The sequence below is a fragment of the Streptomyces sp. iso_384 genome, from assembly GCF_056172905.1.
In genome coordinates this window covers 6,976,611-7,200,710 of sequence record NZ_JBWBTT010000001.1, presented here as the reverse complement: position 1 = coordinate 7,200,710, position 224,100 = coordinate 6,976,611, and the positions used below count along the sequence as shown (strand labels likewise).

Below are 224,100 nucleotides of genomic sequence, written 5' to 3'. Positions count from 1 at the left end.
GCACAGGGCGCAGGATGTCGCCTCCGGGGTGCGGGCCGGGTCCAGCAGGAGGCGCTCGGCCGCATCGTAGTCGTAGGCGTTGCGGTAGTAGCCCTCGCCCGACTCCCGGTCGTACAGGTGGCGGTCCTTCCACGGGTTCTTGAAGTCGTCCAGCGTGGCCCGGAGCACCGGGCGGCCCGACTCCGCCAGGTGCGCGGCGAGTTCGTGGCCGAAGCTCGTCTTCCCCGCCGCCGTGAAGCCGTCGATGCCCACGAGCAGCCGGCCCGGGCCGAGGGCCCGTACGCGCTCCGCGAGCGCTTCGGTCAGGGCGCTGCGCTCGACCGACGCCGGTGCGGGGCAGGGCTGTTGCCAGGTCGAGGGGGAGTGGCGTACGGACGCTGCGTCAGTGGGTCCCATCGGGCGATCCTCGCAAAGGCTCCTGGCGGGCCCGCAGGTGGGCCCGTTCGCCCTGGTGGCCGAAGAGGACCAGGAGTTCTACGGTGCGGTCGTCGTCGGGGCCGAGCCAGTGCGGCACATGCGTGTCGAACTCGGCCGCCTCGCCGGGCTTCAGGACGAGGGTCCGTTCGCCGAGGATCAGCCGGAGCCGCCCGGCCAGGACGTACAGCCACTCGAAGCCCTCGTGTGTGCGCAGGGTCGGCTCGGTGCCCGGGTGCGGCGGGATCAGCAGCTTGTGGGCCTGGACTCCGCCGGGGCGGCTCAGCGGTACGTACGTGAGGCCGTCCCGGGTGACCGGGCGGATGTGGATGCGCGGGTCGCCGGTGCGGGGCGCGCCCACCAGTTCGTCCAGCGGGACCGCGTGGACCTCCGCCAGCGGCAGCAGCAGTTCCAGCGTGGGCTTACGGCTGCCGCCCTCCAGGCGGGACAGAGTGCTCTCGTTGATCCCGGTCCGCTCGGCCAGCTCGGCGAGCGTCATGCCGTGCTTGCGCCGCAGTTCGCGAAGGCGGGGGCCCACCGCGGCCAGTACGTCGTCCCTGCTTCCCGTGTCACCCATGCCTTCAGGTTGCCGAAATGGCATGGGGCCTTGCAAGTGCGGCAGGGTGTGGCGCACCTTCCTGCTGAGCGGGGCGTTCATCCGGAGCGGCCGCCCAAGGGAAAGGCATGGTCGATGAGCAGCGACAGCACCGGAACCAGCACCGGAACCAGCACCGGAACCAGCACCGGAACCAGCGGCGGAACCAGCGGCGCCACCGACTCCGCAGGATTCTGGGAGAGCCGTTACGCCGGCATGGACGCGCAGTGGGGCACCAAGCCCAACGTCGTCCTCGCCGACGTCGTCACCGCCCTGGCCCCCGCGCCGGGCGGTGCCGGCCGGGCGCTGGACCTCGGCTGCGGGCACGGCGGCGACGCGCTCTGGCTCGCCTCGCTCGGCTGGGACGTCACCGCCGTCGACGTCTCGGCGACCGCCCTGGGCCGGGTCGCCGCCGGAGCCGACGCGGCCGGGCTGGCCGACCGGGTCCACCCGAGCCGGCACGATCTGGCCGTGTCCTTCCCCGACGGGGTCTTCGACCTGGTGGCCGCCAGCTACTTCCACACCCCTGTGGAGATCCCCCGCGAGCAGGTGCTCCGGCGGGCGGCCCGGGCCGTCGCCCCGGGCGGCCTCCTGGTGCTGGTCGAGCATGCCTCGCTCGCTCCCTGGTCCTGGCGGGACGGCCACGAGAACGTAACGTTCCCCGCCCCCGACGACGTACTCGCCTCCCTGCGCCTCGGCGACGGCTGGCGGACCGAGCGCTGCCACGCGCCCCGGCGGACCGCCACCGGGCCCGGTGGCGAGAGGGCCACCGTGACCGACAACGTCATCGCCGTCCGTCGGGGCGAGCCCGCCTGAACTGTCAGTGGCGGGTGGCAGAGTGGGGGCCGGTGGAGTCGGAGAGCCGAACCGGGTGGATCCGGACGGGCCGGAGAGACCGGACGGGCCGGAAGGACCGGTGAGTTGGAGGGGGAGCTGTGGGGGATTACTTCCAGACCGTCGTCGATCGTGATGTCACCGAGGCGGATGCCGGCCCGCTGGCCGCGCGCGTCGTCGCCTGGCTCGCGGCCGAGGGTGTCATCGGGCCCGACCGCACCGAGCCCGCGCTCGGCAGCGGCCCCGGATATCCGCCGGGACCGCGTATCCGGGAGGTCGTCGACAGCAGCGGCTGGGGTGAGCCCTGGCAGGGCGGGGTGCTCGACGTGGTCGTCACCCGCACCGTTTTCGACGCCGGGCAGTGGGCCGACCCGTCCTCGGCCCAATGTCCGTGCTGCGAGCGGGACATCGAGTTCAAGGACAAGGTCTGGCAGGACATACCCGGTGCCTGGGGCCCCTTCTCCGAGGCGATCGCCGACTGGGAGGAGGGCGGCGGGGCCCTCGTGCGGTGCGCGCACTGCGACGCGTCCTCCCCGCTCGTCGACTGGACCGGAATGGAGCACTGCTTCGCCTTCGGCGGCCTCGGCTTCACCTTCTGGGGGTGGCCCGACCTCACCCCGGCCTTCCTCGCGGAGTTCGGCCGCCGGCTGGACGGTCACCGCACGGTCCTCGTGAGCGGGAAGATCTGAGCCGGGGCGGCCCAGGCTGCCCCGGCCCGCCCCGTGGGCCCGACCCGGCTCAGCCCGCGACGATGTCCTCGTACCCGCTGATCTCGCGCGGGTCCCGGGTCCCCGGGCCGATGTAGGTCGCCGACGGGCGCACCAGGCGGCCCGTGCGCTTCTGCTCCAGGATGTGCGCCGACCAGCCCGCCGTGCGGGCGCACGTGAACATCGACGTGAACATGTGCGCCGGGACCTCCGCGAAGTCGAGCACGATCGCCGCCCAGAACTCCACGTTCGTCGCCAGGACGCGGTCCGGACGCCGGGCGTGCAGCTCCTCCAGCGCGGCCTTCTCCAGCGCCTCCGCCACCTCGAAGCGTGGCGCGGCCAGCTCGCGGGCCGTGCGGCGCAGGACGCGGGCGCGCGGGTCCTCGGCGCGGTAGACACGGTGGCCGAAGCCCATCAGGCGCTCGCCCCGGTCCAGGGCCTGCTTCACGTACGCGGTCGCGTCGCCCGTGCGCTCGATCTCCTCGATCATGCCGAGGACCCGGGACGGGGCGCCGCCGTGCAGCGGGCCCGACATCGCGCCCACCGCGCCGGACAGGGCCGCCGCGACGTCCGCGCCGGTCGAGGCGATGACCCGGGCGGTGAACGTGGAGGCGTTCATGCCGTGCTCGGCCGCCGACGTCCAGTAGGCGTCGACCGCCTTCACATGCTTCGGGTCCGGCTCGCCGCGCCAGCGGATCATGAACCGTTCCACCACCGACTGCGCCTTGTCGATCTCGCTCTGCGGCACCATCGGCCGTCCCTGGCCGCGTGCCGACTGCGCGACGTACGACAGCGCCATCACGGCCGCCCGCGCCAGGTCGTCGCGGGCGGTCGCCTCGTCGATGTCCAGCAGCGGCTTCAGACCCCAGACGGGCGCGAGCATCGCCAGCGCCGACTGCACGTCGACCCGGATGTCACCGGAGTGCACGGGGATCGGGAACGGCTCGGCGGGCGGCAGACCGGGATCGAACGCCCCGTCCACCAGCAGGCCCCACACGTTCCCGAACGAGACATGGCCGACGAGATCCTCGATGTCGACCCCTCGGTAACGGAGCGAACCGCCTTCCTTGTCCGGTTCGGCGATCTCCGTTTCGAACGCGACGACTCCCTCAAGACCGGGTACGAAGTCGGACATCAGGCGGCTCCCTCAGTTCGGCGGGCGGATGGGCGACAGTCCCTACGGCCCCAGGGCTCCCACGAGGCCTGCCCCAAGATATTGGCGGGTTCCCACGGAGCGGGGAAGCGTGACATCCGGCACAGGACTCCATTTCGGCGGTGCGTGGTTACGGGCCCTCCCCGCCGGGCACACTCCGCCGCTGCGGCAGGATGGGTGCGTGCCCACACCAGAAGGTTCTTCGGGACCCTTCCCCGACGATTCCACCACCGATCCGGCGGCCATGCGCGAGCAGTACCGCTCGGAGGACTTCACCGAGCGTGACCTCAGCCCCGACCCGATGGACCAGTTCGCCCGCTGGTTCCGGCAGGTCGCCGTCGGCGGGGTGCTGCACGAGCCCAACGCCATGGTCGTCTCCACCGCCACCCCGGACGGCCGCCCGTCCTCGCGCACCGTGCTGCTCAAGCAGTACGACGACCGGGGTTTCGTCTTCTTCACCAACTACGACTCCCGCAAGGGCCGCGAGCTGGCCGCGAACGGTCACGTCTCGCTGCTCTTCCCCTGGCACCCGATGGCCCGCCAGGTCATCGTCACCGGCACCGCCTCCCGTACCTCCCGCGAGGAGACCGTGGCCTACTTCCGCACCCGCCCGCACGGCTCCCAGCTCGGCGCGTGGGCCAGCGCCCAGTCCAGCGTCGTCGGCTCCCGCGAGGAGCTCGTCACGCGGTACGAGGAGCTGGCCGCGCGCTATCCGGAGGGCGAGAAGGTGCCGGCCCCGCCGCACTGGGGCGGCTTCCGGGTGGTGCCCGAGACGATCGAGTTCTGGCAGGGGCACGCGAACCGGCTGCACGACCGGCTGCGGTACGTCAGGGAGGGCGACGGGGCGTCCGGCGGCCCGTGGCGGGTGGAGCGGCTCTGCCCGTAGGCGGCCGGCGCCTGCCCCGACAACGCAGAAACCCGCAGGCTCTGGTTCCTCCGTGCACAGAGGAGCCGGCCGGACTTACCGGCGAGCCTGCGGGTCGGTGACTGCTTGGGATTGGCCGGCGTCCGGCCATGCACTGCAAAGAGCGCGACGACGGGCGTCAGCCCGCAGTCACCTCACGAGTCCGAGAAGAAATCACTTCCGGAACACCTCCTTTCTTCGCTGCCCACAGCCTAGGAGCCGTCCGGTTCGCGGTTCAAGCTATTTGTTCGGCACGCGTTATTCGGCGTGCGTTCCCGTACGCGCCAGGCCCAGCGCGCCCCGGACCTTCCGCAGGTCCACGAACTTGAAGCCGGTGGCCTCCCGGCCCTCCTGCGCCGGGGTGGCGTCGCCGTCCTGGACGACGAGCAGGCCGCCCGGGTACCGGCTGCCGAGCGGTTCGTTCAGGACCGCCGCGCCGTCGCAGGCCTCCGACCCGTCCAGCGTCGCCGAGGCGGCGGTCACCCGGAAGCCGCCCGCGTGCCCGGGAAGGGTCCGGTTCTCGCGGCCGGCCCGGAGGGCGTACGCGGCGAAGGTGTCGTCGCCCTGGCTGGAGGCCAGGAGATAGCGGTCTCCGTTCCGCTCGGGGAGCAGGGTGAGGCCCTCCACGTCGGCCGAGATACGGGTGCCGCCGAAGCCCGGGTCCCTTCCGGGGGCGCACTCCTCGCTCTTCTCGTCGTACGTCCCCGGCACCCCGTACTCACGGACCTTGTCGACCAGCACCGGCTTGCCCCGCAGGTCGGCGGGCAGCCGCCAGATGCCCACGTCCTCCTGGCCGGCGTAGAGCGTGCCGTCGGCCGGGTCGACCACCATCCCCTCGACCTGCGGCAGCTCGCCCGGCTCGCCGCATGGCGTCCAGGCCGTGCCGTCGGGCAGCCGGAAGGAGGAGGGCAGGTCGAGGCTGCGGACCTTGCGGTACGTGACCGTGCCGGACCGGGTCGGCAGCAGCTCCAGCAGTGCGATCGACGTCCGGTTGCGGCGGCTGGCCAGCGCGTACGAACGTCCGCTGCGGCGGTCCGTCCAGGTGGCCAGACCGTACGCCGTCGCCTGCTCGTTGACCTCGTCCTGGCCGGACGAGAACACCCGGGGCGCGGCCGGGTCGGTGACGTCGGTCAGCGGACCACCCGGGCGGGACGGGTCGATGCGGTGGATGCGCAGCCGGTCGTGGCCCCGGTCGCTGGTGACGGCCAGATCCGCCGTACGGTCCTTCCCCCGGCCCGCGTCCGGGCCCGTGTTCCGGTCCGGGGCCAGTCGCAGGCCGTGCACCAGGTCGACGTTGTTGAAGCGGCCCGGCGCGTCGTCCGGGCCGGGTGCGGCGGGTGCGGGCAGCGACTGTACGAGCCGGGCGTCCAGGCCGTAGACCCGCAGCCCGCCCTCCTTGGCGGTGGCGATCACCAGGCTGCGGCCCGGGTCGGCGGGGTTGCGCCAGATCGCGGGGTCGTCCGCGTTGGCGTTACCGCCCTCCTCGTCGTCGTACAGCGTGGCGGTCTCGGCGCGCGGGGTGACGGCGGGGAGCGGGCGGAGGGCGTCCTGCCGGGCGGCGGTGGGCGCGGGGGCCGCGGCGGTGAGCGTCGCGAGCGCGGCGCAGACGGCCACGGTGGTCGCGGCCGCCGGACGTGCGGTGCGGAAGGGCGTCACGGAGGGCTCCTGGAGGTCGGGGGCGAGGCCGGGGCGGACGAGGGCGACCCAAGGCTGGGCGCGCCCGGTGGACTCCGTGTGACGGCGTCGCCACGCACCGCCGTGCCGCCGGTGAACTCCCCGCACCGGACCGCTCGATGGCCGCTCATGAGGCGTTCGCGACTGGCGCGAAACCATCGGGAGGCCGGTGGCGGGAGAAATGATTTCCGTGAAGTTGATGTGTGCTGGGTCACGTTCGAGTTCAATGGTCTGACGTGCAGCAATACACGCGGCGACGCGTGGGAAAACGGCCGACACGTTCTGCGGGGGGTGCGGAGTGGGTGCTTCCAGGAGCAGCGGGACCACCGACGAGCTCGGTCCGGACGAGGATTCCGGCGGCGGGCCGCCGGGATGCTCCACGGACCCCGGGGACTCGGCCGGTGAGGGCGGGATCCCCGGGGCGCCCGACGGGTCCGAGCTGCTCGCGGCGTTGCTCGACGGCATGGACGCCGCGCTCTGCGCGTTCGACGCGGCCGGCACGGTCACCCACTGGAACCGCGAGGCCGAACGCATCCTCGGCTGGTCGGCGCAGGAGGCCGTGGGCCGGGCCGGCTTCGCGGGCTGGGCGGTGCGCCGGGCCGACGCGGACGAGGTGCGGGCACGGCTGATGTCGGCCATGGACGCGCCGGGGCGGCAGGTGCACGAGTTCGCGCTGCTCCGCAAGGACGGCGGCCGGGTGCTGGTGCGGACCCAGTCCGCCGGGGTGCGCGGCGTGGACGGGAAACCGGCCGGGGTCTACTGCGCGTTCAGCGAGGTGCACGCCCAGATCGACCTGGAGCGGGCCATCGCGCTGAGCGAGGCGCTGCTGGAGGACGCGTCCTGGGGCGTGGTCCTCGTCGACGTCGACCTGCGCCCCACGGTCGTCAACGCGTACGCCTCCCGTGCGCTCGGCGGAGGCCGCACCAGGCTGCTCGGCCGCCCGCTCGGCGAGCTGGTCGTCCAGGGGGTCGAGGAGCTGGAGGCGGCCCTGCACCATGTGCTCGCCGAAGGCGCGCCGAGCGCCCCGGCCGAGCTGTGGGTGACGCTGCGGACGGCGGAGGGCGAGCGCCGCCGGTGCTGGCGCAGCGGATTCCTGAGGCTGGCCTCGCCGTTGACGGAGGAGCCGGTTCCGCTCGGGGTGGGGTGGCTGTTCCGGGACGTCACCGCCGCCAAGCTCGCGGAACAGGAGGCCGACCGCCTGCGGTTCCGGGCGAGCCAGCTGCACCGGGCCGCCCGTGCGGCCTCCGAGTGCGAGGACCCGATGGAGGCGGCGACCTCCCTGCTCGACTTCGCGCTCGCCGGTTTCGCCGACCACGTCCTGGTCGATCTGGTGGCGGGCGAGCGCCTGGTGCGTACGGCCGCCACGCCGTTCGACGCGCCCGGCCCGTGTCTGCCGGTCGCGGGAGGCTCCATCCCGGCCCGGTACGGCCCCGGCCACCCGGCCCTCCAGTCGGTCGAGCGCACCGGGACCGTCCGTACGAGCGCCGCCGCCGGTGAGGCCGCTGCGGCGACCTGGGCCACCGAACGCCGCTGGCCCAGCGACGCGGCGCACGCGCTCTGCGCGGTGCTCCGGAGCCGGGGCCGGACGCTGGGCGTGCTGACGTTCCTCCGCGCGGCGAACCGGGCCGCCTTCGAACGCCCGGACACGGCGTACGCGGAGACGGTCGCGGCCCGGGTCGCGGGGGCGGTCGACCTGGCGCAGGTGACCCGGGCGGCGGGCAGCTAGGACCTGTCCGGCAATTCGGTCTGCCGTCTGCCGTCTGCCGCGCGACGCCCGGTCCCGGGCCGGTACCGGCGGCCGGCGCGGCGCCGGGATGTCCGGGCTGCCAGGTACGCCGGCTGCCGGGCCCGGCGGCGTCTCACCGGCGCCGTCGGCGGCTGCCCGTCAGCCCGGCCCCGTCCGGGGTCCGGGCCGACGCACGGCCCTCCTCGTGGTCCGTGTCCTCGACGGCCTCCGTCAGCGCCGCGTAGTACGCCGCCGGGCGGGACTCGAAGTCCGTCCAGGTGGCCAGTTCGTCCGCGCCGGCGTCCGGGCCGCGCAGCAGGTCGACCGAGGCCTGGGCGAAGCGCTCCGCCAGGCCCTCCCGTTCGGCCTCGGCCAGTACGAGGCGCAGCTTGGTCAGGGCCGCCAGGATGTTGTCGCGCTCGTACGGTCCCGCCCGCAGCGTCTCCCGTACCCCGGCCGCCGGTTCGGCGGTGATCAGCAGCGGCTCCAGCCGGGCGGCCAGTTCCCCGCCCACGCGTCCGGCCTCCCGCGCGTCCGGGCCGGCGTCCACCAGGACCCGCAGGGCGGCGAGCAGCGCGGTGGTGCGCGGTTCGGGGCCGCTTGCGTCGAACCGTACGGTCACCTCCCGGCCCACCGTGTCGGCCGTCCGCCGGGCCGCGTCCATCGTCTGTTCGGCCATGTTCCTTTCCATGCCCAGGAACTGAGCGAGGGTCCACGTCCCGGCGTCGAGTACGTCCCGTACCGTACGGACGCCGCCCTCCTCCAGCTCCTTGGCCCGCAGCCGCTTCTCGGCCAGGCCCCGCATCCGGCTCACCGGAATCCGGCCCAGCTCGCCGTCCACCAGCTCCTGGTGCAGCGGCTCCCAGGCCGTCCGCACCGCCGCCAGGGCCCGGCGGTGGTCCCGCGCCGCCGCGTCGGCGGCCTCCTTGAGCCTCGTGGCCCGGCGGAGCACCCCGGGCCGCACCCCGCGCATCCGGCGCAGCGAGCGGACATTGCCGCCGACGAGGCCGATGATCGTCAGGATCAGCCCGGCCGCGACGAACGCGTCGGAGCGCTCGATCTGCTCGTCGCGGGTCTTGCCTCCCTCGTCCAGGGAGTACAGCTCGCCCTTGTCCGGTCCTTCCGCGATCACCCACCCGCTCTCCCAGCCGAAGCCGGTGGCCGGGTCGTACTCCGGCGCCTTGAGGGACGAGCTGCGGCGGGCGTCGCAGTGGTACGGACCCTCCCGCTCGTCGTCGAACGCGAAGGGGTTCGCGTAGGCGACCGTGCACGTGCCGTCGGGCTTCTCCTCCAGCACGGTCAGATCGACCTGCTCCAACTCCGGGAAGTCCGGCGCGGTCACGTACAGGAGCGCCGACCAGGTGATCAGGGCCAGTCCCAAGGCCAGCACCCACCGGAACACGGGTATATGTCTCACCCGGCCACCCCCGCTCTCCTCATTACGGGCGTGGCACCCCTGCGCCCCCCTGCTCAGCCTGCGCTGCGCGAGGGCGGAAGGGCAAGGGCAGGAGCAGGCAGCGGCCCGCGCCGCTGCCTGCCTGTTTCCGGCAACCCGCCGGAGCCCTCCTCACGCCGCGTGCAGTGCCAGGGTCGGGGAGAGCCGGGACGCCCGGACCGCCGGGTAGAGGCCCGCCACCGTGCCGATGACCAGCGTCGCGCCGAAGCCGCCGCCGACCGCCCACAGCGGGACCACCCAGGGCAGTCCGCCGGAGTGCGCGTACACCCCCGTCGCCGCCGCGCCCAGCGCCACGCCCGCCAGGCCGCCCAGGCCCGACAGCATCAGCGACTCCGTGACGAACTGGATGCGGATCTGGCCCCTCGTCGCGCCCAGCGAGCGGCGCAGGCCGATCTCGTACCGCCGCTCCAGGACCGAGATGATCATGGTGTTGGCCACCCCGACCCCGCCGACCAGCAGGGCGATGCCGCCCAGGCCCAGCAGCAGGCTGCTGAACGCCCCCTCGGTCGCCGCCTTCGCGCGGAGCGCCGACGACGGGTCGGTGACCTTCACGTTCTGCGGGTTCTGCGGGTCGACCGTCGCGGCCATCACCTTGCGGACGTCCGGCACCGCCGCGTCCGTGGAGCGTTCGTACACCGACGTCGGGTGGCCGTCGAAGCCCAGCAGGCGCTTCGCGCCCTCCCAGCCGACCAGCGCGGAACGCTCGATCTCCGGGGCGAGCGGCAGCGGGTCCAGGATGCCGGTGACCGTGAAGTAGCGGTCGCCCAGCCATACCTGCTGTCCCGGCTCCGTGATGCCCAGGCGCTCCGCCGAGACATGGCCGAGGACCACGGAGGGGTAGCGGCCGGTCGCCGCGTTCAGCCAGCTGCCGCTGCCGACCTCGCCGCGCAGGACCCGGAGCAGGCCGGCCGTCGTCGCCTTGACCGAGATCCCGCCCGTGTCGCCCTCGTCGACCTTGTCGGTGCGGCGCGCGGTCGCGTTCAGATCGGCCGTCGCGCCGACGTCCTGGACGCCCTTGATCCGGCCCACCATCCCGACCGATTCCTCGGGCAGCTTCACCTCCTCCCCGGCGAACATCGACTCGCCGGGCGAGGCGACGAGCAGGTTGGTGCCCAACTTGTCCAGTTCGCGGAGAAGTTGGGCCTGGCTGGAGGCGGAGATGCCGACCACCGAGATCATCGTCGCGATGCCGATGGCGATGCCCAGGGCGGAGAGCACCACCCGCATCGGCCGGCTGCGCAGACCGGACGAGCCGACGTGCGCCACGTCCCGGGGGCTCAGCCGGGCCGCCTTCAGCCTGCCCCGGCCACGGCCCGTGCGGGTCACCGGCCCGCTCCCGTCGTCGCCGTCCCGTGGGTCACGTCCGCGACCACCAGGCCGTCCCGGATCCGCACCTCGCGCGGCAACTCCCGCGCGATCTCCGTGTCGTGCGTGATCACCGCGATCGTGGCCCCCTCCTGGTTCAGGTCCCGCAGCAGCTCCATCACCGCTTCGCCCGACGCCGAGTCGAGCGCCCCGGTCGGTTCGTCGGCCAGCAGCAGCGCGGGCTCGCCGACCACCGCCCGGGCGATGGCGACCCGCTGCTTCTGGCCGCCGGACAGCTGGTGCGGCTTGTGGTCGAGGCGGTCCGCCAGGCCGACCCGGTCCAGGGCCTCGGCCGCCCTGCGACGGCGCACCGAGCGGGAGAGGCCGGAGTAGAGCAGGCCCTCCGCCACGTTGTCGCGGGCGCTGACGCCCGGCACCAGGTGGAAAGCCTGGAAGACGAAGCCCACATGCTGGGCCCGCAGCGCGGAGAGCCTGCGGTCGGAGAGCGCCGCCACGTCGTGGCCCGCGATGTGCACGGAGCCGGCGGTGGGGCGGTCCAGGGTGCCGATGATGTGCAGCAGCGTGGACTTGCCGGAGCCGGACGGGCCCACGATGCCGAGGAGTTCGCCCTCCTCGACGGTGAGGTCCACCCCGCGCAGCGCGGCGACCGGGCCCGGGTACTCCTTGGTGACGCCGGAGAGGGCGACGACCGTACGGGCTCCGGGGGCGACGGCCGTACCAGGGCCGGCGCCCGCGTGCGCACCGTGATCCTGACCCGTCTCCGTACCCTCGTGACCGGTCATATCTTCGGCACCCCCACCTTCGTGCCCTCGCGCAGACCGCCGCCGGACACCTCGACCCGGCCCTCCGCGAACATGCCGAGCTCGACCTTCACCTCGCGGACCGTGCCGCCCCGGACGACCTGGAGGCCGAAGCCGCCGCCGGGCAGGGCGAGCAGCGCGTTCACCGGCACGGTCAGGACGTCCTTACGGGTCTCGCCCGTCAGGTTCACCGTGACCGGAGACTGGTCGAAGCCGTCGACCTCGTCCGGATCGTCGAAGGACACGGTCAGCGTGACCTTGGGGCTGTCGTCCTGCGGGTCGTCGCCCGGCTTCGCGGTCCGGCCGACCGAGGAGACCTTCCCCGGCGCGGTCGTGCCGTCCGGCAGTTCCACGGTGACCTTCGTGCCCGCCTTCGCCAACTGACTTTCGGCCACGTCCAGCTGGAACGTCACGATGCGTTCGGAACCGGTCGTCTCCAGGACCGGGGCGCCGGGCTGGGCCTGTTCGCCCACGCCCGCCCCGATGCTCTTGATCCGGACCTTCCCCGGCGCGAACGTGATGTCCGCCGGACCGACCTTCCCGGTCTGCTTCGCGCCGTGGGACTTCTGCCAGCGCTTGACGGCCGCCGCCGTCAGCTCGGTGTACTCGTCGTCCGGGGTGAAGCCCGTGTAGCCCAGCTCCGCGAGATTGCGCTCCAGCTGTTCCACGTCCCGGCCCTCGTCGCCCGCCTTCAGCGTCCGGTACATCGGCCCGGAGCCGTACATCAGGCGCACCGGCAGGCCGTCGATCTCGTACAGCCGATCGTCCCGCTCCACGGTCGAGCCGGTGCGCGGTGTCCAGGTCATGGTGCCCGCCGCGCCCGCGTTGACCTTGCGCTCCTTGTCGTAGCCGAGCGTCCCGTCGGCCTGGGCGCTGTCGCGCAGGTCCCCGCGTTCGACCGGGGCGGTGGCCGGGGGCAGGCCGGTGTTCTTCGCCCCGCCGGTCTCCTCGCCGGACCCGATCCGGGTGAGGGCGAGGGAACCGGCCGTCGCGGCGAGCACCGCCACCACGACCGCCACCGACACGGCCCGTCCGCGCTTCATCGGCCGACGCTTTCGCACGCCTTGTTGGCCTTCTCGAACTTCTTCATGTCCTTCTGCTCCAGCGCGGGCGCCGCCTGCATCGCCCCGCCGTCGAACTTCGGGTCGGGCATGTCGAAACCGTTCTTGCGCATGCACCGGGCGAAGGCGACCATCTTGTCCTTCTCCGCCTGCGTCAGCTCCTTGGGCCCGCCGCCGACCGCCTTGTCCTCGCAGGCCTTGAACGCCTTCTCCATCTCCTTCTTGCTCAGGGAGCCGCCGTCGATGGTGATGCCGACACCGTCCTGGCCCGGCTTCGGCTCGGGGATGTCCAGGCCCTGGTCACGGAGGCACTTGCGGTGCTCCAGCGCCTGGTCCTCCTTCGTCTTCCTGCCGTCGGAGGCCGATCCGCCGTCCTTCGTACCGCCGCCGTCGCCGCCCGAGCAGGCGGTGGCCGTCAGGGCGAGGGCGGCGGCCAGCGCACAGGCCGCCGCGAGCGAGCGGCCGCGTGAGCGCGCGGCGGTCCGGCGGGAAAGGGTCTGGTTCATGGGGGCTCCTCGTCGCTTGCCGACAGGTCCGTACAGGGACGGCCCGAGCGTGCGCGAGGACGCGGTTTCGTTTCTCTCAGCCCGGATGCTTACACCGGCGAAACATCGCTTTCGGGTACACAGGGCCCATGCGCGTGCTGGTGGTGGAGGACGAGGAATTCCTGGCGGAGATGATCGCCGAGGGGCTGCGCCGTGACGCCGTCGCCGTGGACATCGCCCCCGACGGGCGGGCGGCGCTGGAGAAGCTGCGGTTCGGCGCGTACGACGTGATGATCCTCGACCGCGACCTGCCGGGGCTGCACGGCGACGAGGTGTGCCGCCGGGTCGTCGCCCTGCGGCTGCTCACCCGGATCCTGATGCTCACCGCCGCCGGGACCGTACGGGACCGGGTGGCCGGTCTCGGGCTCGGCGCCGACGACTACCTGACCAAGCCGTTCGCGTACGACGAACTCCTCGCCCGGGTCCTCGCGCTCGGCCGCCGCGCCCGCCCCGCCCTCCCGCCCGTCCTGGAACGGGCCGGGCTGCGGCTCGACACCGCCCGCCGCCAGGTCTGCCGCGACGGCCGCTTCCTCTCCCTCTCCCGCAAGGAGTTCGCCGTGCTGGAAACCCTGCTGCGGGCCGAAGGCGCGGTCGTCAGCGGCGACGACCTGATCGAGGAGGTGTGGGAGGAGGACACCAGCTACCGCACCAACGCGGTCCGCGTCACCCTCTCCAAGCTCCGCGCCAAACTCGGCGCGCCCCCGGTCATCGAGACCGTCCCGGGGGCCGGCTACCGCATCGGGGACGCCCCCGGGGCCGGCACGGAGGACGCCCGGTGAACAGTGAGCGCACCCGTCTCGCCGCGCTGTACGGCGGACTGCTGGTCATGGCCGGCGTCCTGCTCCTGGCCATCGTCTATCTGCTGGTCAGCGAGGGCGTGTACGCCGGTATCGTCACCGCCGTCGCCCCGGCCGTCCCCGCCTCCCGGCCGGCCGGAGCCACCGCCGCCGGCCCCGCGCTGCCGTCCTCGGACTGGGCGCGGACCGCGGTGCTCGAACCCGGCCAGATCGCGGTCGCGCAGAAGGTCGGCACCGCCGCCGGGGACGCCGCGCTCAACCAGCTCCTGACCGTCTCCGGGGTCTCCCTCGCCGTCTACTCCGCGCTCTCCGTCGCGCTCGCCTGGTGGATGGCGGGCCGGGTGCTGCGGCCGGTCGGCGTCATCACCGCCCGCGCCCGCCGGCTCTCCGGCTCCAACCTGCACGAACGGATCGCGCTGAAGGCCCCGCCCGGCGAACTGAAGGAGCTGGCCGACACCTTCGACGGGATGCTCGACCGGATCCAGCAGCTGGTCGCCGCCCGGCAGCGGTTCGCCGCCAACGCCGCCCATGAGCTGCGCACCCCGCTCGCCGTGCAGCGGGCCGCCGCCGAGATCGGGCTCGCCGACGACCCGCCGCCGGAGAAGGTCGCCTGGATCCGGGACAAGCTCATCGACACCGCCGCCGGCAGCGAGCGGCTCATCGAGGGGCTGCTGCTCCTCGCGGTCTCCGACGAGGGGCTGCGGCGGCGGGAGCGGGTCGCGCTGGACGAGACCACCGCCACGGTCACCGAGGCGCTGGCCGCCGAGGCGAAGGAGCGGGACATCACCGTGGAGGTGACGGCCCGGCCGGTGACGGTCGAGGGCGACGCGGTCCTGCTCGACCACCTCGTGCACAACCTGGTCGCCAACGCGCTGCGCCACAACCATCCCGGCGGGACCGTACGGGTCCGGGTCGGGCCGGAGGGGCTGGAGGTCGCCAACACCGGGCCGGTGGTGGACCCGGCGACCGTGCCGCTGCTGTTCGAACCGTTCCGGCGGGCCCGGGCCCGCCGTCACGCGCCCGGCGAGGGCGCGGGCCTCGGGCTCTCCATCGTGGCGTCGGTGGCGCGGGCGCACGGCGGCGACGCCGGGGCGAGCGCCAACCCGGGCGGCGGGCTGACGGCCCGGGTCGTCCTGCCGACGCGTGTCCCGCAGGCCGCGGCTCAGTGCCGGTAGAAGATCCGGTCCCGGTACTCCGTCATGACCCGGCCGTTCCACTCGTGGCCGCCGTCCACGTTCCCCGAGCGCAGCATCGGCGGCTCGATGCCCCGGGCCACCAGCTGCTCCACGGCGGCCGCCAGCATCGCCTGCATGATCGCGCTGGTCACCACGGTGGAGGCGGGGGCGAAGGGGGCCTCGACGCCGGGTGCCGTCAGCTCCGCGTCACCGATCGCGATCTTGCTGTCCAGGACGATGTCGCAGTGGTCCCGCAGGAAGCCGCCCGAGGCGTGCCGGGAGCGGGTGTTCTCCGCGTACGCGACCGAGGTGAGGCCGATGACCTTCAGCCCGAGGGCCCGGGCGTTCTGAGCCATCTCGACCGGCAGGGCGTTGCGCCCGGACAGCGAGACGATCACCAGCAGGTCCCCGGCGGTGGCGGGGCTGGAGTCCAGGACGGCCGAGGCGAGCCCGTCCACCCGCTCCAGCGCTGAGCCGAGCGTCGCGGGCATGACGTCCACGCCGACCGCGCCGGGCACGGTGAGCAGGTTCATCAGCGCCAGGCCGCCCGCACGGTAGACGACGTCCTGGGCGGCCAGCGAGGAGTGGCCGGCGCCGAAGGCGAAGAGCCGGCCGCCCGACTCGACGGTGTCCGCGATCGCCGCGCCGGCGGCGGCGATGCTGCCCGCCTCCTCGTCCCGCACCCGCGTCAGCAGGCCGATCGCCGCGTCGAGGAACTGGCCGGCCAGCTTGCTGTCGCTCATCGGGAAGGGCCCTTTCGGCGGGGTGGGAATGGCTGTGCCGCCGATCACGTTGCGGTCTGGACCAGTGGCCTGTCAATAGCGCCCTGCGACCCTGTCCGTACGCACTTCCACCGGTCTTCCACCGGGGCGGCACGGTTGTCGGTGCTATGCGTCAGAATTGGTACAGGGCCATCGCACGACGTTTTCTAGTCACAGCATCGAGGGGCACGTATGTCCGGACTGATCGACACCACGGAGATGTATCTCCGCACCATCCTCGAACTGGAAGAGGAAGGCGTGGTCCCCATGCGCGCCCGGATCGCCGAACGGCTGGACCAGAGCGGTCCGACCGTCAGCCAGACGGTGGCCCGCATGGAGCGCGACGGACTGGTCCAGGTCGCGGGGGACCGCCATCTGGAGCTGACCGAGGAGGGCCGCCGCCTCGCCACCCGCGTCATGCGCAAGCACCGGCTCGCCGAGTGTCTGCTCGTGGATGTGATCGGCCTGGAGTGGGAGCAGGTCCACGCCGAGGCCTGTCGCTGGGAGCACGTGATGAGCGAGGCGGTGGAGCGGCGGGTGCTGGAGCTGCTGCGCCACCCGACGGAGTCGCCGTACGGGAATCCCATCCCGGGCCTGGAGGAGCTGGGCGAGAAGGCCGAGGCCGACCCGTTCCTGGACGCCTCCATGGTGAGCCTGGCCGACCTGGATCCTGGCGCCGAGGGCAAGACCGTGGTGGTCCGGCGGATCGGGGAGCCGATCCAGACCGACGCGCAGCTGATGTACACGCTGCGCAGGGCCGGGGTGCAGCCCGGGTCCGTGGTCAGCGTGACCGAGTCGCCCGGCGGAGTGCTGGTCGGCTCCAGCGGGGAGGCGGCGGAGCTGGACTCCGAGGTCGCCTCGCACGTCTTCGTCGCCAAGCGCTGAGCCGGCGGCCGCCCGGTTCCGGGACGTTCGTCGTCCGGCGCCGGTGCGGCGCCCGGCCGGGAGCCGGTCACGGCGACCCCACCGTGAGCGCGCTTTCCGGTTTCCGTCCGGAATGGCAGCGGCCGGACGCGTCACATGCCAGGCTGAGGCCAGGCAGCGGACCTGAGGGTGTCGGCCGGCCACGGCCGGCACGGTCGGGGAGGGAGCAGGGAGTGCGCCCGTCGTACCACCACGCGCACCGCACGGTGCTCGTCGCGCTTCGGGAGGGGCCGGTCCCGGCCGGTGCGGGGCGGTTCGCGCTGCCGCCTGCCATCGTTGTCGAGGCCGCCGGAGAAGGTCCGGCCCCGATCCGCCGGGCGCCCGTCGAAGGCCGTGGCCGAACAGCGGGCGGCCCCGGCGTCCGAAGGCGCCGGGGCCGTTCCTCCCCTGTGCTGACCCGGAGCCCCGAGCTCTCAAGGTCAGTTCCCGCGGGCCCCTGTCCCCGAGCGGCCCGCCTCCCGCTGAAGATCTCCCCAGGCCGGTCGGCATCAATCCTTGACGGGTGTCACTCGAACGTGGGGTCTTGGGCGGTGGAACCCCGTTTTCGAATAAGAGTTCGATAGCCTGGCGGGGCGACCACACGGTGATCTAGGAGCAGAAGGGGGTGCCAGGACTATGGTGCGGCGCATCGATGTGACCGGAACCGACGGCGTACGCCTCGCGGCATGGGAGTTCGCCGACCCGCCCAAGGGGCGCGCGGAAGCGGACGGCGCTCCCGGGGTCTTACTGCTGCACGGGCTGATGGGCCGGGCCTCGCACTGGGCCCCGACCGCCCGCTGGCTCGCCGAACGGCACCGCGCGGTCGGCCTCGACCAACGGGGCCACGGCCGCAGCGACAAGCCCGCCGACGGCCCGTACACCCGCGACGCCTACGTCTCCGACGCCGAGGCCGCGATCGAACAGCTCGGGCTCGGCCCCGTCACCGTCGTCGGCCACGCCATGGGAGCGCTCACCGGCTGGCAGCTCGCCGCCAAGCGCCCCGACCTGGTCCGCGCCGTCGTCATCTGCGACATGCGGGCCTCCGCCCTCGGGGCCGCCTCCCAGCGCGAGTGGGGCGACTGGTTCGACTCCTGGCCGCTGCCCTTCGCCACCCTCGCCGACGTGCGGAAGTGGTTCGGCGAGGACGACCCCTGGGTGGAGCGGCCGAACCCCTCGCGCGGCGAGTTCTACGCCGAGGTGATGGCCGAGAGCGAGGACGGCTGGCGCCCGGTCTTCTCCCGCCGCCAGATGCTCCGCTCCCGCGCCACCTGGGTCTTCGACGCCCACTGGGAGGAGCTGGCCCAGGTCCGGTGCCCCGCGCTGGTGCTGCGCGGCCTCGACGGGGAGCTGGGCCGGGCCGAGGCCCAGGAGATGGTCCGCGTCCTGCCGCGCGGCCAGTACGCGGAAGTGGCGGACGCGGGCCACCTCGTCCACTACGACCAGCCCGAGGGCTGGCGGGCAGCGGTCGAACCCTTCCTGGAACAGCTGAGGGCTGTCCCGTAACCCCTGGCGGGCGTGCGACGACAGCTACGGCGCCTCGCCGCGTTGTCGGAACGCCCGAATACATCCAGTATGCGGACGTCCTTCCGCCTTGCGATGCACCGCATCTGACGCCGCGCGCTGATCCACCAGGGATTACGGGACAGCCCTCAGCCGAGGACAACCGCGACGACCGCGAACCCGTCTCGTCGTAGGGCCCGTCGTCGAACCGGCCCTCGGCACTCGCCCCGGCCCGAGGGCGGCGGCTCAGCCCTTGCTGACCGCCGCCAGGATCTCCGGCAGCCGAGCCGCCGTGCGCGGCGCGGCGACCTTCAGCCCCGCCCACCCGATGAGCGCCCCGTAGGCCAGCCCGCCCGGCACCATGAACCACAGCGCGTCATGGTGGTCCGAGAGGTGCATCCAGACCGTCGCCGCGATCACCGGCGACGCCAGCAGCGCGGCGGCCAGCATGCCGCCGAGGATCGAGATCCAGGCCAGACCGCCCTGCCCCGGCACCACGTTCTTGAACGCGCCCTCCTGCGGAATCGAGTACGGGAACAGCGCCGAGGCCACCGCACCCGTCGCCACCATCGAACTCAGCAGCGCGAACGACAGGCCCAGCGCGCCCGGCAGCGACCGCCAGTCGCCGATCATCGCCGCCGTCACCACACACACGACCAGCGTGAACGGCAGGGTGAGCAGCAGCAGGACCAGCGCCCGCGCCCGCAGTTCGACATACGCGTCCCGCGGCGAGGAGATCGTCAGCGCCACCATCCAGAAGGCCGAGGTGTCCTGGCCGAACTGGTTGTACATCTGCATGCCGAGCATTCCGGCGGCGAAGCACGCGAAGTAGACCGAGCCGGTGCCCTGGACGGCGTTGAGCAGCGGCACGATCGCCCCGACCGCCAGCGCCGTCACCCAGGCCGCCTTGGTCTTCGGGTCCCGTGCCACGTACCGCAGACTGCGCTGCATCACCGTCGCCGTGCGGCCCTCCGGCAGCAGCCCCGACAGAACGCCCCGGCCGGACGTCTTCTCGCGGCTCGGCTCCGCCGCCGCCAGCGTCGAACCGTCCGGCGCGGTCATCAGCTTCACCAGGCTCCGCTGCCACATCCACATCAGAGCCACCAGGGCGGCGACCGTGATCAGGAGCTGGGCGACGGCGACCCCGTACGCACCGTCCGACGCCGCGTCCACCGACGCCACCGCCGAAGCCCCGGGCAGCCAGCGCACCACGTCCGCCGCCGGGTCCAGCGTGGAGAGCCCGCCGGCCTGGCCGAGCCGCTGCGCGCCGAAGTTGACGAACTGGATGCCCACCGCGATCACCAGCCCGCTGAGCACCGCGAGGTCACGGCCCTTGCGGGAGTTCAGCAGCCGTACGTTGGCCGTGGCCACCGCCCGCGACAGCGCCACGCACAGCAGCATCGTCAGCGGGACCGCGAGCACCGCGAACACCGCACCCGCCGCCCCGTGCGCCAGCGCCAGGACCGAGCCGATCACCAGACACAGGGTGAACAGCGGGCCGATGCCGACCAGCGAGGACACCAGCAGCGCCCGGACCAGCGGCTCGGGCCGCAGCGGCAGCATCACCAGCCGGGTCGGGTCGAGCGTGTCGTCACCGCTCGGGAAGAACAGCGGCAGCACCGCCCAGCCGAGCGCCACCACACCCGTGAGCAGCACCACGACCGTGCCCGCGTGCTCGTTGCCGCGCAGCAGCACCAGACCGAGCACCTGGCCGGCGGCGAGCAGCAGGCTGACGACGAGCGAGGCGATGAACGCCGCCTTGCGCCCGGAGGACTGCCGCAGTCCGTTGCGCAGCAGCGTCAGCTTGAGCCGTACGAAGACCGGGGTCAGGCCCGTCGTCGGCGCGGCCGGGGCGGCCGCGGTGACCGGGGCGTCCAGCACGCTCATCGGGCACCGCCCAGCCAGTCGAGGGAGTCGCCGTTGTCCCGGCCACCCGCGCCGACCAGTTCGAGGAAGGCGCTCTGGAGCGAGGGGGCGTCGCCGCGCACCTCGGCCAGCGTGCCCTGCGCCTTGATCCGGCCCGCCGCCATCACCGCGACCCAGTCGCACAGCGACTCGACCAGCTCCATCACATGGCTGGAGAAGACCACGGTCGCCCCGGACCGGGTGTAGCGCTCCAGCACACCGCGGATCGTCTGCGCCGAGACCGGGTCGACGCCCTCGAACGGCTCGTCCAGGAACAGCACTTCGGGGTTGTGGAGCAGCGCGGCCGCGAGCCCGATCTTCTTCCGCATCCCGGTCGAGTAGTCCACGACCAGCTTGTGCTGCGCACCCGCGAGATCCAGCACGTCCAGCAGCTGGGTGGCCCGCTTGTCCACCTCGTCGCCGGGCAGTCCGCGCAACCGGCCGTTGTAAGCGAGCAGTTCACGCCCCGAGAGCCGCTCGAAGAGCCGCAGCCCCTCCGGCAGCACCCCGATCCGGGACTTCACCTCGACCGGGTCCGTCCACACGTCGTGGCCCGCGACCTCGATCCTGCCCAGGTCGGGCCGCAGCAGACCGGTGACCATCGAGAGCGTCGTCGTCTTGCCCGCCCCGTTGGGCCCCACCAGGCCGATGAACTTGCCCGCGGGCAGCTCCAGATCGATCCCCGCGACGGCGACCTGTTCCCCGAACCGCTTCCACAGCCCCTGCACCCGGACGGCGGGCCGCACCTCGTGCGCCCCGCCGGCCGCCGCGTCCGTCGCCGTGTCTGTCTTCGTACGTGCATCTGCCTGGTCCGGCATGGCACAGCCTTTCGATATCCCCACGTGGTGGGGACCACCCTACGAAAGGCTGTCCGGTCCCTACGAAACGCGGGCGCGGGCGTCGGCCGCCTCACGGGCGCAGGCGTACGCCAGCGGGCTGATCAGCTCGTCCACATCGGGCAGCCAGCGGTTGGCGTGGGTGGGCCTGCGGGCCCACTGCACGGCCCCCCGGGCGCCGAACCGGGTGGGCGGGGCGGCGATGTAGTGGCCCTCGCCCCGGCCCGTCAGGTCGATCGCCTCGGCGTTCCAGCCGAGCGTGCGCACCAGCTCGGCGGCCTTGGCGGCGGCCCCCGGCAGCACGAAGAACAGCATCCGGCGGTCCGGTGTGCGGGTGACCGGACCCAGGGTCAGGTCCATCCGCTCCATCCGGGCCAGCGCCAGGAAGCCCGCGGACTCCGGCACCTCCAGCGCGTCGAAGGCCCGACCGGTCGGCAGCAGCACCGAGGCGCCGGGCCGCCGGGTCCACATGCGCCGGGCAGCGGCCCCGCTGCCGGTCGCCTGACCCGCCCAGTCCGGCCGGTCCGCATGGGCCCCGGGCAGAGCGCAGCCGGCGTCGCCGCACGAGCACCGCTCCCCGCCGCCCACCGCCTCCAGCCAGGTGCCGGGGAACACGTCCCAGTGACGCTCTTCCGCATACCGCACCGCGGCGTCGAGCAGCGGCTCGCTCCGCTGCTGAGGGACCTGTGCGGCTTCCGTGACTCCGATGGGCTCTTCCACGTCCAGCACAACTCCCGCCGTCACCAGGGGTTACGGCCTCCCCTGAACGGGGGCCCGGCGCATCGATCCTGCACGCGGGGCGCATCGGTGCATGGGCGGGGGCGCGCGTGCGGCGTCGCACCGAAGGACGGGTAACCACCTCCAGGACCGCCGCCCGGGACCGCGCTCGGGCCCCCGCGACGGTGCAACGCGCCATGTCCGTACCGAATGCCGATGGAATATGCGCATTTCTTGTGTATGTGCCGGGCAGTGATCCCTTCCACCGATCACTGCACATAACCGATGTTTCAGGGGGACATATGGCTGCAAGGCCTCTCGTAGCCCGCCAGCCCAACGAACGGCTCCAGACGCTCATCCAGGAGGCGGCCTGTTCCAACGCGGGCCTCGCCCGCCGCGTGAACATGGTCGGGGCCGAGCGCGGTCTCGATCTGCGCTACGACAAGACCTCCGTGGCCCGTTGGCTGCGCGGACAGCAGCCCCGGGGCCGGGCCCCGGGGATCATCGCCGAGGCGCTGGGCCGCAAGCTCGGCCGTACGGTCACGATCGACGAGATCGGCATGGCCAACGGCAAGAACCTGGCCTCCGGCGTCGGCCTCCAGTACGCGCCGACCGTCGCCGGGGCCGTCGAGCAGGTCTGCGAGCTGTGGCGCAGCGACGTGGGCCGCCGCGATCTGCTCACCGGCTCGGCGGTCGCCGCGTCCGCGCTGGTCGAGCCCAGCCGGGACTGGCTGATCTCGGGCCCGGACGCACAGGTCGAGCGGGCGGCGGGGGCCCGGGTCGGGATGTCCGACGTCGAGGCGGTGCGGGCGATGACCGCCGCGCTGACCGACCTCGACCACCGGTTCGGCAGCGGCCATGTGCGGCCGGTGCTGGTGCACTACCTCAACAGCGTGGTCTCCGGGCTGCTCTCGGGGGCGTACCGCGAACAGGTGGGGCGGCAGCTGTTCGGCGCGGTGGCCCGGCTCACCGAACTCGCCGGCTACATGGCGGTCGACACCGGCCAGCCCGGTCTCGCCCAGCGCTACTACATCCAGGCGCTGCGGCTCGCCCAGGCGGCGGGCGACCGGGCGTACGGCGGCTATGTGCTCGCCGCCTCGATGAGCCATCTCGCCGCCCAGCTCGGCAACCCCCGTGAGATCGCCCAACTGGCCCGCGCCGCACAGGAAGGCGCGCGGGGCCAGGTCACCCCCCGCGCCCGGGCGATGTTCTACGCGGCGGAGGCCCGGGGCCACGCGCTGCTCGGGGACGCCCGGACCTGCGACGCGGTGGCGGGGCGGGCGGTCGCCGCGCTGGAGCAGGCGGGCCCGGACTCCGGCGACGACCCGGTCTGGATCGCGCACTTCGACACGGGCTACCTCGCGGACGAACTGGCCCACTGCCACCGGGACCTGGGGCAGCCGGAGCCGGCCGCCCGGCGGGCCAAGGAGGCGCTGGCCGCGCTGCCGGAGACCCGGGCCAGGCGCCGGGGCATCGCGTTGGTGCTGCTGGCCTCGGCCCAGGTGCAGCAGCGCGAGGTGGAGCGGGCGTGCCACACGGGGACCCGGGCGATGGAGCTGCTGTCGACGGTGCGCTCCAGCCGGGGCGCCGAATATCTCGACGACCTCCAGCAGCGGCTCACGCCCTTCGCCGAGGAGCCCGCGGTACGGGAGTTCGGCGAGCGGCTGGAGCTCCAGGCGGCCTGAGGTAAAGGACGTCGCCGACGCGGTCCGGGCCGTGTCCGCGGCGGTCCGGCCGCCCGGCCACCCTTGAACAGCGTCGTCGGGCCGCCGGATGTTACCCGCCCTGTGAAGGGGTCGTGAGGGGCACCACGCGCTTGGCGGAGGCGGGCGGCCACCCGATAGCGTGAGCCGACGATTCCGTAGGTTCACACGTAGGAGTCCCGGTGACGCAGAGCGGACAGGGCGGACAGGGCGGCGAGCACCAGCTCCCCGCCGCACGACCCGCGCACGAGGGTGTCGTGCTGCCTGCCGACGGCGGCGCCCCCTGGACCCCGGGTGCGCCCGCGGCCGGGCAGGGCGGACAGCAGGGCGAGCAGGGCGCGCCCGCGGGCGGTCAGCCGTGGGGCGGGCAGTGGGGGCCGCAGTCCGCCGGACCGCCGCAGCCGGACCAGCAGGCGCAGGCGCACTACGGCTACCCGCCGGCGCAGCCCCTGCCGACCGCGCAGCAGCAGCAGCAGTCGCCGGGCGCCCCGGAGACGTACCAGCAGCCCGGGGCGTACCAGCAGCCCCAGCAGTCGGGCGGCTACCTGCCGCAGCCGCAGCAGGCCCAGCAGCCCGGTGCGTATCAGCCGCAGCCGTACGGACAGCAGGAGCAGCCGCACCAGCAGTCCCAGCCGCCGCAGCAGGCCCCGCAGCAGCACCAGCCGCAGCCGTACGCGCAGCCGCTGCCGCCGGAGGCCGGTCCGGGCGGTCAGGCCGGTCCGGGTGTTCCCGGCGGTGACGCGGACGCCACGCAGTACATCGCGCCCATCCCGGGCGGCCCCGGCCCCGTGGCCCCCCAGCCGGGCGGCGGGGACGCCGACGCGACCCAGTACATACCCCCGGTGCCCGGAGGAGCCCCGTACGGGATCAGGCCGGGCGCGCCGGGGGACCGGCAGCCGCCCGCGGAGTTCGACAACCTGTTCCGTTCGGAGGAACCGGCGGGCGCCACCCAGCAGATGCCGCAGTTCGACGCGGGGCAGCAGCCCCCGCAGCCGTACCAGCAGCAGCCCCCGCCCCCGTACCAGCAGCAGGGCTACCAGCCCCAGCAGCAGCCCCAGGGCGGCGCGTTGCCGCCGCAGGCGCCCGGGGGCTACCAGTCCGGTCTCCAGGGCCTCCAGGGCCGCGCGGATCAGGCCGGGCCGCCACCGCAGCAGGACGGCGAGCCGCCGCGCCGGCGGGGCGCGCATGTGCCGCTGATCGCCGCGGTCGTCGTGGGCTGCGCCGTCATCGGGCTCGGCGCGGGCGCGCTGATGAGCGGCGGCGACGACTCCGGCAAGGACGACAAGCAGCCGGTCGCCGCGCAGAGTTCACCGGCCGAGGCCGAGCCCACCGCCAAGGCGGCGCCGGACCCGGCGAAGCCGCAGGCCGAGGCGTTGGACAAGCTGCTGGCCGACAGCAACAACAGCCGGGCCGCGGTGATCAGCGCGGTCGAGAAGATCAAGTCCTGCAAGGACCTGGACCGGGCCAACACCGACCTCAAGGGCGCCGCCCAGCAGCGCCGTGACATGGTGACCCGGCTCGAAGGCCTGACCGTCGACAAGCTTCCGCAGCACGCCGAGCTGACCGCCTCGCTGAACCGGGCGTGGAAGGCGTCGGCGGCCGCCGACGAGCACTACGCGACCTGGGCCCGGCAGGCCAAGAAGAACAAGTCCGTCTGCAAGGGCGGCCAGGCCCGGTCGACGAACGAGACGGCCAAGGCCAACCAGCAGAGCGGGGTGGCCACCCAGGCCAAGCGCGAGGCGTCCAAGCTGTGGAACGCCATCGCGGTGAAGTACGGCCTCACCGAGCACACCTACGTCGAGCTCTGAGCCCACACGACCTGACAGGCGTCCCGGAGGCCCACGACAGGCCCTAGCTGCGCGGGGCGTCCGTCAGGGCGTCGGCGACGTCCACGAAGCCCTTCTTCTGGGCGGTGAGTCGGCCCTCGCGGACCACCTGGAACGTCACCTTCGTGTTGACGATGCGCGGGTAGCCCAACGTGCCGACCAGGTCCTTGAAGCGCCAGCGGAGCGTCGGGGTCAGGCCGCCGGTGTCGACCTCGACGCCCCGGTTGAGGGCGGCCACGACCCGCCCCGACGTGACGTCCTCGTCGCCGAGCGCCCGGACGGCCGCCCGCAGTGCCGTGTACGCGATCCACGTCGTCTGCACGGCCGTGTCGTCCGGGTCGATGCGGTTGTCGCCGAAGGCGTACTTCTTGATCACCTTGCGCATCTCCGTCCAGCGCGCGTTCTTCGCGTCCGGGTACCAGCCGGTGACGTAGGCGCCTTCGAAGGGGCTGTTCGGGCCGCCCGTACGGTCGATGAGCGGCTGGTTGACGCTGCCCAGCACGGAGGAGATCCTGACCTGCTCACCGTCCGGCTCCAGGCGGCGGAAGGAGTCGAAGAACGTCTCCGTACGGGTACCGAGCACCGCCGTCACACAGCCCCCGTCGGACCGCTCCAGCGCCTGCGCGGCCTGCTCGTCGTAGGACGTGGCGTCCAGCGGGGCCAGGATGTCGGTGGAGGCGGGCCGGTCGGCGGCCATCAGCCCGTTGTTCAGGAGCGGCGGCATGCCGTCGCCGCCGATCGAGTCGGGGCGCACCAGCGAGACCCGCTTGCAGCTGTCGCCCAACTGCTGCCCGTGACCGGCCAGCAGCGCCGGCTGGCCGCCGTTGACGGGGTACGAGAGATAGCTGCTGAACTCCTCGATCGAGGCGCCGTAGCCGCCGATGTACGGGACGCCGCCCGCCTCCAGCGCGGGCATGAAGCTCTGCCCGTGGCGGCTGTACGAACCGACGACGGCCGCCACCTCCTTCTCGACCGCCTCCCGAGCGCACCGCTCGGCGCCGATCGGGGTGTCGGCCTCGTCGCAGACGACCACCCGCAGCTCGCGCCCGTCGATGCCGCCGGTGTCGTTGACCCAGCGGGCGTACGTCTGCGCCATCGCCGGCACCCCGGCCATCTTCACCGCGTTGATGTCCCCCGACCGGTCGGGCGCCCAGGTCATCACGGTGACGGGCTCCCTGGATCCCCCCGAGGCCCCAGGGAGCACACCGCAGCCGGACAGCAGTACCGCCCCCGCCGCCGCCGCGCTGATGACGCCCGGGAAGGGGCGGGGAAAGGTGGGGCGTCGCCGTCCGGTCATGAACCAGGACACTTCCGGGCCCCGGGTAACGGCGCGGTGTGCTGTTCTCAACGCACGGTGACGTCCGGGTGAATTACGGGGGCCTGTGCGGGGGCGGTGTGAAGGAACGTACGATCGAACACCGTGCAGCAAGGTTCGGAGAACTCTTCCCGTCGCGGCCGTCGCTCCTCCACCATGGGCGGCATGCCGCTCACTGACATGCCGTGGTGGCGCTGGCGCACCAACGTGCGCTCGGCGCTGCACATGCTCTCCGACCCCGTCTTCCACCACGAGTGCTGGCTCGCCGGCCGGGAAGGGTACGGGGACGTCACCGACGCCGTGTACCGCCTGGTCGAGGACACCTGGCTCGACAACTGGTCCGCCGAGAAATACGTCGGCACCATATTCAGGGACTCCGCCGAGGCCGCCGCCGTGGACGCCGCCGCCCTGCGGGTGCTGCGGATCATGCACCAGGTCGGCGCGGACGCCCCCGTCTCCGCCTATCTGGAGCACCACGGCTGGCCCGAGGCCGTCCGCGCGGCCCGCGAGGCCCACGTGATGCTCGCCACCAACGACGCGGAGGATCCGGACATACCGCCGCGTTCGCTGGACGTCATCCGCATCATGACCAGAGCGGCCTGACGCCGGGCGGGTGTGGCACCCTACGAGGATGACCGCGCAGCAGCCCGCCCTCTCCGCCACCTCGGACGCCGCCGCGACCGAGCAGTACGTCCTCACGCTCTCCTGCCCCGACAAACAGGGCATCGTGCACGCCGTGTCCAGCTATCTCTTCATGACCGGCTGCAACATCGAGGACAGCCAGCAGTTCGGGGACCACGACACGGGCCTGTTCTTCATGCGCGTCCACTTCTCGGCGGACGCCACCGTCACCGTGGACAAGCTGCGCGCCAGCTTCGCCGCGATCGGGGAGGCCTTCCGCATGGAGTGGCAGATCCACCGGTCCGCGGAGCGCATGCGGGTCGTGCTCATGGTCAGCAAGTTCGGCCACTGCCTGAACGACCTGCTGTTCCGCTCCCGTACCGGCGCGCTGCCGGTCGAGATCGCGGCCGTCGTCTCCAACCACACGGACTTCGCCGAGCTCGTCGCCTCGTACGGCATCCCCTTCCGGCACCTCCCGGTGACGAAGGACAACAAGCCGGAAGCCGAGGCGCGGCTGCTGGAGCTGGTCCGCGAGGAGGACGTCGAGCTGGTCGTCCTGGCCCGCTACATGCAGGTCCTCTCCGACGATCTGTGCAAGCAGCTGAGCGGCCGGATCATCAACATCCACCACTCCTTCCTGCCGAGCTTCAAGGGCGCCAAGCCCTACCACCAGGCGCACGCGCGCGGGGTGAAGCTGATCGGCGCGACCGCGCACTACGTCACCGCCGACCTCGACGAGGGCCCGATCATCGAGCAGGAGGTCGAGCGCGTCGGCCACGAGGTCACGCCGGACCAGCTGGTCGCCGTCGGCCGGGACGTGGAGTGCCAGGCGCTGGCGCGCGCGGTGAAGTGGCACGCGGAGCGGCGGATCCTGCTCAACGGCCGCCGTACGGTGATCTTCGCGTAGGACGGGCGGCCGCCCGCGGACGGCTGTGGCGTCGGAGCCGGCGTCAGAGCCTGCTGAGCGAGGCCGTCGCGAAGAGCACGTCGCGGATGGCCTCGCGGTCGCCCTCCTGGCCCGCGGCCGCTTCCACCGGCGAGATGTGGCCCGCGACGAGCCGGCACAGCTCCACCCCGTCCAGGGCCACCTGCGCCACCGCGCGGTCCGGGGAGCCGACGGCGGCCGGTGAGTCCAGCGCGATGTACCAGTCGCCCCCGCCGTGGCCCTCGATCTCCAGATGGAGCGAGCGGCCCGGCGCCCCGGCCGTGACGAGGTCCTTCGCCGGTGCGGCCAGCCCGGCGCGGCGGCGCCCCGCGAGGGCGGCCGGAAGCATCCGGGCCGCCAGGTCGATCATCCGGTGCAGATGGGCCGCCGACGGGTCCTGGTACGGGTAGTCGACGGCGTCGGCGATGTCCTCGCCGTGCACCCAGCACTCGAAGGCCCGCTCCAGCAGGGCGTCCTGGAGCGGCAGCGCGAAGGCCTCGTAGGAGACGGAGGTCTCGGCGACGTTCCGCCCGGCGAAGGACGCCGTACGGATCAGCTCGTGGCTCTGCGCCCGCCAGGGTTCGCGGACGGCCCGGGTGGGCGGCGGTCCGTCGGCCGACCAGTACGTCTCGGTGCGCTCGGTCGGGTCCAGGGGCACCTCGCCGCCGCCGAGCGGGTCGTCGAGGCCGAGCGCGGCGGACAGCAGCCCGTCGACCGCCAGCAGATGGCCGATCACCCCGGCGACCGTGGTCCGGCGGCTGACCGCGCGCTCCTCCTCGAACCACCGCAGGCGCACCGGCGCATGCCATTCGGAGTCGCCGATGTCGCGGAGCAGCGCGTCGAGCCGGGCGGTCTCGGCGTCGTACGGGGCGGCCCATTCCGGCACCGGGATCCTGGCCGGGCGGCGGCCCAGGCAGCCGTCGATCACCCGGGTGCGCAGCGTCGGATCGAGGTCCAGCGAGCCGTCGGTGTGCAGCAGCCCCACCGCGTCCCGCAGCCGCAGCGCCTCGTCCGCGCACGGGGCGCACTCGGTGAGGTGGTCCTCGACGGCGGCGGTCTCCTCCGCCGAGCACGCGGACAGCGCCCAGGCGCCGAGCAGGGCCTTGAGGACGCGGTGCGGGAGGACCGGGGCGGCGGAGGTCATGAGCGGCTCCGGGGCGTCCGTGTCAGAGGGCTCCGGCGCATCGTCCGGAACCGCCTGCCGCTCCGCCCCGGCCTGCTCCGGCACGGTCTCGGCGGAGGTGCTCCCGGAGGTGTTCGTGCCGGGCGGAGGCAGCGGAGGCAGCGGCACCGACTCCAGGTCGAGGTCGTCCGCCGCCCCGCGCGGCCCCGGTATCCGGCGAGCGCGGCGCACCTCCTCCTCGCTGCCCTCGCTCTCGCGTCCGTCGCCATTCACCGGACCCGTCCGTAACCGGGTGGCGAGGACCCTTCGAGCGGGCGGGCGTTCGCGGTGGACAGCAGTTGGAGGCCCAGCCGGAGCCGGCGGCGCGCCTCGTCCTCGGTGACCCCGAGATCGGCGGCGGTCTGCCGGTAGTCCCGGCGCTGGATGTACGCCAGCTCCAGGGCCTGCCGCAGCGGTGCGGGCATCGAGGAGACGATGTAGTCGGCGCGGGCGGCGGCCGTGGCGCTGCGCACCCGCCGCTCCAGCTCCTCCGGGTCGGGCGCCGTGCCCTCGCCGTGTTCCGCCTCGTGACGGGAGGTCGTGGCGCGGCGCAGCCGCTGGACGGACTGGCGGTGGGTGAGACGGGCCACCCAGGAGCGCATCGAGCCCTGCTTCGGGTCGTACGCCTCGGGGTTCTCCCAGACCTGGGCGAAGACCTCGCGGGTCACCAGGTCGGCGGCGTCCTCGTCGTCGAGCATCCGGTGCGCCTGGCTGTGGACGAGGGCCGCGAACCGGTCGTAGAGCTCGCCGAGCGCGGCCGCCTCGCCGCGGGCCAGCCGCTGCTGCATCCTGCGGTCCCAGCGGGGTGCCGTGTCCTTCGCCATGAACCCCCCAGCCCCCGGCCTGTCTGCCCAGCTCCGTGATCCACCCTGTGCCCGTGAGGACCGAATGTAGTCCGCCGGGTGTGCGACGCACGCGCCTTTGCGTCAACTCTCTTCCCGCGGCGCGTGGCCGACGACGGTAGTCGATTTTCGGCCCGAATGCCTCCCCGGCCGTTCTGATCAGCGGAAACGGGCCGAAGTGCGCCTTTCCACCGGAAACCTCCTGGGCTTGGATGGGTGCGTCGGTGTTTCATGGAGGTGCGGTTGGGCAGCCGCGAGGAGGAACGGAAACTTCCGGATTACCGGAAGCCCCGGAACGAGAGGTCCAGTCGCGTGACGCTGAAGGTGGACGAGGCGGAGCAGGGCTCCTGGACCGTGCTGCGCATGAGCGGCGAACTCGATCTGGTGACGTCACCCGTCGTGCGCCAGTCCGTCCACGAGGCGGTGGCGGAGGGGCAGCACGATGTGGTGCTCGATCTGTCCGAGGTGTTCTTCTGCGACTCCAGCGGCGTCGGTGTGCTGATCGCCTCGCGCCGGCTGATGAAGTCCTGCGGCGGCCGGTTGCGGCTGATCCTCCCGGCCCGGGGCGCGGAGGACGGTTCGCACGTCAACAAGGTGCTCGGCGCGCTCGGCGTGCGCCGGCTCTTCGACGTCTACCCGGACGCGCTGTCGGCCACCGACGAGGAGTGCAGGCCGCTCAGCGCCTGAATCCGCGGGCGCCGATGCGAGGTTGTCACACAGGAAGAGCCGCGCGGTGACACGTGAGCGCTCCGGGCGTCGTACGCTCCCCGCATGGACAGCGCAGAGTACGAGCGAAAGATCGCGCACCGCTTCGCCGCCTTCGACCAGGACGGCAACGGCTACATCGATCGCGCCGATTTCAACGCCGCAGCCGCCCGTCTGCTCGCCGAGTTCGGTACGACGGCCCGCTGCGACAAGGGGCAGGCCCTCTACACCGGGGCCGAGGCCTTCTGGCAGGGCATGGCGGGGATCGCCGATGTGGACGGGGACCAGCGGGTCACCCGTGAGGAGTTCGTGGGCGGGGCGGTGAAGCGGCTCCGGGACAATCCCGAGCGGTTCGCCGAGATCGCCCGGCCGTTCCTGCGGGCGGTCATCGCGGTCGCGGACGGCGGGAACGACGGCAGAGCGTCGGTGGCGGACGTGGAGCGGGCGCTCCGGGTCCTCGGCGCGAGCCCCGAGATCGCGGGCATCGCCGCCCAGAGCCTGGACACGGACCGGGACGGCCGGGTCGCCGAGAGCGATGTGGTGGCGGCGTTCGCCGTGTACTTCACGGTGATCGAGCCGGACGCGTAGTCGCTCCCGGCGTTACGGGGACGGCGTCACGGGGGCGGCGAGCCCGCCCCCGTAACGCCTCGCTCATCCGCCGAACCGTTCCCGCAGCTGGTACTTGAGCACCTTACGCAGCGTCTCGTTGCGGGGCAGCTCGTCCAGCAGCTCCAGTTGCTCGGGCACCTTGTGGACGGACAGACCCGCTCCCCGCAGGTGGGCCGAGAGCTCGGCAAGCGTCAACGGCGGCGCGCCGGACGGCTGTTCGACCACCGCGCAGACGCGTTCGCCGCGTTCCGGGTCGGGCAGGCCGATCACCGCCGCGTCGGCGACGGCCGGGTGGGTGTGGAGCAGATCCTCGATCTCCTTGGCGGAGATGTTCTCGCCCTTGCGGATGATGATGTCCTTCAGCCGCCCGGTGAGCGTGAGATGCCCGCTCTCCCGGACCCGGCCCAGGTCCCCGGTGATCAGGAACCCCTCGGCGTCGAAGGCCGCCGCGGAGGCCGCCGTGTCCAGATAGCCCCGGCAGACCGCCTCCCCGCGCAGCCGTACCTCGCCCTCCACGCCGTACGGCAGCGGCTTGCCGTGCTCGTCGGTGATCCGGATCTCCATGCCCTCCGGCGGCCGGCCCTCGGTCAGGGCCAGGTCCTCCGTGGTGTCGTCCGGGGCGCCCATGGTGATCATCGGGACCTCGGTCATGCCGTAGCCGTGGGTGAGCTGGACGCCCATCTCCCGGACCACCGCGTGGTAGACCTCCGGCGGCTTCGGTGCCCCGCCGCCCGCCAGCAGCCGGAGCGAGGGGACGAGCGGTGTGCTCGGGTCCTTGCGCTGCTCGGCCAGGAACATCGCGTAGAACGCCGTCGAGCCGCCCGCCACGGTCACCCCGTGACGCCGGTACTCCGCCAGCGCGTCCGGCAGCGCGAACTGCTCGAACAGCACCGCCGGGAACCCGTACAGCAGCAGCATCACCGTGTAGTCGGGCCCGGCGACATGGGCGTACGGGAACGCCATCGAGCCCACGTCGTCCGCGTCGAGCTTCAGCGCGTGGGCGAGGCAGGAGCCGCCCGCGATCAGGGAACGGTCCGTGTGCAGGACGCCCTTGGGGTCGGAGGTGGTGCCCGAGGTCCAGTAGATCCAGCGGACCTCCTCGCCACAGGCCGGTTCCGGCGGGGGCGGCAGCAGTGCCGGGTCGCCGTCGGGCAGGGCTTCGTACGCCTCGAAGACGCGCGGCGGGTCCGGGAGTCCGGCGGCGATCCGCTCGGCCATCGCGGTGTGGTCGAAGCCGCGCCACACCCCGGGCACGGCGAAGAACGCGGCCCCCGACTCGCGCAGCGCGAACCGCACTTCGCGGTCCCGGTGGAACGGGATGACCGGGGTCTGGACGGCCCCGAGCCGGGTCAGCGCGAAGGAGAGCAGGGCCGTCTCCAGCCGGGTCGGCAGCTGCCAGGCCACCACGCTGCCCGCCCGCACGCCCATGCCGTGCAGCCCGGCGGCCACCCGCTCCGCGCGGTCCCGCAGCTCGCCGAAGGTCAGGCTCCGGTCCTCCTGGAGCAGGACCGGGCGGTCCGGGGTGAGGGCGGCGCGGCGTTCGATCAGCTCCCAGAAGGTGCGCGAGGAGCCCAGGGCGTGGGCAGTCGCGGTCACGTCGTTCACGGCGGTCACGGGGATCCCTCCGAACTGACGGCCAGTCAGATATTGCGCAGAGCGTAGGGCTCCGCGCCTTGTCGGTCCAGGGGTGCGGAGCTAGCCTGAGTTCCGCAATCACATCTGACGGACCATCAGAAAGTGTCCGGGGCCTGGAGTTGGTCGGGCGCTCCGGGTGCGCGGAGGGGACGGCACACACCATGACGGACACGGAACTGCCTCGCATCGTCAGCGTCGACGACCATGTGATCGAGCCCGCGCACCTCTTCTTCACCTGGCTGCCCGCGAAGTACCGCGAGCGCGGCCCGCAGCCGCTCACGGCAGGCATCGGGGAGCTGGCCTACACGGGCGGCAAGTACGTCATCACGATGGACCCGGACGGGCCGCCCACCGACTGGTGGATCTACGAGGACCTGAAGTTCCCGTACAAGCGGAACATCGCCGCCGTCGGCTTCGACCGCGACGACATGACCCTGGAGGGCATCACCCGGGCCGAGATGCGCCCCGGCTGCTGGGACCCGGCCGAACGCCTCAAGGACATGGACCTCAACCACGTCGAGGCCTCCCTCTGCTTCCCGACCTTCCCGCGCTTCTGCGGGCAGACCTTCGCCGAGGCGCACGACAAGGAGGTCGCCCTCGCCTGTGTGCGCGCCTACAACGACTGGATGGTCGAGGAGTGGTGCGGCGACAGCGGCGGCCGGCTGATCCCGCTCTGCATCATCCCGCTCTGGGACATCGGCCTGGCCGTCGCCGAGGTCCGGCGGAACGCGGCCCGGGGCGTCCGCGCGGTCACCTTCTCCGAGATCCCCACCCACCTCGGCCTGCCGTCCATCCACACCGGCTACTGGGACCCGTTCTTCGCCGTCTGCCAGGAGACCGGCACGGTCGTCAACATGCACATCGGCTCCAGCTCCCAGATGCCCGCCGCATCCCCGGACGCACCCCCCGCCGTGCAGGCCTCGCTCTCCTTCAACAACGCGATGGCCTCGATGATGGACTTCCTCTTCAGCGGCGTGCTGGTGAAGTTCCCGACGCTCAAGCTGGCGTACAGCGAGGGCCAGATGGGGTGGATCCCGTACGCCCTGGAGCGCGCCGACGACGTCTGGGAGGAGCACCGGGCCTGGGGCGGGGTGCGCGATCTGATCCCCGAGCCGCCGTCCACGTACTACTACCGGCAGATGTTCTGCTGCTTCTTCCGCGACAAGCACGGCATCTCCGCACTGGACGTCGTCGGCCGCGACAACGCCACCTTCGAGACCGACTACCCGCACGTGGACTCGACCTTCCCGCACACCAAGGAGGTCGCCCTCGACCACGTCAAGGGACTGGACGCGGAGACCGTCCACAAACTGATGCGCGGAAACGCGATCCGGATGCTCGGCCTGGACCTGGACAAGTAGGCGGCGGACCGGTGGATCTCGCGTACACGGAGGCCGAGGAGGAGTTCCGGCGGCGGCTGCGGGAGTGGCTGGCCGGTGTCCTCCCCGGGCTGCCGCCGAAGCCCTCGCCGGAGGACTGGCCCGCGCGCCGGGCGTACGACACCACCTGGCAGCGGATGCTGTACGACGCCGGGTACGCGGGTCTGCACTGGCCGGCCGACGCGGGCGGGCGGGGCGCCACCCCGACCCAGCACCTGATCTATCTGGAGGAGACGGAGAAGGCCGGGGCGCCCTACGTCGGCGCGAACTTCGTCGGGCTGCTGCACGCCGGGCCGACGATCGCCGCCGAGGGCACGGCCGGGCAGCGGGCCCGCTGGCTGCCGCCGGTGCTGCGCGGCGACGCGATCTGGTGCCAGGGGTTCAGCGAACCGGACGCGGGCTCGGACCTGGCCGCGCTGCGGACGCGGGCCGTGCGCGACGGGGACGACTACGTGGTCAGCGGGCAGAAGATCTGGACCTCGCACGCCGAGGTGGCCGACTGGTGCGAGCTGCTGGTGCGGACGGACCCCGAAGCGCCGAAGCACCGGGGGATCAGCTGGCTGGCGATGCCGATGGACGCGCCCGGCATCACCGTCCGGCCGCTGCGCACGCTCGCCGGGTCCACGGAGTTCGCCGAGGTCTTCCTCGACGAGGTCCGGGTGCCGGTACGCAACCGGGTCGGGGCCGAGAACGACGGCTGGCGGGTCACCATGGTCACCCTCTCCTTCGAGCGCGGCACCGCCTTCGTCGGCGAGGTCGTCGCCTGCCGCCGCACCCTGGACGCCCTCGCGGACGCGGCCCGGCGGACGGGACGGTGGGACGACCCGGTGCTGCGCCGGCGCCTCGGCCGCCTGAACGCCGAGTTCCGGGCCCTGTGGCGGCTCACCCAGTGGAACGTGGCGGAGTCGGAGCGTACGGGCGGCGTTCCCGGCATCGGCGGCTCGGTCTTCAAACTGCGCTACTCCGGGGCCCGTCAGGAGCTGTACGAGGCGGCGGCGGAGGTGCTGGGCGCGGAGGACGCCTTCGACCTGGACCGGGAATGGGTGCTGGACCGGCTCTCCTCGCTCTCCTACACGATCGCCGCCGGCACCTCCCAGATCCAGCGGAACATCGTCGCCGAGCGCATCCTCGGCCTGCCGAAGGGGCGCTGAGGCCACCGTGGACTTCCAGCTCTCGGACGACCAGCGCGCCCTGCGGTCCGGCATGCGCGACCTGCTCGACGCGGTGTTCGACCGGGACCGGCTGCGGGCGGCGGTGGACCGGGGCGGTGCCCTGGACCGGACGCTGTGGCGGGAACTGGGTGCGGCCGGGTTCTTCGCGCTCCGGCTGCCGGAGGAGGCGGGCGGGGTGGGCCTCGGGCTGCCCGAGGCGGTGCTGCTCTTCGAGGAGGCGGGCCGGGCGCTGCTCCCGGGCCCGCTGGTCGCCACCCACCTCGCGGCGGGCCTGGTGAAGGGCGCCGCCGAGGGCGAGGCGGTGGTGACGGCGGTGGACGGGCGTCTGCCGGTGGCGCACCTGGCGGCGGCGGACGCGGTGCTGGTGGGGGCCGAGGCGCTCACCGGGGAGGCGCTGCGGGGCTTCGTGGCCGCCGCCCGGCCCGTACGGTCGACGGACCCGCTCACACCGCTGCACCGGGCGGCCGCGGCGGGAGCGGGAGCGGGATCAGCAGCGGCGGACGCGCCGGCCATGACGGAGCGCACGCTGATGGCGACGGACCGCACTCCGGCGTACGCGGGGCGGCTGCGGTACGAGGCCGCGCTGCTCACCGCCGCCGAACAGCTCGGCAGCGCCTCCCGGACCACCGAGGCGGCCGTTCAACACGCCGGGGACCGCGAGCAGTTCGGATCGCCCATCGGATCGTTCCAGGCGGTCAAACATCTCTGCGCCGACATGCTCGCCCGCACCGAACCGGCCCGCGCCGCCGTGTACGCGGCCGCCGTGACCGGCGATCCGCTGGAGATCGCGGCGGCCAAACTGCTCGCCGACGAGGCCGCCGTACGCAACGCCCGCGACTGTCTCCAGATCCACGGCGGCATGGGCTTCACCTGGGAGGCAGATGTTCACCTCCATCTGAAACGGGCCTGGCTCAGGTCCGCGGCCTGGCTCACCGGGGCCCGGGCGGAGGAGCTGCTCGCCGCCGCTCTGGGGGCCGCGCGGCCGCTTCCCGGCAGCTCGGCGGCGTACGGCCCGGGGGTCCCGGAAGCAGGGGGCGGAGGGTGACGCAACGCATCCGTGCCCTGCCGATACCGGCTCGTGTCCTTTGCGTGATTCGTCACCGGGTGGAGTCGGGGCCCGGCTCGGGTACGCTCCGTGGGATGCGAGTGGTTCTGGAACCGGGCGATCCGGGGGCGGCCTGTGCGGCGGCTCCGGTCCGGGGCGAGGGCGCTCGCCGGAGATGTGCCGGGCCTGCCCGAAGAGCGTTTCTCGCAGTCTCTGCGCGCTCCTGTTCGACTCCCCGCAGCGTGCGTCGCACAGTATGCACCACGCGTACTCCTTCGCGCTGGAATATGCCCGAAGCGCTTGTTGCGGTGACTGTACGTCAACCATGCTGTCGCGTAAGGGAATCACGTTCCGTGACCCTGAGGAGGCGCGAGGCGATGTGTCCGCCGGTTCGGATGGTGTGAGCGGTGCAGGTGCTTCAGGTTCAGCTGGAGGTCGGTCCGGATCCCGCAGAGGTGGGGCGGGCCCGTAGGTGGGCGCGGTCGCGCCTGGTCGGTTCCGGGATAGGGGATGACGAGCCGCTCGCCGAGACGCTCATCCTGCTGATCTCGGAGCTGGTCACCAACGCCGTCGTTCATACGGGCTGTCCCGCCGTGCTGCGGATGCTCTTCGGCGGGGCCGGGTCCTCAGGCGTGGCCGGGACCGTCCGGGTCGAGGTCGCGGACGCCAGCGACCGTCCGCCGCTCCAGCGGCACGCGGAGGGCGAGGACACCAACGGCCGGGGCCTGGAGCTGGTGGACGGCCTCGCGGACCGCTGGGGCTGGCTGCCGGAGGGCGCCGGGAAGCAGATCTGGTGCGAGGTCGACCGGAGTGGGCCGGTGCGGGGGGCGGAGCCGCCCACGGTGGTCGTCCGGGGCGGCGGCGAGGTGTGCGAACCGCCCTCGTGCGTCTTCACCGACCACATGGCCTGATACCCGCCCGGCCTGAACCGCCCGTCGCTCCGCGCTACAGGACCGCGACCGGGGCGACCGGCGAACCGGTGGCCCCGGCGAACGGCTCCGGTGCGGCGGTGAGGAGGAAGGCGTACCGGCCCTCCTCCGCACAGGCGGTGGACAGCGCCTCCAGGTTCCAGTTCTGGCCCTGGAGCAGGCCCATCTCGACCAGGTGCAGCGCGTGCACCGGCAGCCACAGGTCCTCGATCTCCGGCGGGAAGATCTCGAAGGTCAGGGTGTCGTTGGCGACCGCCGCCACGTCCCGGGCGTGGAACCACTCGGGCGTGCGCACCGAAAGCCCCGGCGACGGATAGCCGTACGCGTCCCGGTCCCCGGCCAGCGCGAGGCGCACCTGCCCCGTCCGTACGAGCACGACGTCCCCGGCCCGTACGGTCACGCCCCCGAACTCCTCCGCCGCCGCCAGGTCCTGTGGCGTCACGGCGTGGTCCCCGGGCAGCCGGTCCACGCCCCGGGCGCGGGCCACGTCCAGCAGGACCCCGCGCGAGACGAGGTGCTCCACGGTGGCGATCGAGGAGTGCCTGGCCCCGCCGTGGGCGGTGATCGTGTCCGCCGGGCGGCCGTTGTAGATCTTCCCGCTGTGCGAGACATGGGTCAGCGCGTCCCAGTGGGTGGCCGCCTGGAGCCCCATCGTGACGGCGTCGTCGCTGGTGGCGACCGTACCGGGGCCGAAGAGCTCCTGGTTGATCTGGACCATCGTGTGCAGCGGATTGATCCGGCCCGGGATGAGCCCGCTCTGCACCCCGTCCTGCCGGAGCGGCAGCGCGAGCGGTATCCGGCGGCCGGTGCGGACGGCTCCGACGGCCTCCCGTACGACGGCGTCGGTGATCAGGTTCAGCGTCCCGAGTTCGTCGGCCTCTCCCCAGCGGCCCCAGTTGTTGACGCGCTTGGCGATCTCGTGGAACTCGGCCGGCAGGGACATGGGGGCCTCCTGGGTCTTGTGCCGGAGCATCTGACTGCCCGTAAAATCTAACGGTCCGTCAGAAACCGCGGGAAGGGGCCGGGCATGGGGAACTTCTTGACAGGCAGGGTGGTCGCCGTGACCGGGGCCGGCCGGGGCATCGGGCGGGCGGTCGCGCTCGCCGCGGCGGCGGAGGGGGCGCGGGTCGTGGTCAACGACTACGGCGTCTCCGTCGAGGGCTCCGAACCGACCAGCGAGATCGCCCGGTCCGTCGTCAAGGAGATCGAGGCGGCGGGCGGCGAGGCGGTCGCGGTGGCCGACGACATCTCCACGATGACGGGCGGGCAGCGGATCGTGGACACCGCGCTGGCGGAGTACGGGCGGCTCGACGGGGTGGTCTGCGTGGCCGGGATCCTCCGTGAGCGGATGCTGTTCAACATGTCCGAGGAGGAGTGGGACCCGGTCCTGGCCACCCATCTCAAGGGCACGTTCACGGTCTTCCGGGCCGCGTCGGCGGTGATGCGGAAGCAGGAGGGCGGCGGCACGCTGATCGGCTTCACCAGCGGCAACCACCAGGGCAGCGTCTCGCAGGCCAACTACAGCGCGGCGAAGGGCGGGATCATCTCGCTGGTCCGCAGCGCGGCGCTCGGCCTGCACAGGTACGGCGTCACGGCGAACGCGGTCGCGCCCGTCGCCCGGACCCGGATGTCGGCCGGCGTACCGATGGAGCTGAAGGAGATCGGGGAGCCGGAGGACGTGGCGGCGCTGGTCGTCTACCTGCTGAGCGAGCGGGCGCGGGCCGAGGGGATCACCGGGCAGGTCTACACGATCGCGGGCCCGAAGATCGCGGTCTGGGCCCAGCCGAGGGAGTTGCGGGCGGCGTACGCGGAGGGGGCGGCCTGGACCCCGGAGCGGATCGCGGACTTCCTTCCGGGGACGGTGGGGGTGGATCCGATGCCGATGCTGGCGCGGGTGGCGGAGATGGCGGCAGCGGCGAAGTCGGGCGACCGGCCGAACGCCTTCAGCCCCTCCGGCGTGCCCGCGCGGGACGTCCGGGGCGATTCCAGCCCCTCCGGCGATTGAGGAGCGGGGGTCTGGGGGCGGAGGCCTCGGGGCGCTGCCCCGGATCCCGCTCCTCAATCGCCGGAGGGGCTCGATACGGGGCGCCGCCCCGAAGCGGCAGGAGGAACCCATGGACTTCCGTACCGAGGTGCGCACCTGGCTGGCGAACCGCCTCGCCGACACCCCCGACCCCCACCCCCGCGCGTGGGAACGCGCGTTGGGGAAGGCCGGCTGGATCGGGATCGGCTGGCCCGGCGCGGACGGCGAGACGTACGGCAACCGCCGCGCCACCCTCCCCGAACAGGTCGTCTGGGCCGAGGAGTACGCCCGCTCCGGAGCCCCCGCACGGATGGGCCACATCGGCGAGAACCTCCTCGCGCCGACCCTCATCACCTACGGCACCGCGGAGCAGAAGCACCGACATCTGCCCGCCGTCGCCCGGGGCGAGACCCTCTGGTGCCAGGGGTACAGCGAACCGGGCGCGGGCTCCGACCTCGCCGGGATACGGACCACGGCCACCCCGGACGGCACCGGCGGCTACACCGTGACCGGCCAGAAGATCTGGACCTCGCTCGCCCTGGACGCCGACTGGTGCTTCGTCCTCGCCCGCACCGACCCCGGCTCCACCCGCCACCACGGGCTGTCGTTCCTGCTGGTGGAGATGGACCAGCCGGGGCGGATCGAGGTACGGCCGATCCGGCAGCTGACCGGCACCAGCGAGTTCAACGAGGTCTTCCTCGACGGGGCGCGGGCCACCGAGGCCGTCGGCGGCGAGGGCAACGGCTGGCGGGTCGCCATGGGCCTCCTCGCCCTGGAGCGCGGGGTCTCCACCCTCGCCCAGCAGGTCGGGTTCGCCGCGGAGCTGGAGAAGGTGGTCGCCGCCGCCGTGGCGAGCGGGGCCGCCGAGGACCCGGTCATCAGGGCCCGGCTCGTCCGCCAGTGGGCCGAGCTGGACACCATGCGCCGCCACGCCCTGCGCACCCTCGGCACCACCGGCGACCCGGGCGCGCCCAGCGTCGCGAAGCTGCTGTGGGGCGGCTGGCACCAGCGGCTGGGGGAGCTGGCGGTGGAGGTCGCCGGGGAGGCGGGGGCCGTCGGACCGGAGCCCTGGACGGCGCGGAGACCGTACGAACTCAACCCCGCACAGCACCTGTTCCTCTTCAGCCGGGCCGACACCATCTACGGCGGCTCCGACGAGATCCAGCGGAACATCATCGCCGAGCGGGTGCTCGGCCTACCGAGGGAGCCGAGATGAGAGGCGTCGTCTTCGACGGCACACGGACCGAGGTCGTCGACGACCTGGAGATACGCGACCCGGGCCCCGGCGAGGTGCTGGTGACGGTCGCCGCCGCCGGGCTCTGCCACAGCGATCTGTCGGTGATCGACGGCACCATCCCCTTCCCGGTGCCCGTCGTGCTCGGCCACGAGGGTGCGGGCGTGGTGGAGGCGGTCGGGCCCGGCGTCGGCCACGTACGGCCCGGTGATCACGTCGCGCTGTCCACCCTCGCCAACTGCGGGGCCTGCGCCCAGTGCGACCGGGGCAGGCCGACCATGTGCCGCAAGGCGATCGGCCGGCCCGGGCGGCCGTTCTCGCGGGGCGGGAAGCCGGTGTTCCAGTTCGCCTCCAATTCCGCTTTCGCCGAACGTACGGTGGTGCGCGCCGTCCAGGCGGTCAGGATCCCGGCCGACCTGCCCCTCACCTCCGCCGCTCTGATCGGCTGCGGGGTGCTCACCGGCGTCGGGGCGGTCCTCAACCGGGCGAAGGTCGACCGGGGCGACAGTGTGGTGGTCATCGGCACCGGCGGCATCGGCCTCAATGTGCTCCAGGGGGCCCGGCTGGCCGGTGCGCTCATCGTCGTCGCCGTCGACAGCAACCCGGCGAAGGAGTCGGTGGCCCGGCGGTTCGGCGCCACGCACTTCCTGACCGGTGCCGAGGGCGTGCGCGACATCCTGCCCGACGGGGCCGACCACGCCTTCGAGTGTGTCGGCCGCACCGAGCTGATCCGCCAGGCGATCGACCTCCTCGACCGGCACGGGCAGGCCGTGCTCCTGGGCGTGCCGGCGGCGAGCGCCGAGGCGTCGTTCCTGGTCTCCTCGATGTACCTGGACAAGTCGATCCTCGGCTGCCGTTACGGCTCCTCGCGGCCGCAGCGCGACATCGCCCTGTACGCGGACCTCTACCGGGAGGGCCGGCTGCTGCTGGACGAGCTGGTGACGGAGACGTATCCGGTGGAGGACTTCGCCAAGGCGGCCGACGACGCGCACCACGGGCGGGTGGCCCGGGGGGTGCTGGTCTTCTGACCGGTCATTGGGTCAGCACGGCCGGGCCTCGGCGGCGGTCTTCAGCTCGGCGAGCCAGGCTTCGAGGCCCTGCTTCAGGATCTCGGTGGCGTAGGGGGCGTTCGCGTCGACCTGTTCGCCGGTGTGGGTCTCCTCGGTACGGACGAGGACGCCGCCCCGGACCCGGGTGAACGTCCACACGTGTACGCCGTCGATGTGCAGCCCCTCGCCGACGGCCGGGCCGGTCCAGCGGATGCAGGAGCCGCGCTTCAGCTGTTCGACGGTGGAGGTGATGTCCAGGCTGGTGGCGGGGATCGCCGGGCTGGGCGGGACCGGGGTCGTCCACCGGAACGCCGAACCCGGGCGGAAAGGCCCGTGGTCGAGGCGGTCCATGCTCGTGACATGGGTCTGCCAGTGCGGCCAGCGCTCCACCTCGGTCTGGAGCTTCCACACGGTGCTCGGCGGCGCGTCGATCACGGTCTCGGTCCGGGCGCGGACCAGGGAGTAGGGGTCGACGCCCTTGCCCTGGCAGGTGAGGGACGGGGCCGGGCGCGCGGTGGCGGCCCCGGCGGGCGCGGCGGCGGCGCCGAGGAGCCCGGCGGCGGCGAGCGGGAGGACGAGCAGGGCAGCGGCGGCGGTGGTGCGGGTCCGGGTCATCAGGGCTCCGTTTGTTAGTTCCTCATGTGGTCGTTAGGAGTTGTAACTCCGCGCGGATCGAGGGGTCAAGGGGTTGCGTGATATCTTCTAACGGAAACTTGAGTGAGTAGCTGACGTGGTGACGGAAGGCGGCACCCCATGGCGAAGTCCGACGCCGCGACCCCCCGGGAGCGCTACCGCGCCCAGGTCCGTACGGAGATCAAGCAGCACGCGTGGGAGCAGATCGCCACGGCCGGGGCGTCCGCGCTCTCGCTCAACGCGATCGCCAAGCGGATGGGGGTCAGCGGGCCCGCGCTCTACCGCTACTACGCGGGGCGCGACGAGCTGATCACCGAGCTCATCCGGGACGCGTACCGCAGCCTCGCCGACGCCGTCCACGCGGCGGCCGGCACCGGCGCCGACCTGGCCGGACTCGCGCACGTCCTGCGCGACTGGGCGCTGGCGGACCCGCAGCGGTACTTCCTCGTCTACGGCACCCCCGTCCCCGGCTACCACGCGCCCGAGGAGATCACCGGCATCTCGCAGGAGATCATGGCCGACCTGCTGACCGCCTGCGCGGCCCTCGAACCGGACGCGCCCGCCACCCCGTTCGCCGCCCATCTGGCCGGCCACCGCGACTGGGCCGGTGACCACCCCGCCCCGCCCGAGGCGCTGCACCGGGCCCTCGCCTTCTGGACCCGGCTGCACGGTGTGCTGTCCCTGGAGCTGGCCGGTCACTTCACCGGCATGGCCTTCGACCCCGCCCGGCTCTTCCAGGCCGAACTGGACGACCTGGTGGCGAGGCGCGGCTGAGGCCGGAGCCTCGGGAGGGGCCTCAGGAAACGCTGTCCGCCGCGGACCGGAACGTACGCCGGTAGACCGTCGGCGGCACGCCCAGGGCCGACTGGAGGTGCTGGCGCAGCGAGGTCGCCGTGCCGAAGCCCGCGTCCCGGGCCACCTGGTCGATCGACAGGTCCGTCGACTCCAGCAGATGGCGGGCCCGCTCCACCCGCTGCTGGGTGAGCCACTGGCCGGGGCTGATCCCGACCTCCTCGCGGAAGCGGCGCGTGAACGTCCGTACGCTCATCGCCTCCTGCTCCGCCATGTCCCGCAGCAGGATCGGCCGCTCCAGCCGGGCCAGCGCCCAGGCCCGGGCGCCGGTCGTGGTCGCGAACTGCGGCTCGGGAACGGGCCGGTGGATGTACTGCGCCTGCCCGCCGTCCCGGTGCGGGGGCACGACCGTGCGGCGGGCGATCTCGTTGGCCACGGCCGTGCCGTGGTCGCGCCGCACCAGATGCAGGCAGAGGTCGATCCCGGCGGCGACCCCGGCGGAGGTGAGGACGTCGCCGTCGTCGATGAACAGGACGTCCGGGTCGACGCGGACCTGCGGGAACGTCCGCTGGAAGTGGTCTGCGGACGACCAGTGCGTGGTGGCGGGGCGGCCGTCGAGAAAGCCGGCCGCCGCCAGGACGTAACTGCCGGTGCAGATGGAGACCATCCGGGTGCCGGGCCGGACCAGGGCGAGCGCGGCGACCAGCTCCTCGGTGAGCCTGCCCTCCTCGAAGACCGGGCCCAGTTCGTAGGAGGCGGGGACGACGACCGTGTCGGCGGTGGCGAGCGCCTCCGGGCCGTGCTCCACGAGGACGGAGAAGTCGGCGTCGGTCCGGACCGGGCCCGGCGGCCGGACCGAGCAGGTCACCACGTCGTACAGCTTCCGGCCCGGGGAGCCCGCCTCCGTGCCGATGCTGCGGCCGAAGATCCGCTGCGGAATGCCCAGTTCGAAGGGGAGCAGCCCGTCGAGGGCCAGGACGACGACGCGGTGCGGCACGACGGCCTCCTCGAAGATCACAGGGGAATCCAGTAGCTGGTATAGACCACGAGCTGATACAGGTTAGCGACGTGATGGAGAAGCCGACAGGGCGCGCGTCCATTCCCGACGCCGCGCGCGACACCCGTACGTCCCCGGACACGGACCTGGACCCGAATCCGGACCGGGGCCCGAGCCTGAGCCCGGTCCTGCTCGATGGCGGCGGGTCCACCCGGCCCGCAGGGCTCTGGAACCGTAACTTCCGCTACTTCTTCGTGGCCCGTACGGTCGCGCTCTTCGGCGACGGCATGATCCCGGTGGCCCTGACCGCCGGCCTGCTGGGCGCGGGGCGGCCCGCCTCGTCGGTCGGCTTCGCGCTCGCCGCCTGGATGGGGCCGCTGGCGGTGTTCGTCCTGTTCGGCGGGGTCCTCGCCGACCGCTTCACGCCACGCCGCATGATGATCATCGCCGATGTGCTGCGGCTGATCGGCGCCTCCGTGCTGGCCGTGGCCTTCGCGACCGGCAACCCGCCGCTGTGGGCGGTGTACGTCCTCAGCTCGGTGGCCGGCGTCGGCGCGGCGCTCTTCCAGCCCGGGGTCGCCTCGACCGTGCCGCGCGTCTCCACCGACGTCCAGCGCGCCAACGCCGTCCTGCGGGTCGCCGAGGCGCTGATGACCATGGCCGGGCCCGCCTTCGCCGGGGCGCTCGTCGGCCTCGCCAGCGCCGGGGCCGTCTACGCGGCCAACGCGGCGACCTTCGCGGTCTCCGGCGTCTGCCTCTTCCTGATGCGGCTGGCCCCGGCCCCGCACGACGACGCGGCACGCGGCACGTTCACCGCCGAACTGGTCGACGGATGGCGGGAGTTCCGGGCCCGGTCCTGGCTGTGGGGCGTCATCGCGGTCTGGACGGTGTACGGCTTCGCGGTCCTGGGCCCGATGCTCCCGCTGACCGCCGTCCTGGTCACCGAGGCGCACGGCTCGGGGGCGTACGGAATGCTGATGGCGGTGAACGGTGCGGGCAGCGTCGTCGGCGGGCTCCTCGCCCTGCGGCTGCGCCCGTCGCACCCGCTGGCGGCGGGCGCGGTGGCGCTGCCGCTGGTGGCGGTGAGCCTGCTGGTGCTGGCGCTCGGGATGCCGGTGCCGGTGCTGGCGGCGGGGCAACTGCTGGCCGGCGGGGCAGCCGCGTTCTGGCTGGTGATGTGGTCCACGACGGTCCAGACGCACGTTCCGCCGCAGGCCCTGAACCGGCTGCACGCCTACGATGTGGCTGGCTCGCTCCTGATGGTCGCGGCGGGCCGCGCGCTGGCGGGCCCGGTGGCCGAGGCGGTCGGGGCGCCGGAACTGCTGGTGGCGGCGGCCGTGATCAACATGGGGGTGGTGGCGGTGCTGCTGGTGGCCCGGCCGATCCGGCAGCTGAAGCGGATCGGGCACGCATGAGGCGCTCGACACGGTCACCCACGACGCCCGCGGCTATGCCGACGCCCACGCCTGCGCGTACGCCCACGCCTGCGCGTACGCCGACGCCCGTGCCGCGTACGGTCCCCGGCAGCCCGGCCACGGCCGAGAACCCCGTGCCCCGCCCGCTCGTGGTGCGTGCGGTCGCGGCGGTGGCGGCCGTCGCCACCGTCGCCGCGGGCCTCGCCGTGCGCGCCGGGGCGGACGGCGCGTTCGCCAAGTACGCGGGGAGCGCGCTCTACACGGTGCTGCTCTGCGCCCTCGTCGCCTTCTGCGCGCCCCGCGCGCGGCCGGCCGTGGTGGCCGGCGCGGCGCTGGCGGTGAGCTGGGCGGTGGAGTTCGCGCAGCTCACCGGCGTACCGGCGGAGCTGTCGGCCCAGAGCACGGTGGCCCGGCTGGTGCTCGGCTCGACCTTCAACGCACCGGATCTGCTCTGGTACACGGTGGGCGCGACGGCGGCCTGGTCCGTCCACGCGGGGGCCACGAGGCGTCGCCGCTGACCGGTGGTGCCGCTGCGTGAAGCTCCAGCCCTCCGCACGCCGGGCCGTGGCCCGATTCCTGCGAACCGTGTCCTTCAGGCCACTCGCCGGGAAAGGAGCAGGCCAAGAAGCTGGTCCACGTGACCGAGACCATCGAAAGCGCCGCGCAGAACGACCGGCGGCCGCCCCACGAGGCGCGCCGCCGCTTCCCCTTCTCCGTCCACCGGGCGTGGATCGTCGCCGCCGTCACCTTCGTGACGATCATCGGCGGCGCGGCCTTCAACTCCCTGCCCGGCCTGCTCATCGAACCGCTCCACAGCGAGTTCGGCTGGTCGCGGGGCGAGATCGGGCTCGCGGTCTCCATCGACATGGCGCTGTACGGGCTGACCGCGCCGTTCGCCGCGGCGCTCATGGACCGCTTCGGCATCCGGCGGGTCGTGGCGGTCGCGCTCACCATGGTGGCGGCCGGGGCGATCGCCAGCGTCTGGATGACCGCCTCCTGGCAACTGATGATCTATTGGGGCCTGTTGGTCGGCCTCGGCACCGGCTCGATGGCGATGGCGTTCGCCGCGACCGTCACCAACCGCTGGTTCGTGGCCCGCCGAGGGCTGGTCACCGGCATCCTCACCGCGGCGGGCGCCTCCGGGCAGCTCGTCTTCCTGCCGCTCTGCGCCTGGATCGTCGACCGGCACGGCTGGCAGCCCGCGTCGATCACCGTCGCGCTGGCCGCTCTGGTCGTCGTCCCGTTCGTCTGGCTCCTGATGCGCGACCACCCGGCCGATGTGGGGCTCGCCCCGTACGGCGGTACGTACCTGGCGAAGCCGGCCCCGGCCCGGGGCGCCGCGCGCCGGACGGTGCGGGTGCTGTTCGACGCGGCCCGCACCGGCCCGTTCTGGCTGCTCGCGGGCACCTTCGCGATCTGCGGGGCCTCCACCAACGGCCTGATCCGCACCCACTTCGTCCCCTTCGCCCACGACAACCACATGCCCATCACCGTGGCGGCCTCGCTGCTCGCGGTGATCGGGGTCTTCGACGTCATCGGCACGATCTTCTCCGGCTGGCTCACCGACCGCTTCGACGCCCGCAGGCTGCTCGCCGTCTACTACGCGCTGCGCGGGATCTCGCTGCTGTTCCTGCCGCTGCTGATCGGCCCCGAGGTGCAGCCGCCGATGATCTTCTTCATCGTGTTCTACGGTCTCGACTGGGTCGCCACCGTCCCGCCGACCCTGGCCCTCTGCCGCGAGCAGTACGGCGAGGACAGCGCGATCGTCTTCGGCTGGGTGCTGGCCTCGCACCAGGTGGGCGCGGCGGTCGTGGCGTTCCTCGGCGGGGTCGCGCGGGACGTGTTCGGCAGCTACGACGTGGTCTGGTACGCGTCGGGGGCGCTGTGCGCGATGGCGGCGCTGATGTCGCTGGTGATCCGGCGGGTCCGGCAGCCGGAGGCCGGGCTCAGCCGCTGAACCGGCCGAGCTCCGGCTCAGCCGCTGAACCGGCCGAACGCGCCCCGGTGGAAGAGCAGGGGCTCGCCCTCCTCCGTCGCCCCCAGCGCCTCCACCCGGCCGACCACGATGAGATGGTCGCCGCCGGTGTGGACGGCGTGGATACGGCAGTCGATCCAGGCGGGTACGGAGTCGAGCAGCGGTGAACCGGTCGCCGGGGCGTCCTCGTGGGCCACGCCCGCGAACTTGTCGGCCCCGCTCACCGCGAACCCCCGGCACAGCGCGCCCTGTCCGGCCCCCAGGATGTTCACGCAGAACGTCCCGGCGCGGGCGATGCGCGGCCAGGTCGTCGACGTACGGGCGACCATGAAGGACACCAGCGGCGGGTCCAGCGAGAGCGAGGCGAAGGACTGGCAGGCGAAGCCCGTCGGCCCGTCCGCGTCGCGTGCGGTGATCACGGTGACGCCGCTGGCGAAGTGGCCCAGCACGCGCCGGAATTCGCCCGGTGCGACGGGCGGCCGCTCGTCGTCCCGGACCGCCCTCAGGTCCGGCCGGGGCAGCGCCTCGGCGACTGCCTGCGGTGCGGCTGTCGTGGCGGCGCCGACGGACCTGAGGTACCGGACGGCGGTGGCGGCCATGCCTGCGTGTCCCATCACGCCGTCCATTAGAGCTGACGGATCGTCAGATGTGAAGTCGCGGGCGCGGGGCGGGCGTCAGGTTCCGGAGCGCTTGGCGTAGTGACGCTGGGCCTTCGCGCGGTTGCCGCAGCCCGCCATGGAGCACCAGCGGCGCGTGCCGTTCTTGGAGACGTCGTAGAAGTGCAGGATGCACGCGTGGTTCGCGCAGGGGCGGATGCGGTCGGGCCGGTCCGCGATCAGGTGCAGCCAGTTCTCCGCCGCGTACCAGGCGGGGATCCAGGACGGGGCGTCCGTCTCCACCACGGACTCCGGCGCTCCGTCGGGCCCCAGCGAGCGGCGGATGCGCCCGTGGGTGAGGACCTCGTTCAGCCGGCCGGCGTCCTCGGGGGTGGCCGGATCCGGGCCGGTGGCCGCGGCGGCCAGGGTGTCGAGCGCCGCCCGGGCCGCGAGCAGCCGGTCCAGCGTGGTGCGGTCGGCGGGCGGGGCCGGGGCGGCTTCCGTGGGTCGGAGGTGTCCGCGTACCGGAGGGCTGTCCAGCCAGAGAGTCAGGCCGGCCACGGAGTCCAGCAGGTCGTGCCGGCCGTCGCCGTCGATCCAGCGGGTGTTGAGCAGGTCGAGGGCGAGCGGCTCGCCGGTCAGTGGCCGGGGGTCGGCCCCGGAGGGGTGTGACACGGCTGGGCTCCTTCCCGTGGATGAGGGCGGCTGATCCTTCGATCATAACCAGTCAAGTGGAGATCACCGGTTGACGTTCGCCGTCCTAACCCTCAAACTCGATATCAACGGTTACGAGATCACCTCGCGGCCCTGACCGAAGGAACGGGATCGACCATGGGCAAGGCGAAGAACCTCCAGACGGGTCATGTCGGCCTCAACGTCACCGATCTGGAGCGCTCGGCCGCCTTCTACCGCGAGGTCTTCGACTTCGAGCTGCTGGCGGAAGGCAAGGACGCCGATCGCCGCTGGGCCTTTCTGGGGCGCGATTCCCGGCTCGTGGTGACCCTGTGGCAGCAGAGCGAGGGCACGTTCGCGACGGCCCTCCCCGGTCTCCACCACCTCTCGTTCCAGGTGGACTCCGTCGAGGAGGTCCGGGCCACGGAGGACGTCCTGCGCGGGCTGGGCGCGGAGTTCGCCCACGAGGGCGTCGTACCGCACGGCGAGAGCGGCACCTCGGGCGGCATCTTCTTCACCGACCCCGACGGCATCCGCCTGGAGGTCTACGCGCCCACCGGGGCCGACCCGGCGGACGCACCGACCGCCGGCGCTCCCACCTGCGGGTTCTTCTAGGCGATCAGGCGATCAGGCGGTCGGGCAGTCACGCGGCGGAAAGGCCAGGTGCGGGTCATGAGCGGATATCACCGGGGTGAGATCGCCGTGCAGGAGCGGGCGGGGCTCGCCCGGCGGGCGGCGAGTGCGGAGCGGGCCATCCGTTCCGACATCCCCGGGATCGCGGCGGACTTCCTCGGCCGGCAGCCCTTCCTGGTGGTGGGCGGCGCGGACGAGCGGGGGCGGATCTGGGCGGCCCAGCTCACCGGCGAACCGGGGTTCCTGAGCGTTCCCGCGCCGGACACCCTGGTCGTCGGGGCCCTGCCCCGGCCCGGCGATCCGCTGGCCGGCCTGCTGTCCGGCGCCGGTGCGGGCGGTGCCGCCCCGGCCCGGATCGGCATGATCGCCATCGAACCGGCCACCCGCCGCCGGATGCGGATGAACGGCCGGGCGGTCCGCGCCGGCGACGGGCTCCGGGTCGAACTCGACCAGGCCGTCGCCAACTGCCCCAAGTACATACAGGAGCGCCACCACCACCACCGCGTCGCACCGGGCGAGGAGCGCGGGCAGCGGCACACGGTCACGGACGGCGACGCCCTGAGCCCCGCGCAGCAGGACGCGGTGCGGGCCGCCGACACCTTCTTCGTCGCCACCGCGTCCGACCGGGGCGACGCCGACGCCTCGCACCGGGGCGGCAACCCGGGCTTCGTCCAGGTGGTCTCGGACCGGCTGCTGCGCTGGCCCGACTACGCGGGCAACGGCATGTTCCTGACCCTGGGCAACCTCGAACTCAACCCGGCCGCCGGGCTCCTCGTGCCCGGCTGGGACACCGGGGCCGCCCTCCATCTGACCGGTCGCGCCCGCACGGTCTGGGACGCGGACGCGGTGGCGCGGGTGCCGGGGGCGGAGCGGCTCGTGGAGTTCGAGGTCACCGCCGTACGGGAGATCGCCGCCGCCTCCCCGCTGCGCTGGTCGGCCCCCGGGTTCCATCGGTTCAACCCGCCGGTGGCAGCCTGAGGTTCGGCGCAGCGGCCGGTGCCCCGGTGCCGCGATCAGTGTCTCCAGTACTCCGGTCAGCACCCCCGGTACTCCGGCGACCGGCGCTCGACGAAGGACGCCACGCCCTCGTTCGCGTCGCGCGTGGTCATGTTGATCTCCTGGGCCGCCGCCTCCGCCGCGAACGCCGTGGCCCGGTCGCCGTCCAGTGAGGCGTTCACCAACTGCTTGGTCAGGGCCAGGGCCCGGGTGGGTCCGGCGGCCAGCCGGCCGGCCCACTCCTTGGCCAGCGCCTCCAGCTCCCCGCCCGGCACCGTGCGGTTGACCAGGCCCAGCCGCTCCGCGTCCGCCGCCGTGAGGGCGTCGCCGAAGAACATCAGCTCCTTGGCGCGCTGCGGGCCCACCAGCCGGGGCAGCAGATACGCGCCGCCGCCGTCCGGGACGAGCCCCCGGCGTACGAAGACCTCGATGAACGTCGCCGTGTCGGCCGCCAGGACCAGATCGCAGGCGAACGCCAGATGCGCGCCGATGCCGGCCGCCGTCCCGTTGACGGCGGCGATCACCGGCTTCTCGCAGTCCAGTACGGCGGCGATCAGCCCCTGCGCGCCGAGCCGGATCGTCCGGGCCACATCGCCCGGGACCCGTTCGCGTGCGGGGGCCGGGGCGCCGCGCAGATCGGCGCCCGCGCAGAAGCCCCGGCCGGTGGCGGTGAGCACCACGGCCCGTACGCCGGGGTCGGCGGAGGCGTCGGCGAGGAGGGCGATGATCCGCTCGCGCTGGTCCCAGGTGACGGCGTTCATGGCCTCGGGCCGGTTGAGGGTGATCCAGGAGACGCCGCCGTCGAGGGAGTGCAGGACGGTGGCGTCCCGGGGGGCGGCCTCCGCCGCCTCCCCGCTCACCGGCACACCGCCAGCGCGTCCAGGGCCACCGCACCCTGTCCGCGGCCCAGCACCACCAGCGGGTTGATGTCCAGCTCGGTCAGGTCGTCGCCCAGCTCCAGGGCCATGCGCTGCACCCGCAGCACCACTTCGACGAGCGCGTCCACATCGACCGGTCGTCCGCCCCGCACCCCCTCCAGCAGGGCCCGGCCGCGGAGTTCGCCCAGCATGTCCCGGGCCTGCTGCTCGCCGAACGGCGGTACCCGCACCGCCGCGTCGTGCAGCACCTCCACCAGGACCCCGCCGAGCCCAACCGTGACCGTCGGGCCGAACAGGGCGTCGTGGGTGACTCCGACCATCATCTCGACGCCCCGGTCGATCATCTGGCAGACCAGGACGCCGTCCAGGTCCACCGACTCGTACCGGGCGATGTCGGTCAGCTCGCGGTAGGCGTCGCGGACCTGGCTGGCCGAGGTGAGGCCGACCTTCACCAGGCCCAGCTCGGTCTTGTGGGCGAGCCGGGGGCCGGACGCCTTCATCACCACCGGGTAGCCGACCGGGCCCGCCGCCCGGACCGCCGCCGCCGCGCTGGTCACCAACTGCTCGCGCGGCACCCGGATCCCGTACGCGCGCAGCAGCTGCTTCGCCGCGTGCTCGCTGAGCTGCTGCCCCGGCCGCAGCAGGCCCTGCGCCTTGCGGAAGGAGGGCGACGGGGTGCGCGGGGCGTCCTCGAAGGGGGAGCGGTAGCGGTCGGTGAAGCGGTGGTGGTCCAGATAGGCCTTCACGGCGGTGACGCAGTTGCGGGCGGTACGGAACGTGGCGAGCCGCGAGGAGCCCAGCAGGGTGGTCCGGTAGGCGTCCTCGGTGCCGACGGGGGAGCCCCAGACCACGCAGACCAGCTTGTCGGTGGCCTCCGCCGCGTCCGCCAGGTCCTGGGCGAGGCGGTCGCTCATCGGCGGGAAGGGGCCGGTGATCGGGCAGATCAGCACCCCGACGGACGGATCGGCGAGGATCGCGTCGATGATCTTCCGGCCGCGCCAGTCGCCGACCGGATGGCCGCCGTTGTCGATGGGGTTGGCGACGGTCAGGTACTCCGGTATCCAGGTGTGCAGCTCGTCCTGCTTGGCGGGGGAGAGCGTGGGCAGGGTGAGGCCCGCCGCCGTCGCCAGGTCCGCGAAGTGCGCGCCGGTGCCGCCGGAGATGGAGTAGACGGCCACTCCGTCGGCCTTCGGCGGGCGGGCCCGGGCCAGCAGGGCGGCGGTGTCCTGGAGCTCGTCCAGGCCGTCCACCCGGATCACTCCGAACTGCCGCATCGCCGCGTCCACCACCTGGTCCGCCCCGGTCAGCTTGCCGGTGTGCGAGGCGGCGGTCCTGGCCCCGGCCTCGGTACGGCCCACCTTCACGGCGACGACCGGCACCCTGGCGCGGGCGGCCCGGTCGGCGGCGAGCAGGAAGGAGCGGCCGTCCTTGAGCCCCTCGACGTAACAGGCGATGGCCCCGACCTCGGGGAGCTGGGCGAAGTACGCGAGGAAGTCCGCGGTCTCCAGATCGGCCTCGTTGCCCGTCGGGGCCCAGTGCGAGAGCCGGATGCCCAGCTCCTGGAGGGCGTGGAGCGGGCGGCCCTGGTGCCCGGACTGGGTGATCAGGGCGATGGCGGGGCCCGCCAGGTCGTCCCGGAACCGCTCGAAGGCGTTCAGGTTGGTGTTCGGTCCGAGCAGCCGCAGCCCGGAGCGTTCCACGGCCGCCGCCAGCCGGGCCTGGGCGGCCGCGCCCGCCTCCCCGGTCTCGGCGAACCCGGAGGCGAAGGCGACGGCGAAGGGCACCTTGGCCTCGCCGAGCTCCTCGATCACCGGGAGCGGGTCCGCGACGAGGAGGACCGCGAGGTCGACCGGCTCGGGGATCGTGGCGACCGAGGCGAAGCAGTCGCGGCCGAACACGGTCCGCCGGGTCGGGTGCACCGGGTGCAGCCGGGCCCCGACCCGTCCGGCCCAGTCGACGAGCTGCCGGGTGATGCCGGTGTTCGGGCGGCCCTCGGCGTCGGAGGCGCCGACGACGGCCACCGACCGGGGCCGGAAGAAGCGGTCCAGGTCGGGCACGGTCAGGTGCAGCGGTCGCCCGCTGACGTCGAGGCCGCCCGGGGCCGAGGCCGTCGGCAGGCTGACGGCGGCGGCGTGCGGCTCCTCGCCGCAGGCCACCACCCGGGCGCGGAAGCCGGTGGTGAGGGTGCCGTGAGTCGATCCAAGCATCGTTCCGCCCACTCCTGCTCGATGGCCCGCCGGTGAACGGGCGGGGTCGGCCGGTTAGCTGACACCCTGTCAGGTTACTGAACTGACGCTGCGTCAGGAATGGGTGTGCAGGCAAAGGCTCACATGGTCACGCGGGGCTATTCCGTGGCGTAAGGTGGTGTTCACCGACGCGGGGTGGAGCAGCTCGGTAGCTCGCTGGGCTCATAACCCAGAGGTCGCAGGTTCAAATCCTGTCCCCGCTACTGAAGAAGTACGCGACCGAGGCCCGGATCCACGAGGATCCGGGCCTCGGCCGTGTCCGCTCCCCGTCCCCCGGCCGGTGGCGGACGCTCGGACATCCCTCCCGGACGCTGGGCCATGGGCGCGGGCCGCCCCGCCGCGTGAGGCTGGTTCCATGACGCAGACAGACGCGACCGCAGCAACGACCTCCGTGCAGGGCCCCGTACTGGTGACCGGCGGCACCGGCAAGACCGGCCGCCGGGTGGTGACCCGCCTCCGTGAGCTGGGAGTGGAGACCCGGGCGGCCTCCCGGTCCGGAGACACCCCGTTCGACTGGGCGGACCCCACCACCTGGCAGGCCGCCCTGGACGGCGTCGCCGCCGTCTACATCGTCCCGCTCGACGTCTCCCCCTCCCCGACGCCCGCCTTCGTCGAACAGGCCGTCGCGAGCGGGGTGCGGCGGCTGGTGCTCCTCTCGGCCCGGGGCACGGAGGTGCCCGGCTACTTCGGCCCCGCCTACGAGGACGGCGGACCGCACGGCGAGGGCGAGCGGGCGGTGCGCGCCTGTGGGGTGGAGTGGACGATCCTGCGGCCGGGCTGGTTCGCCCAGAACTTCAGCGAGGGCGTCTTCCTCGACGGCGTACGCGCCGGGGAACTGGCGCTGCCCACCCGGGACGGGAAGGCCGCGTTCATCGACGCCGACGACATCGCGGACGTGGCCGTCGCCGCGCTCACCGAGGACGGCCACGCGGGCGAGGAGTACGGACTCTCGGGCCCGCGCGCCCTCGGCATCGCCGACGTCCTGGACGAGATCGCGAAGGAGACCGGGAAGCGCTCCGCGTACCTCCCCGTCGAGGCGTCCGTCTTCCGGGCCGGGCTCCTCGCCGACCAGGGCTTCACGGACCAGGAGGCCGACCTCTGGACCGACGCGCTGGAGCCGATCACCACGAGCCGGGAGGCGCCTGTCCTGGACGGGGTGCGCCGGGCGCTCGGCCGGGAGCCGCGCGACTTCGCCGACTTCGTCCGGGACGCGGCGGCGCAGGGGGTGTGGGGCTGAGGGACCCGGGGGCCCGCCCGCCGCCCGCCCCGGAGGCCCGCCGGGGCGGCTCACCCCGCCGGGGCGGCCGCCTCCACCGTGTCGACGGCCGACGCCTCCTGCCGGAACGCGCTCGGGCTCCGGCCGCGCAGCCGCTTGAACGCCGCGCTGAAGCCGAACGCGTCCGCGTAGCCGACCCGCCGGGCCACGGCCGCCACCGTCAGCTCCGGGCGGGTCAGCAGGTCCGCCGCCAGCGTCATCCGCCACTCGGTGAGGTAGGCCACCGGGCCGTCCCCGACCAGCTCGGTGAACCGCTTCGCCAGCGTCGTCCGCGACACCCCCGCCCGGCTCGCCAGCTCCGCCGTCGTCCAGGGGTACGCCGGATCCTCGTGCATCGCCCGCAGGGCCGGCCCCGCCACCTCGTCGCCGAGCGCCCCGTACCACCCCGGCGGATCCGCCTCGGGCCGGTCGAACCAGTCCCGCAGCGTGCACACCAGCATCCAGTCCAGCAGCCGGTCGAGCACGATCTGATCGCCCGGCCGGCCGACGCCGATCTGCGCCTCCAGGTAGTCCCGCATCGGCCCGCAGTCCTCCTCGTCGGGGACCACGAGGGCCGGCGGAAGCGCCCGCAGCAGCCGCTGCGGAACCTGCGCCTGCACGTCATAGGTGGCGGCCAGCAGCACGGTGGGGCAGTCGAATTCGGGGCCGCGGTCCGGCGGGGCCCCGGCGTCCCGGACCTGTCCCCAGCGCACCTCCCGTACGCCGCCGGCCCGCCCCGGCCGCGTGCCGTCCACCGGGTCGTCGGTGAAGACGAACGGCGCCGGGCCCCGGACGATCGCCGCCTCGCCGACCTCCACCCGCAGCGGTTCGCCGCCCTCCGGCACGATCCACCCCGCACCCCGCAACGGCAGGCACAGGGTCAGATACGCCCCGTCCGTGAACCGCAGCGACCACGGTGCGCACAGCACCGAACGGCCGAACACCGCACCCCTGCCCCGCACGCCCCGCAACAGCTCGTCGAACACGTCCATGAGGCCCAGCCTAGGCAGAGTCGCGGGCGTGGCGGACGTTCACCTATGGACGACGGACGGTCACCCATGGGCCGGGACGGGCCGCGGCGGACGGGGGCCAGGGCAGCCGATTCTCGCCCCGGCCGTGGATCGACCCATGATTCCGCCCCGGAAATGCACCCTGTGCCGGGTCGCCTCCGCGCCTGCGGTCGGTGCATGACCACGGTCCAGGCGCCTCAGCGCATGAACTTCTCCACCGTCGCCCCCAGCATCGGCACCACCAGCGTGCTGTGGACGGGCGCCGCCCTGACCGCACTCGCGCTGGTCGTCGTGGGCGGCGCCCGTCGTACGGCGGTGGGCCGCGCCTAGGGCATGTCCGGCGGATCAGGACCTCAGGCGTGGTGTCCGAGCTGCCCCACCCGGTAGCCCCCGGCCGGCTGCTGGAGGATCACGTTCAGCCGGTTGAAGGCGTTGATCAGCGAGGTCAGGGCGATGAGCTGCTCCTCGTCGTAGTGCTTGGCGGCGTTCGCCCAGACGTCGTCCGGGACCCCGCCCGCCGCGTCCGCGATCCGGGTGCCCTGTTCGGTCAGATCCAGCGCGGCGCGCTCGGCGTCGGTGAAGACGGTGGCCTCCCGCCAGGCGGCGATCAGGTTGAGCCGCAGCGAGGTCTCACCGGCCGCGGCGGCTTCCTTGGTGTGCATGTCCAGGCAGCCGCCGCAGCCGTTGATCTGGCTCGCGCGGATCTTCACCAGCTCCTGTGTCGCCGCGGGCAGCGCCGTGCCCTCGACGACCTTGGCCGCCGAAACCAGATGCCTGACGAGCTTTCCCGTGAGCGGGCTGGCGAGGGCGTCGATGCGGGCCTTCATGGTGTGCTCCTCTGTTGTCGTCGGTGGGTGCACACACAGGACGGAACCGGCCCCGGAGGATGTGACATCCGCAGGAGTGACGGGCGTCACCCGACTCCGCGACCGTATTCCCTTCGTCGGCTCAGCGGTGGCCCAGCACATTGACCACCCGGCCGTTCGGGTCCCGGACGAAGAACCTCCGTACGCCCCACTCCTCGTCCTGCAGCGGGTGGACGATCTCCGCACCGCTCTCCCGCACCGCCGCGTAGGCCGCGTCCACGTCGTCCACCTCGATGCTCATGTCGGGCACCACCGGGGCGGTCAGGTCGTGAGTCATGAAGCTGACCTGCTCCTGCGGACGGGACGGCGAGGCGACGGTCGTGATCCAGCCGAGGTTCATGACCTCCTCGAAGCCGAGCAGGCCGTAGAACTCCCGGCTCTCCTCCATCGCCTCCGAACGGACGTTGGGCACGACGCGGCGAACGGTCATCATCGACTCCCCGGAAGAAGGTCCTGCACCAGACCGGCCCGACCGTCGCCGACCAGCAGCGGGCTCGGCGTCGGGTCCTCGTGCGCACGGTAGTGCCCGATCCCCACCGTGCCGTCGTCCTGCCGGTGGGTGTCGTGGGCGACACCGCTCACGGGGCGCACCCTATTCCAGGGAGCTCTGACACGGCCTTCCGTGAGACGTCCCGTCAGCGGTGCGTCCGGGCCACCCGCTTGGCGATCTTCTCGGCGTCCAGGGCCAGTTCGCGGAGCATCCCGCTGATCGGGTTGGTGAAGCCGGTGAAGTAGAGCCCTGGGGCCCGCTCGGGCGAGCGGCCGCCGTGGGCGACCGGGCGGCCGCGTCCGTCCAGGACGTCCAGGTGGCCGAGCAGCGGCTCCAGGGCGCGGTCGTAGCCGGTGGCCGCGATGACGGTGTCCGGGGTGAGGCGGGTGCCGTCGGCCAGGACCACCGTGTCCCGGTCGAAGGAGGCGACCGTGGCGACGGGGGTCACCCGGCCGGTCCTCACCGCATCGATCAGGCCGACGTCCTGGACCGGGATCGCGCCCTGGCGGACCCGGGAGTAGAGCCCGGTGGCGGGGCGAGGGAGTCCCTGGGCCGCCAGGTCGGGCACGGCGATCCGGCTCATCACGGCCCCCGCGCGGTCGACGAGCGGTACCGGCAGCCGCCGGACCAGGATGCCGGTGGCCTGGGCCGGCCAGCCCGCCGTCGAGCGGCGCACGATGTGCGGGGCGGTGCGCACCGCGATCCGCACCGCGGAGGCTCCGCCCTCCGCCAGGTCCGCCGCGATCTCCGCGCCCGTGTTGCCGATGCCGACGACCAGCACGTCCCGGTCCGCGTACGGGGCCGGGTTGCGGTACTGCGCCGCGTGCAGCAGCTCGCCCGTGAACGTGTCGCGGCCCGGCCACTCGGGGATGCGCGGGGTGTGGTTGAAGCCGGTGGCGACGACGACCGCGCGGCCCCGCAGGACCCGGCCGCCCGTCGCGGTGAGCCGCCAGTCGCCGGAGCCGTCGGGGGCCGGGTCGATCCGGGTCACCTCGACGCCGGTCACCACCTCCAGCTCATGGTGCTCGGTGTACTTCTCCAGATACCGCACGACGTCGTCCCGGCCCACCCAGCGCCCAAACCTGCGCGGCATCTTCAGCCCCGGCAGCGCCGACCAGCGCCGGGTCGTGTGCAGGTGCAGCCGGTCGTAGTGGCCGCGCCAGGACGCGCCGACCCGGTCCGACTTCTCCAGGACCACCGCCCGTACGCCCCGGGCGCGCAGCGCGGCAGCGGTGGCGAGACCTCCGGGGCCGCCGCCGATGACGTAGACGGGACGGTCGTCCGTACGGTCGGTGAGGGCGACGGCGTCGTGAATGGCTGCGGTGGACGGGCTGTTGGGCATGGTTCGGAGCGTAATCGCCCACTCTGTTGATGGGTCTCGGTCAAGAGGGAAAACGATTGCGAATTGATCACGGGGGGTCGTGGTGCGGCACTTGACGACCATTCGCACCGATTGTTCCTTTTGAGGCCTTGCTTGGGTTGACCGTGGAGTGACCTCGGGGGCGGTCGCGGCAGCCCCGGCATCGTCGGCTTCGACTCCGTTGCGGCGACCGGGGCGTTGCTGGTCCTGCTGCACCGCGACCCGGCGTATGTGGCGGCGGGGGCGGCGGCGCTGAGGCGCGTCGGCGCCGGGCTGGGTGCGGATGGTGCGCCCCTCTTGCGCGGAGCGGCCCGCATCCGCTGAACTGACGTACCGTCAGATGTGTGAGGTGACCGGAGGCTGTCCGATGCAGACGATCTGGCTCAGCGGCGCGGAATGGCTCGCCGTCCTACGGATAGGCCTCGGCCTGTGGTGGCTGGAGAGCTGGCGGCACAAGGACCGGAAAGGCTGGTTCGAGCGCGGTACGGGCATCGCCTGGGCGGCGGACGTCGCGGGCAAGCACCGCTGGGGCGTGGTGCGTTCGGGCTTCCGGCGGGTCGTCGAGCCGCGCCCGAAGGTGATGGCGTACCTCGTGGTCTATGCCGAACTCGCCCTCGGGCTCGGCCTGGTGACCGGATTCCTGACCCCGGTCGCGCTCGTTGCTGGCCTGCTCCTCAACCTCCTCTACCTGGTCCTGATGATCCACGACTGGGCCGAGCAGGGGCAGAACGCGATGATGGCGCTCATCTCGCTGGTGGCCCTGTTCGCCATGGCCTGGCAGACCTGGTCGCTGGACGCGGCGTTCGGGCTGTTCCTGTGACGCGCGAGCCCGCGGCGGGCCCGCGCTTCGACCTCCCGGAGCCGGACGCCTTCACCCGCCCCTACTGGGACGCGGCGGCGGAGGGACGGCTGCTGATCCGCCGCTGCGCCGGGTGCGGCCGGGCCCATCACTACCCGCGCGAGTTCTGCCCGTACTGCTGGAGCGAGGACGTCGGTTGGGAGCGCGCGAGCGGGAACGCCACGCTCCACACCTGGTCCGTCGTCCACCGCAACGACCTGCCGCCCTTCGGCGGGCGCGTGCCGTACGTGGCGGCCGTCGTCGACCTCGCCGAGGGGCCCCGGATGATGACGGAGATCGTGGAGTGCGCGGCCGCCGGCCTCCGGATCGGGATGGCGCTGACGGTCACGTTCCGCCGGGGTGCGGAGGAGGGCGGGGGCGTGGGCGGGGAGGCCGTGGCGGTCTTCCGGCCCGGAGCCTGACGGGCCCGCCCCGCCTCGGCGACCGGTCGCCCGGGACCGGTCACCGGCCGCCGATGGCCGGAAGCCGCCTGTGTGCCGCCGGTTCGTGTGGAAGGGTGGCCGGGGCCATGATCCAGGGGTGCGAGGGGGCGGCGTGCGGCGGTCGGGGGATGTCACGGGCTGGGCGTTCCTGGCGGAGGTGGACGGCGTCCGGCACGCCGGCCTCGCGGTGGGGCAGGCCGGGCTCGGCCCGTTCACCGGGGCCGGGCCGGGCGGAAGCCTGGCCGCCCTGGCGTACGTCCGCGGGCTGCCCACGCTCACCTCTCCGGACGCGTTGCCGCTCGTGGGCCCCATGGACGCGCGGTGGTGCGTCCACCGGGACGCGGAGGGCGTCGTCTCCGTCTTCGGCCCCGGTGGCCTGCAGCTGGCCTACGACCTCGCCCTGGATCTGCCGCCCGGCTGGCTGGAGTCGGTGACCGGCACGGGATCGCTGGTCCTGGTGGTGTCCCACGCGCTGCCGTCCTCGGACGACATGGCCGCCGTGCTGACGTACGAGACACAGCACGGGATGGTCTGCGCCGGCCGGGTACGGTTCGGCCCGCCCGGCGACGGGACCGCCGGGCCGCCCACCTTCGCCCACGTCCTCGACCCGGTCTCCGTCCTGCTGGAGCTGGTGCTCCATGTGCGGGACCGGGTGCTGTCGCTCGACGCGGCCGGGCGGCGGGCGCGCGAGCTGGAGCGGACCCGGCGGAGCCTGGGGGAGGACCACTGGCCGACCGCCGGGGCGCTGCTGGAGCTGCTGGTCGCGGAGGCGGACCGGAGCCGGGGAGGACCGGCCGAACTCCGTTATCTGTACTGGCGGTTGGTGGCCGAGGTCGCCGAGGAGTGCGGGGTGGACGCGGTCTGGCGGGAGGCTGCGCTGCGTACGGTCGAGAGCGCGGCCCCGGTCCTCGCGGAGCGGTGCGAGCGCCCGGTCTTCGAGGACGCCGACGAGCTGGCCGGCCGTCTGATCGAGCGGCTGGAGGGCGCCTCGGGCGGTAGCCCGGGCGGTACGTCGGGCGGCGCTCCGGGCCTGGCGGCGGCGCTCCTGGCGGCGGCCCGGCTGCGGCTGGCGGTCCGGGGGCCGGAGGACCTGGGCGGCGATGCCTACGCCGGGGCGGAAGGGACCGTACGGGCCGCTCAGCTCGCTGTGGATCTGTACCGGTCGCCGCTGTACCGGCCGTGGTTCGGCGGAGCGTGGCCGCTGCGGTTCGACGCGCGGTTGCGGGACGAGGCCCGCGAACTGCTGTTACGGGCCGTCGGGTCGGACGACCGCGAGGACGGTCCGGGCAGTGCGCTGCGCCCCCGGATCCTGGCCGCGCTGGCGCAGGTGGCCGTGGAGGAGGGCGGCGGTGCCGAGCAGGAGGTGGTCGCGGAGGAGAGCGGTGGCGAGGAGGAGCACGGCGGTGTGGACCGGGCGACCGTGCGGGCCGCGTTCGACGCCCTGCTCGACTTGCGGGCCGCCGGTCCGCCGGATCTGACCGTCTTCCTCCTCCGGGCGGTGGACGACGTGCCCGCCTCCTTCGTCGACGTGGTGCGCGAGAACGTGTTCGGCTCGGACGTGCCCGCCTTCCTCGCCGCACACGGCGGGGCCGTCGCCGCCCGGACCGCGGACCAGGGGATCAGCCTCGCCCGGGAACGCGCCGACCGGCCGCTGCTGCGCGCGGCGCTGGACTGGGCCGACCGCTCCCCCCTCCTCCCGGGCCCCGCGCACCGCCGCCAGCAGATCGAGGCCCGGCTGCACGCGCTGCCCGACGACCCCACCGACTGCCCCGGCCCCGGGCCCCTCCCGGAGTCGTTCCCGGCCGACTGGACCCCGCCCCAGCGCTCCGCCGCTCTGCTGCACACCGCCGCCCACGCCCGCGACCGGCGGCAGCCCGCGCTGGGCGCCGCCCTCCTGCGACAGGCACGGCCGGGCGACGGCGCGGGCGTCAGACTGCTGACGGCGGACCTCCACCGCCTGGCCGTGGAGCAGGGCGAACCGGTGGCGGGCCCCGTCCCGTTCCCGTGGGGCCACTCCACGTACGCGGCACTCTCCTACGCCTCGCTGAACCAGCAGGACCTGGCCCAGGCATGTCTGCTGCCCGTCCTCCACGACCTGCCGCGGCTGCGCGGCGAGGACCTCAGGAACGCCGTGTACGCGATCATCGTGGACCTGCCGAACTTCGACACCAGCGGTGCCCCGGCACTCGGCGAGGTACTGCGCGACCTCGTCCACGCCGCCGTGTGGCAACTGACCGTCGAGATCGAGTCGATGCCGGTGGCGCTGATGCTCGGACTCCACCAGGCGGGCAAGGGGCCGGAGGCGGGCGCGTGGCGCCGGATCGAGGGCGCGATCACCCGGCCCGCGCACATCGAGAACTACATCGGGAAACTCCGCGCGCTGGAGAGCCCGACCGCCGTCGGCGGTGCGACGACGAACCTGCTCGACGTCCTGGACGGTGACCACCGTCCGGGCGGCACAGGCGGCACAGGCGGCGAAGGCGATGAAGGCGCCGAAGTCGACGACGACCGCGAGGAGTTCGCCCGCAACCTGCGCCGGCGCATCTCCTCGTTCATCGACGACGAACTGCGCAGCCGCTCGGCCGCCTTCGTGGACGACGAGCACGTATGGGCGCGGACCGGAGAACTGCTGGACGATCGCACGGTCCTGCTCACCTGGTTCCTGCCCACCGCGGTGAACGGCGCGGCCGTCCTCCTCGCCGTCACCCGCGAGGGCAGCACGATCACCGTGCAGCTCGGCGACGGCGACGGCGACGGCGACGGCTATGGCGACGACGGCGACGGCGGACCGGAGGGCGCGGCGGTGTACGCCGACCGGCACCCCGTCGCCGACCTGGTCGAGGCGGTCCGGACGGAGGTCGAACGCGACCCGCTCTTCGGCGAGGTGACACCGGAGGGCCGCAGGCTGCTGACGGGCCACGAACTGCCGCTCCCCGACGGCGACCAGCTGGCCGCGTGGCGCGCCCGGGACAAGGACCGGCTCCTGCTCTGGCCGCACGGCGCACTGCACTATCTGCCGGTCGCGCTCTGCTCCGCGGGCGGCCGCACGATCGCCGACGACTGGACCGTCGTCACCGTCGCCGGCCTCGAAGCACTCCTGCCCGCCGGCGGCCCCGTACGCCCGCGCCGCACGGCGGTCCTCGCCTCCGGTTCCGGCGGCGTCCCCTACGGTCTGTCCGCCGAACCCGCGCTGGAGGAGCACGCCCGGACGGTCGCCGCCGCGGTCGGCGCGCACGCGCTGACCGGCCCGGCCGCCACCCGCGCCGGACTGCTCGCCGAACTAGCCACCGCCGACGTGGTCCACCTCGCCGTCCACGGCACGATGGACCAGGACGCACCCTGGCTGCACTGCCTCTACTTCACGCCCGACGAGGACGACGACGGCCGGCTCTTCGCCCACGACTTCCTCGAACTCGACCTGAGCGGCGTCCGCCTGGTCACGCTCGCCGCGTGCGAGTCGGCGCTGGGCCGGTTCGACCGGGCGGACAACGTGCGCGGCGTCCCGGCCGCCCTGATCACCGCCGGGGTCCAGGCCGTCGTCGGCTGCCTGTGGGCCGTACGCCCCGAACCGGCCACGTACTTCTTCCAGCGCCTGCACCGGCGGGCCGACCTCGCCGACGCCCCCGAGCAGGCGTTCCGCGCGGCACAGACCGCCACCCGGGCCCGCTACCCCCAATACCGTGACTGGGGCGCGTTCACCTGTCTGCTCGGCCGGAGCAAGGGAGCCACCGCATGACCGAGGTCCAGCTGCACGACGTCGCCCTCGTGCCGGAGCGCACGCTAGGCGCCCCGGCCGACGACGGACCGCTGCGCGGCCGTCTCACCTTCGGCTGGGACCTGCTGCCCGCCGGTCACGCGAGCGCCCCCGCCGACTGGCTCGCGCACGCCGAGGCCACCCCCGGGCGCGCGTACCGCCACCTGCTGCTGGTGTGCTCCTTCCGGCCGGAGACCCCGCAGGCGCCGGGCGCGTTCCGGCACGCCTCGCTGGCCGTCGCCCTCAGCACCCCCGACCCGGCCGTACGGCCCGTCGCCCGGCTCATCGACCCGGGCGTACGCACCCGGCCCGCGCCGGCCGGCCCCGGCACCGGGCTCAGCTTCACGGTCAGCACCGGCATCGTGGACGTGGGCGTCGAGCGGCAGCCGGAGGCGGGCCCGGGCCGGGAGGAGTGGATCGTGCGCGGCCACGGGGCGTCCCAGCCGGACCCGCAGTGGGAGTTCCGCCGGCTGCGCCGCGCGCCGCTGGTCGGCGATCACCCGGTGGCCGCCCTGGTGGAGCTCGTGCCCGGTGCGGTGAACCGGGCGGATGTGCTGGTCGCCGCCGAGCTGGAGCACCGCAGCCGGGGCGTCCGCCGCTACCGGGTGCGCCTGGGCCCCACGTCGCACGGCATCACGCTGGACGCATGACGCCCGCAGGTCACAGCCCCGGCGCGCCCCACACCGGGAACCACCGCGACAGGTCCTTCTCCACCCGGAGGTCGTCCCGGAGCGCGCCCCGCACCTGGAGCTCCAGCTGGTTGTCCCGCTTCTCGGCGTCGCCGGGCAGCGGCGCGAACGGATAGAACGTGCCGCGTTTGTAGAGGTAGACGAGCGCCAGCGCCCGCCCGTCCGCGTTCCGGAAGCCGATCAGCGAGCAGAGCAGATGCGGGCCGAATCCGCCGTCCTGGAGCAGGGTGTTCACCGCGTGCAGGTCGTTGACCAGCCCCGCCGTGTCGTCGGCCGGGTGGCGGGCGAGCAGCCAGGTGTAGCCGTACGCGTCCCGGCTGAACTCCACCGGGATGCCGCCGCGGTCGGTGTCCGCGTCCAGCAGTTCGCGCACGTCCTCCTGGAGCCGGGCGAAGCCGCCGCCCTCCACGCCCGCGAAGCAGACCGAGCCCAGGCCGGTCGGCGTGAACCCGGCGGCGGCCTGGAGGGTGAGAGCGGCGGAGGGCACCGCGAAGAGCTGGTCGAGGTCGGGGCGGACCGGTTTGCTCCGGCCGAGGATCGCGTCGAGCAGGCCCACGGGCGTAACTCCTTCAACGCTCTATGGTTCGGGATCGGTTCAGCGGGACAGGTCGGTGGAGATCCGGGACAGCTGGTCGAGGCGCTGTTCCAGCGTCGGGTGGGAGGAGAACAGCCGGCCCAGGCTCTCCTTCGCGGAGAACGCCGGCATGAAGTAGAAGGCGTTGTACGGCTCCGCCTTCCGCAGGTCCTCGGTCGGGATGCGGGCCATCTGCCCGCTGACCTTCGTCAGGGCGGAGGCGAGGGCGGAGGGCCGGCCGGTGAGCAGGGCGGCGGCCCGGTCGGCGGACAGCTCGCGGTAGCGGGAGAGCAGCCGGGTGAGCAGGAAGCTGATTGCGTACACGACGGCGCTGATCAGCGGGATCAGGAGGAGCAGGATGCCCGCCGGGTCGTTGCCCGGCCGGCTGCGGGCGAAGCCGCCCCACAGGGCGATCCGGGTGATGACGCCCGCCAGGACGCCGAGGAACGAGGCGATCGTCATGACGGCGACGTCCCGGTGCGCGACGTGCGACATCTCGTGGGCGAGGACGCCCTCCAGCTCCTCCGGCTCCAGCCGGCGCAGCAGGCCCGTCGTCGCGCAGACCAGTGCCGTCTTCTCGCTGCGGCCGGTGGCGAACGCGTTCGGTACGTCGCTCTCGGCGATGGCCACCTTGGGCTTCGGCATGTCGGCCAGCGCGCAGATGCGGTCGATGGTGCCGTGCAGTTCGGGGGCCTGCTCGGGGGTGACCTCCCGGGCGCCCATGCCGTACGCGGCGATGCGGTCGCTGAACCAGAACTGGGCGATGAACATGCCGCCCGTGATGATCAGGATGATCGGCCAGGAGCCCCGCAGGGCCGCGAGGAGCACGCCCACGAAGACGACGTAGAGCAGACCGATCAGGAACATGGTGGTGACCATGCGACCGGTCAGGCCCCGGTCGGGGGCGTAGCGCGAACGGGATCGTGGCATCGGTGCCTCCTGACGGCCCACCTCTCACCTGACTCCCATAGTGCCCCTTGACGGTGAGAACCGGATAAAAGTGCCGCCTACACCGGTCGGGGCGGGGGCGGCTCCGGCCCGGAGCCGCTCCGTTCAGGGCCAGAGCAGCTCGCGCGTCCAGTCGCCGCCTCCCGTACGGCGGTAGCGCAGCCGGATGTGGCGTCGCCGGGCGTCGCCCTGGAAGAACTCGGCCTCGGCCGGCTCGACCACGTACCGGGTCCAGGTCGGGGCCTCCGTGTCCGGCTTCGCCCGGGCCCGCTCCCAGGCGGAGTCCGCCGCCCGGTGCAGCTCCGCCACGGAGCCGACGACCTCGCTCTGCGCCCCGGTCAGCGCGGCGGCGAGCGCCCCGGTGGACCGGGCGTGCAGGTCGGCGTGGCTCTCGGCGGGCGTGCAGCGCAGGACGGGGCCCCGGATCCGTACCTGCCGCCCCTGCGCGGGCCAGTAGAAGCCGAGCGCGGCGTGCGGGCGGGCGGCGAGCTGGTGGCCCTTGGCGCTGGTGGCGTGCGAGGCGAAGTGGAAGCCCCGCTCGTCGGCCCCGTGCAGGAGCAGGGTGCGCACGTCGGGCAGCCCTTCGGCGTCGGCCGTGGCCAGCGACATCGCGTGCGGCTCGGGCTGCCCTGCCGCGACGGCCCCGGCGAACCAGGTGCGGAAGAGGAGGACCGGGTCGGGCGGGGCGTCCGCCGGGTCGAAGGCCGGCAGCTCGACGTCCCAGACGCGCTGGGCGTGCAGGAGGTCGCGGAAGCCGGGGGAGGGGGGCTGGGCGGGCGCGGCGGTGTGGTCGGTCATGGAGGCCATTGGACCGTACGGGCCCGCTGACGGGCACGCACGCCAGGCCCATTTCGCGGCTCGCCCCGGGACCGCCGGGCCCGGATCACCCCCGGCCCGGATCACCCCCGGGCCCGGATCACTGCGGGGCCGCTCCGGGGCCACCCTCTGCCGGCCCTCCGCTCACCCGCGCCCCAGCACCACCGTGCCCGACGTACAGAACCAGCCGCCCGTCCCGGAGGCCACCGCCAGCTCCGGCAGGCCGCCGCCCGGCCGGTGGACCTGGCGTTCGCCGGCCTCGCCGCGCAGTTGTCGTACCGCCTCCACCAGCAGGAACAGCCCGCGCATCCCGGGGTGGCAGGCGGACAGGCCGCCGCCGTCCGTGTTCACCGGGAGCTCGCCACGCAGCCCGGTGCGGCCCTTCTCGACGAACGCGCCGCCCTCGCCCTTCGCGCAGAAGCCCAGGTCCTCCAGCGTCACCAGCGTCATGTACGTGAACGCGTCGTAGATCTCGGCCAGGTCGATGTCGGCGGGCCGCACCCCGGCCCGTTCGAAGGCCAGTCGGCCGGAGACGGCGGCGGGGGAGACCGTGAAGTCCTCCCATTCGGACATCGCGGAGTGCGAGACGTGCTCGCCGGTGCCCAGGATCCACACCGGGTGCTTCGCCGTGTCGGGCACGTACTCCTCGGCGGCCAGCAGCACCGCGCAGCCGCCGTCGCTGCGGATGCAGCAGTGCAGCTTGGTGAACGGGTCCGCGATCATCGGGCCGGAGAGCACGTCGTCCACCGTGATCGGCTCCCGGAACATCGCCTCCGGGTTCGCCGCCGCGTTCGCCCGCGCCGTCACCGCCACCTCGGCGAGCTGTTCCAGCGTCGTGCCGTACTCGTGCATGTGGCGGCGGGCGGCCATCGCGTACTTGGCGATCAGCGAGTGCCCGTACGGCACCTCGAACTGCGCCGGCCCCCGCGCCCCGAACGACAGGTTCGACGTACGGCGACCCGCCTTGATGTCGGCCCGGGCCGTCGACCCGTACACCAGGAGCACGGCGCGGGCGCGGCCGGCGGCGATGGCGTCCGCCGCGTGCGCGGCCATCACCTCCCAGGTGGCGCCGCCCACCGCCGTGGAGTCGACCCAGGTGGGCCGGAGCCCCAGATACTCCGCGACCTCCACCGGGGCGAGCGTCCCGAGCCCCGCGGAGGCGAAGCCGTCGACGACCGAGCGGTCGAGGCCGGAGTCGGCGAGGGCGCGGCGGGCGGCCTGGGCGTGCAGGGCGTACGGAGTGGCGTCGTCGACGCGGCCGCAGTCCGCGAGCGCCACGCCGACGGCGGCGACCCTGCGCGGACGAGGGGAGGAGGCCTGGGCTGGCAGCATGAATCTGACGGTACATCAGATATCGGTCTCCGCAACCTCGTGCGCGCGACCTCTTCCTTCGGTCCCGGCGTATGCGCGACCCTGGGAATTCCCTTGCCCCGCACCTAATATGACGGCTCGTCAGATCGGGAGCCGCCAGGCCCCGGGTGGAAGGAGCCCGCAGATGGACGCCGCCTTCACCGCGGAACAGCACGAGATCCGCCGCACCCTGCGCGAACTGCTCGCCCGGGCCGCCGGACCCGGCGCGATCCCCACCGCCGTGGGCACCGACGAGGGCTACGACCCGGTCCTGTGGCGCAGGCTCGCCCGGGAGCTAGGGCTGCCGGGCCTCGCACTCGCGGAGGAGTACGGCGGGGCCGGCTGCACGGCCACCGAGCTGGCCCTCGCCTGCGAGGAGACCGGGCGCGCGCTGCTGCCCTCACCGCTGCTCGCCACCGCCGCCCTCGCCGCACCCCTGATCGCCGCCCTCGGCACTCCGGACCAGCGCGCCGTCCTCCTGCCCCGGATTGCCGAGGGGGTCCTGACCGCCGCCCTCGCCGTCCCCGGCGGCTCGCTCGCCACCGCCCTCGGCCTCACCGGCGACAACCGCGACGGGGCCTGGGCGGGCGGCGGCCGGGCGGGCGGCATCCAGGCCCGCGGACCCGGGGCCGGTGACGGCGAGGGCGGCGGTGGCTGGCGGCTCTACGGGGAGGCCGAGCGGGTCCTGGACGGCCACAGCGCGGGGCTGCTGCTGGTCGCCGCGCACACCGGGGGCTATCCGCGGAGCCGTACGCTCCTGTTCCTGGTTCCCCGTGACACGGCCGGGCTGGTGCGTACCCGGCTCACCGCCCTCGACGAGACCCGCCCACTGGCCCGCGTCGAACTCCGCGACACCCCCGCCACGCTCCTCGGCGCGGACGACACCGCCGACACGGCCGACGCGCTCGCCGCCGTCGGGCGTGCCGCCGCCGCGATCCTCGCCGCCGAGGCGGTCGGGACGGCGGCGAGCGCCCTGGAGCGCACCGTGGAGTACGTGAAGGCGCGCGAGCAGTTCGGCAGGGCCGTCGGCTCGTTCCAGGCCGTCAAGCACCGCCTGGCCGACCTGTACGTACGGGTCGAGGCGGCCCGCTCCGCCGCGTACCACGCCGCCCGGGAGCCGGAGGCCGGCCCGCTCGCACTCGCCCAGGCCCTGGAGGCGGCCCGGATCAGCACCGGCGAGGCCGTCCAGCTGCACGGCGGCATCGGCTTCACCTGGGAGCACGAGGCGCACCGCTACCTCAAACGGGCGGCGGGCGACGAGCTGCTGTTCGGCCCGGTCCACCGGCTGCGCGACCACGCGGCGCAGCGGGCCGGCCTCTTCGCGCCCGCACGGATGCCGCTCGCCGCAGCGCCCGGGGCGGGCGTCCGATGACCGGCGCCCGGGGCGCGCGCCTGATCCAGAAGGTCTCCTCCACCCGGGCCTTCGGGCGGATCGCCCCGCATGCGGTCCCCGTGCTGGACCGGTCCGTGCACCGGCTCACTCGGGGCAGGGTGCTGCTCAGCGCCCGGATGCTGCCGGGACTCGTCCTCACGGTGCCCGGGGCGCGTACGGGCCGGCCGAGGACCACCCCGCTGGCCTGCATGCCGGAGGGCGAGGCGGAGAGCGGCTGGATCCTGGTCGGCAGCAACTTCGGCCGTACGGGGCATCCGGCCTGGACCGCGAATCTGCTGGCCCGCCCGGACGAGGCCGTCGTCAACTGGCGTGGCCGGGACATCCCGGTGCGCGCGACCCTGCTGGAGGGCGAGGAGCGGGCCCGGGTGTGGGAGGCCGCGCTGGCGTTCTGGCCGCCGTACGCGGCGTACCAGCGACGGGTGGAGCGGCAGATCCGGCTCTTCCGGCTGGAGCGGCGGTAGGGGCTGGAGTGGCGGTACGGGCGGTAGCGGCCGCAGTCGCTCGCCGGGAGGTGTGCCGAAGCCGGTCCGGTCCTGCGGGAACGCCGACGGCGGACCACCCGCAGGGGTGCGTGGGTGGACCGCCGTCGGTGAGACAGGACGTGGGGCGTCCGGGCGAACGGGTGCCCGCCCGGTGGCGCGGGACATCCGGGGGCGGTGGGCCTCCGGCGCCCCGGCCTACTTCGTCGGCTTCTTGCCGGTGATGCCGAGGTGGACCAACAGGGCCAGGTTGGGCCGCAGTTCGGCCTGCTTCACACCCCAGGTGGTGAAGCCCTTCTGGTGCGAGGCGACCGCGGCCAGCATCGCCACCAGGGAGCCCGCCATCGCCGCGGGGCTGACGTCCTTGTCGACCTTGCCCTTGCTCTGGAGCTCCTTCACGGAATCCGTGAGGGAGTTGGTGACCGAGTTCAGGATCTTCATGCGGATCTTGTAGAACCGTTTGTCCCCCTCGGCCGCGCCGAGGTCGATCACCCGGAGGATCGCGTCGTTGTGCCGCCAGAAGTCGAGGAATCCCTCGACGAGTTGCTCGGAGGTCGCCCAGCCGGCCTTGCCGATCCAGGAGCGTCCGGCGACCAGTTCGGTCAGTCCGGCGCCCTCCTTGGCGACTTCCTCGGCGATTTCGAGGACGGCGCCCTCCACATCGGGGAAGTACTGGTAGAAAGTCGCGGGTGAAGTCCCGGCCTTCCGGGCGACGTCGATGACTTTGACGTCCCGGTACGGCGAGGAGCTGAGCATCTCGCTGAGGCAGTCGAGCAGCTTCTGCCGCGTCGCCTGACCGCGTCGACCGGCCACGCGGCCGTCGACGGTGCGTACTTGTCCTGTCATGCCGTCAGCTTACCGAGGGGTGATGGGAGCGCGATTCGGCCGACTGCAAATGGGGAACGCCGCAGGACCGGCGGGGTGCGCGGGGGCGGTGAGCGACGGTTTTCAGCCGCGGTGCGGGAGGCCCCGGAGCGTGCGGGAGCCCCCGGAGCCGGGGGTGCTGCCCGGCGTAAATGTTATCAACAGCCTGTGGACAACTTCGGTGGACAACTTTCGTCCACATGGTGGGCGCACACTTCATCAATCGGTCAAAGGTTCTCTTCAGGTGCACCCGCCGCGCTCGGGGCGCGCCGGACCGGAGGCGACGTTACGTTGACTGTGACGGGCGTCACTGCTACGGAAGGACCCGGTTCCATGGCCGCATTCGCGCATTCCGCGCCGTGCTGGGCGGACGTGCAGCTCTCCGACCTCGAAGCGGGCAAGCGCTTCTACGGCGGGCTCTTCGGCTGGACCTTCCGGGCGGGCGACGGCATGCCCTTCGCGGACGCGCTCAGCGACGGCCGCCTGGTCGCCGCGCTCGCCGCCAAGAAGGACGGCCGGATGCCCACGGCCTGGGGCGTCTACTTCGCCACCGACGACATCCGGGCCACCGTCGCCGAGATCCGCGAGCACGGCGGCCAGATCATCACCGACCCGGTACGGGCGGGGCGCGCCGGGATCGTCGCCCAGGCGGCCGACCCCGGGGGCGCGGTCTTCGGGCTCTGGCAGCCGGAGGAGCGCGCGGGCTTCGAGAAGCAGAACGAGCCCGCCTCCTTCTGCTGGACCGAGGTCTACACCCGGCAGCCGGACCGGGTGGATCCCTTCTACGAGAAGGTCTTCGGCTTCCACGGCACCGACCTGGACGAGCCGGGCCATGACCTCGCCGGCGACTCCGAAGCGCTGGTCGACTTCCGGATGTGGTCCCCCGAGGGCGCCGAACCGGGCCCGGACACCGCCGTCGGCGGCCGCAGCGTCATCACGGACGCCTTCCCGGCCGAGATGCCGAGCTACTTCCTCGTCTACTTCGCCGTCGCCGACTGCGACGCCGCCGCCGAACTCGCCGTACAGCTCGGCGGCCGGGTCGCCCAGCCGCCCTTCGACATCCCCTCCGGCCGGATGGCCGTCCTGCACGACGACCAGGGGGCCGCCTTCGCCGTACTGCAGCCCGACGAACTGCTTCCGTGACCGGTGCACCTGACCGGTGCACCTGACCGGTACAGCTGACCGGTACAGCTGAACCCGGTGTGGACGGATACGGGACGAAGTGACATGGGACACCCCGATCCGCCCCCGGGTTCGCAACCGGAGCCCGAGCCAGGAAGAATCGGGGTGCGTACCGCCAGGTGATGCCCAGTGGTGAGACCCTGCACAGGGCGCGCTGCGCAGGGCGGGATCCGACCGGGCAGCAACGGGCGGTAATTCGCGGACTTCGTCGCCGAGGTCCGGTGACGGGGAGGTGGCAGGCAAGTGGTGGAGCAGCTGACGCAGCACGACCCGAGACGGATCGGCCCGTTCGAGGTGCTGGGACGGCTCGGGGCCGGCGGCATGGGGCTGGTCTATCTCGCGCGCTCGGCGTCCGGCCGGCGGGTGGCGATCAAGACGGTGCGGACCGAGCTCGCCGAGGACCAGCTCTTCCGGGTCCGCTTCACGCGCGAGGTCGAGGCCGCCCGCGCGGTCAGCGGGTTCTACACCGCCGCCGTGGTCGACGCCGACCCCAGGGCCGCCGTGCCCTGGCTCGCCACCGCCTACGTGCCCGCGCCCTCGCTCGAAGAGATAGTGAACGAGTGCGGCCCCATGCCGACCCAGGCCGTGCGCTGGCTGGCCGCCGGTATCGCCGAGGCCCTCCAGTCCATCCACGGCGCCGGCCTCGTCCACCGCGACCTGAAGCCGTCCAACGTCCTCGTCGTCGAGGACGGCCCCCGGGTGATCGACTTCGGTATCGCGTCCGGCGTCTCCAACACCCGGCTGACCATGACGAACGTCGCCGTCGGCACACCCGCGTACATGTCGCCCGAGCAGGCCAGGGACTCCCGCAGCGTCACCGGGGCCAGCGACATCTTCTCGCTGGGCTCCACGCTCGTCTTCGCCGCCACCGGCCACGCCCCCTTCCACGGGGCCAACCCGGTCGAGACGGTGTTCATGCTGCTGCGCGAGGGCCCCGACCTGGAGGGCCTGCCGGACGACCTGCGGCCGCTGATCGAGTCCTGCATGCAGATGGACGCCACCCAGCGGCCCAGCCCCGCCGACCTCCAGGCGCAGCTCGCCCCGCACCTCTTCGCCTCCGGCAGCGACGACAGCGGCACGGCCTCGGCCTGGCTGCCGTCCCGGGCCACCGCGATGATCGAGCGGCGCAGGGGCGGCGGGCGCACCGCCCCGCCCGCCCCGGTGTCGCCCCCGCCGCCCCCGCGGCAGCCTCCCAGGGCCCCGGAGCGGGACACCGCCTGGCGCAGCGGGACCGACCTCCGCTCGCCCTCCCCGCTGGCCTCGCCCTCCCCGATGTCCGGTGCGTCCGGCCCGGCCCCCTCGGCGGGCCCGTCCGCGGCCCCCGACAGCGGGCCCGTCCAGCTGCCCGGCGCCAAGGTGCCGATCGGTCCGGGACCGCGTGCGGGTGAGGTGCGCGGGGCCGCCGCCGCGCACCCGGCGGCCGCCACCGGCTGGGTCCGCCCGCCCGCCGGAGTGAACGGTTCGCCGTCGGCGGCCACGGCCCCCACCGCGCCCGTCCCGGCCCCCGGGCCCGCCCAGGACGGCGCGGCCCCCGCCCCCGACCGCTGGCGGCCCTGGCGCTTCCGCATGTCCAACGACGTGTGGGGCACGCCCGTCGTCTCCGGCGATCTGCTGTACGTGACGTCCTTCGAGGTCCACGCGCTGGACGTGGGCAACGGCCGCCGCCAGTTCAAGACCCGGGACGTGGCCTGGGCGATGGCCGTCGAGAGCGGCCGCATCCACGCCTCGGACGGCCCGTCGCTGTACGCGCTGGACGCGGCGAGCGGCGCGGAGCAGTGGCGGCTGTCGACCGACGCCTGGGTGTACGCGCTCAAGGCCGACCGGGGCACGGTCCTGACCGCGACCCGGGGCGGCGGCGTCCAGGGCTGGGAGGCCTCCAACGGCGAGAAGCTGTGGGAGATCACCGGTGCGCAGAGCGACTTCGAGACGGCGGAGGCCGGGCCGGTCATCCACGACGGCACGGCGTACGTCTGGCAGGACGCCCGGCTGCGTGCGCTGGACGCGCGTACGGGCATCGAGCGCTGGTCGTACCCCATCGGCGACGCGGCCTCCTGCGGCGGCGTCCCGGTCCGGGTCACCCCGGCGCCCGACGGTTACGTCTACATCGCGGCGGGCACCCGGGTGCTGGCGGTGGAGACCGGCTCCGGGCGGGTGCGCTGGCACTTCGAGTCGCCCGCGGTCTTCCTCTCCCCGCCCGCGTTCGCGCCGGGCCCGGCGGTGACCGGCGGCGGGGTGTACCTCGCGGACTACCTCGGCACGGTGTACGCGCTGGACGCGGCGACCGGCAAGGACCGCTGGCGCATCGCCACGGAGGCCCGCTCCTCGATCGAACCGGTGCTGGTCGCGGTGGGCAACGTGCACGTCGGCAGCGGCAGCGCGCTCTACACCCTGGACGCGGTCACCGGCACCCCGAAGTGGCGCTTCGCTGCGGGCGGCGACGTGGTGGGCTCCCCGGTGGTGGCGGACGGCCGGGTCCACTTCGGCTCGGCGGACCACGTGCTGTACACGCTGGACGCGGCGGGGGGCCAGCTGCGCTGGAAGCTGGCGACGGGCGGCGAGATCACGGGCTCGCCCGTGGCCCGGGCGGGCGTGGTGTACGCCTGCAGCAAGGACCGCTGCGTGTACGCGCTGGACGCCCTGAAGGGCACAGGCACGGGCAACCGGGCCCGGACCTGAGCGCTGCTTTCGTCCTCAAGCGCCGGACGGGCTGGACAGGCGTCCTCAAGCGCCGGACAGGCTGAAAAGATGTCCTCAATCGCCGGACGGGCTTGATTCCCCCGCCCGTCCGGCCCACCCCAGCCCGTCCGGCGTTTGAGGACGGACCCCTTGTCCCGGGGAGCGGTGACCCTGCGGACCCCCAGCCTGTCCGGCGTTCGAGGACGGAACCCTCGGCCCGGTGGTCGTCAGGCCGGTGGTGGGTGGTGCGGTGGATGCACCGGATCCCGGGGGTCGTCCTCCGGATGCGGTACCCGCGGATACGACCGCGTACGGGCGTCACGCGGATCCGGCCCCGTGTACGGCTCCACCTCCGGCTCCGGCCACGGCGACTGCTGCACCGACATCCCCGGCTCCTGCGTGGGCGGCCACGTGTCCACCTGATCCGCCGCCGGCGCGGCATACCGCTCCACCGGCTCCCGCTCCCGCCGGCTCCGCCGACCCCGCCCCCTCATCAGCAACGCCCCGATCACCATCAGCACCCCACCCGCCAACGCGTTCGCCACCCCCACCTGCAACCCCGCCCCGTCCCCGCCCACCACCAGCGAACCCGACGCCTGCCCCTGGCGGACCATCCACAGGATCGTGAAGCCCAGCACCACCACGCCCGCGAAGGCGACCACGAGCCGCGAGCGGAGCACCACGCCCACGATCACCAGCAACGCCGCGACCAGGAACGGCAGCAGGATCGAGACCAGCACCCCCGACTCCGTGGCGGTGATCCCCTCGAACAGGTCCCGCACCCGGTACTCGTGCCCGGCCCGCCCGGCGTACCAGTCGCGGAACGGGCTCAGCACGGCGGAGGCCGCCCCGGCCAGCGCGACGACGGAGCCGAGGATGTTGCGGATCATCGTCAGGCCTCCAGGGGCGTACGCGAACGGCCCCCGCCACCGACGCTACGCCGGGACGATCACCCCCGCCACGCGGACCATGACCGGACCGTGACAGGGTCATGACCCGAACATGGAGTCCCGCACGGCATGCTGAGGGTCACAACGCACGCCACAGGCTCGACAAACGGCAACGAAACTCAAGGGGGGCTGCATCCATGATGCGGCGACAGATGAAACTCGCGGCGGTCCTGGTCGTGGTGGTGCTCGCGCTCACCGGATTCTCCACCTCCACCAGCGGCGGCAAGAGCGGCAAGAGCAAGAGCGGCAAGAGCAGCAGTTCGGGCGGCGGCTGCTCCAGCTCGAAGAAGAGCAACAACGGCTACCGCGACCACGACTACGACGACGACAGCTCCTCGTCCTCCGGCTCCTCCGGTTCCTACGGAACCCCGACGCCCACCGCGTCCGACGCCCCCGCCGTCCGGGTCATCCGCTGCGCCGCGCCGCGCAAGGGCAAGCGCAAGGCGGTCACCACGTCGCTGGTCGAACTGAGGGCGAACGAGCCGGGCTCGCAGGCGTACGAGATCGACGTGCGGTTCGTCGACGCCCTGGGCCAGACCGTGGACACCGCCGAGACCACCACGAACCTGGACGGCGGCGAGGTGCGCACCCTCACCGTGCGGATGGAGAGCCCCGGCAAGGTGTCCCGGGTCAAGCGCTGCGAAGTGACCGCGGTGGCGCTCTAGGGCCGGCCGGCGGCGGCCGCACCCGGGTCACCGCACCCGCGGCTCCCCGCCCCCGTCCCGCCCCCCGAACAGCTCCGTCTGCCGTTCCGGGGGCAGGTTGCCGAGGGCGATCAGTGCCGGGGCCTGGGCCATCGCCTGGGCCCTGGCCGCCTCCTTCGCGGACCACACCGCCCGGACCGTGCCCTGCACCGCCTCCGTCGGATATCCGGCGACCACCTCCGCCGACCGCAGCGCCGCCGCCACCGCGCGGCCCGGCTCCGTCACCTCGCTGACCAGCCCGACCGCGTACGCCCGCGCCGCGCTCACCCGCTCCGCGGTGCCCATCAGCGCCATCCGGGCCACCTCCCCGAACGGCATCCGCTGGGCCATCGCGATCGCCTCGTACGCCGAGACCATCCCGTACGTCGTGTGCGGGTCGAAGAACGTCGCCTCCCGGGACGCGACGACGAACTCCGCCTCGCCCAGCAGATAGAACGCCCCGCCGCACGCCATCCCCTCCACGGCCGCGACCACCGGCTTCCACAGGTCGTTGGCCTTGGGCCCGATGCGCAGGAGCGGATCGTCGAGGGCGTACGGGGAGGGAGGCTGCGGGACCTCGACGCCCCGGTCGATCCCGGTACAGAAGGCCCGCGTCCCGGCCCCGGTGAGAACCACCGCCCGGATCGCCTCGTCGAACCGCAGCTCCTGCCACAGCAGAACAAGTTCGCCGGCCGTCTCCAGGTCGATCGCGTTGAGCTTCGCCGGCCGGTCCAGGGTGACGAGCGCGACCCCGGTCCTCTCGTCCCGCTCGGTGCGCAGGGCCATCGCTCACCGCTCCAGGAGCCAGCGCACGAGCGTGACGTCGCCCCCGGGCCCGGCCGGGCAGAAGACGGCCCGCACCGGAGCGCCGATCCGCAGCCGCGCCGGGTCCACCGAGTTCAGCGGGGCGTCGGGCGAGGCGACGACGTTTCCGGCGAGCCGGATCCGCGGGGCGTCCGCCAGCTCGACCAACACCGCGTTGTACGGAGCCTGTTCGGCATAGGCGGGAAGCAGGGGCGGGTGCGGGATCACATACGACCAGAGCCGGCCGCGTCCGCTCATCAGCCGCCACGCGCTGTCGAAGGACCCGCAGCGCGGGCAGCAGGGCCGGGGTGGGAAGCGCAGTTCGCCGCAGGCGGGGGAGGCGCAGGCCTGGACGCGGAGTTCGCCGCGCGCGGCGAACTCCCAGAAGGGCGCTCCGTCCTCGTCGACGACCGGAAGCAACAGGGATTCGCTCATGGTGGCTCTCCTCAACTCCTCGACTGCTCAGTTCCGCAGCAGGACGGCCGATGTCGGTACGCCCTCGCCCGCCGTGACCAGGCAGGTGGCGGCGTCGGGCACCTGGGCGGTGGAGGTGCCGCGCAGTTGCTTCACGCCCTCGGTGATGAGGTTGAAACCGTGGACGTACGCCTCGCTCAGCCCACCGCCGCCGGTGTTGACCGGCAGCCGCCCACCGCTCTCCAGCGCACCGCCCTCGGTGAACGCCCCGCCCTCGCCGCGCCCGCAGAAGCCGTAGCCTTCCAGCGAGAGCGGGACGAGCGGGGTGAACGCGTCGTAGATCTGGGCCACATCGATGTCCTGCGGCCCGAAGTCGGCCTGTTTCCACAGCTGTCGGGCTGCGGTCCAGGCGGGGCCGGTGAGCGGGTCGTCGTTCCAGTAGTTGACCATTCCGTGGTGCTGGGTGGGCAGCCCCTGGGCGACGGAGTGGAGGTAGACGGGCCGCTGCCGGCAGTCGCGGGCGCGCTCGGCGGAGACGATGACGCACGCCAGCGCCCCGTCGGTCTCCAGGCAGTTGTCGAAGAGGCACAGCGGTTCGCTGATCCAGCGGGAGTTCATGTACATCTCGCGGGTCAGCGGGCGTTCGTACATGATCGCGTCCGGGTTCTGGTTGGCCCGGTTGCGGCAGGCGAGGGCGACGTTGAAGAGGTGGTCGCGGGTGGCCCCGTACTCGTGCATGTAGCGGCGGGCCAGCATGCCGATCTCGTCGGCGGGCCGGAGCAGTCCGTAGGGCCGGGTCCACTGGGCGGGCGTGGGGAGTTGGGCGGCGGTGTTCCTCCACGGCCGGGGGCCGGACCCGCGCTTGCGGGACCGCCAGGCGACGCCGACGCTCGCCTGTCCGGTGGCGACGGCGGCGGCGAGATGGGCGAGTGTGGCGCAGGAACCCCCGCCCCCGTACCCCACCTTGCTGAAGAACGTGACGTCCCCGGCCCCGATCGCCTTGGCGACCTCGACCTCGTCGGTCTCCTCCATGGTGTACGAGGCGAATCCGTCGACCTCCGAGGGGGCGATGCCCGCGTCGTCGAGGGCCGCCAGGATCGCCCGGCAGGCGAGTGTCTTCTCGGATTCCGGGAGCCGTTTCGCGAACGCCGTCTGCCCGATCCCGGCTATCGCCGTCGCGTCCTTGAGCGTTGCCATCCGCTGACCTCCCGCACCGTCGCGCCTGCTGACAGCGGCAGAGGCTACCGTTAATCTGACGGATAGTCAGCTAGTGCGGCGGCGGAAGGCGGGCGCGTGATGCGGGGCGACGAGGAGTGGGGCACCATCCCGGGGCTGGTGCGGGCGGCGGCGGAGCGGTACGGCCCGGCCGAGGCGGTGGCCGACGGCCGCATCCGGCTCTCGTACGCCGAGCTCGGCGACCGGGTGGAGCGCGCGGCGGCCGCGTGCATGGCCGCCGGAGTGGAGCCGGGCGACCGGGTCGCGATCTGGGCCCCGAACACGACGGAGTGGATCGTCTCGGCGCTCGGGGCGGTGACGGCGGGCGCGGTGCTGGTCCCGCTCAACACCCGCTTCAAGGGCACGGAGGCGGCGTACATCCTGCGCCGCAGCCGGGCCAGGCTGCTGTTCGTCACCGGCACGTTCCTGGGCACCTCGTACGTGGCGTCGCTGCGGCGGGCGGAGGTGAAGCTGCCGGATCTGGAGCAGGTGGTGGTGCTGGCGGACACGGCCCCGGAGGACTACACGAGCTGGCCGGACTTCCTGGCGGCGGGGGAGGGGGTGGAGCCCTCCGCCGTGCGCGAACGGGCGGCGGCCATCGCCCCCTCGGACCCCTCCGACATCATCTACACCTCCGGCACCACGGGCGCGCCCAAGGGTGCGGTGATCACGCACGCCCAGACGCTGCGCGCCTACGCGATCTGGAGCGAACTGGCGGGCCTGCGCGAGGGCGACCGCTATCTGATCGTGAACCCGTTCTTCCACACCTTCGGCTACAAGGCGGGGATCATCGCCTGTCTGACGCGGGGCGCCGTGATGGTGCCGCAGCCGGTGTTCAACGTGGACACGGTGCTGGCGAACATCGCGGCGGAACGGATCTCGGTCCTGCCCGGCCCGCCCACGCTCCACCAGTCGCTCCTGGACCACCCGGCACGCGACGCGCACGACCTGTCGGCCCTGCGCCTGGTGGTGACGGGCGCGGCGGTGGTCCCCCTCCAGCTGGTGGAACGCCTGCGCAACGAACTGCACATCGCGACGGTCCTCACGGCGTACGGCCTCTCCGAGGCGAGCGGCATCGTGACCATGTGCCGCCGGGGCGACGCGCCGGAGGTCGTGGCCACCACCTCCGGCCGGGCGATCCCCGGCACCGAGATCCGCGTCCTGGCGGAACCGGGCGCTCCGGGCGAGGTCCAGGTCCGCGGCTTCACCGTGATGAGCGGCTATTTCGAGGACCCGGACACGACGGCCGCCACGATGACCGAGGACGGCTGGCTCCGCACCGGCGACGTGGGCGTCCTGGACGGGGCGGGCAACCTGCGGATCACGGACCGGATCAAGGACATGTTCATCGTGGGCGGCTTCAACGCCTACCCGGCCGAGATCGAACAGCTCCTCGGCCTCCACCCGGACGTGGCCGACGTCGCGGTCATCGGCATCCCGGACCCGAGGCTGGGCGAGGTCGGCAAGGCCTACGCGGTCCGCCGCCGCGGCGCGACGCTCACCGCGGACGACCTGATCGCCTGGTCCCGCCGCGAGATGGCGAACTTCAAGGTCCCCAGGGCGGTGGAGTTCGTCCCGGATCTCCCGCGCAACGCGAGCGGCAAGGTGGTGAAGGGGGAGCTGCGGGCTCTGTAGCCGCCGATCCCGGACACGCGTGAGGGGCCCGAGCGTTTCCCCCGGCTCGGGCCCCTCACACATTCCCCCGTACCGCGACCGCGGCGGCTCCCCCTCGGCGTCGCCGTGGTCGCTTCCCCCGTATCCCCGTCGGGAGGGTCTAGGCGGGCTCGCCCGTCGCGTGGTTGTCGAGCGGCTTGACCGTGCCGCCGGTGGCGTGGTTGTCCAGCGGCTTCAGCGCACCACCCGTCGCGTGGTTGTCCTGCGTCGTGGCTTCCCCGCCGGTGGCGTGGTTGTCGAGCGGCTTCACGACCGGCTTCTTCTGCGCATCGCTCATGGTGTTCTCCAGCTCCCTGAATAGCTGTGCTCGGACTCGACGAGCCCGCCCGGCAACTCCCCCGTCGGGTTGCCGGGCGGGTGTCATCTGGCCGCTCAACGTACCTCTACGGCCGTAGCCGGCCCGTCTGCCCCCCGACGCGACGGAACGACTGGGACCACAGTGTCGGGAAGCGATAAACGAATGATGAACGTTCACCACCGGCTCAGCCGGGCAGCGTTGGCACGAGCAACTTGCGTACGGTCTCGATCTCCGCCGAGCCGAGCGTCTCGTATATGTCCAGCGCCTCGCGCCAGCAGACCTGGGCCCGGCCCGGCTGTCCGATCTCGCTCAGTGCCCGGCCCAGCACGGTGAGGACGTTGCCGCGCCGCCACTCCCCGCCGATGCCGCGCAGGATCGCGAGGGCCTGTTCGGACTTCGTGGCCGCCTGCGCCGGAAGGCCGGCCGCCAGGTCCACCTCCGCGAGACGGAACGTGGCCATGCCCTCCCAGAGGCGCTGCCTGCTGTCCCGGAACACCGCCAGCGCGTCGTGGAGTTGCTCCGTCGCATCGGCGAACCGGCCGCTCTGTGTGAGAGCCAGGCCGAGAGCGTAACGGCCGTTCGCGCCGCGCAGCGCGTGGCCCAGCTCGTCGTAGATGTCTATGCCCTGCTGGGCCAGGGCCACCGCGCTCGTGGTGTTCCCCATCGCCAGATGGATACGGGAGAGGTTGCACAGGGCGCTCGCCTCGCCCGGGTGGTTGCCGTCGGCCCGGAAGTTGGCGATGGCCTGCTCCAGATACGCCTCTCCCTCAGCGTGGCGGTTCTGGTACAGCGCGATGATGCCGAGGTCGTTCGGAGCCCAGCAGCTCGGCAGCGGGTCGTCCACGGCGCGGGCGAGCCGCATGGCACGCTGCGCGTCCCGCTCCGCCTGGTCGAACCGGCCCGCGACCAGGCGTGCGTTGGTGAGGGTGATCAGCGCCCGCCCCTCGGCCCGCGCGTCGTCGCTGGACCGCGCCAGATCGCGGATCGTGATCGCCGCGGCCTCGTACTGCTTGGAGTTCGCGCCCGACTCCGCGAGGTCCTTGGTGGCCCAGAGCAGATCGACCGCCCGGCGCACCGTACCGGGCCCCGACGACTGACGTACACAGGCGAGCAAGGAGTTGGCCTCCGTGTAGAGCCAGTCCTGAGCGCTGTGCCGGTCGGCGAACGTCAGCCCGCTGTACTGCGTGGGCTCCCGGTGATCGGCCAGCCGGTCCCCCGGCCGCTCCAGCGCGTACACCCCCGCCGCCGTCGCCAGATAGAAGTCCAGCAGCCGCGACAGCGCCGACTCCCGCTCCACCGGCTCCTCGTCCCGTTCCGCGCACGCACGCGCGTAGAGGCGCACCAGGTCGTGGTAGCGGTAGCGGCCCGGGGCTGCGGACTCCACCAGGCTCGTGTCGACCAGGGCCTCCAGGAGGTCCTCCGCCGCGTGCGGGTCCAGGTTCAGCAGGGCCGCCGCGGCGGCCAGCGAGATGTCCGGGCCGTCCGCGAGGCCCAGGAGGCGGAAGGCGCGGGCCTGGGCCGGTTCCAGCTGGCCGTAGCCGAGTTCGAACGTGGCCTTCACCGCGAGGTCGCCCGCCTGGAGCTCGTCCAGCCGGCGGCGTTCGTCGGCGAGCTTGGCGGCGAGGACCGAGACCGTCCAGGTGCGGCGGGCCGCGAGGCGGGAGGCGGCGATGCGGATGGCCAGGGGCAGGAAGCCGCACGCGGCCACCACGTCCAGCGCCGCCTCGCGCTCCGCGCCGACCCGTTCGTCGCCGCCGATCCGGGTGAAGAGCTGCAGCGCCTCCTCCGGCGACATCACGTCCAGGTCCACCAGATGCGCCCCGGCCAGGTCCACCATCCGCACCCGGCTCGTCACCAGGGCCGCGCACCCCGGCGTACCGGGCAGCAACGGGCGGATCTGGGCGGCGTCGTGGGCATTGTCGAGGAGGATCAGGATGCGGCGGCCGTCCAGCGTCGAGCGGTACAGCGCGGCCCGCTCGTCCAGGGTGTCCGGAATCGCCGAGTCCGCCGTGCCGAGCGCGCGCAGGAACGAGCCGAGGACCGTCTCCGGCTCCGCCGCCCTCGCCCCCGCGCCCTGGAGGTCGACGTAGAGCTGCCCGTCCGGGAAGTGCCGACGGGCCTGGTGGGCGACGTGCACCGCCAGTGTCGTCTTGCCGACGCCGCCGATCCCGGCCACCGCGGAGACCGCCATCACCGAGCCCTCGGAGGTGGCCAGCCGGCTGCCCAGCTCCGCCACGAACGCGGACCGGCCGGTGAAGTCCGGAACGGTGGCGGGGAGCTGTGCCGGCTTCAGCGGCGCGGGCGCGGGCGCCGGTTCGTCCGCCGGGCGGGCCAGCTCCTCGTCGGCGCGCAGGATCCGCTGCTGGAGCTGGGCCAGTTCGGGGCGCGGGTCCACGCCCAGCTCCTCCGCGAGGAGCCGGCGGGTGTCCGCGTAAACGGCGAGGGCCTCGGCCTGCCGGCCGCTGCGGTACAGCGCCACCATCAGCAGTTCGCGCAGCCGCTCGCGCAGCGGGTGCGCGGCGGTCAGCGCGGTCAGCTCGGATACGGTCTCCGCGTGGCAGCCGACCTCCAGGTCCAGGTCCAGCCGCGTCTCGGTGAGCTGGAGCCGCCACTCCTCCAGCCGGGTGCGCTGGTTGTCCGCGTACGGGCCGGGCACGGAGGCCAGCGCCTCGCCGTCCCACAGGCCCAGCACCTTGTTGATCAGGACGCGCGCCTGGCAGCGGTCCCCGGCCGCCCGCGCCTTCTCGGCCTCGCCCGCCAGATCCTGTGCCAGCGTCAGGTCGAGCGCCGCCCGGTCGGTCCGGATCGCATAGCCGCCGGACTCGCTCACCAGGGTGTCCTGGCCCAGGATCTTGCGCAGCCGGGAGGCGTACGTACGGATCGTGGCCAGCGCCTGTGAGGGCGGGTCCTCGCCCCAGAAGGCGTCGATCAGCTCGCCCGCGGTGGCCGTCCGGCCCTCGCGCAGCAGCAGCGCGGCCAGCAGGGCGCGCTGCTGGGGCGAGCCCGAGGAGAGCAGCTCCGAGCCCCGCCAGGCCCGTACGGGGCCGAGCACGGTGAACCTGAGGGCGTCCGCCGTACCCGGTTTCTCCGGAGCACGCTGCTCCGGTACGCGCACGCGTGGTCCGTTGTCACGGTCCATTGATGCCCCCCTGTCCTGCTCGCCTGCCGGTCCCGCTCGTCTGCGGATCCTGCCGGTGGTGCCCGCACCCGCATGTCCGCCCGTGCGTCGATGCGCGTCAGGCATCCGGATGGCGCGGTACCGCTGGTATCGCGCTCAACAGTCTGCCTTGTCCCGGGCGGACTCGTCAGCAGTGGGTGACGCTCTGCACAAGCCCTCGACAACGATTCGGGAACCGAGCCCCGTGCCGGACCCGGCGTGAATGCCCGCACGCTAGCTGACGGTTCGTCAGATCGGCGCTACCGTGGAACACATGGAGACCTTCCCGAAGATCATCTCGGTGGACGACCACACGGTGGAGCCCGCTCATGTCTGGCGGGACCGGCTCCCGTCCAGGTATGCGGACTCCGGTCCGCGCGTCGTTCGCGCACCGCTGAAGGAAATGACCTTCATGGGCGGAAAGTTCGCGCCCGTGATGGGTGTGAAGGGCGACGACGGGCCGGTCGGCGACTGGTGGGTGTACGAGGATCTGCACCGCCCGCTCACCCGTCTCGACACCGCCGTCGGCTACGACAGGGACGAGATCAAGCTGGAGATCATCACCTACGAACAGATGCGGCCGGGCTCGTTCTCGGTCCCGGACCGGCTCGCCGACATGGACGTCAACCATGTGCAGTCCGCGCTCTGCTTCCCGACCTTCCCGCGTTTCTGCGGGCAGACGTTCACCGAAGCGAAGGACCGCGAGCTGGGGCTCCTCGGCGTGCGCGCGTACAACGACTGGATGGTGGAGGAGTGGTGCGGCCCCGAGGCGCACGGCCGCCTCATCCCGCTCACCCTCGTCCCGCTGTGGGACGCGGAGCTCGCCGCCGCCGAGGTCCGGCGCAACGCGGCGCGGGGCGTGCGCGCGGTCGCGTTCTCCGAGATACCTCCCCATCTCGGACTTCCGTCCATACATGCGGACGACTGGGATCCGTTCCTCGCGGCCTGCGACGAGACCGGCACCGTGATCGCCATGCACATCGGCTCCTCGTCGAAGATGCCGTCCACCTCCGCCGACGCCCCGCCCGCCGTCGGCTCCACCATCACCTTCGCCAACTGCTGCTTCTCGATGGTCGACTGGCTGATGAGCGGGAAGTTCGAACGCTTCCCCCGCCTGAAGATCATGTACGCGGAGGGGCAGATCGGCTGGATCCCGTACATCCTGGAACGCGCCGACGTGGTCTGGGAGGAGAACCGGGCCTGGGGCGGCGTCGCCGAGAAGGTCCACCGCCCGCCGTCCGAGCTGTTCGCCGAGCACGTCCACGGCTGCTTCTTCGACGACGCCTTCGGGCTGAAGAACCTCGACGCGATAGGCGTCGGCAACGTCCTGTACGAAACGGACTACCCGCACTCCGACTCCACCTGGCCCCGCTCCCGCGAGGTCGGCGAGGAGCAGATGGGCCACCTGGCTCCGGACGTCGTCGACCGCATCGTCCGGGGCAACGCGATCGACCTGCTGGGGCTCACGGAGGACGGGCTCTGGGCGGGGGCGTAACGCGTGGGGGAGTGACGCCGGGGGCGGGTGCGTGTCGCGTACGGGGGCGGGTCGCCGCGTGCGTGCCCGCGTACGTACGGGGAGGGGACGCCCCTCCCCGTACGTCACCGCGTCAGGCCTTCGCCACCGGCTCCTGGAGCTCCGTCACCCACGCGCTCCGGTCGGCCGGGCACTCCAGGTTCACCTCGCGGGTGTAGCCCGTGGAGCGGTAGCCGTTGGCGTCCAGCCAGCGGGCCAGGGTGTGGGCCGTCGGCAGGACGTCGTCCATCGCGCCCCGGTGCACGATCGTCGCCGCCTCGAACGGAGGCAGCTCCACCACCCGCACCCCCGTGTCCCCGACCGCGCCTGCCGGGGCCGACACCGTCACCCCGGCGTGCACCGTGATCGCGCCGCCGCCGCCGGGGGCGTCCTCGTACCGGGCGATCCCGGGACCGGTGGGCCGGAGGCCGGCGCCCTCCAGGAGCGGGAAGAGCCTGTCGTACAGCGGGCCGATCACCGGACCGATGTCCTCCGGCTGGTAACTCGCGGCCGTCCCGGTCAGCTCGGCCACCCGGACCGCCGGAACGGTCTTGATCACAACGTCGTCGGCAGGCATACGCCCCTCGCTCTCGATCGACCGGAGCCTCGCCTCGACCCGGGCCAGCCGCGTCGACGCGCCCGCCACCGCCTCCGCCAGCTCGGCCCGGCGCAGCCGCAGCATCCCGCGCAGCTCCTCCGGGCCCACCTGCTCGTCCAGAACGGCCCCCACCTGCTGGAGCGTGAAGCCGAGGTCCTTGAGCGCGATGATCCGGTTGAGCCGCGCCAGCTGGGCCGCGCCGTAGAGGCGGTAGCCGGTGGCGGGGTCGGTGCGGTCCGGGTGCAGCAGCCCGATGGCGTCGTAATGACGCAGCATCCGGGGCGACACCCGGCCGTACCTGGCGAAGTCTCCGATGGTGAACATGATGGCTCCCACTGCACCGCCTCACACGGTGTCAAGGTCAAGGCCGAGTGCGAGCGACGTCGGGGCGGGGGTCCTCGGGCGTGCTGTCGGCCGTGCCGTCAGCCGTGCCGCTTCGGGTCCAGCAACTGTTCGCGCAGGGCCGTCAGCTGGTGCGAGGAGTCGACGGCCCGGTCCTCGTCCAGGGTGGCCAGCGCCAGCAGCAGCGCGTCGGCCACCAGTAGCCCGGTCAGGGACTCCGCCGTTATGCCGGTCGGCGTGTGCGGCGCGGTGAGCACCGCGTCGACCCGGTCCGCGTACGCCTCGCCCAGCTCGTCCGTCACCAGGACCACCTTCGCGCCGACCGAGCGGGCCCGCTCCATCAGGACCGTCAGCTCCATCAGCCGCCGCCCGGGCTGGAAGATCACCACCGCGTCGCCCTGCCCGAGGGCCAACAGCTGGTCCGCCAGTGCGAAGCCGGTCTCGGACACGGCCCGGGCCCGGCGGCCGATCCGGCCCAGCGCCAACGCCAGGTGCCGCGCGCCCGGTTCCGAGGCGGCGACCCCGTAGGCGAAGACCTCGCGGGCCTCGGCGAGTGCGGCCACCGCACGCTTCAGCGAGTCCGGTCCGGTCAGCCGGCGGGCCTGGTCGATGCGCTCTTGGGCCTCGTCGAACACATCGGTCCAGATGGAGTCCAGATCCTGGCCCACATGCGCGATGCGCCGCTTGAGCCGCACCTCGGGGGCGACGGCCGAGGTGAAGTCGTTGGCCAGCTCCCGCTTCAGCGCGGGCAGACCGGCGTAACCGAGGCGTTGCAGGGCCCGGACCACGGTGGCGTTGCTGGTGGAGCTGGCCGCGCCGAGCTGCTGGGCGCTGGCGAAGAGCAACTGCTCCACCGGCGCGCTCACCAGGTACTGGGCCACGGCCCGTTCGGATGTGGACAGACCGTTCCATTGGTCACGAATGGCGGCACGGAGGCGCGTCACTCCGGTCTCGTTCTCTGGAATTTCCATTACAAGCATTGACTTCCGTGTGACCGGCGTTACTGTCCTGGGCAGAACGTTCCAAGGGGAACGCATTCTGAAATCGACGTTACAGGATCGTGCCGGTCTCCGGTCCCCGGTCTCTGTACGTCGGTCGCGGAAGCGTTCCGTCGCGAGGAGAAGAATGGCACCCCTACCCACCGATTCCGCCGCCCGGACCCTTCCCGTCATCGAGATATCCGGCTCCCCGCTGGAGCGCGGCCGCCAGTACGGCGAGGCCGTCCGCCCCCGACTGCACGCGGCCCTGAGCTACTACGAGGAGGCGTTCGGCCGCTCCGCCGGGCTCACCTGGGACAAGGTCACCGCCCGCGCCGCCCGCTGGCTTGAGCCCGTACGCGCTTACGCACCCCACCTGGTCGAGGAGATGCGGGGCATCGCCGACGGCGCGGGCGCCGGCCTCCTGGACGTCCTCGCGCTGAACGCCCGGGGCGAGGTCATCTACGACAAGTCCTTCGCCGAGATCGCCGCCGACGAGGGCGGCGGCGGACCCGCCGACGAGGAACCCGCCGAGGGCTGCACCTCGTTCGCCGCCTACGGCCCGGCCAGCGGCGACGGTCATGTCTACGCCGGGCAGAACTGGGACTGGCGGGCCGGGGTCGCCGACACCGTCGTCATGATCCGGATCGTCCAGCCGCCCAGGCCCACCCTGATCATGCAGGTGGAGGCCGGGCAGATCGGCCGCCAGGGCGCGAACTCCGCCGGGATCGCGTTCAACGCCAACGGTCTCGGCGGCCGGTTCGACGACCGGATCGGGCTGCCCCAGACCATCGTCCGGCGCACGGTCCTCGACCAGGACAACATCGCCGACGCCCTCGACGTGCTCTGCCGCACCCGGGCCCACATCGCCAGCAACGCCCTGCTCACCTGCCGCGAGGGCTTCGCCATCGACCTGGAGACCACCCCCGCCGGGCACGGCTGGATGTATCCGGCCGACGGTCTGCTGGTGCACGGCAACCACTACCAGGCGGGCATCCCCGCCCCGCTCGCCGCCGCCGGCTACCGCCCGATGTCCGCCGACTCCCTGGTCCGCGTCCCCCGCGCCGAACAGGGCCTGGCCGCCCTGCGCCACTCCACCGGACCCGACGAGTCCCGGAAGCTGATCCGCCGGGCCATGTCCGACCACCTCGGCCACCCCGAGTCCCTGTGCACCCACCCCGACCCGCGCCGCCCGGCCGTCGAGCACTGGACCACCCTCGTCTCCTCGCTCGCCGACCTCACCACCGGCGACTACCACGTGACCGCCGGAACCCCCTGTGACCGGGAGTACCAGCACCTTCCCTGGAACCTCTACGACGGCCCGCACGGCGGCCCGGAACCGACAGGAACCCAGCCATGACCCACCGCACCCACCGCTGTCCGCCCGCCACCGGAGACCGCCGCGCCCTGCGCCGTACCGCCCCCGTCGCCGGAGCCGTCGTCGTCGCCCTGCTCGCCGCCGGTTGCAGCGGCGCCACCAACCCCGGCGGCAGCGGCTCGGCCGCCGACGCCGCGCGGCTCACCCTCACCCCGACCACCCCCGCCGCCCAGGGCGAACTCGCCCACGCGGACTGGCTGCTGGAGGACGAACCGGACTCCCTCGACCTGGACACCCAGGGCTCCAGCGCCGGCCGGGTCGTCCTCACCAACGTCTGCGAGCGGCTCTACCAGCTCCAGCCGGACATGACGACGAAGCCGTTCCTCGCCGAGAGCGTCGAGACCCCCGACGACACCACCCTCGTCCTCAAGCTCCGCTCCGGCGTCACCTTCCACGACGGCACCCCGATGACCGCCGACGACGTGCTCTGGAGCCTTCAGCGGCACGCCGACCCGGACATGGAACAGGGCGACGAGTTCGGAAACGTCGCCGCCATGAAGAAGACCGGCGACCGCGAGATCACCCTCTCCTTCAAGGCCCCCGACGCCCTCTTCCTCAAGGCGCTCGCCGGTGACGCGGGCATCGTCTGGAACAAGGAACAGGTCGAGAAGGCGGGCCGCGACTTCGGCACCCCCGGACAGCCCGACGCCTGCACCGGCCCCTACCGGCTGGGAAGCTGGAAGTCCGGCGACTCCATCACCATCGAGCGGTACGAAGGCTACTGGGGCGACAAGCCGCTGACGAAGCGCGTCACCTTCCGCTGGGCCACCGACAGCGCCCTGGTCAACGCGCTCACCACCGGGGCCGCCGACGGCGCGTACGCCGAATCGCCGAACACCGCCGCCGCCCTCGACGGCAAGAAGGGCATCACCCAGTACTACGGCCCCTCCACCGCCTCCCTCGTCCTCATCCCCACCGCCCGCGGCGGGCTGAAGGACCCGGCCGTACGCCGCGCGCTCTCCCTCGCGCTCGACCGCAAGGGCATCGCCGCCTCCGGCTACGGCGGAATGGTCCAGCCCTGGTCCACCCCGGTCGGCTCCGGCGCCTGGGGCTACGAGAAGCCGGCCTTCGAGGCGGCCCGGCGCGCCGCCGACCCGGCCGCCCCCGCGAGCCCCGACGCCGAGGACATCGCCGCCGCGAAGGAGCTGGTGAAGGACTCCGGCGTCGACGCGGCCACCCCGATCGTCATCGGCACCGACGCCAGCCAGGGCCGTACCGTCGTCGCCAACGCCGTCCGCGCCGCCCTCCAGCGGATCGGGCTCACCGGGCAGATCAAGACCGTCCCCACCGCCCAGTTCGAGCAGTTCTACAGCGACCCCGAGGCCCGCGGCGGCATCGACGTCCTGGTCGGCGACTGGTACATCTCCAAGGCCGACCCGATCGGCTTCTACGACAACGCGCTCACCGGCTCCTCCAACAACTGGGTCGGCTTCGCGGACCCCGGCTACGACGCCACGGTCAAGAAGGCCCTCGCCACCCTCGACGACGCCGAGCGCGCGAAGCTCGCCGTCGAGGTCCAGAAGAAGTTCACCGACGCCGCCGTCTGGATCTCCGTCGCCCAGGTCCCCTCCGTCCTCGTCCTTGACGAGAAGCTGACCGGACCCCCCGCCTCCATGGCGTACCTCTACTACCCCTGGGCCGCCGACCTCGGCACCAAGAAGGGCTGACCCGCGATGCTCGCCCGGATCTCCCGGCGGCTGGCCGGACTGCTGGCCACCCTCCTCGCCGCCTCCTTCGTCATCTTCGCCGCCGTGTACGCGGCCCCCGGCGACCCCGCCGTCTTCCTGGCCGGCGGCCGCGACAAACTCACCCCCGAGAAGCTGGAGCTGGTCCGGGCGCAGTACCACCTCGACGAGCCCCTCGTCGTGCAGTACGGCCGCTGGCTCGGCGACTGCCTCCACTTCGACCTCGGCCGCTCCTTCAAGTACAGCGACCAGGTGGCCGATCTGCTCGTCGCCCGTTTCCCGACGACCCTGGCCCTGGTGGCGTACGCGACCGTCCTCTTCGTCGTCCTCGGCGTCGGCGCGGGCATCCTCGCCGCCGTCCGGCGCGGCACCTGGGTGGATTCGGCCGTGGTCGGCGGTACGACGCTGGCGGCCTCGGTCCCCTCGTTCGTCTCCGCCATCGCGCTCGCCGCCGTCTTCGGCGTCCGGCTCGGCTGGTTCCCGGTCACCGGCGGCGGCGAGGGCTTCACCGGCACCCTGCACCATCTGACCCTGCCCGCCCTGGCCCTGGCGCTCGGCGCGCTCGCCATCATCAGCCGGGTCACCCGGCAGGCGATGGCCGACGCCGGAGCCGCCGACCATGTGGAGGCCGCCCGCTCCTCCGGCATCCCGGAGCGCGAGATCGTGCGCCGCCACATCCTGCGCAACGCGCTGGGCCCGATCGTCACCATGTGCGGGCTGGTCATGGCCGGGATGCTGGCCGGCACGGTCGTCGTGGAGACCGCGTTCGGGATCAGCGGCATCGGCTCGCTGCTCGTCGGCGCGATCAACACCCACGACTTCCCGGTCGCCCAGGCGGTGCTGCTGCTCATGGTCACCGGCTACATCGTGGTCACCACCCTCGTCGACCTCGTCCACCCGCTGCTCGACCCGCGCGTGAAGGAGGCCGCCGTATGACCGCCCCGGCCCTCGCCCCGGCCCCGGCTCCGGCTCTGGTGAAGAAGACGGCGACCGCCCGGCGTCCCTACGGCGCGATCCTCGCGGGCGCGGTCCTCGGCCTGGTGGTGCTCGCCGCCCTGCTCGCCCCGCTGCTCGCCCCGTACGCCCCCGACGCCATCGACCTCTCCGCCTCGCTGGCCGGGACCACCGGCGACCACCTCCTCGGCACCGACTCCTCCGGCCAGGACCTGCTGTCGCGGGTGCTGTACGGGGCCCGCACCAGCCTCGTCGCCCCGGCGCTGCTGCTCGCCATCGCCGCCGTGCTCGGCATCGCGCTCGGCACCCTGGCGGCCTGGCGCGGCGGCTGGGCAGACACCGTGATCTCCCGGCTCACCGACGTCATGTACGCGTTCCCGGGGCTGCTTTTCACCGTGCTGATCATCGCGGTATTCGGTGCCGGAATGACCACCTCCGTGCTGGCCCTCGGCCTCGCGTACACGCCGACCGTCGCCAAGTACACCCGCTCGGTGGCCATCGTGGAGCGCCGCAAGCCCTACATCGACGCCTACCGCGTCCAGGGCATGGGCGGCCTGCGGATCTGCGCCTTCCACCTCGTGCCCAACCTCGGCCGCTCCGTCATCGGCTATCTGGTGGTCCTCTTCGGCGAGGCCCTGATGTCCCTGGCCACGCTCTCCTACCTCGGCTTCGGCGCCCAGCCGCCCAGCTCCGACTGGGGCCTGATGGTCCAGGAGGGACAGGCCGCCGTCGTCCAGGGCGCCCTGCTGCCGTCTCTCGTGCCCGGCGTCGCCATCGCCCTGGTGGTCGTCTCCTTCAACGTCGTCGGGGTCCGGGCCGCCGACCGACTCGCCAACGGGAGGTAGGACCCATGCCGTACGACACAGCGGCGCACGCCGCACCGGGACACACCGCACCGGGACACGACACAGCAGGACACGACACAGCGGCCCATGCCGCACCGGGAAGTGACCCCGTGCTCCTCGACATCGACCGCCTCACCCTCCGTCTCCCCGGCACCGCCCGCCCCGTCCTGGACCAGGTGTCCCTGCGGGTCGCGAGCGGCGAAGTCGTCGGCCTGGTCGGCGAGTCCGGCTCCGGGAAGTCCACGACCGCCAAGGCCGCCCTGCGCACGCTCCCCGAGGGAACAGCCCTCGACGGTTCCGTACGGGTGGCGGGCCGCGACGTCCTCGCCCTGCGCGGCGAGGAACTGCGTGCCCACCGGGCCCGGACCGTCGCCCTGGTCCATCAGGACCCGCGCGCCGCCCTCAACCCCGTCCGCCGCATCGACGACTTCCTCGTCGAGCGGCTCGCCGCCGCCGGGACCGGGGTGACCGGCCGGGCGGCCCGGTCCCGGGCGGTCGAGCTGCTGGACGCCGTAGGGCTCGACGATCCGGAGCGCCGGGTCCGCCAGCGCCCGCACGAGCTCTCCGGCGGAATGCTCCAGCGCGTCGTCATCGCCGGCGCGCTGGCCGCCGAGCCCCGGCTGCTGCTGGCCGACGAGGCGACCAGCGCCCTGGACGTCACCACCCAGGCGGAGATCCTCGCCCTCCTGCGCACCCTGCGCGCCGAGCGCGGCCTCGGCCTGCTGTTCATCACGCACGATCTGCACCTGGCCGCCGCCTACTGCGACCGTGTGTACGTGATGTACGCGGGCCGCGTCGTCGAGGAGCAGACCGCCGGGGCCCTGTTCGAGCGGCCCCGCCACCCCTACACCCGGGGGCTGCTGGACTGCTCTCCGACGCTGGGGGAGAAGCACCGGGAGATCCGGCCGATCCCGGGGAAGCCGCCCTCGCTGGCCGACGCCTTCACGGGCTGCCCCTTCGCCGACCGCTGCCCGGACGCCGAACCGGAGTGCGCGAGCTGGCAGCCCGAACCGGTGACCCTCGCGGACGTCGCTACGGGCTCCGCCTCCTGCCGCCGACTGCCCGTACTCGCCCCCGGGGCCGGACCCGTACCCGTATCCGCAGCTCAGTCACAGAAGAAGGGCGGCAGCCGATGACGCTCCCGCTGGGAAAGGAACCGCTGGTGACGGACCCCGCACCGCTGCTCGGGGTCGAGGGGCTGCGCAAGACCTACCCGCTGCCCGGCAAGGGCCGCCTGACCGCCGCCGACGGCATCGGCTTCACCGTTCCGGCGGGCGGTTCGCTCGGGATCGTCGGGGAGTCCGGCTCCGGCAAGACGACCGTGGCCCGGATGCTGGTGGGCCTGGTCCGCCCGGACGCCGGGACGGTCCGGGTCGAGGGGCGGGCCCGGGGGCTCACCGCCCCGCGCGGCAGGGCGGCCCGGCTGGCCCGGGCGCGGGAGATCCAGATGGTCTTCCAGGACCCCTACCTCTCGCTCGACCCCCGGCTCACCGCCCGCCGCTGCCTCACCACCGCGCTGCGGCTGCACGGCAGGCAAGCCGCCCTGGCCGACGGGCTGCTGGACCGGGTGGGCCTCGGCGCCCGCGAGGCCGAGGCCCTGCCGCACGGGCTCTCCGGCGGGCAGCGGCAGCGCCTGGCCATCGCCCGCGCGCTCGCCGTCGACCCGAAGGTGCTGGTCCTGGACGAGGCGGTGGCGGCGCTCGACGTGTCGATCCAGGCCCAGATCCTCCAGCTGCTGGACGGGATCCGCCGGGACACCGGGGTGGCCCTGGTCTTCGTCAGCCACGACCTGGCGGTGGTGCAGCACATCACCGACGAGGTCGTCGTGATGCGGCGCGGAACGGCCGTCGAACAGGGCCCGACCGCCGAGGTGCTGGCCGGCCCGCGCGACCCCTACACCCGGCTGCTGCTGGCCTCGGTGCCGCGTGCGGGCTGGGACCCGGCCGACGCGGTCGCCGCCAGGTCCGCCGTGGGCCGCCGGCCCTGACGGGCCCCGGACCGTATACGGGCAGGAGCCCCGTTCCTCCGCCGAAGCGGGGGAACGGGGCTCCTTGGGTACTGCTATGTGCGGCCGCGATCGACCGACCCGGGCAACTAGGCCGGGGTGACGTTCTCAGCCTGCGGACCCTTGGGTCCCTGAGTGACGTCGAAGTTCACGACCTGGTTCTCCTCGAGGGAGCGGAACCCGGACGCGTTGATCGCGGAGTAGTGAACGAAGACATCCGGGCCGCCGCCGTCCTGGGCGATGAAGCCGAAGCCCTTTTCAGCGTTGAACCACTTGACGGTTCCGGTAGCCATAAGCCCTCCTTGGGCCAAAGGGTTGCCCTGCTCCAGAACCTGCAAACAAGTCTGAAAACTACAAAAGCCTGCGGGTTACATGCTCCGCAGGCTCTGTACTGCAAGGGAAACCAAACTGCAACTTGCGGGCGAGCCTAGCACGCAGTCTCTGGAGAGCGGTAGAGGGAAAGATCACTTCACCCGAAGGTTTGACTGGCTCGTCGGGCGTCCGGAGGAAGACCGCCCGAGGGCCTCCCGAAGGGGGCGCGGAGCGGAGAGCGGGCGGGGGCGCGGGGCGGGGCGCGCTGGCCCCGGTGGTGCCCGTGGCCGGATGCGGGTCTAGCCTCGCGATGTGGACAATTCAACCGTCTCCCCCCGTGAAGGCGACGACGACCGTCGCAGCCGGCCCCGCGTCGGCCACATCCAGTTCCTGAACTGCCTCCCGCTGTACTGGGGCCTGGCCCGGACGGGAACCCTGCTCGACCTGGAGCTCTCCAAGGACACCCCGGAGCGGCTCAGCGAGCAGCTGATCAGGGGGGATCTGGACATCGGCCCGGTCACCCTCGTGGAGTACCTGCGCAACGCCGACGACCTGGTGGCGTTCCCGGACATCGCGGTCGGCTGCGACGGACCCGTGATGTCCTGCGTGATCGTCTCCCAGCTGCCGCTGGAGCAGCTCGACCGGGCCCGGGTGGCGCTCGGCTCGACCTCCCGCACCTCGGTGCGGCTGGCCCAGCTGCTGCTGGCCGAGCGCTACGGCGTCCGGCCCGACTACTACACCTGCCCGCCCGACCTGGGCCTGATGATGCAGGAAGCGGACGCCGCCGTGCTGATCGGCGACGCCGCGCTGCGCGCCAACCTCCACGACGCCCCCCGGCTCGGGCTCCAGGTCCACGACCTGGGCCAGATGTGGAAGGAGTGGACGGGGCTGCCGTTCGTCTTCGCCGTCTGGGCGGCCCGCAAGGACTTCCTGGCCACGCACCCCGAGCGGACGGCCCAGGTCCACGAGGCGTTCCTGGCCTCCCGGGACCTCTCGCTGGAGGAGGTCACCAAGGTCGCGGAGCAGGCCGCCCGCTGGGAGGCCTTCGACGCGAAGGTGCTGGAGCAGTACTTCACGACGCTCGACTTCCGCTTCGGCCCGGACCAGCTGGCCGGCGTCCGCGAGTTCGCCCGCCGGACGGGACAGGACACCGGCTACCCGGCCGATGTCCGGGTGGAGCTGCTCGGCGGCTGAGCCGAGGCCCGGGAAAGGGCGGGAATTCCCTTTCCCGTTCCTGGGCAGAGAATTGACGGCGGGGCGCCGGAACAACACATTCGCGCCTTTCCCCGGGGCGAAATGATCCCCTCCTGACCGGAGAGGGGGGAATGGTCCGGCCGTTTCCCGGTGACCGCGCCGGTGCCGCCCCCTAGGCTTCGGTCCGGGTCCGGACCGTCCACAGGGATTCCGGAGCGTCCACAGGGATTGCCGTCCACGGGTTCACCGTCCGCAGGGTTCACAGGGGGAGTCCATATGCAGCCGCTGGAAGCGGGCGAACCGCACACCATCGGTGCCTACCGGCTGCTCGGCAGGCTCGGCGCGGGCGGCATGGGCCGGGTCTATCTGGGGCGCAGCGCGGGCGGCCGTACGGTCGCGGTCAAGGTCGTCCACCCCCACTTCGCCCTCGACGAGCAGTTCCGCGCCCGGTTCCGGCGCGAGGTGGAGTCCGCCCGGCGCATCGGCGCCCAGTGGACGGCCCCGGTCCTGGACGCCGACCCGGACGCGCCGGTGCCGTGGGTGGCGACCGGGTACGTCGCCGGGCCACCGCTCTCCCAGGCGATCACCGAGCACGGCCCGCTGCCCGAACACGCGGTGCGCACCCTGGGCGCGGGTCTCGCCGAGGCCCTCGCGGTCGTCCACGGCCAGGGCATCGTCCACCGCGACGTGAAGCCGTCCAACGTGCTGCTCGCCCTCGACGGCCCCCGCCTCATCGACTTCGGCATCGCCCGGGCCCTCGGTGCGACCGTCTCGCTCACCTCCACCGGCGTCTCCGTCGGCTCGCCCGGCTACATGGCGCCCGAGCAGATCCGGGGCCGGGACGTCTCCGGCGCGGCCGACGTCTTCTCGCTGGGCGCGGTCCTCGCGTACGCGGCGACGGGCGCGGCCCCCTTCCCGGGCGACTCCTCCGCCGTACTCCTCTACAAGGTGGTCCACGAGGAACCCGAACTGGGCGAACTGGAGGGCGAGCTGCGCGAGGTGGTCGCGGGCTGCCTCGCCAAGGACCCGGCGGACCGCCCGGCCCCGGCCGACCTCGCCCGCGCACTCGCTCCCGAGGGGGCGGCGGCGATGGTGGCGGGCGGCTGGCTGCCGGGCCGGCTGGTGCGCGAGGTCAGCCGGTCCGCGGTGGCCCTGCTGGACCTGGAACCGCAGGACGCGCCGGTGCAGTCGGGTCCGGTGCCGTTCAGCAGCGCGTCGCTGGGGGCGGGGGCCGGGCCCCGGCCCTGGCCGGGGGAGGCCGCCCCGGGCCGGCCCGGGGAATTCGGCCCACCCGCCCCGAACCCGCAGGAGGCGCCGTACGGGACACCGCGTGTGCAGGAAGCCGCGCAGGAAGCGCCGGGCCGGACGGCGCACCCGCAGGAAGCACTGCGTGAAGCGTCACCGGAAGCGCCGCGGGAAGCGTCGCAGGACGACGTGCCGTACCGGACGCCGCATCCGCAGGACGACGCGTACGGGACGCCGCATCCGCAGGACGACTACGGGACGCCGCCCCCGCCTCCGCCACCGATGCCGCCGCGTGCCAAGTCCGCCCCCACCGCGCCCCCGCTCCCGGCGCACGCCGGGACCTACCGGCAGGGCGGCGACGGCACGCACAGCCCGCACGGCGCGAGCGGCCTGCCGGGGCAGCGCACCGGCGACCCCCGCCTCTCCCTGACCGTCAGCGCCGAGAACCGGCAGACCACCGGGGAGCGCCGCGGCCGCCGGGTCAGCTGCACGGTCGCCCTGGCCGTGGCCGGCGCGCTCGCCGTCGTCACCCTCGGCACGGGACTGCTCGACGGACTCCTCCCGGGCGGCGACGCCGACCGGGACCGGGGCAACGACGCCGCCGCGACCCCGTCGAGGTCCGCCACCCCACCGGCAGGGGAGAAGCCGTCGCCCGCCGAGTCCGACGACGCCGCGAGCGAGGCCCCGGCGGCCGCGCTGCCGAAGGCGTACGTCGGCACCTGGAAGGGGCCGGTCACCGAGAGGACGACCGGCCAGCCCCACGGCACCCTCACCGCCGTCTTCACCGAGGGCAAGCGCGGTGAGCAGGTCGTCCGGATGAGCACGACGATCTCCCAGCTCGGCATCACCGTCACCTGCAACAGCGTCGGCACCCTCGCCTCCGGCACCGCGACGGAGCTGAACATCCGCGAGGCCACGGATCCGGACCGCCCCAGCACCCCCGGCCTGTGCACCACCACCGAGGCCGACCTGGTCTTCCGCCTCGCCGAGGACGGCACCCTGGACTACCGCTCGAAGGAACGCGCCGCCGGGCTCCCGTACGGGAAGCTCACCCGGTCCGGCGACTGATCGCGCAAGGGGCTGGCGTACGCTGGATCGGTCCGTGGATCCTCAAAAAACCGCCGAAAGGTGACAGCCCGGTGACCGAGAAGGCCGACCTTCAGCCCGTCCTCGACCGAGCCGCCGAAGGCGGTCGGATCACCCCGGAGGAGGCGCTCGACCTCTACCGGTCCGCGCCGCTGCACGCGCTGGGCGCCGCCGCGGACGCCGTACGCCGACGCCGCTACGCCGGTACGGAGCACATCGCGACGTACATCATCGAGCGCAACATCAACTACACCAACGTGTGCGTCACGGCCTGCAAGTTCTGCGCCTTCTACGCCCCGCCCAAGGACACCGACAAGGGCTGGACCCGCGACCTCGACGACATCCTGCGCCGCTGCGCGGAGACCGTGGAGCTGGGCGGCACCCAGATCATGTTCCAGGGCGGCCACCACCCGGACTTCGGCGTGGAGTACTACGAGGAGCACTTCTCCGCGATCAAGAAGGCGTACCCGCAGCTGGTCATCCACTCGCTCGGCGCCTCCGAGATCGAGCACATGGCCCGGATCTCGAAGGTCTCCGCCGAGGAGGCCATCAGCCGCATCCACGCCGCCGGGCTCGACTCCTTCGCCGGTGCGGGCGCCGAACTGCTGCCCGCCCGGCCGCGTACCGCCATCGCCCCGCTCAAGGAGTCCGGCGAGCGCTGGCTGGAGATCATGGAGATCGCGCACGGCCTCGGTGTCGAGTCCACCTCCACCATGCTGATGGGCACCGGCGAGACCAACGCCGAGCGCATCGAGCACCTGAAGATGATCCGGGACGTCCAGGACCGCACCGGCGGCTTCCGCGCCTTCATCCCGTACACCTACCAGCCGGAGAACAACAAGCTGAAGGGCCGTACGCAGGCCACGCTCTTCGAGTACCTGCGGATGATCGCCATCGCCCGGCTCTTCCTCGACAACGTGGCCCACATCCAGGGCTCCTGGCTGACCACCGGCAAGGAGGTCGGCCAGCTGTCGCTGCACTACGGCGCGGACGACCTCGGCTCGATCATGCTGGAGGAGAACGTCGTCTCCTCGGCCGGGGCCAAGCACCGCTCCAACCGGCTGGAGATCATCGACCTGATCCGCAAGGCCGACCGCGTCCCGGCCCAGCGCGCCACGACGTACGAGCACCTCGTCGTGCACGACGACCCGGCGATGGACCCGGTCGACGAGCGCGTCGTCTCGCACATCTCGTCCACCGCGATCGAGGGCGGTACCGCCCACCCGGAGCTGAAGCTCCTCAGCGCCAACTAGGGCCTCGCCCCGTGCTGACGATTCATGCCGCGCCCCTGGTCCTCCCGGTGGGCGCGGCGGCCGTCGCGGACGGGGCGGTCGCGGTCGACGGCGACCGGATCGCGGCCCTCGGCCCGTACGAGGAGGTCGCCGCCGCGTACCCGGCCGCCCGGGTCCGCCGCTGGCCCGGCCTCCTCACGCCCGGACTGCGCCAGGACCGGGCCCGTGAGCTGCTCACCGGCTGCTACCACCCCGACCCGCGCGAGGCCGACGAGCTCGGCGGACTCCCGCTGTGGGGCGAGGCGTTCGAGCGGATCGCGGCGGCGGCGGACGCGACCCGGCGGGCCGGCAGCGTGCGACGCGGCCTCCAGCGGATGCTGCGCCACGGGACCACGCATGTGGCGGGCCCGTTCGGCGCGGACGACCCGGCGCTGCGCACGGCCGTCGCCCGGTCGGGTCTGGTCCAGGTCGCTGCCCTGCCCGGAGGGCCCCCGCTTGTACGCGAAGGGGTGCCGGACCTGGACCCCTTCGCGGCGGGCGGCGATCTGGCGCGTACGGCACACGGACCGCTGACCGCGGGCGGCCGGGCCGACCTCGCCGTCTTCGACGTGCCCGACGAGGCGGCGCTGTACGGCGGGGGGCCCCGGCCCTGCGTGGCGACGGTGCTCGCGGGGCGGCTCGTGCACCGCGAGCGCTGAGGCCCGCTTCCCCGGCGGACGTCAGGGCACCTTCGGGCCGCCCAGGTAGCGCCCCTTCGCGTCGTACGGCCAGGCGTTGGCGACGCAGCCCTTCAGCCCGTCGATCTGCTGCATCATCGCGGGCGCGGGGCGGCCCTTCCCCGGGCAGGTCTCGTGGCCGCGCCCCAGCCAGTGGCCGACCTCGTGGTTGATGATCAGCGCCCGGTACTCCGCGACGGGCCCGTCGAACTGCGGCGAACCGAGCTGCCAGCGCTTCAGGTTGACCATCACCTTCTCGCCGCCCCGGCAGTTGACCTCGCCGCGCGTCTTGAGGCCGTACGCGCCGCACATCCGGTCCGTGGTCGCCGGGGTGGCGATCCTGATCACCAGCCCGGCCGATCCGTCGGCGACCTGGCGGAACGAGCGCTCGCCGCCGTGGCCCCAGCCGCGCGGATCGGCGAGCACCGCGGCGATGCCGGCGGCGGCCCGGTCCGGGTCGACGCCGATGCCGTCCTCCACCTCGACCCGGTAGGCGCTGCCCTTGCCCTTCGCCGTGACGCCCGCACGGGCCACGGTGAACGTGCCGGGCCCCGAGGCGGGGATGTCCTCGGCCCTGGGGGTGTCGGTGTCCGTGTCCGCCCCGGCCGACGGTGATGTGGACGGGGTCGGCGGGGGAGTGGGCTCGGGGGCGTCCTCCAGCGGCTCGGAGGCGTTGTCCGGTCCGCCCTCCGGCGCCGTACGGGACGGGGCCGGGGCGGCGTCCGCCGGGCCGCCGTCCTGCCAGGGGCGGCCGACGAGAAGCGCCGCGCCCGCCGCCACCGCGAGCGTCAGCACGGCGAGGCCGACCGCCCGGCGCCGGTTCCGCTGCCGACGCCGCACCCGGGTCCGCGCCGCGGACCGGGAACGGGGAGCGGACCGTGAGCCGCGCCGGGAGCCGTCCCGGGAACCGCGCCCCGAGCCGTCCCGGGAGTCGTCCCGGGAACCGCTCCTCGGACCGCTCCCGGTCCGTTCCGGCGTCCGGGGCGGCGGCACGCGCAGCCGGAACGTGTCCTCGTCGCGCTCCGGCCGCCCGTACGCGGGCGGCAGCGTGCCGGTCGTGCGGCGGCGCGTCACGAGGCGGCCCCGCTCCACGCCACCGGGTGCTCGTCGGCGTACGCGATCAGCTCCCGGAACCACGGGCTCTGGGCGACCCGCACCAGGTCCCCCGCGGTGACGGCCGCACCGTCCGCCCCGGACCGCGCGGGCGCGACGGACAGCGCCACCGTGCTGCGGCCGGACCGGTAGTGGAGCGAGACCTCCGTGCCCGGCCGGTCCGCGCCGGGCTGCCGGAACGCCCGGGCCGGCGTGCCGTCGTCCAGGGTGACGGGCTCGCAGGTCAGCCCCTTCTCCGGGAGGTCGCGGCAGGCGGGCTCGGGGCTCCCCGGGTCCGGGCGCACCGACAGGCGGACGGTGTGCACGACGGAGCCGCGCCGCCCCTCGTAGCTCCCCGGTCCGTCGCCGACGGGCCGGACGGTGCCGACCGACGCGGGCAGCAGGGCGTCCAGGGCCCGGGCCGCCTGCCGCCGGAAGCCCTCCAGGCGCTGCGCTTCCTGGGAGCCGAGTCCGGGCGGGACCGACAGGGACGGCTCGGGCGGCCCGGGGGGTACGGGCGGCACGGCCGCGGACTCCGTCGGCACGGGGACGGCGGTGGGGCTCGGCATGTCGGTGGAGTGCTCCGTACGTCGGGGGGACGGGGTGGGCGTGGTGGCGGGCAGGGAGAGGGACGGTCCGGCGGGCGCGGCGGGTTCCGGGTCCGGCCCGGACGACAGCCAGGGGCCGAGCACGGAGAGGCCCAGGGTCACGGCGGTGACCGCGACGAAGGCGCCCGCGACCGCGAACGCCCGGGCCCTGGCCCGCCGCCGGTGGCCCTCCCGCACGGCGTCGGAGACCAGGTCAGGCTGGAGGGACAGCGGGCCGACGGTCCGGTGCAGGACGTCCCGGAACAACTCTTCGTCCCTGCAGAGCTCTTCGGCCCGGCTCAGTTCTTCGTCGCGTGTGCGGGGCGACAGGCGCTCGTACGGTTCAGGGGTCATGACCGGCCCTCAGCTTCCGGTGGAGTAGAGCTGGACGTCGCCCATCCGGGCGCGCAGGCGGAGGAGCGAACGCGAGCACTGGCTCTTCACCGTCGACTCGCTGCACCGCAGCAGCGAGGCCACGGTCTCCACGCTCAGGTCGTCCCAGTAGCGCAGGACGACCATCGCCCGTGCCCGGGGCGGAAGTTCGGCGAGCAGGGCGAGCAGCGTGACCCGGAGGTCGGCGCCCGGTGCGGGATTGGGCTGGGGGCGGGGCGCGTCGCGGTTGTGGGCGAGCAGATCGCGTACGGTACGGCGGCGTTCGGCCACGAAGGTGCGCACCAGCACGGTCTTGGCGTAGGCGTCGAGGTTGTCCGCCCGGCTCGCCCTGCGCCAGTGCTGGAACAGCTTGGCGAGCGTCGTCTGCGTCAGGTCCTGCGCGCCCTCGACGTCCCCGCACAGCAGGTAGGCCGTCCGGTACAGCCGGCGCTGCCCGGTCCTGGCGTACGCCTCGAACGCGGCGCGCTCGCCGTCCGCCATGGCGGGCTCAGCCCCTGCCGGCATCCGCCCTCCCCTCTCTCCTCGACCCCCACCCCTTACAGAGCGCCCGTGTGCCGGAAAGGTTGAAGAGAAGTGAAGATCGGTTCGGGACGGTGTGTGCGCCGGTCCGTTACCCGTCCACGTACCGGTCCGGAGGCGTCTCGCTCCCCGGCGGATCCTGGTGCCCGCGCGAAGCGCTGTGCTGGAACGGCGCCCGTCGCGTTCTGGGACAACCGGGCCGCCCAGCACTACGCGGTCAGCGACCACGCCCCGCACCGCCGGGAGCGGAGGGCGTGGCCATCGCGGGCGACCGCCCTCACTGATCCCGGTGGTGCGGCTGCTTGAATGGAACGGTGACCCGAGCCTCCCTGGAAAAGCAGCCGCACGAAGTCGCCTCGATGTTCGACGGTGTGGCGGCCAACTACGACCTGACCAACGACGTGATCTCGCTCGGCCAGGCCCGGCTGTGGCGCAAGGCGGTCGCGGCGGCGGTCGACGCCCGCCCCGCGCAGAAGATCCTCGACCTGGCGGCGGGCACCGCGACCTCCTCGCAGCCCTTCGTGAAGGCGGGCGCCTATGTCGTGCCGTGCGACTTCTCGCTCGGCATGCTCAAGGTCGGCAAGGAGCGCCACCCGTGGATGCCGTTCACCGCGGGCGACGGTATGCGGCTGCCGTTCAAGGACGAGACGTTCGACACCGTGACGATCTCCTTCGGGCTGCGCAACATCCAGGACACCGATGTCGCGCTGCGCGAGCTGTACCGGGTGACGAAGCCCGGCGGCCGGGTCGTGATCTGCGAGTTCTCCCAGCCGACCTGGACCCCGTTCCGCACGGTCTACACGGAGTACCTGATGCGGGCGATCCCGCCGGCCGCCCGCGCGGTGTCCTCCAACCCGGACGCGTACGTCTACCTCGCCGAGTCCATCCGCGACTGGCCCGACCAGCCCGCCCTCGCCGCACTGCTCCAGAAGGCGGGCTGGTCGAGCGTCGCCTGGCGCAACCTGACCGGCGGCGTGGTGGCCCTGCACCGGGCCACCCGCGCCTGATCCCGTAACGGCCCCGGTCTCACAGCTCCAGCCGGAAGCAGACCGCCTCCTGGCCGCGCGGGGTGTCGTACGACTCCGCGCGCCGCATTCCGAGGCGCTCCGCCACCGCCATGGACCGGCCGTTACGGGAGTGGATCATCGCGACCACCTCGCCGACCTCCGCCGCCCGCAGCCGCTCCAGCGTGATGCGGGCGGCGGCGGAGGCGTATCCGCGGCCCCACGCCGCACGCCCCAGCCGCCAGCCGATCTCGGTCGCGCCCACCGGCCCGTAATGCGTGTGCGGCCACGGCTGCGCCCCGGTGAAGCCGAGCACGGCGTCCTCCTCGTCCGTGACGGTCCACAGGCAGTAGCCGAGCTCCGCGTCGTGCCGGCGCTGGCGCGCGGTGAGCTCCTCGTACACGGAGAAATCCGCCCGCCGGCCTCCGAAGAACTCCATCACCTCGGGGTCGTCGAAGACCCGGTGCCAGGTCAGGGCGTCCTCGTCGGTCGGAACACGGAGGCGTACGGCGGGGGCCGAAGCATGGGGCGTGGCAGGCGCGATCGACATGAGGGAGCCCTTCGGAGGGTTGGTTCGCAGGCCCCCATAGACTGCACGGGACATGTGCCGCGCGGCACGCGAATTCGAGTCTTCGGGAGATCCGACCGTGACCGAGCCCCTCTCCGAGCACAGCGCGGATGTCATCGTCGTCGGAGCGGGCCCTGCCGGCTCCACGACCGCGTACTACCTCGCCAAGGCCGGACTGGACGTCCTGCTCCTGGAGAAGACCGCCTTCCCGCGGGAGAAGGTCTGCGGCGACGGGCTCACGCCCCGCGCCACGAAACAGCTCGTCGCCATGGGGATCGACATCTCCGAGGAGGCGGGCTGGCTGCGCAACAAGGGCCTGCGCATCATCGGCGGCGGCGTCCGGCTCCAGCTGGACTGGCCGGACCTCGCCTCCTACCCGGACTACGGACTGGTCCGCAAGCGCGACGACTTCGACGAGCAGCTGGCCCGCCAGGCGCAGAAGGCCGGCGCCCGGCTGCACGAGCGCTGCAACGTGGGCGCGCCCATCCGCGACGAGCGCACCGGCCGGATCACCGGCGTCGAGGCGAGGATCGGCGAGGAGAAGACCCCGGTCACCTTCCACGCCCCGCTCGTGGTGGCCGCCGACGGCAACTCCACCCGGCTCTCGCTCGCGATGGGCCTGCACCGCCGTGAGGACCGCCCGATGGGCGTCGCCGTCCGTACGTACTTCACCTCGCCCCGCCACGACGACGACTACCTGGAGTCCTGGCTGGAGCTGTGGGACAAACGCGGCGCCGAGGACCGGCTGCTGCCCGGCTACGGCTGGATCTTCGGCATGGGCGACGGCACCTCCAACGTCGGCCTCGGCATCCTCAACTCCTCCTCCGCCTTCAAGGAGCTGGACTGGCGCGAGGTCCTCAAGGCCTGGTGCGCCTCGATGCCGGAGGACTGGGGCTACACCCCGGAGAACATGACGATGCCGATCCGCGGCGCCGCCCTCCCGATGGCCTTCAACCGCCAGCCGCACTACACCAAGGGCCTTCTGCTCGTCGGCGACGCGGGCGGCATGGTCAACCCGTTCAACGGCGAAGGCATCGCGTACGCCATGGAGTCGGGCCAGATCGCCGCCGACGTCATCGTCCAGGCCCACGCCCGCGCCACCCCCGCCCAGCGTGAACTGGCCCTGAACAACTACCCGAAGGTGCTCAAGGAGACCTACGGCGGCTACTACACGATGGGCCGCGCCTTCGTGAAGCTGATCGGCAACCCCAAGATCATGAAGCTCGCCACCCAGCGCGGTCTGACCCACCCGCTGCTGATGAAGTTCACCCTGAAGATGCTGGCCAACCTGACCGACCCGCAGGGCGGCGACGCGATGGACCGCATCATCAACGGCCTGTCGAAGGTGGCCCCGAAGGCCTGAGGCCGCACGGGACGTTCCGGGCGGTTCACGAAGGGTCCGCCGCGCGGGTGCGCTCGTAGTGGCGGGCCACCCGCGCCCGGTTGCCGCAGGACGGCTTGCACCACTCCTGCCGGCCGTGGCTCCTGACGAAATACCGTACGCAGCGCGGTGCGTGGCAGGCCCGTAGCCGCTCGCGCTCCGGCCCGATCAGGAAGTCGACGGCGTCGCGCGCCAGCGCCGCGACCAGCCGTACGCGTGGATCGGCCTCGGCCGACAGCAGCCCGGCCGTGGGCGGGCCTTCGGCGGGCCAGCGCAGTTGCGGGGCCACGGGCTCCCGGGCGGCGGCCGCGTTGAGGAGGGCCAGGGCCTCGTCGGCGGGCATCAGGCGGTGGGCGTCGGCCGGGCTGGGCGGGGCAGGGCTGACCACCCGCGCGAACAGGGCCCGGACGGCCCGCCGTACACCGATGACCGCGTCCCTGAACTCCTCGTCGACGACGAACTCCGGGGCGTGTACGGGCTCCTCGGCGCCGATGGGCTCTCCGGCCGGGGCGGGGCTGCTCAGCAGTCCGGTCTGCCGCCGGATCCACCGGGCCGCCCCTTCGAGCGTGCCGAGGTCGTCGAGGACGCCGCCGTCCCCGTCGTGGCGGATGGTGCCCGCCAGTTCCATCACGGGCCGCTCGCTCACCGGCCGCTCCTCTCACGCCTCTTGAACGTCTGCGCTCCCCACTCTAGAGTCCTAATGGAAGAAACGAGAATGAGCATTAGAGGGGGAAGGGCTGCTCATGCTGCTTGCTCAGATCAGCGATCTGCACCTGGACGGCAGCGAACGCGCGACGCGACGTGCCGTCCGCGTCATGGACCATCTGCGGGCGCTGCCCCGGCCGGTCGACGCGCTGCTGGTCACCGGGGACATCGCCGACCACGCGACCGAGGCCGAGTACGAGGAGGCCGTACGGCTGCTGGACGCGCCGTTCCCCGTGCTCGCCTGCCCCGGCAACCACGACGCCCGCCCCGCCTACCGCAAGGCCTTCCTCGGGGAGGCCCCGGACACCGCGCCCGTCAACCGGGTCCACCGCATCGCCGGAAACGCCGTCCTGATGTGCGACTCCACGATCCCGGGCCGGGACGAGGGCCGCCTCGACGCCGGGACGCTCGCCTGGATCGACGCCACGCTCACCGGGCTGCCCGACGACGTTCCCGCGCTGATCGCCTTCCACCAGCCGCCCGTCGAACTCCACCACCCGCTGCCGGACGCCGGGATGCTCCAGGAGCCCGAGCGGCTCGCCGCCCTGCTCACCGCCCATCCGCAGGTCGTCGCCGTCCTCACCGGACACGCCCACACGGCCGCCGCATCGGTCTTCGGCGGCCGCCCCCTGATCGTCGGCCCCGCCGTCACCTGGACCCTGCGCATGCCCTGGGAGGGCGACCGGCCGGCGGACCGGGACCAGCCCCCGGGGCTGGCGTTCCACGTCCTGGGTGAGGACCGGCGACTGACCACCCACTTCCGTGTCGTCCTCTGATCCGGACCACGGGCTTTAATCCTCGGCCCCCCGGGTGATCGTGTGCGATGATTTGCGCGCCCCCGGTTGTCGGCAGTCCGGACCGGGCGGCGCCCGCCCGCCCCCGCCCACCGTGGCGGCACGCGGTGCGTGCCACTCTCTTTGACGCACTCTCATATCGAAACCATCGAACGCAGGCCGGCGGGGCACGGAACAAGCCGCTACAGCGCTGCTCGACCCCAAGGACTGACAGCCATGACCACCGCCTCGCTGCCCCAGCACCAGGACCTCTTCCTGGAGCCCCGCTTCGCCGTGGACCTGACCACGCCGGACGACGACGAGGACTTCGACGCCGCGTACGAAGCGCTTCCCGCGCCCACCACCTCGGCCAAGGAGCAGGAGCGGCCGAACCGCCGCCCGCGCCGCCGCTGATCCGGTAACCTCCCGTCCCATGACCGGCCCCGAGTCCGACAGACTCCGGCCACCGGTGCGCCGGTGGCCGTGTCCGTGCTGAGCTTCACCGACTGACCCCTCGGGTCACCGGTCCCTCCATCACGGTTCCACGCCCCGCCGGATCACCGCGGGTACGGGCCGTTCTCTCCCGCGTACGTGCCGAACCACCGCCGTACGCGGTTCGTGCCACCGGCCGATCGACGCCGGGCACTTCTTCGCGCCATGCCGCCGCCGTATCTCCGGCGGGGCCGTCCGCGCGGCCCGTATCCCCGCACACCGGTCTGTCTGTCCATCCGACGGTTCCGTCCAAGGGGCTACTCACCCATGCCATTCGCCGTCTACGTCCTCGGGCTCGCGGTCTTCGCCCAGGGCACCTCCGAATTCATGCTGTCCGGGCTCCTCTCGGGCATCGCCGCCGACCTCGGCGTCTCCCTCTCCGCCGCCGGCCTCCTCACCTCCGCCTTCGCCGTCGGGATGGTCGTCGGCGCACCCCTGATGGCGCTCACCAGCCGCACCTGGCCGCGCCGTCGCGCCCTGCTCCTCTTCCTCGCCGTCTTCGTCGCCGTCCATGTGATCGGCGCGCTCACCCCGCACTACGGCGTGCTCCTCGCGACCCGATTCGTCGGTGCCCTCGCCAACGCGGGCTTCTGGGCGGTGGCCCTGACGACGGCCGTCGCGCTGGTCCCCGACCGGCTGAAGGGCCGCGCCACCGCCGTGGTGGTCGGCGGTGTGACCGTGGCCTGCGTGGTGGGCGTACCGGCCGGGGCGGTGCTGGGGGAGCACTGGGGGTGGCGGTCGGCCTTCTGGGCGGTCGCGATCGTCTCGCTGCCCGCCGTCCTCGCCGTCCTGCGCTCCATCCCGGGCGGCCGGGGTACGGGCGCGGCCGCCGCTCCCGTACCCGTACGGGACGAACTGCGCGCGCTGACCGGTCCCCTGCTGCGGCCGACCCTGCTCACGATGGCCCTGGTGCAGGGGGCGACCTTCTGCACGTTCTCCTACCTGGAGCCGCTGCTGACCCGGGTGACGGGCCTGGGCGCGGGGTGGGTGCCGGTGGCCCTGGCGCTCTTCGGGGCGGGCTCGTTCGCCGGGGTCGCGGTGGCGGGCCGGTTCGCCGACGCCCGTCCGGTCGCCGTCGTCGCCACCGGCATGACGGCCCTCACCGCCGGCTGGGCGGCGCTCGCCCCGGCGGCGGGCAGCCCGGTGCTCGCCCTGGCCCTGATTCCGCTCCTCGGCATGCTCGCCTTCGGTACGGGCACCGCCCTGATCACCCGGGTGCTGGGCCTCGCCCCCGGGGCCCCGACGCTGGCCGGCGCCTTCTCGACGACGGCGTTCAACCTGGGGGCGACGGTGGGTCCGTGGGCGGGTGGACTGGCCCTGGACGCCGGGCTCGGCTACCGGTCTCCGGTCCGGGTGAGCGCCCTGCTGATGGTCCTGGCGCTGCTCGTCGCCGCGACGACGGCGAAGGGCCGCCGCCCCCGAGCGGGGGAGCGGCGGCCCTCAGCCGTGCGCCGATGCGCCCGGGGGCGCGACGGCTCTCCGGGCGAACACCCGGGGAACCGCTTGTGAATCAGAGAACGCGGACCGCGCCGGTCGGCCGGTCGTAGTCCAGGGAGCGCTGCACCGTGCCGGTGCTGGAGTTCTGCGCACCGACGAACTCGCCGCCGCCGACGTAGATCGCCACGTGGTACGCGCTGCCCGCGCCGCCCCAGTACAGGATGTCGCCGGGCTGGAGGTTGTCCAGGGAGACCTGGGTGCCGGCGGTCGACTGGGACTGCGAGACGCGCGGCAGGTCGATGCCCGCCGTGCGGTAGGCGGCCTGGACCAGGCCGGAGCAGTCCCACGCGTTGGGGCCGGTGCCGCCGGAGACGTACGCGTCGCCGACCTGGGCCTTGGCGAACGCCACGATGGAGGCGGCGGAACCGCTCACGTTCGAGGAGGAGGACGGGGCGGAGGCGGAGCTGCCCGTGGAGTCCGAGGAGCCGGAGGAGGCGCTGAGCGTCGTGCGCTCGGCGGTCCGGGAGGCGCGCTCGGCGCGCTCCTCTGCCTCCGCCTCGGCCTTGGCCTTCGCGGCGGCTTCGGCCTTCTTCTTGGCCTCGGCCTTGCGGACGGCCTCGGCGTGGGCCTTCTTGGCCGTCTTCGCGGCCTTCTCGGCCGCGGCGTCCTCGTCGGCCTGGGTCTCCAGGTCGAGGGCGACCTGCTGGGTGGCCTGAGCGGAGGCGGCCACAGCGGTGGAGAAGCCGGACGTGATGGTGGGCATCTCGATCGTCTGGGTCACCGGCTCGGCCTGGGCCGGACCGGCGGCACCCGCGACCGCGATGGTGCTGAGGACGCCACCGGCAACTCCGGCTCGCAGTGCCGACTTCGAGGCGCGCTGGCGGGGCTTCCGGTGGCTGGGTATGTGAGCGGTGTGGGACATGGGTACTAGCGCTATCAGGGCTGTAGGGGTCCCATCAAGAAACGTGTGTTGCGACACAGTTACGTTCGGAATCTGTGAATCCGCTTTCTGAGCGCCCTTATTGACGCCGTAACGGGCAAATCGGGCGGCCGCGATCAGGCCCGTGATCACTGCCTTTCGGTAATACGCCCGAATTGCCCGTCGCTTACCATCCGTTCACACCGATGGCCAAGCCCGGTTTCCCGGGGCGTGGAGCCGAGTGGCGCAGGTCACAGTGTGAGTCCACCGCGACGGGCAACCCTCGCGCCCGTGACCCGCGTGGGCGCCCGTGGCCGGAACCGGGGTGCGGTGCATGGCCGGAATCGGAGCGCGGGGCGTCGCCGCAGCCGGCGTGCGGGCGTCGCCGGATGTCCGATCCGGAAGTTCGTGAATGCGGGCACATGTCCCCTTCGGTCCCGGCCGCCCCTCGTCCGGGTGAGCATCGGGATCGGGCGGCACCCTTATCACTCTCGGGCCGTCCACCGCCAATTTGCTTGTACAGGCCGTCGATTGATAGCGCTGCGCGCCTTTGACCAGCGGTAACGCCGTGGAATGTCACGTCTCGTGATCACTCGGCCGCTTCGCGTACGAAGATCACCGCTCATACGACTTCATGATCCTTCGTCAGGTGGTGGAGATCACAAAGCCGTTGTCGTACCCCGTGTCGCAGATCACAGGGGACCGGGCATAGGATGCGGGGCAGTCGGGCTTGTGAACTGCCTCACATGTGCACGATCTTGGTGAGGTGGCGAGCCGGTCGCCCGATGCGGTCCAAAGGTCAAGGACGACTGGAAGGAGCGAGGAGCGTGAATGCCTACGCGCCCATCCTCGTGCTCGGCGCCCTCGGGGCAGGGTTTGCGATCTTCTCCGTGGTCATGGCCACGCTTATCGGCCCCAAGCGCTACAACCGGGCAAAGCTCGAAGCGTACGAGTGCGGTATCGAACCCACCCCGACTCCGGCCGGTGGCGGCCGCTTTCCCATCAAGTACTACCTGACGGCGATGCTTTTCATCGTCTTCGACATCGAGATCGTCTTCCTCTATCCCTGGGCGGTCTCCTTCGACGCCCTGGGGATCTTCGGGCTCGTGGAGATGCTGCTCTTCGTGCTCACCGTCTTCGTCGCCTATGCGTATGTGTGGCGTCGCGGCGGCCTGGAATGGGACTGAGGGGCTGAGGGGCACACCATGGGACTCGAAGAGAAACTGCCGAGCGGCTTCGTTCTGACCACGGTCGAGCAGGCCGCGGGCTGGGTGCGGAAGTCCTCCGTCTTCCCGGCCACGTTCGGGCTGGCCTGCTGCGCCATCGAGATGATGACGACCGGCGCCGGCCGCTACGACCTCGCCCGGTTCGGGATGGAGGTCTTCCGCGGATCGCCGCGACAGGCGGACCTGATGATCGTCGCGGGACGGGTGAGCCAGAAGATGGCACCCGTCCTGCGCCAGGTCTACGACCAGATGCCGAATCCCAAGTGGGTCATTTCCATGGGGGTTTGTGCTTCATCGGGTGGAATGTTCAACAATTACGCCATTGTGCAGGGTGTTGATCACATTGTCCCGGTCGATATCTATTTGCCGGGTTGTCCGCCCCGTCCCGAGATGCTGCTGGACGCCATCCTCAAGCTCCACCAGAAGATCCAGGACGGCAAGCTCGGGGTCAACGCGGAGGAGGCCGCCCGTGAGGCCGAGGAAGCGGCCCTCAAGGCACTGCCCCTGATCGAGATGAAGGGGCTGCTGCGGTGAGCGACCACACCCACGGCGAGGGACGGAACGGCAACGCCGTACCCGCCCCGCGCGACACCGGCGGCGAGGTCATCCGCGTACGCAAGGGCATGTTCGGCGCGAACAACGGCGGCGACACCTCCGGCTACGGCGGCCTCGTCCGCACCGTCACCCTGCCGGGAGCCGCTTCCCGGCCCTACGGCGGCTGGTTCGACGAGGTGGCCGACGAGCTCGAAGGGGCCCTGGAGGAGCAGGACCTGCTTCCCGAGAACGCCATCGAGAAGACGGTCGTCGACCGCGACGAGCTGACCTTCCACATCGCCCGCGAGCACCTCGTCCAGGTCGCCCGCACCCTGCGCGACGACCCCGCCCTGCGCTTCGAGCTCTGTACGGGCGTGAGCGGCGTCCACTTCCTGGGCGACAAGGGCCGCGAGCTGCACGCCGTCTACCACCTGCGCTCGCTCACCCACGGCCGGCTGATCCGGCTGGAGGTGTCCGCCCCGGACAGCGACCCGCACATCCCGTCGCTCGTCGAGATCTACCCGACCAACGACTGGCACGAGCGCGAGGCGTACGACTTCTTCGGGCTCGTCTTCGACGGGCACCCGGCCCTGACCCGGATCATGATGCCGGACGACTGGCAGGGCTTCCCGCAGCGCAAGGACTACCCGCTCGGCGGCATCGCCGTCGAGTACAAGGGCGCCCAGATCCCGGCTCCGGACCAGCGGAGGTCGTACTCCTGATGACCACTCCCCACGCAACACCTCGCGCCACGACCGAGGGGACCGTATATACGGTCACCGGCGGCGACTGGGACGAGGTCGTCGAATCCGCGGTGAAGTCCGACGACGAGCGCATCATCGTCAACATGGGCCCCCAGCACCCGTCCACGCACGGTGTGCTCCGCCTCATCCTGGAGATCGACGGCGAGACCGTCACCGAGGCCCGCTGCGGCATCGGCTACCTCCACACCGGCATCGAGAAGAACCTCGAATTCCGCAACTGGACCCAGGGCACCACCTTCGTCACGCGGATGGACTACCTGACGCCGTTCTTCAACGAGACGGCGTACTGCCTGGGCGTCGAGAAGCTCCTCGGCATCGAGGACCAGATCCCCGACCGGGCCACCGTCATCCGCGTGCTGCTGATGGAGCTCAACCGGCTCGCCTCGCACCTGGTGTGCATCGCCACCGGCGGCATGGAGCTCGGCGCGACCACGATCATGATCTACGGCTTCCGCGATCGTGAACTGGTTCTCGACCTCTTCGAGCTCTTCACCGGCCTGCGGATGAACCACGCGTTCGTCCGCCCCGGCGGCCTCGCACAGGACCTGCCCCCGGGCGCGGTCGACCAGCTGCGCGAGTTCATCAAGACCATGAAGAAGAACCTGCCGGAGTACGACAAGCTCGCCACCGGCAACCCCATCTTCAAGGCCCGGATGAAGGACGTCGGCTACCTCGACCTCACCGGCTGCATGGCGCTCGGCGCCACCGGCCCGGTGCTCCGCTCCGCCGGACTCCCGCACGACCTGCGCAAGAGCGACCCGTACTGCGGTTACGAGACCTACGACTTCGACGTCCCGACCGCCGACACCTGCGACTCCTACGGACGCTTCCTCATCCGGCTGGAGGAGATGCGCCAGTCGCTGCGCATCATCGAGCAGTGCATCGACCGGCTGGAGCCCGGCCCGGTCATGGTCGCCGACAAGAAGATCGCCTGGCCCGCCCAGCTCGCGCTCGGCGCCGACGGTCTCGGCAACTCGCTCGACCACATCAGGAACATCATGGGCACCTCCATGGAAGCCCTGATCCACCACTTCAAGCTGGTGACGGAGGGCTTCCGGGTCCCCGCCGGACAGACGTACACCGCCGTCGAGTCCCCCAAGGGCGAACTCGGCGTCCATGTCGTCTCCGACGGCGGCACCCGCCCCTACCGGGTCCACTTCCGCGACCCGTCCTTCACCAACCTGCAGGCCATGGCGGCGATGTGCGAAGGCGGCCAGGTCGCCGACGTCATCGTCGCCGTCGCGTCCATCGACCCCGTGATGGGAGGCGTCGACCGGTGACCACCTCACGCCAAGACGTCAGTCTGGGGATGCCGCAGCTCCCCGCCACCCCCTACCCGGCCGAGGTGCGCGCCCGGCTCGACGCGGACGCGAAGGAGGTGCTCGCCCGCTACCCCGGCAGCCGCTCCGCCCTGCTGCCGCTGCTGCACCTCGTGCAGTCCGAGGAGGGCTACGTCTCCCGTACGGGCGTCGCCTTCTGCGCCGAGACGCTCGACCTCACCACCGCCGAGGTCACCGCCGTCGCCACCTTCTACTCCATGTACCGGCGCAGGCCGAGCGGCGACTACCAGGTCGGTGTCTGCACCAACACCCTGTGCGCGGTCATGGGCGGCGACGCCATCTTCGACACGCTCAAGGAGCACCTCGGCGTCGGCAACAACGAGACCACCGAGGACGGCAAGGTCACCCTCGAACACATCGAGTGCAACGCCGCCTGCGACTTCGCGCCCGTCGTGATGGTCAACTGGGAGTTCTTCGACAACCAGACGCCGGAGAGTGCCACGCAGCTCGTCGACGACCTGATCGCCGGCCGGACCGTCGAGCCCACCCGCGGCGCGCCGATCTGCTCGTACAAGGACACCGCCCGCATCCTGGCGGGCTTCCCCGACGAGCGCCCCGGCGCCGTCGAGGCGACCGGCGGCGCGGGCCCCGCCTCCCTCGTCGGGCTGAAGCTCGCCAAGGGCGAGGCGCTCCCGAAGGCGCGCGTGGTCTCCCCGCGCGCCGGGCAGCCGCAGGACGCGCAGCCGCACGACCCTTCGCCGTCCGAGCACCTCAGCTCGCACGACGCACCGCAGCAGACCTCGGCCTCCGACCCGGAGCACCCGGCCGGGCCCGCAGCCGAGGAGGGGGAGTGATGACCTTGGCCGCCGAGATCGACCACAACGGGACGAGCCCCGAGAAGCTGCTCGCACCCGTGCTCTCCGCCTTCTGGGACCAGCCCGAGTCCTGGACGCTGGACACCTACCGCCGCCACGAGGGGTACGAGGGGCTGCGCAAGGCGCTGGCCATGGACCCCGACGACCTCATCGCGTACGTCAAGGACTCCGGTCTGCGCGGCCGCGGGGGCGCGGGCTTCCCCACCGGGATGAAGTGGCAGTTCATCCCGCAGGGCGATGGCAAACCGCACTATCTGGTGGTCAACGCCGACGAGTCGGAGCCGGGGACCTGCAAGGACATCCCGCTCCTCTTCGCGAACCCGCACAGCCTCATCGAGGGCATCGTGATCGCCTGTTACGCGATCCGCTCTTCGCATGCGTTCATCTATCTGCGCGGTGAGGTCGTCCCCGTGCTGCGACGACTGCACGAGGCCGTACGAGAGGCGTACGAGGCGGGTTATCTGGGGACGAACATCCTGGGTTCAGGACTCGATCTGGAACTCACGGTGCACGCGGGCGCCGGTGCGTACATCTGTGGTGAGGAAACCGCGCTGCTCGACTCTCTCGAAGGACGGCGTGGCCAGCCCCGGCTGCGGCCCCCCTTCCCTGCGGTCGCCGGTCTGTACGCCTGTCCCACTGTGGTGAACAACGTCGAGTCCATCGCCTCGGTTCCCGCGATCCTGAACAAGGGCAAGGACTGGTTCAAGTCGATGGGCAGCGAGAAGTCCCCGGGCTTCACGCTCTACTCGCTCAGCGGCCATGTCACCAGCCCCGGCCAGTACGAGGCCCCGCTCGGCATCACGCTCCGTCAGCTCCTCGACATGAGCGGCGGCATCCGGGCCGGTCACCGCCTCAAGTTCTGGACCCCGGGCGGCTCCTCCACCCCGATGTTCACCGAGGAGCACCTCGACGTCCCCCTCGACTACGAGGGCGTCGGCGCCGCCGGGTCCATGCTCGGCACCAAGGCGCTCCAGTGCTTCGACGAGACGACCTGTGTCGTGCGGGCCGTCACCCGCTGGACCGAGTTCTACGCCCACGAGTCCTGCGGCAAGTGCACACCCTGCCGCGAAGGCACGTACTGGCTGGTCCAGTTGCTCCGCGACATCGAGGCGGGCAAGGGCGAGATGGCAGACCTCGACAAGCTCAACGACATCGCCGACAACATCAACGGCAAGTCGTTCTGCGCGCTCGGCGACGGCGCCGCCTCGCCGATCTTCTCCTCGCTCAAGTACTTCCGCGAGGAGTACGAGCAGCACATCACCGGCAAGGGCTGCCCCTTCGACCCCGCCCGGTCCACGGCCTGGGCCGACGACAAGAACACCGACGGCAAGAACGCTCACCGGGGGGTGAACGCATGACAGTCACCACGAGTGCGCCCTCCGGGGGCGGCGAGGCGGCGGTTCCGCCCGAGGACCTGGTCACGCTGACCATCGACGGCATCGAGATCAGCGTCCCGAAGGGGACCCTGGTCATCCGGGCCGCCGAACTCCTCGGCATCGAGATCCCGCGCTTCTGCGACCACCCGCTCCTCGACCCCGCCGGCGCCTGCCGCCAGTGCATCGTCGAGGTCGAGGGCCAGCGCAAGCCGATGGCCTCCTGCACCATCACCTGCACCGACGGCATGGTCGTCAAGTCGCAGATCACCTCTCCTGTCGCCGAGAAGGCGCAGAAGGGCGTGATGGAGCTGCTGCTGATCAACCATCCGCTGGACTGCCCGGTCTGCGACAAGGGCGGCGAGTGCCCGCTCCAGAACCAGGCGATGTCGCACGGCGGCGCAGACTCCCGCTTCGAGGGCAAGAAGCGGACCTTCGAGAAGCCCGTCCCGATCTCCACCCAGGTGCTGCTGGACCGCGAGCGGTGCGTGCTCTGCGCGCGCTGCACCCGGTTCTCCAACCAGGTGGCGGGCGACCCGATGATCGAGCTGATCGAGCGCGGCGCCCTCCAGCAGGTCGGCACCGGCGAGGGCGACCCCTTCGAGTCGTACTTCTCCGGCAACACCATCCAGATCTGCCCGGTCGGCGCGCTGACCTCGGCGGCGTACCGATTCCGCTCCCGCCCCTTCGACCTGGTCTCCACCCCTTCGGTGTGCGAGCAGTGCGCGGGCGGCTGCTCGACCCGGACCGACCACCGGCGCGGCAAGGTCATGCGACGCCTCGCGGCCAACGAGCCCGAGGTCAACGAGGAGTGGCTCTGCGACAAGGGGCGGTTCGGCTTCCGTTACGCCCAGCAGCGCGACCGGCTCACCACCCCGCTGGTCCGCAACGCCGAAGGCGTCCTGGAACCGGCGAGCTGGCCCGAGGCGCTGGCAGCCGCGGCGGCCGGACTCCTCGCCGCCCGCGGCCGTACCGGCGTCCTGACCGGCGGCCGGCTGACCGTCGAGGACGCCTACGCGTACAGCAAGTTCGCCCGGGTCGCCCTCGACACCAACGACATCGACTTCCGCTCCCGGGTCCACAGCGCCGAGGAGGCCGACTTCCTGGCCGCCCGGGTCGCCGGACGCGGCCGGGACCTCGACGGCGAGGGTGTCACGTACACCGCCCTGGAGAAGGCCCCCGCGGTCCTGCTCGTCGGGTTCGAGTCCGAGGAGGAGGCGCCCGGCGTCTTCCTGCGGCTGCGCAAGGCCCACCGCAAGAGCGGCCAGAAGACCTTCGCGCTCGCCTCGCACGCCACCCGGGGCCTGGCGAAGGCGGGCGGCACCCTGCTGCCCGCCGCCCCCGGCACCGAGACCGAATGGCTGGACGCGCTCGCGGGCGGCGTCGGCCTGGAGGCCGAAGGAGCGGCGGCCGCCGAGGCGTTGCGCGGTGAGCACGCGCTGATCATCGTCGGTGAGCGGCTCGCGGGCGTGCCCGGCGCACTGTCCGCCGCGATCCGCACCGCCACTGCCACCGGCGCACGCCTGGTGTGGATTCCGCGCCGGGCGGGCGACCGGGGCGCGGTCGAGGCGGGCGCGCTCCCCTCGCTGCTGCCCGGCGGCCGCCCGGCCACCGACCCGCGGGCCCGCGACGAGGTCGCGGAGCTGTGGCGGCTGGCCGAACTGCCCTCCCGCCACGGCCGCGACACCGGCCAGATCGTCGAGGCCGCGGCCACCGGCGAACTGGGCGCGCTGCTCGTCGCCGGGGTCGGCGTCGAGGACCTGCCCGACCCGAACCGTGCCATCGAGGCGCTGAACGAGGTCGGCTTCCTGGTCTCGCTGGAGCTGCGGCCGAGCGCGGTCACCGCCCGCGCGGACGTGGTCTTCCCGGTCGCCGCCGTCGCGGAGAAGTCCGGCACCTTCCTCAACTGGGAGGGCCGGGTCCGGATGTTCCAGGCGGCGCTGAAGCCCGAGCAGATGTCCCGGACGCTCGCGCCGACGGACTCCCGGGTCCTGCACATGCTGGCCGACGCCATGGACGTGCACTTCGCCCTGCCGGACCTGACCGCCGCCCGTCGCGAGCTGGACCGGCTCGGCGGCTGGGAGGGCGGCCACGCGGACGACCCGCGCGAGAGCGCGCAGCCGCTGCCCCGGCCCGGCGACGGCGAGGCGGTCCTCGCGGGCCACCGGATGCTGCTCGACCTGGGCCGGCTCCAGGAGGGCGACACCGCACTCGCCGGCACCCGGCACGCGGCCGTCGCCCGGCTCTCGGCGGTCACCGCCGCCGAGTCCGGCGTCAAGGACGGCGACCTGCTCGCCGTCACCGGCCCCGCGGGCACCGTCGAACTTCCCCTCGCGGTCACCGACATGCCGGACCGGGTGGTCTGGGTGCCGCTGAACTCGGTGGGGCGCGGCATCCCCGCCGACACCGGCGTGAACCCGGGCGGCCTGGTGCGGATCGGCCCCGCCGCCGCACCGGGTGCTCCCGTCGAACCATCGGAGGTACGAGCGTGACTGGCCTCGCCGCACTCACGACGGCGCCCGAGCGCGCCGTCCTCGCCGCCGAGGATCTCTCGATGTTCGGCACCGACCCCTGGTGGCTCGTCGTCATCAAGGCGGTCTTCTGCTTCGCGTTCCTGATGCTGATCGTGCTGTTCTCCATCGTGTGGGAACGCAAGGTCGTCGCCTGGATGCAGCTGCGCATCGGCCCCAACCGGCACGGCCCCTGGGGGCTCCTCCAGTCGCTCGCCGACGGCGTCAAGCTGATGCTGAAGGAAGACGTGATCGTCAAGCGCGCGGACAAGGCGGTCTACGTCATCGCGCCGATCCTCGCCGCGATCCCGGCCTTCATGGCGATCGCCGTGATTCCCTTCGGCCCGGCGGGCAACGAGGTCTCCATCTTCGGGCAGCGCACCACGATGCAGCTCACCGACCTCCCGATCGCCGCGCTCTACATCCTCGCCGTCGGCGCGGTCGGGGTGTACGGCTTCGTGCTCGGCGGCTGGTCCTCGGGTTCGACGTACCCGCTGCTCGGCGGAATCCGTTCGTCCGCCCAGATGATCTCGTACGAGATCGCCATGGGCGCCGCCTTCGCCTCGGTCTTCCTCTACTCCGGGTCGATGTCCACCTCGACGATCGTGGAGGCGCAGGCGGACCGCTGGTACATCATGCTGCTGCCGGTCTCCTTCATCATCTACATGGTGACCATGGTCGGGGAGGCCAGCCGGGCCCCGTTCGACATGCCGGAGTCCGAGGGCGACCTGGTCGGCGGGTTCAACACCGAGTACAGCTCCATCAAGTTCGCGATGTTCATGCTCGCCGAGTACATCCACATGGTGACCGTGTCGATGATCGCGGTGACGCTGTTCCTCGGCGGCTGGCGGGCCCCGTACCCGGTCTCCGCCTTCTGGGAGGGCGCGAACCACGGCTGGTGGCCGATGCTCTGGTTCTTCCTGAAGCTCCAGCTGCTGATCTTCTTCTTCATCTGGCTGCGCGGCACCCTTCCCCGGGTGCGCTACGACCAGTTGATGAAGCTGGGCTGGAAGGTCCTCATCCCGGTCTCGGTGGTCTGGCTGATGCTCGTCGCCACCGTCCGCGCCCTGCGCAACGAGGGCTACGACTTCTCCCGGATCGTGCTGTACGTCGCCGCTGTCGTGATCTCGATCCTGCTGATCTCCTTCGTCGTCGACATGTACCGCGACCGCAGGCGCAGGACCGAGGAGGAAGCGGCCGGACCCGAGCCCGCCTTCGACCCGATGGCGGGCGGGTTCCCGGTGCCGCCGCTGCCCGGACAGACGCTGCCGCCGGTGCCCAGGCGCAGGCCACGACGGGACCGGGAGCTCGTTGTCAGTGGCGGGGCGGATACTCAGAGTGACGAAAGCGCGAGTGACGGAAAGGAGGCCGGCGGTGTCTGAGAAACCAGAGCTCACGGGCTCATCGGGATCCGCTGGATCCTCGGGCCGGGCGGGACGGACCGGGGAGTCGGAGGAGTCCGGGGAGAAGTTCCAGAACCCCGTGGCCGGCTTCGGCGTGACCTTCAAGGCCATGTTCAAGAAGCGGCTCACCGAGCAGTATCCGGAGACGCCGAAGGTGACGGCGCCCCGCTTCCACGGCCGCCACCAGCTCAACCGCCACCCGGACGGCCTGGAGAAGTGCGTCGGCTGCGAGCTGTGCGCCTGGGCGTGTCCGGCCGACGCGATCTACGTGGAGGGCGCGGACAACACCGAGGAGGAGCGCTACTCCCCGGGAGAGCGCTACGGCCGCGTCTACCAGATCAACTACGCGCGCTGCATCCTGTGCGGACTCTGCATCGAGGCGTGCCCCACCCGGGCGCTCACCATGACCAACGAGTTCGAGCTCGCCAACACCACCCGCGAGAGCCTCATCTACACCAAGGACGAGCTGCTCGCGGGCCTGGACGAGGGCATGGTCGACAGCCCGCACGCGATCTTCCCCGGCATGGACGAACAGGACTACTACCGGGGCGTGGTCACCGAGGCCGCCCCCGGTACGGTCCGTCAGACGGCCGTGTCCAAGGGCGAGGGCGACAAGTCCGACGAGGACCCCATCGAGTCCACCCGGGCCGCCGACTCCCGGCAGGACAAGGGGGTGGAGGCGTGAACGCCCTGGCCGCGGCCACCGCCACCTCGACCGGCGAGGCCATCCAGTTCTGGATCCTGGGCACCGTCGCCGTGATCGGCGCGCTCTCCACGGTGCTGATGAAGAAGTCCGTGCACAGCGCCCTGTCGCTCGCCGGCACCATGATCGTCCTCGCCGTCTTCTACCTCGCCAACGGCGCGTATTTCCTCGGCATCGTCCAGATCGTCGTCTACACCGGCGCGATCATGATGCTGTTCCTCTTCGTCGTCATGCTCGTCGGCGTCACCGCGGCGGACTCGCTCAAGGAGACCCTCAAGGGGCAGCGCTGGCTGGCCCTCGGGTGTGCCCTCGGGTTCGCCGTGCTGCTGATCGCGGGCATCGGCAACGCCTCCCTGAGCTCCTTCAAGGGGCTCGGCGCGGCCAACGCCCGGCACGGCGGCAACGTCGAGGGAATCGCCAACCTCATCTTCACCAAGTACGTCTTCGCCTTCGAGATCACCGGTGCCCTGCTGATCACCGCGACCGTCGGGGCGATGGTGCTCACGCACCGCGAGCGCACCGAACGGGCCAAGACCCAGCGGGAGATGTCCGAGGAGCGTGTCCGCGGCAAGCACCTCCCGCCGCTCCCCGCCCCCGGCGTCTACGCCCGGCACAACGCGGTGGACATCCCCGGTCTGCTCCCCGACGGCACGCCGTCCGAGCTCACCGTCATGCAGACCCTGCGCGAACGCGGTCAGATCCGCGATGTCTCGCAGCAGTCCCTCGCCGATCTCAAGGCGCTGGAGCAGCGCTCCGGGGAGCGGCTGGGGCGCAAGGACGTGGAGAATTCGGAGGCCGCCCAGTGAACCCGGTCAACTACCTCTATCTCGCGGCCCTGCTGTTCGCGATCGGCGCCTCCGGGGTGCTGATCAGGCGGAACACGATCGTGCTGTTCATGTGCGTCGAGCTGATGCTCAACGCCTGCAATCTGGCGCTCGTCACGTTCTCGCGGATGCACGGCAACCTCGACGGGCAGATCGTCGCGTTCTTCACGATGGTCGTCGCCGCCGCGGAAGTCGTCGTCGGACTCGCGATCATCGTGTCGTTGTTCCGCTCCCGCCACTCGGCCTCGGTCGACGACGCCAGCCTGATGAAGCTGTAAGGGGTCGGAAACGTGGAGAACCTGATTGCGCTGCTCGTCGCGGCGCCCCTGCTCGGAGCGGCGGTCCTGCTCTGCGGCGGACGCCGGCTGGACAGGACGGGCCACTGGCTCGGCACCGTCCTCGCCGGCGCCTCGTTCGTCGTCGGACTGATCCTCTTCACCGACATGCTGGGGAAGGGCGCCGAGGACCGGGCTCTGCACCAGCATCTGTTCAGCTGGATTCCGGTGGAGGGCTTCCAGGCCGACATCGCCTTCCAGCTCGACCAGTTGTCGATGACGTTCGTCCTGCTCATCACCGGTGTGGGCACGCTGATCCACATCTACTCCATCGGCTACATGGAGCACGACGAGCGCAGGCGCCGCTTCTTCGGCTATCTCAACCTGTTCCTCGCGGCGATGCTCATCCTGGTCATCGCCGACAACTACCTGCTGCTGTACGTCGGGTGGGAGGGCGTCGGTCTGGCGTCGTTCCTGCTCATCGGCTTCTGGCAGCACAAGCCCACCGCGGCCACCGCCGCGAAGAAGGCCTTCCTGGTCAACCGGGTCGGCGACATGGGCCTGTCGATCGCCATCATGCTGATGTTCACCACCTTCGGCACCTTCGCCTTCGGGCCGGTGCTGGAGTCGGCGGGCGAGACGAGCCAGGGCAAGCTGACGGCCATCGGCCTGATGCTGCTGCTGGCCGCCTGCGGCAAGTCGGCCCAGGTGCCGCTGCAGTCCTGGCTCGGCGACGCGATGGAGGGCCCGACCCCGGTCTCCGCCCTCATCCACGCCGCGACCATGGTCACCGCCGGTGTCTATCTCATCGTCCGCTCCGGCGCGATCTTCAACGCCGCCCCGGACGCCCAGCTGGTCGTCGTCATCGTCGGCGCGGTCACGCTGATCTTCGGTGCGATCGTCGGTTGCGCGAAGGACGACATCAAGAAGGCCCTCGCCGGCTCCACGATGTCGCAGATCGGCTACATGATCCTCGCCGCGGGCCTCGGCCCCATCGGCTACATCTTCGCGATCATGCACCTGGTGACGCACGGCTTCTTCAAGGCCGGGCTGTTCCTCGGCGCGGGCTCCGTCATGCACGGCATGAACGACGAGGTCGACATGCGCAAGTACGGCGGCCTGCGGAAGTACATGCCGGTCACCTTCGTCACCTTCGGTCTCGGCTATCTGGCCATCATCGGCTTCCCGGGCCTGTCCGGCTTCTTCTCCAAGGACAAGATCATCGAGGCGGCCTTCGCCAAGGGCGGCACCGAGGGCTGGATCCTCGGCTCCGTGGCCCTGCTGGGCGCCGCGATCACCGCGTTCTACATGACGCGCGTGATGCTGATGACCTTCTTCGGCGAGAAGCGCTGGCAGCCCGACGCCGAGGGCCACGAGCCGCATCCGCACGAGTCCCCGAAGTCGATGACGATCCCGATGATCGTGCTGGCCTTCGGGTCGGTCTTCGCCGGCGGGTTCTTCGCGATCGGCGACCGGTTCATCAACTGGCTGGAGCCGGTGACCGGTTACGACCACGGGCACGCCCCGCTGAGCGCGGCCACGGTCACCGGAGCCACCGTGGTGGCCCTGGTCGTCGGCGTCGGCATCGCCTGGGCGATGTACGGGCGCAAGCCGGTCCCGGTCCTCGCCCCGCGCGGCTCGGTCCTCACCCGGGCCGCCCGCCGCGATCTCCTCCAGGACGACTTCAACCACGTGGTCCTGGTCCGCGGCGGCGAGCACCTCACCCGCTCGCTGGTCTACGTGGACCACTCCCTGGTGGACGGCGTCGTCAACGGCACGGCCGCCTCGGTCGGCGGGCTCTCCGGCCGGCTGCGCAAGCTGCAGAACGGCTACGCCCGCACCTACGCGGTCTCGATGTTCGGCGGTACGGCGGTCGTCATCGCCGCGACCCTGCTGATGAGGGCGGTCTGATCACATGTCCTTTCCCCTCCTGACCGCGACGGCGGCGCTCCCGGCGATCGGCGCCATCGCCACCGCCGCCGTCCCCGCCGCGCGGCGCACCGCGGCCAAATGGCTCGCGCTGCTCTTCTCGCTCGGCACGCTCGTCCTGGCGGCCGTCGTCTTCCTGCGCTTCGAGCCGGGCGGCGACCGCTACCAGCTCACCGAGTCCCGCTCCTGGATCGCCGACTTCGGCGTCCGCTACGAACTGGGCGTGGACGGCATCGGGGTGGCGCTGCTCGGCCTCACCGCACTGCTGATCCCGTTCGTCATCGCGGCCGGCTGGCACGACGCCGACCCTCTGGAGACGAAGTCCTCGCGCTGGCGTCCGACACAGGGCTTCTTCGCCCTGATCCTCATGGTCGAGGCCATGGTGATCCTGTCGTTCGTCGCGACCGACGTCTTCCTCTTCTACATCCTGTTCGAAGCCATGCTCATCCCGATGTACTTCCTCATCGGCGGCTTCGGCGACCGGGCCCACGCGGGCACCGACGAGAGCGCCGCGACCCAGCGCTCGTACGCGGCGGTCAAGTTCCTCCTCTACAACCTGGCCGGCGGCCTGATCATGCTGGCCGCCGTCATCGGGCTGTACGTGGTCGCGGGCACCTTCTCGCTCTCCGAGATCGTGGAGGCCCGCGCCAACGGATCCCTGGAGATGGCGACCAGCACCGAGCGGTGGCTGTTCCTCGGGTTCTTCCTCGCCTTCGCGATCAAGGCCCCGCTGTGGCCGCTGCACACCTGGCTGCCCAACGCGATGGGCGAGGCGACCGCCCCGGTAGCCGTGCTGATCACCGCGATCGTCGACAAGGTCGGCACCTTCGCGATGCTCCGCTTCTGCCTCGGGCTCTTCCCGGAGGCCAGCAAGTGGGCGACGCCGGTGGTGATCGCCCTGGCGCTCGTCTCCATCGTGTACGGGGCGCTGCTCGCGGTCGGCCAGCGCGACATCAAGCGGCTCATCGCCTACGCCTCGATCTCGCACTTCGGCTTCATCATCCTGGGCATCTTCGCGATGACGAGCCAGGGCCAGTCGGGCGCCACGCTCTACATGGTCAACCACGGGATCTCCACGGCCGCGCTGCTGCTGGTCGCCGGATTCCTCATCACCCGGCGCGGATCGCGGCTCATCGCCGACTACGGCGGGGTCCAGAAGGTCGCCCCCGTGCTGGCGGGCACCTTCCTCATCGGCGGTCTGGCGACCTTGTCGCTGCCGGGGCTCGCCCCGTTCGTCAGCGAGTTCCTGGTCCTGGTCGGCACCTTCAGCGCGTATCCGGTGGCCGGCATCATCGCCACCACCGGCATCGTGCTCGCCGCGCTCTACGTCCTGGTCCTCTACCAGCGCACGATGACCGGGCCGGTGAAGGAATCGGTCCGGTCCATGCCGGACCTCAAGGCCCGTGAGCTCGCGGTCGCGCTTCCGCTGATCGCCGTGCTGATCTTCCTGGGCGTCTTCCCGAAGCCGCTCACCGAGGTCGTCAACCCGGCGGTCGAGCACACCATGTCCGACGTACAGAAGAAGGACCCCCAGCCCGAGGTGGAGGCCGCCAAGTGAGCGCAACAGCTGTCCACAGTCTGTGGACGACGGCGAGCGGGGTGACATCGGCGGCACCGGGCACCTCGTTCACGGCGCCGAAGATCGAGTACACCCAGCTGATGCCGGTCCTGATCATCGTGGGCGCCGCCGTCCTGGGCATCCTGGTGGAGGCCTTCGTGCCGCGCCGGGCCCGCTACCACGCCCAGCTCTTCCTGACCGTGGTGGCGGTCGCCGCCTCGTTCGCCGCGATCGTCGGCCTCGCGGCCGGCGGGTACGGCACCACGAAGGCCCAGATCGCGGCCATGGGCGCCATCGCGATCGACGGCCCCACGCTGTTCCTCCAGGGCACCATTCTGCTGGTCGCCATGGTGGCGGTGTTCACCTTCGCCGAACGCCGGCTGGACCCCACCGCCCACGGCAACCGGGTCGACTCCTTCGCCGCCCAGGCCGGAGCCGTACCGGGCGGTGAGGGCGAGAAGGCCGCCGTCCGGGCCGGCTTCGCCACCACCGAGGTCTTCCCGCTGCTCCTCTTCTCGGTGGCGGGGCTGCTGGTCTTCCCGGCCGCCAACGACCTGCTGACCCTGTTCATCGCGCTGGAGGTCTTCTCCCTCCCGCTCTACCTCCTGTGCGCCGTGGCCCGCCGCAAGCGGCTGCTCTCGCAGGAAGCCGCCGTGAAGTACTTCCTGCTCGGCGCGTTCTCCTCGGCGTTCTTCCTCTTCGGGATCGCCCTCCTGTACGGCTACGCGGGCTCCCTCGCGTACGCCGACATCGCCAACGTCGTCGACGGCTCGATCCTGGAGATCGACCCGGCCCTCGCCGACACCATGGGCAACGACGCGCTGCTGCTCATCGGCGGCGCGATGATCCTGGTCGGCCTGCTCTTCAAGGTCGGCGCGATCCCGTTCCACATGTGGACCCCGGACGTCTACCAGGGCGCCCCGACCCCGGTGACCGGATTCATGGCCGCCGCCACGAAGGTCGCCGCGTTCGGCGCGATGCTGCGCCTGCTGTACGTGGCGCTGCCGGGCCTCACCTGGGACCTGCGGCCGGTCATGTGGTCCGTGGCCATCATCACGATGCTGGGCGGTGCGATCGTCGCGATCACCCAGACCGACATCAAGCGGCTGCTGGCCTACTCCTCGATCGCGCACGCGGGCTTCATCCTCGCGGGCGTCATCGCGGCCAGTCCGGAGGGCATCTCCTCGGTCCTCTTCTACCTGCTGGCCTACTCCTTCGTGACGGTCGGCGCGTTCGCCGTCGTCACGCTGGTCCGGGACGCGGGCGGCGAGGCCACGCACCTGTCGAAGTGGGCCGGGCTCGGCCGCCGCTCGCCGCTGGTCGCGGCGGTCTTCGCGGTGTTCCTGCTGGCCTTCGCCGGAATTCCGCTGACCTCCGGGTTCTCGGGGAAGTTCGCGGTGTTCAAGGCGGCCGCCGAGGGCGGTGCGGGCGGACTGGTCGTCGTCGGTGTGCTCTCCTCGGCCGTCGCGGCGTTCTTCTACATCCGGGTGATCGTCCTGATGTTCTTCAGCGAGCCGAAGGCGGACGGCCCCACGGTCGCCGTCCCGTCCCCGCTGACCATGACGACGATCGCGGCCGGCGTCGTCGTCACCCTGGTGCTGGGCCTGGCCCCGCAGTACTTCCTGGACCTGGCGAGCCAGGCGGGAGTCTTCGTGCGGTAGCCCGCGCGGATCCCCCGCAGTATGAGCGACAGCAGCGCCGGACGGTCGGTTATCCACAGACCGTCCGGTGTTGTCGTAGGAGCCGCCTATCGTGGACGGGGACGGGAGCAGGACGGACAGGGCCGGGCGTGCGGACCCTCGGGGGACAGAGCATTGGGCGTGACCATGGATGAGACCACCGGGACGGTGACCGGCACCGGCACCGACACGGGCGGCGAGAGCGAGGCGCAGCGGACGCTGCACCGCGTCTTCGGGTACGAGTCGTTCCGCGGCGAGCAGGGCGCGGTCATCGAGCATGTGGTGGCGGGCGGCGACGCGGTCGTGCTCATGCCCACCGGCGGCGGAAAGTCCCTCTGCTACCAGATCCCGTCCCTGGTCCGCCGGGGCACCGGTGTCGTCGTCTCGCCGCTGATCGCGCTCATGCAGGACCAGGTCGACGCCCTGCGGGCGCTCGGCGTCCGGGCCGGCTTCATGAACTCCACGCAGGACTTCGACGAGCGGCGATCGATGGAGGCGCAGTTCCTCGCGGGCGAGCTGGACGTGCTCTATCTGGCGCCCGAGCGGCTGCGGCTGGATTCCACGCTCTCGCTGCTGGCCCGGGGCGAGATCTCCGTCTTCGCGATCGACGAGGCGCACTGTGTCGCCCAGTGGGGCCACGACTTCCGCCCCGACTATCTGGCCCTGTCGGTGCTCGGCGAGCGCTGGCCGGACGTGCCGCGCATCGCCCTGACGGCGACCGCGACGAACGCCACGCACGAGGAGATCACCCGCCGCCTCGGCATGCCGGACGCGAAGCACTTCGTCGCGAGCTTCGACCGGCCGAACATCCAGTACCGGATCGTGCCGAAGTCCGAGCCCAAGAAGCAGCTCCTGACCTTCCTCAAGGAGGAGCACGCCGGGGACGCGGGCATCGTCTACTGCCTCTCGCGCAATTCCACCGAGAAGATCGCCGAGTACCTCTGCCGCAACGGCGTCGAGGCCGTTCCGTACCACGCGGGTCTGGACGCCTCCACGCGCGCCACCCACCAGGCGCGGTTCCTCCGCGAGGAGGGGCTCGTCGTCGTCGCGACGATCGCGTTCGGCATGGGCATCGACAAGCCGGACGTCCGCTTCGTCGCCCATGTCGACCTGCCCAAGTCCGTCGAGGGCTACTACCAGGAGACCGGCCGCGCGGGCCGTGACGGGGAGCCGTCGACGGCCTGGATGGCGTACGGACTGCAGGACGTCGTCCAGCAGCGCAAGCTCATCCAGGGCGGCGAGGGCGACGAGGCGTTCCGCCGCCGGGCCGCCTCCCATCTGGACTCGATGCTGGCCCTGTGCGAGACGGTCCAGTGCCGCCGGGCGCAGCTGCTGACCTACTTCGGCCAGGAGCCCACGGCCCCCGCCTGCGGCAACTGCGACACCTGCCTCACCCCGCCGGAGACCTGGGACGGCACGGTCGTCTCGCAGAAGCTGCTCTCCACGGTGGTACGGCTGAAGCGCGAGCGGAACCAGAAGTTCGGCGCGGGCCAGATCATCGACATCCTGCTCGGCCGCAAGACCGCCAAGGTCATCCAGTTCGACCACGACCAGCTCTCCGTCTTCGGCATCGGCGAGGAACTGGCCGAGGCGGAGTGGCGCGGCGTGGTGCGCCAGCTGCTGGCCCAGGGCCTGCTGGCGGTCGAGGGCGAGTACGGCACGCTGGTCCTCACCGACGAGAGCGCGACGGTGCTCGGCCGCGAGCGGGACGTGCTGCTGCGCAAGGAGCCCAAGAAGCCCACATCCCGCTCGTCGTCCTCCGCGGGCGGAGCCAAGGGCAGGGGCAAGGCGGCCGTCGCCGACCTCCCCGAGTCCGCCGTCCCGGTCTTCGAGGCGCTGCGCGCCTGGCGCGGGGCGACGGCCAAGGAGCAGGGCGTCCCGGCGTACGTCATCTTCCACGACGCCACCCTGCGGGAGATCGCGACGCTGCACCCGGCCTCGCTCGCGGAGCTGGGCGGCGTGAGCGGCCTGGGCGAGAAGAAGCTCGCGACCTACGGGGAGGGCGTACTGGAGGTCCTGGCCCGGACGTCCCCGGGGGCGCCGGAGGCTCCCGCGCCTGCGGCCCCGGCATCACCTGCGACGGCCCCCGCACCGCGTCCGCCGGCCCCGGCCCGCACCGATGCCCCGGCCCCGCAGCACAGCGACCCCGAGTTCGGCTGGGACGAGGAACCGCCCGAGTACGAGTGAGTCGTGTACCGGGCGGCGAGGAGGAGGGCGGCCGGACCTATCCCGGGTCCGCCGCCCGGCGGCGGGCCGTGACAGCCGTGAGGTCCAGGTCGACGGGGAACGGCACCGACACCTTCATCCGGTCGTGGAAGATCCCCGTCGAGGTGTACGCCCCGGTGGCCGGCTCGCGCTCGAAGACGTAGACCACCGCACGCCCGTCGTGGTTCTCCACCCGCCAGTAGTGGGGGATCGTCGCGCGGGCGTACTTCACGGGCTTGGTCTCCCGGTCGCGGGACCGGGATTCCGGGGAGACGACCTCGATGGCGAGGCGCACCGACTCGGCGGGAAACCGGGTCTGGTCCGGGTCCTGGATGACGTCACCGTCGATGACGATCACATCGGGCTCGGGCCGGTTGTAGCGGTCGATGTCGATGGTGAACTCGCGCACGACCTCCAGCCCGGGCGGTGCCAGGGACTGCAGCTGCCATTCGAAGAAGCTGACCGCTCGCGAATGGAAGAGGGTCTGCGGACTCACGAAGACGAGGCTCCCGTCGATCAGCTCCGTGTGCGGAGGCAGATTCGGGAGTGTGTCCAGGTCATCGGCGGTCCAGCCGCCCTCGGGCGGGACCGCCCACCGCGGCTCGGAGGCCTCGGGTTCGATGCTCATCATTGCTCCCATGGGGAGGAGTCTCGCGGGCCCGACCAGCGTATCCGCCGGGAACGGGATCCGGCTGACCCGAACGTGTGAACACCCCCTGCGCCGCTGACCTGCACGCTTTCATTTCTCACGGATGCGCCGGGCCTTGGCCACGAGCATCCGGGGCAGCAGCTCCGGGCGCCGGTCCTGCCACAGCTCGGCGAGGGCCGCACAGGGCTCCGGGGCCGCCGGTTCCGAGGAGATCGCCCCCACCAGCAACTCGACGGCGCCGACCGGGTTTCCGCCGCAGTGCGCCAGCACACCGGCGAGGCCGACTCCCGCGGCCACAGACTGATCCGACATGGCCGGAGAATATCCATGGCCAAAGGTTCTGGGAGCCCGGCCTGATCCGCCGGACAGCCCTCACCAGGATCTTCATCAGCCTTCTAGTCCCCGCCGCCGCCTCCGCAACTGCTTCCGCCGTCGCTGTCGCCCAAGCCGCCGTCGCCCCAGCCGCCGCCACCGCTGTCGCCTCCGCTGGACCGGGTCTGGCGGACGTTGTGGTGGACGGCCGTGGCGGCCCACTGGGTGCGGCGGAGTGCCTTCATCGTGGTGCGGCCCGCGCGGCCGTCGGTGCTCAGGGTGCCCGCGAGGCCGGTCGCCGAGATCAGGGCGGCCAGGGCGCGGCCGCGCCGGTCCGGGAAGCCCAGGGCTTCCGCCTGGCCGAAGCGCCGCCGGGCCGCACCGGTCAGGTCCGGGTCGGCCGGGAAGTGGCGCTGGTAGGGGAGTATGCCGAGGAAGCGGCGGGTTTCGCGGCGCAGGAGGCCGCGCTCGATCAGGGTGTCGAGGTGGCGCTCCTCCGCGTCGCGGCCGTACTGCCGTATCCAGGCCTTGGCGCTGGTCCCGGAGCGGAAGCGGCTCTTGGACGGCGGGTTCAGCGTGCGGAGCAGCGAGGCGAGCAGCGGGTGGGCCGGGTCCAGGGGGTTGACCACCTGGACCCGGCCCCGCTTCTCGCTTATCCGGCCCTGGAGCTCCAGCTCGGCGAGGACCGCGCCGGCCGTGCCGTACCGCAGATGCGTGCGGTCGCAGAGCGGCTTGCCGCGCAGCGGGTCCAGCGTCAGCAGCAGCAGTTCCTCGGGCAGCGTCAGCTCGGAGGCGTCGTGCGTCATGGCGCGGTGACGATCCTTCCGGTCACATCGCCGAGGCCCACCCGGGTGCCGTGCGGGCCCGGGGCCCAGGCGGTCAGCGTGACCGTGTCGCCGTCCTCCAGGAACGTCCGCTTGCCCTCGGGGAGTTCGAGCGCGTCGCGGCCGTTCCAGGTGAGCTCCAGGAGCGAGCCGCGCTGGGCGGGCTCGGGGCCGCTGACGGTGCCGGAGCCGTACAGGTCGCCGGTGCGCAGCGAGGCGCCGTTCACCGTCATGTGCGCGAGCTGCTGGGCCGCCGTCCAGTACATCGAGGCGAACGGCGGCTCGGCGACGACCTGGCCGTTGATCTCGACGGTGATCCGGATGTCGAAGCCGCCCGGCTCTTCCTCGTTCGCGTCGTCGAGGTAGGGGAGGAGGGGGAAGTCGCGGGCCGGCGGCGCGGTGCGGGCGGCGTCCAGGGCCTCCAGCGGGGTGACCCAGGCGGAGACGGAGGTGGCGAAGGACTTGCCGAGGAACGGGCCGAGCGGCACGTACTCCCAGGCCTGGAGGTCGCGCGCGGACCAGTCGTTGAGGAGGAAGAGCCCGAAGACGTGCTCGCGGAAGTCGGCCAGCGGCACCGGGGAGCCGTGCGCGGAGGGGACGCCGACGACGAAGCCGACCTCGGCCTCGATGTCCAGCTTCACCGAGGGCCCGAAGACGGGGGCCGGGTCGGTGGGCGCCTTGCGCTGGCCGCTGGGGCGTACGACGTCGGTGCCGGAGACCACGACGGTGCCGGAGCGGCCGTGGTAACCGATCGGGAGGTGCTTCCAGTTGGGCGTGAGCGCGTCGCCGTCCGGCCGGAAGATCTTTCCGACGTTGGTGGCGTGGTGTTCGCTGGCGTAGAAGTCGACGTAGTCCGCCACCTCGTACGGCAGGTGCAGGGTCACCGCGTCCACCGGGTGCAGCAGCGGCTCGATGTCCGCGCGGTGGGCGGGGACGGTCAGCCAGGCGGTGAGCGCGCGGCGCACGTCCCGCCAGGCGGTGCGGCCCGCCGCGAGCAGCGGCGTCAGGCTCGGCTGCGCCAGCAGCCCCGCGTACGGGGAGCCCAGCGCGTGGGCGGCGGCCCCGGCGTCCAGGACGTGGTTGCCGATGCGGACGCCGACCCGGCGGACGTCGGGGTGGTCAGGGGTGGAGAACACACCGTACGGAAGGTTGTGCGGGCCGAAGGGGTCGCCCTCGGCCAGATCGAGCGGGCTGCTCTGCTCGGGCATGTGGTGCTGCCTCGCTTTCCAGGTCGCGTGGAGGACACGTTACGTCGGGGCTCCTACCCAGCGGCAGTGCCCTGACCATCCCCAACTGTGCGCATTGCCCGGAAAGTTCACCGGTTACCGTCGGTTCCCCCGGGAATCCGGGGGAACCGGGCGGGAAACACGCGCGCCGATCAGCCCGCCGTGCGCGGGATGCGCTTCTCCCAGGTGCGGTGGAAGACGACTTCTCCGCCGTCCTTGCAGATCACCTCGTCGGAGGTGATGAAGTCCTGGTCGTCGGCGGCGATCTCGGAGCGGGTCTCGATCTCCACGTCCCAGGCCATCTCCGGGCGGTGCAGCCGGATCCGCCAGTCGGAGCGGGTCCGCGCGGAGAGCGGGTCGTCCTGCTGGATCGTGTACGTCTCCAGGGCGTCCTCGGTGAATTCGAGGCCGTCCGGGTAGACCCGCGTACCGCCGTAGCGGGGGTCGACCTCCAGGCGCCATTCACCCTTGGCGACATCGCGGACCACGAGGCGTTCGGGGCGCGGCTCCTCCAGCGTGACCGGGTAGACCACGCCGAGCGGTTCGGACTGTTCCGGTTCGCCGAAGGTGATCGCCGGGTCCTCGGTGTGGCGGCGCACCGGCAGCTCGACGAAGCTGCCGTCGGCGTCCAGGGTGAAGCCCGCCGAGCCGGCCTGCGGCCAGATCCACGGCCAGTACGAGGAGGAGACGGCGAGCCGGATGCGGTGGCCGGGCGGGAAGGTGTGGCCGATGCCGTTGAGGTCGAAGACGACGTCCTCCGTCTCGCCCGGCGTCCAGTCGTCGGTGCGGTCGCGGCCGTGCCGGGCGGCGAGGTTGAGGACGCCCCGGGTGACCAGGGTGGAGGAGCCGTCCGGGGCCACGTCGCAGAGCCGGGCGACGGCCTGGCCGCGGGGCACGTCCATCCGGATGCGGAGCTTCACCCGGGGGCGGCCGAGGATCTCGATCGGCGCCTCCTGGACGGGGAATTCGAACGACACCGACTTGGCGTCCTCGTCGCGCTGGTCCGGCGGCAGGTCCGCGTCGTTGCCGAACGGGAAGAAGCGGCCCGCGTCCAGGCCGGTCTGCTGCGGCGAGGCGACGATCCGCTCGCCGCCCTGGAGGGCGTACGCCGCCGGGTTCACGTTCTCCGATGGCCAGGAGGCGTCCCCGACCCAGCGGCCGGGCAGCGTCTCGTACACCGTGGCGGGCGGGTGCGAGCCGCTGATCCAGGACCGCAGCAGCGGCTCCCGCATCACGCCCGTCTCCTTGCCCTTGAGGTGCTGGTCCCACCAGCGCAGCGTCTCCTGGAGGAAGCCGATCGCGGGCCCCGGCGGCAGCCCCCGGTCCGGATACTGGTGCGACCACGGCCCGATGATCCCGCGCACCCGCCCCGGGTCGAGGTGCTCCACCAGCCGCAGGACGGTGTCGCGGTACGGGTCGTGCCAGCCGCCGACCGCGAGGACGTTCGCCTTGATCGCGCCGTAGTCCTCGCAGACGCTGCCGTGCTTCCAGTAGGCGTCGCGGCTCTGGTGGGCGAGCCAGGTGTGGATGAAGGGGTCGACGGCCTCCAGCCGCTTCAGCCACATCTCCTTCCAGTCGTCGCCGACCTGCGCCGGGTCCGGCGGCCGGCTGACGAAGGCGAGCATGGTGGCCGCCCAGGCGTGCATGTCCACGGCGAGGACCGAGCCGCCCATGTAGTGGACGTCGTTGTCGTAGCGGTCGTCGGCCGAGCAGACGGTGACGATCGCCTTCAGCGGCTCGGGGGCGAGCGCGGCGATCTGGAGCGAGTTGAAGCCGCCCCAGGAGATGCCGAACATCCCGACCCGGCCGGAGCACCACTCCTGCTGGGCCAGCCAGTGGATGACGGCGACCCCGTCCTCCAGCTCCTGCGCGTCGTACTCGTCGCCCGGCAGCCCCTCGCTGTTGCCGTGGCCACGGACGTCGACCCGTACGGAGACGTAGCCGTGGCCCGCGTACCAGGGGTGGCGCTGCCAGTCGCGCGGTGCGGTCCAGTCGCCGAGCCGGTAGGGCAGGTACTCCAGCAGGGCGGGGACCGGTTCGTCGGTCAGCGGCCGCCAGATCCGGGCGTAGAGCCGGGTGCCGTCGGGCAGCGGGATGCGGACGTCCTCGCGGGTGGTCTCGTACGGGAACTCGGTCGTGATGTTCATGGGCCACCTCGGTGGGGGACGGGGTGCTTTCAGGCGTACGGGTCAGTGGACGGGGTGCATCGTGCGCTTCAGCCAGGGCGCGGCGAGGATCATCGCCACACCGACCGCCACGGCGATGGCCCCGTTGACGCCGAAGTACGCGGGGTTGGAGACCTCGCCGTACAGCTTCACGATCTGGGCCTGGATGCCGTTGGCCAGGGCGAGCGAGAGGAACCACAGGGCCATCGTCTGGCTGGCGAACGCCTTCGGGGCGAGCTTGGTGGTGGCCGACATGCCGGAGGTCTCCAGCAGGATGTCGCCGAGTCCGAGCAGTAGGTACGAGCCGACGATCCACCAGGCCGCCATGCGGTACGTGTCGCTCGCGTGGCCGGAGGTCGGCAGGACCATCAGGAGGAAGGAGAGCCCGCCGAGGATCACGCCGAACGCGATCTTGTTGGAGGCGTGCGGCTGGCGCGGGCCCATCTTGGCCCAGACGGCGGCGACGACCGGGGCGAGCGCGACCTCGAAGGCGCCGAGCGCGGAGGCGTACCAGCTGGCCGGGAAGGTGAAGCCGAAGATCTCGGTCCGGGCGTTCGTCGAAGCGAGCAGCATCATCGTCGAGTACGCCTGGAAGAGGATGAAGTTGAAGACGACGGACCCGAGGAAGAGCACCACGTACGGGCGCAGCCGGCCGCGCTCCTCGGCGGTGACCCGGGGCGAGCGGAACATGACCACGAAGTAGACGACCGGCGCGATCACCGAGATGACGGTGAGCACGTCGACGAACCGGTCCATCGTCAGCCAGCCCGCCAGGGCCAGCGCGGTGGCGACGAGGGCGACCACCACCGCCCCGCCGATGATCAGCCGGACCGCGCGGCGCATCGCGTCCGGCGCCAGCGCGAATTCGGCGGCGTGCTTACGCCCGGCCAGGTGACGGCGGCCCGCGACGTACTGGATCAGACCGAAGGTCATGCCGATCGCGGCGGCCGAGAAGCCCCAGTGCCAGCCCCAGTGCTCGCCGAGCCAGCCGGTGATCAGCGGTCCGGCGAACGCGCCGATGTTGATGCCCATGTAGTAGAGGGCGAAGCCGGCGTCGCGCCGTTCGTCGTCGGTGCGGTAGAGCTTGCCGACCATGGAGGCCACATTGGGCTTGAGCAGGCCCGTTCCGGCGCTGATCAGGCCGAGGCCCACCCAGGTCATGGCGTCGGTGGGTACGGCCATGCAGTAGTGGCCGCAGGCGATCAGGACGCCGCCGTACAGCACCGCCCGGTACGAGCCGAGGATCCGGTCGGCCAGCCAGCCGCCCGCCACGGAGACCAGATAGACCAGCGTCCCGTAGGCGGCGGAGACGGAGGCGGCGGTGCCGGGGTCCATGTCCATGCCGCCGTTCGCCACCGTGTCGGCGAAGAACAGCACCAGGATGGCCTGCATGCCCAGGAACGAGAACCGCTCCCATACCTCCAGGCCCGACAGGGTCATCAGCCCCCGTGGCTGCCCGAAGAAGGCGTGATCGTCCTCGGGCGGGGGCTTGGCCGGTTCGGTGTCGGCGGTGCTGTGGGACAAAGCGGAGACTCCTGATCGTATGAGCTGATCCCGAACATACCGGCGGTGATGGGAAGCCGCCCACGGTGATCCATAGCGGACCGGATACGCTGAAGTTGCTAGGAGAGACAGCGACACATCGACATTGCGTGTGATCGTCAGCAGACAGGAGATGCCCTCGTGACCGTCGTCGGGCCGTTCGGACTGCACGTGCGGGACCAGGCTCTTGAGGCCGGTGTCCAGTCGGGCCTGGCTGCTGTCGAGGCGGGTCTGCTCGAAGCCACCAAGAGCGACGTGCCCTTCATCACGGACGCCGCCCAGCACCTGGTGCGGGCGGGCGGCAAGCGGTTCCGTCCCTTGCTGGTCATGCTCGCGTCACAGTTCGGCGATCCGGACGCGCCGGGAGTCGTGCCCTCCGCCGTCGTCGTCGAGCTGACCCACCTGGCCACGCTGTACCACGACGACGTGATGGACGAGGCCGACGTACGGCGCGGGGTGCCCAGCGCCAACGCCCGCTGGGGCAACTCCGTCGCCGTGCTCACCGGCGACTTCCTCTTCGCCCGCGCCTCCCACATCCTGGCCGACCTCGGCCCCGAGGCCGTCCGCATCCAGGCCGAGGCCTTCGAGCGGCTCGTCACCGGCCAGATCCTGGAGACCGCGGGCCCGCGCGACGGCCGCGACCCGGTCGACCACTACCTGGACGTGCTCAGCGGCAAGACCGGCTCGCTGGTCGCCGTCTCCGGCCGGTTCGGCGCGATGATGTCCGGGGCCGACGAGCGGACCGTGGACATCCTCACGCAGTACGGGGAACGGCTCGGCATCGCCTTCCAGCTCGCCGACGACGTCCTCGACATCGCCTCCGACGCCCACGAGTCCGGCAAGACCCCCGGCACCGACCTGCGCGAGGGCATCCCGACCCTCCCGGTCCTGCGGCTGCGCGCCCAGGCGGCGGAGGACGGCAAGCCCGACGACCTGGAGCTCGTCGAGCTGCTCGACGGCGACCTGAGCGGCGACGACGCCCTGGCCGAGGTGCTGCGCCGGCTGCGCGCCCACCCGGCGCTGGAGCAGGCCCGCCAGGACACCGTGCGCTACGCCCAGGAGGCGCGCGCCACGCTCGCGCCGCTGCCCGAGTGCTATGCGAAGTCGGCGCTGGAGGAGCTGTGCGACGCGGTGGTGCACCGGGCGGGCTGAGGCCGTGCGGTGCTGCGAGGCGTCGTTTCGGCGCGGGTTGACGTGGTGTCAACCGGTGGCCTACCCCTACTGGATGGCCCGGGTGCCCCGTCCGGTTGTCATACCGGAGCAGTAGGCGGAGTTGATCCCCCGGGCTGACGCTTCAAGCCGTCCGTTTTGGTCAGATGGATACCAACGGAAGCGCCGACCACGGAGGTAGGGCACACATGGACCCGAACGACAGCGCACAGACCACAGGCGAGGCCACGGGCACTGTCGTGGGCCGCCGGAAGGCGGCGCGCTACATCGTCCCCGTCGCGGTCGCGGGGGTGGCGGCCGCGACCATCGGACTCGTCCCGGCCCTCGCGAACTCCGGCGACCCGGATCTGCCGAAGATCAGCGCACAGGAACTCATCGAGAAGATCGCCGCTTCCGACGAGGAGCAGCTCTCCGGCACGTTCAAGATCAGCACCGACCTGGGCCTGCCCCTCGACGGCCTCGCGGGCTCCCTCGTCCCGGGCGGCAAGGGCAGCGACAAGGACGGTGGCGCGGCTGCCCCGCAGGACAAGCTCATGGAGCTGACGTCCGGCACGCACACGCTGCGGGTGGCCGCCGACGGCCCGGAGCGGCAGAAGCTCTCCATCCTCGGGGACGCGTCCGAGTACAGCCTCATCCACAACCAGGGCGAGGTCTGGGCGTACGACAGCAAGTCCGACGAGGTCTACCACGCCGAGGCCCCCGAGGGCCGGGACGGCGGCGACGGCCACGGCGACGGTGCCGAGAAGGCCCCGAAGCTCCCCAAGGGCGCTCCGGCGACCCCGAAGGACTTCGCCGAACAGGCGCTGGCGGCGGCCGGGGACACCACATCGGTCACCGTGGACGGCACGGCGCAGGTCGCCGGGCGGGACGCGTACCAGCTGCTGATCAAGCCGAAGCAGTCCGGTTCGACGATCGGCTCGGTCCGGATCGCCGTGGACGCCGAGAACGGCGTACCGCTGAAGTTCACCCTGTCCGCGGCGAGCGGCGGCAAGGCCGTGGTCGACGCCGGGTTCACCAAGGTCGACTTCTCCAAGCCCGCCGCGTCCACGTTCTCCTTCACCCCGCCCAAGGGCGCCAAGGTGACCGAGGCCGACGAGCTGGAGACCGGCAAGGACGAGCACGGCACGGCACAGAAGGCGCTGCCCGGCCAGCTGGCCGAGCTGGACGGCTTCGAGGGCCTCAACGTCATCGGCAAGGGCTGGACCTCGATCGCCGAGATCAGGACCCCCGGCGGCAAGGGCCTTCCGGCGGCCGGCTCGGACGAGGTCCCGGCCGAGGCGCAGGGCTTCCTCGACGCGCTGGGCGACAAGGTCACCGGGAAGTTCGGCTCGGGCACGGTCTTCAAGACGCGCCTGGTCAACGCCCTGCTGACGGACGACGGCTCGGTGTACGTCGGAGCGGTGACGAAGGACGCGCTGGTGCGCGCCGCCGACGCGGCCGCGAAGTAGGACACGCCGGGCAACCGGCGCCGGACAGCCGCCCCGTCGCACACTGTGCGGCGGGGCGGCAACGCCGTAAGGACCTGGCAGCCGCGCGGACGGAGAGGTGCGACCGGGATGACGACGACAGGGGAAGTCGCCGCGGATGTGGCGGGCGTGGCGGACGGGGCAGGCGCGCCGGTCATCCGTACCCGTGGCCTGACCAAGCGCTACCGGGGCGGCCAGCTCGCCGTCGACGGCCTCGACCTGGCGGTGCCCGCCGGCAGCGTCTTCGGCTTCCTCGGCCCCAACGGCTCCGGGAAGACCACCACGATCCGGATGCTGATGGGCCTCATCGACCCGACGTCCGGCACCGCCGAGGTGCTCGGCCGCCCGATGCCGGCGGCCGCCCGTACGGTGCTGCCGGAGGTCGGCGCGCTGATCGAGGGGCCCGCGCTGTACGGCTTCCTGAACGGCCGCGACAACCTCCTGCGGTACGACCGGGCCGACCCGACCGCCGACCCGCGCACCCACCGGGCCCGCGTCGACGAGGCCCTGCAACGGGTCGGGCTCGCCGCCGCCTCCGGCAAGAAGGCCAAGGCGTACTCGCTCGGCATGAAACAGCGCCTCGGCCTGGCCGCCGCCCTGCTCCGGCCGCGCCGGCTGCTGGTCCTGGACGAGCCGACCAACGGCCTCGACCCGCAGGGCATGCGGGAGATCCGCGCCCTGGTCCGGGAGCTGGCGGCCGAGGGCACCACGGTGTTCCTCTCCTCCCACCTGCTGGACGAGATCGAGCAGGTCTGCACGCACGCCGCGGTGATGGCCCGGGGCCGGCTGATCGTCCAGGGCCCGGTCGCCGACCTCGCGGCGGGCGCCCGGGGCCGGCTCGCCGTCACCACCCCGGACCCCGGGGACGCCGCCCGCATCCTCCGGGAACACGGGCTCACCGGTCTGAGCACCGACGGCGACCGGCTCACCGCCGACGCTCCGCCCGCCGCCGTGGACCTCGCCGACCTCAACGCGGCGCTGGTGACCGGCGGGGTGCGGGTGCGGTTCTTCGGCGTCGAGCGGGGTTCGCTGGAGGACGCCTTCGTCGCACTCACAGGAGAGGGATTCGATGTCGCAGGCTGAGAAGGCCACACCTCCGGGGAGCGCCGGGCTCCGCACCCGTAACCCACTGTGGACGCTGGGTCTCCTCCGCTCCGAGATCACCACGCTGCTCCGCCGCCACCGCACCTTCGCCCTCCTCGGCGTGCTCGCCGCCGTACCCGTCCTCATCGGGATCGCGGTCCGGATCGAGACGGGCGGCGGCGGTGGCGGCGGTGCGGGCGGTCCGGACGGCGGGGCGGGGCCGGCGTTCCTCGCCCAGGTCACCAACAACGGCCTCTTCCTCGTCTTCGCCGCCCTCGCCGCGACCCTGCCGGTCTTCCTGCCGATGGCCGTCGGCGTGGTGGCGGGCGACGCCGTCGCGGGCGAGGCGAGCAGCGGCACCCTGCGCTATCTGCTGGTGGCCCCGGCGGGCCGGACCCGGCTGCTGCTCGTGAAGTACGCCTCCGTCCTCGTCTTCTGCCTGGTCGCGACCCTGGTCGTGGCGGCGTCGGCGCTGGCGGTGGGCGCGCTGCTGTTCCCGGTGGGGGAGGTCACCACGATCTCCGGGACCCGGATCGGCTTCGGCGAAGGGCTCGTCCGGGCGGCGCTGACGGCACTGGTCGTCGCGGTGTCCCTGACCGGGTTCGCCGCGCTCGGGCTGTTCGTCTCGACGCTGACCGGCAGCGGGATCGGGGCGATGGCGGCCACGGTCGGGCTGCTGATCACGGTGCAGATCCTGGACAGCATCCCGCAGCTGAGCGGCGCGCATCCGTATCTGTTCTCGCACTACTGGATGTCCTTCGCGGACGTCCTGCGCGAACCCGTCCACTGGGACGACCTGATCAAGAACTTCCAGCTGCAGGGGCTGTACGTCGCGGTGTTCGGCTCGGCGGCCTGGGCCCGCTTCACGGCCAAGGACATCACGGCCTGAGAGGTCTTGGGGCCTGCCGGAAGGGAACGCAAGGGGCCTGGCCGGATCGGATCGGCGGAGGCCGCACGCGCCGTCGGCCGGGCGAGCCGTCCCCCGATCGGCTCGTCGCGGCACGAACGGCACGAACGGTGCGGACAACGGGGAACGACACGACACGGTACGTTCCGTTTCCGCCTGGGTATTGTTCGGCCTTTGGCGACGAGATGTCAACAAGAGATTGGCTGGAACCCCCCTATGCTCACCGAATGATCACATCGCCGAGCAGCGTGCGACGCAGCGAACGATCACGCCGCGCGATCCTGCGGTCCGCTCTCGACCTCTGTACGGAGCGGGGATACGGGCACGTCACGATAGAGGCCATCGCCGCCGAAGCCGGGGTCAGCAAGAAGACGATCTACCGCTGGTGGCCGTCGAAGGGCGCGGTGCTGCTGGAGGCGTTCACGGACGCCCTGATCGACGCCACCCCGTTCGTGGACACCGGCGACATCGGCGCCGACCTGCGCACCCATGTCGCCGGCGCGGTGAACCTGCTCTCGGTTCCGCCGTTCGGCCCGGCCTACGCGGGCATCCTCTCCGAGCTGCACCACGACGAACTCCTGGCCCAGCAGCTGCGGGAACAGCTGGTCGACCCGCGCGTCGAGGAGGCGATCGGCCGGCTGCGCAGCGCCCAGGAGCAGGGCCAGATCCCGCCCGGCGCGGACCTCCCGCTGGCCGTCGAGATGCTGTACGGCCCCGTCTACTACCGCCACGTCCTGCGCAAACCCGTCCAGGACGAGGCGACGATCGCCACCCTCGTGGACCACGTACTGCGCTCGCTGCGCGCGCCGGGGTACTGAGGCGCTACAGGAAGCACTCCAGGATCAGCGGCAGGTCCTGCAGCCACTCCTGCAGGCGGCCCCGTCTGCGGGCGGCGACGAGACACGGGTGCGCCGTGCCGCGGTGCAGGTGGACGACGACCCCGAGATGCTTGGGGCCCTCGGCCGCATACGTCACGGTGCGGATCTCGGCCCAGGTGTAGTGCGTCTCCGCGCCCTCCGGGCCCAGCGTGATGCCCGTCGCGTCGATCAGGAGGGAGCTTCCCGGGCCGACGGCCACGAACGAGATGTCGGTGTCGGCGTCCGGTGCGCCGCCCGCCGCCACGGGCCGGGTCGGGGCCTGGTGCGGCAGGGCGGAGTGGGGCGGGGCCCGGTGCGGCAGCGGGGTGTTGGACGGTGCGTACGAGGGCGGCGGCGGGGCCACCGCCACGGTGGGGGAGTACGGAGAGTGCGGCGCGGCGGGCGAAGCGGCCGAGCCGTCCGGTACGAACAGGTCCAGCAGGCCCGTCGGCGTGGGCCGCTGTTCCGGCTCCTTGGCCAGACACGCGGCCAGGACCGGCCGCAGGCCTTCCGGCACGGGGGCCAGGTCCGGCGGCTCGTGCACCGACCGGTACATCATGCCCATCGGCGTGCCCGCCCCGAACGCGCTGCCGCCCGCCGCCGCGACGAGCACCGCGCCCAGCGCGAACACATCGGCCGCGCCGCTGATGTCCTGCCCCTGGGCCTGCTCGGGCGCCAGGAATCCCGGCGTCCCGAACGCCATGCCGGTGGCGGTCAGCCGGGTCGACTCCAGGGCCCTGGCGATGCCGAAGTCCAGGACCCGGGGACCGTCCGGGGCCATGATGATGTTGCCGGGCTTCAGATCGCGGTGCACCAGCCCGCAGCCGTGGATCGCCGCCAGCGCCTCGGCCAGCGCCGCGCCGAGCTGCCGCAGCCGCGTCTCGTCCATCGGTCCCTCGGCCTCCACCAGAGCGGCGAGCGTGGGCCCGGGAACGTACGCCGTGGCCAGCCAGGGCGCCGCCGCCTCCGGGTCCGCGTCCACCACGGGAGCCGTGTGGAAGCCGCCCACGCTGCGCGCGGCCGCGACCTCGGCCCGGAACCGCTCCCGGAAGTGCGGGTCGCTCGCGAGCTCCGGCCGGGCCACCTTCACCGCGACCGCCCGCCCGCCGCGCGAACGCGCCAGATAGACGGTGCCCATCCCGCCGGCGCCCAACTCCCGCTCCACGGCGTACCCGCCGATACGTTCCGGCAGCCCGCCGCCGTCCGTCCCGTGCTCCATGCGCTGAACGCCCCCCTGTGATCCGGCGGTTCAGTATGCCGCAGGCCTTTGACGGCCGCTGACAGCCACTGACGGCATCGGCGGAGGTCGGTGTTCGACGGCTGAAGATCGCCGCGGCGTGAGGGCAGGCCCGCTCGCCTCTGTCGGCCGTCCACCGGTGGCCGGGCCCCGGGAACCGGGTGATGCTGGACCGGCGCGCGCCGGCTCCGGTGCTCCGGCGCGCCGGAGCCGGAGGGCGGGTGGAGTCGTGTCGGACGCCGAGACCCCGGCCGGGCCCGAAGGGCCACCGGGTGGGCCGGACCGGGCGGGCGGGGCAGGCCGGGCGGATCAGCTGGACCGGCTGGACGAGGCGGTGCTGGCCACGCTGTTCGCCCAGTCCGCCGTAGGTCTGGGCGTCCTCGACCCGCAGCTCCGGCTCGTCCGCGCCAACTCGCTCGTCGAGGGCGTCGACACCGGTGAGTACGCCGGGCAGCGGTTTCGCGAGGTCTTCCGGCTCGACGACCCCGACGCGTGCGAGCAGCTCCTGACGCGGGTGATCGCCGGTGAGGGGCCGATGCGCGACCACCTCGTACGGGGGCGGCTGCGGCGGATCGCCGGCGGTCGGACCTTCCTCGTCTCCGCCTACCGGCTGGACGGCCCCGGCGGTGCGCCCCTCGGCCTGCTGACCGCGGTCGTCGACGTCACCGAGCGGGAGCGGGCCCGCGCCCGGGAGAGCACGCTCGCCGCCGTGCGGGACGCGGTCGGCGGCGCCCTCGACGTCGCCGCCACCTGCCGCGCCTTCTCCGACGCCCTGGCGCCCGGTTTCGCCGACCTGGCCGTCATCGAGGTGGTGGACGAGGTCCTGCGCGGCGCCGAGCCGCCGGTGGGCCCGCTGCCGCCCGACACCCCGCTGTGCCGTGCGGCGAGCGGCCGGTGCGATGCGGTGCGGGACGCGGCGGAGGCCGGGAGCGGACCCGCCGGGGCCCGGCGGTCCCGGACCGGGATGACCCGCCGCCTCCCCGCCCGTACGCCGTACGCGCTCGCCGTCACCGATCTGCGGCCCCGGCTCGTCACGATCGGCCCCGACACCCCGTGGCTGGACACCGACCCGGACGGGGCGGGCGCCGTCGCACAGGCCGGTGCGCACTCCCTGATCGTCGTGCCGCTCACGCTGCGCGGCGCGGTCCTCGGGCTGGTCAGCCTCTACCGCTGCGCGGCGGCCGAGCCCTTCGACGAGGACGACGTCACCCTCGCCACCTCGGCGGCCACCCGCGCGGCGCTCGCCGTCGACAACGCCCGCCGCTACGAACGCGAGCACGTCATCGCCTCGACCGTCCAGCGGCGGCTGCTCCCGCAGGCCGAACGGCAGCAGGCGGCCGTCGAGACCGCGCACGTCCTGCTGCCCGGCCGGGACAGCGGCCGCTGGTTCGACGCCATCGCCCTGTCCGGCGGCCGTACCGCGCTCGTCGTGGGCGGCGTCGCGGGCGAGGGCCTCCAGTCGGCCATCGCCATGGGCCAGTTGCGTACGGTGATCCAGGCGCTGGCGGGTCTCGACCTGGAGCCGGAGGAGGTCCTCGCCCGGCTCAAGGACACCGCCGACCGCCTCGCCGGCGAGCGCGCCGCCCTGCCCCGGGACGACTCGCTCCACGGCGAACCTCTGAGCGCGGGCTGCGTGTACGGGGTCTACGACCCGTTCACCCGCACCTGCACCATCGCCCGTGCCGGGCACCCCGCGCCGCTGATCGTCGGCCCCGACGGGCGGACGGTCGACCTCGACGTACCGGAAGGGCCCGGACTCTTCTCCGCCGACAGCGCCCTCTTCGCCCCCGCCACCGTCACCCTGGAGGAGGGCAGCCTGCTCGCGTTCTGCACCGCCGAACTGCTCGTCGGCGACCGGGCCGTCGAACGCATCACGCAGACCCTCGCCCGGCCGGGCCGCAGCCTGAGGCAACTGGGCGACGACATCGTGTACGCGCTGCCGGACGACACCCGCTCCGCCGGTGCGGCCCTGCTTCTGGCCCGTACGGGTACGGTCTCCGAACACCGGGTCGCCACCTGGGACCTGGAGCAGGACCGCGCGACGCCCGCCACCGCCCGTGTGCTCGTCCGCGACCGGCTCCAGGGCTGGGGCCTGGACGAGGACACCGTCGACGCGACCGAGCTGATCGTCAGCGAGCTCGTCACCAACGCCGTCCGCTACGGCACCCCGCCGCTGCGGCTGCGCCTCCTGCTGGACTCCACGCTCACCTGCGAGGTCCACGACGGCTCCACGGCCGCCCCGCACCTGCGGCACGCCCGGACCGTCGACGAGGGCGGCCGGGGCCTGTTCATCGTCTCCCGTCTCGCCTCGCACTGGGGCGCCCGGCACGGGCCGGACGGCAAGGTGCTGTGGACCGAACAGGAGCTGTCGGGCGACGATTTCGCGCCGCCCCGGCCACCGTCACCGCCGGTTTGAGTGCGTGCGTTCGGGCATGTCGGCCGCGCCGATCGAGCAGAGTGGTCCGTATGACGACACCCGCGGAGCTGCTTCGCTCCTTCGCCCGCACCCGTGCCTCCCTCGATGGCGAGGAGGTGACGTACTGGTGGTCCGGAGATGTGTACTCCTGGGCCCCCGACGAGCCCTACCAGCGCGTCTTCGGCTTCGAGGGCCTCAATGTCTCGCGCCTGGTCCAGGACGTGGAGGCCGGGCCCGACGCGTATCGACTGCTCACCCGTGAGGCCGCGTTCTACCTGGATCCGGTCAGCCGCGAGATCCTGGAGACCTGGCAGGACCTGCCGGTGGTGCACGTCTGGAACGACCCGGCGAACCAGAAGTGGCGCCCCTTCCCGATCCCGACGACCGACCTCGGGGACCAGGTCTGCTTCAGCCTGGAGATCCCGCTCGCCTACCCGTCCCCGCTGCCGGTGGCCGAGTATCCGGTGCACTCTGCGGGGGACACGTACAAGGCCCTGGAGCTCTTCCAGTTCTTCGCGGACCGCGCCGATCTGGCGGGGGCGGCGCCCAGCGTTCCGGCCACCATGTCGTGGAGCCGGATGTCGCCGTGGCTGCCCTGGATGGCCCGGGGGCAGCGGCCCGGCGGTCTCACCTTCCACTGCCGGGGCCGCAAGCTCGGCGCGTACACCGAGGTGCCCGAGCGCACCCGCGCCTACATCGCCGACCGCCACCCGGAGTTCGCCCACGCCCCGGAGAAGTGGAGCGAGCCGAACGAGACCAGCTGGACGTACTTCCGCAAGCTCAACCCGCCCCAGGGATAGCGGGTGTTCGGAGAGGCGTTCGAGGGAGCGTTCAGGGGAGTGTGATGTTCCGGCCCGGGCCGCCCTCGACCGTGTCCTTCCCGGGGCCGCCGACGATCAGGTCGTTTCCGTCCTCGCCGTGCAGCATGTCGTCGCCGGAACCGCCGAACAGGAGGTCGTCGCCGTCCCCGCCCATGACGTGGTCGTCGCCCGGGCCCGCGTACACGACGTCGTCGCCGTCGTACGCCTCGATCATGTCGTCGCCCCGGCCGCCCCACAGCCACTGGTCGCCGTCGACGGCCATCAGGTGATCGTTGCCGTCGCCGCCGTCGAGGACGACGCGTCCCATGACCATGTCGTCGCCCTCGTCGCCCCGCACGGTGTGCGCGGTGTGGGCGTGCAGCATGTCGTCGCCGGGGCCGCCGCTGACGGTGGCGACGCCCGGGTCGCTGGTGGCGATCTCGTCGTCGCCGTCGCCGAGGAAGGCGTCGATCCGGTCCGGCCGGGCGCTGTCGGTGGGCAGTTCGCAGACGACGTATGTCTCGTCACCCGGGGTGAGGTACGTGCAGTGGTCGCCGGGCAGGAGTGGCACCGCGTCGCGGAAGCCGATGCGCCGGACCCCGTCGCCCTGGTCCATCGGGACCACGTGGAGGTCGTTGACCTGGCCCGGGGCGGCGGTGAAGGTGATGGACCGCTTGGCCCAGTCGGCGCTGACGCGGGCCTTGCCTTCGGCGGAGGCGGAGGCGGCAGCGGGGGCCGCGACTGCCGGGGACGCGGCGAGGCCGGTGGCGAGCAGGGCCACGACGGCCGACATCATCTTGCGCTTCACGACAGCTCCTCGGTGGGTCCGTGGTTCCGTGGGGGTCTCCCGCCCGCCGCCCACACCGAGCGGCGGGGCAGGTGCATGTCAAGCGGTCCGGGTGGCGGTGGGGTCGCCACGTCGGCGACCGCAGCCTACCCGTCTTGGTCTAGACCAAACCGGGCTCCGTTACGTCACTCGGGGCCCGGTGCGCCCTCGACGCCGAACAGTCGCTCCAGGACCACCGCGACCCCGTCCTCCGCGTTCGACAGGGTCACCTCGTCGGCCGCCGCGCGCAGCTCCGGATGCGCGTTGCCCATGGCCACCCGGTGGCCCGAACCGGCGAACATCGGCAGGTCGTTGGGCATGTCGCCGAACGCGATCGTCCGCTCGGCCCCGATCTCCAGCAGCTCGGCGGCCAGCGCCAGCCCCGTGCCCTTGTCCACCCCGCGCGGGGCCAGCTCCACCGTGCCGGGCCCCGCCATCGTCACCGTCGCCAGCTCGCCCACGGCGGCGCGCGCGGCGGCGGTCAGCTCGTCGTCGCCCAGCTCCGGGTGGCGCACCAGCACCTTGATCACGGGCCGCGCCCACAACGCGGCGCGGGAGCCGACGCGTCGGGCGGGAAGCGTCGGGTTCGGCATCCGGTACCCGGCCTCGATCAGGGTCACCCCGTCCACGCCGTCCTGGTCCACGGCGGCGAACACCGCCCCGACCTCCGCCTCGATCTTGCCGAGCGCGGTGTCGGCGGCCTCGCGGTCCAGGGTGGCGGACCGCAGCAGCCGCCCGCTCCCGGCCTCGTACAGCTGGGTGCCCTGCCCGCAGACGACGAGCCCGGTGTACGCGAGGTCCGCGAGCAGCGCCCGTATCCCGGGGACGGGCCGCCCGGTGACGATCAGATGCCGGGCGCCCGCGGCGGCGGCGCGGGCGAGTGCTGCGCGGGACCGGGTGCTCACGGTGTCGTCCGGGCGGAGCAGGGTGCCGTCCAGGTCCGTGGCTATGAGGGCATATGCGGGGGGCGTGGGCATGGGCCATAGCCTAGGAGCCCCCGGACGGCCGCTTGCCCGCCAGGGGCGGATCGGCTACGAGGATCGGCCGGGCGGGGGCCGCTGTCAGGCGGCCGTCCCGCCGGCGTTGCGGATGAGCCGCTGCAGCACCTTCACCGTGGTGACGTAGTCCGCGTCGGAGATGCCCTCGTGGAGCGCGGCGCGGATCGCGGGTGCGTTGCGTGCGAGATCGACCCGTGCCTGTTCCCCCGCCTCCGTGAGCCACAGCCTGCCGTCCGTGTCCCGGTTCAGCCGGCCCTGCTCCACGAGCGCCTCGGCCTCGACCGCCAGGTCGTCCTCGGGCCGGATGTACGTGGCCATGGCCTGCTGGAGCTCGGGGAGGGCCATCCCTTCGCCGTCGGGCGAGATGTCGTTCGCCGACAGATGGCGCAGAAGCCAGAACTGGGGCTGGGTGTAGCCCTTCTCGGCCTGCCGGTCGCGGGTGTACGTGATCAGTGCCTCGTAGGCGACGCCGGTCCAGTAGGCGGCGGGCTGTCCGGCGAGTTCGGCGTCGGAAAGCTGGTGCGCGGTCATGACGTCTTCTCCCTCATGTGCTTCGGGGGCCTTGTGGTGGCCTCGCGGCAACCGTAGAACCTCAAGCATTGTTGAGGGCAAGAGGATCGTCTTGCCCGGCCGGCGGGGGGCCGTGTCGGCCCGGTCCCGCGCCCGCCCGGCCCAAGCCCGGCGCGGGCGTCAGGCGAAGATCCCGCTGTAGGCGTTCAGGGCCGGCTGGCCGCCGAGGTGGGCGTACAGGACGTTGGAGTCCGCGGGGATCTCGCCGCCGCGCACCAGGTCGATGAGTCCGGCCATGGATTTGCCCTCGTAGACCGGGTCGATGATCATCCCTTCGAGCCGGCCGGTGAGTTTGATGGCGTCCACCGTGGACGGCACGGGTACGCCGTAGAGTTCGCCGGCCCAGCCTTCCAGGACGGTGATCTCGTCGTCCTTCAGATCCCTGCCGAGGCCGATGAGTCCGGCGGTGGCACGGGCGATCCTCGCCACCTGGTCACGGGTCTCGGCGAGCTTCGCCGACGCGTCGATGCCCAGGACCCGCCGCGGCCGGTCCTGGCCCGCGAACCCGGCGATCATGCCTGCCTGGGTGCTTCCGGTGACGCTGCACACCACGACGGTGTCGAAGAACACGCCCAACTCCTCCTCCTGCCGCTGCACTTCGCGCGCCCAGTTCGCGAAGCCGAGGCCGCCGAGGGGATGGTCGGATCCGCCGGCCGGAATGGCGTACGGGGTGCCGCCCGCGGCCCGTACGTCGTCCAGGGCCTGACGCCAGCTGTCCTTGACGCCGATGCCGAAGCCCGCCTGCACCAGGCGCACGTCCGCGCCCATGATGCGGGACAGCAGGATGTTGCCGACCTTGTCGTTGACCGCGTCGGGCCAGTCCACCCAGCTCTCCTGGATCAGGACCGCCTTCAGGCCGGCGCGGGCGGCCACGGCCGCCACCTGCCGGGTGTGGTTGGACTGCACGCCGCCGATGCTGACGAGCGTGTCCGCGCCCTGCCGGAGGGCGTCGGGAAGCAGGTACTCCAGCTTGCGGGTCTTGTTGCCGCCGTAGGCGAGACCGGCGTTGCAGTCCTCCCGCTTGGCCCAGATGCGCGCACCGCCGAGATGCTCGCTGAGCCGGTCCAGCGGATGCACCGGGCTGGGGCCGAACAGCAGGGGGTAACGCTCGAAGTCGTCCAGGGACATCGCGGGCTCCTCGTGGGCGTGGGCGTGGATGGTCCGGCGCGGCCCGGCGACGGGCCGTGTGGCACGGGCGTTCAGGAGACTTCGGGTGCGTTGCTCGGCGATCCGCCGCCGGTCCTCGATCCGCCGGGCCGCGGAGTGCCGGTCCCCGGCCCGCCGGGTTCCCCGGTGGCGGCCCCCGCTCCGGCCTCCGGCCAGGCGTCGAGCAGCGGCAGCAGCGTCTGCCAGTTCGCCCTGGTCGCGGCCACCGCGCCCTCGACGTCCCCGGCCGCGCACAGCGCGATGATCCGGTCGTGCTGGGCGACCGACCCGCGCCCGCTCAGCGAGGAGAAGCGCAGCCGCTCCAGGCGTCGCAGTACGGGCGTGAACTGGTCGAGAACGGTGGCGACGGCCGCGTTGGCGCAGGCGGTCACGGCGACGCGGTGGAACGCGTCGTCGGCCTCCAGCGCCCCGTCCGCGTCGTTGCGCCGCAGGGCGTCGGCGAAGCGCGCGTTCGCCTCGCGCATCGCGTCGAGCTCCACCGCGCCCAGCTGCGGGACCGCCTCGCGCACGGCGAGTTCGTGCATGGCGGAGGTGACCGACTGCGCGGCCCGGACGGCGCGCACGTCGAGCGGGCTCACGAGGGTGTGGCGACCGGGCTTCGTCTGCACGAGCCCCGCCTGCTCCAGCCGCGCCAGAGCCTCACGCACCGGCGTGCGGCTGACCCCGAGCCACTCGGCCAGGTCACCGTCGTTGAGACGCTCGCCGGGCGCGAGCGTGCCGTCGACGATGGCGTCACGGATGGCCCGGTAGGCGCTCTCACGGAGGAGCGAACGGGAGACGAGACCTCGGTTCTGCGGGACTGGCATGCAATATATTGCATGCCGCGTGAGGGCTGGCTGTCAAGGGCGGTGAGCACCCCGTCGTGCGTCGGCGTGCGCGGCGCGGGTCACGGCCCGTCCCGCCTCTGCGGGCAGGGCAGTTCGGGTGTGCTGCGGTTCGGGGAGCAGGTCACCAGGGCGACGGAGTGGAAGACCGTGCCGCTGAGGTAGTGGCCGAGGGAGACGTCTCCGCCCCACGCGAGCCGTTCGACCGCCGCCCTGGCGAGCAGGACCAGCCTGGTCGCCTCCCGGTCCTGTGCGGAGGCGAACCGGGGCGCGAACTCAGTGAGTTGCCGCCCCAGCTACGCGCCGGCCTCCTTGGGGTCATCCCAGGTGCCCCGAATCATCGAGGCCGGTTTCACGAGCCAGTGTGCCGTCTGGATCGGCGGTACGTCGGAGCCCGGGAACACGGCTACCGCCTCCCGGTACCGCTCGTGCATGTCCTGCTCACTGCTCGCCGTCGGTGCCTGGCCCTGGGGCCTGCGGATGCTCTCCTTGTCGAACGTCCGCTTCTCCCCGAGCCAGGCGTAACCGTGGTGGTGCACGGCGGCTCAGGCGGAGAGGTCGAAGCGGACGGGGTCGATGCCCGCCGCGTCCAGCTCGGCCGTCGTGAACCGCAACGGCTCGGCGTCGGGGCGCTTGCTGTCGCCCAGGGCCCAGGCGTCCGGCCCGATCCGCGCGAGAGTGACGCACGATTCGCCGTCGGGGTGGGTGTTGCCGCCGCAGGCCTTGAAGAACGTGACTTCTTCGATGGGGAGGTCGTACAAGTCGGTCATTGCTCGTGCCTTTCCCGGTCCGTGGCGGCCCCGAGGGGGCCGTCGACTGGTCGCATCGGCAGCAATGGTGTCCGAATGAGGACTCGTTCCCCAGCCGGTTTCCTGCTCGCGCAAGAACTCGTCCCGGATTCTTTCGAGCAGAGCTCGCATGTCGTCGCCGGAAAGGGCGAATCTGCTGAACGCATCGAACTTTCTGATGTACTGAGAAACGTCCCTCGGGTCCGTTCCGTCACCACTGAGGGGTTTCCATCCTGGCTGGTGGTTGTGATCGCTCATGGTGTGATGCTGGGGCATCACTGCCGGTCAGACATGCGAGGTTCGCTGCTGTTGCGACATGGCCGGCGCAGGCCGTACCTGAGCGATCTCACCGATGAGCAGCGGGGATTCATCGAACCCGTGATCACGGGGGGCACCCGCACCGAACTGGATGATCGTTTCAGCGGGTGAATTCGTTAGGCCATGTGAGTGAGTGGGCGGTGATTCCGGTTCAACTGTCCCTGGCGTGAGGACTACAAACCCCTGTGCGGCCCTTACTCGGGGCTGTAATTCACCGTCAGATTCCGTGAGCCGCTCCCGAACCCACTCCCTGGGACAGGGCTGCGGCATGCGCTCTGTCCTCCTTTCGATGCCAGGAACGGTTCAGCATGAAGCTCACAACTCCTTGGCGGTTGTTCGCCACGGCCACAATCGCACTCGCCACCGTGGCGGGCGTCACGACGCCGGGGCAGGCGGAACCCGCAAAACCCGCGCAAGCGGCTGCCCCTGCGGCTGCGGTCCTTCCCGGCTATCAGGTGATCCACGGCGGGCCCGCCACAGTGGACAACTTCGCCCGGATGTATATGGCCTGCCCGTCGGGCAAGGTCGTCGTAGGCGGCGGTGGCGAGGCCCAGGGTGCCGACGGTGTACTCGTCGGCAGCTTCCCCAGCCATGTCGGCGGCACCTACCGGTGGAACATCGTGGCACGACAGGAGAACCAGAGCCAGGTGACCGTCACCGGGCACATCATCTGCGTCGACAGCACCGCCCTGCCCGGCTACCAACTCGTCAACCTGCCCAACGCCAATGTGTCCAACGGAGGTTCACGCGAGGTCTCCTGCCCGTCCGGGAAGGTAGTGGTGGGCGGCGGAGCGGAGGCCCGAGGTGCCAGCGCGACGCTCCGCTTCAGCATGCCCATCCCCGCCAAGAAGGTCCCGTACTACTCATGGACGGCGAGCGGTCAGTCGCTCGCCGAGGAAACGGTCGGCATCACTGTCGACGCGATCTGCGCGGACCCCATGGCCGGATACGAGATCATCGAAGCGCCTGTGACGGAAGCCCCCAACCCCAACCGGGTCACCGTGACCTGCCCCCAGGGGAAGGCCATCCTCGGCGGAGGCCCCGGCGGCTACAACAGCGCCGTCGTCAGCGCCAGTCGTCCCGAGTTCATCGACTCCGCCCACGGCTATCGTTGGGCAACGTCCGTCCGCGAGCCTTCCCGCTCGACCGCCATCAGCAGCGCCAGCGCGATCTGCGCGAACGCCTGACCCTGCTCGTCCCTGCCTCCGGACACCCGGGACCCCGGGTGTCCGGGTGTCCGGAGGCAGGTCGCGGCACCTCCCTGAGAGTGCGGTACGTGAGCTTCTGGCCGGCTTGTGATCGCTCGTTGGTGTGACGTTGGGGTATCGCGGCCGGTCAGGCGTTCGGGGTTCGTTTGGGTCGCGGCATGAGCATGCGCAGACCGTACTTCGGTGACATCTCCGACCAGCAGTGACTCCTGGCCTCGCGCTTTCACGAAGTGGGCTGTCCAGCAGGTGATCGAGACAGCAGAAAGTGCCTCTGACCAGCGAGAACGAGGATTGTCTAGGCCCTTGTTCCCGCCCCTGTCGGAGGCACTTTCCAGGTGAAGAAGCGTATCGGGTCGTACCCGCGTGTCCGCGTTGAGGGTGGCGGTCGCGGGGTGGTCCCGCAGGCCGGGGCGGTGCTGCTGGTAGAGACGGTCCGCCCTGGCCGCGATACGAGCCGCTCGGGCAGAGGCCCGCGAGCGCGTCTGGAATCTGGCCAAGAGCGCGGCTCCGGACGCCTCAGGGCAGGTGATCGTGGACCTGGACGGGGTGCTCGTGCTGGCCCACTCCGACAGCAGGACGCCGCCGCCACCTGGAAGAAGACCTTCGGGCACCACCCTCTGATGGCCTTCGTCGATCACGGAAGCGGCGGGTCCGGGGAGCCGGTGGCCGGCTTGCTCAGGCCGGGAAACGCTGGCAGCAACACTGCCGCCGACCACATCACCGCAGCCCGACTCGCTATCGACGCCATCCACCAGGCCACCTTGAAGGTCCCGCCCGCCGCGTGGACACCCGCCGTCGAACCGGAAGGTGAGATCCGGGACGGGGCCTGGGTCGCCGAGATCACCGGCTACTGCCTCAAGGGCTGGCCGAAGAGGATGCGGCTGATCGTCCGCAAGGAACGGCCCCACCACGGAGCCCAGTTGCGGATCACCGACGCTGACGGACTGCGTCTGACCTGCTTCGCCACCAACACCACCGACATGGCGATCGCGGCACTGGAGCTGCGGCGCCGCCAGCGAGCAGGGGCCGAGGATCGCATCCGGGCCGCGCGGGCCACCGGCCTGCGCAACCTGCCCCTGCACGACACCGCCCAGAACCAGATCTGGCTGGAGAACGTCCAGCTCGCTCTCGACCTGCTGGCCTGGATGCCCATGCTCGCTTTGACCGGCAAAACTCGCAGGTGGGAGCCCCGCCGTCTCCGGATCCGCCTCTTCTCCGCCGCAGCCCAGATCGTCACCACCGCCCGCCGCCGGCACCTGAGATTCGCACGCCACTGGCCCTGGACCGACGTGATCACCGACGCCCTGGCACGGCTCGAAGTACTCCCGAACCCCGGCTGACCAGCGCGTTCCCGTCCCTGCAACCAGCACCACCCGACCGGAGCCGTGGAACCCGGCGCCCACCCGACGCGACAGCGGGGCCATCAGCGTGCCCACCGCCGAACCGAACAACCGAAACAGCCCGCCGAAGAAACCGACGGACCGTCATGAAAATCGAGGTCAGGCACTGATCTGGTCTCCGAACGCTTTTGCGGATCAGTTCCATGGCGATCTCGACGAGGGTTTCGTGAGCCGGAATCGTCAGCCCATGGCCGGTGGTGATGTTTCTCCCGATGGTTCCGGTCTGCGGAGCCCGGAGCAAGACCTTCTGGTTTCCGGAACGGGAAACCGCGGCGCTGCTTTCTCCCCGGACGACGGCAAGCCCCACCGTGCCTGCACGGTGGGGCTGTTGTCCTGTCGGCTCGGGCGGCTCAGACGGTGCCGAAGTCTCCGGCGCGGACGCCCGCCACGAAGGTGGTGAACGCGGTGGCGGGGACGGTGAGGGCCGGGCCGGTCGGGTTCTTGGAGTCGCGGACGGGGACGATGCCGTGCGGGGCGGCGAGGTTGGTGGCGACCTCGACGCACGCGCCGCCGTTTTCGCTGTAGGAGGACGTGAACCAACGGGGGGTCTCGGTTGTCACGGGGTGCCCTTTCGCAACTGCCTGAACATGTCTACGGACGCGGCCTGGGAGGGGGCCAGGGCCTGCATCTGATGGTAGGCCGTCAGATGCTGCACCACCGAGCCACTTTCGCGCTCCAGATAGCCTTGTTGCGCCGACTCCGCGTACGACATGAGCGAGCGGTCCGGCATGGTCAGGATGTAGAGCGGCAGGCTGAACGGGCGGTGCTCTCCCATGGTGAACGGCACCACCTGGATCACGGTGTTGGGCTGCTCGGCGAACTCGATGAGGCGGTCCATCTGCGCCTTCATGACCTCCGGCCCGCCGACCGGCCGGAGGAGGCAGCTCTCGTCCAGCAGCGCGAAGACCAGCGGCGGCTTCTCCCGGACCAGGGCCGCCTGACGTTCCGCGACCAGAGCGACCCGCTCCTGGGCCTGGTCCGCGGTGATCACCTGCCGCCTGATGACGCTGTCCGCCAGGACCGTCGCGTACTCCGGGGTCTGGAGCAGGCCCGGGATGACACCGACCTCGTACAGCCGGATCTCTGCCGCCCGGCGCTCGTAGCCGAGGAACTCCGGGAAGCCCTCCAGCAGGCTGCCGTGCTTGATCTGGCCCAGCTCGCGCTCGAACGACGCCTCGGTTCCGGTGAGGCCCAGCGCCCGGTCCGTACTACGCGAAAAGCGCAAGGTCGCGAGTTTGCGACCCGTTTCCACGGACGAGATGTGCGTGCTGGAGTAGCCGTTGTGGCTGCCCAGCTCCTCCTGCGTCCAGCCCCGCTTCTCCCGTAACTCGCGCAGACGTGCACCGTAGGCCGCCTGCGCGGAGCTTTCCGGGTTCAATTCCTTGACGTTCACGGGCCCCGCCCCGATCTTCCGTGCCGAATAGGCAAGTTGAATGGCTCCTCACGGTAGGTCACGCTGAATCGCCCCGGTAGTCATACGGCTACAGAGAGGAGCGATAGGTGTACGGCGAGAACGTTTGCCCGAACGCGCAGCAGCCTCCCGAACTCCCGGCCCTCGGCGCGCTCATGGTGGACACCGGGCACGGTGACCGTGTGGGCGAGTTCCGTGGGGTCGCCGGCGCCCGCTGGTCGCTGCGGCCCGTGGGCGGCGGGGCCGAGTGGGAGGCCGAGCCGCACCGGGTCCGGCCCGCGCTCCTCATGGAGCAGCTCCGGGCGAGGACCGCCCGGCTCAACGCCCGCAGTCGGGGCGAGGTCCTGTGAACACCCGGCAACGGCAAGCCACTTGGTACGTCGCCGAGAGCCACGGCGGCGACGCGGCAAGGTCCGTGCGGCTCGGCGGCGTCCTCGTGCCGACGCGGCGGCTGGCGCTGCGCTGGCTGCGGCGGCAGGCCCGGCGCTTCGCGGACGCGCTGGATCCTGACCCGTACGCTCCGTGGGTTCCGGGCCGTGCGCTGTACCCGGTCGGCGCGGCCGGCCGGCGCGACGCACCGGCCGAACTCCGTTCCTGGGTCACCAGTTTCCGTGAGCACGACTACGCGTTGGGGCGGCTCGCGGACGGGCTGCCGTACGAGTTCGTCGCCCGGGACGCCACGGCCTGGTACGGACTCGTCATGCGCCCGCTGGCCGCTGCCGCCCGTACCCCCTCCCCTTCTCACCGGCAAGGATGAGCGCCATGTTGCAGTGCACCGCCTTCACCGAACTCCCTGAGATGGGCGCGCGGGTCGCGCTCATGGGCCTGGAGGATGAGCCCGGCGAGGCGACGGAAGCCCCCGAACTGGACGAGTTCCTGCTGTGCGAGCTCGGCGAGCACGAGGAGGGGGTCGAACACGCGGCCCAGCTCCCCTCGGTGTCGGCTTCCGGCGGGCGGGACCTGTGGATGTTCTGGAGCGAGGCCGACGGACGCCGGAAGTTCCGCTTCAAGGAACTGCTGCCGTGCCCGGCCGTCATCCACCGGCTGTCCGTCAAGGACGGCGACGCCTGTGTGCTGTACGACCGGCATCCGGCCGCGCACTCCTGGGACGTCACGGATCCGCTCGCCGATCTGATGGCGGAGCGGATCCGGGAGGACGTACGGCGTGACCGGGACGGCGGTGGGGCCTCCTAGTAGGGCTTTGTTACGTCTCTGGGCAAGCGGTCGCTCTGGTGGTTTCCTGCTGGTATGAGGGTGGATGAACTCGTTTCGTGCAGGGGCCGGTTGGAGGAGTTTGCCGGGGAGGTGTTCGCGCCTTTGTCGCGTGCTGACCAGCGGGTGAAGGGCAGCCTCTATCTGCGGGGTTTGCTCCTGGACGGGCGTCGGAAGTCGATGCAGCCGATGGCCGGACGCCTGGGTGTGGACCATCAGCAGTTGCAGCAGTTCATGACGTCGTCGACCTGGCCGGTGGACACCGTCCGCACCAGGTTGGCCCGCCGGGCGGTGGCGGTGGTGAGGCCTCAGGTGTGGGTGGTGGACGACACCGGATTCCCGAAGGACGGAATGTCCTCGCCCGGGGTGGCCCGCCAGTACTCAGGCACCCTGGGCAAGGTCGGGAACTGTCAGATCGGGGTCAGTGTCCACGCCGCGTCCGATACCGCGTCGTGCCCGTTGTCCTGGCGGCTGTTCCTGCCCGGCAGCTGGGACCGGCCGGAGGCGGCGGACCGTCGGGCCCGCTGCCGCATCCCTGACGGTGCGCGTCACCGGCCGAAGTGGCAGCTCGCGCTGGACATGCTCGACGAGCTGGCTACGGTCGGACTGCGGCCGGCGGTGCTGGTCGCGGACACCGGCTACGGAGCGAACGCCGACTTCCGCCACGGCCTGGAGGACCGCGGCCTGGCCTATGCCCTGCAGGTCAAGGGCGAGATGACCGCCCACGCCGAGACAGCCGAACCCCGCACACCGCCTTACACCGGGCTCGGGCCACGCCCGCTGCCCCGCTACCGCACCCGGCCGGTCAGCCTGCGCGAACACGTCCTGGCCGCCGGACGGGCACGAGCCGTCACGGTCACCTGGCGCAAAGGATCCAAGGCCGCCATGTCCGCCCGCTTCGTGTTCCTGCGCGTCCGCCTCGCCGGCCGCCGCCCCAAACCCGCCCCGGACGGTGTCATCGGCCTGCGGTGGCTGATAGCCCAGTGGCCCGAAGGCCAGGACGAGCCGGTCAAGTACTGGATCTCCAACCTGCCGGCCGACATCCCGGCCCGGGACCTGGTCCGCCTCGCGAAACTACGGTGGCGCATCGAGCACGACTACCGAGAGCTGAAGACCACACTCGGCCTCGACCACTTCGAGGGACGATCGTTCACCGGCTGGCACCGCCACGTCACCCTCGTCACCGCCGCCCACCTCTTCCTGACCGAACAGCGCTCCGCCCCAAAAGCCCCTGCCAGGGCCTGACCCTCTACCAGGCCCTGGCCCTCCTCCGACACCTACTGGCCACCTGGACCGGAACCTGCCCCACCTGCCGACAACCCACCCCATGGCAGCCCTACGACACCACCTAACAAAGCCCTACTAGGGGCTGTCCGACGTGCAGGGGGTCCGGGTCAGCACCATCAGCCGCGGCTTGCGGCTGACGGTGCTCCGGATGCCTCCGGTGAGCGTGTCGACGCCGGTGCGCTGGTTCACGCAGTCGAGGGCGGTGCCTCGCGCCGGGCGCCGCCACCTGTCGGTATGACCTGCGCCGTCGGGGCGTCTGCGGCACGTGTGGGCAGGGGGGTGACTTCGGTCCCGGCCCAGGACGCGGTACGAGGTGCTGCCCGCCGCCGTGTGCGACGGGCGGCACCTTCGTACCGTCGTCCCTATCCCTCCTTCGACTCGACCCGGCCGAACGCGTCCGGGCCCGACGCCAGCGCTTCGCGGGCCGTCTGCCAGACGGTGTCGTCCGCGTACAGCCGGCTGCGCAGATAGGCCCAGCTGAGGCGGGCGAGCGCGGCCACCCGTGCCGGGCTCTCGTCGGTCGTCTCGGCGACGTCGTATCCGGAGATCCCTCCGAGTCCGTGTTCCGCGCCGAAGAGGGTGAGCAGGGTCTTGGGGCCGGGGGAGAGGGTGTAGGGGTCGGTGTGCCAGGCCGGGCCCCGGACCGTCAGATGGGTGGACCCGTCCTTCTCGCCGTTGACCACGAGCGTGGGTGTCGCCATCCGGGAGAAGTCCGTGGTGGTGAGGAAGGGCAGCATTTCGGCCATGGTCGGCACGAGGGCGTCGCCGCCCCGGCCGGGCCCGGCCAGCAGGAGGCCCGCGCCGATCCGGGAATCGGCCAGGTCCACCTCCGTGCCGTCGTCCGGATCGATGAGGCTCGCGCCCAGCAGGAGGCCCGCGGTGTGGCCGCCCATGGAGTGCCCGGCGACGGCGATCCGGTCCCGGTCCAGGCGGCCGACGAGGCCGGGCACCGCCGCCTCGATCTCGTCGAGCCGGTCGATGAGACGCGATATGTCCTCGGCCCGGGAGCGCCAGTGCATGGGCGCGCCGGGGGTGTCGGCCGGCAGCTTCAGCGTCGTCGAGCTGAGGTGGGTCGGCTGGATCACGGCGAACCCGTGCGCCGCCCAGAAGCTGACGAGCGGTGCGTAGCCGTTGAGCGAGGAGAGGTTGTTCGAGAAGCCCTGGCCGTGCGAGAGCAGGATGACCGGAAGACGGCTCCCGGCCGGAGACGTCCCCTCGCCGGTCAGGGGTACGGAGACGCGGACCTGGAGGTCCACGGCCCGGTCGGGGGTGGGCAGCGTCACCGGGGCGACGGACAGGACGGGGGAAGCGGGCCCGAAGGCATCGGTGGTGCGGGGTGTCGACGTGCTCATGGGGGAGAGAGTTCCTTCCCGGGGGTCCCTGCCACGGGTCCGAACAGGGGCGGGGCAGGGGAGGTGGAAGCGTCCGGCTTCGGCTAGAGTGAAGCGGAGCGTTGTTCCATTTACGATACGGAGCACTGTTCCGCTTTGTCAACGGCTCACTGTGCGGTGACGGCGGAACGGGCGAGGAGAGGGGTGTGCGGTGGCTGCCGCCGATGAAGCCGCAGGGGCGTCGGCCCGACCCAGGAGGGCCGACGCGGTACGCAACCAGCAGACGCTGCTCGCCGCCGCCTCCGAGGTCTTCGTGGCCTCCGGGGTCGACGCGCCGATCCGCGAGATCGCCAAGAAGGCCGGCGTCGGTATGGGCACGATCTACCGGCACTTCCCGACCCGGGCGGACCTGGTGGTGGCCGTCTACCGCCACCAGGTCGAGGCCTGCGCCGAGGCGGGCCCGGCGCTGCTGGCCGAGGAGGAGTCGCCGTTCGTCGCACTGGAGAAGTGGGTGGACCTCTTCGTCGACTTCCTGGTCACGAAGCACGGGCTCGCCGACGCGCTGCGCTCGGACAGCGGTGGCTTCGAGGCGCTGCACGCCTACTTCCTCGACCGGCTGGTGCCCGTCTGCGGGCAGTTGCTCGACGCGGCGGTCGCGGCGGGAGAGGTTCGGCCCGGCATCGAGCCGTACGAGCTGATGCGGGGCGTCGGGAACCTCTGCGTCGGGCGGGACGACGATCCGCGGTACGACCCGCGCCGGCTGGTGGAGCTGCTGCTGCGCGGGCTGCGGCGGTAGCGGTCGTCGTGGCCGCTCGGGGGCGGGATCAGTTCAGGCAGAACTCGTTGTCCTCGGGGTCCGCCATGACGATCCAGCTCCCGCCCTGCTCGTCGACCGTACGCAGCACCCGCGCGCCCAGCCCCACCAGCCGGTCCGCCTCCGCGTCGCGCTGCCCCGGCGCGGAGTGCACATCGATGTGGAGGCGGTTCTTGACCGTCTTCGGCTCCGGCACCCGCTGGAACAGCAGCCGCCGTCCCTGGCCCGTACCGCTGACCTCGTCGTACGGGTCGTCGGGATGCCGGGCCGCCGCGAGGTCGAGCCAGGCGCGGCGGCCGTGGGCGTGGGTCGTGATGGCCTCGGGCGCGGCTCCGGCCGCGAGCAGCTGCTCGACGAGCGGGCTGTTGTCCTCGACGAGGTAGCCCAGGGCCTGCGCCCAGAATCCGGCCTGTGCGTGCGGGTCGGCGCTGTCGATCACGAGCTTCCAGGACAGGGGCTGCGGCTGGGGCTGTGTCTGCGCCTGTGGCGGTGTCTGCGTCATGGAAACCGTTTATAGTGGTTACATGAGTGAAAAGGCAACGGACGCGCCGGGGCTGCTGCTGCGGCATCCGGACGGCAGTTCGTTCCGGTTCGATCCGGGCGCGCTGTGTCTGGAGCTGCTGCCCACCGGAGGCCCCGGCCCGCTGGCGTACTTCGAGGTGCTGCGCGAGCCGGCCGACCTGGTGCGCTGGGCGCAGGAGAGCCGGCTGCCCGACGGGCTCGCCCCCGGAGCCGGAGCCCGCGACGGGCTCGCGGTGAGCATGGCCGAGGTGGCGGACGCGCGTGCTCTGCGCGATGCGCTCTGGCGGCTGACGGAGGGGCACGTGCGCGGTGCGCCGCCCGGCCCGGACGACCTCGCCACCCTCAACGACGCGGCGGCGCACCCGCCCCTGACGGCCCGGCTGACCGCGGACGGCGGCCGGGCCTGGGCTCCGGGGGGTACGGGGACCGGGCTGCTGTCCACCGTCGCCCGTGACGCGGTCGACCTGTTCACCGGGGCGCACGCCCACCGGATCCGTACCTGCGGCGCGCACGACTGCCGCCTGCTGTTCGTCGACACCTCGCGCCCCGGCAACCGCCGCTGGTGCTCGATGGAGCGCTGCGGCAACCGTGCCAAGGTCCGGGCCCACCGCGCCCGGCTCACCGCCGCCGACGAGTGAGGCTTCCTACGCCTCGCGCGGGGGAGGGGCGGGGCAGGCCGGGCAGTCGTGCCGGTCGATCGCGGCGAGCAGGCGCGCGGCCGCCGTGCGTACGGCCTGCGCGCCGGGTGTGCCCGGCGCTTCCGGTGCGCCCGGCGCTTCAGGCGTGGCGGCCAGGCGGGCGGCCGTGGCGCGGCCCGCCGCCACCGCGTCGTGCGCCGCGCGGGTCCACGCCGGGTGCTCCGCGTTTCCGGCGGCCAGGATCGTGGCGAGCAGGTCCACGACGCCCGCCCGGTCCCGGACCGTGTCCGTCGCCGCAAGCTCCCAGAGGAACGGCACCGTCGCCGCCGTCGAGTCGAAGACGGGCGGGGTGCCGATCCACCGTTCCAGATCGCTCAGGGCCTCGTCCGAGGTCGGCGCGTCCCCCCAGGCGATCCGCGACAGCACGCCGGGAACCTGGGACGCGGAGCCGTACGCGTGCTGCAGCTCGTGCCACCGCACGTTCCTCATGGCCCCCAGCACAGTCCCCATCCGGGCACTCAATCAGCCTTTACCGCACGGCGTCCACCATGCCGGGTGACCCGTCCGTGGACCGGTCCGGTGACTGCTCCGGTGACCGGACTGTGGGCGTGCCGTCGGGCCGGCCCGCGGACGCGCCCGTTCCGTGGAGCCGGCGCAGATACTCCCGTACGGCATCGGCATCGTCCGCCGGTGCGTACACGCCCACATGGTGGTCGGGCCGGACGACCACGACGGTGCCCGCGCCCGTCTCGCCGGAGGTTTCCGTTCCGTACGCGGCGGCCGCGTGGCCCGCGTCGTCGACCACCGCGCCCGGTTCCGCTTCGGCCCGGTTCTCGTGCGCCGCGTACACCCGGCAGGTCCGTACCCCGGCCACGCCGTACGCGGCCGCCACCTCGCGCAGGGCCGCCGCGCTGCCGGGGCCGAAGCCGAGCACGGTCGTGCCGGGCCCTGCGAGAACGCGGTGCAGCCGGGTACGGGCTCCGGTCGCGGCGTCGGTGCAGGGTGCGTCCGGCGCGCGGTCCCCGGCGTGCGGGGCGCCGCCCTCGGGTTCCGGGCCGCCGCCATCGGCCCGCGGCGTGTCGGCGCGGGTGGCGGCCAGGGAGCTCCAGCGGTAGCCGACGCCCAGGCCGGTGGTGTCCGAGGTGATCGCCGCGTCCAGGCCTCCGCCGGGCCGGCGGATCGCCTCCAGCGTGGCCCGCAGCCGCTCCGATGTGAGGTCCAGGGTCCGGGCGGCCACCGGAAGCCGCTCCTCCTCATAGCTGTCCAGCAGCCTCGCGTCCGTGTGGCCGGTGAGCACCAGGCCCAGCTTCCAGCCCAGGTTGAACGCGTCCTGGATGCCGGTGTTCATCCCGAGGCCGCCCGCGACGGCGTGCACATGCGCCGCGTCGCCCGCGAGGAAGACCCGCCCCGCCCGGAACCGGTCCGCCATCCGCACATTGACCCGGTACGTCGACAGCAGCTCGGCCCGCGTCAGGTCCTCGCGGGGCAGCGCGGTGTGGTGGGCGAGCAGTCGGCGGAACCCGTCGGCGGTGGGCGCGAGCGGCCGCCCCCGCCCGTCCCGTTCCGGCCCGCCCTGGAACCACCAGCCCGTCCGCGTACCGGGGATCGGGCAGAGCATCACCGCGCCGTCCTCGTCGAACCACTGGTGCCAGCGGGTACGGTCCAGGGCGCCCTCGGCCAGGTCGACATCGCCGCAGACCATCACCTGGTCCTCGTCGGTGGTGCCGTCGAACCCGATCCCGAGCAGTTTCCGTACGGAGCTGTGGGCGCCGTCGCAGCCGACGACGTACCGTGCGCGTTCCGTCCGGCCCTCCGCGAACGTCACGTCCACCCGCCGCCCGTCGGCCCCCTCCGCCAGCCCCACGACCTCGCGGCCCAGCTCGACGTGGACGCCGTGAGCGGCCAGCCGGTCGCGGAGGATGCCCTCCAGCCGCCACTGGGCGATCAGCCACCCCCGGTCGTAGTGCGCGCCCGGGGCCGGGGCGGAGTCCGCCCACGGATCGGCCTCCGCGACCGGGAGGCGGTCGCGGTACTTGAGCATCGGCAGCGGCGCCGAACCGGCGGCGAGCACCTCCTCGGCCACCCCGAGATCGTCCAGGATCTCCAGCGACCGGGGGTTGGGGCCCTTGGCGCGCGAGGTGCGCGGCGGCGCGGGGGACCGGTCCACGATCCGTACGGCGACGCCGCGCCGGGCCAGATCGCAGGCCAGCACCAGCCCGGTGGGACCTGCTCCCACGACGAGTACGTCGGTCATGCCCATGCCTCTCCTTCGGTCACACTTCAGGTCACCCAGGACCAGAAAAACGTAACCGAGTTAGAAAAGCAACTAGGTAATCTTTTGTTGTGTGGGATCCGGGGGCGTGGTCGCCGGGGTCGCTGCCGTCGGCGTCGTGGTCGCCGGCGCGGCGGCCGCCGTCGCCAGCAGCTCCGCCGCCAGCGCCCGGTTGCGCCGAGCGGTCCGCAGTGCGTCCCAGGTCAGCAGCGACAGCGCCAGCCAGACCAGGGCGAACCCGGCCCACCGCTCGGGCGGCATCGACTCGTGGAAGTAGAGGACGCCCAGGCCGAACTGGAAGACCGGGGCCAGATACTGGAGCAGCCCCAGCGTGGACAGCGGCACCCGGATCGCCGCCGCGCCGAAGCAGATCAGCGGGACCGCGGTGACGATGCCCGTCGCCGCGAGCAGGAACCCGTGCCCCGCGCCCCCGTACGTGAACGTCGACTCGCCGGTCGCGGCCAGCCAGAGCAGGAAGCCGAGCGCGGGCACGAACAGCACGGCGGTCTCGGCGGCCAGGGACTCCAGGCCGCCCATGTTCACCTTCTTCTTCACCAGGCCGTACGTGGCGAAGGAGAAGGCCAGCGTCAGCGAGATCCACGGCGGCCTGCCGTATCCGATCGCCAGCACGAGCACGGCGGCCAGACCGGTGGCGACCGCGACCCACTGGACCGGCCGCAGCCGCTCGCCGAGCAGCAGGACGCCCATGGCGATGGTGACCAGCGGATTGATGAAGTAGCCGAGCGAGGCCTCGACGACCTGGCCGTTGTTCACGGCCCAGATGTAGAGGCCCCAGTTGACGGTGATGGTCGCCGCCGCGACCGATATGAGACCCAGCTTGCGCGGATCGCGGGCCAGTTCGGCGATCCAGGCCCAGCGGCGTACGACCAGCAGGGCGACGGCGACGACGCCGAGCGACCAGACCATCCGGTGGGCGAGGATCTCGATCGCCCCGGACGGCCTCAGCAGCGGCCAGAAGAGGGGGACCAGGCCCCACATCCCGTAGGCGCCGATTCCGTACAGCAAGCCTGCCCGCTGTTCGTTCTTCCCCTTCACGTGCCCTCCCGGCCCACCCGCGCCGGCGCGACCGCCGACGGCACGACGGTAGCGCCGGAAGAGCTTCGTGTCATGGCCGTCTCACGGAAACACTCATGACAGTGCTGGGTACGGTCGGCGTGCGGAGGTGCGGCCGGGGTGCGCCGGGGCTCAGGCGGCGGACAGGGCGGCGCGTACGGTCTCGGCGAGCGGCGTCGTCGGGCGGCCGATGAGCCGGGCGAGGTCGCCGCTCGTCCCCGCGAGCCGGCCGCGCCCGATCGCCTCGTCCACGTCGACGAGGATCGCCGCGAAGCCCTCGGGCAGTCCCGCGCCGACCAGGACCTCCTGGTGCGCGGCGGCCGGGACGTTCTTGTACGTGATCTCCTCGCCGGTCAGCTCGGACAGCAGTGCGGCGTACTCGGCGAGCGACCACGCGGTGTCGCCGCTCAGCTCGTAGGCGGTGTTCAGGTGGCCGTCGCCGGTCAGTACGGCGGCCGCGGCGGCGGCGTAGTCGGCGCGGGAGGCGGAGGCGATGCGCCCCTCGCCCGCGTTGGCGACGACCGCGTGGTGCGCCAGGACCGGGGCCAGGTCGGCGGTGTAGTTCTCCGTGTACCAGCCGTTGCGCAGGAAGGTGTACGGCAGCCCGGAGTCGAGGATCAGCTGCTCGGTGGCCCGGTGCTCGTCGGCCAGCGTGAAGTCCGCGTCCGGTCCGCCGAGGATGCCGGTGTACGCGAGCTGGGCGACGCCCGCCGCCTTCGCCGCGTCGATGACCGCCGCGTGCTGCGCCACCCGCTTGCCCACCTCGCTGCCGGAGATCAGCAGCACCCGGTCGCCGGACCGGAAGGCTCCGGCCAGGGTCTCGGGGCGGCTGTAGTCCGCGATGCGCAGCTCCACGCCCCGGGCGGCGAGCGCGGCGGCCTTCTCCTTGTCGCGTACGACCGAGACGACCTCTCCGGCCGGAACAGTGGCCAGCAGGGTGTCGGCGACGAGGCGGCCGAGTGCGCCGGTGGCTCCGGTGACAACGATGCTCATGAAGGTTCTCCGATGGTGGTGGGGCCGGTTTCGGCGGTCCGGGCGGCTTCCGCCCTTCGAACGCAACCCTAAGCACAGCGCTAACTTTAAGAAAGTACCCACTTTGAAGTAAGGTACTGGTATGGGAGTAAGCGCAGACCGATCACGTCGTCCGGACGTCAATCAGCGCATGTGTCCGTCCCGGCTGATCCTGGAGCACGTGACGAGCCGCTGGGGCGTCCTCGTACTGGCGGCGCTGCTGGAACGCTCGCACCGCTTCAGCGAACTGCGCCGCGCGGTGGGCGGCGTCAGCGAGAAGATGCTGGCCCAGACCCTCCAGACGCTGGAGCGCGACGGCTTCGTCCACCGGGACGCGAAGCCGGTGATCCCGCCGCGGGTGGACTACACGCTCACCCCGATCGGCATCGAGGTGGCCGAGCAGGTGTGGGCGCTCGCCCGCTGGACCGAACGGCAGGTGGACGCGGTGCAGACGGCACGCGAGGCATACGACGAGGCCCGGGCCTGATCCCGTGAGGGACCGGACCCGGGCCCGGAAGCAGTTCCGCTTCCGATCGTTCCGTTCTGGTTCCGTTCTGCTGGTCCGAACCGTTCCGCCGTGCCTCAGCCGACGACCGTCCAGGTGTCGTTGCCCGCGAGGAGCGAGGCGAGGTCGCCCTTGCCCTCGCGCTCGACGGCGGCGTCCAGCTGGTCCGACATCAGCGTGTCGTAGACGGGCCGCTCCACGCTGCGCAGCACCCCGATCGGGGTGTGGTGCAGGGTGTCCGCGTCGGCGAGCCGGGACAGCGCGAACGCCGTCGTGGGCGATTCGGCATGGGCGTCGTGGACGAGGATCTGCGAGCGGTTCTCCTCCGTGACGGCCACCACCCGGAGATCACCGGTGGCCGGATCGCGGACGACGCCCTTGGGCTCCTGGGAGCCGAAGAGGATCGGCTGCCCGTGTTCGAGGCGGATGACGGCCTCGGCGGCCTGCTCCTTGTCCTTGAGGACCTCGAAAGCGCCGTCGTTGAAGATGTTGCAGTTCTGGTAGATCTCCACCAGCGCCGTGCCCGAGTGCTCGGCCGCCGCGCGCAGCACGCTCGTGAGGTGCTTGCGGTCGGAGTCGACCGTGCGCGCCACGAACGTGGCCTCCGCGCCGATGGCGAGCGACACCGGGTTGAAGGGCGCGTCGAGCGAGCCCATCGGCGTCGACTTGGTGATCTTGCCGAGCTCGGAGGTGGGGCTGTACTGACCTTTGGTCAGCCCGTAGATCCGGTTGTTGAACAGCAGGATCTTGAGGTTGACGTTGCGGCGCAGGGCGTGGATGAGGTGGTTGCCGCCGATGGAGAGCGCGTCGCCGTCACCGGTGACCACCCACACCGACAGATCGCGGCGGGAGGTGGCGAGCCCGGTCGCGATGGACGGGGCGCGGCCGTGGATGGAGTGCATCCCGTAGGTGTTCATGTAGTACGGGAAGCGGGAGGAGCAGCCGATGCCGGAGACGAAGGTGATGTTCTCCTTCGCGAGCCCCAGCTCCGGCATGAAGCCCTGGACGGCGGCGAGGACCGCGTAGTCGCCGCAGCCGGGGCACCAGCGCACTTCCTGGTCCGACTTGAAGTCCTTCATGGACTGCTTCGCCTCGGCCTTGGGCACCAGCTGCAGCAGCTCGTTGTGGAGCAGTTCGTCGGTGTCAGGCATCGATGGCCTCCTTGAGAGCCGTGGCGAGCTGCTCTGCCTTGAACGGCATGCCGTTGACCTGGTTGTAGCTGTGGGCGTCCACCAGATACTTGGCTCGCAGCAGCATCGCGAGCTGGCCGAGGTTCATCTCCGGCACGACGACCTTGTCGTAGCGCTTCAGCACCTCGCCGAGATTCTTCGGGAAGGGGTTGAGGTGGCGCAGGTGGGCCTGGGCGATGGGCGCCCCCGCGGCCCGCAGCCGGCGCACGGCGGCGGTGATCGGCCCGTACGTCGACCCCCAGCCGAGCACCAGCGTGGCGGCCCCGGCCGGGTCGTCGACCTGGAGGTCGGGGACCTCGATGCCGTCGACCTTGGCCTGGCGGGTGCGGACCATGAAGTCGTGGTTGGCCGGGTCGTAGGAGATGTTGCCGGTGCCGTCCTGCTTCTCGATCCCGCCGATGCGGTGTTCGAGGCCGGCCGTCCCGGGGACCGCCCAGGGGCGGGCCAGGGTCTGCGGGTCGCGTTTGTAGGGCCAGAAGACCTCGGTGCCATCGGCCAGGGTGTGGTTCGGGCCGGTGGCGAAGGAGGTCTTCAGGTCGGGCAGTGCCGCCGTCTCCGGGATGCGCCAGGGCTCGGAACCGTTGGCCAGATAGCCGTCGGAGAGCAGGAAGACCGGAGTCCGGTACGTCAGGGCGATCCGGGCCGCGTCGATCGCGGCGTCGAAGCAGTCCGCCGGGGTCTGCGGGGCCACGATCGGGACCGGGGCCTCGCCGTTCCTGCCGTACATCGCCTGGAGCAGATCCGCCTGCTCGGTCTTGGTCGGCAGCCCGGTGGACGGTCCGCCGCGCTGGATGTCGATGATCAGCAGCGGCAGCTCCAGGGAGACCGCGAGACCGATCGTCTCCGACTTCAGCGCCACCCCGGGGCCGGACGTCGTCGTGACGCCCAGGGCCCCGCCGAACGCGGCACCCAGCGCGGCCCCGATCCCGGCGATCTCGTCCTCGGCCTGGAAGGTCCGCACACCGAAGTTCTTGTGCCGGGACAGCTCGTGCAGGATGTCCGAGGCCGGGGTGATCGGATACGACCCCAGGTAGAGCGGCAGGTCCGCCAGCTGCCCGGCGGCGATCAGGCCGTAGGACAGGGCGAGGTTCCCCGAGATGTTGCGGTAGGTGCCGGTGGGGAAGGCCTGCGACGCCGGGGCGACCTCGTAGGAGACCGCGAAGTCCTCGGTCGTCTCGCCGAAATTCCACCCGGCCCGGAAGGCCGCCACATTCGCCTCGGCGATCTCGGGTTTCTTCGCGAACTTCTGCCGCAGGAACGTCTCCGTCCCCTCGGTCGGCCGGTGGTACATCCACGACAGCAGCCCGAGCGCGAACATGTTCTTGGAGCGCTCGGCCTCCTTGCGGGGGAGTCCGAACTCCTTCAGCGCCTCCAGCGTCAGCGTCGTCAGCGGAACCAGGTGGACGTTGTAGGCCTCCAGCGAACCGTCCTCCAGCGGACTGGTCGCATACCCCACCTTCGCCATCGGGCGCTTGGTGAACTCGTCGGTGTTCACAATGATTTCCGCGCCGCGCGGTACGTCGTCGATGTTCGCCTTCAGGGCGGCGGGGTTCATCGCGACCAGGACGTTGGGGGCGTCGCCGGGGGTGAGGATGTCATGATCGGCAAAGTGGAGCTGGAAGGAAGAGACCCCCGGCAGCGTGCCTGCGGGGGCACGGATCTCGGCGGGGAAGTTCGGCAGGGTGGAGAGATCGTTGCCGAAGGAGGCGGTCTCCGAGGTGAACCGGTCACCGGTGAGCTGCATACCGTCACCCGAGTCACCCGCGAAACGGATGATCACCCGATCCAGGCGGCGGATCTCCTTGCCGTCGCCGCCCGTGGTTCCCGTCGTACCTGACAGGGGGGCTCGCTGACCCCCGAGGACGGCGTCATTGGCCTCATCGGCCTTCTCTGCCGCGCTACTGACCTGGCTCGTCACTGAACTGGACCTCCCTTGGGGCGGCGGTTCGGAACCGTCCGGCCAGCCGGCGATCCCAGAGGCCACCCTACGTCCGCGTAAGAGGCTCTCCAGGGACCGATCATATGGTGGACGTTGTTTTGAGACACCCTTTCCGTGCGGTTTGTCACCTTTCTCAAGCCCTCGATCGCAGGATGGAAGCGGCTGAGCTCTGCGTCTTTGGTCCTAAGCCCCGCGGTTGTCTCTCTACCGCCCCCCGGTCGTTTCCTGGTGGAGCCGCCGTCGCCCTCGCTCCTCGGTCGTCTCTTGATCAGAGGTGCCCGTCCGGTGCTCGCCGGACACCACCGGGCCTGCGCAATGCCCCCGGAGCGCTCCCGGTGCGCCCCTGAAGTGCCGCGACCGCCGCATCCATCACTATCTGACAGAGTGTCAGACAGCTAGGAGTTCAGATAGGTCAGCACGGCGAGGACGCGCCGGTGGTCCCCGTCGCTGGGCGAGAGCCCCAGCTTCAGGAAGATGTTGCTGACGTGCTTCTCGACCGCCCCGTCGCTCACCACGAGCTGCCGGGCGACGGCGGAGTTCGTCCGGCCCTCGGCCATCAGACCGAGGACCTCCCGCTCGCGCGGCGTCAGCCCGGCCAGCACATCCTGCTTACGGCTGCGGCCCAGCAGCTGCGCCACCACCTCCGGGTCCAGCGCCGTCCCGCCCTGCGCCACCCGGACCACGGCGTCCACGAACTCGCGGACCTCGGCCACCCGGTCCTTCAGCAGATACCCCACCCCGCGGCTGCTGCCCGCGAGCAGCTCGGTGGCGTACTGCTCCTCCACGTACTGGGAGAGGACCAGCACCCCGATGTCCGGATAGTCCTTCCGCAGCCGCACCGCCGCGCGCACCCCCTCGTCGGTGTGCGTCGGCGGCATCCGCACATCGGCGACCACCACATCGGGAAGGGCCTGCTGCCCGTCGAGCTCCGCCACGGTCTTCAGCAGCGCCTCCGCGTCCCCGACCCCGGCGACCACCTCGTGCCCGAGATCGGTGAGCAGACGGGTCAGGCCTTCCCGGAGCAGGACCGAATCCTCGGCGATGACCACGCGCACCCTGTTCTCCACGTTCTCCACGACTGCGAGTCCCCCACTGTTCCGAATATGCCGCGTTCCCCACGACCTCGCACGCACCACGCCCGACCACCGCGCACCGCGCCCCGACCGCTCAAGCATCCCAGGCCCCGGACACGGATGGGGGGCCTGTGGATAACCCACACGACACGCCCCGTCGCCCGGACCGAGGGTCCGGGCGACGGGGCACGCGTACGCAGGTGAAGTGGAGAGCCGGAAGGTGGAGGAGGGCGGAGGGTCCGGGGTCTCAGCCCCGCCAGGGCAGCTCGGCGGTGACCGTCGTCGGACCGCCGGCCGGGGAGTCGACGACCAGGACCCCGTCCACCGCGTCCAGCCGCTCCGTCAGCCCGGCCAGGCCGCCGCCCGCGGCAGGCGACGCCCCGCCCCGGCCGTTGTCCGTGACCTGGAGCATCAGCCGGTCGGCCGCCCGCCACACGTCGACCGTGGCCCGGGTCGCCCGGGCGTGCTTGCTGATGTTCTGGAGCAGCTCCGAGACGGTGAAGTACGCGATCCCCTCGATCGCCTGCGCGGGCCGTGAGTCCAGGTCCACCTCGACCGTCACGGGCACGGTGCAGCGGGAGGCGATGGAGGAGAGCGCGGCGTCCAGGCCCCGGTCGGTGAGGACGGCGGGATGGATCCCGCGGGCCAGGTCGCGCAGCTCCTGGAGAGCCACCTTCACCTCGCCGTGCGCCTCGTCGACCATGCGGGCCGCGGCCTCCGGGTCGTCGGTGAGCTTCTCCTTCGCCAGGCCCAGATCCATGGCGAGGGCGACCAGACGGGCCTGGGCGCCGTCGTGCAGGTCGCGTTCGATGCGGCGCAGGTCGGCGGCGGCGGTGTCCACGACCACGCCCCGGTCCGACTCCAGCTCGGAGACCCGGCTGGCCAGCCGGGACGGGCCCAGCAGACCGGTGACCATCAGCCGGTCCACCGTCAGCAGCCCCCGGACGATCCAGGGCGCCGCCAGCACGAGCACCAGCCCCACCGCCCCGGTCACCGCCAGCTCACCGGGCGAGTCCAGATACTCCTGATGGGTGCTGTCCCCGTACAGCTGGAGGCCGCCCTGCCCACCGAACACCGGGAAGAGCCAGAACCACAGCGGGTACGTCAGCGCCGCCAGGCCGTACGTCCAGAACGAGATCGCCACCACGAACGTGAACGTCGCCCACGGGAAGTGCAGCAGCGCGTACAGCAGGTGCCGCCAGGACGCCCCGCTCTTGAGGATGGCGCCCATCCAGGACATCGGGCCGCCGGTCTTCCCCCGCACCGGCTCCGGATCCGCCACCTCGACCCGCAGCAGCCCGCGCGCCCGGTGCCGCTCCAGCGCGCCGAAGCCCCGGCAGACGGTGAGACCGACCGCGAGGACCGGTATCCCGATGAAGGTGACCAGCAGGCCCGCGCTCATCGACGTCATGGTGACCGCGAAGACGAACATCACCGTGCTGAGCGGGAAGCTCAGCAGCGCGTAGAGGAACTCGCGCCAGGCACGGGCCTCCAGCGGGGCCCGCAGCGGCGCCGGGAGGAAGTGCTTCGCCGGGGTCTTCGCCCCGACGGCGGGGCCGGAACCCTGATGCTCCCGGTCCCGCGTGTCCGGTCCGTATGCCGTGGCCATGAGTTCCGTCCGTTCCGTCTCTGTTCTCAGTCTCTCAGTGGGCTGTGCGGTGGTGCGAGGGAAGTGGTGCGTGGGAAGTGGTGCGAGGGAAATGGTGCGAGGGACGTGGTGCGTGGGACGTGCGGCGCGGTGGCGCCGGGGCGGCCGGTCCCCACGGACCGTTCTCCCTCAAGAGTGCTGGCCGGCCGTCTTCCGCACCATGAGGCCCCTCTCCGTATCCGACCGGGGGTTTTCCCCACCCCCGGGCCGTGCCGGGCATCGGGAACACGGCCGGTCAGGCGGTGCGGTCGCGCCAGGGCAGCTCGGCGGTGACGGTCGTCGGCCCGCCCTCCGGCGAGTCCAGGACGAGCACCCCGTCGACCGCGTCGAGCCGCTCGGAGAGCCCCGCCAGCCCCGTACCGCCGCCGTCCGTCCGGGCTCCGCCCCCGCCGTCGTCCGTGACCTGGAGCATCAGCCGGTCGGCCGAACGCCACACGTCGACGGAGGCCGACCGTGCGCCGCTGTGCTTGCTGATGTTCTGGAGCAGCTCCGAGACGGTGAAGTACGCGATCCCCTCGATCGCCTCCGCCGGACGCATCCGAAGCTCCACCGACACCTTGACCGGGACCGTGCAGCGGGAGGCGATGGCGGAGAGGGCGGCGTCCAGGCCCCGGTCGGTGAGGACGGCGGGATGGATGCCGCGGGCCAGGTCGCGCAGTTCCTGGAGGGCCACCTTGATCTCGCCATGGGCCTCGTCGACCATGCGGGCGGCGGCCTCGGGGTCGTCGGTGAGCTTCTCCTTGGCGAGGCCGAGCCCCATGGCGAGGGCGACCAGACGGGCCTGGGCGCCGTCGTGCAGGTCGCGTTCGATGCGCCGCAGGTCGGCGGCGGCGGTGTCCACGACGACGCCCCGGTCCGACTCCAGCTCGGCGATACGCCGCTCCAGCTCGTCCGAGGGCGACAGCAGCCCACGCACCATCGCCCGGTCCACCGTCGTCAGCCCCCGCGCGATGAACGGCAGCACCGGCCACAGGACGAACAGGCTCACCAGCGTCACCGCGAACGTCAGCACCCCCCAGGGCAGTCGGATGAACCCGTACAGCAACGTCCGCCAGCCCACCGGGTCCTTCAGCCCCGCCCACAGCCGGGCGAAGAACCCCTGGTTCCGGTGGCCGCGCGCCAACGGACTCGGCTCCTCCACCCGTACGCCGAGCATCCCGCGCGCCCGCCGCCGCTCCAACCGGCCCAGCAGCCGGGCGCCCTGGAGCCCGGCGACCAGCAGCGGCAGACCGATCACCGTCACGGAGAGCGCGACGCCGACGGCGATCACGAGGACCGTGTAGACGAACCCGACGACGGCCAACGGCAGATCGGCGAGCAGATGTGCGATCTCCCGCCAGGTCCACCGGTCGATGGCGAAGCGGGCGGGCGGCAGCCGGCCGGGGTCCGGAACGGAAGGGCTCATGGTCATACCCACAGCCTGCCGGGCCGCACCCGCGCACACCATGGGGCTCATGGGCGGGTCGAAGTAGGGATAACCCCACCTGATGCCCGACGCGGCTGCTTACGCTCCGTTTAGCAGGCCCTAGACTCCCGTGCGTAACTCCCGCGCGTACAGAACAGGCACGTGGGACCGATGCGGACGACGTAGCAGACGAAGAAGCGGACGAAGAGGGAGCGAGGGGCGGACGTGGCCGACGTTACGGACGTGACCGGCGTGGCGGACGCGGCGGGAACGACCGGCGTGTCCGGCGTGTCCAGCGGCGCGGGCGTCCAGGGCCTTCCGGGAGCCCCGGGTGTCCCGGCGGACGGACCCACCGCACTCGCCTCGGAGTACTTCCAGAGCTACTCGGTCATCGGCCTGCTCGCCCTGGTCGGCGTCCTGTTCGTCGCCGTGGCCTTCGGGGCCGGTCGACTGCTGCGCCCCGTCGTCCCCACCCCGGAGAAGCTCCTCACCTACGAATGCGGCGTCGACCCGGTCGGCGAGGGCTGGGCGCACACCCAGGTCCGCTACTACGTCTACGCGTTCCTGTACGTGATCTTCGCGGTCGACTCCATCTTCCTGTTCCCGTGGGCCACGGTGTTCGCGGCGCCCGGATACGGCGCGACGACCCTGGTCGAAATGTTCATCTTCCTCGGCTTCCTGGCCGTGGGACTGCTCTACGCATGGAAGAAGGGCGTCCTCGCATGGGCCTGACGAGCCGGCCGACCCCCGCCCCCGAGTCGCAGCAGCCCGCGCCCGCGCCCGCGCCCCCGCCCCCGTCCGATCCGGTCCTGCTTCCCGAGCCCAAGCGCCTGGGCGTGCTCTCCCGGCTGGCACCGGAGCCGATGAAGGTCGTCCTCAACTGGGGCCGCCGCTACAGCCTCTGGGTCTTCAACTTCGGACTCGCCTGCTGCGCCATCGAGTTCATCGCCGCGTCCATGGCACGCCACGACTTCATCCGGCTCGGCGTGATCCCGTTCGCCCCCGGCCCCCGGCAGGCCGACCTCATGATCGTTTCCGGCACGGTGACGGACAAGATGGCCCCGGCCGTGAAGCGGCTGTACGAGCAGATGCCCGAACCGAAGTACGTCATCTCCTTCGGCGCCTGCTCCAACTGCGGCGGCCCCTACTGGGACTCGTACTCCGTGACCAAGGGCGTCGACCAGATCATCCCCGTCGACGTGTACGTACCCGGCTGCCCGCCCCGGCCCGAGGCGCTGCTCCAGGGCATCCTCAAGCTCCAGGAGAAGATCGCGCGCGAATCCCTCGCCGAGCGGTACGCCTCCGGGGCGACGGGCGGCGGTCCGTCCACCGAGGCCCTGCGCAGCGGCCTGGTCGCCGCACCGGCACCGGCTTCGCAACCGGACGGGGAGGGGCGGCGATGAGCGACCGCGACCAGCACGTGGAATCCGCGGTGGCCGAGGCGGCCGAGGCGTTCGACCGGCTGCCGGACGCGGTCACCGACCTCTTCGGCGACGAGGCCACGGCGGAGTCCGCGTACGACCTGCTGACCGTCGACGTCCCCGCCGCCGCCTGGCTCACCGCGCTGCGGACCGCCCGCGACGAACTCGGGTGCACTTACTTCGACTGGCTCAGCGCCGTGGACGAACCGGGCGTCGGCTTCCGCGTCTGCGCCCATGTCGCGGCCCTGGGCACGGGGACGGTACGGCGGCTGATGGTACGGACGACCGTGCCGCACGACGCGGCGGTGCTGCCCAGCGCCATCGACGTGTACGCGGGGGCGGCGTGGCACGAGCGCGAGACGCACGAGATGTTCGGCGTCGCGTTCGAGGGCCACCCCCATCTCGTACCGCTGCTCCTGCCGGAAGGTTTCGAGGGCCACCCGCTGCGCAAGGACTTCGTCCTGGCCGCACGGGTCGCCAAGGCCTGGCCCGGGGCTAAGGAACCGGGGGAGCCGGCGGAGGGCCACACCGGCCCGAAGCGTCGCGCGATGCTTCCGCCCGGGGTCCCCGACCCGAACGAATGGGGCCCCCTGAAGGGCCAGCTCCCCCCAGCAGCCGCCCGCCCGGCCCGAGCCGCCCGCACAGCAGCCGACCGCCCACCCCGCCGCACGCGCACGGCGAGCGAGGGCTCAGCGGCGCAGCGCCCTACGCCGCCGCCCGGCACGGAGGCCCCTGAGGCGCCTGGCAGGGAGGTACCCGGGGCGGCCGGCGCGGCCGCACCCGAGGCTCCTGGTGCGCAGACGCCTGCGCCTGCGCCGGAGTCGAGCGGCGCGGCTGCCCCGACGACGCCGGAGGCATCCGTAATCCCGGGGGCGGCCGGCGCGCAGACCCCCACCTCCGCGTCTCCGGTGACGCCCGAGGCACTGGGAACGCCCGAAGCACCGGGAACGCCGGAGACGCTCGAGGCACTGGGAACACCCGAAGCGCCGGGAACGCGGGAGACGCCGGGAACACCTGCGGCGGCCCGCCCGCGCCGTTCCCGGTCGGCGTCGGAGGGTTCGGCGAGCCAGCGCCCGGAGCCGGACGTGCCGGGGACCACCCCTGCCCGGCCCGCCCGCCGTTCCCGGTCGACGTCCGACGGCTCGGCCAGTCAGCGCCCCGAGCCGGGCGACCGGCCCGAGCCCCCGCCGGCCGGCCCGCGCCGTTCCCGGTCCGCGTCGGAAGGTTCGGCCGGCCGGCGCCAGGCGTCGGACGCCCCCGAGGGCTCGCCGTCGCGTCCGCCCCGGGTGCGCAGCACGGATGCCCCGTGGCACGACGCGCAACCGGCCTTCGACGAGCCGGAGGGCCCGGAGACCGAGTCACCGGACGAGCCTTCTCAGCCCCTCCGGCGTTCGAGGAGCGGGGACACGGGGGCGGAACCCCCGGTTCGGGAAGGGGCGGGCAGGGGAGAAGCCCTGCGCAGCGGCCCCACCCCCACCGAAGCCGCCCCCACCGAAGCCGCCGACTTCGAAGCCACCGACTCCGAAGACCAACCCGCACCCCATCCCGACAAGCCCACCCCAGAGCACCCCACCCCAGACCACCCCGCCGGAGGCGATCCCGAGTGAACGACGTACTCGACGTCGCCCTCCGCCTGGCCATCGTCTTCGTCGTGTTCCTGGTCGCCCCCCTCCTCGTGGGCCAGACGGAACACAAGGTGATGGCTCACATGCAGGGCCGCCTGGGCCCCATGTACGCAGGCGGCTTCCACGGCTGGGCCCAGCTCGTCGCGGACGGCGTGAAGTTCGCGCAGAAGGAGGACGTGGTCCCGGCCGCCGCCGACCGCCGCGTCTTCCAGCTCGCCCCCGCCGTCGCCCTCCTCCCGTACCTCCTCGTCCTCGTCGTCATCCCCGTCGGCCCCGACGACGCGGTCGGCCAGGCCGTCGACGCGGGCATCTTCTTCGTCCTCGCCGTCATGGGCATCGGCGTCCTCGGCTCGCTCATGGCGGGCTGGGCCTCCGCCAACAAGTTCTCGCTCCTCGGCGGCCTCCGTACCGCCGCGCAGCTCCTCTCCTACGAGCTGCCGATGCTCCTGGCCGCCGCCTCCGTGGCCATGGCGGCAGGTACGGTCTCGCTCACCGGCATCCTCGACGCCTTCGCGTGGTGGTGGCTGCCCTGGCAGATCGTCGGCGCCCTGGTCTTCTTCGTGGCCGGTCTCGCCGAACTCCAGCGCCCGCCGTTCGACATGCCGGTGGCCGACTCCGAGATCATCTTCGGTGCGTACACCGAGTACACCGGTCTGCGCTTCGCCCTGTTCCTCCTCGCCGAGTACGCGGGCATCGTCATCCTCTGCGCCCTGACCACCGTCCTCTTCCTCGGCGGCTGGCACGGCCCGTTCGGCGCCGACGGACTCGGCTGGCTCTGGACCCTCCTCAAGACCGCCCTCCTCGCGTTCGTCGTCATCTGGCTGCGCGTCAGCTACCCGCGCCTGCGTGAGGACCAGTTGCAGAAGCTCGCCTGGACCACTCTCGTCCCGCTCGCCCTCGCGCAGATCGCGCTGACCGGCATCGTGAAGGTGGCGATCAACTGATGCCCCCGATCCCCGGATCCGGCCTGGCCAAGGGCCTTGCCGTCACCCTGCGCACGATGACGAGGAAGACCGTCACCGCGCAGTACCCGGACACCCAGCCCGAACTCCCGCCCCGCTCCCGCGGCGTCATCGGGCTGTTCGAGGAGAACTGCACGGTCTGCATGCTCTGCGCCCGTGAGTGCCCCGACTGGTGCATCTACATCGACTCCCACAAGGAGACGTCGCCGCCTGCCGCCCCCGGCGGCCGTGAGCGCAGCCGGAACGTCCTCGACCGTTTCGCCATCGACTTCTCCCTCTGCATGTACTGCGGCATCTGCATCGAGGTGTGCCCCTTCGACGCGCTGTTCTGGTCGCCGGAGTTCGAGTACGCGGAGACGGACATCCACGAACTCACCCACGAGCGCGACAAGCTCCGCGAGTGGATGTGGACCGTGCCGGAGCCGCCCGCTCTCGACCCCGGTGCCGAGGAGCCGAAGGAGATCGCCGCCGCCCGCAAGGCCGCGGACAAGCTCGCCTCCCAACGCGCACAGGAGCAGCGGGAACAGCAGCTCATGCAGCAGAAGCAGCAGAAGCAGCCGGAGCAGCAGGACCAGCACGACCGTCCGGACGAGAAGGGAGGAACCCCGTGACGCTGCACACCGCACCCCCTCTGCTCACCGCGACCGCCGCCGCCACGGGTGACCACCCCGGTTTCCTCTCCCCGTCCGGCGTGGAGATCGCGTTCCTCCTCGTCGGCCTCGCCACCCTCGGCGCAGCCGTCATCACCGTCACGACCAAGCAGCTGGTGCACGCCGCGCTCTGGCTCGTCGTCGCGCTCGGCGGACTGGCCGTCGAGTACCTCCTGCTCACCGCGGAGTTCATCGCCTGGGTGCAGGTACTGATCTACGTCGGTTCCATCGTCGTCCTCCTCCTCTTCGGCCTGATGCTCACCCGGGCCCCCATCGGCCGCTCCCCGGACGCCGATTCGGGCAACCGGTGGGTCGCGCTCGGGGTGGCCGCCGCCGCGGCGGCCGCTCTCGTCTGGGTCGTGATCGACGCCTTCCGCACCACCTGGATCGACCTCGACGGGCCGGCCCAGGGCTCCACCGAAGTCACCGGCGCCTTCCTGTTCCGGAACTGGGTCCTGCCCTTCGAGGCGCTCTCCGTCCTGCTGCTCGCCGCCCTCGTCGGCGCGATCGTCCTGTCCCGCAAACGCGACACGGACACCGCGGTCCGCCCCGGCCCGTCGAACTCGCCCGGCCCGTCAGGCCCGTCAGGCCCGTCAGTCCCGTCAGGCCCGTCCGGCAAGGAGGAGCAGCGCTGATGCACCTCGCCTATCCCGCCGTACTCGCCGCCCTCCTCTTCTGCATCGGCCTCTACGGCGTCCTCGCCCGCCGCAACGCGATCCTGGTCCTGATGTCCGTCGAGCTGATGCTCAACGCCGTCAACCTCAACCTCGTCGCCTTCGACGTCTGGCTCCGCGACACCCTCCACTCCGGCCAGGCCCTCACGCTCTTCACCATCGCCATCGCCGCCGCCGAGATCGGCATCGGCCTCGCGATCGTCCTGGCCGTCCACCGCAACCGGGGCACCTCCGACATCGACCGGCTCCGCGACACCGCCGAGACCGACGAGGCCGAAACGCTCCCCGACACCTCGGAGATCGACGACGCAGAGACGGCCCCCGGCCAGGTGGACGGGAAAGCAGGAAAGACCAAGAAGGCAGAGGCCACCACGTGACCACCACGACCCTCGCCGCCCTCGTCCCCCTCCTCCCGTTCCTCGGCGCCCTCGCCGGGCTCGCCGTCGGCCGCGCCGCCCCCGGCTTCGTCCGGCCGCTGGCGATCCTCCCGCCCCTCACCGCGGCCGTACTCGCCGTGCTCGTCGCCGTCCGGCAGGGCGGCGGCCGGGCCATCGACGCCGCGACCCAGCTCACGCCCACCGGCTCGGTCCCGATCGACCTGGCCCTGCACCTCGACGGCTTCGCCGTGCTGGTCGCCGTCCTCGTCACCGTCGTCGCCACCTGCGTACAGCTCTACTCCACGGCCTACCTCCGCGACGACGCCCGCTACCCCTCCTACGCCGCCCTCGTCTCCCTCTTCACCTCCGCGATGCTGCTGGTCGTCTACTCGGGCGACCTGATGGTGCTCCTGGTCGGCTGGGAGATCATGGGCATCTGCTCGTACTTCCTCGTCGGCCACTACTGGGAGACGCCCGAGGCCCGGGCCGCCTCCCTCAAGGCCTTCCTGGTCACCAAGCTCGGCGACGTCCCCTTCCTGATCGGCCTGTTCGCGCTCGCCGCCGACACCGGCAGTTTCCGGATCACCAAGATCCTCGCCGCCGTCGGCAACGGCGGACTCGACCACCCCACCCTCATCGCCCTGCTGCTCCTCGCGGGCGTCGCGGGCAAGTCGGCGCAGTTCCCCCTGCACACCTGGCTGCCCGACGCGATGGCCGGCCCCACCCCCGTCTCCGCGCTCATCCACGCCGCGACGATGGTCGCCGCCGGCATCTACTTCGTGGCCCGCCTGCTGCCCGTCTTCGCCGCCTCCGACGCCGCGCTGGTCGTCCTCGCCGTGATGGCCGCCGTCACGATGATCGGGTCCGGGCTCGCGGCCCTCGCCCAGGACGACATCAAGCGCGTCCTCGCCTACTCGACGATCGGTCAGCTCGGCTACATGTCGGGCGCCCTGGCCGTCGGCGACCGGGGCGCCGCCGTCTTCCACCTGATCTCGCACGGTGCGTTCAAAGCCGTCCTCTTCCTCGCCGCGGGCGTCGTCATCCACGCCGCCGGCACCAACTCACTGGCCGCCATGTCACGGATGGGCGGCCTGGCCCGCCGTATCCCGGACGCCTACTGGACGATGACCGTCGCCCTCCTCGCGCTGGCCGCCGTCCCGCCGTTCGCCGGCTTCTTCTCCAAGGAAGCCGTCCTCGTCGCCGCCGAGCACACCGCCCTCGGCGACCGGACCGTCGCCCCGGCCGCCGCCGGCTGGACGATCCTGATCGCCGGGCTCCTCGCCGCCGTCCTGACCGCCGCCTACGCCGTACGCCTCTGGCTCCTCGCCTTCCGCGGCCGCGGGGCCGAAGTCCCCGACCACGGCAGGCAGCCCTTCGCCATGACCTCCGTCCTGTGGACCCTGGCCGTCCCCACCATCGGCTTCGGCCTCACCGCCGGCATGCTCGGCGACTGGTTCGACGGACACGCCCTCACGCCGTCGCTCACCACCGCCGTCCTGTCCACCGGCGTCGGCCTCGTCGGCGGCCTCGTCACCTACGGCGCGTGGCGGCACACCACCGCCCTCGCCGCCCGCACCCCCATCGGCGCCGTCGCCGCCCACCCCGGCGCCGAACCCGCCCTCGTCGAAGCCGAGGCCATGACGTCCCACACCGCCGCCTACGGCACCATCGCGGACGCCCCCGACCCGGCCGACCCCGGCAGGCTCCTCCTCGGGCCCCTGCACCGCCACGCGGTAACCGGCTTCCACCTCGACGCCCTGTACACGGCGCTGTTCGTCCGGCCCGTCCAGGAAGCCGCCCGCCTCGTCCGCTTCCTGGACCGCGAGGTCATCGGCACCTACGTCAACGGAGCAAGCGCCGTCACACGCCTCCTCGGCACCGCCGTCCGCCGGGCCCAGACCGGCAATGTGCAGACCTACGTCAGCGCCCTGCTCGCCGGGTCACTCGTCCTGGCGATCGCCGCCGTCGTCTTCGCCAACGTCAACGCGGGGTCGTGACCGTGATCGATATCAGTGCGTCCGTGATGCAGTTCCTTCTGGCGTTCATCGTCGTCGCCCCGCTCCTCGGCGCCGTCGCGGCCCTGCTCCCCGCCCCGCCCGGGCTCAAGGGGAAGAACCCCGACCAGGCCGTGCTCCGCCACGGAGTGACCGTCACCGGCGCCGTCCTCGTCGCCGCGATCGTCCTGGCCGCCGGCTTCGACCACGACCACCCCGCCACGATGCAGGCGACCACCGACATCAGCTGGATCCCGGCGCTCGACGTCCGCATCCACCTCGGCATCGACGGCATCTCCCTCCCCCTCCTGCTCCTGACCGCGCTGCTGACCTTCCTCTGCGCGCTGTACAGCTACTTCAAGCTGCCCGCGGGCCCCTCACCGAAGGCCTTCGTCGCCCTCGTCCTCGTCCTGGAGTCCGGCACCCTCGCCACCTTCGCCGTCCTCGACCTGCTGCTCTTCTTCCTCGCCTTCGAGATGGTCCTCATCCCGATGTACTTCCTCATCGCCCGCTGGGGCGGCGGCCAACGGCAGGCGGCCGCCTGGAAGTTCATCCTCTACACGCTGCTCGGCTCGGTCGTCATGCTGCTCGGCCTCCTCCTCATCGGGCTGAAGAGCGGCACCTTCGACATGGTGGCACTCGCCACTGACAACGGCCGGGGCCTCACCACATCCGTGCAGGTCATCGCCGTACTCGCGATCGGTCTCGGCCTCGCCGTGAAGACCCCGATGTGGCCTCTGCACAGCTGGCTCCCCGACGCCCACACCGCTGCCCCCACCGTCGGGTCGGTGCTCCTCGCGGGCGTCCTGCTGAAGATGGGAACGTACGGATTCGTCCGGATCCTGCTCCCCGTCGCCCCCGACGGCATGCGGACCTTCGCGCCCTACCTCGCCGCGTTCGCCGTCGTCGGCATCGTCTACGGATCCCTCGCCTGCCTGGCCCTGGCCCGTACCGGCGCCAAGGGCGACCTCAAGCGGCTCATCGCCTACTCGTCCGTCGGCCACATGGGCTTCGTCCTGCTCGGCATCGCCACCATGACCCCCACCGGAGTCAACGGCGCGCTCTTCGCCAACATCGCCCACGGCCTCATCACCGGCCTGCTGTTCTTCCTGGTCGGCGCCATCAAGGACCGCTACGGCACCGCCGACCTCGACACCCTCGCCGGAGCGACCGGGGCCGCCCTCTACGGCCGGGCCCCCCGCCTCGGCGCGCTGCTCGCCTTCGCCGCCATCGCCTCGCTCGGGCTGCCCGGACTCGCCGGATTCTGGGGCGAGATGCTCACCCTGTTCGGCGCGTACAGCCCCGCCGAAGGCCTCAGCCGCCCCGCGTTCCGCACCTTCATGGCCATCGGGGCGTTCGGCACGCTGCTCACCGCCGCGTACATGCTCATCGTCGTCCGGCGCGTCTGCATGGGCGGACATACGCCCCACTCCCGGCTGTCGCCCGACGACCGGGCCTCGCGAACCCCCGACGGCCCCGAGCCGTCCGCAACCGCCGGAGCCCGGCCGGTCACCACCCCGCAGCTCGCCGACATCCGGACGTACGAAGCCGTCGCCTGGACCCCGCTCGCCGCGCTCACCGTCCTCGCCGGCCTCTGGCCCGCCGTCCTCCTCGGCCTCACCGACCCGGCCGTGCAGCAGCTCCTCGCAGGAGGCAAGTCGTGACCGCGGACATCGCCACCACCGCCGGAAGCCACGTCGCGTACACCGCCGCGGCCGACGCCCCCAGCCTCGTCCAGTCCGTCGACTGGCTCGCCATCGCGCCTCCCACCCTCACCGCGCTGGCCGCCCTGGCCGTCCTCGTCGCCGACCTGTTCCTGCCCGCGCACCGCAAGCGGCTCCTCGGTCACGGCGCGCTCACCGCCCTCGCCGCCGCCCTGGCCCTGCTGCTCCCTCTGCGCGCCGGGGACCGGGCCACCTTCTGCGTCACCACCGGCACCCGGGCCTGCAGCTACACCGCCGACCACTTCACGCTCGTCATCCAGGCCCTCGTCCTCGGCGGCGCGTTCCTCACCGTCCTGCTCTCGCTCGACGACACCCGCAAACTGCCGGCGGGGGAGTACTGGTTCCTGCTCCTGGCCTCCGCCGCCGGGGCCGCCCTGCTGCCCGCCTCCCGCGACCTCGCCACACTCGTCGTCGCCCTGGAAGTCGCCTCGCTGCCCGCGTTCGCCCTCGTCGGCATCAAACGCGGCGACCGCCGCTCCTCCGAGGCCGCGCTGAAGTTCTTCCTCTCCTCCGTCGTCGCCACCGCCGTCATGCTCCTCGGCGTCAGCTTCGTGTACGCGACCACCGGCACCCTGCACCTCACCGAGATCGCCGTCCGCCTCGATGAGGTGTCCCCGGTGCTCGACACCCTCGCCAAGACCGGGGTCGCCCTCACCCTCGTCGGCTTCGCGTTCAAGACCGCCGCCGCGCCCTTCCACTTCTGGGTCCCCGACACCTACGTCGGCGCGCCCCTCCCGATCGCCGCCTATCTCTCCGTCGTGGGGAAGGCCGTCGGGTTTTCGGGGCTCATCCTGGTGAGCGTCATCGCTTTCCCCTCCTATGCCGACGTCTGGGGGCCCGCACTCGCCGTCCTGGCCGCGCTCACCATGACCGTCGGCAACGTCGCGGCCCTCCGCCAGAGGGCCGACCGCGCCCGCAGCGCCGTCCGCCTCCTCGCCTGGTCCTCGGTCGCCCAGGCCGGCTACCTCCTGGTCCCGATCGCCGCCGCCGCGTACTCCAGCGACGAACAGATCGGCTCCACGGTGGCGTACGCCCTGATGTACGCCGTCGTGAACCTGGGCGCGTTCGCGGTCGCCGCCCTCGTCGCCCGTACGCACCCCGGCAACCGGCTCTCCGACTACCGGGGCCTCTACGCCAGCCGGCCCCTCGCGGCCCTGGCGCTCGGCTTCTTCCTGCTCTGCCTGGCCGGACTGCCGCCCGGCATCATCGGGCTCTTCGCGAAGGTCACCGTCTTCTCCGCGGCGGTCGACGCGGGCCTCGGCTGGCTCGCCGTCGTCATGGCCGTCAACGTGGTGATCGCTCTCTACTACTACCTTCAGTGGACCGCGATCCTCTTCCGTACGCCGGACGGAGCCCCGGAAACGGCCGAGGAGGCCACCGGTGCCGCGGCCTCGGCCCCGCCGCGCCGATTCCGCGCCCCCGCCCCTCTCACCACGGCGATCGTCCTGACCGCCGTCGCCGGAATCCTGCTCTCCGGGGTTCCGCAGACCGTCCTGCGCTTCGCCTCCGTGAACCTTTTCTGAGCCCTCCGGGGCCCGCAAGATCGGTTTGCCCACGGCCCCCGCCACAGGGCATGGTCTTGGCTGCGCACGTCACGTAATCGGCGTGGACGTGTCAAGAACAAGAGGGAGAGAGAGCAGTGCTGAACGGGTTCAAGGACTTCATCCTGCGCGGGAACGTCATCTCCATGGCGATCGGTCTCGCGGTCGGGGCCGCGTTCACCGCCGTCGTCACGGGCTTCAGCAACGCCTTCATCACCCCGCTGATCGGCCTCGCCACCCGCGGCACCGGCGACTTCAGCAAGGCCTCCTACACGGTCGACGGCGTCAAGTTCCCCTACGGCCTCTTCGTGAGCGCCGCCATCGCCTTCCTGATCACCGCCGCGGTCCTCTACTTCTGCGTCGTGGTCCCCATGGCCAAGGTGCAGGACCGCTTCGCCAAGGAAAAGGAAGAGGCCGTCGACATCAAGGCCGCCCTCCGCGACTGCCCGCGCTGCTTCAGCCAGATTCCCGCCGTCGCCTCCCGCTGCGGCCACTGCACCAGCGAGGTCGAGCCCGACTCCGAGGCGCTCTCCCTCGCCAAGCTCCCCGCACAGCAGCACTGACCGAGCACCAGCACTGACCGAGCACCAGCGCTCACCGCGCGGCAGCACCCACCGCCCCGCATCTCGCCCCCGCACCTCACCGCACCACCAAGCAGGACGCCCCACCACCCGTACGGCCCAGCGCCGCTCCGTACGGGTCCGGGAGTCCGGCCGGTGCGAACACGCGGCACGACCCCCGCCCTCCGGCCGCACGCACAAGGGAACTAGCTCCTCTCGCCTGGCGTTGACCAGTACGGGAGGCTCCACTGGGGAGTGGAGCACCACCATGCAAAGGGTTCCCCTGCTGCACCACTTGGAGGGCGTACCGTGCACCGCCGGCACAACGGGCTGAAGACCGCCGTACTCCTCGGGGGACTGTCCGCACTCATCATCGTCATCGGCAGTTTCTTCGGACGTACGGGCCTCGTCGTTGCGCTCCTCGTAGCCGTCGGCACCAATGCGTACGCCTACTGGAACAGCGACAAGCTCGCCCTGCGGGCCATGCGCGCCCGCCCCGTCAGCGAATTCGAGGCGCCGCAGCTCTACCGCACGGTCCGCGAGCTCTCCACGGCGGCCCGTCAGCCCATGCCGCGCCTCTACATCTCCCCGACACAGGCGCCCAACGCGTTCGCCACCGGCCGCAATCCGCGCAACGCCGCCGTCTGCTGCACCGAGGGCATCCTCCAGATCCTCGACGAGCGCGAGCTGCGCGGCGTCCTCGGCCACGAGCTCAGCCATGTCTACAACCGGGACATCCTCATCTCGTCCGTCGCCGGAGCGCTCGCCTCCGTCGTGATGTTCCTGGTCAACTTCGCCTGGCTCATCCCGGTGGGCCGCTCCAACGACGACGAGGGCCCCGGCCTCCTCGGCATGCTCCTGATCATGATCCTGGGGCCGCTCGCCGCGTCCGTCATCCAGCTCGCCGTCAGCCGCTCCCGCGAGTACGAGGCCGACGCCTCCGGAGCCCAGCTCACCGGCGACCCACTGGCTCTCGCCAGTGCGCTGCGCAAGCTCGACGCCGGTACGAAACAGCTCCCGCTGCCGCCCGAGCCGAGGATCGAGACCGCGAGCCACATGATGATCGCGAATCCCTTCCGTCCCGGCCAGGGCATGGCGAAAATGTTCTCCACCCACCCGCCGATGGCGGAGCGCATCGCCCGACTAGAACAGATGGCAGGTCATCGCCCGTGAAAACCATCCTGAACGTCATCTGGCTGATCCTCTGCGGATTCTGGATGTTCCTCGGCTACCTGGTCGCGGGGCTCCTGCTCTGCATCACCATCATCGGCATCCCCTTCGGGCTCGCCGCCTTCAGGATCGGCGTCTACGCCCTCTGGCCGTTCGGCTACACCGTCGTCGACCGCCGGGACGCCGGCTCGCCCTCCTGCGTGGGCAACGTCCTCTGGCTGGTCCTCGCCGGATGGTGGCTCGCCCTCGGTCACATCACCACCGGCATCGCGCTGTGCATCACGATCATCGGCATCCCCCTGGGCATCGCCAACTTCAAGCTGATCCCGGTCTCCCTCATGCCCTTCGGCAAGGAGATCGTCCCCACGGACCAGCCCTTCGCCACCCGCTAGCCCGCCGGGTCCGGCGAACGCGAGAGCAACCGAACACCTGCCCGCCGCGTCTTGGATTTCAAGACGAAACAAGGGGTAGGTGCAGCGACATGGGCATCATCAGTTGGATCATTCTCGGCCTGCTCGCCGGCCTCATAGCCAAGATCCTCCTCCCGGGACGTGACCCGGGCGGCATCATCGGCACCACTCTCATCGGCGTCGCCGGGGCCTTCGTCGGCGGCTGGCTCTCCAGCCAGTTCCTCGACCGCCCCATCAGCAACGACTTCTACGACACCGCGACCTGGATCGCCGCCATCGCCGGTTCGCTGGTCCTGCTCATCGCCTACCGGCTGCTGTTCGGCAACTCCCGCGACCGCCGCTGACCGCGGGCGGGCCGCGCCTTCCTACGCGTCCTCCGACGCCATCCCGGTCTCCCGCAACGTCAGATTCAACCGGCCGGCCCGCAGCCCCGCGGCCGGGTCGGCCGATCCCGCATACACCTTCGGCACCCCGTGGAACGCGTAACGCGACGGCCCGCCGAAGACGAACAGATCCCCGGACGCCAACTCCACGTCCGTGTAGGGCTGCCCGCGGCCTTCCGTGTTTCCGAAGCGGAACACGCACCTCGCCCCGATGCTCAACGACACCACAGGAGCGTTCGACCGCTCCTCCTTGTCCTGGTGCATGCCCATCCGCGCCGCGTCGTCGTAGAAATTGATCAGCGCGGTATCCGGGGCGAACGCCGCTGCCGCACCCTCGTCGCCGTACGCCTCGGCCACCGCCGCCCGCCCCAGATCGCCCAGCCACTCCGGGAACGCGGCCACCCGGGCGCCGTTCACATCGTCCGCCGTGCGCGCGTACCGGTACGGCTGCCAGTGCCACCCCAGGCACACCGTCCGCACCGACATCACCCCGCCGCCCGGCAGCACGGTGTGCCGCAGCGGGACCGGCCCCCGCGCCCACCGACGGCACGCCGCCACCACCTCCGCCCGACGCTCCACCGGCAGCCACTCCGGCACATGCACGGCCCCCGGCGCGACCACCCGGCGCGGCCGCCGGAACAGACCGTCCGAGGAGAGCGGAGGATCCTGCGCCACGGCTCAGCCCGCCAGAGCTTCGACGCCTTCGAGCCCCAGCAGCAGCTTCTTGCGCTCCAGGCCGCCCGCGTACCCCCGCAGCGCCCCGTCCGCCCCGATCACCCGGTGGCACGGCCGCACGACCAGCAGCGGATTGCGCCCGATCGCCGTGCCCACCGCCCGTACTCCCGCGCCCGACGCGCCGACCTGTGCCGCGACCTGGCCGTACGACACCGTGCTCCCGTACGGGATCGACTCCAGCACCGCCCAGACCCGCCGCTGGAACTCCGTGCCCGCGCCCTCGGCCACCGGTACGTCGAACCGGGTCGAGCGTCCCGCGAAATAGGCCTCCAGCTGCCGGGCGACCTCGGCGAACGCCTCAGGTGCGTGCCTCCAGCCGTCCTGGACGACCACCCCGCCCTTCTGACCGGGCATCGACAACGACCGCAGCCGGACACCGGCACGTCCGGCCGTTTCCGGCCCGTCCACCGCCGCCTCGCCGACCAGCAGCAGTTCGCCCAGCGGGCTCTCCACCCGCGCGTACACCGTCGTCGTCATGGTTTCTCACTTCCCCGGTCCGTACGGCCAGTCTGCGCCCGTCCGCCCACCACCACCGGCGGCATTCGGACATCGCGTCCGCACGCCCCGCCCGACCGCACGGGCCGGAAACACGAAGAGGCACGCCGTCGAGGTCGGCCTCGGCGGTGTGCCCCGTTGCGTGTGGCAGTCGGCTGCGGTGACTACCGGTAGTTCACGAACTGCACCGCGAAGTCGAAGTCCTGACCCTTCAACAGCGCCTGCACGGCCTGCAGGTCGTCCCGGCTCTTCGAGCTGACCCGCAGCTCGTCGCCCTGGACCTGTGCCTTGACGCCCTTCGGGCCCTCATCGCGGATGATCTTCGCCACCTTCTTGGCGTTCTCCTGGGAGATGCCTTCCTCGATCGTGGCGAAGATCTTGTACTCCTTGCCGGAGAGCTGCGGCTCTCCGGCGTCCAGCGACTTCAGCGAGATGCCGCGCTTGATCAGCTTGGACTGGAAGATGTCGAGGATGGCCTTGACGCGCTCCTCGCCGTTCGCCTCCATCAGAATCTTCTCGCCCGACCACGAGATCGAGGCGCCCGTGCCCTTGAAGTCGTAACGCTGGGAGATCTCCTTGGCGGCCTGGTTGAGGGCGTTGTCGACCTCCTGCCGCTCGACCTTCGAGACGATGTCGAAACTGGAGTCGGCCATGACGTGTGGCTCCTTGCGTCGAATGCTGGGATACAGCTGCTGGGGATACAGCCCAAAGCCTAGCCACCGTCACACGCTCCGGTCGCTGATCAATCAGGTGGCGGAGCACCCCTGGCCATCAGGTATTGTTTACGTCGTCGCCAAGGAGATCACCACGAGATCCAAGGCGTCGTTCGAGGCGGTGTGCCCGAGTGGCCAAAGGGAGCAGACTGTAAATCTGCCGGCTCAGCCTACCCAGGTTCGAACCCTGGCGCCGCCACGCGAGTGGAGCCCCCTCCTGAACTGCGGAAACGCAGTTCAGGAGGGGGCTTCTTCGTGTTCGAGCCTGCGGCGTCGGTCGGGGGTGAAATGCGCGAGTTGTCTCACCCTGTGCCGGGCGTAGACCAACTCTGATCAGCGCGTGTCCCCCAGGCGTCCCCCGGGGGACGGGGCTTCTCCGTCCCATTCGCGCAGGCCAGCCTCGATCTTCTGATTCGCTCGTTCCTGCGCCCGCGCGAGGACCTTGGCGTAGACGCGCAGAAGCACCGCGACGGAGTGGCCGGCCCGGCGCGCGACCTCCATCGGATCGACCCCGATGAAGACCAGGAATGAGACCCCGGCAGCCCTCCAGTCGTACGCACGTCGAGCGAGAGGCGACTCGAACTCGTGCGGAGTCAGGGCTTCTGCGCGAGCGGCGGCCAGGACCTCGCCGTATCCCGTGTCTTGAATCACACCTCCTCGGCTGGTCCGGAACAGGCGGCCGTCGGGCGCGGTGCCGAAGCGCTCGATGTGCGACCTGAGCATGGCCACGAAGACAGGGGGAATCGGCACCACCCGGGAGTCCCGTTCGGCACGCGCCTTGAGGTGGCGGGCCTGGTGGGCCCGATCGTCGTCGGTCCAGGCGTGGCCTGCGTGGACAATGCCACCACGGAGGGTGATGTCGCCCCATCCCTCTCTGGGCAGGTAGCACTGCGCCTCGGTGAGTCCCGTCGCCTCCGCGGGGCGCATAAGGGCGTAGTAGAGGCACCCGAAGAAAGCTTCGAGGTGAGCGCCCCGATCGCCTTGATTTCGGACGGCAGACAGGAGTTCCTGAATCTGTCGGGGGTTGGCGACGCTCGCCGGATCGACTTCTTCAACAGACTTCGGAGCTGTCCATTTCACTGTGGACAGCGGGTTGACGGGGACACTGAAATGCCGCCGCTCGACTGCGAGCCCCAGAACGTCGCTCAGGCAGGCTCGCTTCCGGCGTGCGGTGCTCCCGGCGGCGGGGGAGCCGTTCTGGAGCGTTGATAGCGCGTCGAGCGCCAGGCGAAGCGTGGCGGGATCTTCGAGCGCGGCGATAGGCAGGGAGTTCTTCTCCACCCAGCGCAGCACGCTCGCGACCTCGGCAGGAGGCTCCTGGTCCCAGCGGCTCCTGTTGTACGCCCACCCGTACAGAGCGGCACGGAGAGCGCCGGGCGACGGGCGACCGGAGACGCTCCTCATGAGCGCCGGCGTGATCGTGGCGAGAGAATCGGCATCGTTCCGGCGAGACTTGGCGGGGAGACGGTCCCACCTGCGGTCCACGTACGCTCGCGTGTGCTCGTACCAGGTCACGCGGCTGCCCTGGATGCGTAGCTCGGCGGTCGGGAGACCGGTCTCCACGTCGAACTGGTCACCCCTACGGAGAGCGGTCATCAGTTCCGACCGTCGACCGTCGGCTTGAGCTTTGACGGTGTAGCTCTTCGAATGCTTCTGGGGCCCGACCATCCAGCGGACTCGGTAGGGCTTCGGACGGTCGCGTCGCGTCTCGATGCTGTAGATGCGGACGTCATAGGTGAGGGGCATGGCGCTCCGTGCTCGGCAAGGGAGGGCCGCCTCCGCCGGAGGCGGCCCTCGAATCGGTAGTCGTGCTTAGGCGGCGCGCTCCTCGCAGGTCCCCCACCAGGCATCCAGGTCCGCGCGGCTGACGCGGACATGTCCGTTCGGCAGTTTCTGAAGACGGGGTGCCTGGCCTCGGGCGCGCATGCGGTAGAAGGCGGCGCGGCTGATGTCGATCTCTTCGAGGACTTCGCGGAGCTTGAGCATCTTGGGGCGGGCCACGGTGGGACTCCTTCGGAGGCTTGGAGGGGGCGTGGTTGTCCGAGGTGTGGATTTCTGCGTCACCGCGTCACCCGCGTCATCCGGGGCTGTGACCTGCGGGTTTGGGTGACGCAGCGGATCGGGTGTGCGTCACCTTCTGCGTCACCGGGTGACGTGGGGGTGACGCGGGTGACGCAGGGGTGACGCAGGATTCGCCGTCTGCGTCACCCCTTCCTGTGCAGGTCAGGGGCCGTTCTCCGTCCCGGGTGACGCAGGTGACGCAGACCTTCCCTACTTAGGAAAAGAAGGGGGTGTCTGTAGTAGTGGCGGTGATCCTTCAGGCGAAGTGAGGGGCCCTTCGGGCACGCCTGTTGGGCGGCGCTGCCGCCGAACAGCAAGAGGAGCACCCGGCGGCGTGGCGGGGGGTGCTCCTCTTGCTTGTGCCCCGGGTCGACCGGTGCGGTCAGAACGCTGCCGCCTGCTCCGGCTGCTCAGGAGGCGGGGGCGCGGCCTGGCGGATCATTTCGAGGTAGCGGCCTGCTTTGGTGCGTCCGGTGTCGATGAGGACGCCCCGGGCGGCGAGGGTGGGTTGCAGGCGCTTGAGACGGTCGGAGAGCACCTTGCCGGTGGTCGGCCACCCTTTCGGTAGGGGGCGTAGCTCGTCGCCGCTGTAGAGGCGGCTCAGGGCGTGCAGCCATTCCGTGGACGTCATCCGCTGCTCGCCGCCGGGGCCGAGGGTTTCGGCGTGCTGGAGGACGGTCTGCGCGAGCAGGTCGCCTTCGATGACGTCGTCGTTGAGGTCGTCCAGGCTCACCCGGTACGCGGGCAGGGCCCCGAGCCCGGTGGCGACGTCGAGTTGGGCGCAGAGGTGGGCGAAGTCCGCCATCCGCAGATCCGTGGGCGTCTCCGCCTGCGCGGCCCGGACCTTCACGGTGAGGTCGAGCAGCGAGCCGAGGACCACGGGCAGCACCTCCTCGTACTCCGCCCACAACTCAGCCTCGGTCCGCCGGACCGTGGGCCGCTCCAACCGCAGCGGCAGGAGCCGTTCGGCGAGGTCGGGGCGAATGACCCCGACGTCGATCCCGGTCAGCAGGAGCGGGCGGCGGTAGCGGGCCCGGTGCACGTCCCCGTCCGTGAACAGGGCGCGCTTGACGCTCTCGGCTCCGGTGACGATGCAGCACATGGCATCGGACAGGTCCGGGGTCATGTGGGAGAGGTTGTCGAGGGCGGTGACCCATCCGGCGGCGACGGCCGCGATGAGGTTCTCTTCGTCCTTCGGGGCCCGGCGCAGGTCCCCGCTCATGCCCTCCACGATCCGCACCAGCATCCGTCCCCCGGTCGACTTACCCGCGCCCTGCGGGCCGGTGAGGAACGGGGCCGGGACGGGCACGCCCGGCCCCAGGCAGCCGATCAGCCAGGCGATGGCCAGGCATTCGGTTTCGGCGCCTGCGAAGTTGCACAGCCGCATCAGGAGGTCGATGCCCTTGCCGTCGGTGTCCTTGGCCGGGAGGGGGAGTTCCCCGGTGAGCTGGGTGCGCCGCCAGCACACCTCGCGCGGGTCGGGAACCTTGATTTCCCACCCGTTGGGGTGGATGCGGATGGATTGCCCATCCGCGCGGCCGAGGTCGAGCCAGGTTGCTCCGTCGAAGCCGGGGGCGACGCGGATGTGCACGGCCTGGGTGGTCTCGGTCATCGCCAACGCCTCGATCAAGTCCAGTGCCTCCTTGAGTGCGGTGCCGTTGAAGACACCGACCCCGTCCTTGAACATGCCGACCATGAGTTCCTGCCGGTGGCTTCCCGTCGTGCCCTGCGAGCGGATCGGTCGGGCCACGGGGTGGCCGTTGCGCTGTGCGTAGACGGTGCCGTCGGCGGTGCGGAAGTACCGGAAGTGGGACTGCGCGTAGTCGCTGATGACCTCACGCGCCGGGTTCTTCTCGTCCTCGGACATGACTCACATCCCCAGAGCGGTACGGGCGTTGGACCACGCATCCGTGCAGTGCCGGGCGGTTTCGCCCTTGGTCTGGGCGGCGGCGAACAGCCGGGCGGCGTGGGTGTCGGTGAGGCATCCGCACCGGCCGTGCGTGGAGAGCACGGCGAGGAACGTGCGGTACACCGTGGCGTGGACACCGCTCGTCGCGGCGGTGATGCGCTGTTCTGCCATGGCGATGCCGCGCTCCAGGTAGGCAGGGGTGCGGTGGCGGCAGTCACCGCCTCCGGCCGGTACGGGCGCGGTGACGGGGTGGACGGGCGAGGGCTTCCTGACGATCAGGTCCCGCACGGTGTCGGGCAGGGTGGTCATGGTGCCGGTGCCGGGACCGAGCCACCGGGCGTAGACCATGGTCGACTTGATGTCGACCCCGTCCCGCACATCGTTCGCGGACCCCATGGCCCCCTGGTAGATCCAGTGTTCGCCCCGCGTCGTCGGCACCGTCCGCGTGGCGGGCAGCGTCCGGCGGGCCCACGCGACCGCGTCGACGTGGTCAAGGTCGACGACGGTCAGCCCGATACCGCCGGGGTGATAGGCAACAGCCGCGGCTTGCTCCCACGCCGTCGACCACCCGGCCCCGGTGATGACGTCGGGGTCGGTGGTGGCGGCCGCCCAGGCGTGGCAGGGGTGGGGGCAGGTGCAGGGGCCGGGGTTCTTCATGTTCGGCCGGCCGCCGCACGCGTTGTCCCGGCAGGCGGGGCAGTTCCCGAACGGCACCTTGCCCGCCCGCAGGGGCAGGACGGGGACGGACCGGTTCGCCAGGTCGAGGGCGGCGGTGAGATGGGCTGTGTTCATGCTGCGGCCGTCCTTTCGTGGGTGAGGAACTGGTGGCCGATCCACTGGGTGTAGGCGGGGGGTACGGCTTGGCGGGCTTCGACGTTGGTCATCCAGGTGCAGCCCATGGCGTCGGCGTAGGCCCGCTCGCCCTTGTGCTCGAAGGCGAGGAGTCCTTTGTGGTGCCAGCAGGGCGGGAGCAGGTCACCGCCGCCGCCCCATGAGGTTTCGAAGACGCGGTGGCGGCGGACGTTGAGGGCGAACTGGGAGCCGCACAGCAGGTAGTCGGGGCGCAGGGTGCCGTCCCAGGAGGCTTCGGGGACGTTCTCGATGAGCCAGGGCCTGCCGCAGGCGCGCTGGAGTTCGCGGCCGGGGGTGATCAGGTCGGGGTGGTCGTCGCGGCTGCCGCGCCAGGCGGTGACGCGGGCCTTGTTCTGGCAGGGCCAGGAGGCGTGGACCAGGTCGTAGAGCTCGATCTCCCCGGTGGCGGTGATGGTGGCGAGGTAGTCGAGGGCGTCGGCCCGGTGGAAAGTGAAGGGGTAGTTCGGCATGGGGTGCAGGTCGACGCCGGTGACGTCGTATCCGGCGAGGTAGTAGCCCATGGACAGGCCACCGGCCCCGCAGCACAGATCCAGCACCCGCAGCCCGTTCGGCCTGCGCAGCGGCAGCACACGCGCGTTCACGCGGCCACCCCCACCGGACGAACAGCGGTGAGCAGGGCGCGGCCGATGTGCTCGGAGAACGCCGGCGGGATCGCCTCGGTCAGCTCCTCGCGGACGTCGGTCCACGTGATGCCCATCGCCTCCTGCATCTCGGGGACGGTGGCTTTGCCGCCGCCGGAGCCGTAGGCGGCGACGTAGGGCCCGTCTCGGTAGACGCCGTGCCGGTAGCCGCGCACGTACCCCCGGTGCTTCGGGTGCGCGGGCCGAGTGATGGTCCAGCGGCCCAGTTCGAAGTTGCGGTGGCGCAGGACACCGAGCCCGAACATCTCCCCGCACAGGGAGAGGTCTTTGCGGATCTTGGCGCGGCCGTTGGGCTGCTCGATGACGTACGGCAGCCCGGTCCGTTCCAACAGCACGCGGGTCGGGGCGACCAGGTCGTGATGGTCACCGCCCCAGCCCTGTGATGCGTTGGTGCCCACGGTGAGGGCGCATCCGGCCTGGCACGGCGGCGAGGAGTGCACCGCCGTGAACCGGGCGATCTCCCCGGACGCGATCAGGGCGGCGAGGTGTTCGAGCGCGTCGGCCCGGACGAACGTGAAGGGGTAGTTGGGGCGGTCGACGATGTCGACGCCGATGACGTCGAATCCGGCGCGGTGGTAGCCGGTGGCTGCGCCGCCGGCGCAGCAGAACAGGTCGAGTAGCAGCGGCCGGTGGCCGGGTACTCGCAGGATGGGGGTGGGTTGGGTCATGCTGGATGTCTCCAGTTCTGTTGAGGGCTGGGAGACAAGGGCGGCCCCGGATCTTTTGCCGAGAAGGGGGCCGCCCTTGGCGCAGCTACTGGTCGTGCTTGAGGTCAATGGCGGGAAGTCCGGCGCGGGTGAGCGCGGCGGGGTCGTAGCCGGGCAGGGTGGCGCGGGTGATGAGCGCGGTGGCGAGCTGCTCGGCGTACGCGCCCCCGGCGCGGGCGGCTTCGATCTGGGCTCCGGCGCGTAGACCTTCGACGCGTTCAACGTGTCCGTGCTCTTCGCGCCGGACTTCCGTCTGCCGGTGGTGGGCGAGGGCGGTGCGTCGGTCGGTGCGCCAGTAGCGGGCGGCGATCCCGTACGCCACAGCGGTGGCCACCGCCCACAGCAGGATGGGCAGGGACCAGCCGTCGGCGTATCCGGCGACTCCGGCGAGGGCGAGTGCTCCGGAGGTGGCGAACGCGGTCCCGGCGAGGACCCCGTCGCCACCGCTGCGCCCGGCGGCGGCGAACGCGCCGGCGGTCGCGGCTCCGGCGGCGAGGGCGACCATCAACACGGCGTTTCCGGTGGAGTGTTCGGCACCGTTGGCGTTCCAGATCCGCCCGAGCATCAGCACCGTCGAGGTGCCGATGGCCGGGGCCACCTTCGGGGCCGCGAGCGCGGCCCAGTGGCGTTGGACGAGAGGTTCGTTCATCGCACGCCTCACAGGTCCGGGATGGAGTTGATGACGGCGGTGGTGAGTTCGTTGATCGGGGTGGAGGCTCCGGTGGAGGCGAGGAAGAACCCGAACATCACGGCGATGAACGCGGAGCCCGCTCCGAGCGACTTGGAGCGGAGCAGGAAGAACAGGACGAGTCCGAAGAGCAGGACCAGGGAGACGGTGACGGCCACGACGGGCCCCTTTCCGAGGGTGGTCGACGGTGCGGTGAGTGGGGGGTGGTCAGCGGGTGCCGTCGCGGTGGAGGCGGGCGGCAACGTTGTAGAGGTGGCGGCCGATCCGGATGCGCTTGCCGGTGGCCTTGCAGCGGCGGCAGTCCTTGCCGCGCTTGACCCGACCCTTGCGGTCGGTCTTCATCGCGAAGCCCCAGCCACGGCAGCGGCGGCAGTTCCCGAACGGCGAGGCCGCACACAGCGATGCGTAACTGAGCGTGATGAACATGAGGAGGGTGCTAGCGAGCAGGGCAGGGGTCATCAAGGGCCTCCAGAGCCTGTTCCCGGGGTTTTCGCAGGTGGGGCGCTAGGTACTAGCGTGCTGATCAAGCGGCGTATGGGCTGCTAGCGGTGCCGCTAGACCTAGCGGGGGTGGGCGCTAGGTCTAGCGGCGTACCGGGGTCAGCTCGCGTCCCGCTTTCCGTCACGCTCCGCAATCACGGTGAGGATGCGGGAGCGTTCGATACCGCGCCGGTTCGCGCCCTTCCCGGCCTCGGTCTTGCCCCACACCTGACCGGTGGGGACCCCGTGCGGCTTGAGCGCGGCGGCGAGGGCTTCGGGATCCCAGCCGCCGTAGACGTCGGGCCGCAGGTCCGCGAGCCGGGCCACGACCACCTCGGACCACACCTTCGGCTCCTCGGCCGGCACGACGGCGAGGATGTCCCGCAGCAGGTCATACCCCGAGGACGGGTCGCTGTCCTCGAACGTCTCTCCGGCCGCGTGGCCGGTGAGGGTTCCGGCGGCTTCGCGCAGGCGGCGGGCCCGCAGCCCGATCACCTCGGCGGTGGGCGCGTCGACGTAGACGGACGAGACGATCCGCGCGTCGGCACCTTCACCGACGAAGTAGTGGATTCCCTTGTCCTTCCAGGAGAACATCGTGGCCCGGATGCCCCGCTTGTACGACGACGTACCGAGGACCATGTCGTTTTCGAGCTGGCCCATGACCTTCAGGCACCACCGGGCCGACGCGTTCGCGCTGATCCCGGTGGGCAGCGCCTTGGCGTCCGGGCGCTGGGTTGCCAGCAGGAGCACGATCCCGGTCGCCGGGCCGCGCTTGACCAGGTCGGTGCAGATTTCCTCGAACTCCCCACCGTGCTTGGGGTGCTCGAACCAGACCTGGCACTCATCCACCCCGATCACGATCGGGTGCAGCCCGAGTCCCTTCTTGTTCGCCAGCTCGGACGTCACCTTCGACTCCGGGCAGATATCCCGGGGAAGTGACCGGATCATCTTCGCCCGGCGGCGCAGCTCGGTGCGCAGGGCCCGCAGGTCCTCAAGGGCGTACTCGATGTCCTCGTCGTCGTCCCCGGCCCGGTGCCGGTGTGAGATCCGCTCGCCCACGGGGTCGAGGTCGCCGGTGCCCTTGAGGTCGTAGGTGTGGACCTCGGCACGCGCGTCCAGGGCGGCGATGAGCAGGAGCAGACGTAGGAGGAACGTCTTGCCCATGCGGGGGATCGCGCCGATGACCCCGGCGATGTACATCAGGGTGATGTCGACCCAGCGTCCCCGCTGGTCAGTGCCGAAACTGACGGGCTTGAACAGGTCGACGGCCCCGGCCTTGATGAGCGGCCAGGCGGGCTTCGCGGCGGTCGACATGTCCTGGTCCCCGACCCAGAGCACGAGGCGGCCGGTGTGTTCGTCGGGGACGGCTTCGGGCCAGACGCAGCCGAGTGGGCGGCGCAGGCCGGAGGCGAGCTTGTCGCGTCGCTCGATCACGTCGGTGACCGTGACGCCGTAAGGGAGGTCGCCCTCGGCACGCCATCCGGGGCCGTCGCGGGTGATCGGGGCGGTGAACGTGAACCCGTCCCGCCCCTTCCCCTGCGCCTGGCTGATAGCCGAAATGCCGAGCGCACCCAGCGCCCGGAGGACGATGTCGGAGGTGAGCTTGGGAGCCTTCGTCATCTCGACTGCGCGGGTGATGACCGGGGCGTCGGCCTTCGTGCCGGCCGACCCGAGCGCCATCAAAAGTGCTCCGAAGGTGAGGAGTTGGAGCCAGCCGGGGGCGAGGACGTAGATGGCGAGCGTGGCCCCGATTCCGATGAACAGGGCCAGCGTCGCCACGACGGTGCGCAGCCGCACTCGGCCGTCGCGCTGTCGGGAGAGCTTGAGGTACTCGGCTGCGTCCTCGCGCCGGACGGAGGCGAGGCGGACGGGTTCGCCCTCGCGGTCGGCCACCCACCGCATCGTCCCGCCGACGAACTTCGCTGCACCGGCCGGGGCCTGGAAGGTGAGGCGGGCGGCGTAGTACGGGGAGCGCAGGGCGTGGTACCCGGCCAGGTGACCGTAGTGCCCGCCCGCCCACTTCGCGGCGGTCCGGAACTCCTTGCCCGACCGCAGCCAGGCCGGGACGATCGCCCGCCGCTTCGCCCCCATGAGTCGGCCCATGAAACCGGGGCCGACTTCGGCGGGTCCGTCGACCATCACGCGCTCTGTCGGGTCGCCCGACTCGACACCCGACTCACCGGGCCGGGAGTCGGCCGACCGGTCGGTGGTCGGGTCGGCCGACTCGGCGCGGGCGGATCGGGCCTTGTCGAGGTCGACCACGGACCCGACCGGGTCGGGTCCGGCGGGGGTGTTCATGTCGGCTTCGAGTCGGTTGAAGAGTTCGCTTTCGTCGTCGTGATTCACTGACTGTCCTTCCTGGACAAGGGAGTGGGCACGGGCCCGGCCGACGCTGTGAGAGGTGAGCGGTCGGGCCCATGTCGTTGATGATCAGGCCGGATGTCGCGCACAAGGGGCGCACTCTGCGCCCCTCGCTCAACGTTTCGATTTCAGGCGGCGAGGGCGAACGCGGCGACCACGAGCACGAGAACGTGCGCGGTCTGGTCGACATGGGCAGCCCCGCCGTTCTTCGCCCATCCGGCCTGCTTGGCGAAGTTCATCCAGCGGGCGACGGGCCACCGCCGGTCGATGAAGGCGTGGGTGGCACCGATCCACAGCAGCACGGCGACGACGACCGGCACGGACAGCACCACGTCGTCGAGGAGCAGGGCCCCCACGATCAGAGCGGCGGCGCAGGTGACCACGTGGGTTGCGGCGTGGGTGAGATTTGCGACCCAACCGACCGCGTTGCAGTCGGCCTTGTGGGCGGCTTGGTGGTCGGTCTGGAACGGGTAGTCGGCCAGCAAGTGACCGAGGAAGAGGAGGACGAACAGTGAGCCGAGCATGGCGATCAACCCTTCCGGGTCAGGCAGAGGAGGAGTAGGCGCAGCCGGGGCACATGCCGAGCGAGGTCGGGATGCAGTACCCGATGTCCACCTGGCACTCCGGGCACGTGCGGCGCGCGGTCATCGCGGCGGCGAGCGCGGCCGTGCGACCCGGGGTCATCGGGCGGACGGGCTTGGCGAGGTCCAGGCGATAGAGATAAGCGACCGACACCCCGCCCTTGCGGCGGGAGGCGCGGCGCATCACCTGTGCAGCAACGGGCTGGCCGCCGGGGCGCAGCCCTCGGGCGCGGAGCTGGCGGCGGGTGGCGTAGCCGTTGGGGGCGTACTTCCACGGAAACGTCGGCACCCCGTACGCCGCCCCACTGGGGTCGTAGCACTTGCCGAATGCCGGGGACATCAGGCCGCGTCCCCGGGTCCGGCGAGGTTGGTGCCGCGTCGGCCGGCACGACGACCGGACCATGTGGCCAGGAGCCTGCCGAGCCCGGCTCGGCGGACCCCGGCCTTGGCCTGCTTCGCCGTATACATGGCCTCATCGGCCCGCCGGAGCAGTGCGGAGAGGTCGTCGCTGGGGTGGTCGGAGGCGCGGACCCAGCCGAGCGACACCGTGGTGCGCACCGCCGGGTCCATGCCGTCAGCCGGTCGGGCGAGGGCACCGTGGAGAACGGCGAGGAGGTCGCTGATGGTGCCGTGGGTGTCGATGACGACAGCTGCGAACTCATCCCCACCGAGTCGTCCGGCGGCCCCGTTCCGACCCACGTAGTGCGCGAGCCGGTCCGCTGTTGCCTTCAACAGGGCATCCCCCGCTGCGTGGCCGTACTGGTCGTTGATCTGCTTGAAGTGGTCGACGTCCGCGAGGACCACCACCGCGCGGGGGTCCTTCAGCAGGACGTTGGCGCGGCGGGTGAAGCCGTCGCGGGTGCGGAGTCCGGTGAGCGGGTCACGGCGAGCGCTACGCAGGGAGCGGCGCAGCCACACCGTGTGGACCGACCACCCGGCCGCGAGCGGACCGGCGGTGGCGAGGGCGGTTAAGAGGGTGCTCATGCCGCCACCGCCCCGGCCTGCTCGCCACCGGCACCCGCACCGTCTTGGTCCTGCTCGGTGTCGACGCTGTGCAGGGGCTGAGCGACGCGTTCGGCCTTGAGGGTGTCGCGCAGGTGGCGGGCGGTGGCCTGCGAGACGCGTACCGCCGTGCGGATGCCGTCAGCGGTCAGCGCCGCGTCAGGCCACGCCGTGGTGACCTCCCGAGCCTCGGCGAGGATCTCCTCCGGGGTTCGCTTTGGCTGCTTCGCCTTGACCGGGCGACGCGGCGGACGCTTGGCCTTGGGCTGCGGCTCGTTCTCCGGGGCCCCGGAGGGTTCCGCGTCCGGAACCTTGTCGGACTCCGGAGCGGCCGGTTCCTGCTCGGGCGTGGGATTGAGTTCTCCGAGCTTGAGGAGGACGCGTTCGCGGCGGGGGGTCTGCGAGCGCCACCGGCGGCCGTGCCGCTCGCGCAACTCGGCGCGGGCCAGCAGGCGTTCGCGTTCGCGGGTGAGGGCGTCGGCGTAGGAGGTGACCTCCCACAGCGTCATCCGGCGCCACAGGGCGAACGTGGACGGGAAGGCGAGCAGCCATCGGGAGGCGCGGATCTTGTCCATGCGGCGGCCGGTGACCGCCCCGATGCGGGAGGCGTAGATGTGGGCGCCGATCTCGGAGAACACCACCCACAGCAGAGGCATCGTCCCGTGCGCCACCTTCGCCCACAGCCCATGCCCGGCCGAGACGTTCAGCCCGCATGTCACCAGGGTCAGAATCCAGGGGACGAAGCGCACCCACGCCAAGGGCATGTCCATGCGGATCAGGAGCAGGTTGGCCACCGAGAACACCGGGATCGCGACGTCCATCCCGACCGGCACCATCCACGCCTCGCTGAACCCCCACCCCGCCGCCGCGTCGGACACGGCGTCGAAGGAGGAGATCAGCCCGAGCGCGCCGACACCGGCCGCGGCGAGTGCGCCGAATCCGGCGAGGCCCATCTCCGGTCGGGTCAGCGGCGGAACCGCTGGCCGCACGGTTTCCGGTGTCGTGGTGGTCATGCCGCCACACCGCCCCGATACTGCCGTCGGCCGGCCGGGCGGCGGGCGGGGAGCTGGGTGACGTTGAACAGCTCCGGGGCGTGGGCCTCGATCGCCTGCACGGCGACCTGGCTCACGCGGTCGGGGAAGTCGGGGTTGTCGGCGAGGATGTCGCGGGCCGCATCCATGCGGGCGGCGCGCTCCATCTCGCTCTCGTCCTCTACACCCAGCCACAGATCCAGCGGGGTACCGAGGGCCAGTTCGATGAACTCGGTGGTGCTGGCCGCGATGCGACCGGCCACAATGTTCTTCATGGGTCGTTTTCTCCTGTCGGTGGAACGGCCCAGAACAGCGGCCCCGGTGTTCGAGCACCGGGGCCGCGCGCCGTTCAGATGGGGTGAAGCTGGAAAGTTGTTCTCCGGCTCCCCTCAGCCCCTCCCGTACGACCCGAGGGCCGGACGGGAGGGGGAGGCAGCCGGCAGGACTTCGCCGGTCGGCCGCTACCACGGCCGACCGATCCCGAGTCTGCAAATCGGTGCGTCATCGTCACTGCTCTGACGCCAGCAGAGCGGCGCGTACCGGGTGGCAGCAAGACGCTGACCTCCAGGGATGGAGGGATGATCGCCAGGCTGTTCTCCAGAGCCAGCACGCCAAAAGGGGCCGCCGACGACATCACCCGGACCGCCGCGGGGACAGGGACTTCCACCCTGCCGTTCGTTCTTGGCACGCTGTTCAGTTCTCAAGCTACGAGCGCTTCCTTCAAACCCGTTTCACGGGGCTCACCGGGCGCAGGTAGAGCCGTTCACAGCGATCCCTCTACGAGAGATGCAGTACCTCTATTACAGGTACTGCATCGATTGCCGTCAAGCTCATCGGTGGAACCTCTGGGCTTTGCGCCGGAACTTCCTGGCGCACCATCAGCATCGGTGCAGCTCAGGGGCGTTGGTTACCCCTTCCGTGGACACCTTGGGTCGATCTGGCTACCGTCGAGAAGTCCCAAGTCGTCCCACCGGGGGTAGAGATGACCAACGAGCGCTTACGTTCGGCCCTGCTCGCTCAGGGCATGACCGTCCGCGACCTGGCCGAAGCCATCGACGTGAACGCCAAGACGGTGGAGCGCTGGATCACACAGGGGAAGGTGCCGTACCGGAGGCACCAGTACGCGACGGCCTCTGTGCTCGCCGTGGATGTCACGACGTTGTGGGACGACGGCAGGGCTGTCGACAGCGCTACCGACCTGAGCAAGGCAGAGATCGTCACGGTCTACCCGCACCGCCACATGGTCCCGAACGGACTATGGCGGGAGCTGTACGCACGGGCCCGCAACCACCTCGATGTCCTGGTCTACTCCGGACTCTGGCTCTCGGAGGACCCTCTCTTCCACGGCCTCCTGAAGGCCAAGGTCGAGGGCAACGCGCGGGTCCGGATCATGCTGGGAGACCCAGGCTGCGACGCGGTGCGGCAGCGCGGCATAGACGAGGGGCACCGCATCATGGACGGCAAGATCCGCAATGCCTTGGTGAACTACCAGCCCCTCTTCACGAGCCACCCAGATATCGGCTTCCGGCTCCATGACGCCACGCTCTACAACTCGCTCTTTCGATCCGACGACGAGATGCTCGTGAACACGCACGTCTACGGAATCGGCGCCTACATGGCCCCTGTTCTGCACCTGCGCCGACTGCCGGGCGGCGGGCTCTTCGACACCTACGCCCGTAGCATCGAACAGACTTGGGGCAACGCACGCCCGGTCACCGACGCCGACATGGTGGGAGCCTGAACATGGGACGCATCGACTACCTTCACGACCCGGACGCCCCGCCGGCCAACTCGGTGGTGCCGTCCGTCGTGGCGTTCGTGCGGAATGACGAAGGTGCCGTCCTGCTCATTCAACGTTCGGATAACGGCCGTTGGGCTCTGCCCGGTGGCGGCCATGACGTCGGCGAGTCCATCAGTAACACCGTTGTGCGCGAGGTATGGGAAGAGACCGGCATCAAGGCCGAAGTCATAGACATCTCTGGCATCTACACCGACCCCGGGCACGTGATGCTCTACGACGACGGAGAGGCACGGCAGCAGTTCAGCATCTGCTTCCGCGCTCGCCCCGTCGGTGGTGATATCCGAACGAGCGACGAAACAACTCAGGTCCGCTGGGTCACCCCAGCGGACCTGTCCACGTACGACATCCACTCGACCATGCGGCTCCGAATCGAGCACGCTATGGACGAGGCGCGGCCGACTCCCTACATCGGCTGACGCTTAACCTCTGCCAGCCGCAGCACGACCCGTGCAGTGCAGGCGAGAATTTCCGGTTCCGCACGCCGGATAAAAGTACCGATGAGGCTGTCGGAGCCGTACCGGCTGGCGATCTCGTCCACCCGGTCCACCGGGTTGGTCGACGTGCCGTCTGGCGTCGTGTTCATATCGCAGTAACAGAGCGCGTCCGCAAGGTCAGGGTGCTCACGCGGGAACTCGGCTTCCAGCTCGTCGCGCATCCCACGTGCTTCGGCTTCCATCCACGCACAGGAGTGGTGCGCGACAAGGCGCACGATGCGCTCGTCCGCATGCGCGACGTGCCGGAGGTACCGAGCGCCGTCGAGCGGGTGAAACCCGGTCTTGGCCAGGTCCGGTGCGTACCCGATGTCATGCAAGACGGCCGCGGCCTCGAGCAGCTCGGCATCGTCACCGAGGATGGGGGCGAGGGTGCGGGCCCTATCAGCCACACCCTGGCAATGTGCCCACCTACGCGGCAACGGCTCGGCAAGCAGCTTCTCCGCAAGGGGGTAGGCCCACTCGATCAATCCCGTGGTCGTCAAGATGCCGGAGACTCCGTTCGCTTCGGTAGCGCCCGTACAGTGCGCTGCTTTCCCTGCCGACCTTCGGACAGCAAGCCGGCCGATTCAAGCCTGTCGAGAGCCTTACTCACCGTGGGCCTCGAGACCCCGAAGCGGACGCTGAGCGCCGTCGTACTCGGAAAGGCTGCCCCGACCGAAAGACCATCCTCTGCGATCACATCCGCCAACCGCTCGGCAAGAGGTCTGCGGTCAACGTCTCCGCCCGGCCGCACCACCCGCCAACGACCGCCAGGCACCCGCTCCGCGACCCCATCCCTCTCGAGGGCTGCGAAGGCCCGCAGAGCAACACCGCGAGACACACCGTGACGTCGCATCAGATCCGCAGCCGACGGTAGTTCGGTCATCTCATCGTCGGCATCAACCTGTGCTCGGACTGCGTCAGCGACGAGCAAGAAGGTCCCCCGCGGGCTGGCCTGCTGTGTCACAGCCTCCTCCTCTGTCTGCCTGGACACTCCGAATCTCCCCTGGTTAGGGGATGACCGACCACTTAGCTGTGTCAACGGATCCCCCCCCTTTAGCGATCAGGAAGAAAGGACAGCTCTCCGCTGCACCAATCCTGGAACCAACAGGGTACAACACCTCGGGAAATTTGATCTTGCAATTCCGGCCCAGAGAAGGGAGTCGCACCCCTAATTTTCCTACGCCCCACTCCGTTGACGCGCGTGGCAACCATTCGATCAAACCAATCCTTTCCGCGCACCCAGCCGATCACTTCATGAAATGGGTGGTAACTGGGTGTTGAGATTTCATGGAGAACACAACAAGCCCAGATAAGGAAGTGATTTACATCTACATTGGCCGTCTCGCCAGAAATTTCTGGATGACGCGTCGCCACGTTCCTGAAAATGTGATCCACAAACGGTCCGTTGATCGTCAGCCTAGCCACATAGTCATCACCCTCGGAGATTCCAACAAGATGGCCCGAATTATCGGCACCCCCCCAAAGGCGCTCGGTCAAATCCAGAATCAGAGGTCCGGATACTAGCTCACCGAATGCATAGAAACCCAGAAGCCAATCCAGCCTCTGCCATTGACTCGCATTAATATCAACGAGGCCATTCCGTACGAGATAGCCCATGAGTGGAGGATCCAAAGACTGCACGGGCCCCATGGCGCTAGCGACTCCGAACATTTCTTCTGCCCATGCACTGTCAAAAAGCCCTTCCTCGCCAGACCAGTAAAGGCGCGCCCACCTTCGCATGGCCACCTCGGCCCACGCCTGATTCGAGCGAATGATGGAAATAAAACGATTACGTGGATCCCTGGAAAGCTCAAAAACTGAAATGGCTGTCGTGTAGCTTTCCTCTGGGTTGGTATCTGCCCAATGATCCAGCAGTGCATGAAAGATTGATTCTGTCGAGTGAGGCGGAAGTGGAGCGGAGTTCATAATGCGCAAGCACAACGATAGGTACTTAGCTGCGTTCTGTCGCCCTAGCCCCTTGGCTTTGTCCATCAATCCAGCTACGACCTCACGGGCGCCACCGTCATATTTATCATCCGCACACTGGAAGATAACGTCTGCCAGAACGGAGCTGGCATCGCGTTCGTAAGCCTTAGCCACCTCAGTCACGATCTCATCAAGTGATCGCGACCTCCTCACAACAGCCTCAGCTGCGAAGTACTCCATAAAGGTCCGGTGAGTGAAACCAAAAATCCTCTGATCTCTGTCATCTGTTCCTTGGTAGGACAGCAGCCATGCCCTGTCAGCACAGAAATCGAGAAAATCTTGCGCCCTTACCCGGGCGTCATTCTCGTCGACTGAAGCAGTGTCGGTGAAGAATTGGGCAATCAACTTCTTCAGCTGCCGTTCCTGCACACCCGCCTGGGCCGTCTGGCTCTTGTGAAAGAAGAGTGCAAGCTCTTGCATGAGCCGATTGCCGTACTGGCGATGGTCCAACGGCTGCTCGATGTGCCGCATCGCATCCCAGCGCTGGAACAATAGATCCGCACAGGACTCATACACAGTTCGGCGGTTCCGCGGAATGTATCCTCGGGCTCGATAAAGAGCACACAGTAGGGACAGCATCAACGGATTTGTGCATAGATCAGGAACGTTTTCCGTCTCCCGTAGAAATGCTTCCCTCTCGCGGTCGGTTCTTCCGGTTACAGAAAACCATCTTTGAGTGTATTCATAGACTTGCTCTTCCGAAAAATCATCAAGCTCATACGTATCAAACTCACCTGAATTGAACCTCGCCTTGCTGTAGCCGACGCGACGAGCAGTTACCAGGATAGGAGTCAGCGGATAACGGACTGCAAAGGCTTCAATTGTTTTGACGAAGTTCTGTCTACGCCCAAGATCAATAATTTCATCAATGCCATCAAAGATTATGAACGCCCGCCCCAAAGTAGCCAAGTCATTTACGACTTCGTCTGAGACGTCAAGTTGCAGATTTTCACGCAAGGACCGAACGATGGCACTTACGACATAAGAGTTCCCTTCGGCATTGGGAATATCCTTGCAGGAGATTACGAAGGGTGCATAGGTTGACGCGACCTCGCTCCCAGTGGACAATTGATGAACAAGGTTCTGCGTCATTGTGCTTTTTCCGACGCCAGGATTTCCGATCACAACGCAACGCGGCCGGCTGGTGGGAGAAGTGAGGAACGTGTCGTTTCTGATTCTGTCAGAGTTCTGCACCCGCAGGTTTCGTGGTACGTAAAGAACTTCATGGTCGAACCGGAAGTTCTCAGCTGCGTGGCTAAAGGTGTGTGCCAAATTCAGTTCCGCGTACCTGCGCTCCGATGCGGCCCTGATGTCAGAAAGGCTGTTACGAGCGTCCTTGAACCTTTCGGGTGAGCCCAAAATATCCACTACGTCTCGAAACGCTACGTTGGCTGGCCGTGATGAGCCTCCCAGCTTCGGCGTAGCGCCTACATATGACGTGATCCTGGCTACTTCGACGGCGCTAATGGCTGTCGTCGAGAGCGTGTCGGGGAACATGCTCTCCATGTAAGCAACTACCAGTTGCCAAATCTCTCCAGCCAAGCTTGACCAGTTGTACCCATTCTCGTCACAGTGCTCCTCAGTGACGATAGAAAAAGTATCTTTGTACTCCTCAGCCAAAAACGCAAATGAGTCGGTATCTCTCATGCCCAGGCGAGCAATGAACATGAACTGACTCAGTGCCACGACTTCGGGTTGCTCCAAAAAATCGGAGATCTGAGATACTTGGTCTTGCGTGAGCATGGCGAAGGCTTCTCCGGAACCATCACGGAGAATCAGCCCACCACGCTCATCTGCTTCCTCTGACCACTCCGCTGGCGATGGAACCTCGCTCTTGACAGGTGCCGAAGATCGCTGCACTACGGCGGCTGCGATTCGTCCCATTGCACCAATGACCACGGGTTCCATGCGACTCCAATCGGACGTTGCCAAGAGGGTCCATCATGCCAGCGGCGCGCTGCCTAGCCTCATGAACCGGCAACTCTGATCCTCAAGTTGCAACGGTTGGCTCGGTACCGACGCCAGTGACAGTTAGGGCTGAGGCTGTCATGTTCCCGACTCACCGGTACCTCGGCCGAGCACGACTACCGAAGTACTTGTCATGCGCCTCTGGGGTGAACGCCTCAAGCGTGCTCCCGTGCGGCGCTTATGCGCCTGCCTATGGCAAGCGCCACACAGGAGACTGCATGAGGTCTGAAGTTGCTTGGCCTGTCGTGAGGAGTATGGGTGGCGTCTCAGTCCAGGTGCGGTGCACGCACCAAAGCTGGCACAGCGTGCAGGAGCCTCGCAGTGATCGGCACCTCTCGATGCGCGAAGCATCAAGGCACCTGGTCTGCATACGGTGCCGCGCAGCGCAAGGAGAAGGAAGCCAAGGCGAAGAAGCGCAAGATCCGAAAGAAGCGATAGGTGCGCAAGAAGACCTACCGGCGGGCCGTCGGCGCAGTCTCGTTTGCAGCTGTAAGCGGACGACCACCCTCCCGACGATCTTGCCGGAGACCTGGTGAGTGGACAGGCGCGAACCAGGGCGAACGCGGCCATGCAGAGTTGGAGAGCGTGTTGGTGATGTAGTGCCCTGGCATGGGCCATGTGTGGGCCAGGACACAAGCCTGGAGAGCCGCAAGGGGGATAAGTGCAGGTCGGCGCGGTGGCAGTTGGCTGGGCTGCCCGGTCTCGAAAACCGTCCCTGATCACTGTCCGAGTCAAGGGCTACGCTGCGGTGCGTGGATGATCAGACGTACGACGATGCCTACCGCGGTTGGCGAACGTCGCTGACGACCCTGTTGGCCGATCCCGCGCGGCTTGCGCGGTGGCAGGAGCGGCGCTTTCAGTTCGCTCATCGCGTCGGAGCCCTCCTGACCGATGGGCATGGAGCTGGCCCTGCCACCACAGGGCCAGCTCTCTACGGGGTGTTCGCCGCTGGCGCGGGCCTTTGCTACGTAGGGCAGACACAGGAAGCCGAGCGCCGGCTGCGGGATCTTCCGGTGGGTGAGAGCCATCACCTGGCCAACACGGTGCCTCCCGAACTTTGGGAAAGGGTGGTGGTGATCCGCTGGCCGCTGCTGCTTCCCGAGGCGCCCGTGAACGAACGTTCGCTGGTCGACGAGATGGGCCCAACGATCTGCGGCCTCGCACTGGAGCACGCCCTACAGGTCGCAACTGCCCCGCCGTTGAATAGCCGCCGACGACGTACGTCCGGCGACTGGCAACCGCGGAACCTCGCACAGAGCCGCTCTCGTGGTGCAATCCACGCGCAATCCGTACCTGGTCTGACCCAGCTGGCTCTTGCTGCTTGGGTTTCCCTCTCTAAGTTGGAGATACCCGAGTACTCTGCGGTTGTCGACACCGGGATCGGCCGGGCGGTGTCGCCGACAGCGCTGCATCAGCCGCTGGAAGGTTGAGGGGCGGGGCACTGGTTCGAGCGGATTCTCGCGGGTGCCTCCGGGGGAATCAACAGTCGGACAGAGCGCAGCGCACGCCGTTGGTGGAGCCGCTGGAGGTCTGCGGGCTCAAGGCGCCGGGGCGCTACGGAAAGTGTGTACGCGGTGCCAGGCGAAGTACTGTTCACGTGCTGGCGTCCACCATGGGGTCGTGCGGTCGACCAGGTGGTCCTCGATGTGTTGGGCGACCGCTGGTGCTGAGGCAGCGAGTGGGCTGACCTGGATCTGTCCGCCTTCCGCGATGGTGATGAAGCCGCGTTCGTAGAGGCCGTCGCAGCCCAGCAGGCAGGCGAGCATTGCGACGTTCTGGAGATCGCGTTTCTCGGTGTCGGTGCAGGCGGCTCGCTTTTTGATGTGGGCGGCGATGAGGAAGGCGGCTGGCAGCGAGCGCCCGCACAGGGCACATTCGCCTGTGGGGCCGGGGAGCAGCGCGCGCTTGAGGTGTGCTTGTTCTCCTCGTTGGGCGCGCTCGGCGCTGCGCTCCAGGGGGCCGGTGTAGTTGGTGATGGCCTGTTGAGTTTCGGATTCCTCGTCCTCGGGCTGGACGGCCTGGGCGGGTTCCAGTGTCAGGAGGCTTTGGAGGAGGTCGGCCTCGGTGTCGTTGAAGGCCTGGAAGCGCATGATGTTGCGGGTGGGCTTCCAGGCGAGGAGGTCGCGGACTTCCTCGATCGGGATGTCGAAGCCTCGGGTACCGGAGAGGGCGTACATGTACTCCCAGGTGTCGCCGGCGTCGTTGGTGTCCCACAGACGTGCTGCAAGTTGTGGGTTGCGCCAGGTCAGGGCGACCGTTCCGCCGAGGTAGAGGCGCTTGTCGCCGCTGAAGAAGACCCAGGAGCCGGGCTCCATTTTGCGGATCTCGGGGAGGTTGGCCCCGTTCTTGCCGGGCATGACGCCCCACATTGGGGCGACGCCCTCCGGGAAGAGCTGCTTGAGCGCGTCCAGGGTGGCTGTATCCAGCAGGTCGGCATGTTGGTCGAAGACGACTGGGCTGGCGATGGTGTCCTGGTAGTGCTCTTCGACGATCTTGTCCGAGCGTCTCGCCGGCTGTGCAAGGACTCGCATGGTTACTAGGCCCCTAGGTTCGTGTACTTGTCGGCGCGGCCGTAAGCGAGGTCGACCGGATAACGCTGCCCGTTCAGCTCGATCTTCTCGGCCAAGGCCTCTTCCAGGTCCACGCCTGTGACGTCCGCCAACCGCAGCAGGTATGCCAAGACGTCGGCCATCTCTTGGCGCACCGCTTGGGCTTGGTCGGGCATGTCCATGATGGCTTGCGACTGCTCCGGGGTGAGCCACTGGAAGAGTTCGGCCAGCTCCCCTGCCTCGCCGGAGAGCGCCATGACGAGGTTCTTCGGTGTGTGGAACTGCTCCCAGTCGCGTTCGCGGGCGAACCGGGCTAGTTCTTCCTGCAGTTCTCGGATCGTCATGCGTCTATCCCTACCAGGTGCCTCTGACAGTCGTGCCTACTGGCAACGAATCTGGCTGAGCTGTCAGTTGCGGCTGCTATAGATCACGCATGCATGTCTTTGAGGGAACCGTTGAGGAAGCCTCGGCCCGGCTCGCCGATCCCGGATTCGTCGCGCAGTGCGCCGAGCGGTTTACCGCCGTGCACGGCCGGCCGCCGGGGGAGGGGGAGCTGAGGAGCTGGTCGGGGAGCTGGCCAACGCTGGTGAGCGTGCTGGTATCTGCCGGGCTGCACGAGCTGCACCTGTTCCTGGAGTACGAGCTGCCCGGCTCCAGCCAGCGGGTCGATGCTCTCCTTCTCGGCCGGCGGGCGGGGCGTCTCGCGGCTGTCGTTGTCGAACTGAAGCAGTGGACGTCTGCCAGTTCGCATCCAGTTGGAGCGGGGATGCTCATGGCGGGAGAGCGGGAGGTTCTGCACCCTGGGCGTCAGGTCGGCGGATACGTTGCCTACCTCAACGATTGGGTTCCTGCCGAACTGAACCTTGACGTGCGTGGCCTGGCTTTCCTGCACAACGCATCGGCAGAACTGACCGAGCGCCTGCGTGCGCTCGCCGCCAACGGCCCCAGCGCTGTCTTCCCACTGCTGGGAGCCGATGACCTTCCCCAGAGCGCCGAAGCCTCAGTGCTGGCAGCACGACTGCAGTGCGCAGACGTTCAACCCGCCGACCGCCAAGCGGTCAGCGACTTCCTCCTGGCTCAGCACCGTCCGTCCCCATCCCTGCTTTCCAGGGTTGCCAGCACCATCGAAGGCCACGACGGCTTCCGGCTCATCGGCGACCAGGACAAAGCCCGCCAGACCATCCACCGTGCGATCAAGGCTATCGAGCAGGGCAGACCGGGCCACCTCGTGGTCGTAACAGGTGGACCGGGTACCGGAAAGACGGCGATTGCTGCCCGGGTCCTGGGCGACCTCTGCCTCAGACAGGACGCCAACCCCAGGCTCCTGTCTCCGTCCGGAACGCTCACCCAGCAGCTCACCCGCGCCGTCGGTGACGCAGCCAAGGGCCTTATCGCCACCCTGACCACCACGCTGCCCCGCGGATTGAGCAAGGACAGCAGTGTCGTCCTGCTGGACGAGGCCCACCGGGCACGCACCGACCCGCTACGGCGTAACAGCGAGTTCCCCGACCTCTTCACCCGACTTGTCCGCGACTGCGCGGCACTCGTCCTCTTCCTGGACGAACGACAGATCGTTCGCCCCAGCGAGGGGACCACCCTCGACGAACTCCGCCGCCTGGCCCGCGCTCGCGGTTACACCTTCGCCCACATCGACCTGACCACCCAGTTCCGGTGCGGTGGCTCGCGAACCTATCTCGACTGGATCGACACCCTCCTCGCTGAAGACGGGCAGGCACCCGAATGGCAGGGCACCGACTACGATCTCGCCGTCGCCACCAGCCCTGCCGAACTCGAAGACTGGGTCGCCACGCACCAACATGCGGGCCACAGTGCTCGCATCACCGCCGGTTTCTGCTGGCCTTGGGACTCACCCCCCACCCCGCCCCTCACGCCAGAAGTCTCGATCCCCTGGACCGACGAGACCGGGGACCACCTGTGGCAACGGCCATGGAATTCCCGCGCGAGCGGCGTCCTCGCGGGCACCGACACCCCGGGGCGGGCCTTCTGGGCCACCGGCCAAGGCGGCCACCAACAGATCGGCTGCGTCTACACCGCCCAAGGCATGGAGTACGACTACAGCGCCGTCATCCTCGGTGACGACCTCACCTGGACCCCCACCGGCTGGCAAGCCAGACCCGAGAAGAGCCGTGACCTCGCCCTTCAAGGGCTGTCGCCAGCGCAGTACCTGCGTTACGCGCTGAACACGTACCGCGTCCTCGCCACCCGCGGAACTCGAGGGACGCGCCTCTATTCAACTGACAAGGACACGCAAAACCACCTCCGCGCGTTGACCACCGGGCATCTCGCCTGAAGTCAAGTCACGCTATGGCAGCTCGGTGGAACGTCGCGATTGCCAGAAGTGCATAGGAGGATGGTCGATTTGAGGTATCGCGCCGCGCACGGTGGACCTGGCAATGCGACAGTTCTTCGCCAACCTTGGCGTACCAAGCCTGCGTGGGTGAAGCTCTCCCGTGGCAGCGGGTCGCGGTAGCACCAAGCTGGAGGGAAGGGAGGGCAGGAGACGGTCCCCCCGAAGCACTGGAACTGGAAGAAGCTCCCACTCGTGCTCAGGGGATTGGCCAGCCGATGCTGCAGTGACTGTAGGCGGGTGAAGTCAGGGGTCAGTGGCGGGGCTTTGGAGCGCTTGGATGGATTGGGCGATGAGGGTGTGGATTCTGCTCTGAATGGCAGTTTCCTCGAGGGAAGTGAAGGAGGTGTAAGGCAAGAGGCGGCGTAGGCGTTTCGTGGTGTCGCGGACGATGGCGCGCCGGGGGACGGGCAGGGAGGAAAGGCGGGGGGCAGTCAATTCGCGGGCGAGTGCGCGGGCGAGGGTCGGTGTGCCGCCGATGGTGCGGCGTTCGAAGATTTGGTTGAGATCAGACTCCGTGAGTCGGTCGAGCAGGTCGTAGTGGGTGGTGCCGTCGCGGGTCTCGGCGAGGGCATGGGCCTGCCACCACAGGCGGGCGAGCGTGTGACGGACCAGGCCGGTGCCGATCCAGCGTTTGGGGGTGCGGGTACCGAAGCGCCAGGCGGTGACGTCGGGGACGAGGCAGGTGGCGAGGTAGCTCCACATGTCGCCTTGGCTGGCCTCGGCGGGGGTGATGTCCATCGTGGTGTGCAGGGCTTTAGCCGCGGCTCGGTCGAAGAGGATCTTGTTGTGGTCGGCGGGCGGAGCCGGCTGACCGGCGCGCCGTGCACAGTCGCGCAGGGTGTCGGCGAGATGGTCAAGGTGGGCTGGGGGAACGGGGGTGCCGCCGGTGGTGCCGTAGAAGGCAGTGGGGGAGTGGCCAGCGTGGTTCCTGATGTCCTGTGGGGTCAGAGTTGTGAAGTGGGCCAGGAGCGTCGTGGCCTCGGCGGGGGTGATCCGTGGGTACAGCAGGCTCATCGCGTCTCCCGGCGCATTTGATGCTGGCGGCGCAGAGCGCCCTGCAGGGCAGCGGCGAAAACGGAGGGTTCGGCCTCGCGCCAGGTAGCCACGGTTTGCAGTGAGGCGCCATGGAACAGATTGGAGACCAGTACCGTCAGGCTTTCGGCCAGGCTGCCAGGTTCGTCAGCCGCGTCAGTGACGGCGTCCCGCCAGGCGGGGCGCAGGCAGGCTTCCACCAGTTGGCGGGCGAGGTCGTCGTACATCGTCTCGAGCAGACGGCGCTGCATCGAAGTGGGGGCCGCTGCCCGAGTGGCGGCGGTGACCAGTTCGCTGTCGGTCCGGTTGAGGTAGAGGCGGATGCCGCCGGTGACGGGGACGGCGGGGTCGTCGGGCAGGCCCAGCGCCCATCGGGCGTCCTCGTCGAAGCCGTGCAGCGGGAAGTCGATCACAGAGATCGGGAAGCGGGAGGCGCCGCCCTCCAGGCGGACTTCTGCGCTCTGCTCGCACAGGATCTCCCCGGCGTGGCGGGGGGTGAAGGGGGGCGCCGCCTCGGGGCGGGGGACGTCGTCGGCGAGCACCAGGCGTGTGTGGATCACGAGGGTGCCGCCGAGGTCGGTGCCCGACAGTTTGATCTTCACGGTCAGATTTGTCGCGTCGACCACAAGGCGGCGGAACGCTGATCCTGTGTAGTGCGCAGCTGAGGAGTGCCAGTCGACGACCAGGGCAAGCGGGGTGTCGGCGGGCAACCTGCAGTCGGCCAGCGCCCGAGGGTGGTCGACGGTGACATAGCGGGAAAGGGCAAGGTCGGCCTGGGGGTCCCAGTCCGGCAGCAGCGCAGGCAGCTCTCGGGCGCCTTCGGCGTCGTCGATCTGCCAGGGGCCGCACGTCAGGACCTGGGGGGCGGGCTGCAGGAACGGCATGACGTCGTGTGCCATCAGCGGGCTCCTTCCTGTTCCTGCACGAGGTGGGCGCTGACGCGGACTCGCGTGGCGGCGCCCGCGACGGGGCGCACCACCACCACCCAGTCGCGTCGGTCGGCAACGGTGAGGGTCAGAACGTCGCCCTCGCGCATCTCCGCCGCGTCGGGGCTGCGGAAGCCCACCACCTCCGGGCCGATCGCGCCGACCGGAGGATCTTTCTCCCTGCCGTGGTCCAGGGCGACTGAAGCCATCGCCAGGACGCGGATGGGGGCGGCGGCCGAGGAGACGGTGATATCGGTGATGACGTAGAAGGCGCCGTCGATCTCGACGAGTCGGGGCGGGGCGAGGGTACGCAGTAGGCTGCCCGTTCCCCCGCCCCCGGGCGGCCCGGGGGCGGGCGACGGATGGTCGGCGCCCTGGCCGCTGCTGGTGGGCACCAGGGAAGCGAAGCGGTGGGACAGGGCGCCCAACGGCGGTTGGGGGCCAGCGGCCGACACCCGTTCGGGTTCGGCGAGGGCGTACTCGCGCATGCGGTTGTCGATCGTGCGCAGCGCCGAGCGCACCAACTTCCTGGCGTCGGGGTCGGGCATGTTCTTGGCCACCCAGGCGTCGTGGGTGGGCGGTTCGGCGGCAGCGAAGGCGTCGTCCACCCCCACCGCGGTGCGGAAGACCGCGCCGTAGGAGACGTCGCTGTCGGGGAGTTGGGGGCCCGGTCGGTAGTGCACCACGAGGCCCGCCTGCCGCATTAGAGCGCAATGGTGCATGGGCCCCTCGGATGGGGCGGCTACGTCCGTCCAGTGCGGGCGCACCGGTGTCATGAACGCCTCGAGGGCGAAGCGGCCGAGGTCGATGGCGGGATTCCTGCTGCGCACGTGACGCCCGTCGGTGTGGGCGCTGCGATAGGCACGGATGAACGGCTGCAATCGGGGGACCCGGTCTGGGTCGGGCAGGTCCAGCGGCCGGCCATCGACGCTGACGCGGCAGCGCATGCGCGCGGCGCCCGGAGCGTTGTCGATCATTACGGGCCACAGTTCCCAGAGCATGGCGGAGCCGAGGAATTGGGCGGCTTCCTCAATCGTGCGGGGGCGCTCGGGTTCGTCAGCCTCCACGGGGGCGCTCGAGCCGAGCCGGGCACCCACGATTACGATGTCGGTTCCCAGTTCGTCGCCAGCGCGCGCCGGCAGGCCCAGGGCGTCGGCTACGGCGTCGGCGTCCTCGTCCAGCAGCGGGTCGGGGATGTTGTCCGCGGCGATGCGTCCCCACCAGTGGCGGCCGGTGTAACGGCGCTCGGCTTGATCGAAGCCGGTTCCCAGCGCGGCGGCGATCAGGCGGGTTTGCACGCGGTCCTGCCACCGGCATCGGGTGCGCACCAGGACAGTGCCGGCCGCGCTGGTGGTGAACAGCACGCCCTTGCCGAATCCGTACGTCCCTCCGCTGTGTGCGCGGCGGTTGGTGCGGCCGATGTCGCGGACCAGTCCCACGAAGTCCGTGCTGCCGTGGTGGACGCGGTCGCCGCGCAGCGGTCCGCCCAGACCGCCGGTGCCGCGGTCGCTGACGGTCAGCAGCACGGTGTCGGGGTCGTGCAGCACTGCAGCCAGGCCCAGCGACGTGTCGTCGCCGAACACCGGCAACAGGGCATTGATCCAGGGCGCCAGCCCGGTCTCGCCCGGTCGGGCGAGTGCGAGATCGAAACCGACCTCCCCGGTGCCCAGGCGGGCGTCCCAGGTGTTTTGCGCGGCCTCCCGCACCAGGACTTGCAGGGGGTCTAGGTCGGGGCGGCCGAGCTGTTTGCGGATGCCCTCCGCGTCGGAGGCACCCTCAGGGGCGGAGGGTTGGGCCCACCACACGGGAGCACTCATGGCGTCGACCGTCCCTCGAGCTGGGCCACGACCTGTTCGTGGTCGAGGGCGTCGGGCAGTCGGTCGGACACGTCCAGGGTGTAGCGAACGGCGTCGATGCCGGGCGGCAGGGGACCGCGCAGGTCGGCCGGTGTCAGGGCGGGGAAGCCAGCGTCGACGGCGAGCCCGAGCAGCCGAGGCCTGCCGTAGCGCGCGCCGGCGTACAGATCCGCGTCCGCCGTGCTGTAGCCAGCCTTGGCCAACTGCTCGATCAGGCCGCGGGAGTCGGCGGCCGCGGCCACTACACGCTCGGCGAGCTCGGGCAGCGACGTGCCGGACGCGTCCTCGACCAAGCGGACCAAGACCAGCGTCAATCGGCCGCCGGGCGGAGGGGCCAGCTGGTCCAGACCGTGGATTTCCACGGTGGAGCCGCCCCGACCCAGCGTCTTGACCTCCACATCCCAGGTGCCGGGCAGGCGGAAGTCGTGGGGCAGCCGGTCGGGTCCGGTCCAGATCTGGGTGGGCCGCAGGAACGCATCGCCGTGCAGGACATGCTCGAGCACGGTCAACTCACCGAACAAGCCGCGCTGTTCGGAGGTCGCCAGCCGCCCTCCGCGGCCCTGGAACATCTCCCGCCAGGCGTCCAGGGTCTGCCGGCAGGTCTGCGCGGGAGCGCCGCCGTCCTCGGCCAAGCGCTGCAGGACCTCGCTGACCACGTCGTCGAAGAGGTCGCCCAGGTCCGTGCGGTGGCACACCAGGTCCGCGTAGTGCTGCACCCGGCCCTCGACTCGCAGACTGCCCCGCTTGAGCCGCACGTGCGCCGAGCGCAGGTCCTCGTGCACCTCCTCCGGGCGGGCGACGGGCAGCAGCAGATGGCGATCCCCCCGGGCGTCCAGCCCCACCTGCACCTCGCCCGCCGTCACGGCCAGGCCGATCGGCGCCATCGTCATGTGCTCGCCGGCTATCCGCCTCGCCCCCACCACCGGCCAGGTGAACCGCAGCTCGCGCCGCCAGTCGGTGTCCGCGCCGCTCATGCGTCGTCCGCCTCGTCGTCTAGGGCGTTGGCCTGGTCGTCGTACTCCGCGTCATCGACCGCCTGGTGGTCGACGCCCACCTGCACGTACCGATTGGCGACCGTGTCCTTGGAGTTGCCCGGGAAGACGAAGGCGGCGCCCACGACGTGCTCGACGGCCTGAAGCGGCCGACGGGTGTCCCGGTTGGCCTCGTCGGGCGGGGAGTCCTTGGCGATCGGATACAGCAGGAGCAGGCCCCGATCCTGGAAGTCGGGGTGGTCGTTGCGCAGCGCCACGAGGCCCGCCTCGGACCGGCGCCGTGCCTCGGCCGCGGGCACGTCCATGTCGACGACCCGGTGCTCCTTCGTCATCAGCGTCTTGATGTCGGCCTTCGCGCCGCCGCTGTCCTTCAACTTGGACCGGTTGATGGTGCCGACCCGCACTCGCTCGTCGAACTCCACCACGTGCCGGGCGTCCGCGGCGGGGCCTCCCATGACGGCGACGGTCCAACTGAGCAGGCTCTGCGGCGAACGCCGGTTCTCGGTCTCAATGTAGGCGCGGATCAGACGCGGTTCGAGGTCCGGCGAGTCCTCGTGCACCCGATAGCTCTCCAGGAAGTGCAGGACGTGACGCACGTCCACGTCACGCAAAAGCACCTCTCCGGAGCCGCGGTCGTCCAGTGCCGCGCCGTCGCGGAGCGCGTCGCCGACCAGAGTGCGAGCCGCGCGCAAGTTGTCGGCCAGCCACTCCCGCTCGTCCTCGGGGAAGTAGCGGGTCTGCACCCGGCGACCGCCGTAGGAGGCGTATGCCGTCCGAGCCCGCCCCATCTTCGCCGTCACGTTCAACACCGGGTGCGTGCGGATGCGCACCCCCACCTCGCCGGGCGGGATGTCGTCCTCCTCATAGCGCCTGATGTCCAGGCGGATCTCGTGCTCGACCGTCGCCAGATGCCGGAAGTACTCCTTGAGCTGCTGCGTCATCCAGATCCGGGGCAGGTCCTCGTAGCCGGGACGAAACCCGAACCAGCGGCCCATCTGCAGCAGCGTGTCGTAGGTGCGGGCCGAACGGACGAAGAAGCTCACCACCAGCCCCTCGAGCGTCAAGCCCCGCGAGAGGGTGTTGCCACCCACCGCAATCGCCACCACCGGCTCGGGTCCGGAGTAGTCCAACCGGTCGCGGCTGCGGTGGTTGTCGAGGACCACATCGGTCTGCGCCACGATGCCGGGCAGGTGCTCGCGCAGTTCGTCGAAGGGGACGAAACGATTGCCGAACTGAGCGGCGGGAACCTTACGGCTCTCCTCCTCCCACTGCTGGCGCAACCCTCCCACCACACCCTCGTCGTCCTGCTCCAAGGCATCGACCATGGCCTGGCGCATCCGCTCCAGCGGCTCCCGGTAGGCCTCGTGCACCACCGTCTGCATGCTGGGATGCACGAGCATGGTGGAGTGCTCGTGGTCCCCGCGGCAGCGGCGGGCCGCGGTCGCCAGCCAGAAGTAGTGCACCGCAGCAGTCAGTTCGTCGGTCATGGTCGGGGCGAAGCCAGCGGTGTCTGCCCGGCGGCGCGGCCGCAGCCGGTCGACCGTGGCGGCGGGAACGATGCGGATCATGTCGTGGCCGTCGAGATCACTGCCCGTCGCCTCTCCCTCCACCGCCTCCCGGCCGAAGATCTTCTCGGCGCCGAAGTACCCGTCCGGCTGGGGCAGGCTGAGGATGAACGTCTCCGGGTACAGATCACCGGCCGAGGGATCGATGAGTACGTTGGCGAAGGGGGTAGCGGTATAGCCCAGGTAGGTCCGCTTGTCGAACAAGTCGAGCAACTGGCGGATCTGCGGATTGATGATGGGGGTGTCCACGCTCGCCTGGTCGGCCTCGTCGTCGATGATCAGCACCGGCAGGTCGGCGAACGCCCCGGCCTTCACCGCAGGCCTCAGCCACTCGATCAACCGCTGCAGCCGTTTGTGGTTCTTCTTCACCACGCACAGGGTCACCCCGGTGCCGCTTTGATGCAGATACGCGGCCGCCTTGGAGTTCTGCTCCTCGAAGTCCGCCTCCGCGGACGTCAGGGTGAACCACCCGTCGTCCTTGCGGGCCAACAGTTGCTCGGACAACCGTTCTTGGGTCTGCCGGCGCAACCCGTTGTGGATGCCGGACAGCACGATGATCAACCGGTACCCCACGTCGGCTGCCTTCGCGATCACCGCCGTGTAGTTCGTCGTCTTGCCCGACTGCACGTGACCGACGACCAGGCCCTTCGTCAAGAACGTCGCGTGGGAAGGGTCGTTGGTGTAAGCGATGATCTTCGAGGAGGCCTGGTCCAGCACCTCTAGGCGATCCGTGGGCCAGCCGTCCTGTCGCAGGAACTCGGCGTACGGCATCCAATAGGGATCGTCCGCCAGCGGCCCCGGATACCAAGGCTCCATCCCTGGCGCGGCAAGGATCTTCGGCGGGTAACCCACCCGGACCGATTCCGCACGCCTTTGGAACTCCTGGACGTAGCCCTCGATCTCGTCCGGGTCGAACCGCTTCTGGAACTTGAGCACCGTCTGCTGCAGACCATTGCGCTGAGCCTGAGCTGCAAAGACATCGAAGAAGTCATCCACGGACCCGACTTTAGGGCAACCTACCGACACGCAGGCGCACTTGGGGCACTCCACGCACTCGGGGCGTTTCCCGAACAGGGCGACGCCCGGGGCGGATGCGTTCCATGCGCCGTGGCATCCGTCTTGGCCGTGGACGCAAGGACTTGTGACTGCCACACGACTGTCAGGGCGACAGAGCTGGCTGAGCCGGAGCGGAAGGTCGAGAACCCACCTCCTGCACTGCAGAAAGTCCGCAGACGGCCTGCTGCGCTCGCTCGACGAGTGGACGTCCCCCCAGGCGTCCCCCGGCAACCTCAAGTGCACGCACAACTGCAGGCCACAAGTGGTGGGTGGAGCCCGCTGTAAATCTGCCGGCTCAGCCTACCCAGGTTCGAACCCTGGCGCCGCCACGCGAACGAAGCCCCCGACCAGTCTTCTGGCCGGGGGCTTCCTCGTTGTCCGGGCGGCCGTTCTCGGCACGGAGTCCCGGTGCGGATCAGTTGCCCGCGACGTCCTTCACGGCCACCGTCACCGGCACGTTCCCGGAGATCGCCTCCAGGGTGAGGCCCGCCGTCGCCGGGGTGTCCAGCAGCTCCAGCAGCGTGGCCGCCACATCGTCGCGGGGGATCGGGCCGCGGCCGGTCGAGGCGGCCAGCAGGACCTGCCCGGTGCCCGCGTCGTCGGTCAGCATGCCGGGGCGCAGGATCGTCCAGTCCAGCGCGGTACGGGCGCGTACGTCGGCGTCGGCGGCGCCCTTGGCCCGGAGGTACACGTCGAAGACCTCGTCGCCGGGGTGGTCGGGGTCGGCGCCCATCGAGGAGACGACGAGATAGCGGCGGACGCCCGCCGCCTCGGCCGCGTCGGCGAACAGCACGGCCGCGCCGCGGTCGACGGTGTCCTTGCGGGCGGTACCGCTGTTCGGCCCCGCGCCCGCCGCGAAGACGGCCGCGTCCGCGCCGCGCAGCACCTCCGCGGTCTGCTCCACGGTGGCCGACTCGAGGTCCAGCACGGCGGGTTGGGCGCCGGCGTCGGTCAGGTCCTGACTCTGTTGGGGGTTGCGGATGATCCCTACGGCTTCATCCCCACGTGCGGCGAGCAGCCGCTCCAGCCGCAGTGCGATCTGTCCGTGTCCACCTGCGATGACAATGCGCATACCTCCGACCGTACGCCCGGGGGCGGGCTCCCGCTCAGTTCCTGGGCCCGGGACCGGAGTCGGGTCGTCCCTGACGCGGAAGGCCGCCGAGGCCCGCGGTGGCGTCGGCGTCGGAGTCGCAGTACTCGCGTACGGCGCTGGTGCGGGCGACGATCCGGCCGCGGTGGATGACGATGCGGCTGTAGGCGAGGGAGAGCACCGCGGAGAGCCGTTCGCCGCGTACGGCGAGGAGTTCGGCGGGAAAGCCCGCCTCGACGCGTACGTCGGGAAGGCCGATGGCCGCGCGCGCGGTCGTGGAGACCAGGGCGTACGCCTGTTCGGCGCGTAGTCCGGCCTGCGAGGCGAGGAGGTAGGCCGCTTCGAGCGGATCGCCGCGGCCGACCGGGTTGGCCGTGTCCCGCAACGCGCCACTGCCCGCAGCGACACGGACACCGGCGGAGCGCAGCAAGCGTACGGGGGCGGTCGTACGGCGCTCCGCACCGGCGCAGCCGCCCTGGGGCAGGCAGACCACGGTGATCCCGGCCGCGGCCAGCCGGTCGGCGGCCCGGGTCGCGGCGTCCAGCGGCAGATGGGCCAGACCGGCGCACGGGCCGAGGGTGACACCGGGGCGCAGACCTGCGGCCATCGCGGCGAGCCGGGCCAGCCGGACGGGGTCGTCGCCGTCGGTGTGCAGGTCCACGGGGCAGCCGTGCTCGGCGGCGATCTCCAGGACGGCCTCGGTGTAGCCCGTGGGGTCCGGGTCGAGGTCGGGGCAGCCGCCGACGACGGCCGCGCCCATCTTCACCGCGTCCCTGAGCATCGCGAGGCTGTCCGCCCCGGCGACGCCGGTGAGGATCCGGGGGACCGCGACGGGCATCACGTCGGCGAGGCCGCGCAGGGCGCGCCGGGTCTGCAGGACGGCTTCGAGCGGGACGAGGCCCTGGACGTCGCCGACGCGGACGTGGGTGCGCAGGGCGGTCGCGCCGTGGCCGAGCTGGAGGAGCGCGGCCTCGGTGGCGCGGCGCTGGATGTCCTCGGCGCGGTGGGAGGCCGGTCCCGGGCTGTCGGGGCCCGCGCTGTCCGCCGTGAGGGCGGAGTCGCTGTGGGCGTGGGGTTCGGCCGGGGCGGGGAGCAGGAGATAGCCGCGGAGGTCGATGCGGGGGCCGCGGGCGGTGAGGCTGCCCGCGGTGCCCACGGCCTCGATCCGGCCGCCGCTCAGGCGTACGTCGACGGCCCGGCCGTCGGCCAGGCGGGCGCCGCTGAGGACGAGGGCGGGGGTGTCGGCGGTGGTGGCTGCGTCGGCGCTGTCGGGCGCGTTGTCGTCGGGCCGCCGTGGCTGGCTGTCAGGCATCGCGCTCCTGGGAGGGGTGCAAGATCACACGGAGTGACCACACCCTAGGGGCGTGCGGGGGCGGCTTCCGGGAGGAGCGGAATAGTCGTACCGGTGCGCCTGTGCTGTCGGCCGGCCGGGCCCGGTCCTGAGGTGGACGCGGCCTGGATCAAGGCCTGATCAGGGGGTGTGGGCGGCCCCGGACAGAGGGCCGGAGCGTGCGGAACAAACGGATTTGGGCAACCGGCGGGGGACCGTGTAATGTCTTCATCGCTCGCCCCAATAGCTCAGTCGGTAGAGCGTCTCCATGGTAAGGAGAAGGTCTGCGGTTCGATTCCGCATTGGGGCTCTGGTGATCGGGAAACCCCGCTTCGGCGGGGGGACTCATTCATCAAAGCGGTGTAGCTCAGTCGGTAGAGCAAGCGGCTCATAATCGCTGTGTCACCGGTTCAAGTCCGGTCACCGCTACTAACGGTAGCCGATGGTTGGGTCGGTCCTTCGATCGGCTACCCTTTCATGCGTTCATCCGTCCATCGTCCGTCCAAGGAGCACTCACGTGGCTGCCACCGACGTCCGCCCGAAGATCACGCTGGCCTGCGTGGAGTGCAAGGAGCGGAACTACATCACCAAGAAGAACCGGCGTAACAACCCGGACCGTCTTGAGATGAAGAAGCACTGCCCGCGCTGCAACTCGCACACCGCGCACCGCGAAACGCGCTGAATCAGGCTCGTACACGAGGCCGTCCCCTCTGGGGGCGGCCTCGTGTCGTTGTACGGGGTCGCTTCCCGCACGGGGGCGTGCCCTTGTTCGTTTTTCACCAGGTTTCTCAGGAGGTAGCGAGCTCATGGCGCTCGACCAGTCCTTCGTGGGGCGGACCTATCCGCCCACTCCGGCGTACGAGGTCGGCCGGGAGAAGATCCGCGAGTTCGCCGAGGCGGTGGGCGACCCCCACCCGGCGTACGTCGACGTGGAGGCCGCCCGTGCACTCGGTCACGCCGATGTGATCGCGCCGCCCACCTTCGTCTTCTCGATCACCTTCCGGGCCGCCGGAGAGGTGGTGCAGGACCCGCAGCTGGGCCTGGACTACAGCCGGGTGGTGCACGGGGACCAGAAGTTCTCCTACGTGCGTCCGGTGCGGGCGGGGGACCGGCTGACGGTCACCTCGACGATCGAGGCGATCAAGTCCCTCGCGGGCAACGACATCCTGGACGTCCGCGGGGATGTGCACGACGAGGCCGGCGAACTGGTCGTCACGGCGTTGACGAAGCTGGTGGCGCGCGCCGCCGAGGAGGCGTGATGACGGCGAAGGTCTCTTACGGGTCGGTCGAGGTCGGTACGGAACTGCCGGCGCAGTCGTTCCCGGTGACGCGGGCCACGCTCGTGCAGTACGCGGGCGCCTCGGGTGACTTCAACCCCATCCACTGGAACGAGAAGTTCGCGCGCGAGGTCGGGCTGCCGGATGTGATCGCGCACGGCATGTTCACGATGGCCGAGGCGATCCGGGTGGTCACGGACTGGGCCGGCGACCCGGGCGCGGTCGTCGACTACGGGGTGCGTTTCACCAAGCCGGTCGTCGTGCCCAACGACGACAAGGGCGCGCTGATCGAGGTCAGCGGCAAGGTCGCCGCGAAGCTGGACGACAACCTGGTCCGGGTGGACCTGGTCGCCGTGTGCGACGGCAAGAAGGTGCTGGGCATGTCCCGGGCCGTGGTCCGGCTCGCCTGAGACGTACCGGCGCGTCAGCCGGAGCCGGTGGCCGTCCGAGCCCCGGACCCCGGCGTACGGTCCGTGGCCCGGCACCGGCGGCCGGCCCACGGACCGTACTCTTGTCCCCGTGCAGGAACTCCACGACGCCCCCCTCGCCCCCCTGACCACCTTCCGGCTCGGCGGCCCCGCAGCCCGGCTGCTGACCGCCACGACCGACGCCGAGGTGATCGCCGCCGTACGCGAGGCCGACGCGAGCGGCACCCCGCTGCTGGTGATCGGCGGCGGCTCCAACCTGGTCATCGGGGACAAGGGCTTCGACGGCACCGCGCTGCGCATCGCCACCAAGGGCTTCGCGCTCTCGGGTACGTCCCTGGAGCTGGCGGCCGGCGAGGTGTGGACCGACGCCGTCGCCCGGACCGTCGAGGCGGGTCTGGCGGGCATCGAGTGCCTGGCCGGCATCCCCGGCTCCGCCGGCGCGACGCCCATCCAGAACGTCGGCGCGTACGGCCAGGA

213 protein-coding genes, 4 tRNA genes and 3 pseudogenes (2 of these 220 running past the window's edge) are annotated in these 224,100 nt (G+C 71.6%); 114 read left to right on the top strand and 106 right to left on the bottom strand.

Annotated features, from left to right (window positions below; translation table 11 throughout):
• Positions 1-396 carry the 5' portion of a nucleoside/nucleotide kinase family protein gene (locus AC0VY3_RS32340; RefSeq protein WP_103509235.1) on the bottom strand. 333 nt of this gene lie to the left of the window's left edge, so 396 of the gene's 729 nt are visible here — the first part of the coding sequence; its start codon is at positions 394-396; the stop codon falls past the left edge of the window.
• Positions 383-991: a helix-turn-helix domain-containing protein gene (locus tag AC0VY3_RS32335; RefSeq protein WP_181010879.1), complete on the bottom strand. Its 609-nt coding sequence runs from the start codon at positions 989-991 to the stop codon at positions 383-385. Before AC0VY3_RS32335 ends, AC0VY3_RS32340 begins: the two co-directional genes overlap by 14 nt.
• Before the next feature lie 114 nt (positions 992-1,105).
• Here AC0VY3_RS32335 and AC0VY3_RS32330 point away from each other — a divergent pair, with 114 nt between their 5' ends.
• Both AC0VY3_RS32330 and AC0VY3_RS32325 read left to right on the top strand, forming a co-directional pair.
• Positions 1,106-1,825: a class I SAM-dependent methyltransferase gene (locus AC0VY3_RS32330; protein WP_475551219.1), complete on the top strand. Its 720-nt coding sequence runs from the start codon at positions 1,106-1,108 to the stop codon at positions 1,823-1,825.
• 119 nt (positions 1,826-1,944) lie between these two features.
• Complete coding sequence (locus AC0VY3_RS32325; protein WP_475551218.1) at positions 1,945-2,532, top strand: hypothetical protein; 588 nt, start codon at positions 1,945-1,947, stop codon at positions 2,530-2,532.
• A gap of 49 nt (positions 2,533-2,581) precedes the next feature.
• On the opposite strand, the gene AC0VY3_RS32320 is transcribed toward AC0VY3_RS32325, so the two are convergent.
• Complete coding sequence (locus tag AC0VY3_RS32320; RefSeq protein ID WP_030083225.1) at positions 2,582-3,685, bottom strand: citrate synthase 2; 1,104 nt, start codon at positions 3,683-3,685, stop codon at positions 2,582-2,584.
• A 262-nt stretch (positions 3,686-3,947) separates the two neighbouring features.
• Here AC0VY3_RS32320 and pdxH point away from each other — a divergent pair, with 262 nt between their 5' ends.
• Positions 3,948-4,589, top strand: coding sequence for a pyridoxamine 5'-phosphate oxidase (gene pdxH / locus AC0VY3_RS32315; protein WP_475551771.1), 642 nt, complete (start codon positions 3,948-3,950; stop codon positions 4,587-4,589).
• Between the two features lie 276 nt (positions 4,590-4,865).
• Here pdxH and AC0VY3_RS32310 read toward each other — a convergent pair whose 3' ends face one another.
• The gene (locus AC0VY3_RS32310) at positions 4,866-6,263 is read right to left on the bottom strand and encodes a phytase (protein WP_475551217.1); all 1,398 of its coding nucleotides are present in this window, start codon (positions 6,261-6,263) and stop codon (positions 4,866-4,868) included.
• A gap of 316 nt (positions 6,264-6,579) precedes the next feature.
• On the opposite strand from AC0VY3_RS32310, the gene AC0VY3_RS32305 reads away from it, so the two are divergent.
• Positions 6,580-8,007, top strand: coding sequence for a PAS domain S-box protein (locus tag AC0VY3_RS32305; RefSeq protein ID WP_475551216.1), 1,428 nt, complete (start codon positions 6,580-6,582; stop codon positions 8,005-8,007).
• A 133-nt stretch (positions 8,008-8,140) separates the two neighbouring features.
• On the opposite strand, the gene AC0VY3_RS32300 is transcribed toward AC0VY3_RS32305, so the two are convergent.
• The 5 genes from AC0VY3_RS32300 to AC0VY3_RS32280 all read right to left on the bottom strand — a co-directional run bounded on the left by AC0VY3_RS32300 (position 8,141) and on the right by AC0VY3_RS32280 (position 13,156).
• Positions 8,141-9,424, bottom strand: a complete 1,284-nt coding sequence (locus AC0VY3_RS32300) for a hypothetical protein (protein WP_475551215.1) — start codon at positions 9,422-9,424, stop codon at positions 8,141-8,143.
• A gap of 150 nt (positions 9,425-9,574) precedes the next feature.
• A complete protein-coding gene (locus AC0VY3_RS32295) occupies positions 9,575-10,789 on the bottom strand; it encodes an ABC transporter permease (protein WP_475551214.1) in 1,215 nt (404 codons plus the stop codon).
• A complete protein-coding gene (locus AC0VY3_RS32290) occupies positions 10,786-11,571 on the bottom strand; it encodes an ABC transporter ATP-binding protein (protein WP_475551213.1) in 786 nt (261 codons plus the stop codon). Before AC0VY3_RS32290 ends, AC0VY3_RS32295 begins: the two co-directional genes overlap by 4 nt.
• On the bottom strand, positions 11,568-12,632 hold the full coding sequence (locus AC0VY3_RS32285; RefSeq protein WP_475551212.1) for an efflux RND transporter periplasmic adaptor subunit: 1,065 nt from the start codon (positions 12,630-12,632) through the stop codon (positions 11,568-11,570). Before AC0VY3_RS32285 ends, AC0VY3_RS32290 begins: the two co-directional genes overlap by 4 nt.
• Positions 12,629-13,156 carry a hypothetical protein gene (locus AC0VY3_RS32280; protein WP_242741688.1) on the bottom strand — a complete coding sequence of 176 codons (528 nt, stop codon included), beginning with the start codon at positions 13,154-13,156 and terminating at the stop codon, positions 12,629-12,631. Before AC0VY3_RS32280 ends, AC0VY3_RS32285 begins: the two co-directional genes overlap by 4 nt.
• 128 nt (positions 13,157-13,284) lie before the next feature.
• Here AC0VY3_RS32280 and AC0VY3_RS32275 point away from each other — a divergent pair, with 128 nt between their 5' ends.
• Together AC0VY3_RS32275 and AC0VY3_RS32270 are read left to right on the top strand one after the other, a co-directional pair.
• Complete coding sequence (locus AC0VY3_RS32275) at positions 13,285-13,974, top strand: response regulator transcription factor (protein WP_475551211.1); 690 nt, start codon at positions 13,285-13,287, stop codon at positions 13,972-13,974.
• Positions 13,971-15,167, top strand: a complete 1,197-nt coding sequence (locus AC0VY3_RS32270) for a sensor histidine kinase (protein ID WP_475551210.1) — start codon at positions 13,971-13,973, stop codon at positions 15,165-15,167. Before AC0VY3_RS32275 ends, AC0VY3_RS32270 begins: the two co-directional genes overlap by 4 nt.
• On the opposite strand, the gene AC0VY3_RS32265 is transcribed toward AC0VY3_RS32270, so the two are convergent.
• Positions 15,155-15,910, bottom strand: coding sequence for an SIS domain-containing protein (locus AC0VY3_RS32265; RefSeq protein WP_103507907.1), 756 nt, complete (start codon positions 15,908-15,910; stop codon positions 15,155-15,157). The genes AC0VY3_RS32270 and AC0VY3_RS32265 overlap by 13 nt on opposite strands.
• Positions 15,911-16,120: 210 nt before the next feature.
• On the opposite strand from AC0VY3_RS32265, the gene AC0VY3_RS32260 reads away from it, so the two are divergent.
• A complete protein-coding gene (locus AC0VY3_RS32260) occupies positions 16,121-16,813 on the top strand; it encodes an iron-dependent transcriptional repressor DtxR (RefSeq protein ID WP_003967172.1) in 693 nt (230 codons plus the stop codon).
• Positions 16,814-17,467: 654 nt separating this feature from the next.
• Positions 17,468-18,334, top strand: a complete 867-nt coding sequence (locus tag AC0VY3_RS32255) for an alpha/beta fold hydrolase (protein ID WP_103507906.1) — start codon at positions 17,468-17,470, stop codon at positions 18,332-18,334.
• A 243-nt stretch (positions 18,335-18,577) separates the two neighbouring features.
• Here the strand turns inward: AC0VY3_RS32255 and AC0VY3_RS32250 are convergent, their stop codons facing one another.
• Genes AC0VY3_RS32250 through AC0VY3_RS32240 form a run of 3 tightly spaced genes read right to left on the bottom strand, consistent with a single transcriptional unit; the run spans position 18,578 to position 21,801 of the window.
• Positions 18,578-20,218: a transporter gene (locus tag AC0VY3_RS32250; RefSeq protein WP_103507905.1), complete on the bottom strand. Its 1,641-nt coding sequence runs from the start codon at positions 20,216-20,218 to the stop codon at positions 18,578-18,580.
• Positions 20,215-21,054: an ABC transporter ATP-binding protein gene (locus tag AC0VY3_RS32245; RefSeq protein ID WP_103507904.1), complete on the bottom strand. Its 840-nt coding sequence runs from the start codon at positions 21,052-21,054 to the stop codon at positions 20,215-20,217. Before AC0VY3_RS32245 ends, AC0VY3_RS32250 begins: the two co-directional genes overlap by 4 nt.
• Before the next feature lie 60 nt (positions 21,055-21,114).
• Positions 21,115-21,801, bottom strand: coding sequence for a bifunctional DNA primase/polymerase (locus tag AC0VY3_RS32240; protein WP_103507903.1), 687 nt, complete (start codon positions 21,799-21,801; stop codon positions 21,115-21,117).
• A 290-nt stretch (positions 21,802-22,091) separates the two neighbouring features.
• On the opposite strand from AC0VY3_RS32240, the gene AC0VY3_RS32235 reads away from it, so the two are divergent.
• Entirely contained in the window at positions 22,092-23,474 is a 1,383-nt protein-coding gene (locus tag AC0VY3_RS32235) for a transcriptional regulator (RefSeq protein ID WP_475551209.1), read from the top strand.
• 200 nt (positions 23,475-23,674) lie between these two features.
• On the top strand, positions 23,675-25,300 hold the full coding sequence (locus tag AC0VY3_RS32230) for a hypothetical protein (protein WP_475551208.1): 1,626 nt from the start codon (positions 23,675-23,677) through the stop codon (positions 25,298-25,300).
• A 43-nt stretch (positions 25,301-25,343) separates the two neighbouring features.
• On the opposite strand, the gene AC0VY3_RS32225 is transcribed toward AC0VY3_RS32230, so the two are convergent.
• Complete coding sequence (locus AC0VY3_RS32225; RefSeq protein WP_103507915.1) at positions 25,344-26,615, bottom strand: ABC transporter substrate-binding protein; 1,272 nt, start codon at positions 26,613-26,615, stop codon at positions 25,344-25,346.
• Positions 26,616-26,789: 174 nt separating this feature from the next.
• Here AC0VY3_RS32225 and AC0VY3_RS32220 point away from each other — a divergent pair, with 174 nt between their 5' ends.
• Complete coding sequence (locus AC0VY3_RS32220) at positions 26,790-27,236, top strand: SCO4402 family protein (protein ID WP_103507901.1); 447 nt, start codon at positions 26,790-26,792, stop codon at positions 27,234-27,236.
• Positions 27,237-27,264: 28 nt separating this feature from the next.
• A complete protein-coding gene (gene purU / locus AC0VY3_RS32215; protein ID WP_103507900.1) occupies positions 27,265-28,161 on the top strand; it encodes a formyltetrahydrofolate deformylase in 897 nt (298 codons plus the stop codon).
• Between the two features lie 43 nt (positions 28,162-28,204).
• Here the strand turns inward: purU and AC0VY3_RS32210 are convergent, their stop codons facing one another.
• Together AC0VY3_RS32210 and AC0VY3_RS32205 are read right to left on the bottom strand one after the other, a co-directional pair.
• Positions 28,205-29,575: a zf-HC2 domain-containing protein gene (locus AC0VY3_RS32210; RefSeq protein ID WP_475551207.1), complete on the bottom strand. Its 1,371-nt coding sequence runs from the start codon at positions 29,573-29,575 to the stop codon at positions 28,205-28,207.
• The gene (locus AC0VY3_RS32205) at positions 29,572-30,165 is read right to left on the bottom strand and encodes an RNA polymerase sigma factor (protein ID WP_103507898.1); all 594 of its coding nucleotides are present in this window, start codon (positions 30,163-30,165) and stop codon (positions 29,572-29,574) included. Before AC0VY3_RS32205 ends, AC0VY3_RS32210 begins: the two co-directional genes overlap by 4 nt.
• A gap of 330 nt (positions 30,166-30,495) precedes the next feature.
• On the opposite strand from AC0VY3_RS32205, the gene AC0VY3_RS32200 reads away from it, so the two are divergent.
• On the top strand, positions 30,496-30,870 hold the full coding sequence (locus tag AC0VY3_RS32200; protein WP_030083270.1) for an STAS domain-containing protein: 375 nt from the start codon (positions 30,496-30,498) through the stop codon (positions 30,868-30,870).
• An 84-nt stretch (positions 30,871-30,954) separates the two neighbouring features.
• Positions 30,955-31,476 carry an EF-hand domain-containing protein gene (locus AC0VY3_RS32195; RefSeq protein WP_103507897.1) on the top strand — a complete coding sequence of 174 codons (522 nt, stop codon included), beginning with the start codon at positions 30,955-30,957 and terminating at the stop codon, positions 31,474-31,476.
• A gap of 63 nt (positions 31,477-31,539) precedes the next feature.
• Here AC0VY3_RS32195 and AC0VY3_RS32190 read toward each other — a convergent pair whose 3' ends face one another.
• A complete protein-coding gene (locus AC0VY3_RS32190) occupies positions 31,540-33,111 on the bottom strand; it encodes a class I adenylate-forming enzyme family protein (protein WP_475551206.1) in 1,572 nt (523 codons plus the stop codon).
• 182 nt (positions 33,112-33,293) lie between these two features.
• Between AC0VY3_RS32190 and AC0VY3_RS32185 the strand changes: the two genes are divergently transcribed.
• The 4 genes from AC0VY3_RS32185 (at position 33,294) to AC0VY3_RS32170 (ending at position 37,639) form a co-directional block, all read left to right on the top strand.
• Entirely contained in the window at positions 33,294-34,493 is a 1,200-nt protein-coding gene (locus tag AC0VY3_RS32185) for an amidohydrolase family protein (protein ID WP_475551205.1), read from the top strand.
• Between the two features lie 11 nt (positions 34,494-34,504).
• Positions 34,505-35,662 (top strand): acyl-CoA dehydrogenase family protein, encoded by a 1,158-nt coding sequence (locus AC0VY3_RS32180; RefSeq protein ID WP_475551204.1) that lies wholly within the window; start codon positions 34,505-34,507, stop codon positions 35,660-35,662.
• A 7-nt stretch (positions 35,663-35,669) separates the two neighbouring features.
• Positions 35,670-36,728 (top strand): acyl-CoA dehydrogenase family protein, encoded by a 1,059-nt coding sequence (locus AC0VY3_RS32175; protein WP_475551203.1) that lies wholly within the window; start codon positions 35,670-35,672, stop codon positions 36,726-36,728.
• A gap of 407 nt (positions 36,729-37,135) precedes the next feature.
• A complete protein-coding gene (locus AC0VY3_RS32170) occupies positions 37,136-37,639 on the top strand; it encodes an ATP-binding protein (RefSeq protein ID WP_475551202.1) in 504 nt (167 codons plus the stop codon).
• Between the two features lie 34 nt (positions 37,640-37,673).
• Here AC0VY3_RS32170 and AC0VY3_RS32165 read toward each other — a convergent pair whose 3' ends face one another.
• A complete protein-coding gene (locus AC0VY3_RS32165) occupies positions 37,674-38,600 on the bottom strand; it encodes a cyclase family protein (protein ID WP_242741657.1) in 927 nt (308 codons plus the stop codon).
• A gap of 84 nt (positions 38,601-38,684) precedes the next feature.
• Here AC0VY3_RS32165 and AC0VY3_RS32160 point away from each other — a divergent pair, with 84 nt between their 5' ends.
• The 3 genes from AC0VY3_RS32160 (at position 38,685) to AC0VY3_RS32150 (ending at position 41,942) form a co-directional block, all read left to right on the top strand.
• Positions 38,685-39,662 carry an SDR family oxidoreductase gene (locus tag AC0VY3_RS32160; RefSeq protein ID WP_475551201.1) on the top strand — a complete coding sequence of 326 codons (978 nt, stop codon included), beginning with the start codon at positions 38,685-38,687 and terminating at the stop codon, positions 39,660-39,662.
• Between the two features lie 109 nt (positions 39,663-39,771).
• The gene (locus AC0VY3_RS32155) at positions 39,772-40,896 is read left to right on the top strand and encodes an acyl-CoA dehydrogenase family protein (RefSeq protein WP_475551200.1); all 1,125 of its coding nucleotides are present in this window, start codon (positions 39,772-39,774) and stop codon (positions 40,894-40,896) included.
• Complete coding sequence (locus AC0VY3_RS32150) at positions 40,893-41,942, top strand: Zn-dependent alcohol dehydrogenase (RefSeq protein ID WP_475551199.1); 1,050 nt, start codon at positions 40,893-40,895, stop codon at positions 41,940-41,942. Before AC0VY3_RS32155 ends, AC0VY3_RS32150 begins: the two co-directional genes overlap by 4 nt.
• 12 nt (positions 41,943-41,954) lie before the next feature.
• Here the strand turns inward: AC0VY3_RS32150 and AC0VY3_RS32145 are convergent, their stop codons facing one another.
• A complete protein-coding gene (locus AC0VY3_RS32145) occupies positions 41,955-42,578 on the bottom strand; it encodes an SRPBCC family protein (protein WP_475551198.1) in 624 nt (207 codons plus the stop codon).
• A gap of 138 nt (positions 42,579-42,716) precedes the next feature.
• On the opposite strand from AC0VY3_RS32145, the gene AC0VY3_RS32140 reads away from it, so the two are divergent.
• Positions 42,717-43,370 carry a TetR/AcrR family transcriptional regulator gene (locus tag AC0VY3_RS32140; RefSeq protein WP_242741652.1) on the top strand — a complete coding sequence of 218 codons (654 nt, stop codon included), beginning with the start codon at positions 42,717-42,719 and terminating at the stop codon, positions 43,368-43,370.
• A 22-nt stretch (positions 43,371-43,392) separates the two neighbouring features.
• Here the strand turns inward: AC0VY3_RS32140 and AC0VY3_RS32135 are convergent, their stop codons facing one another.
• The gene (locus AC0VY3_RS32135; RefSeq protein ID WP_475551770.1) at positions 43,393-44,385 is read right to left on the bottom strand and encodes a GlxA family transcriptional regulator; all 993 of its coding nucleotides are present in this window, start codon (positions 44,383-44,385) and stop codon (positions 43,393-43,395) included.
• 74 nt (positions 44,386-44,459) lie between these two features.
• Between AC0VY3_RS32135 and AC0VY3_RS32130 the strand changes: the two genes are divergently transcribed.
• The 3 genes from AC0VY3_RS32130 to AC0VY3_RS32120 all read left to right on the top strand — a co-directional run bounded on the left by AC0VY3_RS32130 (position 44,460) and on the right by AC0VY3_RS32120 (position 47,757).
• On the top strand, positions 44,460-45,800 hold the full coding sequence (locus tag AC0VY3_RS32130; RefSeq protein ID WP_475551197.1) for an MFS transporter: 1,341 nt from the start codon (positions 44,460-44,462) through the stop codon (positions 45,798-45,800).
• Positions 45,801-45,934: 134 nt separating this feature from the next.
• Complete coding sequence (locus tag AC0VY3_RS32125; protein ID WP_475551769.1) at positions 45,935-46,318, top strand: ribosomal maturation YjgA family protein; 384 nt, start codon at positions 45,935-45,937, stop codon at positions 46,316-46,318.
• A gap of 119 nt (positions 46,319-46,437) precedes the next feature.
• On the top strand, positions 46,438-47,757 hold the full coding sequence (locus AC0VY3_RS32120; RefSeq protein WP_242741648.1) for an MFS transporter: 1,320 nt from the start codon (positions 46,438-46,440) through the stop codon (positions 47,755-47,757).
• A gap of 17 nt (positions 47,758-47,774) precedes the next feature.
• Here AC0VY3_RS32120 and AC0VY3_RS32115 read toward each other — a convergent pair whose 3' ends face one another.
• Together AC0VY3_RS32115 and AC0VY3_RS32110 are read right to left on the bottom strand one after the other, a co-directional pair.
• Positions 47,775-48,374, bottom strand: a complete 600-nt coding sequence (locus tag AC0VY3_RS32115; protein ID WP_103512127.1) for a flavin reductase family protein — start codon at positions 48,372-48,374, stop codon at positions 47,775-47,777.
• Between the two features lie 75 nt (positions 48,375-48,449).
• Positions 48,450-49,046 carry a CGNR zinc finger domain-containing protein gene (locus AC0VY3_RS32110; RefSeq protein ID WP_242741647.1) on the bottom strand — a complete coding sequence of 199 codons (597 nt, stop codon included), beginning with the start codon at positions 49,044-49,046 and terminating at the stop codon, positions 48,450-48,452.
• Between the two features lie 156 nt (positions 49,047-49,202).
• Here AC0VY3_RS32110 and AC0VY3_RS32105 point away from each other — a divergent pair, with 156 nt between their 5' ends.
• Together AC0VY3_RS32105 and AC0VY3_RS32100 are read left to right on the top strand one after the other, a co-directional pair.
• Positions 49,203-49,658, top strand: a complete 456-nt coding sequence (locus AC0VY3_RS32105; protein ID WP_242741646.1) for a VOC family protein — start codon at positions 49,203-49,205, stop codon at positions 49,656-49,658.
• Positions 49,659-49,715: 57 nt separating this feature from the next.
• Entirely contained in the window at positions 49,716-50,654 is a 939-nt protein-coding gene (locus AC0VY3_RS32100) for a pyridoxamine 5'-phosphate oxidase family protein (protein WP_103512122.1), read from the top strand.
• A 56-nt stretch (positions 50,655-50,710) separates the two neighbouring features.
• Here the strand turns inward: AC0VY3_RS32100 and AC0VY3_RS32095 are convergent, their stop codons facing one another.
• Entirely contained in the window at positions 50,711-51,538 is an 828-nt protein-coding gene (locus tag AC0VY3_RS32095; protein ID WP_475551196.1) for an enoyl-CoA hydratase/isomerase family protein, read from the bottom strand.
• Positions 51,529-53,757: an acetate--CoA ligase family protein gene (locus AC0VY3_RS32090; protein ID WP_475551195.1), complete on the bottom strand. Its 2,229-nt coding sequence runs from the start codon at positions 53,755-53,757 to the stop codon at positions 51,529-51,531. Before AC0VY3_RS32090 ends, AC0VY3_RS32095 begins: the two co-directional genes overlap by 10 nt.
• A 168-nt stretch (positions 53,758-53,925) precedes the next feature.
• On the opposite strand from AC0VY3_RS32090, the gene AC0VY3_RS32085 reads away from it, so the two are divergent.
• Both AC0VY3_RS32085 and AC0VY3_RS32080 read left to right on the top strand, forming a co-directional pair.
• A tRNA-Met gene (locus AC0VY3_RS32085) sits at positions 53,926-53,999 on the top strand.
• Positions 54,000-54,151: 152 nt separating this feature from the next.
• Positions 54,152-55,033 (top strand): NAD(P)H-binding protein, encoded by an 882-nt coding sequence (locus AC0VY3_RS32080; protein ID WP_475551194.1) that lies wholly within the window; start codon positions 54,152-54,154, stop codon positions 55,031-55,033.
• 50 nt (positions 55,034-55,083) lie between these two features.
• Here the strand turns inward: AC0VY3_RS32080 and AC0VY3_RS32075 are convergent, their stop codons facing one another.
• Positions 55,084-56,043, bottom strand: coding sequence for an AraC family transcriptional regulator (locus tag AC0VY3_RS32075; RefSeq protein ID WP_242741639.1), 960 nt, complete (start codon positions 56,041-56,043; stop codon positions 55,084-55,086).
• Positions 56,044-56,238: 195 nt separating this feature from the next.
• On the opposite strand from AC0VY3_RS32075, the gene AC0VY3_RS32070 reads away from it, so the two are divergent.
• Complete coding sequence (locus AC0VY3_RS32070; protein WP_475551193.1) at positions 56,239-56,391, top strand: hypothetical protein; 153 nt, start codon at positions 56,239-56,241, stop codon at positions 56,389-56,391.
• Between the two features lie 23 nt (positions 56,392-56,414).
• Here the strand turns inward: AC0VY3_RS32070 and AC0VY3_RS32065 are convergent, their stop codons facing one another.
• The 4 genes from AC0VY3_RS32065 to AC0VY3_RS32050 form a co-directional block, all read right to left on the bottom strand.
• Positions 56,415-56,888, bottom strand: a complete 474-nt coding sequence (locus tag AC0VY3_RS32065) for a carboxymuconolactone decarboxylase family protein (protein ID WP_475551192.1) — start codon at positions 56,886-56,888, stop codon at positions 56,415-56,417.
• A gap of 121 nt (positions 56,889-57,009) precedes the next feature.
• Positions 57,010-57,357, bottom strand: coding sequence for a VOC family protein (locus AC0VY3_RS32060; RefSeq protein WP_103507769.1), 348 nt, complete (start codon positions 57,355-57,357; stop codon positions 57,010-57,012).
• Complete coding sequence (locus AC0VY3_RS32055; RefSeq protein ID WP_181010745.1) at positions 57,357-57,509, bottom strand: hypothetical protein; 153 nt, start codon at positions 57,507-57,509, stop codon at positions 57,357-57,359. Before AC0VY3_RS32055 ends, AC0VY3_RS32060 begins: the two co-directional genes overlap by 1 nt.
• A gap of 53 nt (positions 57,510-57,562) precedes the next feature.
• Positions 57,563-58,759, bottom strand: coding sequence for a flavin-containing monooxygenase (locus tag AC0VY3_RS32050; protein WP_103507770.1), 1,197 nt, complete (start codon positions 58,757-58,759; stop codon positions 57,563-57,565).
• Between the two features lie 385 nt (positions 58,760-59,144).
• On the opposite strand from AC0VY3_RS32050, the gene AC0VY3_RS32045 reads away from it, so the two are divergent.
• The 4 genes from AC0VY3_RS32045 (at position 59,145) to AC0VY3_RS32030 (ending at position 64,462) form a co-directional block, all read left to right on the top strand.
• Positions 59,145-59,597, top strand: a complete 453-nt coding sequence (locus tag AC0VY3_RS32045; RefSeq protein WP_376185690.1) for a DoxX family protein — start codon at positions 59,145-59,147, stop codon at positions 59,595-59,597.
• A complete protein-coding gene (locus tag AC0VY3_RS32040) occupies positions 59,594-60,037 on the top strand; it encodes a Zn-ribbon domain-containing OB-fold protein (protein WP_103507772.1) in 444 nt (147 codons plus the stop codon). The genes AC0VY3_RS32045 and AC0VY3_RS32040 overlap by 4 nt, the downstream gene beginning before the upstream one ends.
• A gap of 133 nt (positions 60,038-60,170) precedes the next feature.
• Positions 60,171-63,794: a CHAT domain-containing protein gene (locus AC0VY3_RS32035; protein WP_475551191.1), complete on the top strand. Its 3,624-nt coding sequence runs from the start codon at positions 60,171-60,173 to the stop codon at positions 63,792-63,794.
• On the top strand, positions 63,791-64,462 hold the full coding sequence (locus AC0VY3_RS32030) for a hypothetical protein (protein WP_475551190.1): 672 nt from the start codon (positions 63,791-63,793) through the stop codon (positions 64,460-64,462). Before AC0VY3_RS32035 ends, AC0VY3_RS32030 begins: the two co-directional genes overlap by 4 nt.
• A gap of 10 nt (positions 64,463-64,472) precedes the next feature.
• Here AC0VY3_RS32030 and pspAB read toward each other — a convergent pair whose 3' ends face one another.
• The 4 genes from pspAB to AC0VY3_RS32010 form a co-directional block, all read right to left on the bottom strand.
• On the bottom strand, positions 64,473-65,057 hold the full coding sequence (pspAB, locus tag AC0VY3_RS32025; RefSeq protein WP_475551189.1) for a PspA-associated protein PspAB: 585 nt from the start codon (positions 65,055-65,057) through the stop codon (positions 64,473-64,475).
• 39 nt (positions 65,058-65,096) lie between these two features.
• Complete coding sequence (htpX, locus tag AC0VY3_RS32020) at positions 65,097-66,005, bottom strand: zinc metalloprotease HtpX (protein ID WP_103507776.1); 909 nt, start codon at positions 66,003-66,005, stop codon at positions 65,097-65,099.
• 123 nt (positions 66,006-66,128) lie between these two features.
• Positions 66,129-66,821 (bottom strand): pyridoxine/pyridoxamine 5'-phosphate oxidase, encoded by a 693-nt coding sequence (locus AC0VY3_RS32015; RefSeq protein ID WP_475551188.1) that lies wholly within the window; start codon positions 66,819-66,821, stop codon positions 66,129-66,131.
• A gap of 162 nt (positions 66,822-66,983) precedes the next feature.
• The gene (locus AC0VY3_RS32010; RefSeq protein WP_475551187.1) at positions 66,984-68,171 is read right to left on the bottom strand and encodes a thiolase C-terminal domain-containing protein; all 1,188 of its coding nucleotides are present in this window, start codon (positions 68,169-68,171) and stop codon (positions 66,984-66,986) included.
• 163 nt (positions 68,172-68,334) lie between these two features.
• On the opposite strand from AC0VY3_RS32010, the gene AC0VY3_RS32005 reads away from it, so the two are divergent.
• Together AC0VY3_RS32005 and AC0VY3_RS32000 are read left to right on the top strand one after the other, a co-directional pair.
• Positions 68,335-69,561 (top strand): acyl-CoA dehydrogenase family protein, encoded by a 1,227-nt coding sequence (locus AC0VY3_RS32005; RefSeq protein ID WP_475551186.1) that lies wholly within the window; start codon positions 68,335-68,337, stop codon positions 69,559-69,561.
• The gene (locus tag AC0VY3_RS32000; protein WP_475551185.1) at positions 69,558-70,043 is read left to right on the top strand and encodes a nitroreductase/quinone reductase family protein; all 486 of its coding nucleotides are present in this window, start codon (positions 69,558-69,560) and stop codon (positions 70,041-70,043) included. Before AC0VY3_RS32005 ends, AC0VY3_RS32000 begins: the two co-directional genes overlap by 4 nt.
• 216 nt (positions 70,044-70,259) lie before the next feature.
• Here the strand turns inward: AC0VY3_RS32000 and AC0VY3_RS31995 are convergent, their stop codons facing one another.
• Positions 70,260-70,907 carry a TetR family transcriptional regulator gene (locus AC0VY3_RS31995; RefSeq protein ID WP_103507184.1) on the bottom strand — a complete coding sequence of 216 codons (648 nt, stop codon included), beginning with the start codon at positions 70,905-70,907 and terminating at the stop codon, positions 70,260-70,262.
• Positions 70,908-71,258: 351 nt separating this feature from the next.
• Here AC0VY3_RS31995 and AC0VY3_RS31990 point away from each other — a divergent pair, with 351 nt between their 5' ends.
• The gene (locus tag AC0VY3_RS31990) at positions 71,259-72,068 is read left to right on the top strand and encodes a VOC family protein (RefSeq protein ID WP_475551184.1); all 810 of its coding nucleotides are present in this window, start codon (positions 71,259-71,261) and stop codon (positions 72,066-72,068) included.
• A gap of 282 nt (positions 72,069-72,350) precedes the next feature.
• A complete protein-coding gene (gene afsK, locus AC0VY3_RS31985) occupies positions 72,351-74,783 on the top strand; it encodes a protein serine/threonine kinase AfsK (protein WP_475551183.1) in 2,433 nt (810 codons plus the stop codon).
• 227 nt (positions 74,784-75,010) lie between these two features.
• Here afsK and AC0VY3_RS31980 read toward each other — a convergent pair whose 3' ends face one another.
• Positions 75,011-75,673, bottom strand: coding sequence for a hypothetical protein (locus AC0VY3_RS31980; RefSeq protein ID WP_103507918.1), 663 nt, complete (start codon positions 75,671-75,673; stop codon positions 75,011-75,013).
• A 197-nt stretch (positions 75,674-75,870) separates the two neighbouring features.
• Between AC0VY3_RS31980 and AC0VY3_RS31975 the strand changes: the two genes are divergently transcribed.
• Positions 75,871-76,398, top strand: a complete 528-nt coding sequence (locus AC0VY3_RS31975) for a hypothetical protein (RefSeq protein WP_475551182.1) — start codon at positions 75,871-75,873, stop codon at positions 76,396-76,398.
• A 27-nt stretch (positions 76,399-76,425) separates the two neighbouring features.
• On the opposite strand, the gene AC0VY3_RS31970 is transcribed toward AC0VY3_RS31975, so the two are convergent.
• The 3 genes from AC0VY3_RS31970 to AC0VY3_RS31960 are packed head-to-tail and all read right to left on the bottom strand — an operon-like array spanning position 76,426 to position 78,831.
• Positions 76,426-77,202 carry an enoyl-CoA hydratase/isomerase family protein gene (locus tag AC0VY3_RS31970; protein WP_475551181.1) on the bottom strand — a complete coding sequence of 259 codons (777 nt, stop codon included), beginning with the start codon at positions 77,200-77,202 and terminating at the stop codon, positions 76,426-76,428.
• A gap of 3 nt (positions 77,203-77,205) precedes the next feature.
• Positions 77,206-77,655: a Zn-ribbon domain-containing OB-fold protein gene (locus AC0VY3_RS31965; RefSeq protein WP_475551180.1), complete on the bottom strand. Its 450-nt coding sequence runs from the start codon at positions 77,653-77,655 to the stop codon at positions 77,206-77,208.
• 27 nt (positions 77,656-77,682) lie between these two features.
• Positions 77,683-78,831: a lipid-transfer protein gene (locus tag AC0VY3_RS31960; RefSeq protein ID WP_475551179.1), complete on the bottom strand. Its 1,149-nt coding sequence runs from the start codon at positions 78,829-78,831 to the stop codon at positions 77,683-77,685.
• 99 nt (positions 78,832-78,930) lie between these two features.
• On the opposite strand from AC0VY3_RS31960, the gene AC0VY3_RS31955 reads away from it, so the two are divergent.
• Entirely contained in the window at positions 78,931-80,484 is a 1,554-nt protein-coding gene (locus AC0VY3_RS31955; RefSeq protein WP_475551178.1) for a FadD3 family acyl-CoA ligase, read from the top strand.
• Between the two features lie 139 nt (positions 80,485-80,623).
• On the opposite strand, the gene AC0VY3_RS31950 is transcribed toward AC0VY3_RS31955, so the two are convergent.
• Complete coding sequence (locus tag AC0VY3_RS31950; RefSeq protein ID WP_181010759.1) at positions 80,624-80,800, bottom strand: hypothetical protein; 177 nt, start codon at positions 80,798-80,800, stop codon at positions 80,624-80,626.
• A 205-nt stretch (positions 80,801-81,005) separates the two neighbouring features.
• The gene (gene afsR / locus AC0VY3_RS31945) at positions 81,006-83,960 is read right to left on the bottom strand and encodes an SARP-family global regulator AfsR (RefSeq protein WP_103507925.1); all 2,955 of its coding nucleotides are present in this window, start codon (positions 83,958-83,960) and stop codon (positions 81,006-81,008) included.
• Positions 83,961-84,252: 292 nt separating this feature from the next.
• On the opposite strand from afsR, the gene AC0VY3_RS31940 reads away from it, so the two are divergent.
• Positions 84,253-85,473, top strand: a complete 1,221-nt coding sequence (locus AC0VY3_RS31940) for an amidohydrolase family protein (protein WP_103507926.1) — start codon at positions 84,253-84,255, stop codon at positions 85,471-85,473.
• Between the two features lie 112 nt (positions 85,474-85,585).
• Here the strand turns inward: AC0VY3_RS31940 and AC0VY3_RS31935 are convergent, their stop codons facing one another.
• Both AC0VY3_RS31935 and AC0VY3_RS31930 read right to left on the bottom strand, forming a co-directional pair.
• Complete coding sequence (locus tag AC0VY3_RS31935; RefSeq protein ID WP_242741605.1) at positions 85,586-86,413, bottom strand: MerR family transcriptional regulator; 828 nt, start codon at positions 86,411-86,413, stop codon at positions 85,586-85,588.
• A 98-nt stretch (positions 86,414-86,511) separates the two neighbouring features.
• Positions 86,512-87,411: a MurR/RpiR family transcriptional regulator gene (locus tag AC0VY3_RS31930; protein WP_374935458.1), complete on the bottom strand. Its 900-nt coding sequence runs from the start codon at positions 87,409-87,411 to the stop codon at positions 86,512-86,514.
• Positions 87,412-87,556: 145 nt separating this feature from the next.
• On the opposite strand from AC0VY3_RS31930, the gene AC0VY3_RS31925 reads away from it, so the two are divergent.
• The 6 genes from AC0VY3_RS31925 (at position 87,557) to AC0VY3_RS31900 (ending at position 94,257) form a co-directional block, all read left to right on the top strand.
• The gene (locus tag AC0VY3_RS31925; RefSeq protein WP_103507929.1) at positions 87,557-88,768 is read left to right on the top strand and encodes a C45 family autoproteolytic acyltransferase/hydolase; all 1,212 of its coding nucleotides are present in this window, start codon (positions 87,557-87,559) and stop codon (positions 88,766-88,768) included.
• Positions 88,765-90,453 carry an ABC transporter substrate-binding protein gene (locus tag AC0VY3_RS31920; protein ID WP_103507930.1) on the top strand — a complete coding sequence of 563 codons (1,689 nt, stop codon included), beginning with the start codon at positions 88,765-88,767 and terminating at the stop codon, positions 90,451-90,453. The genes AC0VY3_RS31925 and AC0VY3_RS31920 overlap by 4 nt, the downstream gene beginning before the upstream one ends.
• 6 nt (positions 90,454-90,459) lie before the next feature.
• The gene (locus AC0VY3_RS31915) at positions 90,460-91,407 is read left to right on the top strand and encodes an ABC transporter permease (RefSeq protein WP_103507931.1); all 948 of its coding nucleotides are present in this window, start codon (positions 90,460-90,462) and stop codon (positions 91,405-91,407) included.
• Entirely contained in the window at positions 91,404-92,270 is an 867-nt protein-coding gene (locus tag AC0VY3_RS31910; protein WP_103507932.1) for an ABC transporter permease, read from the top strand. The genes AC0VY3_RS31915 and AC0VY3_RS31910 overlap by 4 nt, the downstream gene beginning before the upstream one ends.
• A 110-nt stretch (positions 92,271-92,380) precedes the next feature.
• Positions 92,381-93,406, top strand: coding sequence for an ABC transporter ATP-binding protein (locus tag AC0VY3_RS31905; protein ID WP_475551768.1), 1,026 nt, complete (start codon positions 92,381-92,383; stop codon positions 93,404-93,406).
• Entirely contained in the window at positions 93,403-94,257 is an 855-nt protein-coding gene (locus AC0VY3_RS31900; RefSeq protein WP_103507934.1) for an ABC transporter ATP-binding protein, read from the top strand. Before AC0VY3_RS31905 ends, AC0VY3_RS31900 begins: the two co-directional genes overlap by 4 nt.
• A 107-nt stretch (positions 94,258-94,364) precedes the next feature.
• On the opposite strand, the gene AC0VY3_RS31895 is transcribed toward AC0VY3_RS31900, so the two are convergent.
• A complete protein-coding gene (locus tag AC0VY3_RS31895; RefSeq protein WP_003967102.1) occupies positions 94,365-94,568 on the bottom strand; it encodes a cold-shock protein in 204 nt (67 codons plus the stop codon).
• Positions 94,569-94,899: 331 nt separating this feature from the next.
• Between AC0VY3_RS31895 and AC0VY3_RS31890 the strand changes: the two genes are divergently transcribed.
• The 4 genes from AC0VY3_RS31890 (at position 94,900) to AC0VY3_RS31875 (ending at position 100,042) form a co-directional block, all read left to right on the top strand.
• Entirely contained in the window at positions 94,900-95,781 is an 882-nt protein-coding gene (locus tag AC0VY3_RS31890; protein WP_103507935.1) for a menaquinone biosynthetic enzyme MqnA/MqnD family protein, read from the top strand.
• 276 nt (positions 95,782-96,057) lie between these two features.
• Complete coding sequence (locus AC0VY3_RS31885; protein WP_103507936.1) at positions 96,058-98,094, top strand: serine/threonine-protein kinase; 2,037 nt, start codon at positions 96,058-96,060, stop codon at positions 98,092-98,094.
• Positions 98,095-98,165: 71 nt separating this feature from the next.
• Complete coding sequence (mqnC, locus tag AC0VY3_RS31880; RefSeq protein WP_103507937.1) at positions 98,166-99,365, top strand: cyclic dehypoxanthinyl futalosine synthase; 1,200 nt, start codon at positions 98,166-98,168, stop codon at positions 99,363-99,365.
• Between the two features lie 11 nt (positions 99,366-99,376).
• Entirely contained in the window at positions 99,377-100,042 is a 666-nt protein-coding gene (locus AC0VY3_RS31875) for an imidazolonepropionase-like domain-containing protein (RefSeq protein ID WP_103507938.1), read from the top strand.
• A 21-nt stretch (positions 100,043-100,063) separates the two neighbouring features.
• On the opposite strand, the gene AC0VY3_RS31870 is transcribed toward AC0VY3_RS31875, so the two are convergent.
• Genes AC0VY3_RS31870 through AC0VY3_RS31860 form a run of 3 tightly spaced genes read right to left on the bottom strand, consistent with a single transcriptional unit; the run spans position 100,064 to position 102,612 of the window.
• Positions 100,064-101,134 carry a DUF3152 domain-containing protein gene (locus AC0VY3_RS31870; RefSeq protein WP_475551177.1) on the bottom strand — a complete coding sequence of 357 codons (1,071 nt, stop codon included), beginning with the start codon at positions 101,132-101,134 and terminating at the stop codon, positions 100,064-100,066.
• The gene (locus AC0VY3_RS31865; RefSeq protein WP_475551176.1) at positions 101,131-102,093 is read right to left on the bottom strand and encodes a hypothetical protein; all 963 of its coding nucleotides are present in this window, start codon (positions 102,091-102,093) and stop codon (positions 101,131-101,133) included. The genes AC0VY3_RS31870 and AC0VY3_RS31865 overlap by 4 nt, the downstream gene beginning before the upstream one ends.
• Before the next feature lie 9 nt (positions 102,094-102,102).
• Positions 102,103-102,612, bottom strand: a complete 510-nt coding sequence (locus AC0VY3_RS31860) for a SigE family RNA polymerase sigma factor (RefSeq protein ID WP_103508373.1) — start codon at positions 102,610-102,612, stop codon at positions 102,103-102,105.
• A 216-nt stretch (positions 102,613-102,828) separates the two neighbouring features.
• Between AC0VY3_RS31860 and AC0VY3_RS31855 the strand changes: the two are divergent.
• Positions 102,829-102,935 (top strand): annotated as a pseudogene (locus AC0VY3_RS31855) (taurine dioxygenase); the annotation flags it as partial.
• Between the two features lie 30 nt (positions 102,936-102,965).
• A complete protein-coding gene (locus AC0VY3_RS31850; RefSeq protein WP_103508374.1) occupies positions 102,966-103,658 on the top strand; it encodes a demethylmenaquinone methyltransferase in 693 nt (230 codons plus the stop codon).
• A 19-nt stretch (positions 103,659-103,677) separates the two neighbouring features.
• On the opposite strand, the gene AC0VY3_RS31845 is transcribed toward AC0VY3_RS31850, so the two are convergent.
• Positions 103,678-104,205 (bottom strand): GNAT family N-acetyltransferase, encoded by a 528-nt coding sequence (locus AC0VY3_RS31845; RefSeq protein ID WP_475551175.1) that lies wholly within the window; start codon positions 104,203-104,205, stop codon positions 103,678-103,680.
• A 97-nt stretch (positions 104,206-104,302) separates the two neighbouring features.
• Between AC0VY3_RS31845 and AC0VY3_RS31840 the strand changes: the two genes are divergently transcribed.
• Positions 104,303-105,586, top strand: coding sequence for a geranylgeranyl reductase family protein (locus tag AC0VY3_RS31840; protein ID WP_103508376.1), 1,284 nt, complete (start codon positions 104,303-104,305; stop codon positions 105,584-105,586).
• A 25-nt stretch (positions 105,587-105,611) separates the two neighbouring features.
• Here the strand turns inward: AC0VY3_RS31840 and AC0VY3_RS31835 are convergent, their stop codons facing one another.
• Positions 105,612-106,232, bottom strand: coding sequence for a CGNR zinc finger domain-containing protein (locus tag AC0VY3_RS31835; RefSeq protein ID WP_475551767.1), 621 nt, complete (start codon positions 106,230-106,232; stop codon positions 105,612-105,614).
• Positions 106,233-106,347: 115 nt separating this feature from the next.
• Here AC0VY3_RS31835 and AC0VY3_RS31830 point away from each other — a divergent pair, with 115 nt between their 5' ends.
• The 3 genes from AC0VY3_RS31830 (at position 106,348) to AC0VY3_RS31820 (ending at position 109,083) form a co-directional block, all read left to right on the top strand.
• Positions 106,348-107,085, top strand: coding sequence for a metallophosphoesterase (locus tag AC0VY3_RS31830; protein WP_242741590.1), 738 nt, complete (start codon positions 106,348-106,350; stop codon positions 107,083-107,085).
• Positions 107,086-107,319: 234 nt separating this feature from the next.
• Positions 107,320-107,496 (top strand): hypothetical protein, encoded by a 177-nt coding sequence (locus AC0VY3_RS31825; RefSeq protein ID WP_181010793.1) that lies wholly within the window; start codon positions 107,320-107,322, stop codon positions 107,494-107,496.
• A 345-nt stretch (positions 107,497-107,841) separates the two neighbouring features.
• Positions 107,842-109,083, top strand: a complete 1,242-nt coding sequence (locus AC0VY3_RS31820) for a Cmx/CmrA family chloramphenicol efflux MFS transporter (RefSeq protein WP_475551174.1) — start codon at positions 107,842-107,844, stop codon at positions 109,081-109,083.
• Position 109,084: 1 nt separating this feature from the next.
• On the opposite strand, the gene AC0VY3_RS31815 is transcribed toward AC0VY3_RS31820, so the two are convergent.
• Positions 109,085-109,933 carry a C40 family peptidase gene (locus tag AC0VY3_RS31815; RefSeq protein WP_103508380.1) on the bottom strand — a complete coding sequence of 283 codons (849 nt, stop codon included), beginning with the start codon at positions 109,931-109,933 and terminating at the stop codon, positions 109,085-109,087.
• An 824-nt stretch (positions 109,934-110,757) separates the two neighbouring features.
• On the opposite strand from AC0VY3_RS31815, the gene AC0VY3_RS31810 reads away from it, so the two are divergent.
• From AC0VY3_RS31810 to recQ, 15 genes are all read left to right on the top strand, one after another.
• A complete protein-coding gene (locus tag AC0VY3_RS31810) occupies positions 110,758-111,117 on the top strand; it encodes an NADH-quinone oxidoreductase subunit A (RefSeq protein WP_003967084.1) in 360 nt (119 codons plus the stop codon).
• Between the two features lie 18 nt (positions 111,118-111,135).
• Positions 111,136-111,690 (top strand): NuoB/complex I 20 kDa subunit family protein, encoded by a 555-nt coding sequence (locus tag AC0VY3_RS31805; RefSeq protein ID WP_018490715.1) that lies wholly within the window; start codon positions 111,136-111,138, stop codon positions 111,688-111,690.
• The gene (locus AC0VY3_RS31800; protein WP_475551173.1) at positions 111,687-112,412 is read left to right on the top strand and encodes an NADH-quinone oxidoreductase subunit C; all 726 of its coding nucleotides are present in this window, start codon (positions 111,687-111,689) and stop codon (positions 112,410-112,412) included. The genes AC0VY3_RS31805 and AC0VY3_RS31800 overlap by 4 nt, the downstream gene beginning before the upstream one ends.
• Complete coding sequence (locus tag AC0VY3_RS31795; RefSeq protein WP_103508382.1) at positions 112,412-113,734, top strand: NADH-quinone oxidoreductase subunit D; 1,323 nt, start codon at positions 112,412-112,414, stop codon at positions 113,732-113,734. The genes AC0VY3_RS31800 and AC0VY3_RS31795 overlap by 1 nt, the downstream gene beginning before the upstream one ends.
• Positions 113,735-113,763: 29 nt before the next feature.
• Positions 113,764-114,588 (top strand): NADH-quinone oxidoreductase subunit NuoE, encoded by an 825-nt coding sequence (gene nuoE / locus AC0VY3_RS31790; RefSeq protein ID WP_103508383.1) that lies wholly within the window; start codon positions 113,764-113,766, stop codon positions 114,586-114,588.
• Positions 114,585-115,967 carry an NADH-quinone oxidoreductase subunit NuoF gene (nuoF, locus tag AC0VY3_RS31785; RefSeq protein WP_170994551.1) on the top strand — a complete coding sequence of 461 codons (1,383 nt, stop codon included), beginning with the start codon at positions 114,585-114,587 and terminating at the stop codon, positions 115,965-115,967. The genes nuoE and nuoF overlap by 4 nt, the downstream gene beginning before the upstream one ends.
• Positions 115,964-118,474 carry an NADH-quinone oxidoreductase subunit G gene (locus tag AC0VY3_RS31780; protein ID WP_475551172.1) on the top strand — a complete coding sequence of 837 codons (2,511 nt, stop codon included), beginning with the start codon at positions 115,964-115,966 and terminating at the stop codon, positions 118,472-118,474. The genes nuoF and AC0VY3_RS31780 overlap by 4 nt, the downstream gene beginning before the upstream one ends.
• Positions 118,471-119,874: an NADH-quinone oxidoreductase subunit NuoH gene (gene nuoH / locus AC0VY3_RS31775; RefSeq protein WP_103508385.1), complete on the top strand. Its 1,404-nt coding sequence runs from the start codon at positions 118,471-118,473 to the stop codon at positions 119,872-119,874. Before AC0VY3_RS31780 ends, nuoH begins: the two co-directional genes overlap by 4 nt.
• The gene (gene nuoI / locus AC0VY3_RS31770; RefSeq protein WP_475551171.1) at positions 119,867-120,580 is read left to right on the top strand and encodes an NADH-quinone oxidoreductase subunit NuoI; all 714 of its coding nucleotides are present in this window, start codon (positions 119,867-119,869) and stop codon (positions 120,578-120,580) included. The genes nuoH and nuoI overlap by 8 nt, the downstream gene beginning before the upstream one ends.
• Positions 120,577-121,404 (top strand): NADH-quinone oxidoreductase subunit J, encoded by an 828-nt coding sequence (locus AC0VY3_RS31765; protein ID WP_103508387.1) that lies wholly within the window; start codon positions 120,577-120,579, stop codon positions 121,402-121,404. Before nuoI ends, AC0VY3_RS31765 begins: the two co-directional genes overlap by 4 nt.
• Positions 121,401-121,700 carry an NADH-quinone oxidoreductase subunit NuoK gene (gene nuoK, locus AC0VY3_RS31760; protein WP_018960446.1) on the top strand — a complete coding sequence of 100 codons (300 nt, stop codon included), beginning with the start codon at positions 121,401-121,403 and terminating at the stop codon, positions 121,698-121,700. Before AC0VY3_RS31765 ends, nuoK (AC0VY3_RS31760) begins: the two co-directional genes overlap by 4 nt.
• Before the next feature lie 12 nt (positions 121,701-121,712).
• A complete protein-coding gene (nuoL, locus tag AC0VY3_RS31755) occupies positions 121,713-123,608 on the top strand; it encodes an NADH-quinone oxidoreductase subunit L (RefSeq protein ID WP_103508388.1) in 1,896 nt (631 codons plus the stop codon).
• 4 nt (positions 123,609-123,612) lie between these two features.
• Complete coding sequence (locus tag AC0VY3_RS31750; protein ID WP_030628487.1) at positions 123,613-125,184, top strand: NADH-quinone oxidoreductase subunit M; 1,572 nt, start codon at positions 123,613-123,615, stop codon at positions 125,182-125,184.
• Positions 125,181-126,845 carry an NADH-quinone oxidoreductase subunit NuoN gene (nuoN, locus tag AC0VY3_RS31745; RefSeq protein ID WP_103508389.1) on the top strand — a complete coding sequence of 555 codons (1,665 nt, stop codon included), beginning with the start codon at positions 125,181-125,183 and terminating at the stop codon, positions 126,843-126,845. Before AC0VY3_RS31750 ends, nuoN begins: the two co-directional genes overlap by 4 nt.
• 165 nt (positions 126,846-127,010) lie before the next feature.
• Entirely contained in the window at positions 127,011-129,050 is a 2,040-nt protein-coding gene (gene recQ / locus AC0VY3_RS31740; protein ID WP_103508416.1) for a DNA helicase RecQ, read from the top strand.
• 37 nt (positions 129,051-129,087) lie between these two features.
• Here recQ and AC0VY3_RS31735 read toward each other — a convergent pair whose 3' ends face one another.
• The 6 genes from AC0VY3_RS31735 to AC0VY3_RS31710 form a co-directional block, all read right to left on the bottom strand.
• A complete protein-coding gene (locus tag AC0VY3_RS31735; protein WP_475551766.1) occupies positions 129,088-129,696 on the bottom strand; it encodes a Uma2 family endonuclease in 609 nt (202 codons plus the stop codon).
• Positions 129,697-129,807: 111 nt separating this feature from the next.
• Entirely contained in the window at positions 129,808-130,029 is a 222-nt protein-coding gene (locus AC0VY3_RS31730; protein WP_475551170.1) for a hypothetical protein, read from the bottom strand.
• Positions 130,030-130,112: 83 nt separating this feature from the next.
• Entirely contained in the window at positions 130,113-130,835 is a 723-nt protein-coding gene (locus AC0VY3_RS31725) for a GOLPH3/VPS74 family protein (RefSeq protein ID WP_475551169.1), read from the bottom strand.
• The gene (gene fahA, locus AC0VY3_RS31720; protein WP_103508393.1) at positions 130,832-132,061 is read right to left on the bottom strand and encodes a fumarylacetoacetase; all 1,230 of its coding nucleotides are present in this window, start codon (positions 132,059-132,061) and stop codon (positions 130,832-130,834) included. Before fahA ends, AC0VY3_RS31725 begins: the two co-directional genes overlap by 4 nt.
• A gap of 170 nt (positions 132,062-132,231) precedes the next feature.
• Positions 132,232-134,226 (bottom strand): CocE/NonD family hydrolase, encoded by a 1,995-nt coding sequence (locus AC0VY3_RS31715; protein WP_475551168.1) that lies wholly within the window; start codon positions 134,224-134,226, stop codon positions 132,232-132,234.
• Positions 134,227-134,268: 42 nt separating this feature from the next.
• Positions 134,269-135,768 (bottom strand): peptide MFS transporter, encoded by a 1,500-nt coding sequence (locus tag AC0VY3_RS31710; protein ID WP_475551167.1) that lies wholly within the window; start codon positions 135,766-135,768, stop codon positions 134,269-134,271.
• Positions 135,769-135,927: 159 nt separating this feature from the next.
• Here AC0VY3_RS31710 and AC0VY3_RS31705 point away from each other — a divergent pair, with 159 nt between their 5' ends.
• The 5 genes from AC0VY3_RS31705 to AC0VY3_RS31685 all read left to right on the top strand — a co-directional run bounded on the left by AC0VY3_RS31705 (position 135,928) and on the right by AC0VY3_RS31685 (position 141,230).
• Entirely contained in the window at positions 135,928-136,938 is a 1,011-nt protein-coding gene (locus tag AC0VY3_RS31705; protein WP_475551166.1) for a polyprenyl synthetase family protein, read from the top strand.
• Positions 136,939-137,144: 206 nt separating this feature from the next.
• Entirely contained in the window at positions 137,145-138,404 is a 1,260-nt protein-coding gene (locus AC0VY3_RS31700) for a LolA family protein (protein ID WP_475551165.1), read from the top strand.
• 108 nt (positions 138,405-138,512) lie between these two features.
• Positions 138,513-139,505: an ABC transporter ATP-binding protein gene (locus AC0VY3_RS31695; protein WP_475551164.1), complete on the top strand. Its 993-nt coding sequence runs from the start codon at positions 138,513-138,515 to the stop codon at positions 139,503-139,505.
• A complete protein-coding gene (locus tag AC0VY3_RS31690; RefSeq protein WP_475551163.1) occupies positions 139,492-140,394 on the top strand; it encodes an ABC transporter permease in 903 nt (300 codons plus the stop codon). Before AC0VY3_RS31695 ends, AC0VY3_RS31690 begins: the two co-directional genes overlap by 14 nt.
• Positions 140,395-140,639: 245 nt before the next feature.
• Positions 140,640-141,230 (top strand): TetR/AcrR family transcriptional regulator, encoded by a 591-nt coding sequence (locus AC0VY3_RS31685; RefSeq protein WP_103508417.1) that lies wholly within the window; start codon positions 140,640-140,642, stop codon positions 141,228-141,230.
• Between the two features lie 4 nt (positions 141,231-141,234).
• Here the strand turns inward: AC0VY3_RS31685 and AC0VY3_RS31680 are convergent, their stop codons facing one another.
• The gene (locus tag AC0VY3_RS31680; RefSeq protein ID WP_103508399.1) at positions 141,235-142,488 is read right to left on the bottom strand and encodes a serine/threonine-protein kinase; all 1,254 of its coding nucleotides are present in this window, start codon (positions 142,486-142,488) and stop codon (positions 141,235-141,237) included.
• 247 nt (positions 142,489-142,735) lie between these two features.
• Here AC0VY3_RS31680 and AC0VY3_RS31675 point away from each other — a divergent pair, with 247 nt between their 5' ends.
• Complete coding sequence (locus tag AC0VY3_RS31675) at positions 142,736-144,922, top strand: SpoIIE family protein phosphatase (protein WP_475551162.1); 2,187 nt, start codon at positions 142,736-142,738, stop codon at positions 144,920-144,922.
• Between the two features lie 50 nt (positions 144,923-144,972).
• Complete coding sequence (locus AC0VY3_RS31670; RefSeq protein ID WP_475551161.1) at positions 144,973-145,722, top strand: DUF1838 family protein; 750 nt, start codon at positions 144,973-144,975, stop codon at positions 145,720-145,722.
• A 31-nt stretch (positions 145,723-145,753) separates the two neighbouring features.
• Here AC0VY3_RS31670 and AC0VY3_RS31665 read toward each other — a convergent pair whose 3' ends face one another.
• The 7 genes and pseudogenes from AC0VY3_RS31665 to AC0VY3_RS31635 form a co-directional block, all read right to left on the bottom strand.
• Positions 145,754-146,515 carry a calcium-binding protein gene (locus AC0VY3_RS31665; RefSeq protein WP_475551765.1) on the bottom strand — a complete coding sequence of 254 codons (762 nt, stop codon included), beginning with the start codon at positions 146,513-146,515 and terminating at the stop codon, positions 145,754-145,756.
• Between the two features lie 179 nt (positions 146,516-146,694).
• Entirely contained in the window at positions 146,695-147,525 is an 831-nt protein-coding gene (locus AC0VY3_RS31660; RefSeq protein ID WP_475551160.1) for an HAD family hydrolase, read from the bottom strand.
• 84 nt (positions 147,526-147,609) lie between these two features.
• Positions 147,610-148,077 (bottom strand): MarR family transcriptional regulator, encoded by a 468-nt coding sequence (locus tag AC0VY3_RS31655; RefSeq protein WP_475551159.1) that lies wholly within the window; start codon positions 148,075-148,077, stop codon positions 147,610-147,612.
• Between the two features lie 159 nt (positions 148,078-148,236).
• A complete protein-coding gene (locus tag AC0VY3_RS31650) occupies positions 148,237-149,244 on the bottom strand; it encodes a 1-aminocyclopropane-1-carboxylate deaminase (protein WP_475551158.1) in 1,008 nt (335 codons plus the stop codon).
• A gap of 71 nt (positions 149,245-149,315) precedes the next feature.
• Positions 149,316-150,089: a GntR family transcriptional regulator gene (locus AC0VY3_RS31645; protein ID WP_475551157.1), complete on the bottom strand. Its 774-nt coding sequence runs from the start codon at positions 150,087-150,089 to the stop codon at positions 149,316-149,318.
• 80 nt (positions 150,090-150,169) lie between these two features.
• Positions 150,170-150,646 (bottom strand): annotated as a pseudogene (locus tag AC0VY3_RS31640) (hypothetical protein).
• 6 nt (positions 150,647-150,652) lie between these two features.
• On the bottom strand, positions 150,653-150,877 hold the full coding sequence (locus AC0VY3_RS31635) for a DUF397 domain-containing protein (RefSeq protein ID WP_475551156.1): 225 nt from the start codon (positions 150,875-150,877) through the stop codon (positions 150,653-150,655).
• A 75-nt stretch (positions 150,878-150,952) separates the two neighbouring features.
• Between AC0VY3_RS31635 and AC0VY3_RS31630 the strand changes: the two genes are divergently transcribed.
• The 3 genes and pseudogenes from AC0VY3_RS31630 to AC0VY3_RS31620 form a co-directional block, all read left to right on the top strand.
• Positions 150,953-151,324, top strand: coding sequence for a hypothetical protein (locus tag AC0VY3_RS31630; RefSeq protein WP_475551155.1), 372 nt, complete (start codon positions 150,953-150,955; stop codon positions 151,322-151,324).
• A gap of 197 nt (positions 151,325-151,521) precedes the next feature.
• Positions 151,522-152,400, top strand: coding sequence for a hypothetical protein (locus AC0VY3_RS31625; RefSeq protein ID WP_146065832.1), 879 nt, complete (start codon positions 151,522-151,524; stop codon positions 152,398-152,400).
• Between the two features lie 456 nt (positions 152,401-152,856).
• Positions 152,857-153,761 (top strand): annotated as a pseudogene (locus AC0VY3_RS31620) (transposase); the annotation flags it as partial.
• 410 nt (positions 153,762-154,171) lie between these two features.
• Here the strand turns inward: AC0VY3_RS31620 and AC0VY3_RS31615 are convergent.
• Both AC0VY3_RS31615 and AC0VY3_RS31610 read right to left on the bottom strand, forming a co-directional pair.
• A complete protein-coding gene (locus AC0VY3_RS31615; protein ID WP_475551154.1) occupies positions 154,172-154,381 on the bottom strand; it encodes a DUF397 domain-containing protein in 210 nt (69 codons plus the stop codon).
• On the bottom strand, positions 154,378-155,214 hold the full coding sequence (locus tag AC0VY3_RS31610; RefSeq protein ID WP_475551153.1) for a helix-turn-helix domain-containing protein: 837 nt from the start codon (positions 155,212-155,214) through the stop codon (positions 154,378-154,380). The genes AC0VY3_RS31615 and AC0VY3_RS31610 overlap by 4 nt, the downstream gene beginning before the upstream one ends.
• 107 nt (positions 155,215-155,321) lie before the next feature.
• Between AC0VY3_RS31610 and AC0VY3_RS31605 the strand changes: the two genes are divergently transcribed.
• From AC0VY3_RS31605 to AC0VY3_RS31590, 4 genes are read left to right on the top strand one after another with little or no spacing between them, the layout of a single operon-like run.
• Positions 155,322-155,582, top strand: a complete 261-nt coding sequence (locus tag AC0VY3_RS31605; RefSeq protein WP_475551152.1) for a hypothetical protein — start codon at positions 155,322-155,324, stop codon at positions 155,580-155,582.
• On the top strand, positions 155,579-155,989 hold the full coding sequence (locus tag AC0VY3_RS31600; RefSeq protein WP_103508410.1) for a hypothetical protein: 411 nt from the start codon (positions 155,579-155,581) through the stop codon (positions 155,987-155,989). Before AC0VY3_RS31605 ends, AC0VY3_RS31600 begins: the two co-directional genes overlap by 4 nt.
• 5 nt (positions 155,990-155,994) lie before the next feature.
• Positions 155,995-156,426: a hypothetical protein gene (locus AC0VY3_RS31595; protein ID WP_103508411.1), complete on the top strand. Its 432-nt coding sequence runs from the start codon at positions 155,995-155,997 to the stop codon at positions 156,424-156,426.
• A 54-nt stretch (positions 156,427-156,480) separates the two neighbouring features.
• Positions 156,481-157,689, top strand: coding sequence for an IS701 family transposase (locus tag AC0VY3_RS31590; RefSeq protein WP_475551151.1), 1,209 nt, complete (start codon positions 156,481-156,483; stop codon positions 157,687-157,689).
• A gap of 404 nt (positions 157,690-158,093) precedes the next feature.
• Here AC0VY3_RS31590 and AC0VY3_RS31585 read toward each other — a convergent pair whose 3' ends face one another.
• The gene (locus AC0VY3_RS31585; protein ID WP_475551150.1) at positions 158,094-159,083 is read right to left on the bottom strand and encodes an alpha/beta hydrolase family protein; all 990 of its coding nucleotides are present in this window, start codon (positions 159,081-159,083) and stop codon (positions 158,094-158,096) included.
• Positions 159,084-159,273: 190 nt separating this feature from the next.
• On the opposite strand from AC0VY3_RS31585, the gene AC0VY3_RS31580 reads away from it, so the two are divergent.
• Positions 159,274-159,858 carry a TetR/AcrR family transcriptional regulator gene (locus AC0VY3_RS31580; protein WP_103508413.1) on the top strand — a complete coding sequence of 195 codons (585 nt, stop codon included), beginning with the start codon at positions 159,274-159,276 and terminating at the stop codon, positions 159,856-159,858.
• Positions 159,859-159,886: 28 nt separating this feature from the next.
• On the opposite strand, the gene AC0VY3_RS31575 is transcribed toward AC0VY3_RS31580, so the two are convergent.
• The gene (locus AC0VY3_RS31575) at positions 159,887-160,378 is read right to left on the bottom strand and encodes a VOC family protein (RefSeq protein ID WP_475551149.1); all 492 of its coding nucleotides are present in this window, start codon (positions 160,376-160,378) and stop codon (positions 159,887-159,889) included.
• A 22-nt stretch (positions 160,379-160,400) separates the two neighbouring features.
• Between AC0VY3_RS31575 and AC0VY3_RS31570 the strand changes: the two genes are divergently transcribed.
• Complete coding sequence (locus AC0VY3_RS31570) at positions 160,401-161,036, top strand: CGNR zinc finger domain-containing protein (protein WP_475551148.1); 636 nt, start codon at positions 160,401-160,403, stop codon at positions 161,034-161,036.
• A 6-nt stretch (positions 161,037-161,042) separates the two neighbouring features.
• Here the strand turns inward: AC0VY3_RS31570 and AC0VY3_RS31565 are convergent, their stop codons facing one another.
• The 4 genes from AC0VY3_RS31565 to AC0VY3_RS31550 all read right to left on the bottom strand — a co-directional run bounded on the left by AC0VY3_RS31565 (position 161,043) and on the right by AC0VY3_RS31550 (position 165,375).
• Positions 161,043-161,546: a hypothetical protein gene (locus AC0VY3_RS31565; protein WP_475551147.1), complete on the bottom strand. Its 504-nt coding sequence runs from the start codon at positions 161,544-161,546 to the stop codon at positions 161,043-161,045.
• A 19-nt stretch (positions 161,547-161,565) separates the two neighbouring features.
• Positions 161,566-163,296 (bottom strand): FAD-dependent monooxygenase, encoded by a 1,731-nt coding sequence (locus tag AC0VY3_RS31560; RefSeq protein ID WP_475551146.1) that lies wholly within the window; start codon positions 163,294-163,296, stop codon positions 161,566-161,568.
• 66 nt (positions 163,297-163,362) lie between these two features.
• Positions 163,363-164,364, bottom strand: a complete 1,002-nt coding sequence (rarD, locus tag AC0VY3_RS31555; RefSeq protein WP_103511039.1) for an EamA family transporter RarD — start codon at positions 164,362-164,364, stop codon at positions 163,363-163,365.
• Between the two features lie 150 nt (positions 164,365-164,514).
• Positions 164,515-165,375 (bottom strand): SDR family oxidoreductase, encoded by an 861-nt coding sequence (locus AC0VY3_RS31550; protein ID WP_475551145.1) that lies wholly within the window; start codon positions 165,373-165,375, stop codon positions 164,515-164,517.
• 121 nt (positions 165,376-165,496) lie between these two features.
• Here AC0VY3_RS31550 and AC0VY3_RS31545 point away from each other — a divergent pair, with 121 nt between their 5' ends.
• A complete protein-coding gene (locus AC0VY3_RS31545; protein WP_103511041.1) occupies positions 165,497-165,880 on the top strand; it encodes a winged helix-turn-helix transcriptional regulator in 384 nt (127 codons plus the stop codon).
• Positions 165,881-165,975: 95 nt separating this feature from the next.
• Here the strand turns inward: AC0VY3_RS31545 and AC0VY3_RS31540 are convergent, their stop codons facing one another.
• From AC0VY3_RS31540 to AC0VY3_RS31520, 5 genes are all read right to left on the bottom strand, one after another.
• Positions 165,976-167,049: a 2-oxoacid:ferredoxin oxidoreductase subunit beta gene (locus AC0VY3_RS31540; RefSeq protein WP_103511042.1), complete on the bottom strand. Its 1,074-nt coding sequence runs from the start codon at positions 167,047-167,049 to the stop codon at positions 165,976-165,978.
• Complete coding sequence (locus AC0VY3_RS31535; protein WP_475551144.1) at positions 167,042-169,006, bottom strand: 2-oxoacid:acceptor oxidoreductase subunit alpha; 1,965 nt, start codon at positions 169,004-169,006, stop codon at positions 167,042-167,044. Before AC0VY3_RS31535 ends, AC0VY3_RS31540 begins: the two co-directional genes overlap by 8 nt.
• Before the next feature lie 416 nt (positions 169,007-169,422).
• A complete protein-coding gene (locus AC0VY3_RS31530; protein WP_030083520.1) occupies positions 169,423-170,082 on the bottom strand; it encodes a response regulator transcription factor in 660 nt (219 codons plus the stop codon).
• A gap of 265 nt (positions 170,083-170,347) precedes the next feature.
• Positions 170,348-171,709 carry a sensor histidine kinase gene (locus AC0VY3_RS31525; RefSeq protein WP_475551143.1) on the bottom strand — a complete coding sequence of 454 codons (1,362 nt, stop codon included), beginning with the start codon at positions 171,707-171,709 and terminating at the stop codon, positions 170,348-170,350.
• 274 nt (positions 171,710-171,983) lie between these two features.
• Positions 171,984-173,159 carry a sensor histidine kinase gene (locus AC0VY3_RS31520; protein WP_475551142.1) on the bottom strand — a complete coding sequence of 392 codons (1,176 nt, stop codon included), beginning with the start codon at positions 173,157-173,159 and terminating at the stop codon, positions 171,984-171,986.
• A gap of 219 nt (positions 173,160-173,378) precedes the next feature.
• Between AC0VY3_RS31520 and AC0VY3_RS31515 the strand changes: the two genes are divergently transcribed.
• From AC0VY3_RS31515 to AC0VY3_RS31450, 14 genes are all read left to right on the top strand, one after another.
• On the top strand, positions 173,379-173,885 hold the full coding sequence (locus AC0VY3_RS31515) for an NADH-quinone oxidoreductase subunit A (protein WP_181011001.1): 507 nt from the start codon (positions 173,379-173,381) through the stop codon (positions 173,883-173,885).
• Entirely contained in the window at positions 173,876-174,556 is a 681-nt protein-coding gene (locus AC0VY3_RS31510) for an NADH-quinone oxidoreductase subunit B (protein ID WP_475551141.1), read from the top strand. Before AC0VY3_RS31515 ends, AC0VY3_RS31510 begins: the two co-directional genes overlap by 10 nt.
• Entirely contained in the window at positions 174,553-176,181 is a 1,629-nt protein-coding gene (locus AC0VY3_RS31505; RefSeq protein ID WP_475551140.1) for an NADH-quinone oxidoreductase subunit C, read from the top strand. Before AC0VY3_RS31510 ends, AC0VY3_RS31505 begins: the two co-directional genes overlap by 4 nt.
• Positions 176,178-177,143: a complex I subunit 1/NuoH family protein gene (locus AC0VY3_RS31500; protein ID WP_103511048.1), complete on the top strand. Its 966-nt coding sequence runs from the start codon at positions 176,178-176,180 to the stop codon at positions 177,141-177,143. The genes AC0VY3_RS31505 and AC0VY3_RS31500 overlap by 4 nt, the downstream gene beginning before the upstream one ends.
• Positions 177,143-177,772: a NuoI/complex I 23 kDa subunit family protein gene (locus AC0VY3_RS31495; RefSeq protein ID WP_475551139.1), complete on the top strand. Its 630-nt coding sequence runs from the start codon at positions 177,143-177,145 to the stop codon at positions 177,770-177,772. The genes AC0VY3_RS31500 and AC0VY3_RS31495 overlap by 1 nt, the downstream gene beginning before the upstream one ends.
• Positions 177,769-178,446 (top strand): NADH-quinone oxidoreductase subunit J family protein, encoded by a 678-nt coding sequence (locus AC0VY3_RS31490; protein ID WP_475551138.1) that lies wholly within the window; start codon positions 177,769-177,771, stop codon positions 178,444-178,446. The genes AC0VY3_RS31495 and AC0VY3_RS31490 overlap by 4 nt, the downstream gene beginning before the upstream one ends.
• Complete coding sequence (gene nuoK / locus AC0VY3_RS31485) at positions 178,446-178,862, top strand: NADH-quinone oxidoreductase subunit NuoK (protein ID WP_475551137.1); 417 nt, start codon at positions 178,446-178,448, stop codon at positions 178,860-178,862. The genes AC0VY3_RS31490 and nuoK (AC0VY3_RS31485) overlap by 1 nt, the downstream gene beginning before the upstream one ends.
• Entirely contained in the window at positions 178,859-180,859 is a 2,001-nt protein-coding gene (locus AC0VY3_RS31480) for an NADH-quinone oxidoreductase subunit 5 family protein (protein ID WP_475551136.1), read from the top strand. Before nuoK (AC0VY3_RS31485) ends, AC0VY3_RS31480 begins: the two co-directional genes overlap by 4 nt.
• A complete protein-coding gene (locus tag AC0VY3_RS31475; RefSeq protein WP_475551135.1) occupies positions 180,856-182,520 on the top strand; it encodes an NADH-quinone oxidoreductase subunit M in 1,665 nt (554 codons plus the stop codon). The genes AC0VY3_RS31480 and AC0VY3_RS31475 overlap by 4 nt, the downstream gene beginning before the upstream one ends.
• Positions 182,517-184,103, top strand: a complete 1,587-nt coding sequence (locus AC0VY3_RS31470; protein ID WP_475551134.1) for an NADH-quinone oxidoreductase subunit N — start codon at positions 182,517-182,519, stop codon at positions 184,101-184,103. The genes AC0VY3_RS31475 and AC0VY3_RS31470 overlap by 4 nt, the downstream gene beginning before the upstream one ends.
• Positions 184,104-184,219: 116 nt before the next feature.
• Positions 184,220-184,684: a large conductance mechanosensitive channel protein MscL gene (gene mscL / locus AC0VY3_RS31465; protein WP_103511054.1), complete on the top strand. Its 465-nt coding sequence runs from the start codon at positions 184,220-184,222 to the stop codon at positions 184,682-184,684.
• A 306-nt stretch (positions 184,685-184,990) separates the two neighbouring features.
• Positions 184,991-185,854: a zinc metalloprotease HtpX gene (gene htpX, locus AC0VY3_RS31460; RefSeq protein WP_103511055.1), complete on the top strand. Its 864-nt coding sequence runs from the start codon at positions 184,991-184,993 to the stop codon at positions 185,852-185,854.
• Positions 185,851-186,243 carry a YccF domain-containing protein gene (locus AC0VY3_RS31455; protein WP_103511056.1) on the top strand — a complete coding sequence of 131 codons (393 nt, stop codon included), beginning with the start codon at positions 185,851-185,853 and terminating at the stop codon, positions 186,241-186,243. The genes htpX (AC0VY3_RS31460) and AC0VY3_RS31455 overlap by 4 nt, the downstream gene beginning before the upstream one ends.
• A gap of 89 nt (positions 186,244-186,332) precedes the next feature.
• Complete coding sequence (locus AC0VY3_RS31450) at positions 186,333-186,605, top strand: GlsB/YeaQ/YmgE family stress response membrane protein (RefSeq protein WP_103511057.1); 273 nt, start codon at positions 186,333-186,335, stop codon at positions 186,603-186,605.
• A gap of 21 nt (positions 186,606-186,626) precedes the next feature.
• On the opposite strand, the gene AC0VY3_RS31445 is transcribed toward AC0VY3_RS31450, so the two are convergent.
• From AC0VY3_RS31445 to AC0VY3_RS31435, 3 genes are all read right to left on the bottom strand, one after another.
• Positions 186,627-187,265: an alpha-ketoglutarate-dependent dioxygenase AlkB family protein gene (locus AC0VY3_RS31445; protein WP_475551764.1), complete on the bottom strand. Its 639-nt coding sequence runs from the start codon at positions 187,263-187,265 to the stop codon at positions 186,627-186,629.
• Between the two features lie 57 nt (positions 187,266-187,322).
• Positions 187,323-187,856 carry a methylated-DNA--[protein]-cysteine S-methyltransferase gene (locus AC0VY3_RS31440; RefSeq protein ID WP_103511059.1) on the bottom strand — a complete coding sequence of 178 codons (534 nt, stop codon included), beginning with the start codon at positions 187,854-187,856 and terminating at the stop codon, positions 187,323-187,325.
• Between the two features lie 182 nt (positions 187,857-188,038).
• A complete protein-coding gene (locus AC0VY3_RS31435) occupies positions 188,039-188,527 on the bottom strand; it encodes a YajQ family cyclic di-GMP-binding protein (RefSeq protein WP_030926258.1) in 489 nt (162 codons plus the stop codon).
• Between the two features lie 177 nt (positions 188,528-188,704).
• Here AC0VY3_RS31435 and AC0VY3_RS31430 point away from each other — a divergent pair.
• Positions 188,705-188,786 (top strand) — tRNA-Tyr (locus AC0VY3_RS31430).
• A gap of 134 nt (positions 188,787-188,920) precedes the next feature.
• Here AC0VY3_RS31430 and AC0VY3_RS31425 read toward each other — a convergent pair.
• From AC0VY3_RS31425 to AC0VY3_RS31355, 15 genes are all read right to left on the bottom strand, one after another.
• Entirely contained in the window at positions 188,921-190,333 is a 1,413-nt protein-coding gene (locus AC0VY3_RS31425; RefSeq protein WP_475551133.1) for a tyrosine-type recombinase/integrase, read from the bottom strand.
• Between the two features lie 66 nt (positions 190,334-190,399).
• A complete protein-coding gene (locus tag AC0VY3_RS31420) occupies positions 190,400-190,588 on the bottom strand; it encodes a helix-turn-helix transcriptional regulator (protein ID WP_010056813.1) in 189 nt (62 codons plus the stop codon).
• A 442-nt stretch (positions 190,589-191,030) separates the two neighbouring features.
• Positions 191,031-192,515: an ATP-binding protein gene (locus tag AC0VY3_RS31415; RefSeq protein ID WP_475551132.1), complete on the bottom strand. Its 1,485-nt coding sequence runs from the start codon at positions 192,513-192,515 to the stop codon at positions 191,031-191,033.
• A gap of 3 nt (positions 192,516-192,518) precedes the next feature.
• On the bottom strand, positions 192,519-193,349 hold the full coding sequence (locus tag AC0VY3_RS31410; RefSeq protein WP_475551131.1) for a bifunctional DNA primase/polymerase: 831 nt from the start codon (positions 193,347-193,349) through the stop codon (positions 192,519-192,521).
• Positions 193,346-194,011 carry a DNA cytosine methyltransferase gene (locus tag AC0VY3_RS31405; RefSeq protein ID WP_475551130.1) on the bottom strand — a complete coding sequence of 222 codons (666 nt, stop codon included), beginning with the start codon at positions 194,009-194,011 and terminating at the stop codon, positions 193,346-193,348. Before AC0VY3_RS31405 ends, AC0VY3_RS31410 begins: the two co-directional genes overlap by 4 nt.
• A complete protein-coding gene (locus AC0VY3_RS31400) occupies positions 194,008-194,739 on the bottom strand; it encodes a DNA methylase (RefSeq protein ID WP_475551129.1) in 732 nt (243 codons plus the stop codon). The genes AC0VY3_RS31405 and AC0VY3_RS31400 overlap by 4 nt, the downstream gene beginning before the upstream one ends.
• An 85-nt stretch (positions 194,740-194,824) precedes the next feature.
• A complete protein-coding gene (locus tag AC0VY3_RS31395) occupies positions 194,825-195,427 on the bottom strand; it encodes a hypothetical protein (RefSeq protein WP_475551128.1) in 603 nt (200 codons plus the stop codon).
• 8 nt (positions 195,428-195,435) lie between these two features.
• The gene (locus tag AC0VY3_RS31390) at positions 195,436-195,624 is read right to left on the bottom strand and encodes a hypothetical protein (protein WP_234876414.1); all 189 of its coding nucleotides are present in this window, start codon (positions 195,622-195,624) and stop codon (positions 195,436-195,438) included.
• 49 nt (positions 195,625-195,673) lie between these two features.
• Positions 195,674-195,925 carry a hypothetical protein gene (locus AC0VY3_RS31385; protein ID WP_475551127.1) on the bottom strand — a complete coding sequence of 84 codons (252 nt, stop codon included), beginning with the start codon at positions 195,923-195,925 and terminating at the stop codon, positions 195,674-195,676.
• A 140-nt stretch (positions 195,926-196,065) separates the two neighbouring features.
• A complete protein-coding gene (locus tag AC0VY3_RS31380; protein WP_475551126.1) occupies positions 196,066-198,291 on the bottom strand; it encodes a cell division protein FtsK in 2,226 nt (741 codons plus the stop codon).
• Between the two features lie 143 nt (positions 198,292-198,434).
• Positions 198,435-198,830 (bottom strand): DUF3307 domain-containing protein, encoded by a 396-nt coding sequence (locus AC0VY3_RS31375; protein WP_313750889.1) that lies wholly within the window; start codon positions 198,828-198,830, stop codon positions 198,435-198,437.
• Between the two features lie 19 nt (positions 198,831-198,849).
• Positions 198,850-199,227, bottom strand: a complete 378-nt coding sequence (locus AC0VY3_RS31370) for an RRQRL motif-containing zinc-binding protein (RefSeq protein WP_475551125.1) — start codon at positions 199,225-199,227, stop codon at positions 198,850-198,852.
• Positions 199,227-199,871, bottom strand: coding sequence for a GGDEF domain-containing protein (locus AC0VY3_RS31365; RefSeq protein ID WP_475551124.1), 645 nt, complete (start codon positions 199,869-199,871; stop codon positions 199,227-199,229). The genes AC0VY3_RS31370 and AC0VY3_RS31365 overlap by 1 nt, the downstream gene beginning before the upstream one ends.
• Positions 199,868-200,902 carry a DUF2637 domain-containing protein gene (locus AC0VY3_RS31360; protein ID WP_475551123.1) on the bottom strand — a complete coding sequence of 345 codons (1,035 nt, stop codon included), beginning with the start codon at positions 200,900-200,902 and terminating at the stop codon, positions 199,868-199,870. Before AC0VY3_RS31360 ends, AC0VY3_RS31365 begins: the two co-directional genes overlap by 4 nt.
• Positions 200,899-201,195 (bottom strand): hypothetical protein, encoded by a 297-nt coding sequence (locus AC0VY3_RS31355; RefSeq protein ID WP_475551122.1) that lies wholly within the window; start codon positions 201,193-201,195, stop codon positions 200,899-200,901. The genes AC0VY3_RS31360 and AC0VY3_RS31355 overlap by 4 nt, the downstream gene beginning before the upstream one ends.
• A 707-nt stretch (positions 201,196-201,902) precedes the next feature.
• Here AC0VY3_RS31355 and AC0VY3_RS31350 point away from each other — a divergent pair.
• Together AC0VY3_RS31350 and AC0VY3_RS31345 are read left to right on the top strand one after the other, a co-directional pair.
• The gene (locus tag AC0VY3_RS31350; protein ID WP_475551121.1) at positions 201,903-202,661 is read left to right on the top strand and encodes a helix-turn-helix domain-containing protein; all 759 of its coding nucleotides are present in this window, start codon (positions 201,903-201,905) and stop codon (positions 202,659-202,661) included.
• A 2-nt stretch (positions 202,662-202,663) separates the two neighbouring features.
• Positions 202,664-203,137, top strand: a complete 474-nt coding sequence (locus AC0VY3_RS31345) for an NUDIX domain-containing protein (protein WP_475551120.1) — start codon at positions 202,664-202,666, stop codon at positions 203,135-203,137.
• Here the strand turns inward: AC0VY3_RS31345 and AC0VY3_RS31340 are convergent.
• The 3 genes from AC0VY3_RS31340 to AC0VY3_RS31330 form a co-directional block, all read right to left on the bottom strand.
• On the bottom strand, positions 203,125-203,697 hold the full coding sequence (locus AC0VY3_RS31340) for an HD domain-containing protein (protein WP_475551119.1): 573 nt from the start codon (positions 203,695-203,697) through the stop codon (positions 203,125-203,127). The two genes, AC0VY3_RS31345 and AC0VY3_RS31340, sit on opposite strands and share 13 nt — an antisense overlap.
• Positions 203,694-204,050 (bottom strand): GntR family transcriptional regulator, encoded by a 357-nt coding sequence (locus AC0VY3_RS31335; protein ID WP_475551763.1) that lies wholly within the window; start codon positions 204,048-204,050, stop codon positions 203,694-203,696. The genes AC0VY3_RS31340 and AC0VY3_RS31335 overlap by 4 nt, the downstream gene beginning before the upstream one ends.
• A gap of 200 nt (positions 204,051-204,250) precedes the next feature.
• On the bottom strand, positions 204,251-207,091 hold the full coding sequence (locus tag AC0VY3_RS31330; RefSeq protein WP_475551118.1) for an NACHT domain-containing protein: 2,841 nt from the start codon (positions 207,089-207,091) through the stop codon (positions 204,251-204,253).
• 812 nt (positions 207,092-207,903) lie between these two features.
• On the opposite strand from AC0VY3_RS31330, the gene AC0VY3_RS31325 reads away from it, so the two are divergent.
• Positions 207,904-208,581 (top strand): hypothetical protein, encoded by a 678-nt coding sequence (locus AC0VY3_RS31325; RefSeq protein ID WP_475551117.1) that lies wholly within the window; start codon positions 207,904-207,906, stop codon positions 208,579-208,581.
• Positions 208,582-208,689: 108 nt separating this feature from the next.
• Here the strand turns inward: AC0VY3_RS31325 and AC0VY3_RS31320 are convergent, their stop codons facing one another.
• A complete protein-coding gene (locus AC0VY3_RS31320; RefSeq protein ID WP_475551116.1) occupies positions 208,690-209,682 on the bottom strand; it encodes a hypothetical protein in 993 nt (330 codons plus the stop codon).
• 5 nt (positions 209,683-209,687) lie between these two features.
• Positions 209,688-210,044 (bottom strand): nucleotide pyrophosphohydrolase, encoded by a 357-nt coding sequence (locus tag AC0VY3_RS31315; RefSeq protein WP_403398350.1) that lies wholly within the window; start codon positions 210,042-210,044, stop codon positions 209,688-209,690.
• 89 nt (positions 210,045-210,133) lie between these two features.
• Between AC0VY3_RS31315 and AC0VY3_RS31310 the strand changes: the two genes are divergently transcribed.
• A complete protein-coding gene (locus tag AC0VY3_RS31310) occupies positions 210,134-212,011 on the top strand; it encodes a DNA/RNA helicase domain-containing protein (RefSeq protein WP_475551115.1) in 1,878 nt (625 codons plus the stop codon).
• Between the two features lie 303 nt (positions 212,012-212,314).
• Here AC0VY3_RS31310 and AC0VY3_RS31305 read toward each other — a convergent pair whose 3' ends face one another.
• The 7 genes from AC0VY3_RS31305 to AC0VY3_RS31275 form a co-directional block, all read right to left on the bottom strand.
• Positions 212,315-213,085 carry a DUF6339 family protein gene (locus AC0VY3_RS31305; RefSeq protein ID WP_475551114.1) on the bottom strand — a complete coding sequence of 257 codons (771 nt, stop codon included), beginning with the start codon at positions 213,083-213,085 and terminating at the stop codon, positions 212,315-212,317.
• Entirely contained in the window at positions 213,082-214,002 is a 921-nt protein-coding gene (locus tag AC0VY3_RS31300) for a hypothetical protein (protein ID WP_453670778.1), read from the bottom strand. Before AC0VY3_RS31300 ends, AC0VY3_RS31305 begins: the two co-directional genes overlap by 4 nt.
• Positions 214,002-215,846: a hypothetical protein gene (locus AC0VY3_RS31295; RefSeq protein ID WP_475551113.1), complete on the bottom strand. Its 1,845-nt coding sequence runs from the start codon at positions 215,844-215,846 to the stop codon at positions 214,002-214,004. Before AC0VY3_RS31295 ends, AC0VY3_RS31300 begins: the two co-directional genes overlap by 1 nt.
• Complete coding sequence (locus tag AC0VY3_RS31290; RefSeq protein ID WP_475551112.1) at positions 215,843-216,859, bottom strand: PD-(D/E)XK motif protein; 1,017 nt, start codon at positions 216,857-216,859, stop codon at positions 215,843-215,845. Before AC0VY3_RS31290 ends, AC0VY3_RS31295 begins: the two co-directional genes overlap by 4 nt.
• On the bottom strand, positions 216,856-219,438 hold the full coding sequence (locus AC0VY3_RS31285) for a Z1 domain-containing protein (protein ID WP_475551111.1): 2,583 nt from the start codon (positions 219,436-219,438) through the stop codon (positions 216,856-216,858). The genes AC0VY3_RS31290 and AC0VY3_RS31285 overlap by 4 nt, the downstream gene beginning before the upstream one ends.
• A 475-nt stretch (positions 219,439-219,913) precedes the next feature.
• Positions 219,914-220,570 carry an SDR family oxidoreductase gene (locus AC0VY3_RS31280; RefSeq protein ID WP_103511060.1) on the bottom strand — a complete coding sequence of 219 codons (657 nt, stop codon included), beginning with the start codon at positions 220,568-220,570 and terminating at the stop codon, positions 219,914-219,916.
• A 34-nt stretch (positions 220,571-220,604) separates the two neighbouring features.
• Complete coding sequence (locus tag AC0VY3_RS31275) at positions 220,605-221,900, bottom strand: amidohydrolase family protein (RefSeq protein WP_475551110.1); 1,296 nt, start codon at positions 221,898-221,900, stop codon at positions 220,605-220,607.
• A 255-nt stretch (positions 221,901-222,155) separates the two neighbouring features.
• Here AC0VY3_RS31275 and AC0VY3_RS31270 point away from each other — a divergent pair.
• The 6 genes from AC0VY3_RS31270 to AC0VY3_RS31245 all read left to right on the top strand — a co-directional run.
• Positions 222,156-222,228 (top strand) — tRNA-Thr (locus AC0VY3_RS31270).
• A gap of 46 nt (positions 222,229-222,274) precedes the next feature.
• Positions 222,275-222,347 (top strand) — tRNA-Met (locus tag AC0VY3_RS31265).
• Between the two features lie 88 nt (positions 222,348-222,435).
• On the top strand, positions 222,436-222,600 hold the full coding sequence (gene rpmG, locus AC0VY3_RS31260) for a 50S ribosomal protein L33 (protein WP_003956487.1): 165 nt from the start codon (positions 222,436-222,438) through the stop codon (positions 222,598-222,600).
• A 124-nt stretch (positions 222,601-222,724) separates the two neighbouring features.
• A complete protein-coding gene (locus AC0VY3_RS31255; RefSeq protein ID WP_103511062.1) occupies positions 222,725-223,177 on the top strand; it encodes a MaoC family dehydratase N-terminal domain-containing protein in 453 nt (150 codons plus the stop codon).
• Positions 223,177-223,605 (top strand): MaoC family dehydratase, encoded by a 429-nt coding sequence (locus AC0VY3_RS31250; RefSeq protein WP_103511063.1) that lies wholly within the window; start codon positions 223,177-223,179, stop codon positions 223,603-223,605. Before AC0VY3_RS31255 ends, AC0VY3_RS31250 begins: the two co-directional genes overlap by 1 nt.
• Positions 223,606-223,714: 109 nt before the next feature.
• Positions 223,715-224,100 carry the 5' portion of a UDP-N-acetylmuramate dehydrogenase gene (locus tag AC0VY3_RS31245; RefSeq protein WP_103511064.1) on the top strand. The gene runs 670 nt beyond the window's last position, so only the first 386 of its 1,056 coding nucleotides appear in the window; its start codon is at positions 223,715-223,717; the stop codon falls past the right edge of the window.

Bases quoted from the DNA above. Each gene is read 5' to 3' on its own strand.
- AC0VY3_RS31320 (WP_475551116.1), bottom strand. From the start codon at position 209,682: ATGCGAGTCCTTGCACAGCCGGCGAGACGCTCGGACAAGATCGTCGAA.
- AC0VY3_RS31560 (WP_475551146.1), bottom strand. From the start codon at position 163,296: ATGGGCATGACCGACGTACTCGTCGTGGGAGCAGGTCCCACCGGGCTG.
- AC0VY3_RS31715 (WP_475551168.1), bottom strand. From the start codon at position 134,226: ATGAACATCACGACCGAGTTCCCGTACGAGACCACCCGCGAGGACGTC.
- AC0VY3_RS31975 (WP_475551182.1), top strand. From the start codon at position 75,871: ATGATGCGGCGACAGATGAAACTCGCGGCGGTCCTGGTCGTGGTGGTG.
- AC0VY3_RS31860 (WP_103508373.1), bottom strand. From the start codon at position 102,612: ATGGCGGACGGCGAGCGCGCCGCGTTCGAGGCGTACGCCAGGACCGGG.
- AC0VY3_RS31825 (WP_181010793.1), top strand. From the start codon at position 107,320: ATGACCACCGCCTCGCTGCCCCAGCACCAGGACCTCTTCCTGGAGCCC.
- AC0VY3_RS31545 (WP_103511041.1), top strand. From the start codon at position 165,497: ATGGGAGTAAGCGCAGACCGATCACGTCGTCCGGACGTCAATCAGCGC.
- afsR (WP_103507925.1), bottom strand. From the start codon at position 83,960: ATGGACCGTGACAACGGACCACGCGTGCGCGTACCGGAGCAGCGTGCT.
- AC0VY3_RS32145 (WP_475551198.1), bottom strand. From the start codon at position 42,578: ATGACCCGGACCCGCACCACCGCCGCCGCTGCCCTGCTCGTCCTCCCG.
- AC0VY3_RS32130 (WP_475551197.1), top strand. From the start codon at position 44,460: ATGGAGAAGCCGACAGGGCGCGCGTCCATTCCCGACGCCGCGCGCGAC.
- AC0VY3_RS32030 (WP_475551190.1), top strand. From the start codon at position 63,791: ATGACCGAGGTCCAGCTGCACGACGTCGCCCTCGTGCCGGAGCGCACG.
- AC0VY3_RS31750 (WP_030628487.1), top strand. From the start codon at position 123,613: ATGTCCTTTCCCCTCCTGACCGCGACGGCGGCGCTCCCGGCGATCGGC.
- AC0VY3_RS32165 (WP_242741657.1), bottom strand. From the start codon at position 38,600: ATGTCCCTGCCGGCCGAGTTCCACGAGATCGCCAAGCGCGTCAACAAC.
- AC0VY3_RS31360 (WP_475551123.1), bottom strand. From the start codon at position 200,902: ATGACCACCACGACACCGGAAACCGTGCGGCCAGCGGTTCCGCCGCTG.
- AC0VY3_RS31310 (WP_475551115.1), top strand. From the start codon at position 210,134: ATGCATGTCTTTGAGGGAACCGTTGAGGAAGCCTCGGCCCGGCTCGCC.
- AC0VY3_RS32195 (WP_103507897.1), top strand. From the start codon at position 30,955: ATGGACAGCGCAGAGTACGAGCGAAAGATCGCGCACCGCTTCGCCGCC.
- AC0VY3_RS31345 (WP_475551120.1), top strand. From the start codon at position 202,664: ATGGGACGCATCGACTACCTTCACGACCCGGACGCCCCGCCGGCCAAC.
- AC0VY3_RS31655 (WP_475551159.1), bottom strand. From the start codon at position 148,077: ATGACCGCGCACCAGCTTTCCGACGCCGAACTCGCCGGACAGCCCGCC.
- AC0VY3_RS31495 (WP_475551139.1), top strand. From the start codon at position 177,143: ATGCCCCCGATCCCCGGATCCGGCCTGGCCAAGGGCCTTGCCGTCACC.
- AC0VY3_RS32060 (WP_103507769.1), bottom strand. From the start codon at position 57,357: ATGACCGTTCGCCGCGTCGTGCCCAACGTCCGTTCGGAGGCGATGGAG.
- AC0VY3_RS31255 (WP_103511062.1), top strand. From the start codon at position 222,725: ATGGCGCTCGACCAGTCCTTCGTGGGGCGGACCTATCCGCCCACTCCG.
- AC0VY3_RS32320 (WP_030083225.1), bottom strand. From the start codon at position 3,685: ATGTCCGACTTCGTACCCGGTCTTGAGGGAGTCGTCGCGTTCGAAACG.
- htpX (WP_103507776.1), bottom strand. From the start codon at position 66,005: ATGCCACGATCCCGTTCGCGCTACGCCCCCGACCGGGGCCTGACCGGT.
- AC0VY3_RS31540 (WP_103511042.1), bottom strand. From the start codon at position 167,049: ATGCCTGACACCGACGAACTGCTCCACAACGAGCTGCTGCAGCTGGTG.
- AC0VY3_RS32260 (WP_003967172.1), top strand. From the start codon at position 16,121: ATGTCCGGACTGATCGACACCACGGAGATGTATCTCCGCACCATCCTC.
- AC0VY3_RS32000 (WP_475551185.1), top strand. From the start codon at position 69,558: ATGACCGGCGCCCGGGGCGCGCGCCTGATCCAGAAGGTCTCCTCCACC.
- AC0VY3_RS31335 (WP_475551763.1), bottom strand. From the start codon at position 204,050: ATGCGACGTCACGGTGTGTCTCGCGGTGTTGCTCTGCGGGCCTTCGCA.
- AC0VY3_RS31365 (WP_475551124.1), bottom strand. From the start codon at position 199,871: ATGAGCACCCTCTTAACCGCCCTCGCCACCGCCGGTCCGCTCGCGGCC.
- AC0VY3_RS31415 (WP_475551132.1), bottom strand. From the start codon at position 192,515: ATGTCCGAGGACGAGAAGAACCCGGCGCGTGAGGTCATCAGCGACTAC.
- AC0VY3_RS32330 (WP_475551219.1), top strand. From the start codon at position 1,106: ATGAGCAGCGACAGCACCGGAACCAGCACCGGAACCAGCACCGGAACC.
- AC0VY3_RS31960 (WP_475551179.1), bottom strand. From the start codon at position 78,831: ATGGCAACGCTCAAGGACGCGACGGCGATAGCCGGGATCGGGCAGACG.
- AC0VY3_RS31525 (WP_475551143.1), bottom strand. From the start codon at position 171,709: ATGGCCACGGCATACGGACCGGACACGCGGGACCGGGAGCATCAGGGT.
- AC0VY3_RS31510 (WP_475551141.1), top strand. From the start codon at position 173,876: ATGGGCCTGACGAGCCGGCCGACCCCCGCCCCCGAGTCGCAGCAGCCC.
- AC0VY3_RS31400 (WP_475551129.1), bottom strand. From the start codon at position 194,739: ATGACCCAACCCACCCCCATCCTGCGAGTACCCGGCCACCGGCCGCTG.
- AC0VY3_RS31995 (WP_103507184.1), bottom strand. From the start codon at position 70,907: ATGACAGGACAAGTACGCACCGTCGACGGCCGCGTGGCCGGTCGACGC.
- AC0VY3_RS32250 (WP_103507905.1), bottom strand. From the start codon at position 20,218: ATGAGCGTGCTGGACGCCCCGGTCACCGCGGCCGCCCCGGCCGCGCCG.
- AC0VY3_RS31955 (WP_475551178.1), top strand. From the start codon at position 78,931: ATGCGGGGCGACGAGGAGTGGGGCACCATCCCGGGGCTGGTGCGGGCG.
- AC0VY3_RS31835 (WP_475551767.1), bottom strand. From the start codon at position 106,232: ATGGAACTGGCGGGCACCATCCGCCACGACGGGGACGGCGGCGTCCTC.
- AC0VY3_RS31300 (WP_453670778.1), bottom strand. From the start codon at position 214,002: ATGGCACACGACGTCATGCCGTTCCTGCAGCCCGCCCCCCAGGTCCTG.
- AC0VY3_RS31425 (WP_475551133.1), bottom strand. From the start codon at position 190,333: ATGCCCCTCACCTATGACGTCCGCATCTACAGCATCGAGACGCGACGC.
- AC0VY3_RS31665 (WP_475551765.1), bottom strand. From the start codon at position 146,515: ATGTCGGCCGTCGTGGCCCTGCTCGCCACCGGCCTCGCCGCGTCCCCG.
- AC0VY3_RS31350 (WP_475551121.1), top strand. From the start codon at position 201,903: ATGACCAACGAGCGCTTACGTTCGGCCCTGCTCGCTCAGGGCATGACC.
- AC0VY3_RS32050 (WP_103507770.1), bottom strand. From the start codon at position 58,759: ATGCCCAACAGCCCGTCCACCGCAGCCATTCACGACGCCGTCGCCCTC.
- AC0VY3_RS31385 (WP_475551127.1), bottom strand. From the start codon at position 195,925: ATGACCCCTGCCCTGCTCGCTAGCACCCTCCTCATGTTCATCACGCTC.
- AC0VY3_RS31940 (WP_103507926.1), top strand. From the start codon at position 84,253: ATGGAGACCTTCCCGAAGATCATCTCGGTGGACGACCACACGGTGGAG.
- AC0VY3_RS31570 (WP_475551148.1), top strand. From the start codon at position 160,401: ATGAGTGAAAAGGCAACGGACGCGCCGGGGCTGCTGCTGCGGCATCCG.
- AC0VY3_RS31795 (WP_103508382.1), top strand. From the start codon at position 112,412: ATGACCACTCCCCACGCAACACCTCGCGCCACGACCGAGGGGACCGTA.
- AC0VY3_RS32150 (WP_475551199.1), top strand. From the start codon at position 40,893: ATGAGAGGCGTCGTCTTCGACGGCACACGGACCGAGGTCGTCGACGAC.
- AC0VY3_RS31670 (WP_475551161.1), top strand. From the start codon at position 144,973: ATGACGACACCCGCGGAGCTGCTTCGCTCCTTCGCCCGCACCCGTGCC.
- AC0VY3_RS31895 (WP_003967102.1), bottom strand. From the start codon at position 94,568: ATGGCTACCGGAACCGTCAAGTGGTTCAACGCTGAAAAGGGCTTCGGC.
- AC0VY3_RS31315 (WP_403398350.1), bottom strand. From the start codon at position 210,044: ATGACGATCCGAGAACTGCAGGAAGAACTAGCCCGGTTCGCCCGCGAA.
- AC0VY3_RS31630 (WP_475551155.1), top strand. From the start codon at position 150,953: ATGAGGACTCGTTCCCCAGCCGGTTTCCTGCTCGCGCAAGAACTCGTC.
- AC0VY3_RS32220 (WP_103507901.1), top strand. From the start codon at position 26,790: ATGGGCGGCATGCCGCTCACTGACATGCCGTGGTGGCGCTGGCGCACC.
- AC0VY3_RS32235 (WP_475551209.1), top strand. From the start codon at position 22,092: ATGGCTGCAAGGCCTCTCGTAGCCCGCCAGCCCAACGAACGGCTCCAG.
- AC0VY3_RS31965 (WP_475551180.1), bottom strand. From the start codon at position 77,655: ATGAGCGAATCCCTGTTGCTTCCGGTCGTCGACGAGGACGGAGCGCCC.
- AC0VY3_RS32045 (WP_376185690.1), top strand. From the start codon at position 59,145: ATGCAGACGATCTGGCTCAGCGGCGCGGAATGGCTCGCCGTCCTACGG.
- AC0VY3_RS31625 (WP_146065832.1), top strand. From the start codon at position 151,522: ATGAAGCTCACAACTCCTTGGCGGTTGTTCGCCACGGCCACAATCGCA.
- AC0VY3_RS32015 (WP_475551188.1), bottom strand. From the start codon at position 66,821: ATGACCGACCACACCGCCGCGCCCGCCCAGCCCCCCTCCCCCGGCTTC.
- AC0VY3_RS32155 (WP_475551200.1), top strand. From the start codon at position 39,772: ATGGACTTCCGTACCGAGGTGCGCACCTGGCTGGCGAACCGCCTCGCC.
- AC0VY3_RS31585 (WP_475551150.1), bottom strand. From the start codon at position 159,083: ATGAGCACGTCGACACCCCGCACCACCGATGCCTTCGGGCCCGCTTCC.
- AC0VY3_RS31805 (WP_018490715.1), top strand. From the start codon at position 111,136: ATGGGACTCGAAGAGAAACTGCCGAGCGGCTTCGTTCTGACCACGGTC.
- AC0VY3_RS32255 (WP_103507906.1), top strand. From the start codon at position 17,468: ATGGTGCGGCGCATCGATGTGACCGGAACCGACGGCGTACGCCTCGCG.
- AC0VY3_RS31505 (WP_475551140.1), top strand. From the start codon at position 174,553: ATGAGCGACCGCGACCAGCACGTGGAATCCGCGGTGGCCGAGGCGGCC.
- AC0VY3_RS31280 (WP_103511060.1), bottom strand. From the start codon at position 220,570: ATGCGCATTGTCATCGCAGGTGGACACGGACAGATCGCACTGCGGCTG.
- AC0VY3_RS31830 (WP_242741590.1), top strand. From the start codon at position 106,348: ATGCTGCTTGCTCAGATCAGCGATCTGCACCTGGACGGCAGCGAACGC.
- AC0VY3_RS31440 (WP_103511059.1), bottom strand. From the start codon at position 187,856: ATGACGACGACGGTGTACGCGCGGGTGGAGAGCCCGCTGGGCGAACTG.
- AC0VY3_RS31435 (WP_030926258.1), bottom strand. From the start codon at position 188,527: ATGGCCGACTCCAGTTTCGACATCGTCTCGAAGGTCGAGCGGCAGGAG.
- AC0VY3_RS31915 (WP_103507931.1), top strand. From the start codon at position 90,460: ATGCTCGCCCGGATCTCCCGGCGGCTGGCCGGACTGCTGGCCACCCTC.
- AC0VY3_RS31395 (WP_475551128.1), bottom strand. From the start codon at position 195,427: ATGAACGAACCTCTCGTCCAACGCCACTGGGCCGCGCTCGCGGCCCCG.
- AC0VY3_RS31925 (WP_103507929.1), top strand. From the start codon at position 87,557: ATGGCACCCCTACCCACCGATTCCGCCGCCCGGACCCTTCCCGTCATC.
- AC0VY3_RS31660 (WP_475551160.1), bottom strand. From the start codon at position 147,525: ATGCCCACGCCCCCCGCATATGCCCTCATAGCCACGGACCTGGACGGC.
- AC0VY3_RS31930 (WP_374935458.1), bottom strand. From the start codon at position 87,411: ATGCTTGTAATGGAAATTCCAGAGAACGAGACCGGAGTGACGCGCCTC.
- AC0VY3_RS31685 (WP_103508417.1), top strand. From the start codon at position 140,640: ATGATCACATCGCCGAGCAGCGTGCGACGCAGCGAACGATCACGCCGC.
- AC0VY3_RS31680 (WP_103508399.1), bottom strand. From the start codon at position 142,488: ATGGAGCACGGGACGGACGGCGGCGGGCTGCCGGAACGTATCGGCGGG.
- AC0VY3_RS31885 (WP_103507936.1), top strand. From the start codon at position 96,058: ATGCAGCCGCTGGAAGCGGGCGAACCGCACACCATCGGTGCCTACCGG.
- AC0VY3_RS31295 (WP_475551113.1), bottom strand. From the start codon at position 215,846: ATGAGTGCTCCCGTGTGGTGGGCCCAACCCTCCGCCCCTGAGGGTGCC.
- AC0VY3_RS31700 (WP_475551165.1), top strand. From the start codon at position 137,145: ATGGACCCGAACGACAGCGCACAGACCACAGGCGAGGCCACGGGCACT.
- AC0VY3_RS31970 (WP_475551181.1), bottom strand. From the start codon at position 77,202: ATGGCCCTGCGCACCGAGCGGGACGAGAGGACCGGGGTCGCGCTCGTC.
- AC0VY3_RS31695 (WP_475551164.1), top strand. From the start codon at position 138,513: ATGACGACGACAGGGGAAGTCGCCGCGGATGTGGCGGGCGTGGCGGAC.
- recQ (WP_103508416.1), top strand. From the start codon at position 127,011: ATGGATGAGACCACCGGGACGGTGACCGGCACCGGCACCGACACGGGC.
- AC0VY3_RS31370 (WP_475551125.1), bottom strand. From the start codon at position 199,227: ATGTCCCCGGCATTCGGCAAGTGCTACGACCCCAGTGGGGCGGCGTAC.
- AC0VY3_RS31820 (WP_475551174.1), top strand. From the start codon at position 107,842: ATGCCATTCGCCGTCTACGTCCTCGGGCTCGCGGTCTTCGCCCAGGGC.
- AC0VY3_RS31920 (WP_103507930.1), top strand. From the start codon at position 88,765: ATGACCCACCGCACCCACCGCTGTCCGCCCGCCACCGGAGACCGCCGC.
- AC0VY3_RS31250 (WP_103511063.1), top strand. From the start codon at position 223,177: ATGACGGCGAAGGTCTCTTACGGGTCGGTCGAGGTCGGTACGGAACTG.
- AC0VY3_RS32010 (WP_475551187.1), bottom strand. From the start codon at position 68,171: ATGCTGCCAGCCCAGGCCTCCTCCCCTCGTCCGCGCAGGGTCGCCGCC.
- AC0VY3_RS32280 (WP_242741688.1), bottom strand. From the start codon at position 13,156: ATGAACCAGACCCTTTCCCGCCGGACCGCCGCGCGCTCACGCGGCCGC.
- AC0VY3_RS32140 (WP_242741652.1), top strand. From the start codon at position 42,717: ATGGCGAAGTCCGACGCCGCGACCCCCCGGGAGCGCTACCGCGCCCAG.
- AC0VY3_RS31845 (WP_475551175.1), bottom strand. From the start codon at position 104,205: ATGTCGATCGCGCCTGCCACGCCCCATGCTTCGGCCCCCGCCGTACGC.
- AC0VY3_RS31990 (WP_475551184.1), top strand. From the start codon at position 71,259: ATGGCCGCATTCGCGCATTCCGCGCCGTGCTGGGCGGACGTGCAGCTC.
- AC0VY3_RS31950 (WP_181010759.1), bottom strand. From the start codon at position 80,800: ATGAGCGATGCGCAGAAGAAGCCGGTCGTGAAGCCGCTCGACAACCAC.
- AC0VY3_RS31645 (WP_475551157.1), bottom strand. From the start codon at position 150,089: ATGCCAGTCCCGCAGAACCGAGGTCTCGTCTCCCGTTCGCTCCTCCGT.
- AC0VY3_RS31275 (WP_475551110.1), bottom strand. From the start codon at position 221,900: ATGCCTGACAGCCAGCCACGGCGGCCCGACGACAACGCGCCCGACAGC.
- AC0VY3_RS31550 (WP_475551145.1), bottom strand. From the start codon at position 165,375: ATGAGCATCGTTGTCACCGGAGCCACCGGCGCACTCGGCCGCCTCGTC.
- AC0VY3_RS32225 (WP_103507915.1), bottom strand. From the start codon at position 26,615: ATGACCGGACGGCGACGCCCCACCTTTCCCCGCCCCTTCCCGGGCGTC.
- AC0VY3_RS31910 (WP_103507932.1), top strand. From the start codon at position 91,404: ATGACCGCCCCGGCCCTCGCCCCGGCCCCGGCTCCGGCTCTGGTGAAG.
- AC0VY3_RS32275 (WP_475551211.1), top strand. From the start codon at position 13,285: ATGCGCGTGCTGGTGGTGGAGGACGAGGAATTCCTGGCGGAGATGATC.
- AC0VY3_RS32075 (WP_242741639.1), bottom strand. From the start codon at position 56,043: ATGGACGTGTTCGACGAGCTGTTGCGGGGCGTGCGGGGCAGGGGTGCG.
- AC0VY3_RS32290 (WP_475551213.1), bottom strand. From the start codon at position 11,571: ATGACCGGTCACGAGGGTACGGAGACGGGTCAGGATCACGGTGCGCAC.
- AC0VY3_RS32245 (WP_103507904.1), bottom strand. From the start codon at position 21,054: ATGCCGGACCAGGCAGATGCACGTACGAAGACAGACACGGCGACGGAC.
- AC0VY3_RS31590 (WP_475551151.1), top strand. From the start codon at position 156,481: ATGAGGGTGGATGAACTCGTTTCGTGCAGGGGCCGGTTGGAGGAGTTT.
- AC0VY3_RS32090 (WP_475551195.1), bottom strand. From the start codon at position 53,757: ATGCTTGGATCGACTCACGGCACCCTCACCACCGGCTTCCGCGCCCGG.
- AC0VY3_RS31780 (WP_475551172.1), top strand. From the start codon at position 115,964: ATGACAGTCACCACGAGTGCGCCCTCCGGGGGCGGCGAGGCGGCGGTT.
- AC0VY3_RS32265 (WP_103507907.1), bottom strand. From the start codon at position 15,910: ATGAGCGACAGCAAGCTGGCCGGCCAGTTCCTCGACGCGGCGATCGGC.
- AC0VY3_RS31410 (WP_475551131.1), bottom strand. From the start codon at position 193,349: ATGAACACAGCCCATCTCACCGCCGCCCTCGACCTGGCGAACCGGTCC.
- AC0VY3_RS31290 (WP_475551112.1), bottom strand. From the start codon at position 216,859: ATGAGCGGCGCGGACACCGACTGGCGGCGCGAGCTGCGGTTCACCTGG.
- AC0VY3_RS31375 (WP_313750889.1), bottom strand. From the start codon at position 198,830: ATGCTCGGCTCACTGTTCGTCCTCCTCTTCCTCGGTCACTTGCTGGCC.
- AC0VY3_RS32065 (WP_475551192.1), bottom strand. From the start codon at position 56,888: ATGAAGGCCCGCATCGACGCCCTCGCCAGCCCGCTCACGGGAAAGCTC.
- AC0VY3_RS31635 (WP_475551156.1), bottom strand. From the start codon at position 150,877: ATGACCGACTTGTACGACCTCCCCATCGAAGAAGTCACGTTCTTCAAG.
- fahA (WP_103508393.1), bottom strand. From the start codon at position 132,061: ATGCCCGAGCAGAGCAGCCCGCTCGATCTGGCCGAGGGCGACCCCTTC.
- AC0VY3_RS32115 (WP_103512127.1), bottom strand. From the start codon at position 48,374: ATGGCCGCCACCGCCGTCCGGTACCTCAGGTCCGTCGGCGCCGCCACG.
- AC0VY3_RS32205 (WP_103507898.1), bottom strand. From the start codon at position 30,165: ATGGCGAAGGACACGGCACCCCGCTGGGACCGCAGGATGCAGCAGCGG.
- AC0VY3_RS32005 (WP_475551186.1), top strand. From the start codon at position 68,335: ATGGACGCCGCCTTCACCGCGGAACAGCACGAGATCCGCCGCACCCTG.
- AC0VY3_RS31980 (WP_103507918.1), bottom strand. From the start codon at position 75,673: ATGATCCGCAACATCCTCGGCTCCGTCGTCGCGCTGGCCGGGGCGGCC.
- AC0VY3_RS31595 (WP_103508411.1), top strand. From the start codon at position 155,995: ATGTTGCAGTGCACCGCCTTCACCGAACTCCCTGAGATGGGCGCGCGG.
- nuoK (WP_475551137.1), top strand. From the start codon at position 178,446: ATGCACCTCGCCTATCCCGCCGTACTCGCCGCCCTCCTCTTCTGCATC.
- AC0VY3_RS32285 (WP_475551212.1), bottom strand. From the start codon at position 12,632: ATGAAGCGCGGACGGGCCGTGTCGGTGGCGGTCGTGGTGGCGGTGCTC.
- AC0VY3_RS32070 (WP_475551193.1), top strand. From the start codon at position 56,239: ATGACCACGGTCCAGGCGCCTCAGCGCATGAACTTCTCCACCGTCGCC.
- purU (WP_103507900.1), top strand. From the start codon at position 27,265: ATGACCGCGCAGCAGCCCGCCCTCTCCGCCACCTCGGACGCCGCCGCG.
- AC0VY3_RS31330 (WP_475551118.1), bottom strand. From the start codon at position 207,091: ATGGAACCCGTGGTCATTGGTGCAATGGGACGAATCGCAGCCGCCGTA.
- AC0VY3_RS32105 (WP_242741646.1), top strand. From the start codon at position 49,203: ATGGGCAAGGCGAAGAACCTCCAGACGGGTCATGTCGGCCTCAACGTC.
- AC0VY3_RS31520 (WP_475551142.1), bottom strand. From the start codon at position 173,159: ATGACCATGAGCCCTTCCGTTCCGGACCCCGGCCGGCTGCCGCCCGCC.
- AC0VY3_RS31865 (WP_475551176.1), bottom strand. From the start codon at position 102,093: ATGACCCCTGAACCGTACGAGCGCCTGTCGCCCCGCACACGCGACGAA.
- AC0VY3_RS31355 (WP_475551122.1), bottom strand. From the start codon at position 201,195: ATGAAGAACATTGTGGCCGGTCGCATCGCGGCCAGCACCACCGAGTTC.
- AC0VY3_RS31730 (WP_475551170.1), bottom strand. From the start codon at position 130,029: ATGTCGGATCAGTCTGTGGCCGCGGGAGTCGGCCTCGCCGGTGTGCTG.
- AC0VY3_RS31305 (WP_475551114.1), bottom strand. From the start codon at position 213,085: ATGAGCCTGCTGTACCCACGGATCACCCCCGCCGAGGCCACGACGCTC.
- AC0VY3_RS31450 (WP_103511057.1), top strand. From the start codon at position 186,333: ATGGGCATCATCAGTTGGATCATTCTCGGCCTGCTCGCCGGCCTCATA.
- AC0VY3_RS32100 (WP_103512122.1), top strand. From the start codon at position 49,716: ATGAGCGGATATCACCGGGGTGAGATCGCCGTGCAGGAGCGGGCGGGG.
- AC0VY3_RS31815 (WP_103508380.1), bottom strand. From the start codon at position 109,933: ATGTCCCACACCGCTCACATACCCAGCCACCGGAAGCCCCGCCAGCGC.
- AC0VY3_RS32185 (WP_475551205.1), top strand. From the start codon at position 33,294: ATGACGGACACGGAACTGCCTCGCATCGTCAGCGTCGACGACCATGTG.
- nuoE (WP_103508383.1), top strand. From the start codon at position 113,764: ATGCCGCAGCTCCCCGCCACCCCCTACCCGGCCGAGGTGCGCGCCCGG.
- AC0VY3_RS32080 (WP_475551194.1), top strand. From the start codon at position 54,152: ATGACGCAGACAGACGCGACCGCAGCAACGACCTCCGTGCAGGGCCCC.
- AC0VY3_RS31935 (WP_242741605.1), bottom strand. From the start codon at position 86,413: ATGTTCACCATCGGAGACTTCGCCAGGTACGGCCGGGTGTCGCCCCGG.
- AC0VY3_RS31575 (WP_475551149.1), bottom strand. From the start codon at position 160,378: ATGACGCAGACACCGCCACAGGCGCAGACACAGCCCCAGCCGCAGCCC.
- AC0VY3_RS32335 (WP_181010879.1), bottom strand. From the start codon at position 991: ATGGGTGACACGGGAAGCAGGGACGACGTACTGGCCGCGGTGGGCCCC.
- pdxH (WP_475551771.1), top strand. From the start codon at position 3,948: ATGCGCGAGCAGTACCGCTCGGAGGACTTCACCGAGCGTGACCTCAGC.
- AC0VY3_RS31900 (WP_103507934.1), top strand. From the start codon at position 93,403: ATGACGCTCCCGCTGGGAAAGGAACCGCTGGTGACGGACCCCGCACCG.
- AC0VY3_RS32160 (WP_475551201.1), top strand. From the start codon at position 38,685: ATGGGGAACTTCTTGACAGGCAGGGTGGTCGCCGTGACCGGGGCCGGC.
- AC0VY3_RS31735 (WP_475551766.1), bottom strand. From the start codon at position 129,696: ATGAGCATCGAACCCGAGGCCTCCGAGCCGCGGTGGGCGGTCCCGCCC.
- AC0VY3_RS31650 (WP_475551158.1), bottom strand. From the start codon at position 149,244: ATGTCCCTGGACGACTTCGAGCGTTACCCCCTGCTGTTCGGCCCCAGC.
- AC0VY3_RS31725 (WP_475551169.1), bottom strand. From the start codon at position 130,835: ATGACGCACGACGCCTCCGAGCTGACGCTGCCCGAGGAACTGCTGCTG.
- AC0VY3_RS31690 (WP_475551163.1), top strand. From the start codon at position 139,492: ATGTCGCAGGCTGAGAAGGCCACACCTCCGGGGAGCGCCGGGCTCCGC.
- AC0VY3_RS31565 (WP_475551147.1), bottom strand. From the start codon at position 161,546: ATGGGGACTGTGCTGGGGGCCATGAGGAACGTGCGGTGGCACGAGCTG.